General features: G+C 61.3%; 199 protein-coding genes, 2 tRNA genes, 2 rRNA genes and 2 pseudogenes (2 of these 205 cut by a window edge). 120 read left to right on the top strand and 85 right to left on the bottom strand.

All coding sequences use genetic code 11. From position 1 onward, the window contains the following. Positions 1 to 997: the 5' portion of a TRAP transporter substrate-binding protein gene (locus ACSQ26_RS28105; RefSeq protein ID WP_436014830.1), read on the bottom strand. 110 nt of this gene lie to the left of the window's left edge; the window shows 997 of its 1,107 coding nt (coding positions 1-997); its start codon is at positions 995 to 997; the stop codon falls past the left edge of the window. A gap of 212 nt (positions 998 to 1,209) precedes the next feature. On the opposite strand from ACSQ26_RS28105, the gene ACSQ26_RS28100 reads away from it, so the two are divergent. Next, positions 1,210 to 1,965: a gamma-glutamyl-gamma-aminobutyrate hydrolase family protein gene (locus tag ACSQ26_RS28100; RefSeq protein ID WP_436014828.1), complete on the top strand. Its 756-nt coding sequence runs from the start codon at positions 1,210 to 1,212 to the stop codon at positions 1,963 to 1,965. On the opposite strand, the gene msrQ is transcribed toward ACSQ26_RS28100, so the two are convergent. The 6 genes from msrQ to ACSQ26_RS28070 all read right to left on the bottom strand — a co-directional run bounded on the left by msrQ (position 1,941) and on the right by ACSQ26_RS28070 (position 6,068). Further along, on the bottom strand, positions 1,941 to 2,600 hold the full coding sequence (gene msrQ, locus ACSQ26_RS28095; RefSeq protein WP_436014826.1) for a protein-methionine-sulfoxide reductase heme-binding subunit MsrQ: 660 nt from the start codon (positions 2,598 to 2,600) through the stop codon (positions 1,941 to 1,943). The genes ACSQ26_RS28100 and msrQ overlap by 25 nt on opposite strands. Before the next feature lie 8 nt (positions 2,601 to 2,608). Beyond that, on the bottom strand, positions 2,609 to 3,553 hold the full coding sequence (gene msrP, locus ACSQ26_RS28090) for a protein-methionine-sulfoxide reductase catalytic subunit MsrP (protein ID WP_436014824.1): 945 nt from the start codon (positions 3,551 to 3,553) through the stop codon (positions 2,609 to 2,611). Positions 3,554 to 3,661: 108 nt separating this feature from the next. Beyond that, positions 3,662 to 3,865, bottom strand: a complete 204-nt coding sequence (locus ACSQ26_RS28085; protein ID WP_436014822.1) for a hypothetical protein — start codon at positions 3,863 to 3,865, stop codon at positions 3,662 to 3,664. After that, entirely contained in the window at positions 3,862 to 4,542 is a 681-nt protein-coding gene (locus tag ACSQ26_RS28080; RefSeq protein WP_436014820.1) for a GNAT family N-acetyltransferase, read from the bottom strand. The genes ACSQ26_RS28085 and ACSQ26_RS28080 overlap by 4 nt, the downstream gene beginning before the upstream one ends. Positions 4,543 to 4,621: 79 nt before the next feature. Continuing rightward, complete coding sequence (locus ACSQ26_RS28075; protein ID WP_436014818.1) at positions 4,622 to 5,335, bottom strand: tellurite resistance TerB family protein; 714 nt, start codon at positions 5,333 to 5,335, stop codon at positions 4,622 to 4,624. 94 nt (positions 5,336 to 5,429) lie between these two features. Then, on the bottom strand, positions 5,430 to 6,068 hold the full coding sequence (locus ACSQ26_RS28070; protein ID WP_436014816.1) for a 2-dehydro-3-deoxy-phosphogluconate aldolase: 639 nt from the start codon (positions 6,066 to 6,068) through the stop codon (positions 5,430 to 5,432). 142 nt (positions 6,069 to 6,210) lie between these two features. On the opposite strand from ACSQ26_RS28070, the gene ACSQ26_RS28065 reads away from it, so the two are divergent. The 5 genes from ACSQ26_RS28065 (at position 6,211) to ACSQ26_RS28045 (ending at position 12,766) form a co-directional block, all read left to right on the top strand. Beyond that, on the top strand, positions 6,211 to 6,918 hold the full coding sequence (locus ACSQ26_RS28065; protein WP_436014814.1) for a helix-turn-helix transcriptional regulator: 708 nt from the start codon (positions 6,211 to 6,213) through the stop codon (positions 6,916 to 6,918). 99 nt (positions 6,919 to 7,017) lie between these two features. Beyond that, complete coding sequence (trhO, locus tag ACSQ26_RS28060; protein WP_436014812.1) at positions 7,018 to 7,962, top strand: oxygen-dependent tRNA uridine(34) hydroxylase TrhO; 945 nt, start codon at positions 7,018 to 7,020, stop codon at positions 7,960 to 7,962. A gap of 21 nt (positions 7,963 to 7,983) precedes the next feature. Continuing rightward, positions 7,984 to 9,165: an aromatic amino acid transaminase gene (locus ACSQ26_RS28055; protein ID WP_436014810.1), complete on the top strand. Its 1,182-nt coding sequence runs from the start codon at positions 7,984 to 7,986 to the stop codon at positions 9,163 to 9,165. Positions 9,166 to 9,287: 122 nt separating this feature from the next. Next, the gene (locus ACSQ26_RS28050) at positions 9,288 to 11,234 is read left to right on the top strand and encodes a BTAD domain-containing putative transcriptional regulator (protein ID WP_436014808.1); all 1,947 of its coding nucleotides are present in this window, start codon (positions 9,288 to 9,290) and stop codon (positions 11,232 to 11,234) included. Between the two features lie 572 nt (positions 11,235 to 11,806). Further along, positions 11,807 to 12,766, top strand: coding sequence for a S1C family serine protease (locus ACSQ26_RS28045; protein WP_436015510.1), 960 nt, complete (start codon positions 11,807 to 11,809; stop codon positions 12,764 to 12,766). On the opposite strand, the gene ACSQ26_RS28040 is transcribed toward ACSQ26_RS28045, so the two are convergent. Continuing rightward, positions 12,744 to 13,283, bottom strand: coding sequence for an NADPH-dependent FMN reductase (locus ACSQ26_RS28040; protein WP_436014806.1), 540 nt, complete (start codon positions 13,281 to 13,283; stop codon positions 12,744 to 12,746). The genes ACSQ26_RS28045 and ACSQ26_RS28040 overlap by 23 nt on opposite strands. 1 nt (position 13,284) lies before the next feature. Beyond that, positions 13,285 to 14,682 (bottom strand): GH1 family beta-glucosidase, encoded by a 1,398-nt coding sequence (locus ACSQ26_RS28035; RefSeq protein ID WP_436015508.1) that lies wholly within the window; start codon positions 14,680 to 14,682, stop codon positions 13,285 to 13,287. Positions 14,683 to 14,896: 214 nt separating this feature from the next. Here ACSQ26_RS28035 and ACSQ26_RS28030 point away from each other — a divergent pair, with 214 nt between their 5' ends. From ACSQ26_RS28030 to ACSQ26_RS28020, 3 genes are read left to right on the top strand one after another with little or no spacing between them, the layout of a single operon-like run. Beyond that, positions 14,897 to 15,484 (top strand): TetR/AcrR family transcriptional regulator, encoded by a 588-nt coding sequence (locus ACSQ26_RS28030; protein WP_436014804.1) that lies wholly within the window; start codon positions 14,897 to 14,899, stop codon positions 15,482 to 15,484. After that, positions 15,474 to 15,839, top strand: coding sequence for a nuclear transport factor 2 family protein (locus ACSQ26_RS28025; RefSeq protein WP_436014802.1), 366 nt, complete (start codon positions 15,474 to 15,476; stop codon positions 15,837 to 15,839). The genes ACSQ26_RS28030 and ACSQ26_RS28025 overlap by 11 nt, the downstream gene beginning before the upstream one ends. Continuing rightward, positions 15,836 to 16,210: a TfoX/Sxy family protein gene (locus ACSQ26_RS28020; RefSeq protein ID WP_436014800.1), complete on the top strand. Its 375-nt coding sequence runs from the start codon at positions 15,836 to 15,838 to the stop codon at positions 16,208 to 16,210. Before ACSQ26_RS28025 ends, ACSQ26_RS28020 begins: the two co-directional genes overlap by 4 nt. A 21-nt stretch (positions 16,211 to 16,231) precedes the next feature. Here the strand turns inward: ACSQ26_RS28020 and ACSQ26_RS28015 are convergent, their stop codons facing one another. The 5 genes from ACSQ26_RS28015 to ACSQ26_RS27995 form a co-directional block, all read right to left on the bottom strand. After that, the gene (locus ACSQ26_RS28015) at positions 16,232 to 17,401 is read right to left on the bottom strand and encodes a Gfo/Idh/MocA family protein (protein WP_436014798.1); all 1,170 of its coding nucleotides are present in this window, start codon (positions 17,399 to 17,401) and stop codon (positions 16,232 to 16,234) included. Positions 17,402 to 17,416: 15 nt separating this feature from the next. Beyond that, positions 17,417 to 18,469, bottom strand: coding sequence for a sugar phosphate isomerase/epimerase family protein (locus tag ACSQ26_RS28010; RefSeq protein WP_436014796.1), 1,053 nt, complete (start codon positions 18,467 to 18,469; stop codon positions 17,417 to 17,419). A 142-nt stretch (positions 18,470 to 18,611) separates the two neighbouring features. Then, on the bottom strand, positions 18,612 to 19,556 hold the full coding sequence (locus ACSQ26_RS28005) for a substrate-binding domain-containing protein (RefSeq protein WP_436014794.1): 945 nt from the start codon (positions 19,554 to 19,556) through the stop codon (positions 18,612 to 18,614). Positions 19,557 to 19,626: 70 nt separating this feature from the next. Continuing rightward, complete coding sequence (locus tag ACSQ26_RS28000; RefSeq protein WP_436015506.1) at positions 19,627 to 20,637, bottom strand: ABC transporter permease; 1,011 nt, start codon at positions 20,635 to 20,637, stop codon at positions 19,627 to 19,629. Positions 20,638 to 20,701: 64 nt separating this feature from the next. Then, entirely contained in the window at positions 20,702 to 22,228 is a 1,527-nt protein-coding gene (locus ACSQ26_RS27995; protein ID WP_436014792.1) for a sugar ABC transporter ATP-binding protein, read from the bottom strand. A 182-nt stretch (positions 22,229 to 22,410) separates the two neighbouring features. On the opposite strand from ACSQ26_RS27995, the gene ACSQ26_RS27990 reads away from it, so the two are divergent. Both ACSQ26_RS27990 and ACSQ26_RS27985 read left to right on the top strand, forming a co-directional pair. Continuing rightward, positions 22,411 to 23,442: a LacI family DNA-binding transcriptional regulator gene (locus ACSQ26_RS27990; RefSeq protein ID WP_436014790.1), complete on the top strand. Its 1,032-nt coding sequence runs from the start codon at positions 22,411 to 22,413 to the stop codon at positions 23,440 to 23,442. A gap of 4 nt (positions 23,443 to 23,446) precedes the next feature. After that, a complete protein-coding gene (locus ACSQ26_RS27985) occupies positions 23,447 to 23,803 on the top strand; it encodes a VOC family protein (protein WP_436014788.1) in 357 nt (118 codons plus the stop codon). Between the two features lie 36 nt (positions 23,804 to 23,839). Here the strand turns inward: ACSQ26_RS27985 and xylA are convergent, their stop codons facing one another. From xylA to ACSQ26_RS27950, 7 genes are all read right to left on the bottom strand, one after another. Next, positions 23,840 to 25,147, bottom strand: a complete 1,308-nt coding sequence (xylA, locus tag ACSQ26_RS27980) for a xylose isomerase (protein ID WP_436014786.1) — start codon at positions 25,145 to 25,147, stop codon at positions 23,840 to 23,842. A gap of 33 nt (positions 25,148 to 25,180) precedes the next feature. After that, positions 25,181 to 26,629: a xylulokinase gene (gene xylB, locus ACSQ26_RS27975; RefSeq protein WP_436014785.1), complete on the bottom strand. Its 1,449-nt coding sequence runs from the start codon at positions 26,627 to 26,629 to the stop codon at positions 25,181 to 25,183. A gap of 18 nt (positions 26,630 to 26,647) precedes the next feature. Further along, positions 26,648 to 27,676 (bottom strand): LacI family DNA-binding transcriptional regulator, encoded by a 1,029-nt coding sequence (locus tag ACSQ26_RS27970; RefSeq protein ID WP_436014783.1) that lies wholly within the window; start codon positions 27,674 to 27,676, stop codon positions 26,648 to 26,650. Between the two features lie 219 nt (positions 27,677 to 27,895). Continuing rightward, positions 27,896 to 28,405: a DUF1993 domain-containing protein gene (locus tag ACSQ26_RS27965; RefSeq protein ID WP_436014781.1), complete on the bottom strand. Its 510-nt coding sequence runs from the start codon at positions 28,403 to 28,405 to the stop codon at positions 27,896 to 27,898. A 74-nt stretch (positions 28,406 to 28,479) separates the two neighbouring features. Then, a complete protein-coding gene (locus tag ACSQ26_RS27960) occupies positions 28,480 to 29,538 on the bottom strand; it encodes a nickel/cobalt transporter (protein WP_436015504.1) in 1,059 nt (352 codons plus the stop codon). A gap of 161 nt (positions 29,539 to 29,699) precedes the next feature. Continuing rightward, on the bottom strand, positions 29,700 to 30,341 hold the full coding sequence (locus tag ACSQ26_RS27955) for a DUF1007 family protein (protein WP_436015502.1): 642 nt from the start codon (positions 30,339 to 30,341) through the stop codon (positions 29,700 to 29,702). Positions 30,342 to 30,411: 70 nt separating this feature from the next. Continuing rightward, positions 30,412 to 31,335, bottom strand: coding sequence for a LysR family transcriptional regulator (locus ACSQ26_RS27950; protein ID WP_436014779.1), 924 nt, complete (start codon positions 31,333 to 31,335; stop codon positions 30,412 to 30,414). A gap of 586 nt (positions 31,336 to 31,921) precedes the next feature. On the opposite strand from ACSQ26_RS27950, the gene odc2 reads away from it, so the two are divergent. The 3 genes from odc2 to ACSQ26_RS27935 all read left to right on the top strand — a co-directional run bounded on the left by odc2 (position 31,922) and on the right by ACSQ26_RS27935 (position 35,109). Then, positions 31,922 to 33,052 (top strand): ornithine/lysine decarboxylase, encoded by a 1,131-nt coding sequence (odc2, locus tag ACSQ26_RS27945; protein ID WP_436014777.1) that lies wholly within the window; start codon positions 31,922 to 31,924, stop codon positions 33,050 to 33,052. 93 nt (positions 33,053 to 33,145) lie between these two features. After that, positions 33,146 to 33,745 carry a GNAT family N-acetyltransferase gene (locus ACSQ26_RS27940; protein ID WP_436014775.1) on the top strand — a complete coding sequence of 200 codons (600 nt, stop codon included), beginning with the start codon at positions 33,146 to 33,148 and terminating at the stop codon, positions 33,743 to 33,745. A gap of 92 nt (positions 33,746 to 33,837) precedes the next feature. After that, positions 33,838 to 35,109, top strand: coding sequence for a hypothetical protein (locus tag ACSQ26_RS27935; RefSeq protein ID WP_436014773.1), 1,272 nt, complete (start codon positions 33,838 to 33,840; stop codon positions 35,107 to 35,109). A gap of 89 nt (positions 35,110 to 35,198) precedes the next feature. Here the strand turns inward: ACSQ26_RS27935 and ACSQ26_RS27930 are convergent, their stop codons facing one another. Then, positions 35,199 to 35,600, bottom strand: a complete 402-nt coding sequence (locus ACSQ26_RS27930) for a DUF982 domain-containing protein (RefSeq protein WP_436014771.1) — start codon at positions 35,598 to 35,600, stop codon at positions 35,199 to 35,201. 81 nt (positions 35,601 to 35,681) lie between these two features. Beyond that, positions 35,682 to 36,497, bottom strand: a complete 816-nt coding sequence (locus ACSQ26_RS27925) for a MerR family transcriptional regulator (RefSeq protein ID WP_436014769.1) — start codon at positions 36,495 to 36,497, stop codon at positions 35,682 to 35,684. 142 nt (positions 36,498 to 36,639) lie between these two features. Between ACSQ26_RS27925 and ACSQ26_RS27920 the strand changes: the two genes are divergently transcribed. The 3 genes from ACSQ26_RS27920 to ACSQ26_RS27910 are packed head-to-tail and all read left to right on the top strand — an operon-like array spanning position 36,640 to position 40,256. Continuing rightward, a complete protein-coding gene (locus ACSQ26_RS27920) occupies positions 36,640 to 37,920 on the top strand; it encodes a 4-aminobutyrate--2-oxoglutarate transaminase (RefSeq protein WP_436014767.1) in 1,281 nt (426 codons plus the stop codon). Positions 37,921 to 37,923: 3 nt separating this feature from the next. After that, a complete protein-coding gene (locus ACSQ26_RS27915) occupies positions 37,924 to 39,402 on the top strand; it encodes an NAD-dependent succinate-semialdehyde dehydrogenase (protein ID WP_436014765.1) in 1,479 nt (492 codons plus the stop codon). Between the two features lie 53 nt (positions 39,403 to 39,455). Next, a complete protein-coding gene (locus ACSQ26_RS27910) occupies positions 39,456 to 40,256 on the top strand; it encodes a hypothetical protein (protein ID WP_436014763.1) in 801 nt (266 codons plus the stop codon). A gap of 81 nt (positions 40,257 to 40,337) precedes the next feature. On the opposite strand, the gene amaB is transcribed toward ACSQ26_RS27910, so the two are convergent. Further along, positions 40,338 to 41,879 carry an L-piperidine-6-carboxylate dehydrogenase gene (gene amaB / locus ACSQ26_RS27905; RefSeq protein ID WP_436014761.1) on the bottom strand — a complete coding sequence of 514 codons (1,542 nt, stop codon included), beginning with the start codon at positions 41,877 to 41,879 and terminating at the stop codon, positions 40,338 to 40,340. Between the two features lie 162 nt (positions 41,880 to 42,041). Between amaB and ACSQ26_RS27900 the strand changes: the two genes are divergently transcribed. Both ACSQ26_RS27900 and ACSQ26_RS27895 read left to right on the top strand, forming a co-directional pair. Further along, on the top strand, positions 42,042 to 42,233 hold the full coding sequence (locus tag ACSQ26_RS27900) for a hypothetical protein (RefSeq protein WP_258158604.1): 192 nt from the start codon (positions 42,042 to 42,044) through the stop codon (positions 42,231 to 42,233). Between the two features lie 93 nt (positions 42,234 to 42,326). After that, complete coding sequence (locus ACSQ26_RS27895; RefSeq protein WP_436014759.1) at positions 42,327 to 43,256, top strand: hypothetical protein; 930 nt, start codon at positions 42,327 to 42,329, stop codon at positions 43,254 to 43,256. A gap of 37 nt (positions 43,257 to 43,293) precedes the next feature. Here the strand turns inward: ACSQ26_RS27895 and lysS are convergent, their stop codons facing one another. From lysS to ACSQ26_RS27880, 3 genes are all read right to left on the bottom strand, one after another. Next, entirely contained in the window at positions 43,294 to 44,793 is a 1,500-nt protein-coding gene (gene lysS / locus ACSQ26_RS27890; RefSeq protein ID WP_436014757.1) for a lysine--tRNA ligase, read from the bottom strand. Between the two features lie 16 nt (positions 44,794 to 44,809). Beyond that, positions 44,810 to 46,261 (bottom strand): glutamate--tRNA ligase, encoded by a 1,452-nt coding sequence (gene gltX / locus ACSQ26_RS27885; protein WP_436014755.1) that lies wholly within the window; start codon positions 46,259 to 46,261, stop codon positions 44,810 to 44,812. A gap of 106 nt (positions 46,262 to 46,367) precedes the next feature. After that, the gene (locus ACSQ26_RS27880) at positions 46,368 to 47,054 is read right to left on the bottom strand and encodes a TetR/AcrR family transcriptional regulator (protein ID WP_436014753.1); all 687 of its coding nucleotides are present in this window, start codon (positions 47,052 to 47,054) and stop codon (positions 46,368 to 46,370) included. 145 nt (positions 47,055 to 47,199) lie between these two features. Here ACSQ26_RS27880 and ACSQ26_RS27875 point away from each other — a divergent pair, with 145 nt between their 5' ends. Beyond that, a complete protein-coding gene (locus ACSQ26_RS27875; protein WP_436014751.1) occupies positions 47,200 to 48,411 on the top strand; it encodes an HlyD family secretion protein in 1,212 nt (403 codons plus the stop codon). A gap of 44 nt (positions 48,412 to 48,455) precedes the next feature. Then, complete coding sequence (locus ACSQ26_RS27870) at positions 48,456 to 50,075, top strand: DHA2 family efflux MFS transporter permease subunit (protein ID WP_436014749.1); 1,620 nt, start codon at positions 48,456 to 48,458, stop codon at positions 50,073 to 50,075. 16 nt (positions 50,076 to 50,091) lie between these two features. On the opposite strand, the gene ACSQ26_RS27865 is transcribed toward ACSQ26_RS27870, so the two are convergent. The 4 genes from ACSQ26_RS27865 to ACSQ26_RS27850 all read right to left on the bottom strand — a co-directional run bounded on the left by ACSQ26_RS27865 (position 50,092) and on the right by ACSQ26_RS27850 (position 53,214). Continuing rightward, complete coding sequence (locus ACSQ26_RS27865; protein ID WP_436014747.1) at positions 50,092 to 50,499, bottom strand: hypothetical protein; 408 nt, start codon at positions 50,497 to 50,499, stop codon at positions 50,092 to 50,094. 106 nt (positions 50,500 to 50,605) lie between these two features. Then, a complete protein-coding gene (locus ACSQ26_RS27860) occupies positions 50,606 to 51,556 on the bottom strand; it encodes a 2-hydroxyacid dehydrogenase (RefSeq protein ID WP_436014745.1) in 951 nt (316 codons plus the stop codon). Between the two features lie 12 nt (positions 51,557 to 51,568). After that, positions 51,569 to 52,591 carry a LacI family DNA-binding transcriptional regulator gene (locus tag ACSQ26_RS27855; protein WP_436014743.1) on the bottom strand — a complete coding sequence of 341 codons (1,023 nt, stop codon included), beginning with the start codon at positions 52,589 to 52,591 and terminating at the stop codon, positions 51,569 to 51,571. 116 nt (positions 52,592 to 52,707) lie between these two features. Beyond that, complete coding sequence (locus ACSQ26_RS27850; RefSeq protein WP_436014741.1) at positions 52,708 to 53,214, bottom strand: MarR family winged helix-turn-helix transcriptional regulator; 507 nt, start codon at positions 53,212 to 53,214, stop codon at positions 52,708 to 52,710. A gap of 80 nt (positions 53,215 to 53,294) precedes the next feature. Between ACSQ26_RS27850 and ACSQ26_RS27845 the strand changes: the two are divergent. From ACSQ26_RS27845 to ACSQ26_RS27835, 3 genes and pseudogenes are all read left to right on the top strand, one after another. Then, positions 53,295 to 54,041, top strand: a pseudogene (locus tag ACSQ26_RS27845) (creatininase family protein); the annotation flags it as partial. A 245-nt stretch (positions 54,042 to 54,286) separates the two neighbouring features. Continuing rightward, positions 54,287 to 55,357, top strand: a complete 1,071-nt coding sequence (locus ACSQ26_RS27840) for a CobW family GTP-binding protein (protein ID WP_436014739.1) — start codon at positions 54,287 to 54,289, stop codon at positions 55,355 to 55,357. A gap of 137 nt (positions 55,358 to 55,494) precedes the next feature. Beyond that, on the top strand, positions 55,495 to 56,484 hold the full coding sequence (locus tag ACSQ26_RS27835; RefSeq protein WP_436014737.1) for a WD40 repeat domain-containing protein: 990 nt from the start codon (positions 55,495 to 55,497) through the stop codon (positions 56,482 to 56,484). Between the two features lie 79 nt (positions 56,485 to 56,563). Here the strand turns inward: ACSQ26_RS27835 and ACSQ26_RS27830 are convergent, their stop codons facing one another. Continuing rightward, complete coding sequence (locus ACSQ26_RS27830) at positions 56,564 to 56,941, bottom strand: VOC family protein (protein WP_436014735.1); 378 nt, start codon at positions 56,939 to 56,941, stop codon at positions 56,564 to 56,566. A gap of 143 nt (positions 56,942 to 57,084) precedes the next feature. Here ACSQ26_RS27830 and ACSQ26_RS27825 point away from each other — a divergent pair, with 143 nt between their 5' ends. Both ACSQ26_RS27825 and ACSQ26_RS27820 read left to right on the top strand, forming a co-directional pair. Then, entirely contained in the window at positions 57,085 to 57,945 is an 861-nt protein-coding gene (locus ACSQ26_RS27825; RefSeq protein ID WP_436014733.1) for a hypothetical protein, read from the top strand. A gap of 168 nt (positions 57,946 to 58,113) precedes the next feature. Beyond that, positions 58,114 to 60,129 carry a DEAD/DEAH box helicase gene (locus ACSQ26_RS27820; protein ID WP_436014731.1) on the top strand — a complete coding sequence of 672 codons (2,016 nt, stop codon included), beginning with the start codon at positions 58,114 to 58,116 and terminating at the stop codon, positions 60,127 to 60,129. A 60-nt stretch (positions 60,130 to 60,189) separates the two neighbouring features. Here the strand turns inward: ACSQ26_RS27820 and ACSQ26_RS27815 are convergent, their stop codons facing one another. Both ACSQ26_RS27815 and ACSQ26_RS27810 read right to left on the bottom strand, forming a co-directional pair. Beyond that, positions 60,190 to 60,630: a glyoxalase superfamily protein gene (locus ACSQ26_RS27815; RefSeq protein ID WP_436014730.1), complete on the bottom strand. Its 441-nt coding sequence runs from the start codon at positions 60,628 to 60,630 to the stop codon at positions 60,190 to 60,192. Between the two features lie 232 nt (positions 60,631 to 60,862). Continuing rightward, a pseudogene (locus ACSQ26_RS27810) lies at positions 60,863 to 62,297 on the bottom strand (aldehyde dehydrogenase). A 152-nt stretch (positions 62,298 to 62,449) separates the two neighbouring features. Between ACSQ26_RS27810 and ACSQ26_RS27805 the strand changes: the two are divergent. Continuing rightward, the gene (locus ACSQ26_RS27805; RefSeq protein WP_436014728.1) at positions 62,450 to 63,217 is read left to right on the top strand and encodes an SDR family oxidoreductase; all 768 of its coding nucleotides are present in this window, start codon (positions 62,450 to 62,452) and stop codon (positions 63,215 to 63,217) included. A 175-nt stretch (positions 63,218 to 63,392) separates the two neighbouring features. Here ACSQ26_RS27805 and ACSQ26_RS27800 read toward each other — a convergent pair whose 3' ends face one another. Together ACSQ26_RS27800 and ACSQ26_RS27795 are read right to left on the bottom strand one after the other, a co-directional pair. After that, positions 63,393 to 63,791 carry a hypothetical protein gene (locus tag ACSQ26_RS27800; RefSeq protein ID WP_436014726.1) on the bottom strand — a complete coding sequence of 133 codons (399 nt, stop codon included), beginning with the start codon at positions 63,789 to 63,791 and terminating at the stop codon, positions 63,393 to 63,395. A gap of 141 nt (positions 63,792 to 63,932) precedes the next feature. Beyond that, the gene (locus ACSQ26_RS27795; RefSeq protein ID WP_436014724.1) at positions 63,933 to 64,955 is read right to left on the bottom strand and encodes a LacI family DNA-binding transcriptional regulator; all 1,023 of its coding nucleotides are present in this window, start codon (positions 64,953 to 64,955) and stop codon (positions 63,933 to 63,935) included. A 432-nt stretch (positions 64,956 to 65,387) separates the two neighbouring features. Here ACSQ26_RS27795 and ACSQ26_RS27790 point away from each other — a divergent pair, with 432 nt between their 5' ends. The 6 genes from ACSQ26_RS27790 to ACSQ26_RS27765 all read left to right on the top strand — a co-directional run bounded on the left by ACSQ26_RS27790 (position 65,388) and on the right by ACSQ26_RS27765 (position 73,232). Next, on the top strand, positions 65,388 to 66,749 hold the full coding sequence (locus ACSQ26_RS27790) for an ABC transporter substrate-binding protein (protein ID WP_436014722.1): 1,362 nt from the start codon (positions 65,388 to 65,390) through the stop codon (positions 66,747 to 66,749). Positions 66,750 to 67,006: 257 nt separating this feature from the next. Then, entirely contained in the window at positions 67,007 to 68,017 is a 1,011-nt protein-coding gene (locus ACSQ26_RS27785) for a carbohydrate ABC transporter permease (RefSeq protein WP_436014720.1), read from the top strand. Further along, entirely contained in the window at positions 68,017 to 69,162 is a 1,146-nt protein-coding gene (locus ACSQ26_RS27780) for a carbohydrate ABC transporter permease (protein WP_436014718.1), read from the top strand. Before ACSQ26_RS27785 ends, ACSQ26_RS27780 begins: the two co-directional genes overlap by 1 nt. A 31-nt stretch (positions 69,163 to 69,193) precedes the next feature. Next, the gene (bglA, locus tag ACSQ26_RS27775) at positions 69,194 to 70,846 is read left to right on the top strand and encodes a beta-galactosidase BglA (protein ID WP_436015500.1); all 1,653 of its coding nucleotides are present in this window, start codon (positions 69,194 to 69,196) and stop codon (positions 70,844 to 70,846) included. A gap of 24 nt (positions 70,847 to 70,870) precedes the next feature. Next, the gene (locus tag ACSQ26_RS27770) at positions 70,871 to 71,878 is read left to right on the top strand and encodes an ABC transporter ATP-binding protein (RefSeq protein WP_436014716.1); all 1,008 of its coding nucleotides are present in this window, start codon (positions 70,871 to 70,873) and stop codon (positions 71,876 to 71,878) included. A gap of 187 nt (positions 71,879 to 72,065) precedes the next feature. After that, the gene (locus tag ACSQ26_RS27765) at positions 72,066 to 73,232 is read left to right on the top strand and encodes an aminotransferase (protein WP_436014714.1); all 1,167 of its coding nucleotides are present in this window, start codon (positions 72,066 to 72,068) and stop codon (positions 73,230 to 73,232) included. 35 nt (positions 73,233 to 73,267) lie between these two features. Here the strand turns inward: ACSQ26_RS27765 and ACSQ26_RS27760 are convergent, their stop codons facing one another. From ACSQ26_RS27760 to ACSQ26_RS27745, 4 genes are all read right to left on the bottom strand, one after another. Next, the gene (locus ACSQ26_RS27760; RefSeq protein WP_436014712.1) at positions 73,268 to 74,803 is read right to left on the bottom strand and encodes a trimethylamine methyltransferase family protein; all 1,536 of its coding nucleotides are present in this window, start codon (positions 74,801 to 74,803) and stop codon (positions 73,268 to 73,270) included. Next, on the bottom strand, positions 74,796 to 75,638 hold the full coding sequence (locus ACSQ26_RS27755) for an isocitrate lyase/PEP mutase family protein (protein ID WP_436014710.1): 843 nt from the start codon (positions 75,636 to 75,638) through the stop codon (positions 74,796 to 74,798). Before ACSQ26_RS27755 ends, ACSQ26_RS27760 begins: the two co-directional genes overlap by 8 nt. Before the next feature lie 68 nt (positions 75,639 to 75,706). Then, complete coding sequence (locus ACSQ26_RS27750) at positions 75,707 to 78,157, bottom strand: GcvT family protein (protein ID WP_436014708.1); 2,451 nt, start codon at positions 78,155 to 78,157, stop codon at positions 75,707 to 75,709. Beyond that, positions 78,154 to 80,601: a GcvT family protein gene (locus tag ACSQ26_RS27745; RefSeq protein ID WP_436014706.1), complete on the bottom strand. Its 2,448-nt coding sequence runs from the start codon at positions 80,599 to 80,601 to the stop codon at positions 78,154 to 78,156. Before ACSQ26_RS27745 ends, ACSQ26_RS27750 begins: the two co-directional genes overlap by 4 nt. 246 nt (positions 80,602 to 80,847) lie before the next feature. Between ACSQ26_RS27745 and ACSQ26_RS27740 the strand changes: the two genes are divergently transcribed. From ACSQ26_RS27740 to ACSQ26_RS27710, 7 genes are all read left to right on the top strand, one after another. Next, positions 80,848 to 81,753: an NAD(P)-dependent oxidoreductase gene (locus tag ACSQ26_RS27740; protein WP_436014704.1), complete on the top strand. Its 906-nt coding sequence runs from the start codon at positions 80,848 to 80,850 to the stop codon at positions 81,751 to 81,753. Then, positions 81,753 to 83,384 carry a GMC family oxidoreductase gene (locus ACSQ26_RS27735; protein ID WP_436014702.1) on the top strand — a complete coding sequence of 544 codons (1,632 nt, stop codon included), beginning with the start codon at positions 81,753 to 81,755 and terminating at the stop codon, positions 83,382 to 83,384. The genes ACSQ26_RS27740 and ACSQ26_RS27735 overlap by 1 nt, the downstream gene beginning before the upstream one ends. Before the next feature lie 58 nt (positions 83,385 to 83,442). Then, complete coding sequence (locus tag ACSQ26_RS27730; RefSeq protein WP_436014700.1) at positions 83,443 to 84,354, top strand: LysR family transcriptional regulator; 912 nt, start codon at positions 83,443 to 83,445, stop codon at positions 84,352 to 84,354. 131 nt (positions 84,355 to 84,485) lie between these two features. Next, on the top strand, positions 84,486 to 85,241 hold the full coding sequence (locus ACSQ26_RS27725; protein WP_436014698.1) for an adenylate/guanylate cyclase domain-containing protein: 756 nt from the start codon (positions 84,486 to 84,488) through the stop codon (positions 85,239 to 85,241). A 233-nt stretch (positions 85,242 to 85,474) separates the two neighbouring features. After that, positions 85,475 to 86,671 carry an aromatic ring-hydroxylating oxygenase subunit alpha gene (locus ACSQ26_RS27720; RefSeq protein ID WP_436014696.1) on the top strand — a complete coding sequence of 399 codons (1,197 nt, stop codon included), beginning with the start codon at positions 85,475 to 85,477 and terminating at the stop codon, positions 86,669 to 86,671. A gap of 43 nt (positions 86,672 to 86,714) precedes the next feature. Beyond that, a complete protein-coding gene (locus tag ACSQ26_RS27715; protein ID WP_436014694.1) occupies positions 86,715 to 87,035 on the top strand; it encodes a YnfA family protein in 321 nt (106 codons plus the stop codon). A 4-nt stretch (positions 87,036 to 87,039) separates the two neighbouring features. After that, positions 87,040 to 87,348 (top strand): hypothetical protein, encoded by a 309-nt coding sequence (locus ACSQ26_RS27710; RefSeq protein ID WP_436014692.1) that lies wholly within the window; start codon positions 87,040 to 87,042, stop codon positions 87,346 to 87,348. A gap of 7 nt (positions 87,349 to 87,355) precedes the next feature. Here the strand turns inward: ACSQ26_RS27710 and ACSQ26_RS27705 are convergent, their stop codons facing one another. The 5 genes from ACSQ26_RS27705 to ACSQ26_RS27685 all read right to left on the bottom strand — a co-directional run bounded on the left by ACSQ26_RS27705 (position 87,356) and on the right by ACSQ26_RS27685 (position 93,569). Further along, the gene (locus ACSQ26_RS27705; RefSeq protein WP_436014690.1) at positions 87,356 to 88,768 is read right to left on the bottom strand and encodes an aminotransferase; all 1,413 of its coding nucleotides are present in this window, start codon (positions 88,766 to 88,768) and stop codon (positions 87,356 to 87,358) included. 168 nt (positions 88,769 to 88,936) lie between these two features. After that, positions 88,937 to 89,185, bottom strand: a complete 249-nt coding sequence (locus ACSQ26_RS27700; RefSeq protein WP_436014688.1) for a hypothetical protein — start codon at positions 89,183 to 89,185, stop codon at positions 88,937 to 88,939. Between the two features lie 4 nt (positions 89,186 to 89,189). Then, a complete protein-coding gene (locus tag ACSQ26_RS27695; protein ID WP_436014686.1) occupies positions 89,190 to 90,407 on the bottom strand; it encodes an aminomethyltransferase family protein in 1,218 nt (405 codons plus the stop codon). Further along, entirely contained in the window at positions 90,404 to 91,963 is a 1,560-nt protein-coding gene (locus ACSQ26_RS27690; protein WP_436014684.1) for a phytoene desaturase family protein, read from the bottom strand. Before ACSQ26_RS27690 ends, ACSQ26_RS27695 begins: the two co-directional genes overlap by 4 nt. Next, entirely contained in the window at positions 91,950 to 93,569 is a 1,620-nt protein-coding gene (locus ACSQ26_RS27685; protein ID WP_436014682.1) for a phytoene desaturase family protein, read from the bottom strand. The genes ACSQ26_RS27690 and ACSQ26_RS27685 overlap by 14 nt, the downstream gene beginning before the upstream one ends. 155 nt (positions 93,570 to 93,724) lie before the next feature. Between ACSQ26_RS27685 and ACSQ26_RS27680 the strand changes: the two genes are divergently transcribed. The 4 genes from ACSQ26_RS27680 to ACSQ26_RS27665 all read left to right on the top strand — a co-directional run bounded on the left by ACSQ26_RS27680 (position 93,725) and on the right by ACSQ26_RS27665 (position 97,825). Beyond that, positions 93,725 to 94,513 carry a class I SAM-dependent methyltransferase gene (locus ACSQ26_RS27680; protein WP_436014680.1) on the top strand — a complete coding sequence of 263 codons (789 nt, stop codon included), beginning with the start codon at positions 93,725 to 93,727 and terminating at the stop codon, positions 94,511 to 94,513. A 44-nt stretch (positions 94,514 to 94,557) separates the two neighbouring features. Continuing rightward, positions 94,558 to 95,205, top strand: coding sequence for a TetR family transcriptional regulator C-terminal domain-containing protein (locus tag ACSQ26_RS27675; protein ID WP_436014678.1), 648 nt, complete (start codon positions 94,558 to 94,560; stop codon positions 95,203 to 95,205). A 92-nt stretch (positions 95,206 to 95,297) separates the two neighbouring features. Continuing rightward, the gene (locus ACSQ26_RS27670) at positions 95,298 to 96,578 is read left to right on the top strand and encodes a hypothetical protein (RefSeq protein WP_436014677.1); all 1,281 of its coding nucleotides are present in this window, start codon (positions 95,298 to 95,300) and stop codon (positions 96,576 to 96,578) included. Between the two features lie 134 nt (positions 96,579 to 96,712). Continuing rightward, positions 96,713 to 97,825, top strand: a complete 1,113-nt coding sequence (locus ACSQ26_RS27665; RefSeq protein WP_436014676.1) for an acetate/propionate family kinase — start codon at positions 96,713 to 96,715, stop codon at positions 97,823 to 97,825. On the opposite strand, the gene ACSQ26_RS27660 is transcribed toward ACSQ26_RS27665, so the two are convergent. The 9 genes from ACSQ26_RS27660 to ACSQ26_RS27620 all read right to left on the bottom strand — a co-directional run bounded on the left by ACSQ26_RS27660 (position 97,822) and on the right by ACSQ26_RS27620 (position 109,481). Next, positions 97,822 to 98,904 carry a DUF917 domain-containing protein gene (locus ACSQ26_RS27660; RefSeq protein ID WP_436014674.1) on the bottom strand — a complete coding sequence of 361 codons (1,083 nt, stop codon included), beginning with the start codon at positions 98,902 to 98,904 and terminating at the stop codon, positions 97,822 to 97,824. The two genes, ACSQ26_RS27665 and ACSQ26_RS27660, sit on opposite strands and share 4 nt — an antisense overlap. Positions 98,905 to 98,917: 13 nt before the next feature. After that, positions 98,918 to 100,000: a DUF917 domain-containing protein gene (locus ACSQ26_RS27655; RefSeq protein WP_436014672.1), complete on the bottom strand. Its 1,083-nt coding sequence runs from the start codon at positions 99,998 to 100,000 to the stop codon at positions 98,918 to 98,920. Next, positions 99,990 to 101,555 (bottom strand): hydantoinase/oxoprolinase N-terminal domain-containing protein, encoded by a 1,566-nt coding sequence (locus ACSQ26_RS27650; RefSeq protein ID WP_436014670.1) that lies wholly within the window; start codon positions 101,553 to 101,555, stop codon positions 99,990 to 99,992. The genes ACSQ26_RS27655 and ACSQ26_RS27650 overlap by 11 nt, the downstream gene beginning before the upstream one ends. Continuing rightward, on the bottom strand, positions 101,552 to 102,454 hold the full coding sequence (locus ACSQ26_RS27645) for an ATP-binding cassette domain-containing protein (RefSeq protein WP_436014668.1): 903 nt from the start codon (positions 102,452 to 102,454) through the stop codon (positions 101,552 to 101,554). Before ACSQ26_RS27645 ends, ACSQ26_RS27650 begins: the two co-directional genes overlap by 4 nt. Beyond that, positions 102,451 to 103,296 carry an ABC transporter ATP-binding protein gene (locus ACSQ26_RS27640; RefSeq protein WP_436014666.1) on the bottom strand — a complete coding sequence of 282 codons (846 nt, stop codon included), beginning with the start codon at positions 103,294 to 103,296 and terminating at the stop codon, positions 102,451 to 102,453. Before ACSQ26_RS27640 ends, ACSQ26_RS27645 begins: the two co-directional genes overlap by 4 nt. Beyond that, positions 103,293 to 104,180, bottom strand: a complete 888-nt coding sequence (locus ACSQ26_RS27635) for an ABC transporter permease (protein ID WP_436014664.1) — start codon at positions 104,178 to 104,180, stop codon at positions 103,293 to 103,295. The genes ACSQ26_RS27640 and ACSQ26_RS27635 overlap by 4 nt, the downstream gene beginning before the upstream one ends. Continuing rightward, positions 104,180 to 105,211: an ABC transporter permease gene (locus ACSQ26_RS27630; protein WP_436014662.1), complete on the bottom strand. Its 1,032-nt coding sequence runs from the start codon at positions 105,209 to 105,211 to the stop codon at positions 104,180 to 104,182. Before ACSQ26_RS27630 ends, ACSQ26_RS27635 begins: the two co-directional genes overlap by 1 nt. Before the next feature lie 118 nt (positions 105,212 to 105,329). Beyond that, the gene (locus ACSQ26_RS27625; protein ID WP_436014660.1) at positions 105,330 to 106,895 is read right to left on the bottom strand and encodes an ABC transporter substrate-binding protein; all 1,566 of its coding nucleotides are present in this window, start codon (positions 106,893 to 106,895) and stop codon (positions 105,330 to 105,332) included. Between the two features lie 222 nt (positions 106,896 to 107,117). Then, positions 107,118 to 109,481, bottom strand: a complete 2,364-nt coding sequence (locus tag ACSQ26_RS27620) for a helix-turn-helix transcriptional regulator (RefSeq protein WP_436014658.1) — start codon at positions 109,479 to 109,481, stop codon at positions 107,118 to 107,120. Between the two features lie 133 nt (positions 109,482 to 109,614). Between ACSQ26_RS27620 and ACSQ26_RS27615 the strand changes: the two genes are divergently transcribed. The 9 genes from ACSQ26_RS27615 to ACSQ26_RS27575 all read left to right on the top strand — a co-directional run bounded on the left by ACSQ26_RS27615 (position 109,615) and on the right by ACSQ26_RS27575 (position 120,769). Further along, positions 109,615 to 110,313 carry a helix-turn-helix domain-containing protein gene (locus tag ACSQ26_RS27615; RefSeq protein ID WP_436014656.1) on the top strand — a complete coding sequence of 233 codons (699 nt, stop codon included), beginning with the start codon at positions 109,615 to 109,617 and terminating at the stop codon, positions 110,311 to 110,313. Continuing rightward, positions 110,310 to 111,893: an ABC transporter substrate-binding protein gene (locus tag ACSQ26_RS27610; RefSeq protein ID WP_436014654.1), complete on the top strand. Its 1,584-nt coding sequence runs from the start codon at positions 110,310 to 110,312 to the stop codon at positions 111,891 to 111,893. Before ACSQ26_RS27615 ends, ACSQ26_RS27610 begins: the two co-directional genes overlap by 4 nt. 241 nt (positions 111,894 to 112,134) lie before the next feature. Further along, entirely contained in the window at positions 112,135 to 113,160 is a 1,026-nt protein-coding gene (locus ACSQ26_RS27605) for an ABC transporter permease (RefSeq protein WP_436014652.1), read from the top strand. Then, a complete protein-coding gene (locus ACSQ26_RS27600; RefSeq protein ID WP_436015498.1) occupies positions 113,160 to 113,990 on the top strand; it encodes an ABC transporter permease in 831 nt (276 codons plus the stop codon). The genes ACSQ26_RS27605 and ACSQ26_RS27600 overlap by 1 nt, the downstream gene beginning before the upstream one ends. Then, a complete protein-coding gene (locus tag ACSQ26_RS27595; protein WP_436014650.1) occupies positions 113,987 to 114,877 on the top strand; it encodes an ABC transporter ATP-binding protein in 891 nt (296 codons plus the stop codon). The genes ACSQ26_RS27600 and ACSQ26_RS27595 overlap by 4 nt, the downstream gene beginning before the upstream one ends. Beyond that, positions 114,874 to 115,683 (top strand): ABC transporter ATP-binding protein, encoded by an 810-nt coding sequence (locus tag ACSQ26_RS27590; RefSeq protein WP_436014648.1) that lies wholly within the window; start codon positions 114,874 to 114,876, stop codon positions 115,681 to 115,683. The genes ACSQ26_RS27595 and ACSQ26_RS27590 overlap by 4 nt, the downstream gene beginning before the upstream one ends. A 47-nt stretch (positions 115,684 to 115,730) precedes the next feature. Continuing rightward, complete coding sequence (locus tag ACSQ26_RS27585; protein ID WP_436014646.1) at positions 115,731 to 117,806, top strand: hydantoinase/oxoprolinase family protein; 2,076 nt, start codon at positions 115,731 to 115,733, stop codon at positions 117,804 to 117,806. 1 nt (position 117,807) lies between these two features. Continuing rightward, positions 117,808 to 119,472, top strand: coding sequence for a hydantoinase B/oxoprolinase family protein (locus tag ACSQ26_RS27580; protein ID WP_436014644.1), 1,665 nt, complete (start codon positions 117,808 to 117,810; stop codon positions 119,470 to 119,472). Between the two features lie 193 nt (positions 119,473 to 119,665). Continuing rightward, a complete protein-coding gene (locus ACSQ26_RS27575; protein WP_436014642.1) occupies positions 119,666 to 120,769 on the top strand; it encodes a M24 family metallopeptidase in 1,104 nt (367 codons plus the stop codon). Here the strand turns inward: ACSQ26_RS27575 and ACSQ26_RS27570 are convergent. The 6 genes from ACSQ26_RS27570 to ACSQ26_RS27545 form a co-directional block, all read right to left on the bottom strand. Then, positions 120,766 to 121,746 (bottom strand): aldo/keto reductase, encoded by a 981-nt coding sequence (locus tag ACSQ26_RS27570; RefSeq protein WP_436014640.1) that lies wholly within the window; start codon positions 121,744 to 121,746, stop codon positions 120,766 to 120,768. The two genes, ACSQ26_RS27575 and ACSQ26_RS27570, sit on opposite strands and share 4 nt — an antisense overlap. 10 nt (positions 121,747 to 121,756) lie before the next feature. Further along, a complete protein-coding gene (locus tag ACSQ26_RS27565; protein ID WP_436014638.1) occupies positions 121,757 to 122,812 on the bottom strand; it encodes an ABC transporter ATP-binding protein in 1,056 nt (351 codons plus the stop codon). 11 nt (positions 122,813 to 122,823) lie between these two features. Further along, positions 122,824 to 123,657 (bottom strand): carbohydrate ABC transporter permease, encoded by an 834-nt coding sequence (locus tag ACSQ26_RS27560; RefSeq protein WP_436014636.1) that lies wholly within the window; start codon positions 123,655 to 123,657, stop codon positions 122,824 to 122,826. 7 nt (positions 123,658 to 123,664) lie between these two features. Next, positions 123,665 to 124,531: a carbohydrate ABC transporter permease gene (locus ACSQ26_RS27555; protein ID WP_436014634.1), complete on the bottom strand. Its 867-nt coding sequence runs from the start codon at positions 124,529 to 124,531 to the stop codon at positions 123,665 to 123,667. 69 nt (positions 124,532 to 124,600) lie between these two features. Continuing rightward, on the bottom strand, positions 124,601 to 125,860 hold the full coding sequence (locus ACSQ26_RS27550) for an ABC transporter substrate-binding protein (RefSeq protein ID WP_436014632.1): 1,260 nt from the start codon (positions 125,858 to 125,860) through the stop codon (positions 124,601 to 124,603). A gap of 54 nt (positions 125,861 to 125,914) precedes the next feature. Continuing rightward, the gene (locus tag ACSQ26_RS27545) at positions 125,915 to 127,054 is read right to left on the bottom strand and encodes a mandelate racemase/muconate lactonizing enzyme family protein (RefSeq protein ID WP_436014630.1); all 1,140 of its coding nucleotides are present in this window, start codon (positions 127,052 to 127,054) and stop codon (positions 125,915 to 125,917) included. A gap of 139 nt (positions 127,055 to 127,193) precedes the next feature. On the opposite strand from ACSQ26_RS27545, the gene ACSQ26_RS27540 reads away from it, so the two are divergent. Further along, positions 127,194 to 127,829 (top strand): GntR family transcriptional regulator, encoded by a 636-nt coding sequence (locus tag ACSQ26_RS27540; RefSeq protein WP_436015496.1) that lies wholly within the window; start codon positions 127,194 to 127,196, stop codon positions 127,827 to 127,829. Here the strand turns inward: ACSQ26_RS27540 and ACSQ26_RS27535 are convergent. The 5 genes from ACSQ26_RS27535 to ACSQ26_RS27515 all read right to left on the bottom strand — a co-directional run bounded on the left by ACSQ26_RS27535 (position 127,826) and on the right by ACSQ26_RS27515 (position 132,468). Further along, the gene (locus tag ACSQ26_RS27535) at positions 127,826 to 128,674 is read right to left on the bottom strand and encodes a metal ABC transporter permease (protein ID WP_436014628.1); all 849 of its coding nucleotides are present in this window, start codon (positions 128,672 to 128,674) and stop codon (positions 127,826 to 127,828) included. The genes ACSQ26_RS27540 and ACSQ26_RS27535 overlap by 4 nt on opposite strands. Further along, the gene (locus tag ACSQ26_RS27530; protein WP_436014626.1) at positions 128,671 to 129,528 is read right to left on the bottom strand and encodes a metal ABC transporter permease; all 858 of its coding nucleotides are present in this window, start codon (positions 129,526 to 129,528) and stop codon (positions 128,671 to 128,673) included. Before ACSQ26_RS27530 ends, ACSQ26_RS27535 begins: the two co-directional genes overlap by 4 nt. Continuing rightward, positions 129,528 to 130,436 (bottom strand): manganese/iron ABC transporter ATP-binding protein, encoded by a 909-nt coding sequence (locus tag ACSQ26_RS27525; protein ID WP_436014624.1) that lies wholly within the window; start codon positions 130,434 to 130,436, stop codon positions 129,528 to 129,530. The genes ACSQ26_RS27530 and ACSQ26_RS27525 overlap by 1 nt, the downstream gene beginning before the upstream one ends. Next, on the bottom strand, positions 130,433 to 131,353 hold the full coding sequence (locus ACSQ26_RS27520; RefSeq protein WP_436014622.1) for a metal ABC transporter substrate-binding protein: 921 nt from the start codon (positions 131,351 to 131,353) through the stop codon (positions 130,433 to 130,435). The genes ACSQ26_RS27525 and ACSQ26_RS27520 overlap by 4 nt, the downstream gene beginning before the upstream one ends. A 188-nt stretch (positions 131,354 to 131,541) precedes the next feature. After that, complete coding sequence (locus ACSQ26_RS27515; protein WP_436014620.1) at positions 131,542 to 132,468, bottom strand: ArsR/SmtB family transcription factor; 927 nt, start codon at positions 132,466 to 132,468, stop codon at positions 131,542 to 131,544. Positions 132,469 to 132,564: 96 nt separating this feature from the next. Between ACSQ26_RS27515 and otnI the strand changes: the two genes are divergently transcribed. From otnI to ACSQ26_RS27435, 16 genes are all read left to right on the top strand, one after another. Continuing rightward, positions 132,565 to 133,341 (top strand): 2-oxo-tetronate isomerase, encoded by a 777-nt coding sequence (gene otnI / locus ACSQ26_RS27510; RefSeq protein ID WP_436014618.1) that lies wholly within the window; start codon positions 132,565 to 132,567, stop codon positions 133,339 to 133,341. A gap of 102 nt (positions 133,342 to 133,443) precedes the next feature. Continuing rightward, complete coding sequence (locus ACSQ26_RS27505) at positions 133,444 to 134,445, top strand: LacI family DNA-binding transcriptional regulator (protein WP_436015495.1); 1,002 nt, start codon at positions 133,444 to 133,446, stop codon at positions 134,443 to 134,445. Between the two features lie 51 nt (positions 134,446 to 134,496). Further along, positions 134,497 to 135,732, top strand: a complete 1,236-nt coding sequence (locus ACSQ26_RS27500) for an ABC transporter substrate-binding protein (RefSeq protein WP_436014616.1) — start codon at positions 134,497 to 134,499, stop codon at positions 135,730 to 135,732. A gap of 316 nt (positions 135,733 to 136,048) precedes the next feature. Then, complete coding sequence (locus ACSQ26_RS27495) at positions 136,049 to 136,966, top strand: carbohydrate ABC transporter permease (protein ID WP_436014614.1); 918 nt, start codon at positions 136,049 to 136,051, stop codon at positions 136,964 to 136,966. Then, positions 136,963 to 137,847 (top strand): carbohydrate ABC transporter permease, encoded by an 885-nt coding sequence (locus ACSQ26_RS27490; RefSeq protein ID WP_436014612.1) that lies wholly within the window; start codon positions 136,963 to 136,965, stop codon positions 137,845 to 137,847. Before ACSQ26_RS27495 ends, ACSQ26_RS27490 begins: the two co-directional genes overlap by 4 nt. 23 nt (positions 137,848 to 137,870) lie before the next feature. Beyond that, complete coding sequence (locus ACSQ26_RS27485) at positions 137,871 to 139,787, top strand: glycoside hydrolase family 127 protein (protein WP_436014610.1); 1,917 nt, start codon at positions 137,871 to 137,873, stop codon at positions 139,785 to 139,787. Positions 139,788 to 139,798: 11 nt separating this feature from the next. Continuing rightward, positions 139,799 to 140,884 (top strand): ABC transporter ATP-binding protein, encoded by a 1,086-nt coding sequence (locus tag ACSQ26_RS27480; RefSeq protein WP_436015494.1) that lies wholly within the window; start codon positions 139,799 to 139,801, stop codon positions 140,882 to 140,884. An 86-nt stretch (positions 140,885 to 140,970) separates the two neighbouring features. Beyond that, positions 140,971 to 142,764 (top strand): sensor histidine kinase, encoded by a 1,794-nt coding sequence (locus ACSQ26_RS27475; protein WP_436014608.1) that lies wholly within the window; start codon positions 140,971 to 140,973, stop codon positions 142,762 to 142,764. Beyond that, positions 142,761 to 144,119, top strand: coding sequence for a sigma-54-dependent transcriptional regulator (locus tag ACSQ26_RS27470; RefSeq protein ID WP_436014606.1), 1,359 nt, complete (start codon positions 142,761 to 142,763; stop codon positions 144,117 to 144,119). The genes ACSQ26_RS27475 and ACSQ26_RS27470 overlap by 4 nt, the downstream gene beginning before the upstream one ends. Before the next feature lie 201 nt (positions 144,120 to 144,320). Next, entirely contained in the window at positions 144,321 to 145,295 is a 975-nt protein-coding gene (locus tag ACSQ26_RS27465; protein ID WP_436014604.1) for a tripartite tricarboxylate transporter substrate-binding protein, read from the top strand. Between the two features lie 118 nt (positions 145,296 to 145,413). Then, positions 145,414 to 145,875 (top strand): tripartite tricarboxylate transporter TctB family protein, encoded by a 462-nt coding sequence (locus ACSQ26_RS27460; protein ID WP_436014602.1) that lies wholly within the window; start codon positions 145,414 to 145,416, stop codon positions 145,873 to 145,875. Between the two features lie 9 nt (positions 145,876 to 145,884). Next, complete coding sequence (locus ACSQ26_RS27455; RefSeq protein ID WP_436014600.1) at positions 145,885 to 147,390, top strand: tripartite tricarboxylate transporter permease; 1,506 nt, start codon at positions 145,885 to 145,887, stop codon at positions 147,388 to 147,390. A gap of 149 nt (positions 147,391 to 147,539) precedes the next feature. Next, positions 147,540 to 149,297, top strand: a complete 1,758-nt coding sequence (locus ACSQ26_RS27450; protein ID WP_436014598.1) for an alkaline phosphatase — start codon at positions 147,540 to 147,542, stop codon at positions 149,295 to 149,297. 88 nt (positions 149,298 to 149,385) lie between these two features. Continuing rightward, positions 149,386 to 149,853, top strand: a complete 468-nt coding sequence (locus ACSQ26_RS27445) for a hypothetical protein (RefSeq protein WP_436015493.1) — start codon at positions 149,386 to 149,388, stop codon at positions 149,851 to 149,853. A 4-nt stretch (positions 149,854 to 149,857) separates the two neighbouring features. Further along, on the top strand, positions 149,858 to 150,547 hold the full coding sequence (locus tag ACSQ26_RS27440; RefSeq protein WP_436014596.1) for an ABC transporter ATP-binding protein: 690 nt from the start codon (positions 149,858 to 149,860) through the stop codon (positions 150,545 to 150,547). Continuing rightward, on the top strand, positions 150,544 to 151,797 hold the full coding sequence (locus tag ACSQ26_RS27435) for an ABC transporter permease (protein ID WP_436014594.1): 1,254 nt from the start codon (positions 150,544 to 150,546) through the stop codon (positions 151,795 to 151,797). Before ACSQ26_RS27440 ends, ACSQ26_RS27435 begins: the two co-directional genes overlap by 4 nt. Positions 151,798 to 151,827: 30 nt before the next feature. On the opposite strand, the gene ACSQ26_RS27430 is transcribed toward ACSQ26_RS27435, so the two are convergent. Continuing rightward, positions 151,828 to 152,283: a MarR family winged helix-turn-helix transcriptional regulator gene (locus tag ACSQ26_RS27430; RefSeq protein ID WP_436015492.1), complete on the bottom strand. Its 456-nt coding sequence runs from the start codon at positions 152,281 to 152,283 to the stop codon at positions 151,828 to 151,830. Between the two features lie 125 nt (positions 152,284 to 152,408). Then, positions 152,409 to 153,980 carry a phytoene desaturase family protein gene (locus ACSQ26_RS27425; protein WP_436014592.1) on the bottom strand — a complete coding sequence of 524 codons (1,572 nt, stop codon included), beginning with the start codon at positions 153,978 to 153,980 and terminating at the stop codon, positions 152,409 to 152,411. A 286-nt stretch (positions 153,981 to 154,266) separates the two neighbouring features. Between ACSQ26_RS27425 and ACSQ26_RS27420 the strand changes: the two genes are divergently transcribed. Genes ACSQ26_RS27420 through ACSQ26_RS27410 form a run of 3 tightly spaced genes read left to right on the top strand, consistent with a single transcriptional unit; the run spans position 154,267 to position 157,224 of the window. Beyond that, entirely contained in the window at positions 154,267 to 155,052 is a 786-nt protein-coding gene (locus tag ACSQ26_RS27420; RefSeq protein ID WP_436014590.1) for a cyclase family protein, read from the top strand. Between the two features lie 60 nt (positions 155,053 to 155,112). After that, positions 155,113 to 156,702, top strand: a complete 1,590-nt coding sequence (locus ACSQ26_RS27415; protein ID WP_436014588.1) for a phytoene desaturase family protein — start codon at positions 155,113 to 155,115, stop codon at positions 156,700 to 156,702. A gap of 15 nt (positions 156,703 to 156,717) precedes the next feature. Further along, the gene (locus ACSQ26_RS27410; RefSeq protein WP_436014586.1) at positions 156,718 to 157,224 is read left to right on the top strand and encodes a MarR family winged helix-turn-helix transcriptional regulator; all 507 of its coding nucleotides are present in this window, start codon (positions 156,718 to 156,720) and stop codon (positions 157,222 to 157,224) included. A gap of 15 nt (positions 157,225 to 157,239) precedes the next feature. On the opposite strand, the gene ACSQ26_RS27405 is transcribed toward ACSQ26_RS27410, so the two are convergent. Together ACSQ26_RS27405 and ACSQ26_RS27400 are read right to left on the bottom strand one after the other, a co-directional pair. After that, the gene (locus tag ACSQ26_RS27405) at positions 157,240 to 158,799 is read right to left on the bottom strand and encodes an indolepyruvate oxidoreductase subunit beta family protein (protein ID WP_436014584.1); all 1,560 of its coding nucleotides are present in this window, start codon (positions 158,797 to 158,799) and stop codon (positions 157,240 to 157,242) included. 10 nt (positions 158,800 to 158,809) lie between these two features. Further along, on the bottom strand, positions 158,810 to 160,963 hold the full coding sequence (locus ACSQ26_RS27400) for a thiamine pyrophosphate-dependent enzyme (protein WP_436014582.1): 2,154 nt from the start codon (positions 160,961 to 160,963) through the stop codon (positions 158,810 to 158,812). Between the two features lie 318 nt (positions 160,964 to 161,281). Between ACSQ26_RS27400 and ACSQ26_RS27395 the strand changes: the two genes are divergently transcribed. The 5 genes from ACSQ26_RS27395 to ACSQ26_RS27375 all read left to right on the top strand — a co-directional run bounded on the left by ACSQ26_RS27395 (position 161,282) and on the right by ACSQ26_RS27375 (position 166,474). Then, positions 161,282 to 162,817: an ABC transporter substrate-binding protein gene (locus tag ACSQ26_RS27395; protein ID WP_436014580.1), complete on the top strand. Its 1,536-nt coding sequence runs from the start codon at positions 161,282 to 161,284 to the stop codon at positions 162,815 to 162,817. A 112-nt stretch (positions 162,818 to 162,929) separates the two neighbouring features. Next, the gene (locus ACSQ26_RS27390) at positions 162,930 to 163,943 is read left to right on the top strand and encodes an ABC transporter permease (protein WP_436014578.1); all 1,014 of its coding nucleotides are present in this window, start codon (positions 162,930 to 162,932) and stop codon (positions 163,941 to 163,943) included. After that, positions 163,936 to 164,784, top strand: a complete 849-nt coding sequence (locus ACSQ26_RS27385) for an ABC transporter permease (RefSeq protein WP_436014576.1) — start codon at positions 163,936 to 163,938, stop codon at positions 164,782 to 164,784. The genes ACSQ26_RS27390 and ACSQ26_RS27385 overlap by 8 nt, the downstream gene beginning before the upstream one ends. Next, a complete protein-coding gene (locus ACSQ26_RS27380) occupies positions 164,781 to 165,641 on the top strand; it encodes an ABC transporter ATP-binding protein (RefSeq protein ID WP_436014574.1) in 861 nt (286 codons plus the stop codon). Before ACSQ26_RS27385 ends, ACSQ26_RS27380 begins: the two co-directional genes overlap by 4 nt. Then, positions 165,641 to 166,474 (top strand): ATP-binding cassette domain-containing protein, encoded by an 834-nt coding sequence (locus ACSQ26_RS27375; protein ID WP_436014572.1) that lies wholly within the window; start codon positions 165,641 to 165,643, stop codon positions 166,472 to 166,474. Before ACSQ26_RS27380 ends, ACSQ26_RS27375 begins: the two co-directional genes overlap by 1 nt. Positions 166,475 to 166,483: 9 nt before the next feature. Here ACSQ26_RS27375 and ACSQ26_RS27370 read toward each other — a convergent pair whose 3' ends face one another. Then, the gene (locus ACSQ26_RS27370) at positions 166,484 to 166,837 is read right to left on the bottom strand and encodes a hypothetical protein (protein ID WP_436014570.1); all 354 of its coding nucleotides are present in this window, start codon (positions 166,835 to 166,837) and stop codon (positions 166,484 to 166,486) included. Positions 166,838 to 166,939: 102 nt separating this feature from the next. Further along, positions 166,940 to 167,920, bottom strand: a complete 981-nt coding sequence (locus tag ACSQ26_RS27365; protein ID WP_436014568.1) for an AraC family transcriptional regulator — start codon at positions 167,918 to 167,920, stop codon at positions 166,940 to 166,942. 189 nt (positions 167,921 to 168,109) lie between these two features. Between ACSQ26_RS27365 and ACSQ26_RS27360 the strand changes: the two genes are divergently transcribed. From ACSQ26_RS27360 to ACSQ26_RS27350, 3 genes are read left to right on the top strand one after another with little or no spacing between them, the layout of a single operon-like run. After that, positions 168,110 to 168,604 (top strand): flavin reductase family protein, encoded by a 495-nt coding sequence (locus tag ACSQ26_RS27360; RefSeq protein WP_258158703.1) that lies wholly within the window; start codon positions 168,110 to 168,112, stop codon positions 168,602 to 168,604. A 39-nt stretch (positions 168,605 to 168,643) separates the two neighbouring features. Beyond that, on the top strand, positions 168,644 to 169,429 hold the full coding sequence (locus ACSQ26_RS27355) for an SDR family oxidoreductase (RefSeq protein WP_436014566.1): 786 nt from the start codon (positions 168,644 to 168,646) through the stop codon (positions 169,427 to 169,429). 42 nt (positions 169,430 to 169,471) lie between these two features. Continuing rightward, positions 169,472 to 170,710 carry a styrene monooxygenase/indole monooxygenase family protein gene (locus ACSQ26_RS27350; protein WP_436014564.1) on the top strand — a complete coding sequence of 413 codons (1,239 nt, stop codon included), beginning with the start codon at positions 169,472 to 169,474 and terminating at the stop codon, positions 170,708 to 170,710. Between the two features lie 65 nt (positions 170,711 to 170,775). On the opposite strand, the gene ACSQ26_RS27345 is transcribed toward ACSQ26_RS27350, so the two are convergent. Beyond that, a complete protein-coding gene (locus ACSQ26_RS27345) occupies positions 170,776 to 171,330 on the bottom strand; it encodes a winged helix DNA-binding protein (protein WP_436014562.1) in 555 nt (184 codons plus the stop codon). 140 nt (positions 171,331 to 171,470) lie between these two features. On the opposite strand from ACSQ26_RS27345, the gene ACSQ26_RS27340 reads away from it, so the two are divergent. From ACSQ26_RS27340 to ACSQ26_RS27300, 9 genes are all read left to right on the top strand, one after another. After that, positions 171,471 to 172,589 carry an LLM class flavin-dependent oxidoreductase gene (locus ACSQ26_RS27340; RefSeq protein ID WP_436014560.1) on the top strand — a complete coding sequence of 373 codons (1,119 nt, stop codon included), beginning with the start codon at positions 171,471 to 171,473 and terminating at the stop codon, positions 172,587 to 172,589. A 100-nt stretch (positions 172,590 to 172,689) separates the two neighbouring features. Further along, entirely contained in the window at positions 172,690 to 173,211 is a 522-nt protein-coding gene (locus ACSQ26_RS27335; RefSeq protein ID WP_436014558.1) for a flavin reductase family protein, read from the top strand. A gap of 152 nt (positions 173,212 to 173,363) precedes the next feature. Next, positions 173,364 to 175,691 (top strand): bifunctional salicylyl-CoA 5-hydroxylase/oxidoreductase, encoded by a 2,328-nt coding sequence (locus tag ACSQ26_RS27330; RefSeq protein ID WP_436014556.1) that lies wholly within the window; start codon positions 173,364 to 173,366, stop codon positions 175,689 to 175,691. A 3-nt stretch (positions 175,692 to 175,694) separates the two neighbouring features. Beyond that, a complete protein-coding gene (locus tag ACSQ26_RS27325; RefSeq protein WP_436014554.1) occupies positions 175,695 to 176,480 on the top strand; it encodes an SDR family NAD(P)-dependent oxidoreductase in 786 nt (261 codons plus the stop codon). Beyond that, positions 176,477 to 177,328, top strand: a complete 852-nt coding sequence (locus ACSQ26_RS27320; RefSeq protein WP_436014552.1) for an enoyl-CoA hydratase family protein — start codon at positions 176,477 to 176,479, stop codon at positions 177,326 to 177,328. Before ACSQ26_RS27325 ends, ACSQ26_RS27320 begins: the two co-directional genes overlap by 4 nt. Further along, positions 177,328 to 178,497: an acyl-CoA dehydrogenase family protein gene (locus ACSQ26_RS27315; protein ID WP_436014550.1), complete on the top strand. Its 1,170-nt coding sequence runs from the start codon at positions 177,328 to 177,330 to the stop codon at positions 178,495 to 178,497. Before ACSQ26_RS27320 ends, ACSQ26_RS27315 begins: the two co-directional genes overlap by 1 nt. Position 178,498: 1 nt before the next feature. Then, positions 178,499 to 178,927 (top strand): acyl-CoA thioesterase, encoded by a 429-nt coding sequence (locus ACSQ26_RS27310; RefSeq protein ID WP_436014548.1) that lies wholly within the window; start codon positions 178,499 to 178,501, stop codon positions 178,925 to 178,927. Further along, on the top strand, positions 178,905 to 179,303 hold the full coding sequence (locus ACSQ26_RS27305) for a RidA family protein (protein ID WP_436014546.1): 399 nt from the start codon (positions 178,905 to 178,907) through the stop codon (positions 179,301 to 179,303). Before ACSQ26_RS27310 ends, ACSQ26_RS27305 begins: the two co-directional genes overlap by 23 nt. Positions 179,304 to 179,305: 2 nt before the next feature. Further along, the gene (locus ACSQ26_RS27300) at positions 179,306 to 181,291 is read left to right on the top strand and encodes a 3-hydroxyacyl-CoA dehydrogenase NAD-binding domain-containing protein (RefSeq protein WP_436014544.1); all 1,986 of its coding nucleotides are present in this window, start codon (positions 179,306 to 179,308) and stop codon (positions 181,289 to 181,291) included. Position 181,292: 1 nt separating this feature from the next. Here ACSQ26_RS27300 and ACSQ26_RS27295 read toward each other — a convergent pair whose 3' ends face one another. Together ACSQ26_RS27295 and ACSQ26_RS27290 are read right to left on the bottom strand one after the other, a co-directional pair. Continuing rightward, positions 181,293 to 181,712, bottom strand: a complete 420-nt coding sequence (locus ACSQ26_RS27295; RefSeq protein ID WP_436014542.1) for an acyl-CoA thioesterase — start codon at positions 181,710 to 181,712, stop codon at positions 181,293 to 181,295. Positions 181,713 to 181,805: 93 nt separating this feature from the next. Then, the gene (locus tag ACSQ26_RS27290) at positions 181,806 to 182,636 is read right to left on the bottom strand and encodes an alpha/beta hydrolase (protein WP_436014540.1); all 831 of its coding nucleotides are present in this window, start codon (positions 182,634 to 182,636) and stop codon (positions 181,806 to 181,808) included. Positions 182,637 to 182,867: 231 nt separating this feature from the next. On the opposite strand from ACSQ26_RS27290, the gene ACSQ26_RS27285 reads away from it, so the two are divergent. Together ACSQ26_RS27285 and kynA are read left to right on the top strand one after the other, a co-directional pair. Then, the gene (locus ACSQ26_RS27285) at positions 182,868 to 184,493 is read left to right on the top strand and encodes an AMP-binding protein (RefSeq protein WP_436014538.1); all 1,626 of its coding nucleotides are present in this window, start codon (positions 182,868 to 182,870) and stop codon (positions 184,491 to 184,493) included. 35 nt (positions 184,494 to 184,528) lie between these two features. Beyond that, positions 184,529 to 185,326 carry a tryptophan 2,3-dioxygenase gene (gene kynA / locus ACSQ26_RS27280; protein WP_436015491.1) on the top strand — a complete coding sequence of 266 codons (798 nt, stop codon included), beginning with the start codon at positions 184,529 to 184,531 and terminating at the stop codon, positions 185,324 to 185,326. Between the two features lie 11 nt (positions 185,327 to 185,337). Here kynA and kynU read toward each other — a convergent pair whose 3' ends face one another. The 7 genes from kynU to ACSQ26_RS27245 form a co-directional block, all read right to left on the bottom strand. Further along, positions 185,338 to 186,585 carry a kynureninase gene (gene kynU / locus ACSQ26_RS27275; protein ID WP_436014536.1) on the bottom strand — a complete coding sequence of 416 codons (1,248 nt, stop codon included), beginning with the start codon at positions 186,583 to 186,585 and terminating at the stop codon, positions 185,338 to 185,340. 55 nt (positions 186,586 to 186,640) lie between these two features. Further along, a complete protein-coding gene (locus tag ACSQ26_RS27270) occupies positions 186,641 to 187,315 on the bottom strand; it encodes an amino acid ABC transporter permease (RefSeq protein WP_436014534.1) in 675 nt (224 codons plus the stop codon). A gap of 171 nt (positions 187,316 to 187,486) precedes the next feature. Beyond that, complete coding sequence (locus ACSQ26_RS27265) at positions 187,487 to 188,284, bottom strand: ABC transporter substrate-binding protein (protein WP_436014532.1); 798 nt, start codon at positions 188,282 to 188,284, stop codon at positions 187,487 to 187,489. A 76-nt stretch (positions 188,285 to 188,360) separates the two neighbouring features. After that, positions 188,361 to 189,533: a pyridoxal phosphate-dependent aminotransferase gene (locus tag ACSQ26_RS27260; protein ID WP_436014531.1), complete on the bottom strand. Its 1,173-nt coding sequence runs from the start codon at positions 189,531 to 189,533 to the stop codon at positions 188,361 to 188,363. Between the two features lie 39 nt (positions 189,534 to 189,572). Then, entirely contained in the window at positions 189,573 to 190,874 is a 1,302-nt protein-coding gene (locus tag ACSQ26_RS27255) for a cysteine desulfurase-like protein (protein WP_436014529.1), read from the bottom strand. A 107-nt stretch (positions 190,875 to 190,981) separates the two neighbouring features. Continuing rightward, positions 190,982 to 191,662, bottom strand: a complete 681-nt coding sequence (locus ACSQ26_RS27250; protein WP_436014527.1) for a GntR family transcriptional regulator — start codon at positions 191,660 to 191,662, stop codon at positions 190,982 to 190,984. Between the two features lie 47 nt (positions 191,663 to 191,709). Further along, entirely contained in the window at positions 191,710 to 192,795 is a 1,086-nt protein-coding gene (locus tag ACSQ26_RS27245; protein WP_436014525.1) for an LLM class flavin-dependent oxidoreductase, read from the bottom strand. Between the two features lie 134 nt (positions 192,796 to 192,929). Between ACSQ26_RS27245 and ACSQ26_RS27240 the strand changes: the two genes are divergently transcribed. The 28 genes from ACSQ26_RS27240 to ACSQ26_RS27105 all read left to right on the top strand — a co-directional run bounded on the left by ACSQ26_RS27240 (position 192,930) and on the right by ACSQ26_RS27105 (position 226,169). After that, positions 192,930 to 193,694, top strand: a complete 765-nt coding sequence (locus ACSQ26_RS27240; RefSeq protein ID WP_436014523.1) for an HpcH/HpaI aldolase family protein — start codon at positions 192,930 to 192,932, stop codon at positions 193,692 to 193,694. A gap of 534 nt (positions 193,695 to 194,228) precedes the next feature. Continuing rightward, positions 194,229 to 194,948, top strand: coding sequence for a FadR/GntR family transcriptional regulator (locus ACSQ26_RS27235; RefSeq protein WP_436014521.1), 720 nt, complete (start codon positions 194,229 to 194,231; stop codon positions 194,946 to 194,948). 237 nt (positions 194,949 to 195,185) lie between these two features. Continuing rightward, positions 195,186 to 196,277, top strand: coding sequence for an LLM class flavin-dependent oxidoreductase (locus ACSQ26_RS27230; protein ID WP_436014519.1), 1,092 nt, complete (start codon positions 195,186 to 195,188; stop codon positions 196,275 to 196,277). A 78-nt stretch (positions 196,278 to 196,355) separates the two neighbouring features. Further along, complete coding sequence (locus ACSQ26_RS27225; RefSeq protein WP_436014517.1) at positions 196,356 to 197,960, top strand: extracellular solute-binding protein; 1,605 nt, start codon at positions 196,356 to 196,358, stop codon at positions 197,958 to 197,960. A gap of 98 nt (positions 197,961 to 198,058) precedes the next feature. Then, positions 198,059 to 198,916 (top strand): carbohydrate ABC transporter permease, encoded by an 858-nt coding sequence (locus ACSQ26_RS27220; RefSeq protein WP_436014515.1) that lies wholly within the window; start codon positions 198,059 to 198,061, stop codon positions 198,914 to 198,916. Next, a complete protein-coding gene (locus tag ACSQ26_RS27215; RefSeq protein WP_436014513.1) occupies positions 198,913 to 199,878 on the top strand; it encodes a carbohydrate ABC transporter permease in 966 nt (321 codons plus the stop codon). Before ACSQ26_RS27220 ends, ACSQ26_RS27215 begins: the two co-directional genes overlap by 4 nt. A gap of 26 nt (positions 199,879 to 199,904) precedes the next feature. After that, complete coding sequence (locus ACSQ26_RS27210; protein ID WP_436014511.1) at positions 199,905 to 201,029, top strand: ABC transporter ATP-binding protein; 1,125 nt, start codon at positions 199,905 to 199,907, stop codon at positions 201,027 to 201,029. After that, positions 201,016 to 202,092 (top strand): ABC transporter ATP-binding protein, encoded by a 1,077-nt coding sequence (locus tag ACSQ26_RS27205; protein ID WP_436014509.1) that lies wholly within the window; start codon positions 201,016 to 201,018, stop codon positions 202,090 to 202,092. The genes ACSQ26_RS27210 and ACSQ26_RS27205 overlap by 14 nt, the downstream gene beginning before the upstream one ends. A gap of 22 nt (positions 202,093 to 202,114) precedes the next feature. Further along, entirely contained in the window at positions 202,115 to 202,651 is a 537-nt protein-coding gene (locus ACSQ26_RS27200) for a flavin reductase family protein (protein ID WP_436014507.1), read from the top strand. A gap of 15 nt (positions 202,652 to 202,666) precedes the next feature. Beyond that, positions 202,667 to 204,622 carry an acetoacetate--CoA ligase gene (locus ACSQ26_RS27195; protein ID WP_436015490.1) on the top strand — a complete coding sequence of 652 codons (1,956 nt, stop codon included), beginning with the start codon at positions 202,667 to 202,669 and terminating at the stop codon, positions 204,620 to 204,622. A gap of 18 nt (positions 204,623 to 204,640) precedes the next feature. Next, entirely contained in the window at positions 204,641 to 205,828 is a 1,188-nt protein-coding gene (gene bktB, locus ACSQ26_RS27190; protein WP_436014505.1) for a beta-ketothiolase BktB, read from the top strand. A 51-nt stretch (positions 205,829 to 205,879) separates the two neighbouring features. Then, positions 205,880 to 206,638 (top strand): SDR family NAD(P)-dependent oxidoreductase, encoded by a 759-nt coding sequence (locus tag ACSQ26_RS27185; protein WP_436015489.1) that lies wholly within the window; start codon positions 205,880 to 205,882, stop codon positions 206,636 to 206,638. Between the two features lie 7 nt (positions 206,639 to 206,645). Beyond that, positions 206,646 to 207,854: an acyl-CoA dehydrogenase family protein gene (locus ACSQ26_RS27180; RefSeq protein WP_436014503.1), complete on the top strand. Its 1,209-nt coding sequence runs from the start codon at positions 206,646 to 206,648 to the stop codon at positions 207,852 to 207,854. 60 nt (positions 207,855 to 207,914) lie between these two features. Beyond that, entirely contained in the window at positions 207,915 to 209,531 is a 1,617-nt protein-coding gene (locus ACSQ26_RS27175) for an AMP-binding protein (RefSeq protein WP_436014501.1), read from the top strand. A 37-nt stretch (positions 209,532 to 209,568) separates the two neighbouring features. After that, positions 209,569 to 210,555, top strand: a complete 987-nt coding sequence (locus ACSQ26_RS27170; protein ID WP_436014499.1) for a phosphotransferase family protein — start codon at positions 209,569 to 209,571, stop codon at positions 210,553 to 210,555. 113 nt (positions 210,556 to 210,668) lie between these two features. After that, positions 210,669 to 211,808 (top strand): LacI family DNA-binding transcriptional regulator, encoded by a 1,140-nt coding sequence (locus ACSQ26_RS27165; protein ID WP_436014497.1) that lies wholly within the window; start codon positions 210,669 to 210,671, stop codon positions 211,806 to 211,808. Positions 211,809 to 211,966: 158 nt separating this feature from the next. Continuing rightward, complete coding sequence (locus ACSQ26_RS27160) at positions 211,967 to 213,025, top strand: sugar ABC transporter substrate-binding protein (RefSeq protein WP_436014495.1); 1,059 nt, start codon at positions 211,967 to 211,969, stop codon at positions 213,023 to 213,025. Between the two features lie 84 nt (positions 213,026 to 213,109). Beyond that, positions 213,110 to 214,600: a sugar ABC transporter ATP-binding protein gene (locus ACSQ26_RS27155; protein ID WP_436014493.1), complete on the top strand. Its 1,491-nt coding sequence runs from the start codon at positions 213,110 to 213,112 to the stop codon at positions 214,598 to 214,600. Further along, the gene (locus ACSQ26_RS27150) at positions 214,590 to 215,576 is read left to right on the top strand and encodes an ABC transporter permease (RefSeq protein ID WP_436014491.1); all 987 of its coding nucleotides are present in this window, start codon (positions 214,590 to 214,592) and stop codon (positions 215,574 to 215,576) included. The genes ACSQ26_RS27155 and ACSQ26_RS27150 overlap by 11 nt, the downstream gene beginning before the upstream one ends. Further along, on the top strand, positions 215,573 to 216,553 hold the full coding sequence (locus ACSQ26_RS27145) for an ABC transporter permease (RefSeq protein ID WP_436014489.1): 981 nt from the start codon (positions 215,573 to 215,575) through the stop codon (positions 216,551 to 216,553). The genes ACSQ26_RS27150 and ACSQ26_RS27145 overlap by 4 nt, the downstream gene beginning before the upstream one ends. Positions 216,554 to 216,563: 10 nt before the next feature. Next, positions 216,564 to 217,352, top strand: coding sequence for an SDR family oxidoreductase (locus ACSQ26_RS27140; RefSeq protein ID WP_436014487.1), 789 nt, complete (start codon positions 216,564 to 216,566; stop codon positions 217,350 to 217,352). Continuing rightward, positions 217,349 to 218,122: an SDR family NAD(P)-dependent oxidoreductase gene (locus ACSQ26_RS27135; RefSeq protein WP_436014485.1), complete on the top strand. Its 774-nt coding sequence runs from the start codon at positions 217,349 to 217,351 to the stop codon at positions 218,120 to 218,122. Before ACSQ26_RS27140 ends, ACSQ26_RS27135 begins: the two co-directional genes overlap by 4 nt. Then, positions 218,119 to 220,179 carry an alpha-ketoacid dehydrogenase subunit alpha/beta gene (locus tag ACSQ26_RS27130; RefSeq protein ID WP_436014483.1) on the top strand — a complete coding sequence of 687 codons (2,061 nt, stop codon included), beginning with the start codon at positions 218,119 to 218,121 and terminating at the stop codon, positions 220,177 to 220,179. Before ACSQ26_RS27135 ends, ACSQ26_RS27130 begins: the two co-directional genes overlap by 4 nt. 32 nt (positions 220,180 to 220,211) lie before the next feature. Continuing rightward, a complete protein-coding gene (locus ACSQ26_RS27125; protein WP_436014481.1) occupies positions 220,212 to 221,129 on the top strand; it encodes an alpha/beta hydrolase in 918 nt (305 codons plus the stop codon). Between the two features lie 198 nt (positions 221,130 to 221,327). Continuing rightward, complete coding sequence (locus tag ACSQ26_RS27120) at positions 221,328 to 222,584, top strand: sugar ABC transporter substrate-binding protein (protein ID WP_436014479.1); 1,257 nt, start codon at positions 221,328 to 221,330, stop codon at positions 222,582 to 222,584. After that, positions 222,581 to 224,152 carry a sugar ABC transporter ATP-binding protein gene (locus ACSQ26_RS27115; protein WP_436014477.1) on the top strand — a complete coding sequence of 524 codons (1,572 nt, stop codon included), beginning with the start codon at positions 222,581 to 222,583 and terminating at the stop codon, positions 224,150 to 224,152. Before ACSQ26_RS27120 ends, ACSQ26_RS27115 begins: the two co-directional genes overlap by 4 nt. A gap of 8 nt (positions 224,153 to 224,160) precedes the next feature. After that, the gene (locus tag ACSQ26_RS27110; protein WP_436014475.1) at positions 224,161 to 225,135 is read left to right on the top strand and encodes an ABC transporter permease; all 975 of its coding nucleotides are present in this window, start codon (positions 224,161 to 224,163) and stop codon (positions 225,133 to 225,135) included. 14 nt (positions 225,136 to 225,149) lie between these two features. Then, entirely contained in the window at positions 225,150 to 226,169 is a 1,020-nt protein-coding gene (locus tag ACSQ26_RS27105; RefSeq protein WP_436014473.1) for an aldo/keto reductase, read from the top strand. Between the two features lie 615 nt (positions 226,170 to 226,784). On the opposite strand, the gene ACSQ26_RS27100 is transcribed toward ACSQ26_RS27105, so the two are convergent. The 4 genes from ACSQ26_RS27100 to ACSQ26_RS27085 all read right to left on the bottom strand — a co-directional run. After that, a tRNA-Met gene (locus ACSQ26_RS27100) sits at positions 226,785 to 226,861 on the bottom strand. A gap of 158 nt (positions 226,862 to 227,019) precedes the next feature. Further along, positions 227,020 to 227,134 (bottom strand): 5S ribosomal RNA (gene rrf, locus ACSQ26_RS27095). Positions 227,135 to 227,389: 255 nt separating this feature from the next. Continuing rightward, positions 227,390 to 230,188: ribosomal RNA gene (locus tag ACSQ26_RS27090) — 23S ribosomal RNA — on the bottom strand. 477 nt (positions 230,189 to 230,665) lie between these two features. After that, positions 230,666 to 230,686, bottom strand: a tRNA-Ala gene (locus tag ACSQ26_RS27085) (it continues 55 nt past the right edge of the window).

Genomic DNA, 230,686 nt, shown 5'->3' with positions numbered 1-230,686 from the left:
TCTTTTTCCACTCCGGATTGGCAGCCGAGAGTTCACCATAAGTCTGAATCGCGGCATCATAGGCAGCAGCAAGGATTTCCTGGCTGTAGGGCTTCAGCACCGCGCCGCCGGCGACCAGTTCCTTGAGTGCCTTGGCGTTGCGGGCGTCGTACTTGCCCAGCATGTTGGAGTTTGCCGAGGCGCAGGCCGCAGAGATAATCGCCTGATAGTGCTTCGGCAGGCTGTTCCATTTCTCGAGGTTGACCATCGCGTGCACGACCGGGCCGCCTTCCCAGAAGCCGGGATAGTAATAGTACTTGGCAACCTTGTTGAAGCCGAGCTTGTTGTCGTCATAGGGACCGACCCATTCGGCCGCATCGATCGTGCCCTTCTCGAGCGCCGGATAGATATCGCCGCCCGGAAGCTGCTGCGGCACGACGCCGAGCTTTTCCATAACCTTGCCGGCCAGGCCTCCGATGCGCATCTTCAGGCCCTGCAGGTCGGCGACGGTGTTGATTTCCTTGCGGAACCAGCCGCCCATCTGAACGCCGGTATTGCCGGCGGGGAAGGAGATGAGGTTCTGGGTCGCCATGAACTCGTTGACGAGCGTATTGCCGTTGCCGGCCGTGTACCAGGCGTTCTGCATACGCGCATTGAGGCCGAAAGGAATGGCCGAAGCGAGCGCATAAGCGGCGTTCTTGCCGTAATAGTAATAGGCCACGGTATGGGCCATTTCGACCGTGCCGGCACCGCAGGCGTTGGCAGCTTCGAGACCCGGAACCAGCTCGCCGGCCGCGAAGACCTGAATATCGAAAGCACCATCGGTCATTGCCCGCACCTGGTCGGCAACATCGACGCCGCCGCCATAGATCGTGTCGAGACCCTTGGGGAATGACGAGGTGAGGCGCCAGGAGATTTTGGGGTTTTCCTGCGCGATTGCGGGTGCTGCCAGCGCGGTGGCGGCAGCAGCGCCAACGGCGGCTGTACCCGCCTTTTTGAAGAATGAGCGACGATCCATGAAATTCCTCCCGTTTGAATTCATTAGCGGGGAAGTCTCCTCATTCGTGCTTCGCCTCCCCGCAGCACATGAGAGGTTAAACATTTAAAATCCGGGCTTTCAAGCGCAAGCGGCGATTTTCTTGGCCAGCCGGAATAGTCTTTTCGTCGAATGGGTTGACAGGCTGTTTCGTCTGCACAAAGAAGAGGCAGAGAAGACATTGGAGCTGAATGATGCCGACCCCGATCATAGCCATTCCCGCCGATACGCGCGAGATCGAGGGCTATTACTGGCACGCAACGCCGAACCAGTATGTCAATGCCGTGGTCAAAGGCACCGGCGCGACGGCGATCATCGTACCTGCCCTCATGGAGGGCAACGACATCGATTCGATCCTTGATCGCGTCGACGGCGTGATGCTCTCCGGCTCACGCAGCAATGTGCATCCTTCGCTTTACGGCAAGGAAGCGACCGAAGCCGACGGCCCCTACGACCCCGCGCGTGACGCGACCTCGATGGAACTGATCCGCCGCACCATTGATCGCGGCATTCCACTGCTGGCGATCTGCCGCGGCATCCAGGAACTGAATGTCGCGCTCGGCGGCACGCTGGCAACCGAGATCCAGGACCAGCCGGGCATGTGGGATCACCGCCGGCCCGATGTTCCCACCCGCGACGGCATGTATGTCATCCGCCAGCCGGTGAAGATCAAGGAAGGCACTTGCATCGCAAGCGCCCTGGGCGCCGGCGAAATCCAGGTCAATTCGCTGCACCGCCAGGCGATCGGCGAGACCGCTCCCCGGCTTGCCGTCGAGGCGGTGGCGGATGATGGCACGGTCGAAGCGGTGTCGGTGATCGACGCCAAGAACTTCGCCGTCGGCGTCCAGTGGCATCCGGAATACTGGGTGGAAAGCGACGTGATGTCCGGCAAACTCTTCAAGGCCTTCGGCGAGGCGGTAAAGGCCTATGCGGCGACCGTTCGCCGCTGATCCATGATCAGCCTGACCAGCCGGTAGCCCAGAAGCACCGTGATAATCGTCGCATAGACGAAGGGGCGCGGTGGCCAGCTCTTGACCGCCATGAAGAAGTGGACGACGCCCAGCGTGGCGATCAGATAGACGAGCCTGTGCAGCTTGCCCCAGGCGCTGCCCATCGCGCGGATCGCCCAGTTGTTCGAGGTCGCTGCCAGCGCGATCAGGCAGAGAAACGCCGTCATGCCGACAATGATATAGGGCCGCTTGAAGACGTCCACGAAGATCACCGGCAGGTTCATCGCCCGATCGAGGATGAAATAGGTCAGGAAGTGGAAGAGCACGTAGTAGAAGGTGAGCAGCCCGAATGCCCGCCGGAACCGGAACAGATTGACGCGCGTCAGGTCGCGCAGCGGCGTGACCAGCAGCGTGACGATGAGGAACCGCAACGCCCATTCTCCCAAGAGATGCTCGAAGGTCTGGATCGGATTGGCACCGAGTTCGTTGACCGCGCCGAGATAGAAATAATACGCCGCCGGAATGAGGCCGAAGCCATAGATCCACCATGACGAGACTTTCGCCAGCGTCTTGTTGATCTGTTTCGGATAATCGGTCTTTTTCGGCTTTGCCGCTACGGTGCTTGTCGTCGACATTTGCGGCCTCAATAGTTCGCGATCAGGTCCATGCCCGTATAGAGCGACGCGACCTCCTCGCCGTAACCGTTGAACTTCTCCGTGTCGCGGCGCGTGGCACCGCCGAAGAAGCCGCCGCCCTGCCCGAGCACCCGCTCGCTTGCCTGGCTCCAGCGCGGATGATCACGCTCCGGGTTGACGTTGGAATAGAAGCCATACTCATCCGGCGCCGCCGTGTTCCAGGCCGTTACCGGCTGCTGGTCGGTCAGCGTGATCCTGTCGATCGATTTGACGTTCTTGAAGCCATATTTCCACGGCACGACCAACCGGATCGGCGCGCCGTTCTGGTTGGGTAGCAGATCGCCATACATGCCGACGGCCATGATGGTCAGCGGATGCATGGCTTCGTCGAGCCTGAGGCCTTCCTTGTAGGGCCAGTCGAGCACGGCATAGGCGACGCCCGGCATTTCCTCGGGCCTCAGCGCCGTCTGGAAGGCGACGTATTTGGCGCTACCGAGCGGTTCCACCTGCTTGAGCAGATCGGACAGCATGAAGCCGGTCCAGGGAATGACCATCGACCACGCCTCGACGCAGCGGAACCGGTAGATCCGTTCCTCGAGCGGCATCCTGGCGATCAGGTCGCCGACATCGACCTCCATCGGCTTGCCGACCATGCCGTCGATCTTGATCTTCCATGGCATCGGCTTGAAATCGCCGGAATATTTCGCCGGATCCTCCTTGTTGGTGCCGAACTCGTAGTAATTGTTGTAGGTGGTCGCATCTTCCTTTGGCGTGATCTTGTCGTTGACGATGTAGGTGGATTGCTTCGCGTTGAGCGCGGCGGATGCATCGCTACCGGCCAGTCCGACGAGCCCGGACGCCACGGCGCCCGCAAGGAACTGCCGGCGCTTCAGATAAAGCGATTTGGGTGTGATCTCTAGAGATGGGATATGCGGCACTTTATAGGCGGGCATGGAATGATCCTCGCAAATTGCTTCCGCCATCCTATACGCGTCTTCGCCCGCAGTTGTTTCACAACAATTCTCACGCCCTTGTGAAAATGTGCGTGATCGCGCGAAACGCTATTTCCGATAGCGGCTGCGAAGCCAGAAAATGCCGAAAAAAGCGAGAATGATCAATGCACCCACGGCAAAGCCGAGAACCGGCGAAAACTTCCCGATACCGAGCACGATATTCGGCATGAAATACAGCAGAATGGCCGCAGCCGCGAGGATGATCGCGGCCGCTATGGCATTGCTGCGCGTCTGGTTGCCGTTTTCGGTCATGTCGACTGGCTGCTCCTGATATCCGTCAACTTGCGCTTCTGGTTGCCGTCGGCATCGAAATTGGACGGGTCGAGCCAGGCTTCGAACGCCGCCTTCAGGGCTGGCCATTCGTCATCGATCATCGAATACCATGCAGTATCACGGTTTTTGCCGCGCGAGAGCATGTGCTTGCGGAAAACGCCCTCGAAGCTGAAGCCGAGGCGGTTGGCCGTCACCTTGCTGGGCTCGTTGGCATTGTCGCATTTCCATTCGTAGCGGCGGTAGCCGAGATCGTCGAAGACATGCTTGGCCATGAGGTAATGGACCTCGGTCGATATGGGCGATTGCGCCATGGCCAGCCCATGCGCCACTCCGCCGACTTCGACGACACCATTGGCCGGATCGGCGCGCATGTAATGCGCCATGCCGACGACCGCGCCGGTCTTGTTGTCGATGAAGAGTTCCGTCAGCCAGCCGGCCTTCTTGACGTTGTCGAGCCAATTGGCGAAGTCTTCCGCATTGGCGAAATCGGGCGCCGCGAAATATTTCAGCCGCTCATTGGTGCCGATACCCCCCAGCGCGTTCCAGAGCGCTTCCGCGTGCTCCGACCTGACATAGGGAATGATGGTGACGAAACGGCCCTTGAGCGTAACGGACTCGGGGGCCGGACGGGGCTTCCAGTTCTTGAGGTCTTCCATGGATACTCGCGGATGTGAGTTGCGCGGCGATTTTCATCACCGCGCAACCTGATAGGCAAATGAAATCAACTGATGGATATCATACCACCTTGGCGCTGGCGACAGTCGCCTCGATGTGATCGATGAGGGCATCGGCAAGGCCAAGCCGGCCGGCCAGCATATCGAGATAGCCACGTTCGGCGCGGCCGTCCGGCTCGATGGCGATGCGGGACGCAGTGTAGAGTTCCACCTTCTGGCTGTCGGTCGTTGCCGCGGCGATGATTGTATCGAGATCGACCGGATTGGAAAGCTCGCCTTCCAGAAAGGCTTCGGCATCGGCCCCAAGACCGGCGAGCCGCACCTTGCCAAGGACGGCCTCGCGCTCGGCATCGTCGATATGGCCATCGGCGCGCGCCGCAGCGATCATTGCGCGGACGAGTATGACGGCAAAATCCGCATTGTTGGCTGCATCATCGACGTGAAAGCCGGTGCCCTCCGGGGCTGGAAGCAGTTGCGGCTCTGATGTGGCGGCCGTCGATGCGTCAGCCGGCTGCGGTTCGTTTCCAGCCTGCCAGTTCTTGTAGGCCTGGTAGCCGAGACCCGCGATTGCAGCAAGGCCGCCGAGCTTCAGCGCCGAACCGCCCAGTTGCCGGCCCGTGCTGGTGCCGAGCAGAACCGCGGCGATGGCGCCCGTCGCGAGCGGATTGTCCTTTGCCATCTGGCCAAGCTGGCCCGCACGATCCCGCACCGATCCACCGGCGCCCGGCACCTGCGAACCCAGGAACTGGTCCAGCAACTTCCTCGCATCGAACATGAATTCCTCCTGTTGGCCTCTTTAGGTCGGAGGAGAACATAGGATCAAGGCGGGAGTATTACAAAGGGCGAGGACGTTTTTGCGAGCGGGCGGTTCAGCCCCTAAGCGCCGCAGCCTCGGCCGCGAGCTTGGTGATGCCGGCCCAATCGCCTGCGGCAACCATGGCCTTCGGTGCCACCCACGAACCGCCGACGCAGACGACGTTAGATAGCGACAGGTAATCCATGGCGTTCTTCAGCGAGATGCCGCCGGTGGGGCAGAACTGGATACCGGCGAACGGCGAGGCGAGCGCGTTGACATAGGGCGCGCCGCCGGCCTGTTCGGCGGGGAAGAACTTCATCACGGTGTAGCCGCGATCGCGAACCTGCATGACCTCCGTTGCCGTGGCGGTGCCCGGAAGCAGCGGAATGTCGCTCTGGTCCGCGGCATCGAGCACCGACGTACCGGCGCCCGGCGAGACGATGAACTTGGAGCCGGCCTTGACCGCGAGGTCCCATTGCCTGGCATCGAGCACGGTACCGGCGCCGACGACACCGCCTTCGACCTCCTCGGCAATCGCCTTGATCGCATCGAGGCCGGCAGCGGTGCGCAGCGTGATTTCCAGTGCCTTCAAGCCGCCCGCGACCAGCGCCCGGGCAAGCGGCACCGCCGACTTGATATCTTCGATGATGATGACCGGCACGACCGGCTGCAAGCGGAGGGTCGAAAGCAGTTTCTCGGTCTTGGCGTTCATCTGATCATCCTCTTCAAACGATTGAAAACGCCGCTCTCATATCGCGGCGACCCTGACGTGTCGAGCCAAAACTGCCTGTTCAATGCTGCCATAATATGACAGCATTGCGGGCTACGTTACTGCCGGAAACAGGTTGCAACATATGTCACGCTCCGAACGGTTACTCGAACTCATCCAGACGCTCAGGCGCCATCGCCGGCCGGTCAGCGGCCAGCGGCTCGCCGAGGAGACAGGGGTGAGCTTGCGCACGCTTTATCGCGATGTCGCGACATTGCAGGCGCAGGGAGCCGATATCGAAGGCGAGCCCGGAATGGGCTACATTTTGAAGCCGGGGTTTCTCTTGCCGCCACTCATGTTCTCAGAGGATGAAATCGAAGCCCTGGTGCTGGGATCGCGCTGGGTGGCGAACCGCACCGACAGCGAATTGTCGCGCGCCGCGGCGAACGTTCTCGCCAAGATCGCCGCCGTTCTACCCGACGACCTCAAACCCAAGCTCGAAAGCTCGAATCTCCTGATCCCGCCGGCCTACAACGAGGTCAAGGACGCCGTGGACCTGTCGCTGGTCCGGAAGGCGATCCGCAACGAACATATGGTCGATATCGGCTATGTCGATGCGGTGGGCGCCGAAACCCAGCGCCGCATCTGGCCCTTCGCGCTCGGCTATTACGATCGGGTGCGGGTGATCGCCGCCTGGTGCGAGATGCGCAACGACTTCCGCAATTTCCGTACCGACCGTATCCAGCGCATGGAACCGCAGGGCAAGCGCTATCCGCGCCGCAAGGCCGAACTGCTGAAGGCCTGGCGGATTGCCGAAGGTGTCGCCGATTTGCAGAATCCTGACAATATTTGATCGCCGCTGACGCCGGCCGTGAAGTGACCCCCTGGCAATGGCGAATCTGCGACGGGCGGTCCCGTTGCGCTTTTTGGCCAAAGGCGTTATTCCCCGGCCATGAACGATGAGACGACCCTTCCAGCACCCGAAACGACCGGCCCATACCTGGTGGCGGCGCTCTATCATTTCGTCCGGGTTGCGGATCACGAGAACCTTCGCGACCCGCTGCAGGCGTTATGCGAGGCCAATGACGTGCGCGGAACCCTGTTGCTCGCCCATGAAGGCATCAACGGCACGATCGCCGGTCCGGATGCGGGCGTGCATGCCGTGCTTGCCTATCTCCGTTCCCTATCCGCATTCACCAATCTCGAACACAAGGAAAGCCGCGCCTCGAAGCGTCCCTTTCTGCGCATGAAGGTGAAGCTCAAGAAAGAGATCGTCACCATGGGCGTCGAGACGATCGACCCCTTGCGTGTGGTCGGCACCTATGTGACGCCGAAGGACTGGAACGCGCTGATCAGCGATCCCGACACTGTAGTCATCGATACCCGCAACGACTATGAGACGGCGATCGGCACCTTCAAGGGCGCACTCGATCCCAACATCAAGACATTCCGCGATTTTCCCGCGTGGGTGCAGGAGCATGGCGAACTGAAATCCAAGCCGAAGATCGCGATGTTCTGCACCGGCGGCATACGCTGCGAGAAGGCGACGGCCTTCATGAAGCAGGAAGGCTTCGATGAGGTCTATCACCTCAAGGGCGGCATCCTGAAATATCTCGAAGACGTGTCGGAAGAAGAGAGCCTGTGGGAAGGCGCCTGCTTCGTGTTCGACGAGCGCGTCTCAGTCGTCCACGATCTCCAGGAAGGCGACCACAAGCTCTGCCGCGCCTGCCGCAATCCGTTGACTTCAGAGGCAATGGCCTCGCCGCAATACGAAGCCGGCGTCTCCTGTCCAGCCTGCTACGAGGTCCGCTCCGACGACGACCGCATGCGCTTCCGCGAACGCGAAAAGCAGGCGCGTCTCGCCCGCGAGCGCGGCCAGCGGCACATGGGCACGTGAAATCACATTAAGGGGAAACCGATGTTCGAAACGCTGACTGCCGCACCACCAGACAAGATCCTGAACCTCTCGGTTCTCTACAAGGCCGATCCCAGGCCGGAGAAAATGGATCTCGGCGTCGGCGTCTACAAGGACGCATCGGGCGCGACGGTGATCATGAAGGCGGTGCGAGAGGCCGAGAAGCGGCTCTATGACAGCCAATCGACCAAGACCTATGTCGGCATGGGCGGCGATGAAGGTTTCAACAAGGGCATGCTGAAGATGGTGTTCGGCGACAATGCCGATCTCAGCCGCATGTTCGCCTGCCAGACGGCGGGCGGTTCGGGTGCGCTCCGCACCATCGCCGACCTGCTCAAGCGCGCAAAGCCGGATGCCACCGTATGGCTCTCCGATCCGACCTGGGCGAACCACGCGCCGATCCTGAAAGCCGCGAACCTGCCCACCGCGACCTATCCCTATTTCGACGCTGCCTCCGGCACCGTGAAATTCGATGCCATGCTGGAAGGTCTGAAGGCCGCCAAGCCGGGCGACGTCGTCCTGCTACATGGCTGCTGCCATAACCCGACGGGCGCTAACCTCAATATGGCGCAATGGGCCAAAGTCGCGGACTTCCTGGTCGAGCGGAACCTCTTTCCCTTCGTCGACCTCGCCTATCAGGGTTTCGGCGATGGCCTGGAAGAGGATTGCGCGCCCGCGCGGCTGCTCGCGACCAAGGTGCCTGAGATGGCGATCGCCACGTCCTGCTCGAAGAACTTCTCCGTTTATCGCGACCGCGTCGGTGCCGTCATCCTGCTCGGTAAGGATGCCGAGAGCGTAAAGATTGCCGGCAGCCAGGCGCTGACCGTGACCCGCGTGCTCTATTCCATGCCGCCGGATCACGCCGCCGCCGCCGTGCGCATCATCCTTGAGGATGACGATCTTCGCGCCAACTGGAAGGCGGAACTCGAAGAGATGCGGCTGAGGATGCTCAACCTTCGCAAGGGCTTTGCAGAGGCTTTGCGCCGGCAATCCAATTCCGACCGTTTCGATTTCATCGCCGATCATCGCGGCATGTTCTCGCGGCTGGGTCTCACCGAAGCCCAGGTCGATCGGCTGCGCGACGAATATGGAATCTACATGGTCGGCGACAGCCGCTTCAATGTGGCGGGCCTGAAAGAGGACCGGCTGGAAGAGCTGGCGAAGGCCGTGGTCTCCGTACTCTAGCAACGTCAAGGGAACTTGACACCGGCGCGCTACTGCTGGTTTACATAGGCTACTGATGCACTTGCGAAAAACATTCGGCGGGTTGGCCGGCGAGTGTTTTGTTCGATAGGTAGTATGCGGCCTTGGCACTGACCCTCGTTTCGTTTGGAAGCCCGCGTCTGCTCGATGAGAGCGGGGTCGTGATTGCCTTTCCCGAGAAGGGATTGCTCGCCGCCGGCTACATCGCGACACGCCCTGGCCGGAGCGTCACCCGAGCGGAGCTTGCGGCATTTCTCTGGGGTGAGGATGCGAGCAATCCGCTGGTTAATCTGCGGCAGTTGCTGTCCCGCGTCAAAATCCGGCAGCAGGAGATCGGCACTACGCTTCTCGAACTGCGGGAAAATGATGTTCTGGCACCGGCCGGCGGTGTCGATTGCGACTTCCTGCGGTTGAAGGACCTGCCGGCCAATCGTCCCCTGGATATCGTCGAAATGTCGCTCGCCCATGTCACGGGCGCCTTCTTCGCGGGCGTCGGCACCTCCTCCGAGAGGGCGGAACTGTGGCTCGCCGAGCAGCAGGAACACGTGCTTTCACGCTTTGCGCAGGCGCTCGAAGCCCTCGCCCGCGAGCCCGACCAACTCTCGCGTGAACATATGCAGAGGCAGGCTGCCTATCGCCTGCTCGAATTCGATCCCTATAGCGAGATCGCCTACCGGATATTGATCAATGCTTTTACCGCTGAGGGGAATTTCGCACAGGCGAGAGCGATGTTCGATCGATACAGCGCCCGGCTGCAGAAGGATTTGAACGCGCAGCCCGATGGCGGCATGCTTGCAATTCGCGATCACGCCGCCCGACAGGCCATCGAGCGCTTGCCGGCGGTACCAGTCGCAGAGCGGCCGACCACCGCGCCCTTTTCGCCAAGGACCGGACTGCCCCGCCTCATGCTGATGCCCCCACCGCTCGGCAATATCAAGGGTACGGGCCTGCTCGCCACGAGCCTGCTAGAGGATGTGACCATCGGCCTTTGCCGGGCAAGAAGCGTTCAACTGGTGGCGCCACACACCGCGCGCCGCGTCGCCGCCATGGACGAGGCCGCGCGGCAGGAAGCCTACCGGAACTGCGATGTATCCTATGTGCTGGAAACGCGCTTTACACCCGGGGCCGAGGTCGACGCCCTGTTCGCCTCGCTCGTCAGCGTTCCAGAAGACGCGACCATATGGGCGGAACGCCTGCCGGTCGATCCCGCGAGCCTCGGCGCCAGCTACAATACCTTGGTCCGCCGGCTCGCCGCAGTGGCTCTTTCCCAGATCGAGCGGCACGAATTCTCCCGCATCGGCCGGGCCACGACGCCGACCGCGTATCAGAATTTCCTCATCGGCAAGCATTACATACGAAACATGGAATTGCCGGATATCCGACGCGCCCGAAAGGCGTTTCGCGAGACGCTCAAGGAGATGCCGGACTTCTCGCCGGCGCTCGGTGGCCTCTCCCGGACCGCGCATCTCGAATGGCTCGTGACGGCGCGCGGCGACACGGAATTGCTCAAGCTGTCGGAAAAATATGCTCAAGCCGCGATCAACGCCGACGATGACGGCTCGGATGGCTTTCATCAGCTTGGCGTCTCGCGGCTCTATCGAGGTGCTTTCGACGAAAGCATCGAGCTTTTCGAAATCGCCGAACGTATTGCGCCTTCACATGCCGACCTGATCGCCGATCATGCCGACACGCTCGTCCATGCCTCGCGGCTCGAGGACGCGCTCGCCAAGATCAATCTCGCCTTCGAACTCAATCCGTTTGCGCCGGATTACTACTGGTGGACCAAAGCGGGCGCGAACTATTCGCTGCATCGCTACGAGGCCGCGATCGACGACCTTACCCATGTTGCCGACCAGACCAACGTGCTGCGCTTCAACGCCGCCTGCTGGGCCATGCTGGGGGATATGCGCAAGGCTCGCGCCTATATGCGGCGGACAATGGAGAATTTCCCCGACTTCGAGACCGACAAGTGGCTGGCGCTCATTCCGATCCGCGACCCGGCCCAGCAGGCACATTATCGCGAGGGGCTGCGGCGCGCCGGTTTCAAGTAAGCCGGGACCAATCACCAGTTCGTATGATCGTGTCACGCCTGTGTCACGCAGCCCCGGCTAGCTCTGCTTCGGGCGGATTCATGAATCCGCCAATGGAAAGCCCCGACACGGCTTGCTCGCAAGCCGCGCCGGGACACCATAACGGGAGCTATCCGCAGCCCTGCACAAAGGCTCCCGCTACCCCACCCGCTGCCGGAAACCAATTCCGGCGGCGGATATCCCATTTTCAGCCGTTTGACGTCCCAATACATAGGGGGCGCAGCCGGTGATTCATTAAGCAATAAATTCCGGGGAAGCCAACAAATGGAATCGGATACAAACAACAAATGGCCTTCCGTTATCGTGGTCGTCTGCTTGCTTGTGGCTTGTATCGGCTTTGCACTGCGCGAAGCCACGCTTCTCGGCTGGCTTTGATACCAGCATCGGCCCCCGATTTGAGCGCCGCTTGAAACAGCGGCATCGCATCCATATTTCAGTCTCATCAAGTTTCATTCAAACGCGGACGCGCCGGAATGAGGCCGGTGGAGGGTGTCCGCCGCCTTGGCTGGCCCGTTGCCGCCGAGGACATCTCGATGGGCCATATTGACCGGGAATTCCACACCGCGCCCGATCGCCAACTGCTCGACGCCTATTCACAAACCATTTCCCACGCCGTCGAACTGATCGGCCCTTCGGTGGCCCAGATCACCGTGGGCGCCAATGGTCGCGGCGGACAGGGCTCGGGCTTCGTCATCTCGCCGGATGGGTTGATCGTCACCAACAACCATGTCGTCGCCGATGCCAAGAGCGTTCGCGTGCGGATGCAGGATGGCGTCGCCAGCGAAGCGCGCGTGCTCGGCCGCGATCCGGATACCGATATCGCACTGATCCGCACCGATACCAGCCTTGGCGTCGCCGCACCGCTCGGCAACTCGAAGAACCTGAAGCGCGGCCAGATCGCCGTCGCCATCGGCAATCCGCTCGGCTTCGAATGGACGGTGACCGCCGGCGTGATCTCCGCGCTCGGCCGCTCGATGCGCGCCCAGAACGGCCGGTTGATCGATGACGTAATTCAGACAGATGCGGCGCTCAACCCCGGCAATTCCGGCGGGCCGCTGATCTCATCAGCCGGCGAGGTGATCGGCGTCAACACCGCTGTGATCCGGGGCGCGCAGGGCATCGCCTTTGCGGTCGCCTCGAATACCGCCAACTATGTGATCTCCGAGATCCTGCGGTTCGGCCATGTCCGGCGCGCCTATATCGGCGTCGCAGCCGATACCGTGGCGCTGCCGAGGCATATCGCCGTGCGGGCCGGCGTCATCGCCCAGACGTCGGTGCGGATACGGCGCCTGGAGCCCGACGGGCCTGCCGAGCGCGCGGGCCTGCAGGAAGGCGATCTGGTGCTGTCGATCGACGACCAGCCGGTGGAAGGCGTCGATGACCTGATCCGCCTGATGAATGGTGACCGCATCAACAAGCCGACGGAATTCCTCGTCCTGCCGGTCGGGAACGTCATCGCCAAGCGGGTGGTTACCCCGAGCGCTCGGCCCTGATGAAGGCATCGAAGCGCGCAAGCGCTTGCCGCATGCCGTCACGGGCCTCTGCGGCGGAAAGGATTTCCTCCATCCTTTCCGCCGCATTTCCCAGGAGATGAACCGAAAAGCCGACCTCCGGCGTCAGCCTGAGCGACATGGTACGCAGCACTTCCTGCAGCGCACCGAGAGCATGGTCGCTGCGGGTCGAGGCGCGAACCAGCATCGCCGGCTTGCCGGGGATTTCGTCGCGCGACACCATCCAGTCGAGCGCATTCTTGAGGCCGCCGGGAATGCCGTGGGCATATTCCGGACAGGCGAAGATCAATCCATCGGCCTCCCGGATCTGGCGGCCGAGGGCTTCAACGATGGACGGGGTGAGATCGCCCTCGCGATCGGGATTGAAGATCGGCAGTTCGCCGATCAACTCGCTAATCTCAATGGTGACGTCATCCGGGGCATTCTCGGCCAGCGCCCGGAGCAGCGCCGAATTGGTCGAAACCCGGCGCAGGCTGCCTGAAATCCCGAGGAGCTTCATCTCACTCGGCGGCGTCAGCGCGACCGCTGCTGACGAAATTGCCCTTGGGAAACTCCTGCGCCAGCTTGCTGTACCACTTGCCGCTCTTCTTCATCGTGCGGACCTGGGTTTCGTAATCGACATGGACGAGACCGAAGCGCATTCTGTAGCCCTCCGCCCACTCGAAATTGTCCATCAGCGACCAGGCGAAATAGCCCCGCATCGGAAAGCCCTCCTTGATGAGGTCGGCTGTCACCGAGAGATGGTCGGCATAATAGTCAAGGCGCGGCTGGTCATCGACCTCGCCATCAGCACCAACTCCCATATTATAGGCGGCGCCATTCTCGGTGATGTAGCAATCCGGCAGGTCGTACTTGCCGTACAGATCGCGGACGACATGGTTGAGGCCGGAGGAATCGATCTCCCAGCCGATATCGGTCTTCTCGGGATGGACGAAGGGCGCTTGGACGGTCGCCGGAAACACAGCTTCGGGGCTCGGATCATGCGCTACACGCATCGGCGTGTAATAGTTCAGGCCCCACCAGTCGATCTTCTGCGAAATGATCTTGAGGTCGCCGTCCTCAATTTTGGGAATGATCGGCTCGAAGGCGCTGAGCACGGCTTCGGGATATTCGCCCTTGAAGACCGGGCCGAAGAACAGGCCATTGTGGAAATCCTCGGCGCGCGCTGCGGCGGCCTTGTCCTCGGCACGGTCGCTGGCCGGGATAACGGACATGGCATTATAGACGATGCCGGCCGGCAGTTTCGGCGCCTCGGCGCGGATCGCCTCGATGCCAAGGCCGTGGGCGAGATTGGTGTAGTGGGCGGCATGCAGCATCGCCTGCATATTGCGCTCGCCCGGCGCGTGGATGCCGTAGAGATGCGAGAGAATGACCGAGCACCAGGGCTCGTTGAACGTCGCCACCGCATCGAGTCGGTCACCGAGACGGCGGATCACGGTCTGGGCGTAACGCTGGAAAGCATGTGCCGTCGAGCGCGAAGTCCAGCCGCCATCGCCCATCAGCGCCAGCGGCAGGTCCCAGTGATAGAGCGTCGCGTAGGTCTTGATGCCGCGCTGCTTGCAGCCATCGACGAGGCGATCGTAGAAGTCGAGACCCGTCTCGTTGAGCGGGCCGGTCCCATCGGGATAGATGCGCGGCCAGGCGATCGAGAAGCGATAGGCTTCGACGCCCATCTCCTTGATCAGGTCGAGGTCTTCGTCGAGCCTGTTGTAATGATCGCAGGCGACATCGCCATTGTCGCGGTTATGGACGCGGCCCGGCATGTTGGAAAATGCATCCCAGATCGACGGCTTGCGGCCATCGGCCTTCGTCGCACCCTCGATCTGGAAGGCGGCGGTGGCAACGCCGAACACGAAATCGCCCGGAAAACGGGCGGCGAGTTTCTTCGGATCCATAATGAAAACATCCATCTTCTGTTCACGGACAGCGGCAGGGCCAAGTTCAGCGGCGTATTTAGCCAAGCCGACCGACCTTGTATAGCGGAGAACGCAAGAACTGTAACGTTGCAGCCCTATTCCGTATGCGCCGGTACGCCACGTTTCCGCACATTGGTTGTTGACACGCGTTTTTTTAGCGGCTATTCTAGAATATGAATTCAAAAATGAGGTCTTCATGCCACGTACCCGATCCTATGATGAGACGTCCGTGTTGAAAGGCGCGATGCAAGCCTTCCGCCGGCGGGGATATCAGGGCGCATCGATCCGGGAACTCGAAGAAGCGACAGGGCTGAAAGCCGGCAGTATCTACAACAGTTTTGGCGACAAGGCGGGCTTGTTCAATGCGTCGTTCAATTACTACAATCAAGCGGTACTGCGTGGCCGTATCGATCGTTTCGCGCCACCCGAGGCTGGCTTGGCAGGTCTACGTGATCTTTTCGCCTCGCTGATGCAGGAGCCAAACGATGAAAGTTATGGCTGTCTGATCACCAACTCTGCGTTGGAATTTGACACGACAGGTGATGCTCATCGGCATGTCTGCGAAGGCCTGGCTATTCTCTCAGCTACGTTTGCTGACCGGCTGCATGCCGCTCGCACTGCCGGCAGGTTACGCGCCGGGATCGATCCCGATGTCGCAGCGACGAAATTGCTTGCCCTTTACCAGGGCATACTGGTGCTCGTCCGCGCGCGGCAAGATAAACACGCGCTTCTGCGGCTTGTTGCCGCCGAATTCAAAGAACTGGAGGCTCATGATGACATCTGACGTAGTGTGGAAGCGATATGCAGCGATTTGGTCGCTGAAAGAACAGGAACGTAGTATCGAACTCGCGGCATGTCTCGCTGCTGACGCAACTTACTGCGATCCGAATGGCCTTATAGAAGGACCAGCCGGGCTCTCTACCTATATGGGCCAGTTCCAGCAGAGCGTACCGGACGCACAGTTCCAGATCCGGTCGGTTCTGCACCATCATGGCCGGTCGCTTGCGAATTGGGCGCTGCACGGACCTGACGGTGCTGTGCTTCAGGCGGGCACAAGTTTCGCGACGCTCGCGGGCGATGGCCGGCTACAACATATCAGCGGATTCTTCCATGCCGCGGAACAACGCGCGGTGCCATGAGCATCGCCTCCGCGCTGGAATTGTCGCGCGAAATTGCCGAACGTCTGCATCTGCTTGGGCCGATTGCAACCGGACGGTTCTTCGGGGGAGCGGCGTTGAAATTGCACGGCGTTCAATTCGCTTTTGTCATGAAAGGCTCGCTTTATCTGCGAGTCGATGACGAAAGCCGAAACGCGTTCGAAGCCTTGGGTGCCGTGCCCTTTGCCTATTCAGGGATTTCGAAAACGGTGACCGTTGCAAGCTACTATGAAGCGCCCGCCGAAATCCTGGATGATGTCGATGTTCTATCCGACTGGGCCGTTCACGCTCATAGTGCCGCGCTCGCGTTTCGCCCAAAGCGGGCGCTACCGCGGAAGAAGAGCCCGCGATAGCATCTTGTCCCGATGATCAGGTCAGACCTTGACCCACGCACCATTGCGCTTCGATGAGGCGATGCAGGCCTCGATAAAGGCCACGCCCTTCACGCCATCCTGGACGGTCGGGTAGAGCACGTCCTTGTCAACCTTCTGGCCCTTGCGCTTCGCGATGATCGCCTTGGCGGCCTCGGTGTAGATGGTCGCAAAGCCTTCGAGATAGCCTTCCGGATGGCCCGACGGTATGCGACTGACACGGCCTGCTTCGGGGCCGGCGCCGGCGCCGTTGCGGGTGATCAGCTGGCGCTGTTTGCCGAGCGGCGTGAACCACAGATAGTTCGGATCGGCCTGCACCCATTCCAGCCCGCCCTTGGTGCCGTAGACACGGACCTTGAGGCCATTCTCGTGACCGGTCGCCACCTGGCTGCACCAGAGAAGACCCTTGGCGCCGCCGGCAAAGCGCATCATCACATGCGCATTGTCATCGACGCGACGGCCCTTGACGAAGGTATGCACGTCGGCTGCGAGTTCCTCGAGGTCGAGACCCGAGATGAAGCAACCGAGATTGTAGGCATGCGTGCCGATATCACCGGTCGAACCGCCGACGCCCGTCCTGGCCGGGTCCGTCCGCCACTCGGCCTGCTTCTGGCCGCTCTGCTCGATCGGCTCGGCGAGCCAATCCTGCGGATATTCCATCTGCACCAGACGGATTTCGCCGAGTTCGCCGGATGCCACCATCGCGCGCGCCTGGCGGACCATCGGATAGCCGGTGTAATTGTGGGTCAGCACGAAGAGCGCGTCGGATTCCTCGGCGATCTTCAAGAGCTTCTTGGCATCGGCGAGGTTGGATGTCAGCGGCTTGTCGCAGATGACGTGGATGCCGCGGCGGAGGAATTCCTTGGCCGCCGGATAGTGCATGTGGTTCGGCGTGACGATCGACACCGCCTCGATGCCGTCCTTGAGCTTGGCCTCACGGATCGCCATCGACTTGAAGTCGTCATAGATGCGCGAGGGATGCAGGCCGAGCTCAGTGCCCGACTGGCGCGATTTCTCCGGCGTCGATGACAGCGCGCCGGCGACGAGTTCGTAATGATCGTCGATGCGGGCCGCGATGCGATGCACCGCGCCGATGAACGCGCCTGAGCCGCCGCCCACCATGCCGAGCTTGATGCGGGGCTCGAACGAAGCCGTTGTACCTTCAATTGCCATTGGTTCGATCCTCTCTCAAATTCCGAGCAAGCGGCGGTTTGCCGCGTCGTCCGTGCCGCTGGCGGCGAAGTCGTCGAACGCCTTTTCGGTGACGCGGATGATGTGGTGCTTGACGAATTCAGCGCCTTCGCGCGCGCCGTCTTCCGGATGCTTGAGCGCGCATTCCCATTCGACCACGGCCCAGCCATCGAAATCGTTGGCGGTCATTTTCGAGAACACCGCGCCGAAATCGACCTGGCCATCGCCGAGCGAACGGAAGCGGCCGGCGCGATTGACCCAACTCTGGTAGCCGCCATAGACGCCCTGCCGGCCGGTCGGGTTGAACTCGGCGTCCTTGACATGGAACATCTTGATCCGGTCTTTGTAGATGTCGATGTTATCGAGGTAATCCAGGCACTGCAGGACATAGTGCGAGGGATCGTAGAGCATGTTGGCGCGGGCATGGTTGCCGGTGCGCTCGAGGAACATCTCGTAGGTGATGCCGTCATGCAGGTCTTCGCCCGGATGGATCTCGTAGCAGACATCAACGCCATTGGCATCGGCATGATCGAGGATCGGCTTCCAGCGCTTGGCGAGTTCATCGAACGCGGTTTCGACAAGGCCGGCAGGACGCTGCGGCCAGGGATAGATATAGGGCCACGCCAGCGCACCGGAGAAGGTCGCCATGGCGTTGAGGCCGAGATGCTTCGACGCGGTCAGCGCCAGCTTCACCTGATCGACGGCCCAAGCCTGGCGCGCTTTCGGATTGCCTCGCACTTCAGGCGCCGCGAAGCCATCGAAAGGCTCGTCATAGGCGGGGTGGACGGCCACAAGCTGGCCCTGAAGATGGGTGGAAAGCTCGGTGATCTCGATGCCGTTCTCGCGCGCGACACCGGCAAATTCATCGCAATAATCCTTGGAGGCCGCAGCCTTCTTGAGGTCGATCAGCCTTCCGTCCCAGGAGGGAACCTGCACGCCCTTGTAGCCGATATCGGCTGCCCATTTGGTGATCGATTTCCAGGAATTGAACGGCGCCGCGTCGCCTGCGAACTGCGCCAAAAACAGGGCTGGGCCCTTGATCGTCTTCATTAGCTTCCTCCCTAGATGCTTCTGCAACGTTGCCGAAAACGTTTTAATCAAAAATCCCCGGGCCATACAACCGGCCAAACGGGGCCAAACATAAAATCTGCCCGGCGAACCGGGCAGATCGCTTCACTTTCAGACTATTCGATCAGAACGGCGAATCGGGGAAGTAGTAGTTCTTCGCATTGTCCTTGGTGATCAGGGTCGCATCCAGCGTGTAGGTGCCGTGGACCGGAACCTGGTTGAAGATGGCTGCTGCGGTGAGTTCCATTGCGGTGCCGACCATTGCCGGCGGATAGAGAACGTCGACCGGGATCATCTTGTCGCCGTCCATGACGCGCTTGACCATGTCCTTGGAGCCTGCGCCCGCGACGACATACTGGATGTCGGTGCGGCCGGCCTGTTCGATCGCCTGCAGCACGCCGACGGCCATGTCGTCGTCCTGGCACCAAACCACATCGATCTTCGGATACTTGGTCAGGTAGTCCTGCATGACCTTGAAGGCGTCGTCGCGATTCCAGTTGCCGAACTGGCGATCGAGAACCTTGACGTTGGAGCCTTCGATACCCTTGTCGAAGCCGTCCTGCCGCTGCTGATCGATCGGAATCGGCATGCCGCGGATCACGACGACCTGTGCGTCAGGCGTCTTGGACTTGATGTATTCGCCGGCGGTCTGGCCGAGAGCCGGGTTGTTGCCGGCCACGTAGAGGTCACGCACGGAATTGTCCATGACGCTCGGCGCACGGTCGACGATGGTCACGAACGTGCCGGCCGCCTTGACTTCCTTGATCGCGTTGACGAGCGGATCCGGATCGGTCGGCAGGATGACGAGCGCATCGAGGCCCTGGACCGCGAGGTCCTGGATCGCGTTGGCCTGGCTTGCCGGATCGGGCGACGTCTTCACGATGACGTTGGCATCAGGATATTCCTTGCGGATCTGCTCGGCGACGCGCTCGGCATGATAGACGACGCCTGCCGTCCAGCCGTGGTCGGCTGCCGGGATCGATACGCCGATGGTCTTCTTTTCCTGGGCCAGCGCGGTGCCGGCCAGGGCAGCGGCGATAAACGCCACCCCTATGATCTTCTTCAACATTTCTCACTCCCTGTGCGTTTCCGGACCCTTGGCTTCGACAAGCCGGGCGGCCCGGTAACCCGGCCTTTTCTCACGATTTTCGCGTCAGCGTCCGCTGGACGAGCATCGCAATGATGATGATCGAGCCCTGAATGGTACCGATCAGATATTCGCTGATGAAGTTGGAGAGCAGCATGATATTGCCCACCAGTTCGAGGATGAAGGCGCCGCAAATCGTGCCCCAGACACGGCCGGCGCCACCCTTGAGCGCCGTGCCGCCGACAACGACGGCGGTGATCGCCTGCAATTCCCACAGGATGCCCGTCGTCGCCGAGGTCGAGCCGAGGCGCGGCACGTAGAGCAGCACGGCGATGGCAACGCAGAGGCCCTGGATGACGAAGGCGATGGTGCGGACGCGGTCGACATGGATGCCGGAATAGCGGGCGACATCACGGTTGGAGCCGACGGCGACGACATGACGGCCATAGCGGGTACGGTATAGGATGAAGGCCGCCACTGCTGTGACCGCGATAATGATGACGATCGGCACCGGCACGCCTAGGATCGAGCCGAAATAAGCCGGGCGATAGAGCGTCTGGAGTTCCGGTTCGCGCAGCGTGATGGCACCGCCCTGCGACAGCCATGTGGTCAGGCCGCGATAGATGCCCATCGTGCCGAGCGTGGCGATGAAGGGCTCGATCTTGCCCAGCGTGGTGATCAGGCCATTGGCGAGGCCGCAGGCGGCGCCGATCAGCACCGTCAGCAACCCTGATGTCAGCAGCATCAGCATCGGATCGGCGATGACGCCCGAATTCATGAACAGGATCATCAGGCTGGCGACGAAGGCCACCATCGACCCGACCGACAGATCGAGGTCACCCGACGAAATCACGAAAGTGGCGCCCACCGCGATGATGGCAATGAAGGCGCTGCGGGTCGCGACATTGGCGAGGTTGGTGATGCCGATGAAGTTCGGATTGACGATCGCGCCCAGGATGAGCAGCAATATCAGCGCGGCAAAGGGCGCCACTGCCCTCAGATCGACATCACGCCAGGAACGGCGCGGTCTCTCCAGTGCCTTGCTTTCTTCGTTTACACTCATAGCCACAACAACCTCCGTCCCGATGCCCTTTCAGGCTGCCCGGTATTTTCCTCGACTGCCGCGATCAGGCAGCCTGCTTTTTCTTCAGGCCCGCCGCGTAGCGCATGATCTCCTGTTCGGAAATCTCGTCGCCTTCCAGCACGCCGACGATCCGGCCTTCGCGCATGACGGCGATCCGCGTGCAGAGCCCGATCACCTCGGGCATCTCCGAAGAGACGACGATGATCGACCGCCCCTCGCGCGCCAAAGCCGAGATGAAATGATAGATCTGCTGCTTGGTGCCGACATCGATGCCGCGCGTCGGCTCGTCGATGATGATGATCTGCGGTTCGGTCTCCATGACCTTGGCGAGCAGCAGTTTCTGCTGGTTGCCCCCGGACATGCGGCCGGCCACCACGCCGGCATCGCGCACCCTTATGTCGAAACGTCGCTTGGCGCGCGCCATCGCGGCGATCTCGCTCGTCGGATCGAGATATCCGTAGCGCGAATGCTGCCCGAGCGACTGCAGGGTGAGATTGGCGATGAGGCCGGAATTCAACAGCAGGCCCTTGGCCTTGCGATCCTTGGTCATGTAGCCGAGACCGGCGCGATTGGCCGCGTGCAGGTCATCGGCGACAAGCACTTCGTTATGGACGCGGACTTCGCCCGAGGCGCGCGGGCGCAGGCCGACGACGGCTTCCATGAGCTCGGTGCGGCCGGATCCGATCAGACCCGAGAAGCCGATGATCTCGCCCCGGCGCACTTCGAAGCTCGCATCCTTGACGAAGCCGGTCGAGACGTGGCGCACGGACAGCACGATCTTCTCATCGACATTCGGCTCATGCTTGGCGGGGTAAAGGCTGGAGAGTTCGCGCCCGACCATCAGCTGCGCGATCGCCTCGCCATCGAGAATGGCGGTCGGCGATGTCTTCACCCACTGGCCATCGCGCAGCACGGTCACGCGGTCGGTGAGCTCCATGACCTCATCGATCTTGTGGGAGACGAAGACGAAGCTGGTGCCCTTGTCGCGCAGCCTGCGCACCTGGTCGAACAGGATGCGCGTCTCGTCGCGCGACAACACCGCCGTCGGTTCGTCCATGAACACGACACGCGCGTCGCGGCTGATCGCCTTGGCGATCTCGACCATCTGCTTGTCGGCGACGGCGAGCGAGCTGATCAGCGCGTTCTCGTCGACACGCGAGCCGAGCTGGTCGAGCACCGCTCGCGTCTCGGCCTGCATGCGCTTGCGATCGAGGACGCCGAAACGGGTGATCTCGCGGCCGAGAAAAAGGCTCTCGGTGACAGTCAGGTGTTCGGCGAGGTTGAATTCCTGATGGATGATGACGATGCCGAGCGCCTCGGCGGCGCCATTGGCGGGCAGCATGATCGGCTTGCCGTCGAGAAGGATCTCGCCGGAGCTCGGCTGCTCGAAACCTGAAAGGATTTTGACGAGGGTGGATTTGCCGGCGCCGTTCTCGCCCATCAGCGCATGGACTTCGCCCTTCCTGAGGTCGAAATTGACGCTGAAAAGAACCTGCACGCCACTGAAGGATTTGCTGATCCGTTTGGCGGACAACACAGTGTCGCTGTTGCCGGACTGCCCCGCTTCCATCGTCTTCCTCCCTGCGGTTCATTGACCGCTTGGGTAGATCATGTAAACCTTTACATCGATCATGTAAAGGTTTACATTTGGAGATATCACGGATTTTCTGGCGCCGAGCTTTGACCTCGGAACAAGTCTGTGTAGTGTCGCGGCGAAGACCAGCCCCTGGCCGAATCCCAAGGCAGAACGCATTGTCGAATTCCGCACCCGCAACGATTGAAGACGTCGCTCGCATCGCAGAGGTGTCGATCGCAACGGTCTCGCGGGCGATCCACAATCCGGAGAAAGTGGCCACTTCGACGCGGCTGAAGGTCAATCAGGCAATCGCGATCACCGGCTATACGACCAATGCCATGGCGCGCAGCCTGCGCCTCGGCCGATCGAACATGATTCTCGTCGTGGCGCCCGATATCGGCGACCCGAATTTTTCCAATATTCTCGTCGGCCTGGAAAACGAGGCGCGTTCGCACGGCTATGGCATCCTCATCGGCCACACCCAGAACGATGCACAACGCGGCCTCGAATATCTGAAATTCCTCAATTCCAACCAGGCGGCCGGGCTGATCCTGTTCACCGGCATCCTGCCCTTCGGCCATCAGGCGATGACCGCGCGCCTGCCGCCATGCGTCGGCGTCTTCGAGCCCGTCTTCAATGGCGGCATTCCCTATGTCGGCGTCGATGACATCGTCGGCGCCCGCAAGGCGGTCGACCTGCTGATCGCCGAGGGCCACACCAAGATCGCCTTCATCGGCGACTCCCGAACCCGGCTCGCCTATGGGCGGCGGCGGATGGGATATGAAGCCGGCCTCGATGCAGCGGGAATTTCGCCCGATCTGCGGATCGTGCTGGAAGGCGACGGCACGATCGAAAGCGGTCGGCTCGCAGTCGAACAGCTTTTCGTCCGCGACACGCTGCCGACCGCCTTCATGTGCGTCAACGACCAGACCGCGATCGGCGTGATGCTGGGTCTTTTCGCCCGTGGCTATGACATTCCGCGCGATTTCTCGGTCACCGGTTTCGACGACGTGCCGCAGGCCGTGTTCATGTCGCCGTCGCTGACCACGATCCGCCAGCCGCGCACCGCAATCGGCAAGCATGCCATGGCGCTGCTGCTCGACCTTCTGGGCGATGGCGTGCCCCCCGAGAGCGAGATCCTGCTGATGCCGGACCTTGTAGTGCGGAATTCGGTATCCGGTCCGTCGCGACAGTGGATGAAGCGGTAGTCGCATGCGTCTCGGCAGGCTCGTGCTCTATGTCAGGGATGTCGAAGCGACCATCGGCTTCTACGAAAAGCATTTCGGTTACAAGGCGGAACGGCTCGACGGCGACCGCATCGTCGAACTGGTCGCGCCCGATGGCGGCGTCAATCTGATGGTCCATCCGGCAGGCAAGGGCCAGAAGATGGGGCAGGTGCTGGTGAAATTGGTTTTCGATGTGGAGAATGTCGAGGCGTTCTGTGCCCAAAGTAGCGCCAAGGGCCTGGAGTTCGGATCGATCCATCAGGCAGATGGCTATCAGTTCGCCAATGCCAAGGACCCGAGCGGCAATTCCATCTCGATTTCCAGCCGCGCCTTCGGGAAGTAATTCGGGAGACGGCCAGTGGCCGTCTCCCGGTTTTCATCAAACGTAACGATTGACGATGTTTTCGAGCAACTCCTGGCGACCCGACACCGGCTTCGGATTGATGTCCTTTGCCTCGACCATCGCGGCAATGCTTTCGAGCGACGCGGACTTGTCGAGCAACGCCTTACCCTCCGGCTTATCCCAGCCGGCATAGCGTTCGGCGAGCGGGCCGGACAGCGCCTTGTCCTCGATCATCTTCGCTGCGGCCTTGAGGCCACGGGCGCAGCAATCGATACCGCCGATGTGACCGATCAGCAGGTCCTCCGGCTCGATCGACTGGCGGCGCAGCTTGGCGTCGAAATTGGTGCCGCCGGTGGTGAAGCCGCCGCCCTCGAGCACGTGATAATAGGCCAGCGCCATCTCCGGCACATTATTGGGGAACTGGTCGGTATCCCAGCCGGACTGATAGTCGTTGCGGTTCATGTCGATCGAACCCAGGATGCCATGGGCATTGGCGAGCGCCAGTTCATGCTCGAAGGTGTGGCCGGCGAGGATGGCATGACCCTGCTCGATATTGAGCTTCACTTCGTTTTCGAGGCCGTACTTCTTGAGGAAGCCATAGACCGTGGCAACGTCGTAGTCGTACTGATGCTTGGAGGGCTCCTGCGGCTTCGGCTCGATCAGGATCGTGCCCTTGAAGCCGATTTTGTGCTTGTACTCGACCACCATGTTGAGGAAGCGGCCGGCCTGGTCCATCTCCTTCTTGAGGTTGGTGTTGAGCAGCGTCTCGTAGCCTTCGCGGCCGCCCCACAGAACGTAATTCTCACCACCGAGCTTGTGGGTCGCATCGATGCAGGTCTTCACCGTGGCAGCGGCAAAGGCGAAGACTTCCGGATCGGGATTGGTCGCGGCACCCGACATATAGCGGCGATTGGAGAACATGTTGGCTGTGCCCCAGAGCAGCTTGACGCCGGTGGCGGCCTGCTTCTCGGCGAAGTAATCGACGATCTCGTTGAGATTCCCCGTGTTCTCGGCGAAGTTCTTGCCTTCAGGGCGCACGTCGGCGTCATGGAAGCAGTAATAGGGCGTGCCGAGCAGCGAGAAGAATTCGAAGGCGACATCGGCCTTGAGCTTGGCCGCCTTCATCGAGTCCTCGAACCATGGACGTTCGAATGTGTTGCCGCCGAACGGGTCGGTGCCCGGCCAGACGAATGTATGCCAATAGGCAACGGCGAAACGGAGGTGATCCTCCATCCGCTTGCCCATCACCACTTCATCCTTGTTGTAGTGACGAAACGCAAGCGGGCTGGTGGAATTGGGGTCGTATTTGATCTTCTCGATATTGCCGAAAAAGCCTGTGGACATTGGGAGTCTCCTTCCTAGAATTATGCTGCTTGATCAAAGTGCCGATATGGCGGGATAGGTCTTGCGGTAGCTGATATAGGCCTCCTCGTAGGCCGAGGTGAGCGCCGATGCCGGTTCGATGGTTTCATCAGTGGCAGGCGGCGTGCAGATCTGCACGGGGTCCGCGCCCGTCGCTGCGATCAGGCCGAGGCGTGCCGCGCCGAAGGCAGCACCGAAATCGCCGTCCTGCGGGATATCGACCGGCACGCCGAGCGATGTGGCGATCGACTTCAGCCAGTATCTCGACCGCGAACCGCCGCCGATCGCAGTGACGCGAGAAATGCTGGTGCCGGCGCTTTTCAAGGCTTCAAGATTGTCACGGATGGCGAAGGTGACGCCTTCGAGCACCGCCTGGGTCAGCACCACCCGCGAGGATTCATGGCCGAGGCCGGTGAAGACGCCGCGGATTTTCGCATCGTTATGCGGCGTGCGTTCGCCGGAGAGATAGGGCAGGAAAGTCACCGAAGTCGGCGCCTTGAGTTCGTCGCCGAGTTCCGACGTCAGTTCAGCGGCGGACTTGCCCGCGATGCCGGAATACCAGTTCAGCGCATCGGTGGCCGAGAGGATAACGCCCATCTGGTGCCATGTGTTGGGCAGCGCGTGGCAGAAGGCGTGCACGGCGCTTCCGGGCTTCGGCAGATAGCGCGCATTGGCGGCAAACAGCACGCCCGATGTACCGAGCGAGACGAAGGCATGACCCTCGCCGACGGTCCCCATGCCACAGGCCGAGGCCGCATTGTCGCCTGCCCCGCCGGCGATGACGACATCCGAGCCCATGCCCCATTTGGAGGCCAGTTCACCGCGCAATGTGCCGGCCTTGTCGGTGCCTTCGACCAGGAGGGGCATCTGGCTTTCATCCAGACCCGTAGCAGCCAGCAGTTCAGGCGACCACTTGCGCTTGCCGGTATCGAGCCAGCTGGTGCCGGCGGAGTCCGACATTTCCGAGATGTGTTCGCCCGACAGCCAGAGCCGCAGATAGTCCTTGGGCAGCAGCACCTTGCGGACCTTGGCGAAGATATCCGGCTCGTTGTTCTTCACCCAGACGAGCTTCGGCGCTGTGAAACCCGGAAACACGATATTGCCGGTCAAAGCGCGAAAGCGCGGGTCGGCGTCGAGCGCAGCGGCTTCCTTGAAGCTGCGTGTGTCGTTCCACAGGATGCAGGGGCGCAGCACGTTGTCCGAACTATCCAGCAGCGTCGCGCCATGCATTTGGCCGGACAGGCCGATGCCCTTGACGGCGGCAAGCTCTCTCGGATGCGTCTTCTTGAGTTCAGCAACCGCCTCTTCGGTCGCGCGGATCCAATCGGCCGGCGCCTGTTCGGACCAGCCGGAATGCGGCCGTGAGACATCGAGCGAGCCATGGCCCGAACCGATGATCTTCTGATCGCCATCCATCAGCATGGCCTTGACGCCTGACGTGCCGAGATCGAGCCCCAGATACATGTTAACCTCCCTCGCCGTTCACGGCAGATTGTCTTTCAGGAATATGTCGATGCGGATGCGCTCCTGCGCCTCGATGACCGTGAGGCCATCGGCCTTGGCCTTGAGCACGCGGATGGCGCTGCGAACCTCGTGGCCGGCATCCTGGTTCAGCACCGCTTCGATGAGATCGGATTGCAGCGCGGCGCGCGTATGCGGTGTCAGTTCGTGAGCGATCACCTGCGGCTTGGGTGCCGTCTGGCCGATCTCCTTCAGCGCCCGGATGAGACCACGGTTACCCGCGCCGAGACTATATATCCCGGCGAGTTGTTTCTCCCGGCCAAGCACATCCGAGACCAGCCCGTAAACGGCATCCGGATCGTCCTGGCCTTCCATGACGGGCAGGATTTCGAGGTCGGCATTGAGTTCGGAAAGCCGGTTGCGAAAACCTTCGAGGCGGTCGCGATGGTCGCCGACCAGCATCGAGCCCGCGACAACCGCCACCTTGCCCGCTTTGCCAGCCAGGAACCGGCCCATCAGGCTGCCTGCGGTGCGACCGGCGGCAATATTGTCGATGCCGGAGAAATGGTCGCGATCGGAGCCCGGCAGGTCGGACACGAGCGTGACAATCGCCACGCCGAGTTCCTTGAGACGATGAAGCGCATCATGGACGACGGGGGAATCAACCGCCACGACAGCGATACCGGCGGGCGGATCGCTTGCCATGGCATCGAGCGCACCCGCCAGTGCCGCCCCGTCGAAGCGCGGCACCTCGACGATATCGATGCGGGTGCGCTCCTGGCCGGAGCGTGCGATCGCCTGCTCGACCTGGGATTTGACGCCGGCCATGAAGGAATTGTCGCCGACGGGCAGAACGAACGCGAGAGGATAGGTGCGGCCCTTGGCGAGATTGGCGGCGGCCATGTCGCGCACGAAGCCGATGCGCCCGATCGCCTCTTCCACGCGGGCTCGCGTGCGCGCACTGACGCCCGGCCGCCGGTTCAGAACCCGGTCGACCGTGGCAAGGCTGACACCCGCCGCTTCGGCAATATCATGGACTGTTGGCCGCATCGGTTCCTCCGGGCGGCACTCTTACAGGAGAAATTGAGGTACGTAAATCAGAAATTTGACGACATGAATGATTCAGCGCGTCAGTCGAACCGATCGTCATCCTCGGGCTTGTCCCGAGGATCTGGTTACGCCCAATAAGGATGCTTCGTCAGTGGCTTACGGGACCGGCACCAGATCCTCGGGACAAGCCCGAGGATGACGTCGGAGGCAAGGGCAAGCTTAGGCGCTTGCACCCATATAAAGCGATTTGCCGAGCGGCAGGCCGTTATGGCGCAGGATGGCGTAGGCCGTTGTCACGTGGAAATAGAAGTTCGGCAGCGCGAAGCCGATCAGGTAGCCCTCACCGGTGAAGTGCCGCGCGCCGGTGCGGAACTTGATCTCGACATCGGCATTCTCGCGGCCTTCCATCTTGTCGGCGGAGACGGCGTTGATGAGTTCGATCGTCTTGTCGATGCGGGTATGAAGCTCGGCGAAGGTCTTCTCGGTATCGGCAAGCGAGGGGTTTTCGAGCCCGGCGGTGCGATAGAAGGCGCCCTTGGCATGATCCGAGGAAAGCTGGACCTGTCCGGTCAGGCTCGCCATATCCGGGAACAGGCGCGCGTTGAGGAAGACCGAAGGATCGACCTTGCGTTCGGTACAGAAGGCTTCCGCCTGGCTGAGTGCGGCCTTGAGGCCGGCAAAACGCGGCAGGATGGAAAGCGTGGCGACGGAATGAAGCGAAACGGCCATGGAAATCTCCCTGAGTTGGCCGCCTCTATGTACGAAGCCGTACGGCCGATTACAGCGCACACCCGAAATAAAATTCAGGCCTGCAGCGACGCCATCAGGAAGGTGAAACCGAACAGAGTGACACAGACGGCGCCGAGGATTTCGATCGTGTTGGCGATCCGCATCGAGCCCGAACCGCTGCCGGCAAAACGAAGGGCAAAATCCTTGGCCGTGACGGCCAGTGTCGCAAGCACCGACACCGTGATCGCCGTGCCGAACGACATGGCGACGACGGAAAGTATCCCGCCGAGATAGAGTCCGTTGAGGAAGGAGAAGGTCAGCACGAAGATCGCACCCGAGCATGGCCGCATGCCGACCGCGACGATGGCGCTCCAGGCATCGGCAAGCGAGAATTTTTCGCCGGCGACGAGATCGGGCGTCGGCGCGTGGCTGTGACCACAGACCTCGCAGACTTCGCCGGAATGCGCATGGAAATGCTGCGCGTGACCGTGGTCACGAGCGTGTAGATGCAGATGGCCGTGATGGGAATGATCATGTTCGTGGTGATCGTGATGGCCGCCGCCGGCCAACGCCAGTTCCGGTCCGGCAAAATTCAGCACCGGACGGCGCAGCATGCCGCGCGTCTTGCGATAGAGGAGATAAAGACCGAACGCCATGATCGCGGCGAAGGACAGCACTTCCAGCCACTTTGCCGCATCTGTCATTGTGAAGGTGGTGCCGCGCAGGATCAGGAAACCCGCGCCGGTGACGAGGATCGCGGTCGCGCCCTGCAAGAAGGCCGACATGAACGAGATCAGCACGCCGCGCTTCAGCTCGGTCTCGTTGGCGATCATGTAGGAAGAGATCACCGCCTTGCCGTGGCCGGGGCCTGCCGCGTGGAAAACGCCATACAGAAACGAGACGCCAACCAGCCACCAGAGCTGCCAGACATCTGTGCGCATGGCCTTCAGTGAGGCAGTTAGCGCCCGGTAGAATTCCTGCTGCCGTGCGTTGATGAAGGTCAGCACGTGCTGAAGCCATGGCATATAGGCCATGACGAAAGGCGAAGGTTGCGCGCCGGGTTCGGTGTTGCCGAGCCCCAGCGAGGATTGGGCATGGGCGAGTGTGGCGGTGGCGAAGAATGCCAGGAACATAAGCAGGAGAGTTGAAAGCACCCCCCTCTGCCCTGCCGGGCATCTCCCCCTCAAGGGGGGAGATTGGACGGGGCGACGCCGCGAGTCTTCAATCTCCCCCCTTGAGGGGGAGATGTCACGAAGTGACAGAGGGGGGTGAATCTCACGCTGCGAAGGAACAATCATTTGCACGTCACCTCCATTCGGGTGGCAAAGAGCTTCGACATGTCGGTACCGGTCGGATCGTTGAAGAAGGCATCGGTCAGTGTCGACTTGTTCTCGGCGATCACCGTGTCCGCGTCGGGCCGCACCACGGCATGGGTGCAGGCCTTGAAATCGCCCATCAGCACTAGGTCCTCGTCGGTCGGAAAATCGATCGAGGCATAGAGCGTCGGATCGTAGACGCCGAAGGTCAGCTTGCCCTTGAGCGGCATGGGGGCCGCCGGCTTGACCGCGAAGAACATCAGGATCTGGCCGTCCTTGTAGTCGACATTGATCACGTCGGGCTTGGCAACCCCGACCAGTTTCCCATCAACGGTGAGGGCAGTGTAATAGTTGAACTCCTGCAGCGATGCGAGGACGGTCTTGCCGATCTCCTCGAGCTCCGGCTGGTCGAGCACCAGATTGGTGTTCTTGTCGAAATCCATCAAGACGCTCGATGAAAACACCTCGTCGAAACGCCAGACGTTGTGAAGTTCGGCAATATGGCCGTCACTGCCGGCGACGACTTCCAGCCGCGCATCCGCGAACACATGTGGATGAGCACGCGCCGCGATCGGCAATGCCGCCAATATAGCCGCGAGCGGCAGAAACTTCTTCAGCATGTCGTGACGATCCCTGAAATCCTGCCCGCGCAGATTTACCATGAATGAGTCGAAATTCCGAACGGTGCCGTCAATCTATCCGGGCTGCGACACTGTTGCCCGCGCCATTCTTCTTGAACCAGCCATAGAGAAAGTCGACGAAGCGTCGAACCTTGGCCGGCAGATAGCGCCGATGCGGATAGATCGCATAGATGCCGCCGCCCTTGGGGATGAATTCATCGAGAATGGTGATGAGCTCGCCGCATTCCGTCTTCGGCTTGGCGACGAAATCCGGGATCATCGCGACGCCGAGGCCCGCGATCGCGGCACGGGTGGAAGCGATCGGCGAATTGACCTCGATCGGGCCGGAGACCGTCACTGCCTGGCTCAACCCTTCAGCTGTCTCGAAGCGCCAGTTGTTGTAGTAGCGGCTGTTGGTATCGACGATGCAGGGCACATTGGCGAGGTCGGCGGGCGTATTGATCGGCCCGTATTTCTCCAACACCGCCGGCGAGACGAAGCAAAATTGCCCGAAATCGCAGAGCTTGCGGGCGATCATCCCGGAATCCTCGAGCTTGGTGATGCGGATCGCCGCATCGAAACCTTCCTCGATCAGATCGACGAAGCGATCCTCGGCAATGATCTCCAGCGTTATGTCGGGGTGTTCGATGGAGAAATCGATCAGCGAGCGGCCGATATCGGCATCGACGAAGCTGCGCGGCACGGATACCTTGATCCGGCCCTTGAGGTCAGTCGCTCCCTCGCGGACCAGGTCGGCGAGATTGTCGATCTCCTTCAGGATATCCGATGCGGTGCGATAGTAAGTGTGACCGGCTTCGGTGAGCGAAAACTGCCTCGTGGTGCGATTGAGCAGCAACGCGCCGAGCTCGTCCTCCAGCTCCTTCACATATTTGGAGAGCAGCGCCTTGGAGCGCCCCATCTTGCGCGCAGCGGCCGAATATCCCTCGGCATCCACCACGTCGATGAAGGCGCGCATCCTGGTCAGCGTGTCCATGAAAACCCAATCATAAAAAATTCGTTAAAAGCTTCGCGGCGCCAGTGTTTTAGCACGGGAAATTTTTTTGGGCAGTGGGCAAAAAAATTCTTGATTATGACGGCGAATATCCCTATCTCAGCCCTTGCCCAATGTCGCACGTGCCCATGGGTGTCCGCCGACCCTCTAAGTGGTGAGGAAATCGGTATGGTACCTGGAACTAACCGCTCCAGTCGCAAGCCCGGCCTTCCGGATAATGCGAGGACATCTGAAGCAACGACGGTGCGGGCCTTTCTGGTCTCGGCCGGCTTTCCAACAGCCGGTGTAACTGAAGAGGCACACCCTCATTGCCGGAAGTGCGGTTGGGATATCCCTCCAATCCAAGGCAGAAACTGAACGTAACGCTATTCGTGGCGTTGGTTCAAAAAGCCGCGTGATGGCTTTCACGTTTTGGCGCCGGGGTCTCCACCGGCTGGCGCCGGAACGCAATGTCGTCACCCAGTTTTGCTCTCCGGTTCAGCCGGGGTTTTGCCAATTGGCTAGCGATCACGCCGTTTGAACCCGGCTGACGCAATGCCCGAGATTTGACTTTGGAAGGGTTAATGCCATGACACAGCGCATCCGCGACTTTCTCGCCACCCGACGTCCCGATGGCCCGTGCCTCGTGGTCGATCTCGATGTGGTCAAGGACAATTTCAAGGCGTTCCGTCATGCCCTGCCCGACAGCATGATCTACTATGCCGTCAAGGCAAACCCGGCGCCTGAAGTCCTCAAGCTTCTTGCCTCCATGGGTTCCAACTTCGATTGCGCCTCCGTGGCCGAAATCGAAATGGCGCTCGACGCCGGTGCGACTCCTGCCCGCATCTCCTTCGGCAACACGATCAAGAAGGAGCGCGATGTCGCCGGTGCCCATGCACTCGGCATCAATCTCTTCGCGGTCGACAGCCATGAGGAAGTCGAGAAGATCGCCCGTGCCGCCCCCGGCGCCCGGGTGTTCTGCCGCGTGCTCACCGATGGCGAAGGCGCTGAATGGCCGCTTTCCCGCAAGTTCGGCTGCGTGCCGCAGATGGCCGTCGACGTGCTCGTCTATGCCCATCAACTCGGCCTCAATTCCTACGGCGTCTCGTTCCATGTCGGTTCGCAGATGACCAAGGTCGATGCCTGGGATTCGGCGCTCTCCGATGCCAAGCGCGTGTTCGTGTCGCTTGCCAAGCAGGGCATCGAGCTCAAGATGGTCAATATGGGCGGTGGTTTCCCGACCAAGTACCTCAAGGACATCCCGTCCTCCGAGGCCTATGGCCGCGCGATCTTCGCCTCGCTCAAGAAGCACTTCGGCAACAACATTCCGGAGACCATCATCGAGCCGGGCCGCGGCATGGTCGGCAATGCCGGTATCATCAAGACGGAAGTCGTGCTGATCTCGAAGAAGTCGGACAATGACGCCCATCGCTGGGTGTTCCTCGACATCGGCAAGTTCGGCGGCCTCGCCGAGACCATGGACGAGGCGATCCGTTACCCGATCCGCACCGAGCGTGACGGCGACGAGATGGAACCCGTCGTGCTCGCCGGCCCGACCTGCGACTCGGCTGACGTGCTCTATGAGAAGAACATGTATCCGCTGCCGATCACATTGACGATCGGCGACGAGGTTCTGATCGAGGGCACCGGCGCCTATACGACGACCTATTCGGCGGTTGCCTTCAATGGTTTCGAGCCGCTGAAGTCCTACGTGATTTAAGTCACGCAATGCCAGCCCCGTAACCAGCCGGGGCGGCAAATTCACAATTCCTAGCATCACCGTGAGACTCGGTATTGGGTACGGGAGGCCAAGATGGCCGCTGTTCTTGATTCTGTTCGTGCGCTCTTCGCACCAAAAAATGAAAATGCCTTCGCGATCGACCGTGAGAACCCCGGCGACGTGGTCGCGCGCGAGCGCCTGCTCGACGCCGCCATGGGTCCGAATCGCCGCCGGAAGTCTTCCGAGGCGATCCGCCGTGGCCGCATTCCGGCCGACGGGCTGGCGCTTGTTGCTCGCGACACATCCGGTCATGTCATCGGCACCGTGCGCCTGTGGGATATCCAGGCCGGCGTGACGCCCGGTGGCCGTGCCGTGCCGGCACTTCTGCTCGGCCCGCTCGCGGTCGATGCCGCGCATGAAGGCAAGGGTGTGGGTGCTGCATTGATGCGCGCGGCGATCCTCGAAGCCACGAAGCGTGGCCATGGCGCGATCCTGCTCGTCGGCGACGCGCCCTATTACGAGCGCTTCGGCTTTTCCCAGGAAAGGACAGCAACGCTTGTCATGCCCGGCCCGTTCGAGCGGCACCGTTTTCTTGGCCTCGAACTTAGGGATCGCTGGCTCGAAGGTGCCGCCGGAATTATCGTGCCAACCGGCCGGAAGTTGGCGGACGTTTCTGCCAGAAAGGCAGCGTAGGGCGATTGCCCCTTCATGCTACGCCATGAAATCGACCGTTGACTTCCGCCCTGATCGCCCTTTAGTTGTGCGCGGAAGCCGAGGGAGAATTCATGAAATATACAATCGATGATAGCGACAATATCAAAGGCTTCGACATTTTTGATTCGAAGTCCAGATGGACATTATTGCCCGAGGCCCAGCTTACGTCGGACGATGACGTTGTGCTGCTGGAAGCGCGCCGCTTTGGAAGAAACAAAATCGATATCGATGGTGACATCCTTGCGGATGCCGGCCAGGTCGCCATCCGTTCCTCAGGATTCGATAATTGGATAATGGCAGGGACTGAATCCACGATAACGGGTTCGGTCGAGATTCTGGGCGCAAGAACGACATTCGTCAACAGCGGCGAAGCAAGCGCTGATGCGTCTTTCTTACTCCTCGCTGGCAAGGGTTCGCATTTCTACAATACCGGTACGATATCCGCAGCCCAACACGTCGTCGATCTGCATGGCCGTGACACCGAGTTCGGAAATGAAGGCGGCGACATCGTATCGCTGAACGGCACTGCCATTGTGGCCAACAATTCCGCAAGCGTCCGCAATAGCTATAACGGAACGATAACCGCGCTTGAAAACGCGGTCGAACTGAGAACCGGCAAAGACGAGCAGAGCAGATTTGAAAACTCGGCAACCGTCACGGCTGGTGAATTTGCCTTCCTTGGTGGAGCCGGAAGAGATACCTGCATAAACTATGGCACCATGACGGGAGACGTTCAGTTAGGCAGCGGCAACGACAGGTTCGAGATATGGAGCGAATCGCAATTTGACGGCACGCTTTATGGTGGCAAGGGTGACGACACTCTAAAAGTAACTTCCGAGTGGGTCAGCACCGGCGCGCCCATCAATCTTCCCACTTTCGAGGCAAGCCAATTCGTAGAACTGCCGGGCGGCGGAATCGATACGGTAGTAACCTTCTTTGACTGGACGCTTGGGGCCGGCTACGAAAACGCCACGCTGAACTGGCATTACAACTCCGATCTGACCGGCAATGAGCTGAACAATATCCTTGAAGGCAATGACGGCGATAACCGTCTCAGCGGGGGAGCGGGCAAGGATCGGCTCATCGGTGGCGATGGTGTCGATACGTTTTGTTTCGCCGACGGCTTCGGAAAAGATCGCATAATGGATTTTAGCAAGGTGGAGGACCTGATCGATCTAAGCGGCCTTACTGGAATTGACGATTTCGATGATCTTATCGCAAATCATATTCGCCGGGTCGGCTTCGACTTGGTTATTTCGTCCGGCAGTGATGAATTGTGGATAGCGACCCATCATATAGAGACGCTTAGCTCGTCCCAGTTCATATTTCATCTTCCGGAGTAGCTGGCATATCGATGGCAATCAGTGCGCCTGAATAGTGCGGGGAAAGCTATTCGATACCACTTTGTTAACGCGTTAACGCGGCGCCGACATCATCGTGCCAACCGGCCGGAAGTTGGCAGAGGTTTCTGCCAGAAAGGCAGCGTAGGACCATCCAGATCGGAGAGCGGTGCGGCAAGCGCGAACGCCGTGCTCTCTTCCTGGAATATGGCGTCACACACCGCGGCGATCTCGGTTTCGAACCGGTCCTTGACCTCGAACGGGATTGCCGCTTCCATGGCCGCGGCCATGAATGAGGATTGAGCGGTTTCCTGTGACGCGCTGCCCTTGAGCGCCGCCGAACAACTCAGCACAGCCTGACGATAGCCCGTGCCCTGTTTTCGGGGCCATTTGCCGAGGAGAATCCGGGCGGCATCCTTCACATCGCGGACCGGAAGCGTTTGCTGCTTCGGGTCCTTCAATTGCAGCACGATGATCTTGTCCCAGTCTTCCATGCCGTCACCTGTATGTGGCCTGCATGACAGCTACGATTCCTGGCTTGCCCGAAGTTGATCTGCCCCAAAGAAACGAACGGCTCAAAATGTCGGTGGCGTGTTGATCCAGATCAGCACCGTCTCGCCTTCATGTGTGTTGCGCCATGAATGCGGCCGCCGGCTTTCGAAATAGAAGGAATCGCCTTCCCGGAGTTCGAAGAACTGGTCGCCGTCGAGGATGATCTCGATCCGGCCGGCCAGCACATGCATGAATTCCTCGCCATCGTGGCTATAGGCGCCTTCGCTCGACGCGCCCGGCGCGAGCTGGAAGCGATGGCATTCCATCTGGCGCCGGCCCGTCGTCAGGTTCTGGACGGTGACACCGGATGACGTCGGCGGCCATGCGGTCCACTCGGCATTGCGCACGAGAGATTCTCTTGCGCTGCTTTCGCCCTGGCCAGTGAGCGCCGCCATCGTCGTGCCGTAGAAATCGGCGAGATCGTGCAGCGCCTTGACCGAGAGACCCTGCGACGTGCGCTCGAAGGTCGAAAGCAGGGAGACCGTGATGCCGGTCCTGTCCGCCACCTTTTCCAGCGTGCAGCCCACGTCGCGCCTGAGATGACGAAGACGGGCGCCGATTGTCTTCTCGGCCCCGTCGGACTTCACCTCCATGACGGCAGGCGTAGAGCCTTCCACTGAAAGGCTTTCGCGAATCGCCGCGGGATTGAGCCCCTTGTCCGTCCTCAGCCAACTGATGCGCTTGAGCCGTTCGACATGGGCGGGTTCATAAAGACGTTGTCCGGATGCGGTACGAACAGGCTCGACGAGCCCCTGGCTCTCCCACAATCGCAATGTCGATGGCGACACGCCCGCCATGCGGGCGGCCTCGGCGATCTTGTAGCGGACCTGGTCATCCATATCGAATTCGCGGCCTTGAATTTTCTTCCGGCCATATTGCAACTCTACAGAAAAAATGCAAAGAATATTTTCGAGGCCGCTGGAGGAGCGCTCTTCGCTCCAGCAGGCAGATCATCCGTCACACTCATTTCAGGGGACTTCCATGTTGAATTCTGACATCGCGGCCCGCCGTACCGACGCGATCTCGCGCGGCGTCGGCGTCACCACCCAGGTCTATGCCGAACGGGCCGAGAATGCCGAACTCTGGGATGTCGAGGGCCGCCGCTATATCGATTTCGCGGCCGGCATCGCGGTCGTCAACACTGGCCACCGCCATCCGAAGGTGATCGCGGCGGTAAAAGACCAGCTCGACCGCTTCACCCATACCTGCCATCAGGTCGTGCCCTACGAGAACTACGTGACGCTGGCCGAACGCCTCAACAAGGCTGTGCCGGGCAATTTCGCCAAGAAGACGATCTTCGTGACAACCGGCGCGGAAGCTGTCGAAAATGCCGTGAAGATCGCGCGCGCCGCGACCAACCGCTCCGCCATCATCGCGTTTACCGGCGCCTTCCACGGCCGCACCTTCATGGGCATGACGCTGACCGGCAAGGTCGTTCCCTACAAGACCGGCTTCGGCGCGATGATGCCCGATGTCTTCCATGTGCCCTTCCCCATCGAAATGCATGGCCAGACGATCGAGGATTCGCTTGCAGTTCTCGACAAGCTGTTCAAGGCCGATGTCGATCCGAACCGCGTCGCAGCCTTCATCGTCGAACCGGTGCAGGGCGAAGGCGGCTTCTATGAAGTGCCGCGCGCCTTCATGACCAAGCTTCGCGAGATCGCCGACAAGCACGGCATCCTGTTGATCGCCGACGAGGTACAGACCGGCTTTGCCCGCACCGGCAAGCTGTTTGCCATGGAGCATTACGGCGTCGTCGCCGACATCACCACCATGGCCAAGGGCCTCGGCGGCGGCTTCCCGATCGCAGCGGTCACCGGCCGCGCCGAGATCATGGATGCACCCGGCCCGGGCGGCCTCGGCGGAACCTATGGCGGCAACCCGATCGGCATCGCGGCGGGCAATGCCGTGCTCGACGTGATCGAGGAAGAAGGCCTCAACGAACGCGCCGAGTCGCTCGGCAATCGGCTGAAGCAGCGCCTGCATTCGCTGATTTCGGAAGTACCGCAGATCGCCGATATCCGGGGGCCCGGCTTCATGAATGCCGTGGAATTCAACGTTCCGGGAACCAAGACACCGAATGCGGATTTCGCCAATGCTGTGCGCCAGAAGGCACTCGACAAGGGGCTCATCCTGCTGACCTGCGGCGTTTATGGCAACGTCATCCGCTTCCTGTCGCCGATCACCATCCAGGACAATGTCTTCGCCGAAGCGATGGATATCCTGGAAGACACACTGCGCGAATGCGCCAAAGAGGCCTGATCCATGACGATTTCAGATGCACTGCTTTCCAAGCTGAAGGATCCATCCCTCGCCACCGACAAGGCATTGATAGCCGGTGACTGGGTTGCCACGAGCGACACCGGCAAGACCTTCAATGTGACCAATCCGGCGAACGGCGACGTGATCGCGGTTCTGCCCGACATGAACCGCGCCGAGGCGAGCCGCGCGATCGACGCCGCCTACAAAGCGCAGAAGGAATGGGCGAAGAAAACAGGCAAGGAGCGCGCCGCCATTCTTCGCAAGCTCTACGACTTGATGGTCGCCAATGCCGACGACCTCGCCACCATCCTGACCATGGAAATGGGCAAGCCGCTGGCCGAGGCCAAGGGCGAAGTGCTCTACGGTGCATCCTATGTCGAATGGTTCGGCGAGGAAGCCAAGCGCGTCTATGGCGACACCATTCCCGGCCACCAGCCGGACAAGCGGATCATCGTCATCAAGCAGCCAGTCGGGGTCGTCGCGGCGATCACGCCGTGGAACTTCCCCAACGCCATGCTTGCCCGCAAATTCGCGCCGGCCGTGGCCGCCGGCTGCGCGATGATCTCCAAGCCCGCAGCCGAGACGCCGCTTTCGGCCCTGTCGCTGGCACTGCTCGCCGAGCGTGCCGGCCTGCCCGCCGGTGTGTTCAACGTCGTACTTTCGAAGGATTCGCCGTCGATCGGCAAGGAATTCACCGAGAACGACAAGGTGCGCAAGCTCACCTTCACCGGCTCGACCAATGTCGGCAAGATCCTGATGCGCCAGGGCGCTGACCAGATCATGAAGCTTGGCCTCGAGCTCGGCGGCAATGCGCCTTTCATCGTCTTCGACGATGCCGACCTCGACGCGGCGGTCGAAGGTGCGATGGTCTCGAAATACCGCAACAACGGCCAGACCTGCGTTTGCGCCAACCGCCTCTACGTGCAGTCCGGCGTCTATGACGCCTTCGCCAAAAAGTTGGCCGAGAAGGTCGGCGCGATGAAGGTCGGCGACGGCTTCGAAGCCGGTGTCAATGCCGGCCCGCTGATCACCCAGGCCGCTGTCGACAAGGTCGAGGAACACATCGCCGACGCCGTGGGAAAAGGCGCGAAGGTCGCCGTCGGCGGCAAGCCGGATGCCAGGGGCGGCCTGTTCTTCCAGCCGACGATCCTCACCGGCGTGACGCCCGAAATGCTGGTGGCCCGCGAAGAGACCTTCGGTCCCGTTGCACCACTTTTCAAGTTCGACACCGAGGAACAGGTGATCGAAATGGCCAACAACACCGAATTCGGCCTCGCCTCCTACTTCTATTCGAAGGACCTATCCAAGGTCTTCCGCGTGGCGGAAGCGCTGGAATACGGCATGGTCGGCATCAATACCGGCCTGATCTCCACCGAAGTCGCCCCCTTCGGCGGCATCAAGCAATCCGGCCAGGGCCGCGAAGGTTCGAAATACGGGATTGAGGACTATATCGAAGTGAAGTATCTCTGCCTCTCAATCTAGGAATGCAGGCGAAACCGGGCCGGCATCACCGGCCCGATTTTGCGAGGAGAGGCATGCGAGAAACATATGATCTGCTGCCCTGGTTTCTTATTTGCCTTCTTCTCCCGTACTGTCTCATGTGGCTTGTCGTACCCCGGAAGTGGCTGCTTTCGCTGCCTTTGCTGATCTACGCGATCGCGATGGTCTTCATCGCCGATGACGTCCGGGTGCGTTACGGCGGCAGCGACCCGTTCTACTCATTTCTCCAAGTCTCGATTGGTATCGCAATCACATTCGTCATTCTGCTTCCTCTCGTTGAGGGCATGCTCAGGCTTTGCCTGATCCCATTCGTGAAAACCAGCGAGGCGCGTTCGAGGATCACGGAAGCCGTCTACTGGTTCGCAGCTGGGCTAATCATCCCTTTCACAATTCTTGAGGCGCGCTTGTTCTCGCGCTACCCCGGAACCATACTGATGCCGGCTCTCATAGCGGCGGCGGTCCTCATGGTCGCCATCTTTATCATCTTGCGCCGTCGCGGCGCGCGACGAAATCCGTCACTGCTCCTACCGGGATATTCGCTTGGAACATCAATCATGCTGGCGATCAGCATGTTCTACGGCGCGCAAGTCTCGTCGGCCGCTGGCACGCTTGCGCAAGATACACCATACTGCGTCCGCAGCAATTCAACGTTTGTCATCTCAATGCTGGACATGACGCCGCTCACTCTGATCTCGCGCGGAATCTCAGAATATCACGCCGAGTTAATCGTGGAGACGAAGCCCAAAGCCATGGCCTATAACTGGTCGTGGCGAAATCTCACCTTCACGCCGATACCGCCCGACCACATGCACTCAGACAGTTGCTCGGAATCGTGAGCAGCATGCCGATGTGGGTCATTGAAAACAAAACGCCCTCGCAGCGGTACCGCGAGGGCGTTTTGAATCAGGAAATTATCCTCACTCCACGTCGAATTTCACGCCCTGGGCCAGCGGCAATGTCCTGCCATAATTGATCGTGTTGGTTGAACGCCGCATGTAGCCCTTCCAGGCGTCCGAGCCGGATTCGCGGCCGCCGCCGGTTTCCTTTTCGCCGCCGAAGGCGCCGCCGATTTCGGCACCGGACGGGCCGATATTGACGTTGGCGATGCCGCAATCCGAACCACGCGCCGACATGAAGGTCTCCGCCTCGCGCATGTCGTTGGTGAAGATCGAGGACGACAGGCCCTGCGGCACATCGTTGTGGTCGGCGAGTGCGGCGTCGAAATCGCTGTACTTCACGACATAGAGGATCGGCGCGAAAGTCTCTTCGACCATCGGGCCGGCCTGCTTCTTCATCTCCACGATGGCCGGGCGCACATAGACGCTGTCGCCGGGAGCATCGATCTCGACCTTTTCGCCGCCATGCACCTTGCCGCCTGCAGCCTTTGCCGCTTCGAGCGCCGACTGCATGCTCTTGTAGGCGACGTTATCGATGAGCGGGCCGACCAGCGTGCCCGTTTCCAAGGGATTGCCGACCTTGACCGAGCCGTAGGCCTTGATCAGCCGTGGCACCAGCGCGTCGTAGACGCTCTCATGCACGAACAGACGGCGCAGCGATGTGCAGCGCTGGCCGGCCGTGCCCATGGCCGAGAAAGCGACGCCGCGCAGCGTCAGGTCGAGATCGGCCGACGGCGCCACGATTGCGGCATTGTTGCCGCCGAGTTCAAGGATCGAACGGCCGAAGCGGGCGGCAACGCGCGGACCGACTTCGCGACCCATGCGGGTCGAACCGGTGGCCGAGACGAGCGCCACATCGGGATGATCGACCAGCACTTCGCCGACCTTGCGGTCACCCATCAGCACCTGCGACAGGCCGTCCGGCGCAGCGCCACCATCCTTATTGTAGCGTTCGACCGCGCGCTCGAAGAGCGCCTGGGTAGCGAGTGCGGTGAGCGGCGCCTTCTCCGAAGGTTTCCAGATAATGGCATTGCCGGCGACGAGCGCCAGCGCCGCATTCCACGACCAGACGGCGACCGGGAAGTTGAAGGCCGAAATGATCAGCACGGTGCCGAGCGGGTGCCAGGTCTCCATCATGCGATGGTCGGCGCGTTCGGTGGCGATGGTGAGGCCGGTGAGCTGGCGGGAAAGACCGACGGCGAAATCGCAGATGTCGATCATTTCCTGGACTTCGCCCAATCCTTCCGAGACGATCTTGCCGACTTCGATCGAGACCAGACGTCCGAGTTCGGCCTTGTTGGCGCGAAGCTCCTCGCCAAGCAGGCGGATCAGTTCGCCGCGCTTCGGGGCCGGCACCAGGCGCCAGGCGGCAAACGCCTTCAGCGCGGTCGCCACGGCCGCCTTGGCGTCCTTTTTGTCATGTTCGGGAATTTCGCCGAGCACCTCGCCTGAAATTGCCGAACGGGCCGGCATGGTGCCGTCGGTATAGCTCTTCTTGGAGACGCCGAGCGCCTTCATGAGGTCCTTGGTTTCCTTCTTCAGGCTGTCGATCCCGCCGCTCATGGATTTCCTCACGATTTCGATTGATTTTGCGCTCTTTTGGCCGAGAGGGGACGCCAAATCAAGCACTTTCGGCTCTGTATCCATGGGAACAGCGCGAAATCCCGGAAAAACTTAAATATTTCACCCAACAACGAACCGGCCTGATTTCAGCCCGAGGGGAAAATGAAGAAGCTCGCGTCCATTCTTTTACTGATGACATTCGCCATCGTGGTGACGACCGCCGACAGTGAGGCCGGGCGGAACAAGCGTGGCTGGTACCAAAAGCGCCCGGGCGCCAATTGCGTGATGCGCAAGGTTGCCGTCAGCGGCTACAGCGGCAGCGTCGTTGTCAAGAAGGTGCGCGTCTGCAGATAGACGCGAGACATCGCGTTAAAGCTTCCGAAACGCGTGACTCGATATAGTTAACTCTTACGATCGTGCTTGTTCAGCGTCGTCAGGGGTATGAGTTTGAAAATCCGCGGTCCGAAAGTCCGGCTCTTCCGGAAACTCCTCTTCATTACCCTCGGCATCACTGTCCTTCTCGGCGGCACGGGCGGCGCGGCACTTTATATCGGCGGCCAGGATCTGCTGGGCGAACGATCGCAGAGCGTGGCCGGCGGGCTTTGCACCGACGTCCAGACAATGGTTCTGAAGACGCCGACCGAGCATCTCTGGCTTCGCAAATATATCCGCATGGAGAACGCCAGCGGCCCTGAGCGCGTGCGCACGGCGCTCCGGATCGCCGGCCTGCTGGCCAAGACGAATGCCGTCGATCTCATCCATGTCAGCGTGCTCGATGCCCACGGGCCTGACAAGCGCGCCGGGATGCGCGGCCGCGCTATCGGTGCCGAAGTGCTGATCGCGCTGAAACCAGGCAACCTGCCCGAGATGAAGACCCCAGCCATGGCGAGCTACTATGAAGGCCCGGTCAACGACGCGGGCCGCTTCTACGGCGACAAGGTGGTGGTCGATTTCGAGGAAGTTCGCGGCATGATGACCGCCATGCGTTCTGTCGAGGAAAAGGCCGACTGCACGCGGCCGGAAGGTCCCGAGGACGAGAACGCCAGGAAGAAAAATCACGGTAAGGACAAGAAATCCAAGTCTGCCGACCACGGCGAGAAGCCTGTCAACCAGCAATCGTTCCTCGACAGCATGCTCAGCATGGTCGGCCTTGGAGGTGGCGAAAAAAAGCCCACTGAGGATCATAGCGATCAGGTCAAGGCGGACGGCCACGATGTGCAACCGGCCAAGGAAGACATGAGCCACGCCGTGGCAGAGGAGCCGATCGAGCCAGCAGCCGAGGACCATAGCGAAGAGGCCACGCCCATCGACGAAAAGCATGTCGAGGCAGAGCCCGCATCCCACGATACGAAGCCTATCGAAGAGGCTGTGCATTAAAATCGGGTGAGGCAAACCTCACCCGTCCAAATCAGGCTTAGTCAGCCTTGCTGCGGCGCGCCGGGAACAGGATCACGTCGCGGATCGACGGCGAATTCGTCAGCAGCATGATCAGGCGATCGACACCGATGCCGAGGCCACCGGCGGGGGGCATGCCCTGGTCGATCGCATCGAGAAATTCGTCGTCGAGCTGCTTGTCCTTCTCGCCACGGGCATGCGCCTGTTCGAGCTGCTCGACCATGCGGGCACGCTGCTCGATCGGGTCGTTGAGTTCGGAGAATGCATTGCCCAGTTCCCAGGCGTTGCAATAGGTCTCGAAGCGCTCGACCAGCCGCGGCTCGCCCGGCACTTCCTTGGCGAAGGGCGAGATGTCCTTGGGGAAATGCGTGACATGGCTCGGCTGGATCAACGTGTGCTCGACCTTCTCCTCGAAGATGAAGGCAAGGCATTCGCCCCAGGTCCAGTCCTTCTCGACCGCAAAGCCGGCGGCCTTTGCCGCAGCACGGGCTTCCTCGTCGGTCTTGATCGCAAGGAAATCGATGCCGGTCGCGTCCTTGACGGCATCGGGCATCGGCACCCGCTTGAACGGGCCCTTGAAGGAGATGTCCTTGTCGCCGAACGGGAATTCCGTCGTGCCGTGGATCGCCATGGCAAGCTCGGCGAACAACCGCTCGACGAGGTCCATGATGTCCTCGTAATCGGCGTAGGCCCAGTAGCACTCCATCATGGTGAATTCCGGATTGTGCCGGGTCGAGACGCCTTCGTTGCGGAAGTTGCGGTTGATCTCGAACACCTTGTCGGTGAGGCCCGACACCAGCGTGCGCTTGAGATAAAGCTCAGGCGCGATGCGCAGATACATGTCGAGCTTCAGCGTGTTGTGATGCGTCTTGAACGGTTCGGCCGTCGCGCCGCCATAGACGGAGTGGAGCATCGGCGTCTCTACTTCCATGAAGCCGTCCTTTTCCATGAAGCGGCGTATGCCGGAGACGATCTTCGAGCGCTGCTGGAAACGGAGCTTGGACTCCTCATTGGTCATGATGTCGAGATGGCGCTTGCGGTAGCGGATCTCGATGTCGGAGACGCCATGCCACTTCTCGGGCATGGGCAGCAGCGACTTGGTGAGCATGGTGATCTCATGCGCGTTGATCGACAGCTCACCGCGCTTGGTGCGGCGAACGGCGCCGGTTACGCCGATGATGTCGCCGATATCGATCAGATCAAGCAGGTCGCGCGCCGCTTCCGGCGTCACGTCCTTGTGGCTGAAGATCTGGATCTTGCCCGAGGCGTCATGGATATCCATGAACATGCCTGAATTGCGCGAGGAATAGACGCGGCCGGCGACAGTGACGATGTCCTGCGTCTCGGTATCGGGCGCGAGATCCTCGTATTTCTTCGAAAGTTCGGCATTGGTGATGGTGCGGTGGAAATGCGCCGGATAGACGTCGCCGACCTTCTCGCGCAGCAGCGCGAGCTTCTGGGCGCGGACTTCCGCAGCGTCGGAGGAAAGGGCGGTTTCTTGCTTGGTATTATCAGTCATCTCAGTTCTTTCAGTCTCAGGCGGCAGCGATGGTCTTGACGACCTGTGCTGCGACCTTGAGGCGCTGGCGCACGACCGAACGGCCGAGCAGCGCCATGGAATCGAAGAGCGGCAGCGAGCGTGAACTGCCCGACATTGCCACGAAAAGCGGCGCGGTGATCACCTTGAGTTTCTTGCCGGTACGCTCCGCGATGGCGCGCAGTTCCGCCTCGATCGTCTCGACATTCCATTCGAGGATCTTTTCGAGATCGGTCTGCACGATTTCCAGCACTTCGAGCGTCTCAGCGGCCGGCGCCTTTATGCCGCCGAAGGACGCGGGCGTCAGGCCGACGTCGGATGCCAGCAGGAAACCGGTCAGTGGCGGCAGTTCACCGAGCTTGCCGATACGCGACTGCGCGAGCTTGAGGCCCTCGGTCAGGCGCGCATTCTCGCTCGCCCATTCGAACACGCGGGCGATGAACTCTTCCGGAGAGAGCTTCTCGCGCAGCCAGCGGCCGTTCAGCCAGTCGAGCTTCTGCACGTCGAAGATCGCGCCGGCCTTGGAAAGATTGTCCGGATCGAACTTCTGCGCCAACTCGTCCATCGTCATCATCTCCTCGCCTTCGGCAATCTGGATGAAGAACAGGCCGAGGAAGTTCATCAGCGCTTCCGGCAGGTAGCCCAGCGCCGAATAGTAAGAGATCGAGGTCGGGTTCTTGCGCTTCGAAAGCTTCGATTTGTCGGCGTTGCGCATCAGGGAAAGATGCATGAACACCGGCGGCTCGAGGCCGAGATACTGATAGATCAGGATGTGCTTCGGCACCGATGCCAGCCATTCCTCGCCGCGCGCGACATGGGTGATCTTCATCAGGTAATCGTCGACGACGTTCGCCATATGATAGGTCGGCATGCCGTCGGCCTTGAGCAGGACCTGCATGTCGACGGAATCCCACGGAATTTCCACATCGCCATAGACGCCGTCATGGAACTTGCAGGCGCCTTCGGTCGGGATCTTCATGCGCACGACGGAGGGCTCGCCGGCTGCCATGCGGGTCGTCACTTCCTGGGCGGAAAGGTTGAGGCAGCGGCCGTCATATTTCGGCTGCTTGCCGGCAGCACGCTGGCCGGCGCGCATCTCTTCCAGACGCTCGGGCGTGCAGAAGCAGCGGAAACCATGGCCGGCTGCCACGATCTTCTCGACATATTCGCCGTAGATATGCTTGCGGTCGGACTGGCGATACGGGCCATAGGGTCCGCCGACATCGGGGCCTTCGCTCCATTTCAGGCCGGTCCATTTCAGCGCGTCGAGCACCTTCTGCTCGAATTCTGGCGTCGAACGCGTGGCGTCGGTATCCTCGATGCGGAGGATGAATTCGCCGCCGTGTTTCAGCGCGAAGAGATAGTTGAAAAGCGCGATATAGGCAGTGCCGACATGCGGCTCGCCAGTCGGGGAAGGTGCAATGCGGACGCGGACGCCGGAAGCAGTCATATCAAGTGATCCATTCGGAAGGGCATGGGAACAGCCGAAAGGCCGCCCTTTTGTTGGGGCAGCCTTAGGCCATATTCATCTTGGCGCGTCAAGGAAAAGCTGGCTTTCAGCTCTTGTCGGTGCCGTAGGTATTGAGGAATAGCCGAACCGCCCATTCGACATTGCGCTCTACCTTCTCGCGCGGCGGCGGCTGCTGCATCTCGCCGAACAGGCGTGGACGGTAGAGACCCGCCATACAGAGGTCCCCAAGCTGGCGCGACACGTACATAGGATCGTCGATCGGCTTCAGCCGGCCCAGTTCCACTTGCCGCGCAAGATAGTTGGCGAGCAGGACAGGCCCGGTATTCGGGCCAAACTTGAAAAAGCTGTCGGCAAGTTCCGGCATCCGGTCGATGACGCCGATCACGATGCGTTGTCCCCGGATGGCATCATCAGACAGGAGATGACTACCGAACGTAACACCGAATTCGTGCAGCGTCTCGGCCACCGGCTTGTCAGCCTCGACAATCTCCCGCAGCTTTTCGAAAACGAGCGACTTCTTCCGCTGGATGATCGCAGCGAACAGGTCTTCCTTGTTCTTGAAATAGACGTAGAGCGTACCCTTCGAGACGCCCGCCTCGCGCGTGATATCATTCATGCTCGATGCATCGAAGCCCATGCGCATGAACACGCGCATCGCGCCGTCCAATATCTGTTCGCGCTTGACCGGATCTTCACCTGCTGCCGGGCGGCCGCCAAGCCCGTCCAGTCTCTTCGTCTCTTCGATTTCGGCGGCCTCGCCGATATCGCTCATGATGGATGTTTTCCCTAAATTAATATTATTCGAACCGATCGGTTCGATTACCCCTTGATATGGGCCATCAAAGCGATTATGTCAACTCGAACTGAACCGTTCGGTTCGATTACTAACACCCGCTGCCAGGCAGAGTATCCTTCATATGGCTAGATCAGCAAGCAAAACCGCCACTGTTCATGTGGTCGATGACAACATGGAAGCCGCCGCCGAAAGCGAGACGCCCATCAGGATGGAAGCGCCCGCCACCGCATCCGTGGCCGCCGAGCAAGCTACACCGAAGAAAAAGAGCAATCTTGGCCGTCGCCTCGTGCTGTCCGCCTTGGTGCTCGCCGCGATCGGCGCCGGCTCCTGGTACGGCCACGCATGGTGGGTGGACGGCCGCTTCATGATCTCGACGGACGATGCTTATATCGCGGGCAATATCACCAATATCGCGCCGAAGGTCATGGGCTATGTCGCCAAGGTCAATGTCGTTGCCAATCAGCAGGTCAAGGCCGGTGACGTTCTCGTGACGCTTGATAATGGCGACTACCGCATTGCCGCCGAACAGGCCGAGGCCCAGATCGCCACGCAGAAGCTCGCGCTGAAGCGCTTCGATGCGCAGATCGAGGCCGCGCAGGCTTCGGTCAAGCAGGCGGAAGCCTCCCAGACCGCGCTCCAGGCAACGCTGCGCGGCGCCGAAATCACGCTCAGCCGCCAGCAGGACCTGGCGACGAAGAAGGCCGGCATTCGCGCCGAGCTCGACAACGCAAAGATCGCCGTGGATCAGGCGAAGGCCAATCTGGCCGGTGCCGACTCGGCGATCCTGACCGCTCAGGCCAATATATCAGTGGTATCTGCTCAGAAGGCCGAGGCTGAAAGCCAAATCCGTTCGCTCGAGCTGACCCGCGACAAGGCTGAGCGTGATCTTTCCTTCACCGTTCTCAAGGCACCTTATGACGGCGTGATCGGCAATCTCGCCGTCCAGGATGGTGATCTTGTTTCACCTGGACAACGGCTCGCCGCGCTGGTTCCGGTCGAGCAGCTTTACATCGACGCGAACTTCAAGGAGACGCAGGTCGAAGGCATCAAGCCGGGCGCCAAGGTGGCGATCCATGTCGATGCGATCGACGACCATGTGATCGAAGGCATCGTCGAGTCGATCTCGCCGGCTTCGGGCGCGGTGTTCTCGCTGCTGCCGCCTGAAAATGCGACGGGTAACTTCACCAAAGTCATCCAGCGCCTGCCGGTTCGCATCGCCATCCCCACGGCAGCCCTCGATACCGGCAATCTCAGGGCTGGCCTCTCCGTGGTCGTCGATATCGACAGCCGCACCGGTGACGCCTCCGCAACGCATCTCGCCAAGGCTGAGTAAACACATATCTGCACCGCCTGAACGACGGTGAAAGGGAGGCCACGATGGCCACAGCAACCGTCGATCAGTTTCCTGTGCCGCCCAAGCCTGCGGCACCTTCGCCTTCAACCATGCCCGGCGAACGCCAGGTCACGACACGCGAAGTCCTGGCCTTCTTTGCCATGGTCTTCGGCATGTTCATGGCGATCCTCGATATCCAGATCGTCTCTGCCTCTCTGGCCGATATCCAGGCGGGCTTGTCCGCAAGCAATGATGAAGTCGCGTGGGTCCAGACCTCCTACCTGATCGCCGAAGTCATCATGATCCCCCTTTCGGGCACGCTCGCCCGGGTGCTGTCCACCCGGGTGCTATTTTCGCTGTCGGCAGCCGGTTTCACGGCCGCCAGCGCGCTCGCGGCAACGGCGACGAATATCGACCAGATGATCGTCTATCGTGCCATCCAGGGTTTTATAGGCGGCGGCATGATCCCATCGGTCTTCGCGGCGGCCTTCATCATCTTCCCACCCTCGAAGCGCGCCATCGTCTCGCCGATCATCGGCCTCGTCGCCACGCTGGCACCGACGATCGGCCCCACGGTCGGCGGCTATCTCACGAGCGCTTTCTCCTGGCACTGGCTGTTCCTGATCAATGTCATTCCCGGCATTATGGTCGCGACCGCCACATGGTTCCTCATCGATTTCGACAAGCCCGAACATAGCCTGATGAAGCGGTTCGACTGGATCGGCCTCGCCGCGATGGCCGTGTTTCTCGGCTCGCTCGAATATTTCCTCGAGGAGGGCAACATCAAGGGCTGGTTCGACGACGAGATCATCACGATCTGCGCTGTCACGGCAACGGTCGGCGGCATTATCTTCTTTTACCGGGCGTTGACGAAGGACTTTCCGATTGTCGATCTCCGGGCCTTCACCAACCGCAATTTCTCGTTCGGCTCGCTGTTCTCGTTCGTCATGGGCATCGGCCTATACGGTCTGACCTATCTCTATCCGCTCTATCTCGGCCGCATCCGGGGCTACGATTCCCTGATGATCGGCGAGACGATGTTCGTCTCGGGCCTCGCGATGTTCTTCACTGCACCGATCGCCGGCTTCCTGTCGGCCAAGCTCGATCCTCGCGCGATGATGGCGATCGGTTTCACAGGCTTTGCCACCGGCACCTGGATGATGAGCCACATGACCGCCGATTGGGATTTCTGGGAACTGCTGATCCCGCAGATCCTGCGCGGCTCGTCGATGATGCTCGCCATGGTGCCGATCAACAATGTCGCGCTCGGCACGCTGCCGATCGACAAGATCAGAGGCGCCTCGGGCCTGTTCAACCTCACCCGAAACCTCGGCGGCGCGGTGGGCCTGGCGCTGATCAACACGATCCTCACACACCAGACGAGTACGCATTATTCGCAACTTGCCGAGCACGTGAACCCGGCGAACCCGGCCGCAACCGATATGATCGCCAACCTGACGGCGAAGTTCAACGGGCTCGGCATGGATGGCAGTTCAATCGCCCTCAAGCAGGTCTCGGGAATGGTGCAGCAGCAGGCTTACATCCTGTCGTTCATGGATGTCTTCCTGATCCTGACAACACTGTTTGCCAGCCTGGTGCTGATGACGATGTTGCTGAGCAAGCCCAAGCCCGTTCCGAAGGCTGCTGGCGGCGGCGGTCACTGAGACCGCCCGTCTCTAGTCAGTTCACGGCTGTCAGCGCCAGGACGGCATTCGAAGGTTCAAGCGACTCGAAATCGACGCCGTCGCCGACAACAAGCGAGAGAACCTGCTCGCCATGGCTGTCCGTCAGCACCACGGTGCCGTCGCCATTGTCGGTCCAGTTTCGGGCCTCGACCAGGCTAGGCCAGACAATCGAGCAATCTTCTCCGGCGCTCACCGCGCTCGAACGTTGCGTGGTGGTCGCCCCGCGCACGATAAGGCAAGCGGTACGGTTCTCCATGTTGGAGACGGTGAATTCCCGTTGCCCACTATGAGGCACGGAAGCCGTGACGATTGCGTCGGTCGCGATGGTGTCATGGGCGGGCGAGAACCACCAGAGCGGTCCACCGATTGCCGCAACACCTGCTATGAGCACGCGAATTGCCATGATCCGCTCCCTTTTGGGGTTCGAGAGGAATTTCCCGACAGCGGAAATCATGCACTGCAAAACTTGCGGCAGGGTTAACAGGATACCAACGAGCAGATGCGACAAATCACCCTTTGAACGGCGTCTCCGGCACCGGCGTGACCGGCTTGCCGTGTTCGAACCACGAGATCAGGTTGTCCGCGACGAGATCGGCCATCGCGTTCCGGGTTGCCACCGATGCCGATGCGACATGCGGCAGAAGCGAGACATTGTCGAACTTCAGGAGACCCTCGGGCACATTCGGCTCGTCCTCGAACACATCGAGACCGGCGCCGGCGATGACCTTGCCTTCGAGCGCGTCGATCAGGTCACCCTCATGCACCGTCCAGCCGCGTCCGACATTGATCAGCACGCCATTGCTGCCAAGTGCCGCGAGAATCTCGCTGTTGATGGTCTGGCGGGTTTCAGGCGTCTTCGGCACGATGCAGACCAGTGTATCGACCGCCGTTGCCAGTTCCTTGAGCGAAGGGAAGTAATCGTATTGCACGTCGTTCCGGGGCGAACGCGTGTAGTAGCTGATCCGGACGCCGAAGGCCTCGAGCCGCTTGGCGATCTGCTGGCCGATGCGGCCCATGCCGTACATGCCGATGCGACGGCCGCGCAGCGTCAGCGGCGACAATGGAAAAGCGCCGTCCTTAACCCAGCGACCCTCGCGCAGATAATTCTCGGCGCGCGGGAATTGGCGCAGTGTGTTGAGCAGCAGGCCAATCGTCGTATCCGCGACCTCGTCGTCGAGCACATCGGGCGTGTTGGTGACGATGAGGCCTTTCGACGCCGCGTGCCTGACATCGACACCATCATAGCCGACGCCGAAATTGGCGATGATCTTCAGGTTCGGCAGCGCATCCATCAATGACGCAGGCATCGCGTTGAACGAGGCCGTGCCAGTCACCCTGGCGGCCATATCCGATGTCACATCCTCCGCCCTGGCGCTCGGAAGTTCGAGGATTTCGAAGCGCCCGGTCAGCCGTTCGCGGACGCGCGAATTGACTTTGCCGATGAGGAGCAGAGTTGTCATGTCAGGATACCGCTATTTTCTGGGTTTCATGGGGCCGGTGGATTGGCGGATACGCATTTCCGGCTTGATGAGATGGAGGCCGTCGGGCTCGTGGCTGCCCGCGAGGCGATCGAGCAGCGCGCGCGCCGCCATGCGGCCGACTTCCGACTGACCGTTCCAGACGGTGGTGAGCGCCGGCGTGGCGATCGCGGCCTCTTCGAGGTCGTCATATCCGGTCACGGAAATATCAACACCGGCAATCAGCCCGGCACGTGCGATGCCGTTCATCAGGCCGATCGCCACGAGATCGTTCCAGCAGACGGCGGCCGTCGGCTGCTGTGGCAGAGACAGGAAATGCACCGCCGCCTCGAAGCCGCCCTCGCGGGTGCGCGGCCCGGGGATGCGCAACTCGGGCAGAACGGTCATGCCGGCCTTCTGCAGCGCATTGACATAGCCCTGGTAGCGGTCGCGGCCGGTCGATGTCTGGTCGGTGCCGCCGATCATGGCGATCACCTTGTGGCCGAGCGAGATGAGATGGTTCGTTGCCAGCGAAATGCCGTAGCTGTCGTCACCGCGATAGGCCGGCAGGTTGACGCCTTCGATCGTACGGGCAACAAGGATCAGCGGCATGCCGTTTTCCTCGGCAAGCTCGATGTCTTCCGGCGGCGTGCCGATTGCCGGGGAGATGATGATGCCATCGCCGCCGAGCTGCAGCATGGTCTCGAGAAAATTGCGCTGCTTTTCGACAGAATCGTAGTGATTGGAGAGAATGAACGTGTGCTGGCTGCGGTCGAGCTCGCTCTCGATAGCCTTGAGGATTTCGCCGTAGAACGGGTTCATGATGTCGTGCACCACGACGCCGATAATGCCGGAACGAGAGGTGCGAAGGCTGGCCGCGCGGCGATTGTAGATATAGCCCAGGGCGCGGGCCTGGTCCTTGATCTTGTCGCGGGTCGCGGCGGCCACCAGCGGACTGTCCCTCAGCGCGAGCGAAACGGTCGCCGTGGAGACGCCCAGTGTTTCGGCAATCGTGGACAGTTTGATCTTCTGGGCCATCTGGCCTCCCATTCGCTTGCCGGCCAGCCCTTCTAAGCCGCCCGACAATCCTCCTAAATCGATTGAGTTAGCACATTATCGGCCTGCCGCAACAATCCTCGCGCCAGTTGCACCCATTATTCACCGAAACCATCCTCTTCGGGCTCCACCACCCCGAGATTGCGGTTGATCTTGCGCAGCACTTTCAGGAACTGCCTGACTTCCTTGTCGCTGAGGCCATCGACGGCGAAATTCTCCGTCGCCTTGACCGCGAGTTCGATCGCATGGACGTGTCTGCGGCCCGCATCGGTGAGCACGGCGCGCATTTGCCGGCCATCTGCACTGTCGGGCTCGCGCTTGAGGAACCCCTGGGCCTCCATGCGCGCCAGCGTCCGGGTCATGGTCGGCGGCTTGACGCCCAGCCGTTCGGCGATCGCGCCGGCCGTCAGCCCGTCGGTCTCCGCCAGCGCCAGGATCACGCCATCCTGCCCCGCATAGACGCCGCTGGTGGACAATGCGTTGGTGAGGAACGTGCGCATGTGGCGCGAGGCACGCGTGATATCCGACTGCAACGCGCCGGCAAGGCGGGGAGCGCTCTCCTTCTCACCCTTATCGCGTTTCCGCTCCTTGTCCTTCTTCGACATTCCCCGCCCCGGCTTTGAATTTAAATTCTTTGAATGTATGACGTAAGGCCGAAGGCAATGGCAAGAGGCAGCACGCGAAAATGACTGGCGGCAAGGCTGAGAAAGGCAATCGGACCATAGCGATACTGCCGCTCGGCGCCCACGAGTATCACGGACCCCACCTGCCGCTGGACACCGACACGATCATCGCCAAAGCCGTCGCCGACCGGCTTCGGAACGCCCTGCCCGACGACCTCGACGTGATCTTCCTCGATGCCGAGCCGGTCGGCTATTCGCCGGAACATCTCGACCGGCCCGGCACGAAATCACTGGCTTATGGCGAAGCGATCGAGAAATGGCTGGCGACGGCCGGCGATCTCGCAAGCCGCGGCATCATGAAACTCATCCTGCTCAACGCCCATGGCGGCAATTCGCCATTGATGACCATCGTCGCCACGGAGGCCCGCATCCGCTTCAACATGCTCTGCGTCGCGACAAGCTGGACGCGCTTCAGCGTGCCGGAAGGTGTGATATCGCCCGAGGCCAAGGCGATCGACATCCACGGCGGCGATATCGAGACATCCGTCATGCTGGCCATCGCGCCCGATAAGGTGGATATGGCGAAGGCACAGGATTTCGCCTCGGCGCAATCGACCTATGCGAAGGAATTTCATCACCTCCGCGCTTATGGCCAACACGCCTTCGGCTGGACGATGCGCGACCTCAACGCCGATGGCGCGGCGGGGAATGCGGCCAAGGCTACGGCTGAGAAAGGCGAGGCGCTATTGGCGCATGCGGTGAAGGGGTTGGTGGAGCTCGTCGAGGACGTGGATGGGTTTGAGGTTTCGGCGTTTAATCATTTTGACGCAGCGATCGAGAGAGACATCAAGAATGGCGAACTCGATAGGTTTTCAGAAAAGGCCCTTGACGAACTTAGATCAGGACGAACAAAACCTCTTTGATCTCAACAAGCGCCGCCGACCCAGTCGTTGGATTGAGGAAATCCTTGCCACGCGTCCATTTGCGCGGCGGGCAAACCTCTCCTATATAACACTCCAACTCCTGTTCCCCGCATCAGTCCCCCGAGGCGATCATGACCGAAGCTGCCACTGCAAAGCCCATTCCCGTCACCGTGCTCACCGGCTATCTCGGTGCCGGCAAGACGACGCTGCTCAACCGCATCCTGACCGAAAACCACGGCAAGAAATATGCCGTCATCGTCAATGAATTCGGCGAGATCGGCATCGACAACGATCTCATCGTCGAATCCGACGAAGAGATCTATGAGATGAACAACGGCTGCATCTGCTGCACCGTGCGCGGCGACCTGATCCGCGTCGTCGAGGGCCTGATGCGCCGCCCGGGCCGCTTTGATGCGATTATTGTCGAAACCACCGGCCTTGCCGATCCCGTGCCGGTGGCGCAGACTTTCTTCATGGATGACGACGTGCGCGCCAAGACCCAGCTCGACGCCGTCGTGGCGCTGGTCGATGCCAAGCACCTGCCGCTGCGCCTCAAGGATTCTCGCGAAGCCGAGGACCAGCTCGCCTTTGCCGACGTCGTGCTGCTCAACAAGACCGACCTCGTCAGCCCGGAAGAGGTGAACAGGATCGAGCAGGTCATCCGCGTCATCAACCCGTCGGCCCGCATCTATCACACCGAGCGCTCGAATGTGGACCTCAAGAAGATCCTCGATCTCGGCGCATTCGATCTGGAGCGCGCGCTGGAGAACGATCCGCAATTCCTTGAACACGGCCATGAAGACCATGTCTGCGGTCCGGATTGCGACCATGATCATGATCATGATCACCATGGCCACGATCACGACCATCATGGGCATGACCACGCAGCGCCATCCGCCATCCATGATGTAACCGTACAGTCGATCTCGCTGCGCGGCGGCGAGATGAACCCGAAGAAATTCTTCCCCTGGATCGAGAAAATCACCCAGGTGCAGGGCCCCAACATCCTGCGCCTGAAGGGTATCATCGCCTTCGACCAGGACGACGAGCGCTACGTGGTGCAAGGCGTCCACATGATCATCGAGGGCAACCACCAGCGTGCCTGGAAGGATGGCGAGAAGCGCGAGAGCAAGCTCGTCTTCATCGGCCGCGATCTCGACCGCAAGAAGATCGAGGAAAGCTTCATGGCCTGCGCGGCCTGATGCACCGGCCGGCCACCGGCACACAGGCAGCGTCGACATTCCTAGGACCGGTTTTGACGGCCGCCTTGACAAAAGGCGGCCGGCTCGCAATGGACGGAAGCCGGCCGAAGCACCTAAGTCCATTTGGAGAAGAATGAATGCCCACCGTTGCCCCCCTCGATCTCGACGGCCATGTGCTGGGCGCACATTTCCTGGGTGACGTGCCGTTTTTCGCCTCATCCACAGGCACTTTCCACCGCCTTGATATGGGCCACCAGGTCACCGAGGCGCATCAGGGCATGCTGGCCAGTGTGACGGATGCCGCGACCAATTCGATCATATCAGGCGGCGAGGATGGCAAGGTTCTGCGCCTGTCCGCCGATGGCAGCATCAAGATGATTGCCGAAGTGCCACGCAAGTGGATCACGTCCGTCGCACCCGGTCCCTCCGGTGCGGTCGGCTATGCCACGGGCAAGACAGCGACGGTCGTCACCTCCGACGGTAGGAGCCGCGACTTCACCGAACAGCGCTCGGTTGAAGGCGTTGCCTTCGCACCAAAAGGTCTGCGCATCGCTGCAGCCCGCTATAACGGCGTCACGCTGCATTGGGCCGGCACCAATGGCGCGCCCGTCGATCTGGAATGGAAGGGCGCGCATAACGATGTGACCTTCTCGCCAGACGGCCGGTTCCTGGTAACATCGATGCAGGAAAACGCGCTCCACGGCTGGAAGCTCGACAGCAAGCCGGGCGAGGAAACCCGCCACATGCGGATGACCGGCTATCCGGCCAAGATCAAATCCATGTCCTGGGCACCGAAGGGCAAGTGGCTCGCGTCATCGGGTGCGCCGGCGGCGATTGTCTGGCCGTTCGCCGCCAAGGACGGACCTATGGGCAAGGCGCCGCTCGAACTCGGCACCCGCGCCAATATTCTTGTGACGGCCGTCCAGTTTCATCATACGGAGGATGTCCTCGCCATCGGCTTCATCGACGGCATGATCCTCGGCGTCCGCATCGCCGACCAGAAGGAAGCGCTGCTGCGCCGCCCCGGCAAAGGTGCGATCACATCCATGGCCTGGTCGAAAAACGGCAAGCTGCTCGCCTTCGCCTCCGAAGCCGGCGACTGCGGCGTGGTCGATATATCGGTGTAGCCGCTGAACTAAGCCCAGCGGCCTTCCGCGACATCGGCGAATGTCCGCAAGACATCCGCCGATGAAGCGTACTCAATCATCACATGGGTGCCGGCTCGAGAAAGCCTATCATGGTGTTGGCCGAATCCTTGACGATGGCGATCCAGCCGGTGTTTTCGATGAAGAATTTTTCCCGAACCACCGTGCCGCCGGCTCCAGTCGCGGCCTCAGTCGCAGCGTCCATGTTGTCGACGTTGATATAGGCGAACCAGTCGTTGCTGCCCGGCTGGGTTTCGGGCCAGGGCATGAGGCCGGCGACGGGCACCGGATTGCCGGCGACGAAAGCCAGCGTATAGGGTCCCATGTCCCCCATCGGCATGTCCTGGTAAGTCCAGCCCGCCACGCGCTTGTAGAAATCCTTGGACGCCTCGATGTTGGAGGTCATCAGTTCATTCCAGCCGAATGTTCCGTGTGCCATTGTCTTCTCCCTTTTGCCTGGTCGATGCCAGATAGCACGCCAATAAGAACATTTCATGAACGATAATGTCAACCGGAATCTATTTTACGGTTGCGATGCCGCGCCGCTTATCTATTCTAGCCCCAGACATCTTGGAGTGGGGCATGCGGTCATCGTTCAAGCGCATACTTGTCGTTCTTGTGATTTTCCTTGCCTGGGCGGGGGCGCCAGCGCTGGCCGCCGATGTCGAATTCCCGGCACCCGACAATGCCGTGTCTGTCCACGGCGTCACGACCTATCTCGATCTCGCCCGCCATTTCGTGCCCGACATCAGGAACACTGGCAACGGCTATGCCGGCACGAAGCGGATCAAGATCAGGCACATTGCCGGGCCTAGCTATAAGAACGAGGATGCGACCTCCTTCGGCTTCTACGACATCGCCCGCGTCATGATGAAGGCCGACGGCAAGGATCGCCTGCTGGTGCTTTTCGATTTCGCGCAGGCAGCGCAGACCGCGCAAGGCGTCGCGGTGCTGGCCCTTTACGATGTCGCCCACCAGCCGGTGCTTCTCGATGCGGCCGATATCGGCTTCGACCAGAGCACCTATTTCTTCGATCAGGCCCTGATGCCGGTCGCCGATGGCTCGGATGTAATCCTGACCATGAGCTCGCATTTCAATTCGAGCCAGAGCTATGTCACGCAGTCGATGATCATGGTGCGCAACGACAAACTCGAACTCATCGACACGGCGATGCTGTTCGGCGAGCGCAATTGCGGCGTCGATCGCCAGCAGACCATCGCCTACGCAGCCAATCCCTCGCAAGGCAAGCCCTATGCGCCGATCAAGGTCACTGTGAACGACACGACCTCCGCGATCGAGGAGGTCTGCGCCGATCTCGCGCCCGCTCAACTGGGCAAGAGGGAGATCAACGTGACCTATACCTGGGATGCCGCAGCCGGGAAATATGTGCCGGATTCCGATGCGATCGAGCGCCTCGCCAAGGATAACGAATCCCGCTTCTAGCCTCAGGGTTTCGCCTCGCGCGTGCCGCGCAATCAAGCTATGTCGCCAGCGCACTGTACAATACCGCGAATGCAGCCTATGTAGGCGCCACATTGCGGGCGCAAGCGCCGCTCATTCCGCCCGCGTCTGGTATTGCCATGTCTGGGCGAGACATCCGAAAGACGAGACATGAACGATTTTGAAGGCATCGAGCCGCCGCTTGGCGTTGCTTTGGCTAAGCGCGGCTACACCGACCTCACCCCGGTCCAGAAGGCGGTGCTCGGGCCTGAACTCGCTGGCGCCGATGCGCTGGTCTCGGCCCAGACCGGCTCGGGCAAGACGGTCGCCTTCGGCCTCGCCATCGCACCGACGCTGCTCGAGGGCGCCGCACGTCTCGGCCGATCGAATGCACCGCTGGCACTGATCATCGCCCCCACCCGCGAACTGGCATTGCAGGTCGCCCGCGAGCTGACCTGGCTCTATCAGGAAGCAGGCGCCTCGATCGCAACCTGCGTTGGTGGCATGGATATGCGCGACGAACGCCGTGCGCTCGAACGCGGCGCCCATATCGTGGTCGGCACGCCTGGCCGCCTGCGCGACCACATCATGCGCAATTCGCTCAATCTCTCGGAAATCCGTGCCGTCGTGCTCGACGAGGCCGACGAGATGCTCGACCTGGGCTTCCGCGAGGACCTCGAATTCATCCTTGATGCATCGCCCAAGGAGCGCCGGACGCTGATGTTTTCGGCCACCGTGCCGAAGTCGATCGCGACGCTGGCGCAGAACTATCAGCGCAATGCCGTGCGCCTCGCCACGCAATCGGAGCAGAAGCAGCATATCGATATCGAATATCGCGCGCTGCCGGTCGCCGCATCGGATCGTGACAATGCGATCGTCAACGTTCTGCGCTTCTATGAGGCCCCGAACGCGATCATCTTCTGCAACACCCGCGCGGCGGTGAACCATCTCACGTCCCGCCTGCACAATCGCGGCTTTACGGTTGTGGCACTCTCCGGCGAGCTTTCGCAGAACGAACGGACCCATGCGCTGCAGGCAATGCGCGATGGCCGCGCCCGGGTCTGCATCGCAACCGACGTTGCGGCGCGCGGCATCGACCTGCCCAATCTCGAACTCGTCATCCATGCCGACCTGCCGACCAATCCGGACACCTTGTTGCACCGCTCGGGCCGCACCGGTCGCGCCGGCCGCAAGGGCGTGTCCGCGCTGATCGTGCCGGGCAATGCCCGCCGCAAGGCCGAGCGCCTGTTGCAGATGGCACAGTTGAAGGTCCAATGGGCAGCCCCGCCGTCGGCCGATGAAGTCAACAGCCGCGACGAAGAGCGCCTGCTCAATGACGAACTCTTCACCGAGAAGGTAAAGGAAGAAGAGCGCGATTTCGTCAACAACCTGATCGCCAAGCATGGCGCCGAACAGGTCGCCGCGGCTTTTGTGCGGCTCTATCGCTCGGGCCGCTCCGCACCGGAAGAACTGATCGATATCGGCCCGGTGCAGGATGCGCGGCCCGCGCGCGCAGGCCGCGAATTCCCGATCGATGAGTCGCCGCGCCCGCGCCGCGAGGACTTTGGTCCCTCGACCTGGCTGTCGCTGTCGGTCGGCCGCAAGCAGAATGCCGAGCCGCGCTGGCTGATCCCTCTGCTCTGCCGCGCCGGCAACATGACCAAGCGCGATATCGGCGCGATCAAGATGCACCAGGACGAGACCTATGTGCAGCTTTCGCAGGATGCGCTCGAGGGCTTCCTGCACAATGTCGGCCCCAACAAGACGCTGGAACGCGGCATCCGCATCAGCGTGATCGAAGGCCAGCCGGATGTTTCCAAGCCCTCCGGCGCACCGAAGAAAAGCTTCGCCGAGCGCAAGCATGGCGGCGATCGCAATTTCGAAGGTGACCGCAAGCCGTACGAGGACCGCAAGCCCTCGGCCGAACGTCCGGTGCGTGATAAGCCTGCCTACGCCAAGAAGTCCAACTCCGTCGCCGAAGAATTCGGCGCCACCAACACCAAGAAGAAATTCGGCCGCAAGCCGGAATTCGCCGGCGGCGAGCGCACATTCCAGGAGCGCCCCTTCGCCGACCGGCCGCCGTCGGATCGTCCGGGTAAGGATTGGGCCAAGCCTTCCAAGCCGGCTTTTGCGGGTGCGGCTGACGGCCTGAAGAAGAAGAAAAAGCCCAAGAGCAACGCGAACTGAATAGTTGCGTTCCTCATTGAGAGATGTTGCATGCCCCTCTTCACGCGAAGAGGGGCTTTTTTATTGCAGCACCATATGCGGCCGACCGTTGGAAGTTTTTTCCACTGTCCGGCCCTCCTCGTCGAGCGTGCAGGTCACCCGCTTGCGAAAAGCCGACCAGCTTTCGAAGGTGATGACATCCACCGGCTCGTCGAAATCGAAGGTCACGCGATAGCGGCCATGCGCGCTGGTCAGCGTCTGGACGGCGATGATCGTGCCGGTGAACATCTGGCCGAGATAGTGGCCGATCACCTGCTCGCCAATCGAATAACTCCGCACCGGCGGCCGGTTGCCGATCGCACCCATCAGGGTGTTCCAGTCGCGGAAACCGTACTGGCCCGCGATCAGTTCGAGCGCCTTTGAATGGTTCACCACCGTGCCCTGGCGGCTGAGGGTATCACGCAATCGCTTGGCCTGGTCCTTCAGGACGTCAAGCGAGGGGAGTTTGGGAGAAGGTCCCATGACTGTCCTCTTTATCAGGCATATGTGGCGTGTCTGGGTGCCCGCATTGCCAAGGCCAAATGCCTCAAAGAGAAATCAGACATTGAAGCGCCGCCCGTCGAAGACGGGCAAAGGACACTTCAACAACGGGGTCCAAAAACAGGAACTTCACCGTGTCTTGCGACTGCGGGCGGCAGGGGTTCCCATCCCTGCCGCCCGTATAATTCGGCAACCTCTGAAAGTCAATTGAGGCTCAGAACGGATAATGCTGGTGTGGGTCCTCGATAGTGATCCAGCGCAAATCGGTGAATTCGTTGATTGCCGCCTTGCCGCCGAATCGGCCGTAGCCCGAGCCCTTGACGCCACCAAACGGCATCTGCGCCTCGTCGCCCACGGTCGGTCCGTTGATGTGGCAGATGCCGGATTCGATACGCGCCGCGACCGCCATCGCGCGGCTGATATCGCGGCTGTAGACTGAGGCGGAGAGACCATATTCGGTGTCGTTGGCGACCCGGATCGCCTCTTCCTCGTCCTTGACCCGGATGACCGGTTTGACCGGACCAAAACTCTCCTCGTCATAGGCGCGCATGCCGGATTTCACATAGTCGAGCACGGTCGCCTCGACCACGCTTCCCGCCCGCCGTCACCGACGCACCCTTGGCCGTCGCGTCGGCGATGAAAGCGTCCATCTTCACGGCAGCATCCATCGTCACCATCGAGCCGAGCACGACATGGCCGCGCGGATCACCTGCCGGAAGCTTGGCGGCGCGGGCCGAGAGCTTTGCCACGAACTCATCGGCGATCTTTTCATGCACGATCAGCCGTTCGGTCGACATGCAGATCTGGCCCATATTGGCGAAAGCGCCGAAGATCGCGCCATTGACCGCCGCATCGACATCCGCATCGTCGAGCACGATCATCGGCGCCTTGCCGCCCAACTCGAGCAGCGCCGGCTTCCGGTGCCGGCCGCAAAGTTCGCCGATGATCCGGCCGACCTTGGTGGAGCCGGTGAAGTTAACGCGCCGGACCTCTGGCGCCGAAATCAAGGCCTCGACCACGGCGGCGGCATCCGCAGGCGCGTTGGTGATGACATTGACCACGCCTTCGGGGAAGCCGGCCTCCAAGAACGCCTTGCCGATGGTGACATGGATGCCGGGGCAGGCTTCCGAAGCCTTGAGGATGACAGTGTTGCCGCAGGCCAGCGCCATGGCGAGCGCGCGGACACCCAGAATGATCGGCGCATTCCACGGCGCGATGCCGACGCAGACGCCCGCCGCCTGGCGTATAGCCATGGAAAGCGTACCGGGCTTGTCGGACGGAATGATCTCGCCCTGAATCTGGGTCGTCATGCCGGCCGCTTCTCGCAGCATGCTTGCCGCCAGCATCGTATTGAACCCAGCCCAGGGTCCGGTGCCGCCGGTCTCGGCGATCATCAACTCCGTGAAATCGCCTACTTTCGAAGCCAGCACGTCGGCGGCCCTGTTCAACAGCGCGCGGCGTTCGCCGGGGCCGGTCTTTGACCATGCGGGGAAAGCGGCATGGGCTGCGGCGACAGCTGCCTTTACATCCTCGATACCTGATGCCGGGGAACGGCTGGCCACCGCGCCGTTGAACGGGTCGATGCGGTCGAAAGTCTTGCCAGAAATCGCATCGACGAGCTTGCCGCCGATGATCTGCTGAATATCCATTATTGTTTCCTCCCTTTTAGATTGCTTCGGGTCTGCGGTCCCCGGCACTATTGCCGCCATTTATCCAGCATACCGCACCAGAAGCAACCAGATACCACTCCACATCGCACCCTCTTCGAGCTATTACGACTGGCCGCGAACGGAGACATGACATGACCTCGAAACTGTTCGATCTGACCGGACGCATTGCACTGGTGACCGGTTCGACCCAGGGTATAGGGCTGGCGATGGCAGAGGGGCTCGCGGCACATGGCGCCACTGTTATCATCAACGGCCGCAACCCGAACCGCCTTGCCAAGGTCATAGAGACGATGCAGGGCAAGGGTATCGCAATGCGCGGTTCGCTGTTCGACGTGACGGATCGCCGCCAGATCGACAACGGCATCGAAAGCATCGAGACCCATATCGGCCCGATCGATATCCTCATCAACAATGCCGGCATGCAGCATCGCGCGCCGCTCGAGGACTTTCCGACCGATAAATGGGACGAGCTAATCCGGACCAACATTTCCAGCATCTTCCATGTCAGCCAGTCGGTCGCCCGCCGCATGATCCCGCGTGGGCGGGGCAAGATCATCAATATCGGCTCGGTGCAGAGCGAACTTGCCCGGCCTTCGATCGCGCCTTACACGATGACGAAAGGCGCGGTGAAGAACCTGACGCGCGGCATGTGCACGGATTGGGCGAAGCACGGATTGCAGGTCAACGGCATCGGACCCGGATATTTCAAGACACCGCTCAACCAGGCGCTGGTCTATAGCGAGGAATTTTCCGACTGGCTGAGGAAGCGCACGCCCGCCGCCCGCTGGGGCGAGACGGAGGAGTTAATCGGCGCCGCCGTCTTCCTCGCAAGCGATGCGTCGTCCTTCGTCAACGGCCATATGCTCTATGTCGATGGCGGCATTACCGCTTCGGTCTGATATCAAGACCTATTAATTTGGCTTGATGGTCCACACAGGACGCTATGCAACCGATTCATCCGGCCTTGATCAATGAGTTGTGATCATAGAGGCTTTTCAATGCAAACGGAGTGAGCGCTCAACACTCGCGGTCCGCCGCGTCTATTTCTGGATCGAATAGGTCGGCCTAAAAGGCTCAGACGTGACAGCGCGTCCACGTAAAAGCCTGCTGGGCTCCGGGAATTGCAGCAATCTCCTGGCCGGAAAACAACCGGACTCCCACATACTTCTTGTCATCGATGCGGAAGACGACCTCGGCGACCTTGGCCGGCTTGCTCGTGAGGACTGGGCGGTATTGAATCCAGGCCTCATCTCCCTTTCGCTCAGCCGAGAGGATTTCAAACACCGGAACGTGCTCGTTCGTGCTTGCGTTCAAAATCGACAGGCTGCCATCATGATAGGTGAGTTCGATACCGCTGCCGCATCGCCCTTTTCCGACCTTCCAATTTCCTTGGACAAGGCTCTCATCAATCTTGTTTTCACTGCATGAACATAGCAGGACGGCCAAGCTGGCCACCAACAGCTTCCCATACATGCAACACCTCTAAGTTTAACCGTGGTACAACCCGTAGGCTCAGAGGCTTTAACGTCGAGTTAAGTCCTATCTTCACATTTGAGCCAGTCGTAAAGCGGCGCGCTAAGCCGCCGTCGTCGTTTGGCTTTGATCGATGAGTCCTCAGTGTTCATGAGGCGGTGGCGCCGTCGATTGCCGCAGCACCAGCTCGACCGGCCAGATTTCGGCGTGGTTGGTCAGGTCCCGGCCCGCGAGCAGTTGCAGCAGGATATCGCCGATCCGGACGCCCGCATCGCGCATTGACGAACGCGTGGTCGAGACAGTCGGCACCATGTTGTCGGCATTGATGTAGTTGAACACGTCGTCATGCGCGATCAGCGAAATGTCCTTGCCGAGCATCAGCCCGCCGGACCGCACCGCGCGCATGACCCCGAGCGCCGTCATCATCGAGCCCGCGAGCACCGCCGTTGGCGGCGCCTTCTGGCTGAGGAAGTCCTGCATCGAGCGATAGCCGAAATCGTCGGTGAACTGGCCGAAGGTGATCAGCTCCGTCCTGAGGGGCAGCCCGTGCTCCTTGAGTGCCTTGCGATAGCCTTGGTCGCGATGCTCGGCAAACACATCGCCGTTGTTGCCGTTGATCATGGCAATCCGCTTGTGACCGAGATCGGAGAGATAGGATGTCGCGCGATAGACGGCATCGTAATTGTCGATGTCGAGCCAGGGATACCCGCCATCATCCTCACCCCGCCCATGCACTACGAAGGGCATGTTGAGCTTCTTGAGAAAATCCATCCGCTCGTCGTCGATGGTGGGCGTATGCACGATGACTGCATCCACGCGCTTGGAGGCAGCCAGGCGCTGATAGGCTGCAAGCTCACCTTCCCGGTCCTCCACCACCGCGATCATGATATCGATCTGGCGGCTTTCGAGCCGGCTGCCGAGGCCGGCGAGGAATTCCGTAGTGTTCGGGTCGAAGCTCTTGCCTTCGCGCAGCACGATGCCGACAGCGCCCGCGCGGCCCGTGGCGAGACCAGCAGCCGACCGGTTCGGGTGATAGCCGTGTTCCTGAGCAAGCTTCAGGATCCGCTGGCGTGTTTCGGACTTGACCTCGGGATAACCCGAAAGTGCACGGCTCACCGTCGTCTGGCTCATGCCGATGGCCTTGGCGAACTCTTTCAAATTCATCGGAACATACCGTCTCCCTGCGGATTCCTCGGGAAACACCGGTCTCCTCCCCGGCCATTTCGATCCGCACTCGGATTGCATGATAGTTGAAATCGGAAAAATTTGAAAGCGCCATCAAATCTTTTTTACGTCGGGCTCTATTCCAGGCGAAGTCAGGGTACGTCGATAACGGAGCTGAGCGCATGAATTTATTACATTTCTACTGCTTTTCGGCGAATTGCATTGAATCCCGCCTGTCTTCAGGCCGGCCGATAAAAAACACAACGGAAGGCTTGACATTTTCGCGCCAAAATCGTTTTATGTTTTTAAAGCGCTTTCAAATCGGGAGGACGAAACTGAAGGCTCCATTCTCGAACGACGCTTTTTAGGAAACGGTCGCGCCGGCAGGGGCGGCCCGTTTACGCATATTCAAATCCAAGGGAGGATTACAGGATGAAGAAGACCTTTATGATGGGCGTCGCGGCCCTCGCGCTCCTCGCGGGCGCAGCCAGTGCCGCAGACCTCGAGTTCAAGCCGGGCGAAGACAAGCGCTTCAACTGGGCAAGCTTTGACGAATACAAGAACAGCCATTCCGACCTCAAGGGGCAGACGCTGACGATCTTCGGCCCGTGGCGCGGCGATGACGAAACGCTCGTGCTCAAGATGCTTGCCTATTTCCAGGAAGCGACCGGCATCAACGTCAAGTATTCCTCGTCCGAAAATTACGAACAGCAGATCGTCATCGACACCCAGGCCGGCAGCCCGCCCGATATCGCTGTCCTGCCGCAGCCGGGCCTGCTCAACGACCTCGCATCCAAGGGCTTCCTCGTCGATCTCGGCCAGAAGCACGCGGATTGGATGAAGGAAAATTATGCCGCCGGCGACAGCTGGGTCAAGCTCGGCACCTACAAGGACAAGGACGGCACCGAGAAGTTCTTCGCATTCCCTTATAAGGCCGACCTGAAGTCGCTCGTCTGGTATTCGCCCGACAATTTCGAGGACGCGGGCTACACAGTGCCCAAGACCATGGAAGAGCTCAAGGCGTTGACCGAAAAGATCTCGGCCGATGGTGGCAAGCCCTGGTGCATCGGCCTTGGTTCCGGTGGCGCGACCGGCTGGCCGGCGACCGACTGGGTCGAGGACATGATGCTGCGGACGCAGGCACCTGAAGTCTATGACAAGTGGGTGACCGACGCCATTCCGTTCAACGATCCGGCCGTTGTCGGCGCGATCGAGGAATTCGGCTGGTTCGCCAAGAACGACAAGTTCGTCGATGGCGGTGTGCAGGCTGTTTCCTCCACCGACTTCCGCGACAGCCCGAAGGGCATGTTCACCTCGCCGCCGAAGTGCTTCATGCACCGCCAGGCCTCGTTCATCCCGTCGTTCTTCGGTGATGGCGTGAAGCTCGGCCAGGATGCCGACTTCTTCTACCTGCCGCCCTATGCGTCCAAGCCCGAACTTGGCAATCCGGTTCTCGGCGCCGGTACGCTCGTGGCGATCACCAAGGATACGCCTGCCGCCCGCGCTTTCGTGGAATGGCTGGAAACCCCGATCGCCCACGAAGTCTGGATGGCAAAAACCGGCTTCCTGACACCCTATAAGAAGGTCAATCCGGATGCCTATTCCGACGCGCCTTCCAAGAAGATGGGTGAGATCCTGACCAACGCGACGACCTTCCGGTTCGACGGTTCGGACCTGATGCCGGGCAAGATCGGCGCCGGCGCCTTCTGGACCGGCATGATCGACTATGTCGGCGGCAAGTCGGCCGAAGATGTCGCCACAGGCATCCAGAAGGCCTGGGACGCCATCAAGTAACAACGCATCTCGGCGGGGCCTCGCGGCCCCGCCGCCTCTAATCCGTCGACGATCTGGGCCTGGGCCAACCGGGACTTTCACCAACGTAGACGGCGGATGTCTGAAAGTGTGTCGACAACCGATGCGTTTTAGACTTTTCTTGTATTCGCACGATGATGAAGCGACGGCGCCTCGTATCCCGCATGGGAGAGGGCAGGCACCGGCGAGGGACGAATTTCGCCATTCGGCGGCGATTGGGACAGGGGAGGGAACCAGCGATGCAGCAGCTTCTGTACGCCATTTTCACGATGGTGGCCGGGGTGATTGGTTGCGCCATCTATTTCTTCGGCAGCAACTTTATTCTGGACATGATCTTTCCATCAAATGGCAGCGATGCCGCCAAAGCCGGGCGCAACATACGCCGGGCAAACATGATCCGGCCGTGGCTCTTCCTCGGCCCGGCGCTCATCGCGCTCATCTTGTACCTCGTCTACCCGGTCTTCGACTCCATCCGCCTGTCGTTCAGCGATCGAACAGGCACCCACTTCGTCGGGATATCCAACTACGTCTGGATGTTCGGCGACTCCCAGTGGCGGGAATCGATGTTCAATAATCTCATGTGGCTGCTCGTCGTACCCGCAGCCGCCACCTTCTTCGGCCTGCTCATCGCCGTGCTGACCGACCGCATCTGGTGGGGCAATATCGCGAAATCGCTGATCTTCATGCCGATGGCGATCTCCTTTGTCGGCGCTGCCGTGATCTGGAAATTCGTCTACGACTACCGTGACGCCGCCACCGCCCAGATTGGCATATTGAACGCGCTCGTTGTCTATTTCGGCGGCGATCCGCAGGCCTGGATCACGATACCTTTCTGGAACAACTTCTTCCTGATGGCGATCCTCGTCTGGATCCAGACGGGCTTTGCCATGGTCATCCTGTCGGCAGCCCTTCGCGGCATTCCCGAGGAAACGATCGAGGCGGCGGTCATCGACGGCGCCAATGGCTTCCAGATCTTCTTCAAGATCATGGTGCCGCAGATCTGGGGCACGATCGCCGTGGTCTGGACCACGATCACCATCCTCGTCCTCAAGGTCTTCGACGTCGTGCTCGCCATGACCAATGGCCAGTGGCAAAGCCAGGTGCTCGCAAACCTGATGTTCGACTGGATGTTCCGCGGTGGCGGCGACTTCGGCCGAGGTGCCGCGATCGCCATCGTCATCATGGTCCTCGTCATTCCGATCATGATCTGGAACATCCGCAACGCACGCAAAGAGATGGAGGGACACTGATGACCGGGACCAAAAGCTCTCCCCTCATGTGGGTGGTTCATCTCTCCGTACTTCTGATCGTCGTCCTTTGGACGCTGCCCACCGCCGGCCTGCTGATCTCGTCGCTGCGCGACAAGAACCAGCTCGCCAGTTCGGGCTGGTGGACGGCACTGTCGACTTCGACCCAGAACGTCGTCTTCCGCGCCCCGGGCTCCGATGCTCAGGTCGAGAAGGATGGCAAGTTCGTGATCTCGGGCAATGTGCTCGAAGCGCGCGGCGGCCAGGTCAGCGCCTGGGGCACCACACCCACCAAACCGTCGGAATTCCAGCCCGGCCAGTCGACGACGCTTCGTGAAGGCTCGACGCTGACGGTCCAGGCCGACGGCGCGTTCGAGATCGTGTCGCCGACCAAGCTCGAGGGCAACCGCGGCCAGCGCATCGCCTTCGTCGCCTCGATCCCGCCGCGTTTCACGCTCGACAATTACCGGGAAGTGCTGTCGGCCCAGGGCATCGGCACGTCCTTCATCAACTCGCTGACGGTGGCAATCCCCTCGACGGTCATCCCCATCCTGGTCGCAGCCTTTGCCGCCTATGCGCTCGCCTGGATGAAATTCCCCGGTCGTGCCCTGATCATAGCCATGGTCGTCGGTCTGCTCGTCGTGCCGCTGCAGATGTCGCTGATCCCGCTGCTCAAGATGTATAACGGCGTCGGCAATATTTTCGGCGTACCGTCCAAGACCTATCTCGGCATATGGCTGGCGCATACCGGCTTCGGCCTGCCACTCGCCATCTACCTGCTCCGCAACTATATGGCGGGCTTGCCGAGGGAAATCATGGAATCGGCCCGCGTCGATGGCGCCACCGATTTCGAAATCTTCCTCAAGATCGTGCTGCCGCTGTCCTTCCCGGCACTCGCCTCCTTCGCGATCTTCCAGTTCCTGTGGACCTGGAACGACCTGCTTGTCGCCATGGTCTTCCTCGGCGCCGGCAACGAAGAGCTGGTGCTGACCGGACGCCTCGTGAACCTGCTCGGCTCGCGTGGTGGCAATTGGGAAATCCTCACCGCCTCGGCCTTCATCACCATCGTGGTTCCGCTTCTCGTGTTCTTCACGCTGCAACGGTTCCTGGTGCGCGGCCTGCTCGCAGGCTCGGTGAAGGGCGGCTGACGTGAACCAGCATATCGTGGGGCAGACGACGATGAACCAGGCAAGCCCGATCTCTCCGATGCCGGACAAGGATTGGTGGCGCGGCGCGGTGATCTACCAGATCTATCCGCGCAGCTACCAGGACTCCAATGCCGATGGCATCGGGGATCTCAGGGGCATCACCGCGCGCCTGCCCCACATCGCAAGCCTCGGCGCGGACGCGATCTGGATCTCGCCCTTCTTCACCTCGCCGATGAAGGATTTCGGCTACGATGTCTCGGACTATTGCGACGTCGATCCGATCTTCGGCACGCTGGATGATTTCGACCTACTGATCGCCGAATCCCACCGCCTCGGCATCAGGGTGATGATCGACCTCGTGCTTTCTCATACATCGGACCTGCATCCCTGGTTCGTCGAGAGCCGCTCATCGCTGACTAATCCCAAGGCCGACTGGTATGTCTGGGCCGATCCCGCGCCCGATGGCACGCCGCCGACCAACTGGCTGTCGATCTTCGGTGGCTCAGCCTGGCAATGGGATACAAGGCGGCTGCAGTATTTCCTGCACAATTTCCTGACCTCGCAGCCGGACCTCAATTTCCACAATCCCGAGGTCCAGGACGCGCTGCTCGACGTCACCCGCTTCTGGCTGCAGAAAGGCGTCGATGGCTTCCGCCTCGACACGATCAATTTCTACTTCCACGACAAGCACCTGAGGCACAATCCGGCGCTCGCGCCAGAACTGCGCAATGCCCAGACCGCACCTGCGGTCAATCCCTACAACCATCAGGAACATCTCTACGACAAGAGCCAGCCCGAGAACCTTGAATTCCTCAAGCGCTTCCGCGCCGTGCTTGATGAGTATCCAGCCATCACCGCCGTCGGCGAAGTCGGCGATTCCCAGCGCGGCCTTGAGATTGCCGGCGAATACACGTCCGGCGGCGACAAGGTGCATATGTGCTACGCCTTCGAATTCCTGGCGCCCGACGCGCTTACGCCTGTTTTCGTCAAGGCGACGCAGGAGAAATTCCAGCGCGTGGCGCCCGAGGGCTGGGCCTGCTGGGCATTCTCCAACCACGATGTGATGCGCCACATTTCCCGCTGGGGCTCGAACGTCCACGACGTCGCGGGCTATGCGAAACTGCTCTCGGCACTGCTGATGACGCTGCGCGGCTCGGTCTGCATCTATCAGGGCGAGGAACTCGGCCTGCCCGAAGCAGATCTCGCCTTCGAGGACCTGCAGGATCCCTATGGCATCCAGTTCTGGCCCAACTACAAGGGCCGCGACGGATGCCGTACCCCGATGGTGTGGGAGAAGGCGGCGCCGAATGGCGGCTTCTCACTGGTCAAGCCCTGGCTGCCGGTGCCCGCAAACCATCTCGACCTCGCGGCGGATGCGGAGAACGGCGAGCCGTCGTCGATTCTCAATCAGTACCGGCAGTTCCTCGCGTTCCGCCGGCGGCATCCCGCCTTTGCCAAGGGCGAGATCGAATTTCTCGAAGCCGGCAACGAAGTGCTGAGCTTCACGCGGATGCACGGCAACGAAGTTTTGCTCTGCATATTCAACATATCGGAACACTCGGTGGTGGCGGCGCTGCCCGAGGGTAGCTGGGAAACACTGGACGGACACGGTTTTCAGTCCGAGCAGAATGAACGGAACATAAGTCTATCGGCCTGGGGCGCATGGTTCGCCCGCAGGACGTAAGAAATCGGTGAGGAGGGAATGAGCATGTCAGGAGTTGTTCTGAAGGACGTCAAGAAGTCCTACGGCGCGGTACACGTCATCCATGGCGTGGATCTCGAAATAGAGAAGGGCGAGTTCATCGTCTTCGTCGGCCCATCTGGCTGCGGGAAATCGACGCTTCTGCGCATGATCGCAGGCCTTGAGGATATCTCGGGCGGCGAGATGCATATCGATGGCGTGCTGGTCAACGACGTGCCGCCATCCAAGCGCGGCATCGCCATGGTATTCCAGTCATATGCGCTTTATCCGCACATGACGGTCTATGACAACATGGCCTTCGGCATGCGCATCGCCAAGGAACCGCAGGCCGAGATCGACAAGAAGGTGCGTTCGGCCGCCAATATCCTGCAGCTCACGAACTATCTCGAGCGTCTCCCGAAGGCACTGTCTGGCGGCCAGCGCCAGCGCGTCGCCATCGGCCGTTCGATCGTGCGCAACCCGAAGGTGTTCCTGTTCGACGAGCCGCTCTCGAACCTCGATGCCGCGCTCCGCGTCGCGACCCGCATCGAGATCGCCAAGCTGCATGAGAGCATGGACGATGCGATCATGATCTACGTCACCCACGATCAGGTCGAGGCGATGACGCTCGCCGACCGCATCGTGGTTCTCTCGGCCGGCAAGATCGAACAGGTCGGATCGCCGCTCGAACTCTATGAGCACCCGCAATCGCTCTTCGTCGCGGGCTTCATAGGTTCGCCGAAAATGAACCTGCTGACCGGCAAGCACGCTGATCCGTTCAACTGCACCACCGTCGGCGTCCGCCCCGAACACCTGACCGTGGTGGACGGCGGCGGCACATGGAGCGGCAAGGTCATCCACACCGAAAAGCTCGGCGCGGATTCCTTCCTCTATGTCGACATGGGCCTCGACGAGCCGATGACCGTACGCGAGAACGGCACGACGAAATACAATGCCGGCGATACGGTCTCGGTCATCCCGATGGATGGCAAGGTCCACCGCTTCGGCCCGGACGGCCGGCCGGCTACGGCCTGATCCGCGCGACTCCTCAGGTCCGGATGACTTTTACGATTCTCCTCCCGGTCATCCGGGCCGCCCTCCCCGCCGCTGGCGGGGAGGGTTTTCGTTGTGTGCTTGGGAGAAAGATTGACGGACTTCGGAACATGGTCCAAAGCCAGATGCATAGATGGACCTGTCCTAATTCCGAAAAGAGAACGCCCGCATGGCTGACTTCAATCCCCTGATCGAAAAGCTTTCGCCGCCGCCGGTGCCGTCGGTGTTGGCATGGGGCCGGCAGTATGATGGTTCGCGCGGGCCGAAGATCGATCTCAGCCAGGCCGTGCCCGGCTATCCGCCGCATCCCCAGATGCTCGAATGGCTGGCGGAGACCGCGGGGTCGAAGGCCTATACCAGCTATGGCGCGATCGAGGGCGAGGACGTGCTGCGCAAGGCCTATGCCGCGCATGTCTCGGATCTCTATGGCGCGGGCATATCGGCCACAAACATCCACATCACCTCGGGCGCCAACCAGGCTTTCATGTGCATCGCAATGGCGGTGGCGAGCTCCGGCGACACGGTGGCCGTGACCAATCCGTTCTATTTCAACCAGGAAACCACGCTCGCCATGCTCGGCATCAAGGTGACGACGGTCGCCTGCGATCCGGCGAGCCGGTTCCTGCCCGACATGGCGGCGGTGAAGGCTATGCTGAAGCCGGGCGTAAAAGCCTTCGTGCTGGTGACGCCCAACAACCCGACCGGCGCGGTCTATCCGCCGGCGCTGCTGCGCGAGATTTTCGAGCTCTGCCGCCGGAACGGCACCTGGCTGATCGTCGATGAGACCTATCGCGACTTCCTGACGGATGACCAACCATTGCATGATCTCCTGTCCGTTCCCGGCTGGGAGGATGGGCTGGCGCTGACCTACAGTTTCTCGAAATCCTACTGCATTCCCGGCCATCGCCTGGGTGCGATCACCGCCGGCCCCATTATGGTCGATCAGGTCGCCAAGGTCATGGACAATCTGCAGATCTGCGCGCCCCGCGCCGCCCAGGCCGCCGTGGCCAAGGCCATCCCGGCACTTGCCGACTGGCGCCGCGCCAACCGCGCCGAGATCTCGGGCCGTGCCGAGGCGTTGAAGGATGTCATGTCGCGGCTGCCCAACTGGAAGATGGATGCGCTCGGCGCCTATTTCGCCTATGTCCGACACCCGTTTCCCGGCGTCAAATCCGAAGTGGTGGCAGAGAAACTCGCCCGCGAGGCAGGCATCGTCTGCCTGCCCGGCATCTATTTCGGCGAAGGCCAGAACAATCACCTGCGCTTCGCCTTCGCCAATGCCGATGCACCGACGATCAGACTGCTGGAAGAGCGCTTGAGAGACTTCAAGGTTTAGGTATAGATGGCCGGCTCACACCGACCGCTCCCAACTCAGCAGTAAATCTGCCACCGCTTGCGGATCGCCGCATCGGCCTCGAAATCGATCAACGACGGCGCGGCATCCGCCAGAATCTTGTTCTTCCGCTCGATCGCCTTCTGGATGAGGTCGGGCCGGCCGAGTTCGTTCCATTCCTTGGGGCTGGAGCGATTGGCGACGGCGGGGTAGATATATTCCGTCTGCATCAGTTCCAGCGTCTGGGGATGGCCGAGATAGTGGCCGGGGCCTTCGAGGCAGACCTGCCTCATCGTCTCGATCGACACCGAATCCTCGGTGACATCGATGCCGCGCACGCAGCGCTGCACCTGGCCGAGCAGGTCATCGCCGAGCACCAGCGATTCCAGGCAGAAGCCGAGCAGCGAGGCATGCATGCCGACCGATTCATAGACCATGTTGAGGCCCGAGAGGCCCGCGAGCACGTTGAGGATACCCTGCTCCCAGCCGGCCTGCATGTCGGGCAGCTTGGAGTCGGACATGCCGCCGGCAGCACCACCCGGCAGGCCGTAGAACTGGTGCATCTGGGCGCAACCGGCCGTCAGCAGGCCCTGTTCGCCCGAGCCGCCCGACATCGCGCCGGTGCGCAGATCGGAGACAAAAGGCCATGTACCGAAGATCGCCGGATGGCCGGGCGCGATCGAATTGACATAAACGACACCGGCGAGGCATTCCGCCACGGCCTGGACGATTGCAGTCGCCAGCGGCGCAGGCGCCGTGGCACCCGCCTGGCCGGCGGAGAGCAGCAGGATCGGCATGCCCTCGCGGATGCAATGCTCCATCGTCTGGCAGCTTTCGGTGGCGAATTTCATCGGCGGCACGACGAAGCAGTTCGAATTGGAGACGAAGGGACGCGCCCGCCACTTATTCTCACCGCCGGCGATCATGTGCAACATCTCGAAGCCATCGCCAACGAAGGAAGGATCGGAGAAGCTGGTGCCGACATGCTTGGTCGTTCCCGCGCAGCACGCATAAAGCGTGTTCATGTCCATCAGCAGATTGTCTTCCACGTCGCGGCAGACCATGGCGCGCTGGAAGAAATGCACGTTGTCGAGATGGTGGACGAGTTGCGAAGCCTGGAGCAGGTCCTTCGACGTCGACTCGCGATACTCGCGCTTCTCGACATCGACGATATGCACCGCCGCACCCGCAGTGCCGAAGTGAACCTTGGTGCCGCTCAGGTCGAGGTCGTATTTCGTTTCACGACCGTAAAGCGTGATGCCGCGCGCCGCCTTGGCCAGCATGTCCTCGACCAGTGCGCGCGGGAACCGCAGGCGGCCACCCTCACCGAGGATGGCGCCGGCCTTGGTCATCGCATCGATCCCGGTCTGCGGCGCCTGCGACAGGCCGATCACCTCGAGCGCTTCCAGCGCTGCCTCGTGGATGCGCTTGATACCCGCATCGGTCAGCGCCTTGTACTGGCCGCCGGGAAGGCCCGGACGAACCGGGCGCAGGTTTTCCGCCAGAGGTGCGGAGCGGGCGGCAACGCGGGCGGCACGGCCGCCAGTGCGCCGGTTCAGGACCATTTCATTCATTCTGGTTCTCCGTATTCGACCCGGCGATAAGCATGGCATCGATCTTGCTGCCCGAGGCCGCCGCTGAAAGTTTCGTGAAATCGCCATCTTTCATGATGGCATCCATCTGTTCCGCGATCGCCGCATGGGTGACACGGGCGATCATCGAGCCGAGCGAGATGCGGCGAGCACCGATGGCCGCAATCTCCTTGACCGAAAGCTTGGTCAGCGGCCCCGCCGCCAGCGCATTGACCGGCGCCTTCACCGAAGCGATGACGCGCTTCAGTTCCTCCGGGCCGGGCGGGACGGGAATGTAGACGAGACCAGCACCGGCCCGCTCAAAAGCCTGGATGCGGCGGATGCCCTCGTCGAGATCATAGACGCCGTTCATCACGCCGTCGGCGCGAGCGCAGAGCATGAAGGGCTGCGGCAGAGAGCGCGCGGCGTCCGCCGCGGCTCTGATGCGATCGACCGCGAACTCGAAATCGTAAGCCGGATTGCCGTCGATCATCTGCGTGTCTTCGATCGAGCAGCCCGACAGACCGGCTCGCGCCGCCAGCCGGATCGTCTCGGCGACATCGTCGGGCGCATCGGCAAAGCCATTCTCGAAATCGCCCGACACCGGCAGCGGCGTGGCGCGCACAATATCTTCGGCATGCTTCAGCGCTTCCTCGCGCGTGACCCGGCCCATATCCGGCCGGCCGAGCGTGAAGGCCAGGGCCGCGGAACTGGTGGCGAGCGCCACGGCGCCCGACGCCGCCATCATCTTTGCCGAGCCCATGTCCCACGGGTTCGGGATGACGAAGCAACCCTCCTGATGAAGTGCGTGAAATTTCCTGTGGCGTTCTGCGAGCATGATATCCTCCTATGGTTTGCGAGGATATGTGTAACGCGAATGCTGCCATATCATGTCAGGGGTCGAGATCATGCCCTCACCCTTTCCGACTTGGGATCATACATCGGCGCAATCGACGCCGTCGCCGAAAGGCGCGTGCCGGCGATCTCGATCTCGTATTTGGAGCCGAGTACATCGGCTTCGCTCTGGCCTTCGCATGGCATGTAGCCAAGGCCGATGGCGCCGCCGAGATGATGACCGTAATTGCCCGATGTGACGATCGACACGATCTTGCCATCGCGCACGATCGCCTCGTTGTGGAAGAGCAGCGGCTGGGCATCGTCGAGTTTGAATTGCAGCATGCGGCGCTTAAGGCCGGCCTCCTGCTTGCGCAGCACCGCCTCGCGGCCGATGAAGTCCTGCTTGTTGAGCCGGACGGCGAAGCCAAGACCGGCTTCCAGAACGTGATCCTCGTCGGTGATGTCATGGCCGAAATGGCGGAAGGCCTTTTCGATCCGGCAGCTGTCGAGAGTATGCAGCCCGCAGAGCTTGAGCCCGACATCCGCGCCTGCTTCTTCCAGCGCCTCGAACACATGAGCCGCCTGGTCGGAGGAGACATAAAGCTCCCAGCCGAGTTCGCCGACATAGGTCACGCGATGCGCCCGGGCGAGGCCCATGCCGACTTCGATCTCACGTGCTGTCGCAAAGGGATGGCTGGCGTTGGAAAAATCGTTGGGGCTGACCTTCTGCATCAGTTCGCGCGATTTCGGACCCATCACGCAGAGCACCGCCTCGCCAGCCGTGACATCGGTGATGACAACAAACTCGTCGGAGGTCAGGTTCTTCCTGAGCCATGCCAGATCGCGCTGCAGCGTCGCGCCGGGTACGACGAGGAAGAAGGCATTCTCCGAAAGCCGTGTGACGGTCAGGTCGCTCTCGATGCCGCCTTTGTGATTCAGCATCTGGGTATAGACGATGCGGCCTGCGGCGACATCCATCTGGTTGGCGCAGAGCCGGTTGAGGAAGGCGCAGGCATCGCGCCCTTCGACGCGGAGCTTGCCGAAGGAGGACATGTCGAACAGGCCGACACCGTTGCGCACGGCCAGGTGTTCGTCCCTCTGGTTTTCGAACCAGTTCTGCCGGTTCCAGCTGTATTTGTACTCGCGCTCCTGACCCTCTTTCGCGAACCAGTTGGCGCGCTCGTTGCCGGCGACCTCGCCAAATACCGCGCCGCGTGCCTTGAGATGTTCATGCAGCGGCGAGCGCCGCACGCCGCGCGCCGTCGCCATCTGGCGATAGGGAAAGTGGTCGGCATAGAGCAGGCCGAGCGTCTCGGAGACGCGTTCCTTGAGATAGGCGCGGTTCTTCTGGAACGGCTGGGCGCGGCGGATATCGACCTCCCAGAGATCGAAGGGCGGCTCGCCATCGTTCATCCACTGCGCCAGCGCCATCCCGGCGCCGCCCGAGGAGACGATGCCGATCGAATTATAACCGGCCGCGACCCAGTAGCCTTTCAACTCGGGCGCCTCGCCGAGATAATAGCGGTCATCGGGCGTGAAGCTCTCGGGACCGTTGAAGAAAGTGTGGATGCCGGCGGTTTCGAGCATCGGCATGCGTTTAACAGCCATTTCCAGGATCGGCTGGAAATGGTCGAAGTCCTCGGGCAGTTGGTCGAAGCAGAAGTCCTCGCGAATGCCGTCCATGCCCCAAGGCTTTGCCTTGAGCTCGAAGGCGCCGATCAGCATCTTGCCGGCGTCTTCCTTGTAATAGGTGCATTCATCCGGCACCCGCAACACGGGGAGCTGCTTGAGGCCGGGGATCGGTTCGGTGACGATGTAGAAATGCTCGCAGGCATGCAGCGGCACGGTGACACCGGACATATTGGCGAGCGTGCGGCCCCACATGCCGGCGGCGTTGACGACATTCTCGGTCTCGATCGTGTAGATCTCGCCGTCCTGCTCGCAGGTGACGCTTGAGACGCGGCCATCCTTCTGGTTGACCGCCGTGACCTTGACGCCCTCGATGATGGTTGCACCATTCTGCCTCGCGCCCTTGGCCAGCGCCATGGCGATATTGGCCGGATCGCACTGGCCGTCGAGCGGCAGATGGACCGCAGCCTTGATGTCGCCGATGTTGAGATGCGGGTACATCTCCTTGGCTTCCTGAGGCGAAATCTCCCGGACATCGATATCGAAGGCGCGGGCGAGGGAGGCCTGGCGGTAGATTTCCTGCTTGCGCTCCTCGGTCAGCGCCATGGTCATCGAACCATTCTGCTTCATGCCGGTACCGATGCCGGTCTCGGCTTCGAGCTTGACATAGAGATCGGCGGAATATTTCGCGAGCCGCGTCATGTTCAGCGAACCGCGCATCTGGCCGATCAGGCCGGCCGCATGCCAGGTCGTGCCACATGTCAGTTGCTTGCGTTCGAGCAGTACCACATCGGTCCAGCCGAGCCTAGCGAGGTGATAGGCCACCGAGCAACCCGAAACGCCACCGCCGATGATGACGGCGCGCGCCTTGGTGGGAATGGGCTTCTTCATGCACGTAGCCTTTCATTCTCGGGATCGAACAGCGGCTTGTCTTCCTGGACGATCGCCTTGCGCTTGTCGCCGAAGATTTCGACCTCGACTTCCGTGCCGGGCACCGCAAGATCGGCGCGCAGCATGCCGAGCGCGATGGATTTGGCCGTCCGGTAGCCCCAATTGCCCGAAGTCGTCTCACCGACCACTTGGTCAGCATGCCAGAGCGTCGACATGTAGGGCGCATCGCAATCGCCGGCATCGACGACCAATGTCACGAAGCGCTTGGTCACGCCCTGCTGCTTCTCGCGCTCCAGCGCCGGCTTGCCCTTGAAGCTGGGCTTCGACCAATCGACGAAACGCTCCAGGCCGCCCTGCAGGATCGTGTAGTCCGTGGAGAGATCGCCCTTCCAGGCGCGATAGCCCTTCTCGATGCGGAGCGAATCGAGCGCCTCCATGCCGAAAGGTTTCAGGCCATGCTTCTGGCCGGCGGCCCAGAGAGCGTCGAAAACGGTGCCCGTGTCATCCACCTTGGTGTGCAGTTCCCAGCCGAGTTCACCGGCAAAGGAAACGCGGACGAGTTGCAGCCATCGGCCAGCGATCTGACAGGACTGATGCGTCAGCCATGGCTTGCTCAGATCGGCGTCGGTGACTTCAGAAAGGATGTCGCGCGCCTTCGGCCCCGTGAGGATCTGGCAGGAGAACTGCTCGGTGACATCATCGATCGTGAAGCCGGCATCCTCAGGCAGATGCTTCTTCAGCCATTCGAAATCGTGCCACTGCGCGGTCGCCGCGGTGATCAGGAAGAAGAAATCCTCATCCAGCATCATGACCGACATTTCGGTGACAATCCGGCCCTTGTCGTCGGAGAAATAGGCCAGCCCGATGCGGCCCGGCTTCGGTACGCGGCCGGTGATCAGGCCCTTGAGCCATTCGGTCGCGCCCGGTCCCTTGATGCGGAAACGCGAGAATCCGGGAAGATCGAGAATGCCGGCAGTGTCGCGCACGGCGAGGCATTCTTCCTCGATGCGAGGCGACCACGGGCCGTTGCGGTTCCATGTCTGCGTCGCGGCTTCCGACGTATCGTCACCCGGCTTGGCGTACCACATGGCACGTTCCCAGCCGTTATAGGGCTTGAACTGCGCACCTAGCCCTGCAATCCGGTCGTGGATCGCCGAATGTTTCTGGTCGCGGCCGGCCGGCCAGTAGTGCTTGGGGAAATGCATGGCATATTCGTGACCATAGATTTCCACGCCCTTATCGATGCAATATTGCGGGTCTGTATAATTGGTGTAGCGGCGCGGGTCGCAGGACCACATGTCCCATTCCGTCTCGCCGTTCATCACCCATTCCGCCAGCACCTTGCCGGCTCCACCGGCCTGGCAGATGCCGAAGGTGAAGACGCAGGCTTCGAAAGCGTTGGGCACACCGGGCATCGGGCCGATCAGCGGATTGCCATCGGGCGCATAGGGAATCGGGCCGTTGATCATCTTGGAGAGCCCGGCGGTGCCAAGGATCGGCACGCGCTCGATCGCGTCGTTCAGATACCATTCCAGCCGCTCGAGATCGTCGGGGAAAAGCTGGAAGGAGAAATCCTCCGGCATCGGGTCGTCCCTGGTGACCCAATGCGCCTTGCAGTTCTTCTCGTACGGCCCGAGATTCATGCCGTACTTCTCTTGGCGGAGATAGTAGGAGCTGTCCACGTCGCGCAGCAGCGGCAGCTTGTGGCCGGCCTCCTTCGACCAGGCTTCGAGCTCCGGGATCGTGTCGAACAGCATATATTGGTGGCTCATCACCATCATCGGCACATCACGGCCGAACATCTTGCCGACTTCGCGCGCGTAGTAGCCGGCGGCATTGACGACATATTCGCAGCGCACTTCGCCCTTCGGCGTGACGATGACCCATTCGTCATTCTCGCGACGAACCGAGGTGACCGGGCAGAAGCGGACGACCTTGGCGCCCATGTCGCGCGCGCCCTTGGCGAGCGCCTGAGTCAACTGCGCCGGGTCGATATCGCCGTCGTTGGGATCATAGAGCGCGCCGGTCAGGTCATGGGTCTCGGCGAAGGGATAGCGCGACTTGATCTCGTCGGGCGACAGGATGTCGAGTTCCATGCCCTGATAGCGGCCCATGCCCACCACGCGCTTGAATTCCTGCAGGCGCTCCTTGGAGTGACCGAGCCGGATCGAACCCGTCACATGATAGTTCATGGGGTAATCAACCTCGGCACCAAGCCCGCGATAGAGGCTGGCCGAATAGCGCTGCATGTTCATCAGCGACCACGAGGACGAGAAGGTCGGCACATTGCCCGCCGCATGCCAGGTGGAGCCTGCCGTCAACTCGTTCTTTTCGAGCAGGATGCAATCGGTCCAGCCGGCCTTGGCGAGATGATAGAGGCTCGATGCGCCCACTGCGCCGCCGCCGATGATCACCACCGGTGCCGTTGATGGCAATTCTGACATTCAGACCTCCGAGAAACCCATGCGCAGCCGTCCCTGTCGTCCCGGCAACGGCGATGATACTGGACCGGATTTGCCCTTTTGCCCAGCCTTGGCGCAAACAAAGGATTGCGGCGCAATGTATCTGTTATTTTTGTGCGAAGTGGGGAATTACCTGCCCAGGGAAATAGGCTAACATCGATCGCACAAAAATATCAGCCCCTCGGAATATACAATTCCGTTTGTTTGCGACGGGCTTGCGGGGGAACAATGCGCTACGGTTTTATCGGGCTCGGCCATCTCGGCCGCTATCTCGCAGGCAGTCTGCTCAAGGCTGGCTTCGACCTCACGATCAACGATCTCGACAAGGCCAATGCGAGGACGTTGATCGAGGGCGGCGCCAAATGGGCGGACGACCCGCAGGCGCTCGCGGAAAAGGTCGATTGCGTCATCACCTGCCTGCCCTCGCCCAAGGTTTCCGAGGCCGTATTGACCGGCCCTCGCGGCATTCTCTCGGGCCTGAAATCCGGCGGCACCTGGATCGAGATGAGCACACTCGACCATAACGACGTCACGCGGCTGGCGGCCGTGGCCGCTGACAAGGGCATCCGGATGATGGAGGCACCTGTCACCGGAGGCGTCCACAAGGCCGCTACCGGCGAAATCACTGTCATCGCTGGCGGCGACAAGGATCTTTTCGAACTGCACAAGCCCGCGCTCCAGGCCATGGGCGGCGAGATCTTCCATGCCGGCGATCTCGGCAAGGCGGCGGTGATCAAGGTCATCACCAACATGCTCGCCTTCATCCACCTGATCGCGACGGGCGAGGCGCTGATGTTGGCGAAGAAGGGCGGCATCGACCTGACCGACGCCTTCAACATCATCAAGGCCTCCTCGGGCAATTCTTTCGTCCACGAGACCGAGGGCCAGGTGATCCTCAACGGCAGCTACAACATCAATTTCACCATGGACCTCGCAGTCAAGGACCTCGGCTTCGCGCTCGGCTTCGGCAAGGAATTCGGCGTGCCGCTCGATCTCGCAGAACAGGCGATGCAGACCTTCATCCGCGCCAAGGCGGCCTATGGCGGCGGCGCGTGGTCGAGCCAGGTGGTGAAGCTGCTGGAAGACGCCACCGGCACCGATCTCCGCGCCCCCGGCTTCCCGGCGGAGCTTTGATGGAACGCGATGGCGCGACATTCGATTATGTGATCGTCGGCGCCGGCTCGGCCGGCTGCGTGCTGGCCGAGGCACTGAGCCGCAATGGCCGATACAAGGTCGCGATCGTCGAGGCAGGCGGCACGGATAGGAAGTTCTTCGTCCAGATGCCGCTCGGCTACGGCAAGACCTTCTACGACAAATCCATCAACTGGAACTACTACGCCGAACCCGATCCCGGCTTGAACGGCCAGCGCGATTTCTGGCCGCGCGGCAAGCTGCTGGGCGGCTCCGGCTCGATCAACGCCATGGTCTGGATTCGCGGCGACCGGCGCGACTATGACGATTGGGCGGCGGCGGGCAATCCGGGCTGGGGATTCAAGGACGTCCTGCCGTTCTTCAAGGCACTCGAAGACAACGAAGCCGGCGAAAGCGATCTCCGGGGGGCGGGCGGCCCCGTCCATATCACCGATGCGAGCCGCAGGCCACAGCTTCTGACAGAACGCTTTATCCGCGCGGGAAAAGAAGCCGGCTTCCCGTTCAATCCGGATTTCAATGGGCCGCAGCAGGAAGGCATCGGCATCTACCAGATCAACACGAAAGGCGGCTGGCGCATGTCTGCCGCGCGCGCCTTCCTGCGCCCCGCGCTCAAGCGCAAAAACCTGACGCTTATTACGGGCGCGCAGGCTACTAAGGTCATGTTGACCGGCAAACGCGCGACGGGGATCGAGATCGACCATCGCGGCGCGCGACGGGTGCTGACCGCCAGCCGCGCCGTCATCCTCGCCGCCGGTTCGATCAACACGCCGCAATTGCTGCAGCTCTCCGGCATCGGCCCGGTGGAGCATCTCAAGTCAATCGGCGTCGATGTGCTGCAAGATAGCCCCGCTGTCGGTCATCACATGCAGGATCACCTCGGCATCAACTACACGTTCAAAGCCAGCATTCCGACGCTGAACCAGTTGCTTAGGCCATGGTGGGGCAAGCTGCGCGCCGGCATGCAATTCCTGCTCGCTGGCTCCGGCCCGCTCGGCCTCAGCCTCAACCAGGGCGGTGGCTTCGTAAAATCGCGGCCGGATATCGAGCGTCCGGATATCCAGCTCTATTTCCAGGCGATTAGTACCGCGACTGCCCGCAGCGGCACGCGGCCATTGCTGGAGCCCGATCCCTTCCCCGGCTATGCGATCGGCATATCCAGCACCAAGCCGCAATCGCGCGGCAACATTCTCATCCGCTCCGCCCACCCGTTCGAACACCCTCTGATCCGCGCCAATGCTTATGGCACGGAAGGCGATTTGGCTGGCATGCTCGCCGGCGTCAAGCTCATCCGCCGCCTTGCCGCCCAGCCCGCGCTCGCCGAAATCACCGCCGAGGAACTGGTGCCCGGCCCCTCGGTGCAAAGCGATGACGAACTGACCCATGATTTCCGCACCCGCTCCGGCACCGTCTATCATCCCTGTGGCACGGCGCGCATGGGCAGCGATCCGCTGACCTCCGTTGTTGATCAGCGCCTGCGGGTGCACGGCATCGAGGGGCTAGTCGTCGCTGATGCCTCGGTTTTCCCGTCCATTATCTCGGGCAATACCAATGCGCCTGTTATGATGGTGGCGTCCCGCGCCGCTGCCTGGCTGCTTGAAGACGAGGAGGCCTAGCGGAATGGAAAATCTCTGGTTAGAGTCCGGCACGAAACCGCCCGCCCCCACGGACAGAATGAACGATCACAATCCCTTCGCAGGCTACCAGCTTCCGCCGCTCGCATGGCTGCGCGCCTTCGAGGCCGCCGCGCGGCATCAAAGCTTCACGCTGGCTGCCGCCGAATTGAACCTGACCCAGGCGGCCGTCAGCCACCAGGTGCGGTCGCTGGAAAAGCATCTCGGCGTCGTGCTGTTCGAACGCCTGCCGCGCAGCCTGCGCTTGACCGATATCGGCGCCGCCTACCTGCCGCCGCTGCGTAACAGCTTCGATGAACTCGCCGCCGCAACCGCCGGCCTCTTTGGCCCCGTCGGTAAACGGATGCTGACCATACGGGCGCCGATTTCGCTGCTGGCGCTATGGCTCGCGCCGCGATTGCCAAAATTCCAGAAGCAATGGCCGGACATTTCGCTCCGGATTTCGACCATCGTGTGGGCTCCGGCGTCCAGCGAGGAAGTCGCCGATATCGACATCCGCTTTGGCGACGGCAAATGGTCGGGCGTCAAGTCGACGCTGCTGCTGCGCCACAACGTGATCGTCGTCTGCGCGCCAGGCATGGCCGAAGGTGACGACGATGCGGCACGGCTGAAATCGCTGGTCACCAATCGAATGCTGATCCATGTCACGGGTTACGAAAATCTCTGGCAGCGGCTGGCGCAATCGGCCGGCTTCGTGCTTCCGCCAGCACCGGGCATGAATATCGATACGACGATCTCGGCGCTGGAAATGGCCGCGTCCGGCGTCGGCCCGGCCATCGTGCTCGATGGCCTCGCCGAGGCCTATATTCTCGACGGCCGCCTCGAAAAACCCATCGAAGCGTCCCTGCCGGTCGAAGAATCCCACTATATCGTGCAGGCCCAGGGCGGCAAGCGCATGACGGCGGAGGCCATGCTGTTCATGAAATGGCTGAATGAAGAAGCCGAAAAATGAGCGAACCCTCCCGTCGGTCACGAACGGCGGGCCTGCAGGTTGCCAGAAGCCGTCAAAAGAGACATTCTGTCTTTTTGGCGGCCGGAACCGATATCGATGGATGCGCCGCTGATAAGGCTGGAGGTCGTTGAATGGAATCGACGGCGCGTAACAATGCCCACATTTGCCGGGGATGCTGGGACCAGATGCATATGCCGATTCCCATTCGGGGACCGCTGGCCCTGCCCTTCAGGGCTTTCGGCATTACGCGCAGCAAGATGAATCCCAATATCTGCACAATCTGCGAACGTTCATTCCGATATGTAAAGAAGCAGCGCCACATCACTTCCGTTGCGACGATTCTGTTTGCCGACATCCGTGGTTTCACCCATCTGTCGGAGCGCATGGCGCCGATCCAACTGAGCGAGATCGTCAGCGTGTTCCAGGATAAATGCGCCCAGGCGATCTGGGACAATGACGGGATCGTCAACAAGCAGATGGGCGATGGCCTGATGGCAATCTTCAACTTTCCCATCAAGATAGAAAACCACGCCGAGGCTGCGATCAAGGCGGCACGCGATATACAGGTCCAGTGCGGCATCGCTCTCCGTTCGCTGGGTCTGGATCTCGACCACACCGTATCGGGTGCCATCGGCGTCGGTGTCGGCATTCATACCGGCGAGGTCGAGATCGGTGAGTTCTCCACCTTCCGTAGCGACTTCACGGCGATTGGCGGTGCGGTCAATCTTGCTTCGCGACTGGAATCCCAGGCCGCCGCCGGCGAGATCGTGATTTCGGTCGAAACGGCAGCCCTGGCACCAACGTCGATCTCGGAATCGGAATTGCGCACGCTGACCCTCAAGGGCATCGACCGCCCGACCCCGGCACACGTCCTGATCACGCATTGAACAGGTTGTTCTGCCCGCTCCGGCAAGAAATTTACGCTGCAACGCGCGACCTGATGCCGGGCCGTATATCCCTTTGAAGCAGTTTGCTTTTTCCGGAGATCGACGGCTGGCGATTGCAAGCGATCCGGCGCGCCATCAACCATCACTCAAACGAATTTCTCTCGCAACCTATTCCAATTCTTGGGAAAATATGATTATATTGAATGAACATTCAGCAAATAATGAGGCCCGCCATGAACGAGATTGTCCGCGATTTGAATGTCCCGAACGATTGGGATCGCCGCGGCCTGCCCGGCTGGACTTACCATTCAGACGCAATGCTGGAGCTCGAGAAGCAGCATATATTTCGCGAGCACTGGCAGATTGCCTGCCACATCTCGGACCTGCCCGAGCCCGGCAGCTACCTGACCATGGATATCGTCGGCGAACGGGCGCTGATCCTACGGGGCCAGGATGGCGAGATCCGTGGCTTCCACAATATCTGCAAGCACCGAGGCTCGCGCCTCGTCGCCGATGAGCAGGGCAAGTGCCGCAACGCGCTGGTCTGTCCGTTCCACGGCTGGGTCTACAATCTCGACGGCACGCTGCGCGGGCCCTCCCGCCCCCAATCCTTCCCGCCGCTCGACAAGGTCGAGTTCGGCCTGACCCCGCTCGATACCGAGATCTGGATGGGCTTCGTCTTCATCCGTTTCGCCAAGGGGCAGCAGGCTTCCGTTGCCGAGATCATGGCACCCTTCGCGGATGAGCTCCGCCCCTACCAATCAGAGACAATGGTGCCGGCAGGTGAGATTTTCACCCAGACGACGCCGGTCAACTGGAAGTCCGTGCGCGACGTCGATAACGAAGGCTATCACGTTGCCATGGCCCATCCGGCGTTGCAGGATCTCTACGGCCAGACCTATTACGACGAGCCCTATGTCAACGGCATCTGCCGCTCCTTCGCGATCTATAACCCGCATGCCGGCCGCCGCTGGAGCGTGCGCAACTATGTCAAGATCAGCCAGGACAATCCGCGCCTGCCCGAGCGGCTGAAGAAGGCGTGGATCTATTACGGCCTCTTTCCGAACTGCGTGATCGCGGTAACTCCGGAGACCGTGCAATTCTACCAGGAGTTCCCGATCTCCCGGACCGAGACCAGGCTGCGCGGCGCCGTCTATCGTTACAGGCAAGAGACCCGCGAGCAGGAAGTCGCCCGCTATCTCCAGATGCGCATCGACCGAGACACGCTGTCGGAAGATGTCCAGTTAACGATCTGGTCGAACGAGGCGATGGCATCGAAGAGCTTCGGCAATTTCTACCTCTCCGACCTCGAATATGGCGTCCGCACCCATCACGACCATCTCCGCCGTGTGCTACCGGTGATGACGCTGGAAAAGGCGCCCGAGGAAAAGGAAGTCGCTGAGGTCAACGCCCGGATGCGGATGGGCTGATCCAAGGGCTGGAATTCGGCGATAGACCATGCCAGTCTGAGCCATGGTCTATCTCATCTATGCCGCCGCCGCCCTCTCGGAAATCGCTGGATGCTTCGCCTTCTGGGCGTGGCTCAAGCTGGACAAGTCGCCGCTTTGGCTGGCACCCGGGATGGTGTCGCTGGCACTCTTCGCCTGGCTGCTGACCTTCATACCTGTAGATGCCGCCGGCCGTGCCTACGCGGCCTATGGCGGTGTCTATATCGCGGCATCCATTCTGTGGCTGTGGTTGGTGGAAGGCCAGCGCCCCGACAGGTGGGACCTGACGGGGCTTGTGGTCTGCCTAGTCGGCAGCGCGATTATTCTTTTGCCGTCGAGGACGTGACCTAATGGAAATCGATCAACGAATCCGGCTTTTGCTCAGCTCACAGCGCGCATTGCTCGACGCAGTCACGCCCAACATTCGTGCCGTCCGATGCGCCCACAAAGGCAATATCATCTTCATCGAGTTCATATTTGAAGCTGATTTTTCGGAAGAGGATTTCGACAGATGCGAAGTCGTAGCCACCGAGGTGATCTCGGACTACTCTGATGCGATGATTGACACGCGCTTTACCGTCTTGCCGCCGCCCGCATGCATTCCCCATGACGAGAGTAGCGTGACAGTTTATCGGCGCTTTGAGCAGTTTGACGCTTGAACTCTGCTCACCCCTTCCAGAGCCCTTCCCGCACCAACTCGTCCTGCGTGATCACAATGCTCTTGCGCAGGATATCGGCCATCTCGTCAATCTGGGCGACGGAGATGGTCAGCGGCGGGCTCATCACGCACATGTTGATCAGCGGCCGGACAAGCAGACCCAGTTCCTGGCAATGCTTGTCGATGCGCTTGCCCACTTCGAGATCGAGCGTCAGCGGGTTGTTGCTGACATGGTCGGCGACGCATTCGATGCCTGCCATCAGGCCGCGCCCACGCACCTCGCCCACCAGCGGCAGGTCTTCAAGCGCCTTGAGCCGGCTCTGGAAATGCCCCGAGATCGACTGCGCATAGTCGAGCAGGCCCTCCTCGAGAATGTCGAGATTCTTCAGCGCCACGGCGCAACCGATCGGATGGCTAGAATAGGTCAGGCCGTGCGCGAACATCGCGTCATTGTGGTTGGACTGGCGCAGTTCCTCGAACAGCTTGGAGGCGATCATCACGCCGCCCAGCGGGAAATAGCCTGACGTGACGCCCTTGGCGAAGGTGATCATGTCGGGCTTGACGCCGAACACGTCGTCGGCCGCGAAGACATGGCCGAGACGGCCGAAGGCGGTGACGACCTCGTCCATGATGAACAGGATGTCGAACTCGCTGCAGAGCGCCCGCATGCGCGGCCAATAGCCCTCCGGCGGCACGATGACGCCGCCCGAGGCCATGATCGGCTCGCCGATGAAGGCCCCGATCTTGTCGGCGCCGACCTTTTCGATCAGCCCCCGGAATTCGGCGACGAGGAAATCCGTGAACTCGGCTTCCGTCATGCCCTGGGGACGACGGAAAGGATTGGGGCAGGAGAGTTTCAGGATTTGCTCGCGCGCCGAATCCATCCAGTCATGGTCGCGCGGGCGGCCATTGAGCGAGGCCGAGAGATAGGTCGAGCCGTGATAGCCACCCTCGCGGGAGATAATCATCTTCTTCTCCGGCCGGCCCTTCACGTTGTTGTAGAACTGCATGAAGCGCAGCGCCGTCTCCACCGCCGACGAGCCGCCGGTCGTGTAGAAGACGTGGCCGAGACCCTCAGGCGCAAGACCGGCGAGCCGCTTGGCCAGCACCGCCGCGGGTTGGTTCGTCGTGTACCACGGCGAATTGTAGGAGAGCGCCATCGCCTGGTCGTGCATGACCTGCGCCAGTTCCTTGTTGCGGTGGCCGACATTGACGCACCACATGCCGGCAGGGCCGTCGATCAGGCGGCGGCCGGTATGATCGGTCACATAGATGCCTTCGCCGCTCTCGATGAAGCCACGGGCCTCGGCGCCGATCGACCCCGAGACAGGCCAGGGCTGCACGAGGTGCTTCTCAGCCATTGCATCCACGCCAGCAGGAGTGTTGTCGTTGAAATCGTCAAATTCCCGCTTGGCCGCCATATCAGTCTCCCGTTCAGTTCGTATTTTCATTCAAATGCAAAATATTGTTTTACAACACTATCTCGCATTCATTTTGAATGTGCGTTCAGTCAATATCGCAGAAATGGCCTCTTGTGGCAATCCCGGTGCCGCCCGAATTGTCCGGAAATCGCTAAGCCGGACGGGAGCTCAACCGAGTGCCCCGCGCATCCGCTCCACCTTCTCGATCCACGCATCACCCATCTTGTAAGCCTTCAATGCATCGACCGCGTCTTCATGGTCGATGCGCGAACAGATACGGTAGATCTCCAGCACTTCGGCGCTCATTTCGCCGGCCCGGTAGAAATACATAGCGGCGGCGTAGCGCGCGCGGCCGGACCATTCCTCGCCCGCCGGGGTGAGGATCAGTTTCCAGTTGCTGAGCGCTTCGTCATCCATGGCTTCACATCACGCCCGGAGGATTGGCGCCGCGACGGTCGAGCTTGATGAAGGGGCGCGGCACGATCTTCACACGCTTCATCAGCTTGCTGTAATTGAGTTCGCGCAGCGCATAGATCTCGACCCATAGATCCCCTGTGATCCGTTCGCCATAGGGCCGGGTGAGGCTGGCGATGGCAATGTTCTTCTTCAGCAGCGGTGACCAGGCCGAGGCCGTGACGATGCCGCATTCCTTGCGCTTGTTGTGATAGATCAGCGACAGCGGCCCGGCCACATTGCCTTCGACTTCTAGGCCGACGAGAATGTGCTTCAGTGTCTTCTTCTCGCGCGCCTTGACGATCGCATTGCGACCATTGAAGTTCGGTTTCTCCAGATCGATCATCCAGTCGAGCCCGATCTCGTCGGGCAGCCTGAGCCGATCCTCGCGCAGCGCCGTCTCTGACGTCACGAAATCCGCATTCGCCACGATGAAGCCAGCCTCGATGCGCGCATGATTGAGCGCGGCATAGCCGATCGCCCGCATGCGGTTCTTCTCGCCCACGGCGGCGAGCCGATCCCAGAGGCTAAGCGCCTGGTCGCGATGACAAAACAGTTCGTAGCCAAGATCGCCGGTAAACCCTGTCCGCGAGATGACCACCGTGCCGCCCCCATGCGGAAACTCGGCCAGTTGGAAAACCTTGAGTTTCTCCGCGCCCTCGAAGCCTGCATTCCTGAGCACCGCCCAGGAGGTCGGCCCCTGTAGGGCCAGCCCGGCAATCTCCGTACTCTCGTCGGTGATGCGGACATCGAAACCCTCGGCGCTGTCGAGCAGCCAGGGCAGATGCCGCTCCTGCGAGCACAGGCGAAAACGCTCCGGCGCGAGCCGGAACAGCGTGCCGTCATCCAGCACATGGCCGTGGTCGTCGCACCACGCAGTGTAATGCACGCGCCCAACGCCGAGCTTGCGCACGTCACGCAATGTCAGCCGGTTGCAGAATGCTTCCGCGCCCGGACCCTCGATCCGATACTTGGTCATCGGCGAGATATCGAACAAAGCCGCCGTCGAGCGGATCGCGAAATATTCAAGCTCTTCGTCGGCAAGCGAATGCGGCGCCTTGTAACCCGACCAGTGATACCAGTCGTTGTTGATGTTGAGCGCTTCGAGACGGGAATGAAACGGCGTTTCGAGCAGCGGTGTCAGGATGTCGCCCGGACGGCGGCCGGTTGGCGTGATCTGGTTCATGCTCCCCTCCGGGACAGGATGTGGCGTGCGGCGTTGCGCCCGGGCAGGCCGGAAATTCCGCCGCCGGGATGGCTGCCGGCGCTGGCGAGATAGAGGCCTTCGAGCGGCGTGTCATAGCCCGAGACGGCAAATGTCGGCCGGTTGATCAGCAGTTGGTCGACCTGCAACTCGCCATGATGCCAGTGGCCGCCGGGCATATTGAAGTCCCGTTCGATATCGACGGGCGTGAGCAACTCACTCGCCTTGACCGTGGCACCGATACCGGGCGCATGACGCTCCAGCACGGCCATGATGGCGGCGAGGAATTTCGGCTTGCCGGCCTCCCAGCCCTCTTTCAAATCGTAAGGCGCATACTGCACATTTGCCGACAGCACCGCTCCGCCTGCTGGCGCCAGCGACGGATCGGTCAGGCTCGGCAGTGTGATCTCCATGACCGGATCGGGCGAAAACTCGCCATATTTCGACGGATTGAACGCATCCTCGACATGCCGCACCGAGCGGGCGATCACCAGTCGTCCCTTGAGATAGCTATGGCTGACGCCGAGAAATTCAGGAATCTTATCGAGTGCCAGATGCAGCTTGGCAGTATCACCCTTGCTCCTGACATGCTTGAGGCCCATCGAAAGATGCGTGTCAATCTCGCCGGGTGCCACCAGATTGCGCAGCGTCGTGACTGGATGGATTGCCGAGACAATTACATTGGCGCTGAATTCCTCGCCGCTCGTGAGCAAGACACCCGTTGCCCTGCCCTTCTCGGATAGGATCTTCGCGACAGGCGCATTCAGCCGTATCTCAACGCCGCGCCGCTTCGCTGCTTGTTCGAGAGCAGCAACGACCGATGTCATCCCACCCTTGGGCACGAACTGTCCGCCCGTCTGGCCTAAGGCTTCACCGGTCAGGCGATAATAGAGCCCGAGCAGCGAAGTCGGCGAACGCGGGCCGAGATGGACACCAAGCACCGCATCGAAGGCGATCAGCGCTTTCAACCGGTCATCGTTCAGGTATTCGTCGGCGATATCGGCGACGTTCATCAGCGCCATGCGGGCGAAATCGCGCGCTTCGTCGCGACCCTGGCGGATCAGGCTCAAGCCTGTCAGTCCGAGATCGAGCAATTCCTTGAGACCCGCCTCGCCCGGCCGTGGCGGACGTTTGTTGAGGAACCGGCCGAGAATGCTCGCCTGTATCATCAGCTTCTTGCGCATCGCTGCGAAGGCCTTGCCCTCTTCAGGCGTCACGCCATCAACGGTTTCACCATAGGCACCACGCAGCACCGCCGGTCCGCGTTCGGGATCAAGCACGACGGTCGGCGCAAGCTCCGTGGTGAACAGCGAAGTATCGAGCCCCAGCTCCTTCGCCACATGAGGCGACAGCCGGTTGACGATGTGCGCAAGGCCGCCAGTGCGATAGCCGGGCGCGAATTCATGGCCGCGCGCGGCACCACCGAGCGCGCCGGATGCCTCCAGCACCACGACCTTGCGGCCTGCCTTGGCGAGCAGGCCTGCGGCGACCAACCCATTGTGACCGCCGCCGATGATGATTGCGTCAAAGGATGTCATGGGCGGGGCTCATATGATCACGGGATTTCTTGAGATCGCGCAGCACTTCGGCCGCCGCGTTACGGCCGGGGGCGCCCATCACGCCACCACCGGGATGGGTGGACGAGCCGCACATATAGAGCCCGTCGATCGGGCTGCGATACTGCGCATAGCCCGGCACCGGGCGGTTGAAGAGCAACTGATCGAAGGTCAGTTCACCCTGGAAGATATTGCCTTCAGTCAGGCCGACCTCGGCTTCCAGTTCACGCGGCGTGCGCACTTCCATATGCAGGATGCGGTCGCGGAAGCCGGGCGAATGGTCGGCGATCTGGCTCACCACCGTCTCGGCGAACGCATCGCGGTCGGCGTCCGTCCACTCCTTGCCCTCCACCTTCGGCGGGCAATATTGCACGAAGCAGCTCATGAAATGCTTGCCCGGCTCGGCCATAACAGGATCGAGCGTCGTCGGGATCATCGCATCGAGGAAGGGATCGGTCGACCAGCGCCCGGCCTTCCAGTCGTCATAGGCGCGTTCGATGCGCTCGACGGAATCGGTGAAGTGCAGGTCGCCCTTGACGCAGGTCGAGCCCTTGGGCAGCGCCGGGAAGTCCGGCATGCCATCGAGCGCGATATTCACCTTGCCCGAGGAGCCACGCATCTTGAAATGCTTGACGCGGTGGACGAATTTTTCCGGCAGGTCCTTCTCGTCAACCAGCTTCAGAAAGGTGCGCTTCACATCGGCATTGGAGATGGTGAGCTTGCCCAGCACCTCTTCGCCAGTGGCCAACGTCACGCCGGCCGCGCGTCCGTTCTTGACGATGACCTTGGAGACTTCGGCATCTGTCTTGATTGTGCCACCCGCCGCCTGGAAGCTCGAAGCCAGCGCCTGCGTCACCGCACCCATGCCGCCCCGCGCATAGCCCCAGGCGCCGACCGAGCCATCGACCTCGCCCATATAGTGATGCAGCAGCACATAGGCGGTGCCGGGCGACATCGGGCCAAGCGCCGTGCCGATAATGCCGGAGATCGCGAGATACGCCTTGATGATATCGGTCTCGAAATATTCGTCGAGGAAATCCGAGATCGACATGGTCCAGAAGCGCAGCGTCTGCGCCATCTGTTCGGGGCTGAATTCACCCATCTTCTTGGCGAGAAACATCAGTTCGCCGATATCGCGCGGCTTGAACGAGAACGGGTCCGGCGCGGTGCGCATCAAGAGCGGCTGAATGAACCGGCACTGGCGCGTCACGTCGCGGGCATAGCGCTCATAGGCTTCGGCATCGCGCGCCGAGTAACGGGCGAACTCGCGGCGATGCTGGTCGTGGTCGCGGTAGCTGGCAAGATAGCCGTCATCGCGGTCGAGCACCGCGCCGCCCTCATAAGCGACGATCTGCAAGCCATGCTTTGGCAGCTCGAGATCGCGCATGATCTCGGGCCGGAACAGCGAACAGACGTAGGAACAGTTCGAATAATAGACGCCCTTGGAAAGCTCGCGGCTGGTCGCGGCACCGCCGACCCAGCCGTTCTTCTCGACCACGCAGACCTCCAGCCCCGCCCGCTGCAGGTAGCCGGCGGTGACAAGGCCGTTGTGGCCGCCGCCGATGATGACAGCATCATATGTCTTCATGCCTGTTCCCCGTTACGTCCTAGGAAACTGGCATAGGAGAGGCTAGCTTGTCCAGATATTTTGAATGAACATTCAGTCAGAATGTTGCAATTTATTGAAATCGCGTTATGATTTCTGTATCAATGATATCGCGAACCCTGGGGATGGAGCAGTGCATGATGACCGAAGCCGAGCCGGAATATGACGATGTCCACATGCGGTTCCTGGAGCTTCTCTGGGGCGATGGCTACCTGTCGCCAGGCGGTCCCGCCGAGGTCGACCGCGTCCTCGATCGCTTCGAGATCCAGGGCAAGGACATGCTCGATATCGGCTGCGGCTCCGGCGGCATCACGCTCCATATCGCCCGGCGATTCGAGCCCCGCACCATCACTGGCTTTGACGTCGAAAAACCTGTGATCACGGAGGCCACGCGCCGCGCACGGGAAGCCGGATTGAGCGACCGCGTCTTCTTCGTCCAGGCATCACCCGGCCGCTTGCCCTTCGAGAATGGAAGCTTCGACGTGGTCTTCTCCAAGGATGCGATGATCCATATATCAGACAAGGATGCGATCTTCGCCGACATTTTCCGCGTGCTCCGGCCCGGCGGCATTTTCGCCGCCTCGGACTGGCTGATCGGCCACGACAACGAGCCGTCGCAGGACATGAAGGACTATGTCGAAGCCGAGGGGCTGTCCTTCGGCATGGCCTCGCCGAAGCGCTACAGGGACGCGATGACCAAGGCCGGCTTCACCGATATCCGCACCGAAAGCCGCAACGCGTGGTATCGCGAAGAGGCGCGCCGCGAGTTGAACCGGCTGCAGGACGAACTATATGAGCAGGCAGTCGCGCTGACGAGCGAGGCCTTCGTGGAGAAGAACCTGCGCACATGGCGAGCCATGCAAAAGGTTCTTGACAGCGGCGAGCATTGCCCTACGCATCTGAGTGCAACCAAACCACGCGCCTGATTCACCCTCAAGGCCCTGGAAAATACGGGAAACATACCAAGCCGATGAACATCGTGCCGGTCATGGAAGGCGAGAGGAAGAGCCGCAAGGCCTCCAAGGAAACCCGCCAGCAGCAGCTTATCGAAGCGACGATCGACTCGCTCGCCAAGCGCGGATATTCCGACACGACGCTGGCCAATGTCGCCGACGGTGCGGGCCTGTCGCGCGGCATCGTCAATTTCCATTTCGAGAGCAAGGAAAAGCTGCTCGTCGCCACGCTGCAATACATGGCCGACGAATATGCCAGCCACTGGAGCTCGGCGCTCGAAAAGGCCAATGACAGCGCCGCCGGCAAGATCTGGGCCTTGGTCAACGCCGATTTCGACCGCCGCATCTGCACCAGGCGCAAGCTCGCGGCCTGGTGCGCTTTCTGGGGCGAAGCGAAATCGCGCCCGACCTATCAGGCACTTTGCGGCGCCAGCGACCTCAACTACCAGAAGACGTTCACCGATCTCTGCGTCGAACTGAAGGTGGATGGCGGTTATGCCTATGATCCCGAGCCGATGGCACTGGGCATCTGCGCGATGATGGAAGGCCTGTGGTTCCGGCTGATGATGAACGACGGACTGACGCGCGAAAAGGCGCTTGCCGCGGCGATCGAATATGTCGCCGCCGTCTTCCCCAGGCATATTTCCACGTCAGGCGTGAAATAAGAACGGCCGGTCAGCCGTCTTGCAGGCGGGTCTTCGCCCCAATCGGGAGCAAGCCATCAATCTCGCCAATCGGAACCTTGACGGAGCGCCTCATGCGGCTGCAACTTTTCTGTGCCCTTGTCTTTCTGGCAGGTTCTGGCCAATCCTTCGCTGCTGAAGCCACAACTTACAAGGGCACGATCGGCAAGACCCCCATCATCCTGGAACTGGCGGAAGCCAACGAAAGCGGCGAGTTCGTCGGGCGCTATGCCTATCTCTCCAGGGGCGGCGACATTCCTCTTCATGGCAAAACCAATGTCGATGGCGGCCTCGCAATCCAGGAAGAGGCACCCTGCACGAAAGAACTATGCCGGGATGCCAAGAACGAAATCGTCGAGAAGGCCCCGATCGGCGCCGAATGGACATTGCGCCAAAGCGACGACGAGCAACAGCTCACAGGCTCATGGAAGGACGTCAAGACAGGCAAGACGCTTGACTTGAAATTCGCCATCGTCGATAGCCGCGAACTCCCCGAAGGCGATGGCGGCGTCACGCTCTACAGCCTTGATCCTTCATCCGTGGCAAGGATTGACGATCACTCCCTGATCACCAAGGCTGACCTGCCGTATGATTTCCTCAAGATGGATGTGCCGCTGAAAAAAGGGGCCGAGGTCAAGTACGGAAACGGCTTCTATCGGCTCGATATGGACCCGCGCGTCGAGGTGGAATTCCCGACGATCGTCAGGATCGGCAAAACTGACATCGCACCGATCAATGCCTATCTCCATCAGCAGCGCCTGCAGTTTTCGTTCAACTCGTCCTACTGCCTGTCCAAGGCCTATCTCGGCATGGATTGGTCGGGATCTGGTGGTGAGGGCGGCATGGGCTACGACGGCCCGCCGTCGGTCGTGGTTAATCTTCTCACGCCGCGATTGCTCGGGATTTCGGAAGGCGGCAGCTTCTTTTGCGGCGGCGCCTATCCCGATAATTTCCTCCGCTACCAGCTCGCGGACGTGAAGACCGGCAAGCCATTGGAGCCGGAATCCCTGCTCAAGGGCTGGGTGGCGAAGGACGCCGACGGCAAGATCGTCGATCCGTCCACCGTCGAGGACAAGAGCAATCTCAAGTTCGGCCCGAGCGACGAGCTGATCAAATATGTCAACGATAACAGGGACCGTTCCGACGCTTCGCGCGATGAGGAGTGCGGGCTTTCCGATCTGGTCGCCAGCAATCTCGGCGTCTATTTCACGCAGGACGAAATGATCTTCACGCTCAAGAATCTTCCCCATGTCATCTTCGCCTGCGGGGACGATCTTGTGACAGTTCCGCTCAAGGATGCAAGGCCATTGTTAACCGATGCCGGCGCGAGATACTTCGCCGTGCTTGACCGTTAGCCGCGTTTAGGCTGCTATCGGTCTCCAGGAACTGGAACCGACGGCATGAGTCTCGATATCGATGCCATACTCGCTCTTTGCCGGTCGCGGTTTTCCTCCGCGCTTGCCGAGACGCGTCGACAGGGCCGCATCCAATGATCGAAACGCTGCTCGTCCTCGACACCGGATCATCGGCCCTGAAGTTCCAGGTCTTCGCCAGCGACAATCTCGCCGTGCTGATGCGTGGCAGGGTGAGCGGAGTAGGCACCAGAGCGGCGCTGGCTGCGAGCATCGAAAACTCTGGCGAGACGATCAAGGCGATCCTCGATTCAAGCGGTCACGATGCAGCGTTGCTGGCCGTTCTCAACCTCATCGACAGGCATGACGACGGCTGGAAGATCATGGCGGTCGTCCATCGCGTGGTGCATGGCGGGCAGCAATTCGTCGAACCCATGATTGTCACGCCAGCCATCCTGTCAAAACTCGAAGCCTTGATTCCATTGGCCCCCCTGCACCAGCCCTACAATCTCGCCGGCATCGAAGCCTCGCACGAGCTTGCCGTCCATGCGGCTGACATCGCCTGTTTCGATACCGCGTTCCATGCCCGGCAGGACCCGCTCTTCACGACATTCGCCATCGAGGCCGAGCTTCGCGACAAGGGCGTCCGGAAATATGGCTTCCACGGGATATCCTATGAATGGATATCCAGCGTGCTCGCCAAGGATTACCCGCATCTCGCCTCTGGCCGTGTGGTCGCCGCCCATCTCGGCGATGGCGCGAGCCTCTGCGCGATCAGGGACGGCAAGAGCATTGACACGACCATGGGCATGACGGCGCTCGATGGCCTGCCGATGGGCACCCGCAGCGGCGCCATCGATCCCGGCGCGGTGACCTTCATGCTCCGCGAACTTGGTATGAACGCGATCGACGTCGAGGATATGCTCTACGAACGCTCCGGCCTCAAGGGCCTCTCCGGCATTTCAGGCGATGTCGAGACTCTGCTCGCCAGCAGCGATCCCCGCGCCGCTTTCGCGCTCGATTATTTTGCGCTGAAGGTGGCGCAGTATGCAGCGATGATGGCCACCTCCATGGGCGGTATCGACGCCCTGGTCTTCACCGGCGGCATCGGTGAACATGCCGAGCCGGTGCGCGAGGCGGTCGTCAAGCGCCTCGCCTTCCTCGGCGGATTTGAAACCATCGTCATCCCTGCAAACGAGGAACTGATGATGGCACTGCATGCGCGTGAATTGCTGCGCAGCCGCAACTAGGCGAAATCGAACGGCCTGTAATCCACATCGTAGCCGAAATAGCGCGGCCCGACGAGCGCAATGCCCTCGGGCGTACGCCATTGCGGATTGCAGGGGAACGCCAGTGCCACGAGCCGGAGGCCGTATTTCAGCGAATCCGCTGTCACCGGGTTGCCGCTGTCCGCCTCCAAGAGCGTGATCAGTTCAGGCGTGGTAACCAACACCTCGCCATCGCGCTCCGCCATCAGGAATTCGTTCTGGAAGTCGAGCTTGAACGTGTGGCCACGCCAGTCCTCGACGCCGTCGAACCAGGCACTGCCGCGCGCAAAACCACCGATCGTGCGCCGGTCGATATCCTTGACCCGGCCGTGAAAGATCACCTTGGCGCCCAGCATCTCAACAATCGCATCGACCGGTTCGAGATGCACGGCGCGCGCTTCGCGTAATGCGAGGCCGAGATTGGCACAGAGCGTCAGCGTGCCGCGCACCACCGCCCTCTTCGCGGTCTTGCCGTCCATGGGATAGAAGGCAAGCAGCGCCGAGCCACCCATTTCAACCGTCGCCGCGCGTGCAAGCCGCTCGGTCCAGGCATTGCTGACGGTCTCGAGCACGATCGAGTTGCCCTTGTCGTCGCAAAGCACCATCGGAGTCGCCGACACGCCGTGCATGGTGAAGGTCACCATCTGAAGCTCGGGATAGGCGCGACCCATGCCGTCGCCATCGACCAGCGGCAGGCCGCTTGCGGCAGCCACGACGAAGGGCGTCGTTGAATTGACCCCACCCGCCTCGCCGCAGAGCACCGCATCAATCTTGCGACCGAGCAACTGCTCGAGCTGCCGGAACGCGTTCATCAGCTCGTCGCCCTGCGGCAGCTTCTCGGTCATGACGGTCGGCGCGCCCATCATGCAGACGGGCACGACGAGCGCGTCGTCGGACAATTCCTCGATATCGACGATCTTGACCGGCCCGTGCTTGCGGATCGCCTGCTGGGCCATCAGCTTGCCGACATAGGGATCGCCGCCGCCGCCGGTTCCCATGATCGCGCCGCCGATGGCGATGTCTTCCATATCCTCGGCATACACCGTGCGCAGGATTTTCATGGTCTGGTCCTTCTCAGAGCGGTTTGAAGGTGAGATCGGGATAGCCGAAGGCTGCCGGGCCGACGATTTCGAGCGCGCGCGGCGTCTTCATCAGGTCATGCACGGGAAGACCAATGACCGCGACCCGCTGGCCGTAGCGCAGCATCTCGGTGGTGATCGGCTCGCCGGTCTCGAGTTCGAGATTCATGATCAGGTCAGGCACCATGATCACCGCCTCGCCATCGACCCAGAGCACGAGATTCTCGTTCTGGATCGCGATCTCGCCTTCGGAACCGGCCCAGTTGCCAAGGCCCGATATCTTCGCCGTGCCTCGCGAGAACCCGCCGACCAGGTTGCGCTCGATATCGGTGATCTTGCCGGTGAAGAACAGCTTGGCACCCGTCTCCTCGACGATCCGCTCGACGACGTTCTGGTGTTTCCGGCGCGCATTCAGCACCGTGTTGCCGATGCTGATCGCCTGCGTCACCGTGCCCGGCACCGCCGTCTTGCGGATGAAATCGCCCCGCATCGGAGCGACAGCGAAGCCTGCGCCGGCGCCCATGTCGACCGAGACATTGCGGGCGAATTTTTCCAGCCAGAACATATCGACCACATGCCGGAAGACGACGACATTGCCCTTCTCATCGGCGATCGCCGCCGGTGACGGCTTGGCGCCATAGATGAAGAAGGTCGTCATCTGCACTTCGGGAAAGGCGCGCCCCATGCCGTCGCCATCGACCACCGGAAGGCCGGCAAGCCCCGCCACGATGATCGGCTCCATGGAGTTGGCGCCGCCGATTTCGGCCGATATGACGGCCGACATCTTCACGCCGGCGGCCTCCTCGACCGCCATCATGGCGCGATGGCATTCGCCACCTTCCTCGACCTTCTCGACCCCGACGACAGGTGCGCCGATGCCGCCGCATTCGCCGACCCAGGCATCATCCGGCAGCGCTTCGAGCGGCATGATTTCGATCTTCGCGCCCTTGCGCAGAAGCTCGCGCGTGCGCAGCATGCCAATATAGGGGTTGCCACCGCCGCCGGTTCCGAGCAACGCCGCGCCGAGTGCCAGCGGCTGGAGATCGGCCTCTTCGAGTATCTTGAAATCACGCGGCATTTTTAGCTCCCGCGACATGGAGTTCACCCACGGCCTTGACGCGAACGCGCGTCGCATTGCCCGGCAGATAGGCTAGTGGCACATCCTCGACATCGACGATCTCGATGCTTTCGCGCAGCGCGCCGGCAGCCACTGCGGCATCGATCGCGCGCGCCTTGGCATCATTGAGCGCCTGTTCGCGGCCGATCTCGGCCAACGCATAGACGCGGTCGATTTCGCCCGAGACCTGGGCGATTGCCGCACCCACCGCATTGGCAACGCCGAAATGATGGGGCTTGATCACCTGCAGCCCGCCGATCGGACCGTTGACGAGGATCGAACCACCGCCGACGACAATCACCGGCAGCGGATCTGGCGACAGCCGCGAGCGCTCGACGCAATCCTCCAGCATGGCGAGGATCTTCGCCTGCGTGCGATCGAGCAGGTCCTTATCGAGATGACCGACCTTGCCCTTGTCGCCAAGATCGGCATTGCCAGCAGCGACTGTGATATCCGTGGTCGTCAGCGTCGAGCCACCGAAGATCAGCGCCTCGCTCTTGATCCGGTAGCCGACCGATGTCGGGCCGACCTTGATGCCATCGGGGCCATCGATGACCAGCGACCCACCACCAAGACCGATGGAGAACACGTCCGGCATGCGGAAATTGGTGCGCACGCCGCCGACTTCCACCGCGACAGTCGCCTGACGCGGAAAGCCCTTCTGCAGCGACCCGACATCCGAGGTCGTGCCGCCTATATCGACGACGATCGCGTCATGGACACCAGACAGGAACGCCGCTCCGCGCATGGAATTGGTCGGGCCTGAGGCGAAGGTCAGCACCGGGAATTTCTCGGCGAAGGACGCATCCATCAGCGTGCCGTCGTTCTGGGTCAGGAAGAACCGCCCCTTGATGCCGGTTTCGGCAATAGCGTTGCGGAAAGCCTCGATCACATGCGCCGAGAGATCGCGCAGGCAGGCATTCATGATCGCGGCATTCTCGCGTTCGAGCAGGCCGATGCGGCCGATCTCGCTCGACAGCGTGATATGCGCGCCGGGTATCGCCTTGGCGAAAATCTCGCCCGCCCGTTTTTCGAATTCGTTCGAGACCGGCGAGAAAACAGAGGTAATCGCAATCGTATTGATGCCCCTGGACTGGATTTCCCCGGCGATACCGAGCAATTCCTCTTCGTTGAGCGGCGAGATCACGCGGCCGTCGAATTCATTGCCGCCATGGGCGAGCCATGTGTGGTTGCCGATCGCCTTCTTGAGATCCTCCGGCCAGTCGACCATCGGCGGCAGCGAGGCCGTCGCCGGCAGGCCGAGCCGCACGGCGGCCGTCTGCGCAAGGTCGCGCCGCTGCACCACCGCATTGGTGAAATGCGTCGTGCCGATCATCACAACGTCGATCGCGCTCGCATCCATCTTCGATTCTGCGAGCACGTCCTTGAGCGCGTTGACGACGCCGGTCATCACATCCGACGTGGTGGCGGATTTCACGCCGGCAATCACGTCGTTGCCGTTCATCACGACGGCGTCGGTATTGGTGCCGCCGACGTCGATCCCAATTCTAATCATCCTGGTTGTTCCTCATTGAAACTGTTCTTGGTATTCAACGCCCTGATTTCGATGAGCTTCTCGGCCGTTGGAATCTCACCATCGATCAGCGGAATCTTGGGGCGCATCGCCTCCTCCTCGGCCGAAATCACCGGCACCGAGGCGAGGAGCAAACGCGTGTAATCATGTTGCGGGTCGACAAAGACATCTGATGTCGGGCCGGTCTCGACGATCTTGCCGCGATAGAGAATGCCGACCCGGCCCGCGAAATTCCGCATCAGGCTAAGGTCGTGCGAAATGAAGAGGAAGGTCAGGTCCAGCCGGCGGCCGAGATCGACCAGCAGATCGATCACGCGGGCCTGAACCGATACGTCGAGGGCTGAAGTCGGCTCATCGAGCACCAACAGCTTCGGGGCTACGGCCAGCGCGCGGGCGATTGCTACGCGCTGTTTCTGCCCGCCTGAAAGCTCATGCGGGAACCGCTCGGCGAAATTCGCCGGCAGTTGCACCATTTCCAGCAGTTCGGAAATCCGCCTTGCGCGATCTCTCCCGGGGTGGCCATGCGCATCGAGCGGCACTGCCACGGACTGGCCCACGGTACGCCGCGGATTGAGCGACGAGCCGGGATTCTGGAACACCATCTGCACCTTTTTGCCATGGGCACGGGTGCCGAAACTGCTGGCGATGCTCTCTCCGTCGATCCGGATTTCGCCAGACGTCGGCGTCTCCAGCCCCATGATCATCCGGGCGATCGTCGATTTGCCCGAACCGCTCTCACCGGCCAGGCCATAAACCGCGCCACGCTCGATCGAAAAGCTGACATCATCGACCGCGCGGACATCGCCCGTATGGCGGCCGAACGCGTTGCGGATGGGGAAGAACTTGCTGAGGTTGCGGATTTCCAGCATCGGCACGGTCATGAGCCCACCTCCGCCCGGCCGAACTGCATGCCACCCGTAAGGCGTGGCACAGCCGCTATGAGGTCGCGTGTATATTGGTCCTTCGGCGCCTCGAAGATCTGGCTCGTCGGACCTTGTTCGACCACCACACCCTTGTTCATCACATAAACATGGTGCGAGGTCTCGCGTACGACGCCGAGATTGTGGGTGATCATCAGTAGCGCCAGTCCGCGCGCCTCGACGAGATCCTTGAGCAGCTTCAGGATCTGCGCCTGCGTCGTAACATCGAGCGCCGTTCCGGGCTCGTCGGCGATCAAAAGCTTCGGCTCACTCAGCAACGCCATGGCGATCAGGATGCGCTGGCGCATGCCACCCGAAAGCTGGATCGGATAGGATTGAGTGACCCTCTCGGGATCGCGCATGCGGACCTGTTCGAGCACCTCATGGACACGCGCCATGCGTTCACGACGGCCGCGCCCACGGCCAAGCCGCTTATCGGCATATTTCAGGATCGTGCCCATCTGGTCGCCGATAGTGAAGACTGGATTGAGCGAACTCATCGGGTCCTGGAACACCATCGACATCGCCGTGCCACGCAGCTTCAGCCGTTCGGTCGTCGGCATGGTCAAGAGGTCCGCGCCATCGTAGAGGATGCGCCCCGAAGTGATCCGCGCCGGCGGCTCGCGCAGCAGGCCCATGATCGCCTTCATGGTGACCGTCTTGCCCGAACCGCTCTCGCCGACCAGCGCCACCTGCGAATGGGCCGGCACGTCGAGCGATACGTTGTGCAGCACCTTGTTGGTGCGGCCGTAGGTCGAGAATTCGACCGAGAGATCGCGAACGGAAAGCAATGGCTCGCTCATCGGACCTCCTGTACGTCGAAGAGGTCGCGCAAGCCGTCGCCAAGCAGGTTGAAGCCGAGCGCGATGAACAGGATGGCAAAGCCCGGCAGGATCGATTCCCACCAGAAATCCGGCAGGAAGGCTGAGCCCTGCGACACCATGGTGCCGAGATCCGGCGTCGGCGGCTGGATGCCGAGGCCGAGGAAGGAGAGCGAGGCGCCGACCAGGATGACGAAGCCGCAATCGAGCGACGTCTTGACCGCGATGGCCGAGACGCAGTTGGGCAGGATCTCGCGAAACAGGATGTGAAACTTCGACGCGCCAAGCGTCTCCGCCGCCTCGACGAATTCCTGCCCGCGCAACTGCCGCGTGATCGAATAGATCAGCCGCGTATGCCAGGTCCACCAGAGCGCGGCGATCGCCAGCATGGAGTTGATGAGATCGGGCGACAGCACGGCAGCAACGGCCAGCGCCATGACCAGCGGCGGAATGGCGAGCGCGATGTCGGTGAGCCGCATGATGATCGTCTCGGTCCAGCCGCCGAAATAGCCGGCGAGCAGGCCGAGCACCGTGCCAACGGGTATAGCGGTACCCAGCACGACCAGCGCCAACAGCAGCGAGATGCGCGCGCCATAGATAACCCGGGTGAAGATATCGCGGCCGACATTGTCGGTGCCGAACCAGTATTCGCCCGAGGGTGGCAGATGGCGCGCCCGGAAATTGACCACCGCGCCGACGTGCTCCGGATAGGGCGTGATATAGGGTGCCAGTATCGCGGCGAGGATCGAAATGATGACGATAGCCGCACCGATCACGGCAGTCGGATTGCGCGAGAAGCGGTACCAGTTCTGGTAGCTGTTCGACAGACGCATCGGCTCAACGGAAACGGTTTCGAACTCGACCATCAGCGCCGCCCTCGGATACGGACACGCGGATCGACGAAGCCGACAAGCAGGTCGATGAGCAGGTTGACCACCACGAAAAAGACGCCCGAGACGATGACCACGCCCATCACGGCATTGAGGTCCTTCTGCAGGATCGTCCGCACACCATAAGCGGCCATGCCGGGCCAGGCGAAGACCAGTTCGACAACGAAGGCATTGCCGATGAGGGATGCGAATTCGAGGCCCGAGATCGTCAGCGGCGGCACGAAGGCGGGGCGCAGCATATATTTGAACACCCGGAGCCGCTCGGGTACGCCAAATGCGCGCGCCGCCTCGATGTAATCTTGGCTCGACACATCGATCATCGAGGCGCGGGTGATACGGGCGATCTGGCCCATCGTCGCGGCAGCCAGCGCGATCGATGGCAGCAGCAGATATCGCAGCGACTCTCCGAATACATCCCAGCGCCAATGGAGGATCGAATCTACCGTCATCAGCCCGGTGATATCGGGCGAAAAGGCCATGTTAGGCGGCAACCGCCCGGTCGTCGGCAGGATATGCAGCACATAGCCCGCAAGAATCTGCAGCAGCAGCGCCAGGAAGAAGCTCGGCGTCACAGCGGATATGATGGCGACCAGCCGCACCGCGTTGTCGGGCCATTTGTCCTTCCAGCGCGCGGCGGCGACGCCGAGCGGCACGCCGAGAACGAAGGCAATGGTGATCGTCGCCAACACCAGTTCGAAGGTCGCGGCGAACGTGTCCCTGATATCGTCGTTGACGGGTCGTTCGGTGAGCAGCGATCGGCCAAGATCGCCCTGGGCCAGACCCACGACGAACAGGCCGTACTGTTCATAGAGCGGCCGGTCGAGGCCGAGCTTGCTGTTGAGATCAGCGACCTGCTCCTGCGTTGCGCGCGGACCCAGCGCCAATCGTGCCGGATCGCCAGGCATGCCGCGGGCAATCGCGAAGATCACGATCGACAGGCCGACAAGGACCAGTATCGACCACAACACGCGCCGGCCAAGGAAAAGGAGAAATTCCAACTGCGCCACTCCATGTTGCGCGGAAAAGGTGGAAATGGTGAGAAAAGGGCAGAGCGAGCCGGAGGTTGGCCCGGACCCGCGCTGCCAAGGCCAGCCCCTGGGAATTGGGGCTGGGCCGGGGAAACCCCTATTCGCAGGTCCAGCTGTAGCGGGTGAAGTCATAGTCGAAGGACTGCATCGGCACGGCCTTGAAGCCGGTCAGGCATTTGTCCATCGCATGCTGCACGTTCTGGGTCAGCAGGAAGACGTCGGATTGCATCTCGACGAGCTTCTTCTGAAGCTCCTTGTAGTATTCCGCCTGCTTGGCGACATCGCCGGTGGCGCGCGCATCATCGACCAGCTTGTCGATGGCGGGATCATTGACCCACTCCATCGACATCCATGTACCGGCCGATTTCGAATGGTACTGGCTGTAGAACATCGAATCCGGCGACGGATAGGTCGGGCCGAAGAAGATCTGGTTGACGGCAGGCGTCGTCTCGACCTTGCCCGATATCTCGGTGACCCGATTCCAGGGATCAGCCTGCTGGGTGACCTTGAAGCCGATCTGCTCAAGATTGGCCTGCATCAGCAGGCTTATCTCTTCCTCGAACTTGGTGCCCGCGACATAGCCGAGTGTGATATCGATCGGCTGGCCGGCATATTTGGATTTCGCGACTTCGGCCTTTGCCGCTTCAAGGTCGTAGACAGGCGCTGTCAGGCTCGAATCGTAGAATTCGGCAAAACCCGACGGCAACGGCCCGTTCATGTCGCCACCGGGGAAAATGACTTCCTTGATGGTCTTGTAGTCCGTGGCGAGTGCGATGGCGCGGCGGATATGCACGTCGTCGGTCGGCGCGATCTTCGAATTGAGCTTGAGATAAAAGGCTGTCGTTGTCGGTTCGGTCACGACGTTAAAACGGCCCATCGCTTCCAATGCCTTGTAGGTCTCGGGCGACTGATACTGGCTGGTCATGCTCAATTCACCGGAGGCTGCGAGTGATCGCACCGTCGCCTCGTCGTTGGTGATGATCCATCGCACTTCGTCGATCGGGCCTTTGCCGAAACCCTTGTAGTAGTCCTTATCGCGGACAACAGTCATCTTGGCGCCGCGATCCCATTCCTTGAGCGTATAAGCGCCGGCACCGGCGACATTGGTCGCGAAATAAGTCTGCCCGTCATCCGTGCCTTCATTGGCCTTGGCGACCTTGGAATTGACGATGAAGATTGCCGGAACCGCGGTCAGGAACGGCGAGAAGGTCTTGGAGAGCGTGAACTTGACCGTCTTGTCGTCGACCGCCGTCACCGAACCCGGCTTGAGGATATCGAGGAACAGTGTCGCCGGTCCCTGATTGATCTTCAGCAGGCGATCGACGGAATAGACGACATCGGCCGACGTTACCGGCGTGCCGTCGGAGAACTTCGCGTCGGCGCGGAGCTTGAAGGTCACTTCCCTGGCATCGGCCGATACCGTCCAGCTCTCGGCCAGTTCGGGTATCAAGCTGCCCTTGGAATCGACGCTGATCAGGCCGTCATAGAGGTTCACGGCGGCCATGTAGTCGGTATAGTCGGAAATCTTGGCCGGATCGATCGTGCCGAAAATCTGCACGGTGTTCATCGTCACGACCGTTTCGGCCCGGGCCGAGGTAAGGCCGGCACTGCCGGCGATAAGAGCCGCGACCGCGGTGGATGCGAAAATCCTGAGCTTGCTCATGCTGTCTCCCAGTTGAAAAAACGAGTTCCCGGTGCGTCCCTTTTGGCAGGGCCGTCATTGTGGATTGCCTGGATGGCGGCGTTGCCTCTCCAAGTGCCAATAAGAATGCACAGCGTTTTGGCATGTGACAACGCGATGAAAGTCTAGGTTTTTGTCTAAATGGTCTAGGTTTTGTGATTTTCGCCGGATAGGTCGAGCTTGACTAAGCTAGCTTTGACGGCATCAGCCGACAATTCCCGCCGCACGTGCGGTGCTGATCGCCTCCTGCCGCGAGCGGCAGCCGAGCTTGCGATAGACATTTCCGAGATGGAATTTCACCGTCGCCTCGCTGACCCCCAGCATGCCTGCGATCGATTTGTTCGCCGCGCCCTCGGAGATCATCACCAGGATCTTGTTCTCGCGCCGCGACAGCTCGCTGCGGATGCCCGATGCGGTGCCGAGATGGCCACTGTCCCTGAGCTTGCGAATCACCTGCCGGGCCGACGAGGAGGCGGACAGGAATTCGCTGATCCGCTTGTTGTCCATCAGTTCGGCGAGAAAGACCTTCTCCTCGGCGAGTGGTGCGATCGATCCAAGCCGCGCCGCATCCTCGAATATCCTGAGCAGCAGTGCCCGCGCGCGGGTCAGGTCCTGGTTGCGCTTGTGGACATAGGCCAGCCAGATGCCGACGCCCATGCGTTGCCGGTCGGTGATGTTGAGATTGGCAAGCGCATGCGTCAGCATCGGTTCCAGGCTAGGCAGGTCGGGCTGCTCATGCAGGATCTGGCGCAGCCAGACCAGCGACAGGCCAATATCGTCACGGTCGGACAAATGCTCGAGCCGCGCGGGATCGGCGAGGATCGACGCGCGATCGATCGGCAGGGCCATATCCTTCAAGCGCGTCGCGGCCTCCGTCCAGCGGTTGGCGTTCTGCAGGATCACCGCCTCCCTTATGCTGACCATGGTCTGGAACTGGCGATTGGAAGTCTGGTAGACGCGCCAGCGGTCCAAAAAGCCGCGTGCCGCCAGCAGCGAAAAATGTGTCGCCATGGCCTGGCTGCCATAGAGCAGGGTGAACTCCATCAGGCTCGGCCAGATTTCGCCATGCGAGAAATCGTCGATCTCGGTGTTGAGAAAGCGCGCCAAGGGTTCGGCCCTGCCGCCTTCATATTCGATGCAGGCTTCGAGCAGCATCTGCAGCCGCACATCGTTCGGCGTCTCGAACGGCACCTCGTCGAGATATTTCGCCGCCCGGCCCGCATGTTTTCTGGCGGCCAGCGTGTCGCCCTTGATCAGCCCGATCATCGCCTGGTGCAGGCTGATGTAAAAGCAGAGCATCGGCGCTTTTGCGGCCTCGTAGTGATTCATCGCCCGCTGCGCGGCCTCCTCCGCCTCCGCGAACCTGCGCTGCCTGATGTAGAATTCCAGCACGGAATTGTACAAGCTGCCGCGAAACAGATGCGCATCGGAGGGGAACTCGGCGGCGAGGCTGAAAAGGCTCGTAAGGGTCTCCTCGGTGAAGCGATAGTCCTCGTAAATCAGCATGAGGAAACGGAATTCGCGGAACTCCCTGGAAAAGACCGAACGAGGGCCGAAAACGGCATCGAGATCGTCGGCGAGATCGCCGAAGCGATCGATCAAAAGCCGTCGTGCCCTGGAAATATCGCCTCGCTTGCACGACTGCAGCGCGAGCGACAGAACCAACAGCTCGCTTTGATGCGCGTAGCTCGAAGGGAAACCGGCGAGCACCCGGTCGAACGCCGCCGGGCCGTGGTAATAGATGAAGAACAGACCGCCCGCCCTGTTGAACTGCTGGTAGGCATTGTCCATGAACCCGGCATCCTGGAAGGTCGTGATCGCATCGACCACCCGCCCATGCGCGGCATAGGCTTCCGCGATCGCCTTGGCGCCAGCGGGCGTGGTGATACGCTTGCCGATCGAGGTGTGGATCGCCTGTTCGAGATCCGCCGCCCATGTCCGGACATTCAGTTCGAGCCGCTGGCCCGCATCCGGCAGAGCGAACGGCAGGAGGAGGCTTTCCTGCCGGGCCGGCACCTTGCCGCCTGCCATCAGGTGACGGAGGTCGACAAGTTCCTCTGGCGAGACGTGATCGAGCAACTCGTGCTCGATGAACTCCGCCATATCGGTAATGCGCCCGGAATTGAATGCAGCGAGCGGCCACCCGCCGGAACGGTTGAGGATCTCGGGTGCGCCGACCGCTCCGAAGGCAGCGGTGGCTTCGTCCTCGTCCAGCAGCAATTCCTGGGCCTCGATCCGCGCACCGAAGCCATAGGCGAAAGCGCGGGTCATGCCGGCAAGGTCGACGCCGGGACGTTTTGCGACAACGATACGCCCTTCACCGGAGAACAGACTTTCCGGCAACGGCGCCGGATTGCCGTAGGGTGGGATATCCCAGAGCGCGATGCCCTCGCCGAGCGTGGGCGGCGAATGCGAGATGTGTACGACGCTCCCCGTGGCCTCCGCGATCTGTCGCAGGAGCACGGACTTGCCCATGCCGGCCGGTGCCTCGAGCATGACCAGCGGCTCCGGCCGCGCCAGGATGCGCGCGATCAATCTCTCGCGAAAAAACCAGGTCGCTTGCGTCACGATACGGGCGGCTCCTCGGCGTGGTCGTTCCAGCGCCACTCTGCCAAAATTTTAGCCATACTAAAATTCTGTTTGACAAAGCGGCAAACTGCGTCTTTCTTTGAAGTAATACTAAAAAATCGAGGGACGCAACTTGAATGCCGAAGAGCTGAGTGAGCCTCGCGCCGATGCGCCGGCCATCGAACTGGGAGCGCACTTGCGCAAGCGGCGCAAGGAACTGAAGCTGACGCTTCAGGATGTCGCCGACCGGGCGGGCTTCTCCGTCGGTTTCATCTCCCAGATCGAACGCGGCATCACCGTGCCCTCGCTCGTCTCGCTCATTTCAGTCTGCCGCGTATTGAAGACCGATATCGGCTCCTTTTTCAAGCAACCCAAATCTGAAACGCCTGTGACGCGCCACCAGCACCGCCAGGTCTATGGCCTCGGCGGGACATCGGGAAACGTCGTGACCTACGAACGTCTCTCGGCCTCCTTTCCGGGCAACGTGCTGAGAAGCACGCTGATGCACGAGCCGCCGGGCTTCCGCAGCGAGCCGATGTCGCATGAAGGCGAGGAGATATTCTTCATCGTCGAAGGAGAGCTGACCCTTGAACTCGACGGCGAGACGATGATCCTCGAGACCGGCGACACCGCGCATTTCCCGTCCACCCGCACGCATGTGACGTGGAACCACACGGCCAGCCCGACCACCGTGCTCCATACCTGCACGATGGATGTTTTCGGCGACGGCGAACCGTCGGGCGATCCCAATACCAGCCTGGTCGTCACCAGGGCGGTCAACCGGCGCTCGGCGCCAAAAGAACTCAAAATAAGCAAGGGGAAGTCAAAATGAGGACCAGCATAAGAATGCTCGCAGCGGCCCTGCTCACGGCCGCCTCCATCCACAGTTATGCCGCGGCGGAGACCGTGCTCCGCCTCGACGAAGTCGCCGTCGGCGAACTCGATCCGGCCAAGGCCTCCGACAATGCCGACTCGATCCTGATGTTCAACGTCTATGACGCGCTCGTCATCCCCAAGCAGGGCCAGCCGGGCTACGACCCGCATCTGGCTGAAAGCTGGGTCGCCGAGGGCAAGACCTATACGTTCAAGCTCAAGCCCGACGTGAAATTCCAGAGCAGCAATCCGATGACGGCCGACGACGTCGTCTTTTCGCTCGATCGCATGAAGGCGCTGGGCCAGGGCATGTCGTACCTCTTCACCAATGTGGAGAAGGCCGAGGCCGTTGATGCCACGACCGTGAAATTCACCCTCAAGGATCCCTATTCGCCCTTCGTTTCGGCGCTGACCCGCCTGCCGATCATCGACAAGAAGCTGGTGATGGAAAATCTCGCTGCCGGCGATGGCGAGATGAAGGACTGGGGCCAGGCCTATCTCTCCACCCATGGCGCGGGCACCGGCGCCTACAAGGTCGTCTCGCACAATCCGCAGGAAGAGACCGTGATGGCCAAGAACGCGGCCTATTTCGTGCCGATCAACGCCAAGGCGCCCGATACGGTTCGATTCCGCTACGGCCTCGAAGCCGCCACCGTCCGAACCCTGATCGCCCAGGGCGAGCACGACATCTCCTCGCAATGGATGCCGCCGGAAGTGCTGAAATCGCTCGCTGCCGACGGCGCGCAACTGTTCACCGAAAAGGGTGTCGCGGAATTCTACATCAAGATCAATACGGCGAAGCCCCCCTTCGATGATATCGAATGCCGCCAGGCGATCTCCTACGCCTTCGACTACAATGCCGGCATCCAGATGGTGGCAGTTTCCGACACGGTCTCCCAAGGCAGCCCCGCGACGGGCGCCCTGCCGGTCGGCCTTCTCGGTTCGTTGCCTGCCGACCAGGCCTTTATGCGCGATCTCGACAAGGCCAAGGAACATCTCGCCAAGTGCAAATACAAGGCCGAGGACCTGAACATCGAGATTTCCTGGATCGGCGAAGTGCCGCTCGAAGAGCGTTTCGCGCTGCTGATGCAGGCCAACTTCTCCGAAATCGGCATCAAATCCGAGGTCCGCAAGGTGCCATGGGCACTGTTCACCGAACAGGTCACCAAGCCTGAAAACACGCCGAACATCAGCCAGGTGTTCGTCAACACCGTGACAGGCGATCCCGATACGCTGCTTTACGGCATGTATCACTCGAAGTCGGCCGGTACATGGATGTCGCCGGAATACCTGAAGGACGCTGAGGTGGATGCACTGCTCGACAAGGGCCGTACCGCTCCGGAGGCCGAACGCGCCAAGATTTACGAGGAGGTCAACCAGCGCCTCAAGGACCTCGCGCCATCGATCTTCGCGCAGGACCAGACCGCCGTCTACGCCGCCAGCAAGCGAGTGTCGGCGCCAGCGCTGACCGATCCGACGAAGGCGTTTGCATTGGGTGCCTTCGGCTTCAATTTCCGGCTGATGGAGATGAACGAGTAGTCTGAGGTCAAGAAAGTCCCCGCCCCAACCCCTCCCCACAAGGGGAGGGGCTTAGCCCTCGGCACCGACTCGCCCTGCCCAACGCCGAACAATAGGCAATGCCTTTGTCGCAACATATGTGAGCGGCAGCGTGGTTAGGACGGAAGCAACGAATTGGCCCCTCCCCCTTGTGGGGAGGGGTTTCGGGGCGGGGCCTTGAACCTCATCCCCAAACACCAAACACGTAACGAAAGACCCACAAATGCCGCCTCTTGTCCGCCTTCTCGCGAAGCGGCTCGGAACTTCGCTGATCGTGCTGATCGGCGTATCCCTGCTGATCTTCGCCATCGCCCGGGTCATTCCCGGCGATCCGGCGCGCATCGCGCTTGGGCCGAACGCCACGGCCGACGCGGTGGCGGCGCTCCGCGACCGGCTGCATCTCAACGACAATTTCTTCACCCAGTATGCCTATTTCCTCGGTGATCTGTTCCGCGGCGATCTCGGCATCTCGCTCTATACCAACCGACCCGTGACGACAGATATCGTCCAGTTCCTGCCGGCGACGATGGAACTGGTGATTGTCTCGGGCATCATGATGGTGGCGCTTGGCCTGCCGCTCGGCGTGCTCTCCGCGCGCTATCGCGGCACCTGGATCGATCACATCATCCGGCTCGTCACCCTGCTCGGTGTCTCCGCCCCGGGCTTCGTCTGGGCCGTCATCCTGATGCTGGTCTTCGCCTATTTCATCCGCATCTTCCCCATCGCCGGCCGCATCTCGGATAGCTACACGATCCAGACCGTCACCGGCTTCCTGATGATCGACACGCTGATCGCGGGCAATATCAAGGCCTTCGGCAATGCCGCCTGGCATATCGTGCTGCCGGCCTTCGCGCTGGCGCTATCCGGCATCGGCCAGGCCGCGCGACTGGTGCGCTCCAACATGGTCGAGACCTACGACAAGCCGTATATCGAGATGGCCGAAGCCTATGGCTTCCCGGCAAAACGCATCGCCAACCGCTATGCCTTCCGGCCGTCGCTGATCCCGTCGCTCACCATCATCGGGCTCGATTTCGCCGCCATGCTCGGCAATGCCTTCCTGGTCGAGGCGGTCTATGCTTGGCCCGGCCTCTCGCGCTACGGCGTCGCCGTCATACTGCGCAAGGATCTCAACGCCATTGTCGGCACGGTGCTGATCATCTCGGCGATGTTCCTGATCGTCAACATCATCGTCGATCTCATGGTCTCGATCATCAATCCCCGCATCCGCCTGTCGCAGAGGGCCTCGTGATGAAGACCCTCGCCATCCTCACCCGCAACCCACTGTCGCTGATCGGTCTTATCCTTGTGGCAGCCGTGGTGCTCTCCGCGCTGCTGGCGGATTTCATCACGCCCTTCCCGGCGCATGTCGGCTCGGTGGTCGACTTCACCAATTTCAACAAGCCGCCGCAATGGCCGAACATCTTCGGCACCGATCTCGTTGGCCGCGACCTCTTCACCAGGGTGATCTACGCCTACCGCATCTCGCTGATACTGGGCGTGGTGGTGCTCGCGCTCGCGGTTCCGGTCGGCGTCGCAATCGGCCTGCTGGCCGGCTATCTCGGCGGCTGGACCGAATATCTGCTGATGCGGCTGACCGACGTCTTCCTGTCGATCCCGCCGCTGGTGCTCGCCATGTCGATGATGGGCCTGCTCGCCCCGACGCTGACCAATGGCATGATCGCCGTCACCGTCATGTGGTGGCCCTGGTACACGCGGCTGGTCTACAACATCGCCCGCTCCGAGAAGGAAGAGGGCTATGTGCTGGCCGCCGAGGTGATCGGCGCGTCGAAAACCCACATCATGTTCCGCGAAATCCTGCCGAACTGCATTCCCTCCATCGTCACCAAGATGACGCTGGATTTCGGCTTCGTCATCCTGATCGCATCCTCCCTCTCCTTCCTCGGCCTCGGCGTGCAACCGCCGACGCCCGATCTCGGCTCCATGGTCGCGGAAGGCGCCAAATATCTCCCCGACAGCTGGTGGCTGACAGTCTTCCCCGGCGTAGCCATCCTCGTTGCCGTTTTCGGCTTCAACCTGATCGGCGATGCATTGCGGGAAATCCTGGGGGTCGACCAATGACCGCACCCACGCTCAAGATCGACAACCTCAAACTCGGCTTCAAGACCTTTGACGGCGTGTCCGAAGTGCTGCATGGCATCTCGCTCCACGTCCGCAAGGGCGAGCGCGTGGCGCTGGTCGGCGAATCCGGTTCCGGTAAATCGGTCACCGCCCGCATCGTGCTCGGCATGCTGCAGGCACTGAAGACCACGCGGATATCGGGTACAGTCGAATTCGAAGGCAGCGACCTCGAACGCATGGACCCCAAGGCCCGGCACGCGCTGCGCGGCACGCGGATGTCGATGATCTTCCAGGACCCGACCTCCTCGCTCAATCCCGTCTATCCGATCTTCACCCAATTCAAGGAGGTATTGACCCGCGCCAAGCCCGGCATCATCAATGTCGACGCCCGCTCCATTGCGGTTGCCGCACTCCGCGACGTCTCGATCACCGAGCCGGAACGGGTGCTCGATTCCTACGCCTTCCAGCTCTCCGGCGGCATGAACCAGCGCGTCATGATCGCCATGGCACTGGTCAACAATCCGGCACTGCTGCTCGCCGATGAACCCGGTACAGCCCTTGATGTAACCGTGCAGGCCCAGACACTGAAGCTGATGTCGGCGCTTGTCGAAAAACACCACACGTCGGTCCTGTTCATCTCGCACAATCTCGGCGTCGTGCGCGAATTCGCCGACCGCGTCTATGTCATCTACAAGGGCAATATCGTCGAACAGGGATCGACCGAGGCCCTGTTCTCCGATCCCCGGCATCCCTATACTCGCGCACTGCTCGCGGCCGTACCGCGCATCACCGGCGGAGGCATCCCCGATATCGACGACGATTCCGAACGGTTCACCGAGCCGCTGGTCGCGCATCCTGGCTTCAGCGAAAAGGAGCTGCTGGCATGAGCAAGCTTCTCTCCGTCTCAAACATCTCCAAGGAATTCTCCGTCAACGGCAGCAAGGTGCAGGCGCTCGACAATGTCTCGTTCGATGTCGAGGAAGGCGAATGCCTGGCGATCGTCGGCGAATCCGGTTCCGGCAAATCCACCATCGCCAACATCGTCCTCGGAATCTATCCCGCGACATCGGGCAGCCTGATCTTCAAGGGCAGCGAACTCCCCGCGACCCGCGCCAGGGAGCACCGCCGCGCGATTCAGCTCGTGCAGCAGAACCCGCTCTCGTCGCTCAATCCCCGCCGTTCGATCGGCGCCTCGCTGCGTCTCGCGCTCGATGTCCACGATATCGGCGACAAAGCCACGCGCGCCGAACGCACCGGAGAACTGCTGGCCGAGGTCGGCCTGCCGCCAGAATTCCGCACCCGTTCGCCATCTTCCCTTTCCGGCGGACAGCGCCAGCGCGTGGCGATTGCCCGCGCGCTGGCATGCCAATCCGAGCTTGTGGTGCTCGACGAGCCGACCTCGGCGCTCGATGTGCTGGTCCAGGCCCGGGTGCTCAAACTGCTCAATGATCTCAAGGACCGGCGCGGCCTGACCTATATCTTCATCACGCATGACCTGTCGGTCGTGCGCAATATCGCCAACCGCGTCGCCGTCTTCGAGCGCGGCAAGCTCGTCGAACTCGGTGGAACCGAGGCGATCTTCGCCAACCCCCAACACGCCTATACGCGCCGGCTGATCGGCGCAGTCCCTGTCGTCAGCCGCGAAGAAGCGGCGTTGCGCGACAGCATCATCATGGAGAATGGAAATGCCTGATTACCAGCACATGATGCTGCATGAAAAAATGAAGGAGCATGCGTGACATGAGCGGCAAAACCATCCGCGTCGCCACCGATGTCGGCGGCACATTCACCGATCTGGTCTGCTTCGAAACCGACCACGCGACCGGCAAACAGCGCATCACCACCGCGAAATCCGATACGACGCCGCCGAACTTCGAAGAAGGCGTACTCAACGTGCTGGAGAAGGGCGGCGTCGATCCCACCACGATCGATTTCCTCGCCCATGGCACAACGGTCGTTATCAACGCACTGACCGAACGCAAGGGCGTCAAGGTAGGCCTGATCACCACCGAGGGCTTTCGCGACACGCTGGAAATCGCCCGTGGCAACCGCCCGGATTTCTTCAACCTGCACTACGAAAAGCCCGCCCCCTTCGTGCCGCGCTACCTGCGCCACGAACTGCCCGGCCGGATGAACTATCACGGTCAGGAAATGCGGCCGCTCGATCTCTCCGGCCTGCCTGCCATTCTCGACATTTTCCGCGCCGATGGCGTAAAGGCCGTCGCCATTTCATTCCTGCATTCCTATGCCAATCCCTCGCACGAACAGGCAACGCTCGCGGATGTCCAGCGGCTATGGCCCGAGGTCGCGGTGGTCTCCTCCCACCAGATCACCCGCGAATGGCGCGAATATGAGCGCACCAACACCGCCGTCATGTCGGCCTATGTGCAGCCGGCTGCGCAGCGCTATCTCACGCGCCTCAACGACGGCCTGACGGCCAAGGGCTTCGACGGCAATCTCTTCATCATGCAATCGAACTGCGGCGTCGATTCGCTCGGTTCGGTGTCGCGCATCCCGATCACCATGGTCGAATCTGGCCCCGCCTCCGGCTTCTGGGGTGCCGCCGAACTCGGCAAGCTGATCGGCGAGCCCAATGTGCTGGCGCTCGACATCGGCGGCACGACGGCGAAATGCTCGCTGATCGAGAATGGCGCGGTCAAGATCATGACCGACTACTGGATCGAGCGTGACCGCAATTCGGCCGGCTATCCGATCATGGTGCCGGTCGTCGACCTGGTCGAGATCGGCAATGGCGGCGGCTCGATCGCCTGGGTCGATGATTTCGGCAAACTGCATGTCGGCCCGCAATCGGCCGGTGCCGTGCCCGGCCCGGCCGCCTACGGCCGTGGAGGCACCAAGGCCACCACCACCGACGCCAACCTCTGGCTCGGCCGCATCAACCGCGATTATTTCTGCGGCGGCGCGATCGACGCCGATATGGTGTCCGCCGAGGCTGCGCTCACCGAGGTCGCCGAGAAACTCGGCACCGATGCGGACGATATCGCGCGCGGCATCATCCGCATCGCCAACAACAACATGGTCAATGCGCTGAAGCTGGTGTCGCTCAATCGCGGCTTCGACCCGCGCGACTTCACGCTGGTTGCATTCGGCGGTGGCGGCGGCATGCATGCGGCGGCGTTGGGCGTCGAACTCGGCGTCAAGAAGGTCGTCATTCCCGCAGGCGCGTCGGTGTTCTCGGCCTGGGGCATGATGATGTCGGACCTCCGCCGCGATTATTTCGTTACCAAGCTCGCCGATCTCAAGACCGGCGCTGGCGCGGTGATCGAAGGTGTCTTCGCCGAAGTCGAAGCCCTGGCCGCCAGCCAGTTCGGCGAGGAGGACATCGAGCGCTCGAAGATCAAGTTCCTGCGCTACGGCAAGTTCCGCTACCAGAACCAGGAGCACACGACCGAGGTTCTGGTCGAGGGCACGATCAGCGATGCACGGCTGAACCAGATCGAGGCCGATTTCCACGAAACCTATGAGCGCGAATACACCTATCGCCTCAAGGCGCCGGTGGAACTGGTCGGCATTCATCTCGTCGCCTCAGCAGAAGTCGGCAAACTGACGATGAAGGAAAAGCCGCTCGGCAGCGCCGACCCCTCGCCCGCCGTCAAGGGTGAACGCAAGGTGGACTACGCGCTCGAAGGCATCCACACGGCGACTATCTATGACGGCGACAAGCTTCAGCCCGGCATGCGCCTGACCGGTCCCGCCGTGATCGAGGATTCCGGCACCACAGTGGTCATCCATCCCGGCAACCGCGTCGAGGTCGATGGCTTCGGCAATATCCACATCAACCTGCAGGGAGCGTGACATGACGACCGAGACCCACGACCCTATCACGCTGGAAATCATCCAGAATTCGCTTCAGGCCACGGCCGACGAAATGTTCGCCGCGATGCGCAAGACTGCGATGAGCTCGATCATCTACGAAGTGCTCGACATGGGCACCGGCATCACCGATGCCGGCGGGCGCCTCGCCTCGTCGGGCGCTGGCATTCCCGGCTTCATCGGCGTGCTCGACAAATCCGTGTCCTTCCTGCTGTCGAAATTCAAGCCGGAGGACATCGAGCCTGGCGACGTCTTCATCACCAACGACCCATATTACGGCGGCGTCACCCATCTCAACGACCTCGTCGTCTGCATGCCGGTTTTCGCCGAAGGTCGCCTCATCGCCTGGACCGCCAATATCGCCCACAATTCCGATGTCGGCGGCAAGTCGCCCGGCTCGCTCTCGGCCGATGCGACAGAGATTTTCCAGGAAGGCCTGCGCCTGCCGGCGATCAAGATGATCTCCAAGGGCGAGCCCATCCCGGGCATTTTCGACATCATCACCGTCAATTCGCGCATGCCGGATTTTCTCGAGGGCGACCTCTGGGCTGCCATTGCGGCGGTGCGCATTGGCGCCCGGCGCCTGACCGAACTCGCCACCAAATATGGCATCTCGACCTTCGAGCACGCGATGGCGAATTTCATGGATCATGGCGAGAAGATCGCGCTGGCCGAACTCGCCAAGCTGCCGCACGGCACGTTCGAACTGACCGAAGAACAGGACGACGGCCGCTTCTTCAACGTCAAGGTGACGATCTCGGATACCGAGTTCGTCATCGACCTGCGCGACAATCCCGTGCAGGATTCCGGCCCCTCCAATGCCGGCTACGACGACACGCTGGTCAGCATGCAAGTCATCTTCAAGGCGCTGACGGACTCGACCTCGCCCGCCAATGCCGGTTCATTCCGGCCGCTCAAGGTGCTGACGACACCAGGCACCACCTTCCATGCCAGCGAACCCGCCGCTGTCGGCTTCTATTACGAGATCGGCATCCGGGGCTACGATCTGGTCTGGCGCTGCCTGGCGCCGCATATGCCGGACAAGCTGCCGGCCGGGCATTTCTCCTCGATCGCCGGAACCTTCATCGGCGGCATCCATCCCGATACCGGCCGCCAATACACGATCATCGAGCCGCAGATCGGCGGCTGGGGCGCGTCCGCCGGTCGCGATGGCAACAATGCAATCTTCTCGGCCGTGCACGGTGAGACCTACAATTGCCCGGCCGAAATCTCCGAGGCACGCAACGGCCTGTTCGTCGATCGCATGGAGCTTTCCACCGAACCCGGCGGCGAAGGCGAATTCTCCGGCGGCCACGGCATCAGACTCGACTATCGCATCCGCCGCGACAACTCGTTCCTGACGCTCGGCTACACCCGCTCGCGCATCCTGCCCTGGTCGCTCGATGGCGGCAATGAAGGCTCGGCGAACTATATTCTCGTCATGCGCACCGACGGCACAAGCGAGCGCTACGCCTTCGGCTCCGGCATCCGCGTCGACACCGACGACGTCATCCGCATCATCACCGGCGCCGGCGGCGGCATCGGCGATCCGAAGACACGCGACCGGGCAAAGGTGGCGGACGACATTAGGAACGGCTTCATCACACCCGAGCGCGCTGCCGAAGTTCACGGCTACCGGGCTGAATAAATACAAACAAGACCCCGCCCCAACCCCTCCCCACAAGGGGGAGGGGCTAACCCAGCCGCACCGCTTTCGCCCAACTATCCCGAAACGATTCGTGGGCCAGGGAGAGAGCCGAGCGTTAAGCCCCTCCCCCTTGTGGGGAGGGGTTGGGGCGGGGTCTTTCCTTAAAATCAAATACACACTGAAGGGAGAAACCATGTCCGAACAATCCACCAAACGCCTCGCCGCTCTGCGCGAGAAAATGGCGGCCACCAACACCGGCCTGATCGCTATCGGCCCCGGCTCGCATATGGATTGGGTGCTGGGCTTCCATCCGCATCCAGATGAACGGCCCTGCCTGCTATTGATCGCGCCCGAGAAGGAAGCCTTTCTGATGCCGGTGCTGAATGCCGAGGGCAGCCGCGAATTCACCGATATCGAGTTCTTCAACTGGGCCGATGCCGATGGTCCGATCGAGGCGCTGAACCAGACGCTCGCCGCCATCGGTGCCACCGCGCCTGGCAAGGTGGCGCTCGATGAAACGATGCGGGCTGATTTCGCGCTTCTGCTGATCGATGCCCTGCCGGCCGACACCGAACGCACCTTCACGCCCGAGACACTTGGGGCGCTCCGCATGCGCAAGGACAGTGCCGAGTACAAGAAGCTCAAGATGAACGCCGGCATCGCCGATCGCGCCATCCAGACCGCCTTCTCCAAGGTCAAGCCGGGCATGACCGAGACAGATCTTGCCGCCGAAATCCGGGCACACTTCTCGTCCGAAGGCGCCTCGCCGCAGTTCTGGATCGTCGGTGCCGGCGGCAATGGCGCATTCCCGCATCATTCCGCGAGCGAGCGTGTGATCCAGGAAGGTGACGCCATCGTCATCGATATCGGTGGCCGCAAGCAGGGCTTCCCATCGGACATCACCCGCATGGCCGTGATCGGCCAGCCGCCCGAAGGCTATGGCCAGATCCATTCGATCGTCGAAAAGGCCGTGCAGGCGGCATTGAAAGCCGCCAAGCCCGGCGTGCCGGCAAAGGAGGTCGATGCGGCCGCGCGTGGTGTCATCACCGATGCCGGCTACGGCGAATATTTCGTCCACCGCACCGGCCACGGCATGGGCATCGACGGCCACGAGCCGCCCTACATCACCGCGACGTCGGACACGGTTCTGGAAGAAGGCATGGTCTTCTCGATCGAGCCCGGCATCTACCTTCCCGGCCGGTTCGGCATCCGGCTGGAGGACATCGTCATCCTGCGCGAGGACGGCCCGGAAATCCTGTCATCCCTGCCCCGCGACGTCCATGTCGTGAGGCTCTAACGGATCACATGCGGTTCGAAGCGGGGATATATGCTCGCATCGAACGGCTTCTCCAGCGCGACGAGGTTGCGCTGGAGGCTTGAAGCCTTGGCGGTGCCGAGCAGCACCGACGCCACGACCGGCTCCTGGAACGGAAAATGCAGCGCGGCCGATGCCAAATCCGTGCCGGCGTCCTTGGCGATTTTCTCCATCGCAGCGACCTTCGCCCGCACATCGGGCTTGGCCTCCATATAGTCGAAGGTGGCCCCCTCGACAGGTCCGGTGGCGAGAATGCCTGAGTTGAACACCCCGCCGATGACGAAGGACGTGCCACGCTTGCGGCAGAGCGGAAGCAGTTCCGCCTCGGCGCTACGGTCGAGCAGCGTATAGCGTCCGGCCATCAGGATCACATCGAGATGGGTGTCGGACATGATATCCATGATCACCGGCACTTCATTGACGCCGAGGCCCCAGCCCTTGATGACGCCATTCGATTTCAGGTCGTTGAGCTTGCGGATACCGGATTCGCGGAAGGCCCTGAGATGACGCTCGTTGTCGCCGGGCGCATGGGTATAAGGCCCGATGTCATGCACGAAGACAATGTCGAACCGGTCCATGCCGAGCCGCTTCGAGCTCACCTCCAGGCTTTTCTCAATACCTGCGCCCGAATAGTCGCAATGCTGGATGACGGGATACGCTCCGACGAAGCCATAATCGCCACCCTTGCCCTCGGGCACACCGATATGAAGCCGGCCCACCTTGGTGGAAATCACGTAGCCGGATTTGTCCTTCAGGAACCGCCCTACTCGTTCTTCCGCCAAACCCGCGCCATAATGCGGCGCGGTGTCGAAGTATCGGACACCGGAATCCCATGCCGCCTGCAACACGGCCTGCGCGCTTTCCTCATCGACGGCGCGGTAGAGGCCTGCGACCGGCGCCGTGCCGAAGCCGATCTCGGTGACGTGAACACCGGTCTTGCCAATTTCCCTCGTCTTCATGCTTGTTTCCCTATCGAATGCGTTGCCCGTCAGCGGAAAAATACCGGGCATTGGCGGGATCGAAAGTCAAGCGCAATGTCTCGCCGGGCTTCATCTGCGTGCGTCGTTTTTCCGCCACCACCGTCTCCTCGGTCGCGAGCCGGGCATGCACATAGGCCGTCGATCCAAGCTGCTCGATCACATCCGCCGTCGCCGGCAGTTCGATGCCTTGCCCTTCGTCGAGATGCTCCGGCCTTATGCCGATGCGGATATGCGAACCGGCCGCCGGCAGGCCCCTGAGGTCAGGCAGCGGAAGCTCGATACCGCCGAATGAAATCGCACTCGCTCCCACCTTGCCCTCGAAGAAATTCATCCGCGGCGAGCCGATGAAGCCCGCGACGAACTCGTTGTCCGGATCCTCGTAGAGATCGACCGGCGTACCGATCTGCTCGACCAACCCGGCGCGCAGCACGACAATCCGGTCGGCAAGCGTCATCGCTTCCGTCTGGTCATGCGTGACGTAGACGATCGTATTGCCCAGCGTCTGGTGCAGCTTGGCGATCTCGACCCGGGTCTGCACGCGAAGCTCGGCATCGAGATTGGAGAGCGGTTCGTCGAACAGGAAGACATCCGGATTGCGCACGATCGCCCGGCCGATGGCGACGCGCTGGCGCTGGCCGCCGGAGAGTGCCGCCGGCTTGCGGTCGAGCAGCGTCGTGAGTTGAAGAATGCCGGCGGCGCGATTGATCTTCTCCGCGATCTCGGCCTTCGGCGCCTTGGCCATCCGCAGGCTGAAGCTCATGTTCTCGGCAACCGTCATGTGCGGATAGAGCGCGTAGGACTGGAACACCATCGCCACGCCGCGTTCCGATGGTTCGCGGTCGTTCATTCTCGCGTCACCAATCAGCAGGTCGCCGCCGGTGATTTCCTCGAGCCCCGCGATCATCCTGAGAAGCGTCGATTTTCCGCAACCGGACGGGCCGACGAACACCGTGAACTCGCCTTTCTCGATCGCCATCGAGACGCCATGGATCACCTTGACGGCGCCATAGGTCTTGGAAACGTTGCGCATTTCGATCTGTGGCATGTGAACAGTCCTCAGCCTTTGACGGCGCCGGTGGCGATACCGTTGACGATCCGCCGCTGGAAAATGATGTAGATGATGACGATGGGCGCTGCGGCGATGACGATGCCCGCCATCAGCAGTGGAATATTGGTCGTGTATTCACCCTTCAGCGCCGCGATGCCGACCATCAGCGTCCGCTCCTTCTGCAGCACGAGCAGCGAGATCAGCACGTCGTTCCAGCAATAGAGCGTGTTGAGAATGCCGAGCGTGATCAGCGCCGGCTTGCCGAGCGGCAGCATCACATGCCACCAGATCTGGATGAGCTTGGCACCGTCCATGCGCGCAGCCTCGACCAGTTCCCGCGGCAGGCCGGAATAGAACGCAGTCATCAGGTAGACGCAGAACGGCAGGAAGAACGCCGTATAGGAAATGATCAGCCCGATGCGCGTATTGACGAGGCCGAGCGTCACGATGGTGCGATAAAACGGCACCAGCACAACCTGCACCGGGATCATCAACGACGCCAGGATGACGATGAACAGCAGCTTGCGATAAGGGAATCTCAGCATCGCGAAGGCAAAGCCCGCGAGCGAAGAAATGATCAAAAGCAGCGCTACGGCACCAACCGTCACCACCACGGAATTGAGGAAATATTCGCTCAGCCGGGACCGCGTCCAGGCATTGACGAAATTCTGGAAGGTCGGGTCGGTGACAATGTTGAAGCGGTTGAGGATATAGCCCTTGTCGGTCTTCAGCGCGTTGTTGATGGCGAAATAGACCGGGTAGAGGCAGGTCAGCGCCAGCAGCATCATCGGGACCGACAGTCCCCGCATCAGCCATTTTTCGCGTGTGCCAGATATCGCCATGACGCCCTCAGAGGTTCGCGTTCTTGGACATGATGCGGATCTGGACATAGGCCAGCCCGGCCATCAGCGAGAACAGCAGCATGGAGATCGCCGCAGCATAGCCCGGCCGGTTCATCTTGCCCTGTTCGAGCCAGATCAGGAATTCCGGCAGCGTCGTCGAAGTGCCCGGCCCGCCGGCGGTCAACACATAGATCAGGCCGAACATCGAGGTCAGCGCACCGATCGTGGTCACCACACCGACGAATTCGATGATCGGCCTGAGCACCGGAATGATCACATGCCACCAGATCTGCATCGGCCTGGCGCCATCGAGCCGCGCCGCCTCGACCAGTTCCGTCGGCACGGTCGACAGGCCCGCGAGGAAGATCAGCAGGCTCATGCCGAACGTCGACCAGAGCTGCACCGAAAATAGCACGAAGAGTGCTGTCGATCCGGACCCCAGCCAGTCGACCGGCACCAGCCCGACAGCCTTCAGCATGGCATTCAGGCTGCCATCGAAACGCAGCACCATGTTGAAGATCGAGCCGATGATGACGGAGGAAAGCACGGCCGGGAAGAAATAGACCGCGCGGAAAAAGCCGCCGCCGGGCACGCCCTGGTGTATCAGGATCGCGAGCAGCATAGGCAGCGCCACCCAGATCGGCAGCGTGGCGATCAGGATCAGCGTATTCTCGACGGAATCGCGGAAGGCATTGTCGCTGGCGAGCGCCACGTAGTTGCCGAAGCCGACGAATTCGAGCTTCGTCATGCCGTCGGAATCGAAGAACGACAGCACGAAGCCCCAGAAGAGCGGGAAAATACGGAACATCGCCACCAGCATCAAAGCAGGTGCGATGAACAAAAGTGCGATCCGTCTTTCCGCCGGGCTACCCACGAAAATGTCCTTTGAAAAAAGCGGCCGGGGCGGTTGGATTTGCCCCGGCCAAATCGATTGTGAATGCGGTTACTTGCGTGCCTCGGCCTGAACCTCGTCCATGCGCTTGACGGCTTCGTCGACCGTGGTTTCGCCGTTGAGCAGAAGCTGGCTCAGGCGATGGATCTCCTCGAGTTCCTTAGCCGTGGCATTGGTATGCGCTGTCGGCGCGCCCGAGGTTGCCATCAGCTTGAGGATCTCGATCGCGGCGGGGCTCTTCACGCCTGCTGTATCGACCTTGGAATTGGCCGCCACGGCGCCGGCATCGTTGAAGAAGATCTGCTCGAGTTCAGGTGAAGCGAGAACCTTGGCGAATTCGACGGCAAGATCGGCATTGGCTGAAGCTTTGTTGATGCCGTAGCCGATACCGCCGGACAGCGGGAACTTCGGTTCGCCTTCCTTATTGTCGGCAGCGACGATCGGCGCGGGCATGACAAAGACGCCATCGTTTTCCGCACCCAGGAATTCATCGAACTGCTTCCAGTGCGCAACATCAGAGATCAGGCCAATGGTATTTGCCGCTTCACCGCGCATGAAGCCTTCGTACTCATCCATGAACTTGGCGGTGGAATTCGCACCCTGTGGGAACCAGCCATTCTTGTTGGCGTCGACCCAGCTCTGCAGGATCGCCTTGACCGGTTCGCTCGACCATTTCAACTTGCCAGAAGCAAATTCCGCATGCTGCTCGACGGTCCACGACGTTGCCGCGATGGCCGAGAACCAGAACTCGATCCCAAAACCTTCCTTGTTGCCCATGGCAAAGCAAGGCACCGCACCCTTGGCCTTGATCGCATCGCAGACCTTGGTGAGTTCGGCCCAGGTCTTCGGCGGGTTGGCGGGATCGAGCCCGGCATCGGTGTAGAGCTTCTTGTTGTAATAGATTACAAAACCCTGGATCGAGAGCGGGATGGCATAGACGCCATTGGCATCGGCGAACTCTTCCCAGCCGACCAGATCGTCCTTGATATCAGCGACTTTGTCATCGAGCTTCAGAAGCGCGCCGAAGCGGGCCTTGGCCTGCGCACCGCCATTCATCAGGAACATGTCGGGACCGGCATTGGACGACAACGCGGTGCCGAGCAGCGTGTAATACTGGTCATGCGGCTGCATGACATAGTTGACCGTGGCGCCCGGATGGGCGGCCTCGAACACTTCCTTCGCCTTCTGGTAATAGGGAACGCTGAGCGGATCGCTCGATTTCCAATCCCAGACGGTAATTTCCTGTGCCCAGGCCGAGGTGCCGGAGAGCAATGTGCCAAGCATCAGGGCGGCTTTCAGTGTCATGCGCATATCGGTTTCCTCCCATGGAAATGTGCCGGCGGCGAACCGCCGGAATATCAGCTTTCAGAATAGGGGCAGTCTTGGATTATGTGGCGCCGCGCCAAGCGCGTCGCGGGCAAGAATAGAGGGTCGCGACCATTCTTCGCGCGCCGCCTCGCTCAATACTAAGCCATGGCCGGGCCGATCCGGAGCATAGGCCCAGCCGTCGCGGATTTCGACCGGCTGTTCCACGAGATGGTCGAAGTTCTGGAACGAATATTCGAGCCATTCGACCTCGGGCAGCGCGCAGGCCGCGTGAACGCCAATCTCAAGGAACGTGTTGCCGAGGCAGACGGGTATAGCCTTCTCCGCCGCCAGCCAGCCGATCCGCATGACGTCCGAAACCTGGCCGTGGACATTGATAATGTCGGCACCCTCGGCCTCGAGCAGCAGACGCTTGCCCGAGAGATCGAGATATTCGCCGGAATTGATCTGGGTGTGGCTTGTCGCCTCGCGAAGCATCTTCAGGCCGGCGAAATCATTGCGCAGGATTGGGTCCTCGACCCAGAGCAGCTCGAACCCCGCCTTCTGGATTGCCTCGATCTTGACCAGCGCTTCCTTCGAAGACCATGCCTCATTGGCATCGATCATGATCTTCGAATCCGCCGGCACGACCTGTCGCAGCAGCGCGAGGCGATTGAGATCACGCTCGAAATCGGCATGGCCGACCTTGATCTTGAAGGCGCGGTAGCCAAGGCCAGAGGCATGGGAGAAGAGTTTCTGGAAGTCGTCGTCGCTAAGATGAAAATCCAGCCCGCTGGCATAGGCACGAACCTTGTTGCGCGTGGCCCCGAGCAATTCATAGAGCGGCAGGCCAGCCTCCTTGGCCGCGAGATCCCAGAGCGCCACCTGCAGCGCCTCATGAAACGGCAGCGAAAACGGCCGCATATTGCCGCCGCGCGGACGCGCAACCCTGTGCACCAGCCCGATCGCCTTGCGGCCCTCGAGACCCGGAAACACTTCCGAGGCAAAGACGCGCTCGATCTCGGCCTGATCAGGCAGGCTGGTAAAAAGCGTCTGGATAAAGCCGAGGCCCGATTGGCCGCTGTCGGAGATCAGTTCGAGTGCTGCTACGTTCACATCATCGGCACGCACCTGGCTGTCGCCGATGACGCGGTCGCGGGCGAATTGGAAGCGGGTGATCCGGAAGGATTTGATCGTCATTTAAGCTGCACTTGATCTATTAATTTGTTGATCTGATCGATCAGATGCGCTATCTAATATTCCAGAAACGAGAGCAGTGCAAGTGGTCCGCAAGAAAAAACTCGCCTCGGTCGATGATGACCCGATCCCGTCGCAGCGCATGAGCGACCTCGCTTACGAGCGCGTGCTCGAAGCCCTGTTCGAGCGAAAGGTCCAGGCAGGCTCTTTCGTCTCGCAAGGCGAACTGTCTGAAATCGTTGATGTTCCAGTGGCGCCGCTGAGGGACGCACTGCGCGTTCTGGAGGCTGAAGGCATCCTCACTATCCATCCGCGATCAGGCATCCAATTCGTCCGGCCCGGCTTCGAACTGACGCGGGCAACCTACCAGTTTCGCTTGATTTTGGAGCGTGCGGCGGTGCGCATATTTGCTGAAGAAGGCGATGAGGATTTGATCGTCGCGATGGGCCGCCGCCACAAGGATTTGATCGAAACGATCGCCTCGAACGGCCTGACCACAGCTGACCTCCTCGAGATGGAAGAGCTCGAACGGCTGCTGCACAATGCCGTGATCGGCATCCTGCGCAACCCACTGATTGAAAGCAGCTACCGCCGCATGCACAATTATCTCCGGCTGCTCCGTCTCGACCGCAAGCTCACCGCCCCCATCGTGCTCCGGACATTGAAGGAACATGTCGAGATCGTCGAAGCCTGCCGCAAGCGCGATGCCGATCGCGCGGAATCAGCGCTCGACGCCCATTTCCAGGCGGCCATGCAGCGCAGTCTCGGCCTGATCTAGCTCTTGGCTTCGCCGGCCTCGGCCCCGGCCGCCCGGCGCGTTACGACCACGAAGGCGCCAATAAAGATCCCTGCCAGGATCAGCACGATCGTCGGTGCCGGCGCGCTGTCGATGAAGAACGAAAGATAAATGCCGGCCACCGAAGCGGTAACGGCGATGACGACCGACAGGATGAGCATCGTGCTGAACTGCCGCGTCAACAGGAAGGCGATCGCGCCGGGCGCGATCAGCATGGCGATGACGAGAATGATGCCCACCGCCTGCAATGCCCCCACCACGGTCAATGAAATCAGGCAGAGCAGGCCGTAATGCAGCAGGCCGACCCGCAGGCCCACGGCGCGCGCCTGTGCGGGATCGAAGGCATGCAGCAGGAAATCCCGCCATTTGATGCCGATCACACCCGCCGTGACGAGAGCAATCGCGGCGGCCTGCGCGATATCGGCCCATTGCACGCCCAGCATGTCGCCGAACAGGATATGGTCGAGATGGACGTCGGACTGGATCTTGACATAGAGCACCAGCCCCAGGCCGAACATGCCGGAAAACACCACGCCCATCACCGTATCCTGCTTGATACGGCTATTATCCTTGAGAAAGCCAGTGGCGACCGCGCAGATCATGCCCGCCACAAACGCGCCGATCGCATAGGGAAACCCGACGATATAGGCGATGACCACGCCGGGAAATACGGCGTGGCTGATCGCGTCACCCAACAGCGACCAGCCCTTGAGCACGAGGAAGCACGACAGTAGCGCCGTGGGCACCGCGATCAGAACCGATATGACCAGAGCATTGATCATGAACGGGAACTGGAAGGGCGCGAGCAGCGTATCGATAATGGTCATTGGCCGGGCTCCAGCGCTTCGGCCGCACGACGGCGTGCCGCCAGCATGCCGTGCTTGGGGGCAAAGAAGAAGGCGATGAGAAAAATCAGCGTCTGCAGCACGACGATAATGCCACCCGTGGCGCCATCGAGAAAATAACTGGCATAGGCGCCGATAGAGCTCGTCAGGGTCCCGATCACCACGGCGATCACCAGCAGGCGCGGGAACCGATCGGTCAACAGGTAGGCTGTGGCGCCCGGCGTCACCACCATGCAGATCACCAGGAATGCGCCCACCGTCTGCAACGCCGCCACCGTCGAAGCCGCCAGCAATGCGAAGAACATCACGCGCAGCGCCGTCGGATTGAGGCCGATCGAACGTGCGTGGTTCTCATCGAAGAACGCCACCATCAGGTCCTTCCACTTGACCAGCAGTATCGCCAGCGAGACGAATCCGATGATCGCGAGTTGCAACGTATCCTCGGGTGTGATCGCCAGGATGTTGCCGAGCACGATAGTCTGGATATTGACCGAGGTCGGCGACAGCGACACCATGAAAAGCCCCAGCCCGAAGAAGGAGGAGAAGATCAGGCCGATGATCGCGTCTTCCTTCAGCTTGGTGCGCTGGTTGAGGAACACCATCGCTGCTGCCGCCAGACCGCCGGCAAAGAACGCGCCGATGGAGAACGGCAGGCCGAGCATATAGGCGCCGGCAACGCCCGGAACGATCGAATGCGAAAGCGCGTCCCCGATCAAGGACCAGCCTTTGAGCATCAGATAGCAGGAGAGAAACGCACACACGCCGCCGACCAGCGCAGAGACCCACATGGCGTTGATCATGTAATTGTAGCCGAAGGGTTCGAGCAGGACCTCCATCAGCCTTGATCCTCGGCCGTCTCCGCCTTTTCGCGTGGCACGGCCTTGCCGCCCTGGAGCACCAGCGGCCGTTCGTCATCGGTAAACAGGCCGAATGGATAGGGCGCCTCGCTATCGGCATGGCCGAGCACGAAATGACGCAGCACGCCGCCAAAGGCGCTCTCGAGATTGGCCTGGGTGAAGACCTCGGAGGTCGGGCCATAGGCAAGCACAGTTCCCTTGACCAGCACCGTCCGGTCGCAGAATTCCGGCACACTGCCGAGATTGTGGGTTGAGACCAGCATCACGCGGCCCTCGTCGCGTAGCGCGCGCAGAAGCGCGATGATGGCATCCTCGGTCTTGACGTCGACGCCGGTGAAGGGCTCGTCGAGCAGGATCACCCGCCCGTCCTGCGCCAGTGCACGGGCGAGGAAAACGCGCTTCCGCTGGCCGCCCGAGAGTTCGCCGATCTGGCGCTTGCGATAGTCGGTCATGCCGACGCGAGCGAGCGCCTTGTCGACCGCCTCGCGATCTGCGGCCTTGGCAATGCGCATCATCCCCATATGGCCGTAGCGGCCCATCATCACCACGTCCTCGACGAGAACCGGGAAGTTCCAGTCAACCTCCTCGGCCTGCGGCACATAGGCGACGAGGTTCTTCTTCAGCGCCTGCGCGACCGGCATGCCGAGCACGGAAATATCGCCCCTGGCGAGGCGAACGAACCCCATGATCGATTTGAATATCGTCGATTTGCCCGAACCGTTGACGCCGACCAGCGCCGTGATCGTTCCGGTCGGGATCTCGAACGAGGCATCCTTGATCGCGGTCAGGCCGTTGCGATAGGTAACGGTCGCATGCCGGACGGCGAGGCCTGACCCAGTGTCGGAAGATGCGGCTGCGGACGTGATATCGGAGGCCATTTCATTCATTGCGACAGGCCCTCGGCCAGACCCTTCTGTATCGTATCGGAGGTCACGCGCAGCAGATCGACATAGGTCGGCACCGGCCCGGCTTCATCGCTGAGGGAGTCGACATAAAGCACGCCGCCATAATGGATGCCGGTCTCGCGCGCGACTTGCTGCGCCGGCTTGTCGGACACGGTGCTCTCGCTGAAGACGGTGACGATGCCGTGCTCCCTGATCGCATCGATGACCTTGCGCACCTGCTGCGGCGTGCCCTGCTGGTCGGCATTGATCGGCCAGAGATAGAGTTCCTTCATCCCGAAATCACGGGCAAGATAGGTAAACGCGCCTTCGCTGGAAACCAGCCAGCGCTTGTCCTCGGGAATCGTCGCGAGCTTCTCGCGGATCGGCGCGACCGTCGCCTGGATCTTCTTCTTATAGGCCTCGGCATTGGCTTTGTACGTCTCGGCATTGGCCGGATCGTATTTCACGAAGGCATCTCTGATATTGTCGACATAGATCAGCGCATTCTTGGGCGACATCCAGGCATGCGGGTTGGGTTTGCCCTCATAGGGGCCTTCGCTGATGCCCATCGGCTCGACGCCGTCGGAAACGACAGCACCTGGCACATCACTGAGGTTCTGGAAGAACTTCTCGAACCAGCGCTCCAGGCCCAACCCATTCCAGAGAATAAGCTGAGCGCCCTGCGCCCGCTGGATATCGCCCGGCGTCGGCGAGTAATTATGAATTTCGGCGCCTGCCTTGGTGATCGATTCCACCACCGCCGCATCGCCGGCAACGTTGCGCGCCATATCGGCGATGACCGTAAATGTCGTCACCGCTTTGAATTTTTCCGCCGCCGCCGCCGGCGTAAAGCTTATCAACAACGCAAACGCAGCGCCTGTCATCCCGGCAAGAACATGCCGCCTTGTCCTATCGAGCACCAGCTTCCCCTTATTGCGAGTAAGTTGCAATAGCAGGATTAATAGAAAGGTTGCAGCTGTGCAAGTGATAATCATTCTCATTGAAGGAAGACGCAAAGCGAACGATAAGGTTCCGCCGCGGACATGTATCCAAAGTATCGTCAGCGATGATTTACATCACAATGTCGGATATCAACCCGGTTCCGCAATCACCCGGTCTTGATGCGCAGGACAATATCCTGGTCGTAGTTCCCGAATCCCTTGCCGAAGATATTGACCCCGCCGGGATGCTTGGCGTTTTCCTTCACGCCGATCCTCACCCGGATCGAATGGTGACTCTTGAGATCGAGCGCATCGAGGCTGACCTCGGAAATCCTGACACCATCGACATAGGTTCCGTCGCTGGAGATCCGCCAGTTCTTGAGCTTGCCGTATTGCGAACCCTTGAGCTTCCACCACGAAGGCGTGAAGACGCCGCGCTTATCGCCGAAATCGCCGGGTGAGGTCCAGGTGCCGACATCGACGCCATTGATCGTCAGCGTAATGTCGGATGGCCAGTCTGCGCTGGTGCCCGGCACTTCCGAGCTCAGTTCCATCGCCACTTCGATCTCGGCGATATCGGCATTGGCGAGCTTGGCATTGTTGGGAAACTGGTACTCGACATAGCCGCGGGTAAACCAGGCCAGCCCGGCCTTCATGCGGTCCGGATCGAGGAACGAATTCGGCACATCGAGAAGGCCGATAATGCTATCCGGCGAACAGAGGCCGCATGGCGCCGTGACTTCGAAACTCGTGTAAAGCCCGAGTGGCATCGACACTTCGATCGCATCGTTCTTGACGCGGCGATACTCGCTTTTGAAAACGACCAGCACTTCCTCGGCGGTCGGATAGCAGATTTTCTGGCTGCCCTTGCGCGCCTTGCGGTTCTCGGTGCGGATCAGCCCGGCATCCTCGAGAACCTGCACATTGGTGGAGACGGTCGATTGCGGCAGCGACAGTTCGGCGGCGATGTCGTTGACATTCATCGGCCCCTTTTCATGCAGGAGCTTCAGCATCAGGACCCGCCCATGCGACGCGAGGCCCTTGAGAACGGCGATGTCTTCTTCGGGGTCGATGACCAGGAAATTGCGGCTCATTCTGATATGAAATTCGAGTGGCGACCACCTTCTATATCAGCTAATCTGATTTGATCAATGTCCCAGCCAAACTGGCCGCATGCGGGGAAATATGAGATGCCGCGCTTTGCCGCCAATCTGAGCATGATGTTCAACGAGCTGCCGTTCCTCGATCGCTTCGCCGAAGCCGCGGAGTGCGGCTTCGAGGCCGTCGAATTCCTGTTTCCCTACGATTTCGATCCGGAGGAAATCGCCCGCAAGCTCGAAAATGCCGGGCTCAGGCAAGTTCTGTTCAATATGCCGCCCGGCAACTGGGATGCCGGCGATCGAGGACTTGCAGCCCTGCCCGGGCGGCGCGACGAGTTCCGCCGATCGGTCGCCACGGCGCTGCGCTATGGCCGTATCCTCAAGGTACCCAATCTTCACATGATGGCCGGCATCGCATCGCCGGATGACCCGGTAGCAATCGCCTCGTACCGGGACGCTCTGCGCTTTGCCGCCGATATGACGGGCGAGGCCGGCATCGGCCTCCTTATCGAGCCGCTGAACGCCCGCGACATGCCGGGCTATTTTCTCAATCACTTCGATCGTGCCATCGCGTTCATCGAGGAACTCGCCCATCCCGCGCTCAAGCTGCAATTCGACATCTATCATCGCGAGATCCTGCATGGCGGCGTCATCGCTTCCCTCGAAAGGATGATGCCGCTGATCGGCCATGTCCAGGTCGCCTCCGTGCCCAACCGCAACGAACCCGGCAGCGGCACGGTCGATGATTTCGCGGTCTTCGAAGCATTGGATGCGCTCAGCTATGCGGGCTGGGTGGGCTGCGAATACCGTCCCGCCGGAAGCACGCGCGACGGGCTCGAATGGCTGGAGCGCGCAAACAAGACATAAACGTGAAATTTTTGAGAAAACGTTTTCTCATATTGACTTGCGAAGTGATAAAAGGTTTTCTCACCCTGGATTTGGGAGGAAACCACACTGAACGCGCAGCGCATCAAGGGCAGTCGAGTAACCATTCATGACCTGGCAAGGGCTGCCGGCGTCAGCGTTTCGACCGTGTCCAAGGCGCTCAACGGCAATGGCCGCATGGCCATCGAAACCCGCGAACGGGTCAAGCGCATATCAGGCGAGATCGGCTTCCGGCCCAATGCGCTCGCTCGCGGATTGCTGAGCAATCGCAGCTTCACCGTGGGCCTCCTGACCAACGACACCTATGGGCGCTTCACGCTGCCTGTGATGGCCGGGATTTCAGAGGCGCTGGTCGATCACGGCGTCTCGGTTTTCCTCTGCGCGATCGAGGACGACCCCGCGCTCGCCAAGATCCATGTCGATGCCATGCTGGACAAACAGGTGGACGGCATCATCGCGACGGGTAAGCGGATCGACAAGTCTCTCCCTGTCGATCTCGCTCACCTGCCGGTGCCTGTCGTTTATGCCTTCACAAAGGGTGCCCCCGACAGCGCAACATTGACCTCCGACGATGGCCACGGCGCGGTGCTCGCGACGGAATGGCTGTTGAAGCTGGGGCGGAGACGCCTCGTCCATATTACGGGCCCGACGAGCTTCATGTCCGTTGGCGAACGTGCCGATGCATTCCGCCAGGTCGCGGGCAAGGACGCCACCGTCATGCATGGCACATGGTCCGAGACCTGGGGTCACGAAGCCATTGCCAGCATCTGGAACGGCGCCGGCGAAAAGCCGGATGGCATTTTCTGCGGCAACGACCAGATCGCGCGCGGCGTGGTCGATGCGTTGCGCGAACGTGGCGCCAACGTTCCCACCGACGTCTCGGTCATCGGCTTCGACAATTGGGAGATCGTCGCCGATCAGACCCGCCCGCCGCTCACCACGGTGGACATGAACCTCAAGGAACTCGGCAGGCAGGCAGGGCTGATGGTGTTGGCCCTCGCCGAAGGCAGGACCGTGGAACACGGCCTGCGCCGCCTGCCCTGCAAACTCGTCGTCCGCGATTCCTGCGGAGGCAAACGAATCTAGCTGGAAGAAGGGGTGCGGGAGGACGCAACCCCAAACATGGGAGGAATGACAATGTTGAAGAGATTACTGGCGGCAACGGCCCTGCTTTCGGCCGTCATGATCAGCTCGGCCTCGGCCGAGACGATCAATATGTGGGTGCGATCCGGCATCGGCGATTCCTTCAAGGAAGTCGTCAAGGCCTATAATACCAAGGGCGGCGATACGGTCGAGATGACCGAAGTGCCCTTCGCCGAACTGGTGCAGAAATACGCGACCGCCATCGCCGGCGGTCAGGCGCCGGATGCGCTGTCGCTCGACCTGATCTACACGCCCGCCTTCGCGGCGGCCGGTCAACTCGAGGATCTCAGCGACTGGGCCAAGGCGCTACCCTATTTCAATTCGCTCTCGCCCTCGCATGTCAAACTCGGCACGTACGAGGACAAGATCTACGGCTTGCCGCTCTCGGTCGAGACCTCGATCTTCGCCTGGAACAAGGACCTCTACAAGAAGGCCGGCCTCGACCCTGAAAAGGCGCCGACGACCTGGGAGGAAATCACCGCCAATGCCGAGAAGATCCGCGCACTCGGCGGCGACACCTATGGCTTCTATTTCTCCGGCGGCGGCTGCGGCGGCTGCATGATCTTCACCTTCACCCCGCTGACCTGGGGCGCCGGCGCGGATATCCTGTCCGCCGACAGTAAGACCGCGACGCTCGATACGCCGCAAATGCGCAAGGCCGTCGAGATCTACCGCAACCTTGTGGCCAAGGACACGGTGCCAGCGGGTTCGCAGAGCGACAACGGTGTGAACTTCCTGACCTTCACCAATGGCAAGATCGGCCAGCAGAGCCTCGGCGCCTTTGCCATCGGCACGCTGGTGACCCAGCATCCGGAGATCAATTTCGGGGTAACGCTGATCCCGGGCGTCGATGGCAAGCCTTCGTCCTTCGCCGGCGGCGATAACTTCGTCGTCACCAAGGGCACGCCAAAGCTCGAAACGGTCAAGAAATTCCTCGAATATACCTATTCGCTCGAGGGGCAGAAGATCCTGGCCAAGTATGGCAGCCTTCCCACCCGCGGCGACATCGCCGACCAGGTGCTGGAAGGCCTTGATCCGCGCCTGAAGGTCGGCATCGAGGCGATCGCGGTCGCCAAGACGCCCTATACTCTGCAGTTCAACGACCTGATCAATTCGTCGAACGGCCCCTGGGCCACCTTCATCAACGCAGCGATCTATGGCGACGATGTCGATGGCGCATTCGCCAACGCGCAAGCGGAAATGCAGTCGATCATCGACGCTGCACAGTAAGCGTCAAGAAGTTGTTCCGGGAGTGCCATGGGCATTCCCGGATCTCCCCTTGGCTCATTGCGGACTTGGACATGCTGAACCGTTGCAGACCCTCTCATTGTGCGTGGGACACCGGCGCCAACGCCTGGCTCCCTCTTCTCCCCTTGGGGAGAAGTGCCGAGCGTATGCGAGGCGATGAGGGGTTCTCAGCGTCATATGCGACGTTTGTGAGAACCCCTCATCCGGCCTTCGGCCACCTTCTCCCCAAGGGGAGAAGCGGGAGCGTGTTGCGCTGTCACGCCTTTCCCTTTGACCGCATCGCAGGGCCAGTCGGATCATGACGTTCACAGCCATCGCATCAACAACGTCCAAGCGCCGCCCCCGGCGCAATTCAGGTTGGCGCGGGCTCGCCTATATCGCCCCAGCCATGGCGCTCGTGCTGATGTTCTTCGTGGCGCCGGTGCTGTTCACCGTGTGGATGAGCTTTCATAAATGGCCGCTGCTCGGCGTGCCGGTCTTCAATTGGGGCTCGAACTACACAAGGATGCTGAGCGACACGCGCTTCTTCTCCGCCTTGGGTTTCACCGCCTATTACACGATCATCGTCACCGTCGCGATTTTCGTCATCGCCTTTCCCTTGGCGATCTTCGTCGAGAAACAGAGGCCATTGGTCTCGACATATCGCACGATCATCTTCCTGCCCGTCGTCGTCGGGCTGGCATCGGCCTCGCTGCTGTGGGTGTGGCTCGCCAATGTCGATAGCGGCCTGTTCGCGCCGCTATTCCAGATGCTGGGATTGACGACGGGACGGCTCAATCTTCTCGCGAAGTTCGACACGGCTTTCCTCACCATCATCGTCATGGTGGTGTGGAAGATCGCCGGCTTCACCATGATCATCCTGCTGACCGGATTGCAGGCGATACCCACCGAACTCTCGGAAGCGGCCCGCATCGATGGCGCCAGGCGCTGGCAGCGCTTCCGCTATCTCACTTTGCCGCTGATGCGCCGCACGCTGGCGCTGGCGCTGATCCTGTCGGTCACCGGCTCGATCCTTGCCTTCGACCAGTTCTACATCATGACCTCGGGCGGCCCCCAGAACAAGATGATCTCGGTCGTCTACTACATTTTCAACCAGTCCTTCGTGTCCTTCAATCTCGGTTATGGCGCGGCCTTGTCGATCATGCTGCTGGCGATCCTGATGGCGATCAGCGTGGTTCAGCTCTGGCTGCTGCGTGTCGGAGACGAACGCCCATGAGCACGCCAGCGACGACACTCGATACCCGCCGCGAGACCCGCGCCCGCAAGGCGCTGTGGGACAGGATCGCCTATCACGGCATCGGCATCGGCACGTGCTTCTTCTTTCTCGCGCCCTTCGTCATCACGCTGCTCGCATCCTTCCGGACCAACCAGGAATCGAGCTTGCCACCGCTGCCACCCTGGCCGACATCGGGCATCAGTATCGATGCCTATCGGGCGCTTGATGGCTTTGGCTCCGGCATCTGGCAGCATACGATCAATTCGCTCGTCGTTTCCATCGGCACGGTGCTGCTGACGGTCGCCGTCAGCGTGCTCGCCGGCTACGGCTTCTCGCGCTATCGGTTCCGCTTCAAGAACGTGTTCTTCGTGCTCATCATCGCCACGCTGATGATCCCGTTCCAGTCGATCCTGACGCCGCTGTTCATCATCCTCGCCAAGCTCGGGCTCAACAATTCCCTGTTCGGGCTGATGCTGGTCTATGTGACGCTGCAGCTTCCCTTCTCGGTCTTCATGATGCGCAACGCCTTCGATGCGGTGCCGAAGGAGATTGAGGAAGCGGCCCGCATCGACGGCGCGCGAGATTTGCGCCTGCTGGTCCGTGTCCTGCTGCCGCTGGTCATGCCAGGTATTGCCACGGTCTCGATCTTCGCCTTCCTCAATGCCTGGAACGAATTCTTCGCAGCCCTGATCCTGCTGTCCAGCAACGAGAATTACACGCTGCCGGTGCTGATGACCGCCGTGCGCGCCGGGCGCCTCGGGGCGATCAACTGGGGCGCGGTACAGGCCGGCGTGGCCGTCATGGTCGTGCCCTGCCTCTTCGTCTTCCTCCTCCTCCAACGCTATTACATGCGCGGGCTGATGGCCGGCGCGGTGAAATGAACCTTCAGAATGGATGCACTGATATGAGCAAGAGAGACCGCCAGTTCCGCCCCGTTGCCGTTCCAGATGTCGATCTCGGCGGGTTCTGGGGCAAATGGCAGGATGCCGTGAGCGACTCCACAGCCGAGATCCTGCTCGACCGTTGCGAGGCGGCCGGCATGATCAAGGCGATCGACGTCAACCAGCCGAGCCCCGGCGTCGTCATCCCGATCCAGCCCTGGGGCGGCACGACGCAGATGTTTTGGGATTCCGATCTCGGCAAGTCGATCGAGACCATCGCCTATTCGCTCTACCGCAAGCCCAATCCCAGGCTCGAAGCGCGCGCCGATGCGATCATCGACATGTACGAGCGGCTGCAGGACAAGGACGGCTACCTCAACGCCTGGTTCCAGCGCGTCCAGCCGGATCGCCGCTGGACAAACCTGCGCGACCATCACGAACTCTACTGCGCCGGCCACCTCATGGAGGCCGCCGTCGCCTATTACCAGGCCACGGGCAAGCGCAAGCTGCTCGACATCATGTGCCGTTATGCCGATTACATGATCACCATCTTCGGCCACGGCGAAGGTCAGATCCCCGGCTATTGCGGCCATGAAGAGATCGAGCTGGCGCTGGTCAAGCTCGCCCGTGTGACCGGCGAGAAGAAGTATCTCGAACTCTCGAAATACTTCATCGACGAGCGCGGCACCGAGCCGAAATTCTTCACCGCCGAGGCGATCAGGGACGGCCGCGACCCGGCGAACTTCATCCAGAAGACCTATGAATACGGCCAGGCGCATCAGCCCGTCCGCGACCAGCGCAAGGTCGTGGGCCACGCCGTCCGCGCCATGTATCTCTATTCGGGAATGGCCGACATCGCCACCGAATACAAGGACGATAGCCTGACCGAGGCGCTCGAGGCGCTGTGGGACGACGTCGTCACCAAGCAGATGTACATCACCGGCGGTATCGGCCCCTCGGCCAGCAACGAAGGCTTCACCGATTATTTCGACCTGCCCAACGAGACCGCCTATGCCGAGACCTGCGCCTCGGTCGGCCTCGTCTTCTGGGCCAACCGCATGCTCGGTCGCGGCCCGGACCGCCGCTATGCCGACATCATGGAACAGGCGCTCTACAACGGCGCGCTGCCCGGCCTTGCGATCGACGGCAAGACCTTCTTCTACGACAACCCGTTGGAGAGTGCCGGCAAGCACCATCGCTGGACCTGGCATCACTGCCCCTGCTGCCCGCCGAATATCGCGCGCCTCGTCACCTCGATCGGCTCCTATATGTATGCGGCCTCAGACGATGAAATCGCTGTGCATCTTTATGGCGAGAGCACGCTGCGCTGCGAACTCGCAAATGGCGCCAAGGTGACGCTTAAGCAGACGACAAACTATCCCTGGGAAGGCACCATTGCCTTCACGACGGAGCTTGCGGAAACGGCGCGCTTTGCGCTGTCCCTCCGCATTCCAGAATGGGCGGACGGCGCCACGCTCAGCGTCAACGGCACCATGGTCGATCTGGCTGCCAATGTTACCGATGGCTATGCGCGCATCGAGCGTGAATGGGCCGATGGCGACCGGGTCGCGCTCTACCTGCCACTGGCGCTCCGGCCGCAATATGCCAACCCCAAGGTCCGACAGGATGCCGGCCGCGTGGCACTTATGCGCGGCCCGCTCGTCTATTGCGTCGAGACCACGGACAATGGCCAGGATCTCAGCGCCATCGTCCTGCCCGCCGATCTTCCTGCGGCGGAAACCCTCGTTCTGGACGACCTCCACAATGCCGTGGCAGTCGATCTTCCGGTCGAGCGCGAGGACGGTTCGGATTGGGGCAAATCGCTCTACCGCAATGCGCCGGCAAAACGGGTGAAAGACATGGCGCGTTTCGTGCCCTATCATCTCTGGGACAACCGCGCGCCCGGCGAAATGCTGGTCTGGGTGCAGTCGGAGAAATAGGTTCCATGCTGATGGCGAACGGGATGAACAGCACCAGCGTTGCGCTCCACGATGTGCGCAAGAATTACGGCAGCCTGGAAGTCATCCACGGCATCGACCTGACCGTCGGCGAAGGCGAATTCGTCGTCTTCGTCGGCCCGTCCGGCTGTGGCAAGTCCACACTGCTGCGCATGATCGCGGGGCTCGAAGAGGTGACGGACGGCGAGATCGCCATCAAGGGCCGCGATGTTACCGATCTCGATCCATCCGATCGCGGCATCGCCATGGTGTTCCAGTCCTATGCGCTATACCCGCATATGAGCGTGCGCGAAAACCTCGCCTTCGGGCTCAAGATGGCGAACACGCCGCAGGCCGAGATCGAGCGGCGGGTCGCTCATGCCTCCGGTATCCTCAAGATCGATCCGCTGCTCGATCGCCGTCCGGGCCAGCTTTCCGGCGGCCAGCGCCAACGTGTCGCCATCGGCCGGGCAATCGTGCGCGAGCCGGATGTCTTTCTGTTTGACGAGCCTCTTTCCAATCTCGATGCCGAACTGCGGGTCTCGATGCGCATCGAGATCGCCCGCCTGCACCGGCAGCTTGGCAACACCATGATCTACGTCACCCACGACCAGACCGAGGCAATGACGCTGGCCGATAAGATCGTCGTGCTGCGCGACGGCAAGGTCGAACAGGTCGGCACGCCACGTCAGGTCTATGAGGATCCGGCCAATGTCTTCGTCGCCGGCTTCATCGGCTCGCCCCGGATGAACCTGCTCGAAGCCGAATGGGCGGGCGACGGCAAGGTCAGCATCTCGGGCACCACGGTGGACGCGCCAATTGATGCCTTGGGCCTGATGCCGGGCGGCAAGCTCCTGCTCGGCATGCGGCCCGAGCACATGACGGTCACGGCAGCCGGGCCGGATACTATCAAGGCCAAGGTGGATTTCTCCGAATATCTCGGCGGTAACCGCTTCCTCTATTGCCAGCTCGACGACGGCCAGAACCTCACCGTCGAACAGCGCGACGGCCCGGATATCGCACCCGGCGAGATCCTTCATCTGACGGCACCACTCGATCGCCGCCGCTTCTTCGCCACCACCGGTGAACGGCTGCGATAGGTCCTTCGCGCCCACACTTGGAAAGACGCCCGCAATCTGCAATCCTTAGGGCGGATTGAGAACGGCCGTCGCCGCTCCGTGGGAGAGTGAACCTGAGGAACGCACATCGAAGCATTCTCGCGCTTATCGGCGTGCTGCTTGCCGCGGCGATCTTCGTCGTCGGCTGGGGCATTCCGTTCGCGACCGTGCATTTCATGAACGAAGCCTCGCTTCAGGCCAACAGCGCGCTCAGGCTGGCGGTCTCGGCTCTGTCGGGCCAGCTCAAGCGCTACGAGCCACTTCCTGCACTGATCGCCGACCACGACAACATCAAGGAACTCATTTCAAAACCCCACGATCCGGCGCTTCGCGACGCCGCCAATCTCTATCTCAAGGAAATCAACGCGCTGCTGCGCTCGTCGGACATCTACGTCATGACGCTGGATGGCGAGACCATCGCCGCCAGCAATTATAATGAGCCGACGAGTTTCGTCGGCGAGAATTTCAGCTACCGGCCGTATTTCCAGCGTGCGGCGGAGGGGCATCAGGCACGCTTCTATGCGCTCGGCACCACCTCGGCCAAGCGCGGCTATTATTTCGCCTCGCCGGTCAAGCTCGCGGGCAAGGTCGCGGGCGTCATCGTCTTCAAGGTCGATATCGATGCGATCGAAACCTCATGGCGTGGCGGCGAATACAAGATCATCGTCCACGATCCGGAAGGCATCGTCTTCATGTCGGGCAGTCCCGCCTGGCTCTATTCCGGCATCATGCCGCTGACGAAGGAGCGTCTTGAGCGCACGGCGGCCTCCCGCCGCTATTCCGATGCGGTGCTGAAGGAATTGGCTGTCCGTCGCTCGCAAATGGCCGATCACGCCCTGATGACGATCGACAGCGCCGAGAACGGCGCGGAATATCTGGTGCTTTCGCAATATATGCGCGAGGCAGACTGGACCGTCAGCGTGCTGCTGGACACGCGATCCGTCCATTCCCAGGCGCGCACCACCATCGTGGCGCTGCTGCTGTTTCTCACCCTCGCCGGTGTCGTACTTACCGTGATGTTGCAGCGGCGCGCGCGGCTGAAGGAACAGATGCAATCCGATATAAGCGCCAAGGCGGAGCTCGAACGGCGCGTCGGGGAGCGCACTGCAGACCTCGCCCGCGTCAACCGCCAACTGCACAAGACCCAGGCCGATCTCGTCCAGGCTGGCAAGCTCGCCGGTCTTGGCCAGATGTCGGCGGCGCTCTCCCACGAGCTCAACCAGCCGCTGGCGGCGGCCAAGACCTACGCCGACAGCGCCGCATTGCTCATCGACCGCAAGCGGACGGATGAGGCGCAGGACAATCTCCGCCGCATCTCCAACCTCATCGATCGCATGGCCTCGATCAGCCGGCACCTGCGCAACTTCGCCCGCAAGCCGAACGAGAAGCTCGGCGCGGTCGCGGTCGAGGACGTGCTGCACGACACGCTCGAAATTGTCTCGACGCGCCTTGCCTCCGCGAAGGCCGAGCTCGTCAGCCAGCTTGCCCCCTCATTGATGGTCAAGGCGGGATCGGTCCGGCTGCAGCAGGTACTGGTCAACATCATCTCCAACGCCGCCGATGCTGTCGAAGGCCTCGGCGATCGCCGCATCCATGTCTCGGCGGAGCGCGCAGGCGAACGGGTGGTGATCGAGATCAGGGATCACGGCCCCGGTGTGCCGCCGGCGATCGTCGAGCGCATCTTCGATCCCTTCTTCACCACCAAGAAGGTCGGCGCCGGACTGGGGCTCGGCCTCTCGATCTCCTACAACATCATCAAGGATTTCGGCGGCCATCTCGTCGTTTCGAACCACCCGGAAGGCGGCGCGGTGTTCAGGATCGAGCTCGATCCGGCAACCGAAGCCCGCGAGGCTGCGGAATGAGTGATCCGACCGTCCTGCTCGTCGATGACGAAGAGGAACTGCGTCTGGCGACCGCCCAGGCGCTGGAATTGCAGGACCTGAAAGTCGAACCCTTCGCCACCGCCGAGGATGTGCTGACCCGTATCAGCTACGGCTTCTCAGGCGTCGTCGTCAGCGATATCCGCATGGAGGGCATGGATGGGATGACGCTGCTCCAGCGCATCCGCGAGATCGATCATGACATCCCCGTCATCCTCGTCACCGGCCATGGAGACGTCCAGCTTGCAGTCAAGGCAATGCGCGAGGGCGCCTATGATTTCCTCGAAAAGCCGTTTGCCGCGCCGGTACTCGCCGGCATCATCGGCCGCGCGATGGACCGGCGCGCGCTGGTGCTGGAAAACCGCCGTCTGCGCGCGGCCGCCGGCAAACGCGACGATATCGAGGTGCGGCTACCCGGCCGTACGCCCATCATGGTGGACCTGCGCTACCGCCTCCGCGCGATCGGCGCCACGGATGCCGATACACTGATCATCGGCGATACCGGTACAGGCAAGGAAGTCGTGGCGCTCGCTCTGCACGATATCAGCGCCCGCGCCGGCCGGCCGTTCATCGTCATCAATTGCGCAGCACTGCCCGAAACGCTGATCGAAAGCGAGCTCTTCGGCCACGAGGCCGGCGCCTTTCCCGGCGCCATGCGGCCGCGCTACGGCAAGTTCGAGCACGGCCGGGGCGGCACAATCCTGCTCGACGAGATCGGCTCGCTGCCTATCGACCTGCAGGCGAAATTCCTGCGTGTCCTGCAGGAGCGCACCATCACCCGCCTCGGCTCGAACGAGAGCGTGGCGCTTGACGTGCGCTTCATTGCCACGAGCAAGGTCGATCTGGAGGCGGAGGTCGCCGCCGGGCGTTTCCGGCCGGACCTGCTCTACCGCCTCAACGTCGCAACCCTACGCGTGCCATCCCTGGCTCAGCGACAGGCGGACGTCCCCCTGCTCTTCCTTCAGCTCGTCCGAGAGGCATCCGCCCGATATGGGCGAGAGCCGATGGATGTGCCGCCGGAGGTGATATCCGACATTGCCGAGCGGGATTGGCCCGGCAATGTCCGGGAACTGCGCAATGCCGCCGATCGGCTGGCGCTGGGGCTCGATATGCGAATGGGCTCCGCCGCGTCGGACGACGAGAGGGAAAACATCCGCCTCGCCGACAAGGTCGGCGCGTTCGAACGCCAGATCATCGCCAGCACCATCGCCGCCCATGGCGGCAGCCTGAAACCCGTCTACGAACAGCTCGGCATATCGCGCAAGACGCTCTACGAGAAGATGCAGAAATATGGCCTAGACAAGCGGCTTGGCATCGGCGAGCCGGAAGACGGCTAAGCTGGATGGGTGGATTTCCACACACCCTCTTTGCCTATTGAGGCCATTTCCACCCATGGCGACGCCTAAACATCAGCCGGCTGCGCTTTTTGTGGCCTCCGCAGTTGCGCAACCCTCTGCTTACGAAACAATGAGCCATCCACGATCGGCATGGGAGGAGCCTTGCCGGCTGGCAGACATCTTGACGGGAGGAACCCATAGATGCTTTTCAAATCTCTCTTCGCCGCCACCGCACTCGCTGCAACCCTTATCGCGGGCGCAGCCAATGCCGAATACCCTGAACGCACCATCACCATGGTCGTGCCCTTCGCGGCCGGCGGGCCGACCGATACGGTCGCGCGCCTTGTCGCCGAATCCATGTCGAAGGATCTCGGCCAGCAGGTCATCGTCGAAAATGTCGGCGGTGCCGGCGGAACGCTCGGTGCCGGCCGTGTCGCGAGTTCCGATCCGGATGGCTACACGGTTCTGCTCCACCATATCGGCATGGCGACATCAGCCACGCTCTACCGCAACCTGGCTTACAAGCCGCTCGAAGCCTTCGATTATGTCGGCCTCGTCACCGACGTGCCGATGACCATCGTCGCGCGCAAGGATTTCGAGCCGACCGACCTCAAGGGCCTGGTCGACTATGTGAAAGCCAACGCCGACAAGATCACCGTCGCCAATGCCGGCCTCGGCGCCGCCTCGCATCTCTGCGGCATGATGTTCATGAGCGCCATCCAGACGCCGCTCGTCACCGTTCCCTACAAGGGCACCGGCCCGGCGATGACCGACCTTCTCGGCGGCCAGGTCGATATCATGTGCGACCAGACCACCAATACAGCCAAGCAGATCCAGGGCGGCACGATCAAGGCCTACGCCGTGACTTCGGCCAAGCGTCTCGACATCTTCCCCGATCTGCCCACCGCGGTCGAAGGCGGCCTGAAGGACTTCCAGGTCGGCATCTGGCACGGCGTCTACATGCCGAAGGGCACGCCCAAGGAAGCGATCGACAAGCTCAACGCCTCGCTCAAGAAGGCATTGAAGGACCCGAATGTCGCGGCACGCTTCGCCGAACTTGGCACCGCGCCATCCCCCGATGCCGATGTGACACCTGAAGCCCTCAAGGCCAAGCTCGAAAGCGAAATCACCCGCTGGAAGCCGATCATCGAAGCGGCCGGCCAATATGCCGACTAAGCGCCGATAGCAGCTTCGTCTCCGTCGCCTTTCCCGCCCCATAGGCGGGGAAGGCCGCCGGTGAAGTGCAATGCGTCCCACCGGATACTCCCGGCCGGGACCAATCGCTGGGGACATCATGAACAATCTTTCATTCGACCGGACGAATGCGCTTTGCGGTATCGTCTTCATCGGCGCCGGCCTGTTCTTCGTGGTACAGTCGCTCGGCTTGGAACTGGGCACCGCCGTCCGCATGGGCCCCGGCTATTTTCCGCTGCTGCTCGGCGGATTGCTGGTTCTTCTCGGCGTGGTCATCCTCGTCCAGTCGTTCCGTGGGGAAGGCGAGCCCATCGGCCATCTCGCGTGGCGCGGCATGCTGTTCATCCTGCCGGCGCCAGTGTTCTTCGGCCTGACGGTGCGCGGCCTGGGCTTCGTACCGTCCCTGTTCATCACGGCCTTCATCGCCTGCTTCGCATCCGAACGCATGACCCCGCTCGGCGCGCTGATCCTCTCGACCGCGGTCACCATCTTCTCCGTCGCCGTCTTCAGCTATGCGCTCGGCCTGCCCTTCGAGCGTTTCGGCCCCTGGGTCAGGTTTTAGGAGGCGATCATGGAACTCTTTGACAATCTCTGGCTCGGCTTTGCGACCGCAATGTCGCCCGAAAACCTGATGTTCTGTCTGATCGGCGTCCTGCTCGGCACGCTGATCGGCGTGCTCCCCGGCATCGGCGCCACCGCAACCATCGCCATGCTGCTGCCGATCACCTTCCAGCTCTCTCCGGTCTCTTCGCTCATCATGCTCGCCGGCATCTATTACGGCGCCCAGTATGGCGGCTCGACCACGGCCATCCTGATCAACATGCCGGGGGAATCATCATCCGCGGTGACAGCGATCGATGGCTACCAGATGGCGCGCAAGGGCCGTGCCGGCGTCGCGCTCGCCACGGCGGCGCTCGGCTCGTTCTTCGCTGGCACGGTCTCGACCTTCCTCGTCGCGATCTTCGCGCCGCCACTGACGGCGGTGGCCTTGGAATTCGGCGCCGCCGAATATTTCTCGCTGATGGTCGTCGGCCTCGTCATGTCGGTCGCGCTCGCCCATGGTTCGATCGTCAAGGCGCTCGCCATGCTCATCCTCGGCCTGCTGCTCGGCCTTGCCGGCAGCGACATCTATACCGGCGCACCCCGTTTCACGCTCGGCATCAACGAGTTCGCTGATGGGCTGAACTTCGTCGCCGTTGCCGTGGGTGTCTTCGGCGTCGCCGAGATCCTGCGCAATCTCGAAAACGAGAGGGGCCGATCCGTGCTCCTCAACAAGGTCGAGGGCCTGATGCCGACGCGAGAGGATTTCCGGCGCATGGCCTGGCCCATCCTGCGTGGCACCGGCATCGGCTCGATCCTCGGCATCTTGCCTGGCGGCGGCGCGATCCTCGCGGCTTTCGCCTCCTACACCGTCGAGAAGAAGCTGTCGAAAAACCCGCAGGAATTCGGCCATGGCGCCATCGAAGGCGTCGCCGGACCTGAATCGGCCAACAATGCCGGCGCGCAGACCTCGTTCATCCCGCTCCTCACGCTCGGCATCCCGGCCAATCCCGTCATGGCGCTGATGATCGGCGCGATGATCATCAAAGGGATCGTGCCGGGCCCCAACGTGGCGATCGAACAGCCGTCGCTGTTCTGGGGCATCATCGCCTCGATGTGGATCGGCAACCTGATGCTCGTCATCCTCAACCTGCCGCTGATCGGGCTCTGGGTGAGGCTGCTCAAAGTGCCTTACTTCGTGCTCTTCCCCATCATCATGGCCTTCTGCTCGATCGGGGTCTACAGTGTCAAATCCAACGTCTTCGATCTCTACTCGGTCGCCTTCTTCGGCTTCATCGGATACGTCTTGGTGAAACTCCGCTGCGAGCCGGCGCCGCTGCTGCTCGGCTTCGTGCTTGGGCCGCTGCTCGAGGAAAATCTCCGCCGGGCGATGATCCTGTCGCATGGAAACGCCGCGACCTTCGTGACGCGCCCAATCAGCGCCGGCCTGCTCCTGCTCGCAGCGTTGATCCTGATCATCGTGTTCCTGCCGAGCATCAGGTCCAAACGCGAAGAGGTGTTCCAGGAGGAGGAATGATCGCGGGCGCGGCGCATAAGTCATGATAAGTTGAGCCCGGCATCACTGCCGGGCTCATTCATTTCTTGTCATCCGCGTGTCATCCATGTGTCATGGCGGATCGCTAATCACGGCCCGTAAAGTGAACTTCCGAACCCGCGAGGATTCCCATGCGCACATTTCTAGCCGCCCTTGCCGCCGCCACCATGCTGGCTGGCGCTGCTCACGCCACCACCGTCTATCCGCTGGATCGCGCGACGATCCTCGTCGGCTCGCCGTTCGACTTCAAGGTCGAGCTCGAAGGCACCGTAAAGCCGGAAGATGTGAAGATCACCATCAATGGCCAGGATGCGAAGACCGCTTTCGGTGCCGATTATGAGTTCATCGCCGACGAAAAGGGCAAGGAAGACAAGAGCCTCGGTTCCGCCGTCATCCTGCGCGGCGCCAAGATCGCCACGGCTGGCGCCTACAAGGTCGAAGTGACTGCTGGTGCTCAGACCAAGACCGTGACATGGGATGTATACGCCACCTCCGCCACGCCGAAGGCCAAGAACGTGATCTTCCTGCTCGCCGACGGTCTCTCGGTCGCGCATCGCACCGGCGCCCGCATCATGTCCAAGGGCATGACCGAGGGCAAGGCCAATGGCCGCCTCAATATGGACGACCTTGATCACATGGCCTTCATCGGCACGTCTGCCACCGACTCGATCGCGACGGACTCTGCCAACACCATGTCGGCCTACATGACCGGCCACAAGACCGCGATCAACGCGCTCGGCGTCTATGCCGACCGGACCCCGGCCACTCTCGACGATCCGCGCGTCGAAACAATTGCCGAAGCGATCCGCCGCACGACCAAGAAGTCGATCGGCGTCGTCGCCACCTCCGAAATTGAAGACGCGACGCCGGCCGCGGTCGTGGCCCATACCCGCAAGCGCGGCGACAAGGCCGACATCGTCGGCATGATCTACGACGTCAAGCCGGATGTGATCCTGGGCGGTGGTTCCGCCTACTTCCTCGGCAAGGACGTTCCCGGTTCCAAGCGCAAGGACGACAAGGACTATATCGCCCTGTTCAAGGATGCCGGCTACGCACTGGCGACCGATAAGACCGAACTCGAGGCGGCTGCCAAGACCAATACCGGCAAGATCCTCGGCCTGTTCCACACCGGCAACATGGACGTGACGCTCGACCGCGACTTCCTCAAGAAAGGCAGCGTCGAGAAATTCCCGAACCAGCCGGGCCTCAAGGACATGACCAAGGTCGCGCTCGACGAACTCTCCAAGAATCCGGAAGGCTTCTTCCTGATGATCGAGGGCTCTTCGATCGACAAGATGTCCCACCCGATGGACTGGGACCGTGCCTTCTATGATACCATCGAGTTCGACCAGGTCGTCGGCATGGCCCGCGAATTCGCCAGGACCCATCCGGACACGCTGATCGTCGTCACCGGCGACCACACCCACGGCGTCTCGATCATCGGCACCGTCGATGACGAAAAGCCGGGCACCGAAATGCGTGAAAAGGTCGGCACCTATGCCGAAGCCGGCTTCCCGAACTATGAAGACAAGAACGGCGACGGCTTCCCCGACAAGGTCGATGTGACCCGCCGCCTTGCCACCTTCTCAAGCAACTTCCCGGATTATTACGAGACCTTCCGCCCGAAGATGGATGGCCCGTTCGAGCCCGCGATCAAGAACGAGAAGGACGAATACGTCGCCAATCCGGCCTACAAGGACATCCCCGGCGCTGTGCTTCGCGTTGGCAACATGCCGCGTACCGCCGACAGCGCCGTCCATGCCGTGGACGACGTTGTGCTGCAGGCGACCGGCCCAGGCGCCGAGCTGTTCAAGGGCTACATGGAAGAGAGCGACGTCTACAGGGTTCTCGCCGATGCCTTTGCACTCGGCTCTGAAAAGAATATGTAATCCATTCCTGGGCTATTTTCCGGGCGGTGCAAGCCGCCCGGAAATCGTATTTCAGACGAAGGAGATGACCATGTCGATTGGCGCGGGGATAAACGCAATTCTCGATTCACGGCTCGACCGTCGTGGCTTCCTCACCACTCTTGTCGCCGCCCCGCTCGTGGTATCCGCAAGCACCACCCGCGCTGCACCGACACCGCTCACCTTCGATGAACTCTACGGCAAAATCAGCGTGCTGGGCCTCGAATATTCCGCCAAGGTCAAGGCCCTCGCCGGCAGTCAGGTCCAGATGAGCGGCTTCATGGCGCCGCCGCTCAAGGCCGAAGCGAAATTCTTCGTGCTGACCGAAATACCCATGTCGATCTGCCCGTTCTGCTCGACCGATTCCGACTGGCCCGACAATATCGTTGTGATCTATCTCGACGAGAAACAGACATTCGTGCAGCCCGGCACCCGCATCGATGTATCAGGCACGCTGGAAGTCGGCTCCTGGACCGATCCCGAAACCGGCTTTCTCAGCCGCCTGCGCCTGCGCGGCGCCAATTATTGGGCTGTCTGAGCCGATGCTGTCGCTCAGCCTCACCGAGATATCCGTATCTTATCCAGGTCTCCCCGCCCCGGTGCTCGCCATCGATGAGCTGGCAATTCCTGCCGGCGGCCGCGTGGCCATCACCGGCGCGTCCGGCTCCGGCAAGAGCACCTTCGTCAACATCATCACCGGCCTCGAACGCACCCGCCAGGGAACGATCGACTGGCGCGGCACCGACATCGCCACCCTATCCGAGAGCCGGCGCGACCGCTGGCGCGCGACGAATGTCGGCCTGATCATGCAGGATTTCCATCTTTTCCCCGGCCTCTCCGCACTCGACAATATTTTGCTGCCGGCCCGGCTCGCCGGTGCCGCATCGTCCGATATCGTCAAACGCGCGCACGAACTCCTAAGACGCACCGGGCTCTCCCGTCCCGATCAGCCGATCGAGACCATGTCGCGCGGCGAGATGCAGCGCGTCGCCGTCGCCCGCGCATTGCTGCGCAAACCCGGCGTCATCGTCGCCGATGAACCCACGGCCAGCCTTGACGTCGAGAGCGGCGAGGCCGTCGGCTCACTCCTGATCGAGCTCGCGGACCAGGAAAACACCACGTTGATCGTCGTCTCCCACGATACCCGGCTGACCGGTCGCCTGTCGCGCCGGATCACCTTCAATGCCGGCCGGATCATCAGCGATAGCACTGCCCTGGAGGCCGCGGCATGATCCGTTTCATCATCGCCGATCTCCGCAAATACTGGATCGGCTCGGCCGTCATCGTGCTGATCGTGGCGCTGGCCGTTGCGCTCGGCGTCGCCGTGACCTTGCAGGAGCGCGCGCTCCGCCTCGGCAGTGCGCATGCCGCCGACAAGTTCGATCTGGTGATCGGCGCAGCCGGCAGCGAGAACCAGCTGGTTCTTTCCTCGGTCTTCCTGCAGGCTTCGCCCCTGCCGCTGATGGATGGCGCGGTGCTCACCAAACTTGCCGCCGACCCGCGTGTTGCCTGGGCGGCACCCATCGGCTTCGGAGATTCCTTCGAGGGCTACCCGATCGTCGGCACGACCACGGTGCTGGTCGCCAAGCTCGCCGACGGACTGGCCGAGGGCACGGTCTTCGCGAAGGAAGGCGAGGCGATCATCGGCACCAATGTCGATCTCGCGCTCGGCGACGAGATCAAACCCATGCACGGCACCGCCGAAGAGGGCGGCCAAACCCACACGGAACTCGCCTACCGTATTTCGGGTCGATTGAAGCCGACCGGCACCGCCTGGGATCGCGCCATTCTGGTACCGATCCAAGCCGTCTGGCACATCCACGGCATGGGGCATGAAGAGCACGAAGATCACGACGCCGAGACGCCGGAAGCTACGCACGTAGACCATGAGCACCATGATGAGGCGCAGGCGGACGCACCGATCGATGAGCATTGGGGCGCCGAAGTGCCCGGCCTGCCGGCGATCCTCGTGAAGCCGAAGACGATCGCCGACGCCTACAAGCTGCGGCAGGAATACCGCGCCAACGCGACTGTCGCTGTCTTCCCCGGCGAAGTCCTGACTCGACTCTATGCGACGCTCGGAGATGCCAAGCGCGTGTTGTTCGCCGTCGCGGCCGGTTCACAGGTTTTGGTCGCCGCCTCGTTACTGCTCGTCACCGTCATGCATGTCGGCCAGCGCCGGCGGCAGATCGGTGCGCTCCGGGCATTCGGTGCCCCCCGGCACGCATTGTTTGCCATTGTCTGGCTCGAACTCTTCGCCCTGGTGCTTGTCGGCATCGCACTCGGCTTCGCTCTCGGCTATGCGGCCGCGCGTGCCATCTCCGATCTCGTTTCCGAGGGTAGCGGCGTCAGCATGCCGGTCGGTTTCGCCACCGAGGATATGACGTTCCTCATCGTCCTCACGCTGTTTGCTGCATTGATTTCGGCGATGCCCGCTATTTTCGCCTATCGCCAGTCGCCCGCCGCCGCACTCCGCGCATGAGGCCTGCGTTTCCGCGTGATTGCGGTCATGTCACTCGTCGTCTGAAAGATGGTTCCGGACCGACTTCTGTAGTTGATCCATAGTGCGGATAAGCGTGGAAACTGCACTCTGGTCGATGTCCGCCATCAGCTCGTGGATCCACAACCCATGAGCGCGGGCCATTTCGGCGAATGCCAGGCGTCCCGCCTCCGTCAGGCGGGCCACGGTGACACGCCGGTCATCGCCCGGTGTTTCCCGGAATATCAGGCCATCCTCTTCAAGCCGCGCGACAAGGCCGGTGATGTTGCCGTTCGTCACCATCGTCCGCTTGGAGATTTCCCCCAGCCGCAAGCCCTCGGGCTCTCGATAAAGCTGCGCGAGCAGATCGAATTGCGGCAGCGTCGCGCCGAACTCCACACGCAGCCGACGGCGAATCTCCTGCGAGATCAGCTTTGTCGTCGAAAGCATGCGGAGCCAGACCCTCAGCTCCTGCTTCTTGCTATCCATCGGATCATGAACAGCTATTTCCAGATCAACCGCCACGCTGCTGCACCCTGGTCCTATCACGAGATTCGTTTGAGCTTAAAGTAATGCCGTGAAACGGCACGTGTTTCAATCTCTGCATAGCACCCTCACTTTCCCACCAGTATATTTGCCAGCATGAAACCGGAGCCGGCACCGGTCCCGGCACCCGGCCAGGTCGATGCTCCGCACATGTAGAGCGACGGCACCGGTGTCTTGTAGCGGGAGTAACCGGCGACCGGGCGGAAGAGGAAATTCTGATCGAGATGGTGCGAGCCGGACAGGTTGTCGCCGCCGACGAGATTCGGATTCTCGCGCTCAAGATCGACCGGCGAGAACACCGAACGGCCGAGGATCTTCGCACTGATGCCAGGCGCATAGGAGTCGAGAATGCCGATGACACGATCCGCATAGGCCTCCTTCACCTCATCCCAGTTCGTGCCTGAGATCTCGCCCTTGGCGTCGCCGCGAATCGTTGCCGGCAGGACGCGAACCTGAACCCAGAGAACGTGCTTGCCTTCAGGGGCGCGGCTCGGGTCGAGCGCGGTCGGCTGGCCGACGACCAGCGCAGGCTCCACGGGCAGCAGGCCTCCGACCGCCTCGGCATAGACGCGGCTCATCATCTCGAGATCGGGCGCCACATGGACATAGGCAAAGCGCTTGAGTTCCTCACCCGCCTTCCAGTCCGGCAGCCCATCGAGCGCGAGATGGATCATCATCGTTCCCGGACCGGCCCGGAATTTGGCGATCCGTGCATCGAATTCGGCGCGCGCCGGATCTGGTGGCAGCAACGTGCCGAACACGAGTTGTGGGTGGGCGTTGGCGATCACCGCCTTGCGCGCCGTCAGCACGCGACCATCGGCGAGCCGCACGCCCGTCGCCTTGCCGCCACTGGTTTCGATACACTCGACGGCATTGCCGAGAATGAGTTCGCCACCCCTCGATTTCAGCAGCGACGTCATCGCCCGGATGATCGTATCGGCGCCGCCCTGCCCGATCACCATGCCGAACGCCTGGTTGGCCATGGATTCGAGATAGGGAAACAGCGCGCCACCGGCGACGTCGGGTGCGAAATCGAGATGCAGCCCCCAGGCCGCCATCATCGTCTTGACTTTGGAATGCTCGAAGCGCGCATCGAGGAAGTCGCGCGGCGAGGATAGGAGAAGCTTCAGTGTGTCATAGAGCCAGCGCGTGCCGCGGCCCCGCCATGCCTTCCATGCGACCTTTGCGGCTGCGAGGGAAGGCATCGGCGAGCCAAGCAGCCCGAAAATATGCGGCGCATCGGCACCAAACTCCGCAAGCATCGCCCGCCATGCCGCGGCGTCCTTTTCGGAGAAAGCGGCGATGCGACCGGCCGTCTTTTCGAGATCAGTGCTGACGCCGAGCCAGGTCTGATCGCGGAACACGCTGGCGAAGCAATCCGCCGCCGGCACAAAGCCGAGGCCATGAGCGAACAGATCATCCTTGTTCTTGTTGAAGAATGCCGATCCCGCAAACATCGAGAGGTTCATGGGACAGAGATCGTGCCGGAAGCCGGGCTGCGTCACCTCACGCGTCTTGACGGCGCCACCGGGCTCGGCATTTGCTTCGACCACAGCGACCGACCAGCCCTTTGAAGCGAGTTCGATAGCTGCGGCAAGGCCGTTATGGCCGGCACCGATGACGATGGCATCGTAATTCATGGCCCCATTCCCCTTATTGTCGCTGGTTTCATATGCAAACATTTTGCAAAAGCCGCCGCAAGCGAAAATATTTGAAACCTAAAGGTTTATTTTGTTCCCTTCGGAGGACGATTTTATTGATATAATTCAGCCCGATAGTGGACATCCTCGCCGTCGCACGGGCCTCGCCTCAGCTCAGCTACGATACTTGCATTTTCATATTTGCTGTCTTAGCGTTGCCGGCAGGGAGCAGCTACGGCGCGGAGGATCGGCCGTGCGTAGACCCGGGAAAACAAGGGAACACACCATGTCAGCCAACATTCTCAACGATGTCGCGAAAGCGCTTCTTTCCGGTTCCATCAAAGTGGTGGACCTCTCTGCACCGCTCGGACCGGATACGCCGGTGCTGTACCTGCCGCCACAGTTCGGCAAGAACACGCCCAGCGTCAAAGTGCACGAGATTTCGCAATATGATGCCAACGGTCCGTTCTGGGCGTGGAACTGGCTGGAACTCGGTGAGCATACCGGCACCCATTTCGATGCGCCCTGTCATTGGGTCACGGGCAAGGACCTGCCCGACAATACCACGGATACCATCCCGCCACAGGCCTTCGTCGGTCCGGTGAATGTCATCGACCGTTCCAAGGAGTCCGCTGCCAATCCCGACTACCTGCTCACCGTCGAGAGCATCAAGGAATGGGAAGCCGAGCACGGCGCGATCGAGGAGAACAGCTGGGTGGTGATGCGCACCGACTGGTACAAGCGCAACGGCTCGACCGAAACCTTCCTCAATGCCGACGAAAATGGCCCGCATTCGCCTGGGCCGACCGCCGAAGCGATCGAATACCTCGTGTCGAAGAAGATCATGGGCTGGGGCCAGGAAACGATCGGCACCGATGCCGGTTCGGCCGGCGGCATGAACCCGCCTTTCCCCGCGCATAACCTGATGCACAAGGCCGGCCGCTATGGTCTGGCCAGCCTGTGCCATCTCGACCAACTGCCGGCCAAGGGCGCGATCCTGATCGCCGCCCCACTCAAATTCGTCAAGGGCACCGGCTCGCCGATCCGCGCGCTGGCGCTGGTCTCCAAGTAAGACATATGGCCGGCGCGGCACGCCCCGCCGGCCTTTTCATATCCCTAGGGATGGGGCGCCATGAGCAGCTTTGACTATATCGTCGTCGGCAGCGGCATCAACGCATTGGTGGCCGCTGCCCTGCTTGGAAAGAGGGGCAAGAAGGTTCTCGTCCTCGAACGCAACGACCGCATCGGCGGCTGCCTGCGCACCGAGGAAATCACCGAGCCCGGCTTCAAGCACGATGTCATGGCGACGACCATGGTGCTGTTTCTCACCTCGCCGGCCTATGGCGCGCTCGGCAAGGACCTTGAAGCCCGTGGCCTCGAATTCGCCCATGCGGACCTGCCAACCGGCGTGCTGATGCCGGACGGCCGCCACGCCATCCTGTCGAAGAACAGGCAGCGGAACGTTGCCGCCTTCGAAGCGTTGGCAGTGGGCGACGGGCAAGCCTTCTCCCGCGAAATGGACAAGCTGGGCGGCGATGCACCGTTCCTGTTCTCGCTGCTCGGCGGCGCGCTCTGGTCCGGCAGTATTTTCAAGACGGTTCTCAAGGAAGCATGGAAGCGCGGGCCCCGCGGTCTCGCGGCCTGGTTCGGCGATGCGCTGGTCAGCGGCCGCGCCCATCTCGAAACCACCTACAAGTCCGATGTCATGCAGGCGCTGTTCGCGCCCTGGGTGCTGCATTGCGGCCTTGGCCCCGAAAGCGCCTATTCTGGCGAGATGCTGAAGGTCATCGGCTTCGCTATCGAAATGGCAGGCTGCCCAGTGGTGAAGGGTGGTGCGGAGAACCTGCTCAAGGCTTTCGATCGGCTGATCACGGACAATGGTGGCACGATCCGCACCGGCGCGGATGTCGAGGCCATTCTCGAAGGCGCGGGCGGCAAGGCCACCGGCGTCAGCCTCGCCGGCGGTGAAGTGCTGCAAGCGAGCCAGGGAGTCATCGCTTCCGTCACACCAAACCAACTCTATGACCGGCTGCTTAAGACGTCTCCAAAGGCTGCGCCTGACGACGTGAAGGAAGGTCTGCGCACCTATCGCTACGGCAAGGGCAACATGCAAATCCATTACGCCCTGAAGTCGCCGCCGCGCTGGAAGGCCGGGGAAGAACTTTCAAAGGTCGCGCTGCTCCATCTCACGCCCGGTCTCGACGGCGTCTCCCGCGCCGCCAACGAATGCGAACGGGGACTGCTGCCCGATGTCCCCACCATCTGCGTCGGCCAGCCGACCGCCTTCGACCCGAGCCGCGCGCCGGATGGCAAGGCGATCCTCTGGCTACAACTTCCCGAAGCGCCACGCTACATCAAGGGTGATGCGGCCGCCCATCTGCCGATCCCGCAGGACGGCCAATGGACCGAGGAACTCCGCGAGCAGTTCGCCGATCGCGTCGAGCGCATTCTCGAGCGCCATATCGACGGCTGGTCGGAGAATGTCATCGCCCGCAAAGCCTATTCCCCGGCCGATCTCGAACGGATGAACATGAACCTCGTCGGCGGCGATCCCTATGGCGGTTTCTGCGGCGTCGACCAGTTCTTCGTCTGGCGGCCGTTCAAGTCGTCGGTGAACCACCGCACGCATGTGCCCGGCCTCTACCATATCGGTGCCTCGACGCATCCAGGTCCCGGCCTTGGCGGCGGTTCGGGTTTCCTGCTCGCCTCATCCCTGAAATAGAGCAAGAGCATTGGCATGATCGAACGGTTCTCCGGCACAGTGCTCCGGCCCCTCGATGGCCCCGAAGCCAAGCGTCCGACCATGGGCGAGATCGGCCTGAACAACTTCGCGCCCTACCTGATGAACCGGGTGATCTCGCGCTGGAACGCCAATCTCGCCGACGATCTCAAGGCGCTCGACATGACCACGGCCAAGATGCGCGCGCTGGCTATCCTCTCGATCACACCGTCGGTGACGATCAACGAACTCTCCGTCTTCGCCGTGACCGAGCAATCGACGATGAGCCGCACGCTCGATTCCCTCGAGGACCAGGGCTTCATCCGCCGCCAGCCACGACCCGACGACATGCGGGTGCGCGACGTGACCATCACCGAGGACGGTCGCGCCGCTTTCGAAAAGATCTGGCCGACCATGTATGACGATTTCCTCAAGATGTTCCAGGGCATCGAGGAGGAGGAGTACAAGACCTTCGTTGCCGTGCTGCACCGGGTGCTGCAGAATATACGGAAGCATGAGATTTGAGGGGCCGCGCGAGGCCTAAAGCGTCGCCACCGTCTTGAGCGCACCATCCAGCGCGATGCCACCTTCATCGAGTAACGCCGCCTGTTTCAGCCGCCGCAGCCAGTCGGCGCCATCCTCGCGATCCCGCAGCATAGGCAGCGCCGAGAGCACCCGGTCGAATTTCGACAGGCCACGCGAATGCGTGTCCGAATAGCCTTTGACCAGACGACGGGCTGCCAGCACCTCGGTCGCGAGATCGTAATTCTCTGGCAGCAGTTCGGTCGCCGTCGTCAGCCAGGCTTCCATATGTTCCATCTCGCGGGAATGCCGCAGCGTGCCGCGCCGGCGGCTGCGCATCGCCGAGACCAGATAGAGTCCCATGAACCAGAAGAGCGTCGCCGTCCTGACCCGCCTGCCCTTGTTCACCCGTCGGTCGAGGAAGGCGAAAAACTTCGGACTGTTTTCGATCCAGAGACCAAGCCTCTTGGGAAGCGTGCCGCACACCTCCTCCATGCGTGGATGCATGTACTCGGTCATGTAAACGACCTGGTCGTCTTTGGCGCCGACTTCCTTGCGGACGCGCTCGAAGCGCGACTCGCGCACCTTGAGATCGGCGACGCGGATCACGTCGTCATAGGCCATGGCCACGGCGACATATTTCGCCGCCTGCAGCGTGAAGGCAAAGCCCTTGGCCTCGCCGCCATTGGCCCGGTCAAGCACAAGAAGTGCGGAAACACGATCGAGATACTCACCAGCATAGGCGGGATCCTGGAAATCCGTCAGCTTCTTGGCACCGGCATAAAGCATCGCATGGGTTTCCGCCGGAAAGTCCGTGCGGATACGGCCCAGTAGCTGGTCGAGCGCCGGATGACCGGCCGACGATGGCAGCGGATCGAGCCGCTTCACCGGCTTCGCCGAAACCGGATCGCGCGGATTGTTCCTGGCGCGTTCGAAAGCCGCGCCAAATGCCTTGATCGAGGGCTCGATACCCTTGCCGCCGGCACGGATCGTCGCCTCGAAGGCCTCGCGCGCGAAAGGAAGCGCGCCCGAACCCGCCAGCGCGCCGAACATCGAGGCCGAGATCACGCTGCCATTCTTCACCGCAAGTGCTTCCATGTCGAAGGCAATGGTGCGTTTCGCAGCGAAATCCGTGGCATCGACCACCACCTCGGGATTGCCGATACCGTCTCCCGGCGTTTGCTTCTCCGCGACCGCGAACGAGCGGTGGGTGGAGGCGATCAGGGTCGTCTTGTCAGGAGTCACGAGGCCGCGCAGAACCGAGCGGCCGGCTTCCATCAACTCAGCAGCCATGACGACATCGACATCACCAGGCGTCGGCATCAGCGAGAAGATCGGCGCGTGGCCATCCTTCTCCGGCAGCATCTCGATGTAATAGATGGTCGCTCCCGTGCGCTGGGCGACGCCCGGCACCGAGGTCGTCTGGGCCATCCAGCCCTGGGCTTCGGCGAGAGTGACAATCCAGTCGGCCAGCACGCCGCCGCCCTGACCGCCCATGGCGAGCACCGCGATGGCCAGCGGCTTGTCGGTGGACTGACGGACGGGTGCCGCCGTATCGATGGAAACATGTTCGTTCATGGCGCGATCCTCACTCGGCAAACAGCACGCGGCGCGACTGGCGGCGGGCCTGCAGCCAGCCGATCACAGCGCCACGGACCCGGGCCACGAAGCGATCCCAGCCGGTCGGATTGTGGATAATGTCGGCGCGATAGAAGGACGGACAGAGTACGGCGGCTTCCGAGACCTCGCCGCAATTGCCGCAGCCAACACAATTGTTGTCGATTGCCGCGACCGGGTCGTCCTTCAACGGATCGTCGGTATGCTTGACCGAGAGCGACGGGCAGCCGGAAAGGCGGATGCAGGCATGGTCGCCGGTGCAGACGTCCTCGTCGACGCCGAAACGCTCCTTGACCATGCGCTTGCCGTCCTTCACCGCCTTGGCGAACAGCGGCTTCACCCGGCGCTGCTTGTTGAGCATGCATTCGGACGAGGCGACGATGATCTTCGGGCCTTCTTCCTTGGTGGTCAGAGCTTCGCGCAACGTGTCGCGCATCTTGGTGACGTCATAGGTGTGGTCGATCTGGCGCACCCAGGTGGCGCCGACGCCCTTGACCGCATTGACGATCGAATTGTTGGTCTTGCGGCGTGGATTATCGGCGCGCGACGAGAGGATGTCCTGCCCGCCGGTCGCCGCCGAATAGAAATTGTCGACAACGAGGATGACGCCATCCTGCTTGTTGAACACCGCATTGCCGATCGAGGTTGCCAACCCGTTATGCCAGAAGCCGCCGTCGCCCATCACAGAGATCACCCGCTTGTCGGCCTTGACGTTGAACGCCGAGGCCGCCGCCGGCGACAGGCCGTAGCCCATCGTGGTCGAGCCGATGTTGAAGGGTGGCAGGATCGAGAACAGGTGACAGCCGATATCGCCTGACACGTGATGCTGGCCGAGCTCGTTCTCTACCAGCTTCATCGCCGCGAAGATCGGCCGCTCGGGACAGCCGATGCAGAAGCCGGGCGGACGCAGCGGCACGACTTCCGCCAGCGCCTTCACCTTCGGGTCGCTTAGCACATGCGAGGGGTCCGGGATCGGCGGCTGGTTGCCGAGCAGAATGCGCTGATAGGTTTCCAGGAAGCTCTGGATCCCCTTGACGAGCACCGGCGCGGTATATTCGCCGCCCATCGGCAGGACATCCTTGCCCGACAGCTTCGTCTGGATATCGCGACGGCGCAGGAGAGTGTTGAGCGACTGCTCGATATATTCCGGCGCGCCTTCCTCGACCATCAGCACGGCTTGCTTGCCGATGCAGAAATCCGCGATCTCCTCGTCGATCAAGGGATAGGACACGTTCATCACATAGAGAGGCACCGAGGATTCGCCATAGACATCGGCGAGGCCGAGCTGCTGGAGCGCACGCATCACGCCGTTATAGAGCCCGCCCTGGAGGATGATGCCGACAGCCCCCTCGGACGGCCCGAAATATTCGTTGAGCTTGCGCTCGCGGATGAAATTGACGGCGGCGGGCCAGCGCTTCTCCAGCTTCTCCTTTTCGTGCATGAAGGACGCCGGCGGCAACACGATCCGGTTGACGTCGCGCACGGGGTTCTCGAGCGCCTGCCGGAGCGTGAAATCCGGCCGCTTGTTGTCCTTGGCGACGAACTGGCCGTGGACGTGGCAACTGCGGATGCCCACCTGCAGCATGACGGGCGTGTTCGACGCTTCCGATAGCTGGAAGCCCTGCTCGACAATATCGACGATGGACGGCAGGTTCGGGCGCGGCGTCAGAAGCCAGAGCTGCGATTTCATCGCAAAGGCATGGCTCCGTTCCTGCATGATCGAGGAACCTTCGCCATAGTCCTCGCCGATGATGATCATCGCGCCGCCGGTCACCCCGCCCGAGGAAAGGTTCGAGAGCGCGTCCGAGGCGACGTTGGTGCCGGCCGTCGATTTCCAGGTCACGGCACCGCGCACCGGATACATGACCGAAGCGGACAGCATGGCGGCCGCCGCCGCTTCCGAAGCCGATGTCTCGAAGTGGACGCCGAGGTCTTCCATCACGTCCTTTGCGTCCGCCAGCACATCCATCAGGTGCGAAATCGGCGAGCCCTGATAACCGCCGACATAGGAGACGCCCGATTGCAGAAGCGCCTTGGTGATGGCAAGAATGCCCTCGCCACGGAAGATTTCACCGTCACCGAGCTTGAGGTCCTCGACCTCTCTCGCAAATGATCTCTCAGCCACTGCCTGACCTCCCTGACCTCGTTTAGAGGCGTCGTCTCTGAAACATGCAAAATCATATTTCTTCATAAGCGCAATTGTCAAACAACAAATGGCCCCATGTGCTTTACCAATTGAGAGCGGACGCGTTTGGCCCTTCGGGGCGACATTAATATGCGTCAGCATATAATGCGTGCCAAAATCATCGAAACAGGCGAAAGAATCCGCTTGCAAAATTCCAGACGCTTATTTTAAGATTAAAACATTCCGATCAACAAAAATTGACGGCACGAGCAAACGCATTGCGGATGCCGCCGTACAGGGGAACGACGGAGTTCAGACATGATTGATATTACACGCCGCCAGACGCTGGGTCTGGGTGCTGCCGCCTTCCTGACCAGCGTTCTTGCCGGCCGCATGCCGGTGCAGGCCGCGGAGCCCGGCACGCTGACAATCGCCTTCAACGTCAACCTGCCTTCATTCGACCCGACGGTCGGTCCTTCCGCCGTCAACCCGACGATCCAGGCCATCTACCGCTCGATCTTCGACCAGTATGTCGGCCAGGCACCCGATCTCAAGTTCCAGCCGGGACTTCTGACCGCCTGGGGTTGGAACGACGATAAGACCAAAGTGTGGATGGATGTGCGCGAGGGCGTGACCTGGCATGACGGCTCGCCCTTCACCCCGGAAGATGTCGTCTGGTCTCTGGAGCGCGCAGCCAACGAAAAGACCGGCAACCCGATCCAGTTCATCTGGTCCACCGCCGCAAACTACAAGATCGAAGGCAACAAGATCACCGGCGATGTGGTTCGCTTCGAGCCCACATTCTTCATGTGGATGGCGTTCCTGACCGGCTACGTCCTGCCCAAGGCCTATTACGAAAAGGTCGGCGCGGAAGGCTTCGAGAAGAAGCCTGTCGGCACCGGCCCCTATATGGTCGATGCCTACGAAGGCAACGCCTTCCTGCGCCTCAAGGCCAATCCGAACTATTGGGGCGACAAGCCGGCCTTCGAGACCGTGATCTTCAAGTTCGTACCCGATGGCACCAGTCGCGTTGCCGAAATCGAATCCGGCTCCTCGGACATCACGTTGGAAATCTCCTATGAGGACTTCGACCGTCTCAAGGAGAAGGAAGGGCTCGCCGGCGTCGCCACCCCGATTTCCGATATCGGCATGATCTTCCTCAACAATATCGATGTGATGAACGACAAGAATGTCCGTCTTGCTGCAAATCACGCCATCGACAAGAAGGCTATCGTCGAGCGTCTGCTGCGCGGCTACGGCGTGCCGCTCGACACGCTCGAAGCCCCGGAATATTCGGCCTACGATGCGTCGATCAAGGTGCCGTATGATCCGGAACTCGCCAAGAAGCTCCTCGCCGACTCCGGCTTCTCGACCGACAAGCCGGTCAAGTTCAAGATCCAGTCGACGCGCGGCCTGAAGCCGAAGGACTACGAAATGGTCCAGGCGATCGTCGGCATGTGGCGCAAGGTGGGCATCGAGGCCGAGATCGAGGTCTACGAAATCGCCAAGCATTACGAGCTTCGCGCCGCCGACAAGCTCGCCCCGGCCGCCTTCTACAACTGGGGCAATGCGATCGGCGACCCGACGACCTCGACCGGTTTCGCCATGTTCGGACCCTCGCCGCACTCGGTGTGGAACACGGATGATCTCGACGGCATGATTGGCCCGCTCTGGGGCGAGAAGGACGAGGCCAAGCGCATCGCCGGCTGGAAGGCCGTCAGCAAATATATTGCCGAGCAGGGCTATGTGATCCCGCTGCTGCAATATGCCCAGCCGGTCGTCTACAAGTCCGCGCTCAAGGTGACGCCGAATGTGTCGGGCGCGCTACAGCCGACGCTCGTCTCCAAGACATGACAGCCTCCGGACCGGGTCGCCAAGACCCGGTCCTCCCTTTATCTCTCGCTGGCTTGCCCGGTTGGATGCGCTCGGATAGCTTTCAAGCCCCGGCTGCGTAAGGCACCTTTTTATGCCCGCTCTTGCACTCTCCATTCTCAGTCGTCTTGGCCTTGCGGCAATCACTCTGCTCGGGGTCGGCGTCGTGGTCTTCGTGCTCCTGCGCGTCGTGCCGGGTGATCCGATCGCGATGATGATTTCGCCCGGCTCGACGCCCGAGCAGATTGCGCAGATGCGCGCGAACTACGGCCTCGACGGCTCGATCCTGTCGCAGTTCTGGATCTGGCTGAAGGCGATCCTCGCCGGCGACTTCGGCACATCCATTTCGCTCCGGCGCAGCGTACTGGAACTGCTCGGCGAACGCCTGCCGGCCACGCTCGAACTCGCTGCCGCGGCCCTCGTCTTCGCGATTGTCGTGGGCGGCGCCGTCGCGATAGCGGGCACGCTGGTCCGCCGTACTTTCCTCGAACCTATCGTGGATACCGTCAATGGCACGGTGCTCGCCGTACCCGACTTCGTGTGGGCGCTGGCGCTCGTCCTCGTGTTCGGCGTGTTCTTTCCGATCTTGCCCTTGTCGGGCCGCATCGATCCGAGCGTGCAGAATGATTTCGCCACGCCATTCTACCTGCTCGAAAGCCTCGCCACGTTACGCTTCACCGAATTCGCCGACATTGCCTCGCACATGATCATGCCGGTTCTGGCGCTCGGCCTCCCACTCGCGGCGATCATCGCCCGCGTGCTCAAGGAAGCGCTGCTCGAAGCGATGGTGCAGGACTATATCCTGCTCGCCAAGCTCAAGGGTAAATCGACGCTGCGCCTGATCCTGCAGGAGGCGCTGCGCAACGCCGTCGGCCCAACCATCGCGCTGACCGGCGTGCAGTTCACCTTCCTGATCGGCGGCACCGTCATTGTCGAGCGCATCTTCGCCTATCCCGGCATCGGCAACATGGCCATCGATGCCGTGATCAATCGCGACCTGCCGCTCATCCAGGGTTTGGTTCTGGTGTTCGGCGCGCTGTTCATACTCATCAACTTGGGCGTCGACCTGCTTGTGGCTGCCTTCAATCCCAGGCTCCGCCATGCGTAAGTCGCTCCTCGCCATGCTGGCTGAACCGAAGGTCGTCATCGCAGGCGGGTTCATCCTGCTGCTGATCCTGATGGCGCTTTTCGCGCCCTGGATCGCCCCGAAGGACCCGCTCGAACAGGACCTGATGCTGGGCACGCTGCCGCCCGCTAACTACAGCGGCGCCGAGCCGGGCTACTGGTTCGGCACCGACGATCTCGGCCGCGACGTGCTCTCACGCCTGATCCACGGCACTCGGATCGCATTGATCGTCGCCTTCGTGGCCGCCGGGCTTGCCGCGCTGGTCGGTACCACATTGGGCCTGCTCGCCGGATGGTATCGCGGCTGGGTCGATGTGGTGATCTCGCGGCTGGTCGATATCTGGATGGCCTTTCCGCCGGTGCTGCTGTCGATCCTGCTGGTGGCCGTGCTCGGCTCGGGCGTGCATTCGGTGATCGCGGCGATCGTCATCATCGACTGGACGCGCTTCTGTCGCGTCGTACGCTCGGAAACCATGGCGCAGGCGCAGAACGACTATGTCACCGCGGCCCGCACCATCGGCTTTTCGCGCTTCCGCATCCTGATCAGCGAAATCCTGCCGAATGTCGCGCCAGTGCTCGTGGCACTCGTCAGTCTCGAAATGGGCATCGCAGTCATCGTCGAGGCGATCCTGTCCTTTGTCGGCCTATCGGTCTCGTCGGATACGCCGACCTGGGGCGGCATGATCGCCCAGGGCCGCGCGATCATTTACCAGGGCTGGTGGGTGCTGATGGCGCCGCTCGCCATGCTCTTCCTCACCGTTCTCGCCTTCAACCAGCTCGGCGACGGATTGCGCCGGGCGCTCGACCCGATGATGCGCCGATGATCGAGCCTCTTCTTTCCATCACCGGCCTGTGTGCGGTTTCCGACCGCGAGAAGGGTGCGCCCATCCTGCGCGATGTCGGGCTGACGCTGGAGCGCGGCGAAGTGCGCGGCCTCGTCGGCGAGAGCGGGGCAGGCAAGTCGACCATCGCCAAGGCGCTGCTCGGCATCCTGCCGCGAACCGTACGCGTGACATCGGGCGCGATCCGCTTCGAGGGCAAGAACCTGCTCACGCTGCCGCAACGCGAATTGCGCAACATCATGGGCAGCGAGATCTCGCTGATACCGCAGGATCCCCAGACCGCGCTCAATCCCGGCCGCAGGATCGAGGCACAACTGACGGATGGCCTGAGGATGCGCCGTGGCCTCTCCGCCCGAGAAGCGCATGTAAAGGCATTGAAGCTGCTCGAGGAGGTCCATATCCGTGACCCCGAACGCGTCCTGCGCGCATATCCGCATGAGCTCTCCGGCGGTATGCGCCAGCGCGTGCTGATTGCCGCCGCCTTCGCACTGGAGCCGAAGCTGGTGGTGGCGGACGAGCCGACGACGGCGCTCGATGTGACGGTGCAGAAACAAATCCTGCGCTTGATCCGCGGCATGCAGCAGGCGTATGGCACCGGTGTGATCTTCGTAACCCACGATCTCGGTGTCGTCGCCCAGATCTGCGACAGCGTCACATTGCTCTATGCCGGCAAGGTGATCGAGGAGGGCCGCACGGCGGATGTGCTGAGCGCACCGCGCCACAATTACACCAAGGCGCTGATCGCGGCCGGGCCGCGCTATGATCGGCCAGACGCCGGGCTGGAGCCGGTGCCGCAGGCGGTGTTCGAACAACTTCGCGCCGAGATCGGGATCACGTGATGGCTGGGCATCTGCTTGTCGCAAAAGGTCTGGAAGTTAGCTATGGCGGTGGCGGCCTGTTCGGCGGCACGGGTCACAAGGTGCTGCACGGCGTCGATGTTTCGATCAAGCGCGGGGAGACCGTCGGCATTGTCGGCGAATCCGGTTCGGGCAAGACGACGCTCGGCCGCGCGCTCCTGAGGTTGGTCGATGTCTCGGCCGGAGAAATCCTCTTCGATGACACGGAAATTACGCATCTCCCCGACAATCGCATGCGACCGCTGAGGCGGCGCATGCAGATGATCTTCCAGGACCCGATGGCCTCGCTTAACCCGCGCCATTCGGTGCGGCGTATCCTCGTCGAGCCGTTGCTGCTCCATGGTCTTACTCGGAATGCCGCCGATGCGGAGGCGCGCGTCAGGCGCATGCTCGACCGCTTCGCCCTACCTGATGTAGTGCTCGACCGCAATCCGCATGAACTCTCGGGCGGCCAGCGCCAGCGGATCGGCATCGCCCGCGCCGCACTCTTGGAGCCGGACTTCGTGCTGGCCGATGAAATCGTTTCGGGACTGGATGTCTCGACCCAGGCGCAGGTGCTCAACCTGCTCAAGGACCTCAGTCGCGATCTCGGCCTTGCCATGGCCTTCATCAGCCACGATCTCTCGGTCATCCGTGCGATCTGCGATCGCGTCTATGTGATGCGCTTCGGCAAGGTGGTCGAGGAAGGCCCATGCGATCAGGTCTTCGCCGCGCCGAAATCGAGCTATACTCGCGCTCTGCTCGACGCGATCCCGCTCCCTGAGATCGATCCGGACTGGCTGGGCCGCGAGACGTTGGTCGAAGAGATCCAGTAAGCCACTTGCCTATTGAACGCCGACCGCATCCAATTGCTTCTGCATCAAGGCAACCACAGCGTCGATATCGCCGTAACCTGGACGACCTGTGCGCAGCATCAGCACGAGCGAAACGTGCCGGCTGTCTTCGCAATTGATGAAGAGCGTCTCCTCAACGGTCTCACCCGTGACGCCGAAACGCGTCGTCTGCACATGTGGATACTGCCGCTCCGACATGATGCCTTTCGCCACGTCGATGCATTGATCGAACGACTTGTCGGTCGTGAGCCATGAATAGGCGAATGCGGGGCCAGCCATCGCCTGCGATGCAAACAGGCAGGTTCCGCCGACTGCGCCCAGGAGCATGCCGATTGAAATTCTCATTTCGCTTTCTCCAAATAGCGGCGGTTGGTTCACGCCCGTTTGGATAGCGAAACGGCTGCACGGCTTTGTCTATTCGATGCAATCGGGAAAACGACGCGGACGTCACATTCGTCGCCTGAGCGTTTCAAACGGTGTTTCGCCATAACGCTCGCGATAGGCCGCGGCGGCGCGGCCGAGATGACCGAACCCGGCGACGAAGGCAGCGGCGGAAACTGAAGGCATACCATCCCGTGCGACCAGTGCCGCCCGGAACCGCTCGAGCCGCAGCGAAAGCAGCCCTTCGCCCAGCGTCACCCCTCGCGACTTGCGATAAGCATCCTGAAGCGAACGCAGCGAAACGCCGGATGCGGCGGCGATCTCAGCCATCGAGATCGCCCACTCGGCATTGGCGGCCATGAAATCCTGCGCCCGCCGTACCGCGACCGGACCCGCCGATGGGGCGGGCCGCTGGAATGCCGATGCGACACTGCTGGCAAGACTGGAAAGCAGGAGCGTGGTCAACCCGTCCCTGAGCAGCATGCGGTAGGCGTCGGGCATGCCGCCGGCCGCCTCCGCGGCGCCGAGCATCAATTGCGCGTGCTGCCAGATGGCGCTGCCGGCCGGGCCGGTGAGATCGACGCCCGTGTCGAACTCGATCGTCCGCATTCTTTCATGTGTGAGGACCTCGAACTGGGTCTCGACGGCCTCGCGCCGGAGAAGGACAATGAGCTTCTCGCAGCCTTCGTTCCATGTCATGCGCGTGCCGAGCGTCGGCGACAGGATCGAGCCCCGCACGCACGCCTCGACATCGGTAGCAACGGTGCCGCATCGCACTTTCGCGCTACCCCTGATCGGCAATTGCAACAGGAAGAAACGGGAGAGCTCGCCGGGATCGATCTCGACCGTCGAGCCATAAGCGACGAAGTTTACCGAATAGTCGATCTGCTGTACCGTATGGTGGCGGGCATGAAATGACCCGGCCGAAGGGCCGACAGGATTGAGGAAGTGCGGGCAAAAGATCCGGCCGATCGCCTCCCGCGCATCGTCGGGCGCGCGCGTATCGACGGCGGCAAAACGGGAGAGCGGCGTGTCTTCTCGCACCATCGGCTTTCTCCAGCCCGGATAGCAGGGCGGCCACTGACGATTCCTAAACGGCTTGCCGGATCTGGATATTCGTCTGCGCGATCCGGATTGTCCTCCATGCCGGACCGGCGGATCATGACGATACTTTAGATTTAAAGTGAATGAAAGTCCCGGACTATCCGCTCGCCCTGACATGAGGAGTAAGGCGCCATGGACAAGGACACGTTCCGCGCAGCGATGCGCCAGGTCGCCGGCGCCGTCACCGTCGTGACCACGCGCGGCCTGAACGGAGAACCGCGCGGCGTCACTGCGACCGCGGTCTGCTCGCTGACAGTCGAGCCGCCCTCGGTGGTCGCCTGCATCAACCGCGACACCTGGGTCGGACAGATCGCCCCGGAGAGCGGCAATTTCTGCGTCAACGTTCTGACCCGGGCGCAACAGCCCGTCGCCGAGACCTTCGCTGGCCGCACCACGCTTGCAGGCGCGGAAAGATTTACGGTGGGCGACTGGCAGGATGCCGATACCGGCGCGCCCGTTCTCGATGGCGCGATCGCCAGTTTCGACTGCGACCTCGAACAGGCGGTCGATTTCGCCACCCATGTGATCCTGATCGGCCGCGTCCGCAAGACGGTCAGCGACACCAGCGGCGCCGAGCCGCTCGTCTATGTCGGCGGCGGCTTCACCACGACGCAGCCGGCGAGTTGATCCAAAAAACAATATCCAAGAACTGGAATGGGGAACTTCATGCGTGGATTGAACGGAAAGACAGCCATCATCTCGGGTGGCGCCACCCTGATCGGCCAGGCGGTTGCGGCAACGCTCATCGGCTATGGCGCCAAGACCGTCATCGCCGACATCAACGAGGCGGACGGCGCGGCAGCGGCTGAAAAGCTTGGGGACAATGCCAGCTTCATCCGCACCGACATTACCAGCGACGACGAGATCGCCGCGCTGGTCGCCAAGACCGTCGAAACGACCGGCCGGCTCGATTTCCTCGTCAACGTCGCCTGCACCTATCTCGACAACGGCGTCGAAACCAACCGCTCCGACTGGCTGAAGGCGCTTGACGTCAACATCGTCGGCTCGGTGATGCTGATGCAGGCCGCCCATCCTCATCTCAAGGCCAACAAGGGGGCGATCGTCAATTTCGGCTCGATCTCATCGCGCGTCGCCCAGACGGGCCGCTGGGTCTATCCGGTGTCGAAAGCGGCGATCCTGCAACTAACCCGCAACCAGGCCATGGACCTTGCGCCCGATGGCATTCGCGTCAACGCCGTCTCCCCGGGCTGGACCTGGAGCAACATCATGGTCCAGCTCACCAACGACAACCGCGAGAAGACCGACAAGGTCGCGGCTCCTTTCCATCTCCTAGGCCGCACCGGCGATCCCGAGGAAGTCGGCGAGGCCGTCGCCTTCCTCCTCTCCGACAATGCGAGCTTCATCACCGGCACCGATATCCGGGTCGACGGCGGCTACACCGCCATGGGTCCCGAACAGAACGTGCCGGCGATCCCGAAGCTCATGGAATGAATGAGTGGCATTGAACAACAATCCAGAGTGGGAACCAAAACAATGAGCACATCACGCAAGATCACCATCGTCGGCGGCGGACAGTCCGGCCTCCAGCTCGGCTGCGGCCTGCTTTCCAACGGCTACGAGGTCGATATCGTCCAGAATCGCACAGCCGAACAGGTTCGCAGCGGCAAGGTGCTGTCCAGCCAGTGCATGTTCGACGCGGCGCTGCAGAACGAACGCGATCTCGGGCTGAACTTCTGGGACAAGGAATGCCCGACCGTCGACTCGATCAACTTCGTTGTGCCGGCGCCCGATGGGTCGGGCAACAAGGCGATTGACTGGAACGGCAAGCTCGACAAGCCAGGACAGAGCGTCGACCAGCGGGTCAAGATCCCGCGCTGGATGGAGGAATTCGAACGCCGCGGCGGCACCATCACCATCCTCGACGCCGGTATCGACGATCTCGAACGCTACGCGAAACAGTCGGAACTGGTGATCGTCGCGGCGGGCAAGGGCGAGATCGCGAAGCTCTTCGAACGCGATGCGAAAAAATCCCCCTTCGACAAGCCGCAGCGTGCGCTGGCGCTGACCTATGTCAACGGCATGCTGCCGCGCGCGGATCACTCAGCCGTCAACTTCAATCTGATCCCAACCGTCGGCGAGTATTTCGTCTTTCCGGCACTGACGGTGAACGGCCCCTGCGAGATCATGGTGTTCGAGGGCATTCCCGGCGGCCCGATGGATTGCTGGAAGGATGTGAAGACGCCGGACGAGCATCTTGCCAAGTCGAAATGGATCCTCGACACGTTCCTTCCGTGGGAAGCCGATCGCAACCGCAACGTCTCGCTGACGGATGACAACGGCATCCTCGCCGGCGCTTTTGCGCCCACCGTGCGCAAACCGGTCGGCAGGCTGCCGTCGGGCGCAGTGGTTCTCGGCATGGCGGACGCCGTCTGCCTCAACGATCCGATCACCGGCCAGGGCTCGAACAATGCGTCGAAGTCCGCCAAGACCTATATGGACGCGATCGTCGAACACGGCGATCGTCCCTATGACGCCGCCTTCATGCAGGCGACCTTCGATTCCTACTGGAACTACGCCCAGTTCGTCACCGGCTGGACCAATGCGCTTCTCCAGCCGCCGCCGCCGCATGTGCTCAACATCATGGGTTCGGCGCAGGCGTTCCCTGTTCTCGCCAAGCGCATCGCCAACGGCTTCAACGACCCGCGCGATTTCTTCCCCTGGTTCGCGGTGCCGGAAGAGGCGGATGCCTATCTGGGTCGGCTCGCGGCCTGATCGGGCGGCAGCTCAAATCGACCATGTGCGGCGACGCGCATGGTCGCCACATTTGCCTGAGGTCGCTATCCGTGGAACCGGCGATGGGTCGCAGCAGTGCGCGCGACCTGCTCGTAGATGCCGGTCAGCAGATCGAGCGTGGCGGCCGCATCCTGCAGCCGGCTCTGGAAATCAGGCACGGATTGCACGGCCTTGATCAACAGCGAGGCGCGCACATCGGCATAGCGATCGGTGACCTCCCGGCCCTTTTCAGTGACCGAATAGGTCACGCCCGAACGGCCGCTGCCTGATCTCGCCACAAGCCCCGCTCCGATCAGCTTGCGCAGGCTGTATTGCATGTTGGGAATGTCCTCGCGATTGGCGAGCCGGGCGAGATCCTTGATCGTCTTCGGCCGGTCATGCATGCGGATGATGTGCAGCATGGCGTTTTCCGGGCCGCTCGCCACCAGATCGATCACCGAGGCCAGGCATTCGCCCTGCCAGCGCCCAAAGGCCTCGAAGGCCCGCATCAGCGCATATTCGAGTTCGGCAACGTCGACTTCCAGCGGATTGCGCGCGAGGTGCCAACTCCGGTCGACTGCCGCCGGCCCCGCCCCGGGCGGATTGCCTTTTGTTTTCATTTCTGTTTTCCCCAAACCGGCATCGCCGGCGCTGCGATCATCGATGAAACTAGACATCCGTCATCGTTTTCCTGTTGACAAGTTCTAAATTTAAAATAGATTTTCTATTGTAATTTCTGTTAAAAAATCGGGGAACTACGATGACTGAGAACAGCATGTTCGCAGACGGGCAGTTTTTGCTCGGAACCTTCTCTACAAATTGCTCCGGCGGCATGTCGGTGACCACGGTGCCGGAGCGCTGGGTCAATTCCTGGGACAACAATCTGCGCCTCGGGAAGATGCTCGACGACGCCGGCATCGACTTCATGCTGCCGATCGCCCGCTGGATCGGCTATGGCGGCGAGACCAATTTCCACGGCAACGTCCTTGAGACGGTGACCTGGGCGACGGGCTTGCTGGCCCATACAAGGAACATCAACGTCTTCGCGACGATCCACGTCGCAGCCAATCATCCGGTGGTGGTCGCAAAGCAGATGGCGACGATCGACCAGATCAGCCGAGGCCGCATCGGCCTCAACATCGTCGCAGGCTGGAATCAACCGGAATACGAAGCGCTCGGCCTCGAATTGCCGTCGGGTCACGAAGATCGGTACGGCTATGCACAAGAGTGGTTCGACGTCGTCAAGGCGCTCTGGACGAAAATCGAGGCCTTCGACTGGGATAGCAAGCACTTCAAGCTCAAGAACGTTCTCGGCGATCCGCGCCCGTCGCGCAAGGCACCCATCCTGAACGCGGCGGGTTCCGGTCAGGGCCGGGCCTTTGCGGTAAAGAATGCCGACTTCCTGTTCACCCCGGCGATCGATCTCGAACGCTCCAAGGAAGAAGTCGCTGCGCTCAAGCAGCAGGCCGCGGATGAAGGGCGCAAGGTCGGCGTGCTGACCTTCAGCCATGTCGTCTGCCGCCCGACCGAGAAGGAGGCAAAGGACTACCTTCATCATTTCGGCCAGACCAATGCCGATTGGGAGGCCGTGGACAATCTCGTCCGGCTGCAGTTTGCCCATGCGCAATCATTCCCGCATGATCTGCTGGCGCTGATCCGCGACCGGATGGCCGCCGGCCATGGCGGTTTCCCGCTGGTTGGCACGCCTGAACAGGTGGCGGAGGGCATCCTCTCGCTGCATGCCGCCGGTTTCGGCGGCACCACCTTGTCCTTTGTCGATTATGCCGAGGAATTCCCCTATTTCCGCGATCACGTCCTGCCGATCCTGGAAGCACGCGGCATTCGCCGGGCAGTGTCCGCGGAGGCGGCCGCGGCCTGACCGGCGTTCCCGCCGCGACGCCGCTGGGTGGCGTCGCGGCGGAGCTCCGCCTATCTCACGTCGTGGATCTCGGCGATGCGCTCAACCGAGGGAGAGCAGAATGGAAGTGCAATTGATGACGGCACCGGCGCCCGACGCCGCCGACTATCGCTCGGCGATGCGCCATTTTGCCGGCAATGTCAGCGTCATAACGGTCGGCGCCGGAGACCGCCGTTCCGGCCTCGTCGCCACGTCGACCGTATCGCTGTCCGTCGACCCGCCGCTGATGCTGGTCTGCGTCAACCGCAACTCGTCGTCGTGGCCCCTCTTCGACGCTTTCGGCCATTTCGGCGTCAATTCGCTGGCGCCTCATCACCAACCGATCGCCGAGCGTTTCACTGGACAAGGCGGCGTCAAGGGCGCCGACCGCTTTGCGCTGGGCAAGTGGCGGAGCGGTCTCACCGGTGCACCGCTTCTGGACGGCGCCGCAGTGGCGCTCGACTGCGAGATCGAGGAAATGATCGAGAAATCCACCCACGCGATCCTCATCGGCCGGGTTCGCTCCATCGAGATCGGCGAGGCGAAAGGTGCACTGATCTACTGGAAGGGCGGATATCGCCCGATCGATACCGTCTCGCCCTGACCCCTGGCGGCATCAGGTGTGTCCCGCAGAGATATTTTAACCTTAAAATATCTCCACGGCGGTATAAAGCCATTGACAGGAGCCGTTCGCGAATTTACTTTAACCTTAAAATAAATAACCATAAGCCATCGATCGGAACAGAGGAAACTGACATGCGAATCGTATGCATCGGCGGCGGACCGGCCGGCCTCTATTTCGGGCTCCTGATGAAGAAGCTCCATCCCGAACACTCCATCACCGTCGTCGAGCGCAACCGGCCCTACGACACGTTCGGCTGGGGCGTCGTCTTTTCCGATGCGACCATGGAAGCGATGAAGGTATGGGATCCGGAAAGCGCCGCCGAAATCCAGGATGCCTTCAACCACTGGGATGACATCGAGGTGTTGTTCAAGGGCACCCGCCAGCGCACCTCCGGCCACGGCTTCGTCGGCATCGGCCGCAAGAAGCTGCTCAACATCCTGCAGCGCCGTTGCGAGGCGCTCGGCGTTGAACTGACGTTTGAGACCGATGTGAACAGCGATCTCGATTACCCCGACGCCGACCTGATCATCGCATCGGACGGTTTCAACTCGAAGATCCGCAATCGCTATCCGGAAGTCTTCCAGCCCGATCTCATCACACGGCCGAACCGCTACATCTGGCTCGGCACCAACAAGCTCTACGATGCCTTCACCTTCGATTTCCGCAAGACGGATCATGGCTGGTTCCAGGCGCATATCTACAAGTTCGACGACCAGACCTCGACCTTCATCGTCGAAACCACCGAGGAGGCTTACGAGAAGCACGGCCTGGGGGAACTCGACCAACAAGACTCGATCGATTTCTGCCAGGACATGTTCTCCGAAGTGCTCGACGGCGCCGAGTTGATGACCAATGCGCGCCACATGCGCGGCTCGGCCTGGCTCAATTTCAACCGCCTGATCTGCGGCAAGTGGAGCCATTTCAATGGCCAGTCACATGTCGTCCTCATGGGCGACGCGGCGCATACTGCGCATTTCGCCATTGGCTCGGGCACCAAGCTCGCGATCGACGATGCGATCGAACTCACCAACCAGTTCAACAGGCTCGGCCACGACAAGGACAAGATTCCCGCCGTCCTCGAGGCTTATGAAGAAATCCGCCGTGTCGATGTCGCACGCATCCAGAATGCCGCGCGCAACGCCATGGAATGGTTCGAGGTCGTCGGCCGCCGCTATGCCGATACGCTGGAGCCCGAGCAATTCATGTATTCGATGCTGACGCGCTCCCAGCGCATCAGCCACGAGAACCTGCGTCTCAGGGATTCAAACTGGCTTGAGGGCTATGAGCGCTGGTTCGCCGGAAAGGCTGGCATGGTTTCGACGAGTAATGACCGCTGCCTGCCTCCGATGTTCACGCCCTATACGGTGCGTGGCGTCACGCTACCGAACCGGATCGTCATGTCGCCGATGGCGATGTATTCGGCCAAGGACGGCCTGATCGACGACTTCCATCTCGTCCATATCGGGTCGCGGGCCATGGGCGGCGCCGGCCTCGTCTTTGGCGAGATGACCTGCGTTTCACCGGATGCCCGCATCACGCCGGGCTGCCTCGGGCTGTGGAACGAGGAGCAGGCCGATGCCTGGAGACGGCTGGTCGAATTCGTCCATTTCAACACGCCGGCGAAGGTCGGCATCCAGTTGGGCCATGCCGGCCGCAAGGGCTCGACGAAGCTCGCCTGGGAAGGCACGGACCAGCCACTCGATGAGGGCAACTGGCCCCTGATCTCTGCCTCCGCGCTGCCCTATCTCAAGCACAGCCAGGTGCCGAAGGTGATGGATCGCGCCGACCTAGACCGTGTCCTGGCCGATCATGTCCGGGCTGCGGAACTTGCAGCGAGTACCGGCGCGGATTGGCTCGAACTGCACTGCGCCCACGGCTATCTTCTGTCGAGCTTCTTGTCGCCGCTCACCAACACGCGCACAGACGAATATGGCGGCGACCATGCGGCGCGCGCGCGCTATCCGCTCGAAGTGTTCCGGGCGATCCGCGCCGTCTGGCCTGAGGACAAGCCGATCTCGGTTCGCCTCTCGTGCCATGATTGGTTCGACGGCGGCAACACGCCGGAGGACGCTGCGATCTTCGCGGCAATGTTCAAGGAAGCTGGTGCCGACGTGATCGACTGCTCCTCGGGTCAGGTGTGGAAGGAGGAGACGCCGGTCTATGGCCGCCTGTTCCAGACGCCGTTCTCCGACAAGATCCGCAACGAGGTGGGCATTCCGACCATCGCCGTCGGAGCGATATCCGAAGCGGATCATGCCAATTCCATCATCGCCGCCGGCCGCGCCGATCTCTGCGCCGTCGCGCGCCCGCATCTCGCCGATCCGGCCTGGACGCTGCACGAGGCGGCAAAGATCGGCATCAACACGATATCCTGGCCGAAGCAGTATTATGCCGGCAAGACCCAATACGAGACCAACCTCGCCCGCGAGAAGCAGGCAGCTGCGGCTGGAGCGAAATAGGCGATGGCAGGCATTCTGGGAGGTCATCATGCACTGGTTACCGGCGCCGGCAGCGGCATCGGGGCCGCGATCGCGCGCGCTCTGGCGGGTGCAGGCGCGCAGGTAACACTCGCCGGGCGCCGCCGCGAACCGCTCGAAGCCCTGAGCCGGGAATTGCCGGAGGGATCGTCCTTCATCACCGATGGCTTCGATGTAACCAATGCCGACGCAATCGCATCCGGACTGGACAAGGCTAGGGCCGCTTTCGGCCCCTTGAGCATTCTCGTCAACAATGCCGGCGAGGCCTCGAGCGCGCTCTTCGAGAAAACTTCGCTGGAGATGTGGTCGCATATCATCTCGGTCGATCTCACCGGCGTCTTCAACGTGACGCAGGCCGTGCTGCCCGACCTCAAGGCGCGGGGCAACGGCGCACGGATCATCAACATCGCCTCGACGGCGGGTCTGACAGGTTACGCCTATGTCTCGGCCTATGTCGCCGCCAAACATGGCGTCGTGGGGCTGACGCGGTCTCTGGCACTGGAACTTGCGAAAAAGGGCGTGACCGTGAACGCGGTTTGCCCCGGCTTCACCGACACGCCGATGGTCGCCCGTTCGATCGCCGAGATCGTCGCCAAGACCGGACGCAGCGAGGAGCAGGCGATGGCGGAATTCACCAAGGCCAACCCTCAGGGCCGGCTGGTGAAACCCGAGGAAGTGGCGAACACGGTTCTATGGCTGGCGTCGCCCGATGCCGGCGCGATCAATGGACAGGCAATCGCGATTGCCGGTGGGGAGGTCATGACGGGATGAGCGACAATCAGGCTTCGATGAGCGGGCATCTCAAGCCCTTCCGCGATTACCAGGCCAGGAACTTCCTCTGGTCGGTGAGCAAGGACGGCCGGGTGGCGACCCTGACACTCAACCGTCCAGACCGCAAGAACCCGCTGACCTTCGAGAGCTATGCCGAGCTGCGCGACCTGTTTCGCGACCTGCAATATGCCTCCGATGTGCGCACGGTGGTACTGACCGGCGCCGGCGGCAATTTTTCCTCCGGCGGCGACGTGTTCGAGATCATCGAGCCGCTCACCCGCATGAAGATGCCGGATCTGCTGGCCTTCACCCGCATGACCGGAGACGCGGTCAAGGCCATGCGCAAATGCCCGCAACAGATCGTCGCCGCGATCGATGGTATCTGCGTCGGTGCCGGTGCGATCCTCGCCATGGCGTCGGACCTGCGCCTCGCGACGCCCGAGGCCAAGACTGCTTTCCTATTTACACGCGTCGGCCTTGCCGGCGCCGATATGGGCGCATGCGGCATCCTGCCCCGCATCATCGGCCAGGGCCGGGCTTCGGAATTGCTCTATACCGGCCGCAGCATGTCGGCCGAGGAGGGCGAACGCTGGGGCTTCTTCAACGCGCTACATCCGGCAGCCGAACTCGACGCGGCCGCCCAGAAGCTGGCACGCTCGCTGGCTGACGGTCCGTGGTTTGCGCACGGCATCACCAAGACGATGATGAACCAGGAATGGGCGATGGGCATCGACGAGATGATCGAGTCCGAAGCCCAGGCGCAGGCGATCTGCATGGCGACCGGCGATTTCCGCCGCGCCTTCGAGGCATTCGCCGCGAAGCAGAAGCCGGTGTTCGAGGGCAATTGATGACAGCGCTCAAAGGCCCGACCCGCGAACATCTCGACTGGCCGTTCTTCGGCCCGGAACACCGCGTCGTGGCCGAGCGGCTCGATGCCTTCGCGCGCTCCGGTGCGCTTTCCGAGGTGGATCATCATGACGTCGATAAGGCGTGCCGCCATCTGGTGAAGATGCTCGGCGATGCCGGCCTTCTCGGCTTGGCGACCGGCCAGGCAGGACGCGAGGCGATCGATTCCCGTTCCGTGTGCCTGGCACGCGAGACGCTCGCCTGGCACGACGGGCTCGCGGATTTCGCTTTTGCGATGCAGGGATTGGGGACCGGCGCAATCGGTTTGTCGGGCTCCGAGGAACTGAAGGCAGCTGTGCTGCCGAAGGTGACATCAGGCGACTGGGTCTCTGCCTTCGCGCTGTCCGAGAAGGAAGCCGGGTCCGATGTCGCGGCCATGGCCTGCGCGGCGCGGGCGGATGGCGACGCCTATGTGCTCGACGGCGACAAGACCTGGATATCCAATGGCGGCATCGCCGATGTCTACACGGTCTTCGCCCGCACCGGCGAAGCACCGGGCACCCGCGGCATCTCCGCCTTCGTCGTCTTTGCCGATGATCCCGGCTTTTCCGTTGTCGAGCGCATCGAGGTGATCGCCCCGCATCCGCTGGCGACGATCCGTTTCGACAACTGCCGCATTCCAGCCTCTCGGCGTCTCGGCGCACCCGGGGAAGGCTTCAAGATCGCCATGCGCACGCTCGACATCTTCCGCGCGTCAGTGGCATCAGCCGCACTCGGCTTTGCGCGGCGCGCGCTGGACGAGGCACTGCTCCATGCCAGGACCCGCAAGATGTTCGGCGCGGCGCTTGGCGACCTGCAACTGACGCAGGCCGCGCTCGGCGACATGGCGACTGGCATCGATGCGGCGGCGCTGCTCACCTATCGCGCTGCCTGGCGCCGCGACGTTCAAAAACTGCCGACCACCAAGGAAGCCGCGATGGCCAAGATGACCGCGACCGAAACGGCGCAGGACGTCATCGATCGCGCGGTCCAGCTCTTCGGCGGCCGTGGTGTGAGATCGGGCGAGATCACCGAAAAGCTCTACCGCGAAATCCGCGCGCTCCGTATCTATGAGGGTGCGACGGAGGTGCAGAAGCTGATCGTCGCCCGCGAACTGATGAAGGGGGCGTGACGTGTTCACGAAGAGCTATCCCCTTCGCTTCGGTGACTGCGATCCGTCCGGCATTGCCTACTATCCATCCTATCTTCGCATCCTGGATGGCGCGATCGAGGATTTCTTTGCGTCGCTGGGCGCCACGCGCGACCGGATGATATCCACGATGCTCATGGGCACGCCGACCGTGACGCTCAACCTCGTCTTCGAGCGGCCCGGCCTTCAGGGCGACGAACTGATGATCGACATCCGCGTCGCCGGCCTGGGCCGATCCTCCGTGGATCTGGCGCACAGCGTATCGGCGCGTGGGAACACGCTCTTCAAAGCGACTCATCGGTTGGTGGCGACCTCGCTTGAAACCCACACATCCCTGGCCTGGCCGGACGAGCTCCGGGCCGCGCTCACCCATCATCTGGAGAAGACCAATGCATACGATCCTGCAACCTGAAGGCTGGGCGCGGCCGGTCGGTTACGCCAACGGCGTCGAGGCGCAGGGCCGGCTGATCTTCGTCGGCGGCCAGATCGGCTGGAACGGCCAGTGCCAGTTCGAAACCGACGATTTCGTCGGCCAGGTCAGGCAGACGCTGGAGAACGTTGTCGCCGTGGTGCGCGCGGCCGGCGGCGAGCCGCACCACATCACCACTATGACCTGGTATTTCACCGACAAAAAGGAATATGTCGAAAACCTGAAGGGCATCGGCCAGGCCTATCGCGACGTCATCGGCAAGCACTTTCCGGCCATGGCTGCCGTGCAGGTCGTGGCACTGGTCGAGGATCGGGCCAAGATCGAAATTCAGGCCCACGCCGTCATTCCGGAATCGTGACGATGACTGCGACCAAAGCTGCCGACGAACTGGATTTCTCGGCCTGCGTTTCAGGGCGCGTCCTGGATGGCGTGCTTGTCGTGACCATCGACAACCCGCCAGTAAATGCGGCATCGGCCGCAATGCGTGCAGGTCTGGCGAGTGCCATAGCGCAGGCGAATGACAGCGCAGAAATCAATACCGTCGTCATCACGGGCGCGGGCAAGATCTTCGTCGGGGGTGCCGACATCATTGAGTTCGGCAAGCCGCTGGTCGATCCCATCCTCCCTGAGGTCTGCCAGTTGATTGAGGACTCGGGCAAGCCCGTCATCGCCGCACTCAACGGCGCGGCGCTCGGCGGCGGGCTGGAAATCGCGCTCGCCTGCCACTACCGGATTGCCGCGGCGACGGCGAGCATGGCCTTTCCGGAGGTCAAGCTTGGCCTCGTGCCCGGCGCCGGCGGTACACAACGGCTCCCGCGCTTGACGGGCATTCCCGTTGCCATCGACCTGATCGGCAGCGGCCGCAGTGTGAAGGCAGAGGAAGCGCGATCGGCGGGCATCATGGATGAGGTTACTGATGGCGATCTTATCGCGTGGGCGCTCGCTGTTGTGGCAGAGGGCAGGAAAAAATTCCGCAAGACGGGTGATCTTGCCGTGCGGCCCGCTTCGGCCGACGAGATCGAGGCCGCGTCGCGAAAGATCACGACCAAGGCGCGCGGTCAGGTGGCGCCTGACGTGGCAGTGAGGCTCGTTGCGGCTGCAGAGACGACGACGCTCGAAGACGGGCTGTCGGACGAACGGGCTACCTTCCTGCGCCTCAAGGATTCGCCCCAGGCAGCGGCGCTTCGGCATGTCTTCTTTGCCGAGCGCGAGGCGGCGAAGGTTGCTGGCCTCGAGGGCGTCGCGCCCCGCACGGTCAAGACCATCGGCATCGTCGGCACCGGCCTCATGGGCTCGGGCATTGCCGTTGCCGCGCTGAACGCTGGATACCGCGTCATCGGCATCGAGCAGGATGACGAGGCGGCCCGAAAGGGCCGAGAGCGGATCGCCGGCATGCTGGAGCGAAATGTCAAATCCGGCCGCCTCGATGAGGCCGGGCTTGCGGATCGCCTGTCGCGACTGACCGTCGAAGGCACACTTAACGCATTGGCGGACGCCGACCTCGTGATCGAGGCGGTATTTGATGATCTCGCCGTCAAGACGGAGTTGTTTCGCAAGCTCGAAGGCATCGTGCGGCCGGATGCGATACTCGCCACCAACACGTCCTATCTCGACCCGAACCAGATCGCGGCAGCAACGACCCATCCCGAGCGCGCACTCGGCCTGCACTTCTTCTCGCCGGCCAACATCATGCGACTTGTCGAGGTGGTCCGCTGCGCCAGGACGGAACCTGAGGTCCTCGCCACAGGCTTTGCCGTCGCGAAGAAAATGCGCAAGCTGCCGATCCTCTCCGGGGTCACCGAAGGCTTCATCGGCAACCGGATCTTCTCGGCCTATCGTCGGGAAGCCGAGTTCCTCGTCGAGGACGGCGCAGAACCGCAGGACATCGATGCCGCCATGGAAGACTTCGGCTTCGCCATGGGACCGTTTTCGGTGTTCGACCTCGCCGGCCTCGAAATCGCCTGGGCACGGCGCAAACGCCAGGCGGCGACCCGCGATCCCTCGGAGCGCTATGTCGATATCGCGGACTGGCTTTGCGAGGCGGGCCGCTTCGGCCAGAAATCCGGCAAGGGCTGGTACAGCTATGCCGACGGCAAGAAATCCGTCGATCGGGATGTGACCGCCATCATTGCCGCCGCTCGCGCGGCGAAGTCGATCACGCCACGCCATTTCGACAAAGCCGAGATCGTCAGCCGCCTGCTCGCCGCCATGTCGGCGGAGGGCGAGAGGCTGCTGGACGAGAAGATCGCTGCCAGACCCGGCGATATCGATCTCGTCCTGATCAACGGCTATGGCTTCCCCGCCCACAAGGGCGGGCCGATGTTCATGAGGGACCCGGAAGCCTGAGTTACGCCGGCACGGCCAGGAAGCTTTCAAGCTTCGCCTTGACGGGATCGGGCCAGGCCATCGAGGTGTGTTCGTCAAGCCGGCTCGCCGCCAGGACCTGATGACCCGACCAGCGCTGCTGCTCGCCGCAGCGCACGATGTGCTCGATCGTCATCGACGAACGCCCGACGCGCGTGACCGTGAGTTCGAACGTCAGCTTCTCGCCAAAAAACGATGGCTTTGAAAAGTCGCATGTCAGGTGCACGGTGGGCGTACCCCAGCGTTCCTTCCAGATGATCTCGTGCCAGGGATACCCCATCCAGGTCCAGAATTCCTCGATGACGCCATTGAGGAGATTGAGATAGGAAGGATAATAAGCGGTCCCCGAAATGTCGCAGTCGCCGAAATTGAGCATGCGGTCGGTCGAAAAGCAGGCGGGCATCGTGTGCTGATCCTGACGTGTTTGAAGCGATAGCAGCAACTAACATATCTAACGGGGGCGAGTCATCGCCTTCCACGACGCTTCGAGCAGCATTCACGCGCCCAATAGCGTTTGCGTCAATGGATGAGCTGCATCGGCAAGGCCATCAATGACATTGAAATGGTGCCGGTCAGGCTCGACCACCCCGCTGGTCGTCGCGCCCAGACCGGTCCAGATGTTGGCGAGAAGCGCGTTCTGGCGCAGGAATTCAGCGCGCTCGCTCCCGCCGACCCAGCAGGTGATGCGAGCGCTATCCATCGGCCTGAGCAATGCCGGGCTTTCGGCCAGCGCTTCGGCCTCGTCGATGCGGAGCGTTTCGTTCATGCCTGTGTTCATCATCGGCCTCAGGTCATGCACGCCGGAAATCGACACGACGTTGCGGACCCGCGCACAGACCCAGGCGGGGAGCGGCGTGGTCCGAGATACCATCCGGCTGACCAGATGACCGCCGGCGGAATGGCCGGTCAACATGATGGCCCCCTCGACCAGTTCCGCCGCCTTGCCGATCGCGGTGCCGACCTCGCCGACAATATCGCGGATCCGGGCATCTGGGCAGAGCGTGTAGGAAGGCATCGCCACGGCATAGCCGTGCTCCACCGCACCGCCCGCAAGATGGGACCAGTAGCTGTTGTCGAGCGCCATCCAGTAGCCGCCATGGACGAAGACCACGAGGCCCTTAGGCGCGCCCTCGGGCATGAAGAGATCGAGCCGGTTTCGGGGTTTTACGCCATAGACGATGCCTAGCTTCGCCCGGCCGAGCCCTGAAAGCCTGTCGCGGAAATCCTTGGCCGGCGACACCCAGGCATCCGGCCAGCGGTCGCCGCCCGCAATGTTGTCACTGTTGGCATAAGCATCGTCCCAGTTGATGATTTTCCGCGACAGCACCCGACATCCTCCCCGATGGCCTGATTGATTGTCCGCAACAAAGCCCATCCGCAGTGCCGGCGTCAATGCGCGAACGACAAGAAACTTTATGCTTGAAATAATTTTGGGCTGGTGCGATGCTTGAGCCTACCAGCGATGGGAGGTCTCGCTGGTACAGGATGGCAATTGCATCTGCTCTTGCAGTCCTGAGCTTAGATCGGCCGGCCCGCAAACATCCAGGAAACGCTAGACATGCTTGGACCGTCAGCACATACAGACACGTTCACGCGCGACAATCTGCCGCCGCCGGACCAGTGGCCGGACTTCCTTCTGAACGGCTTCGACTATCCCGATCACATCAATGCCGGTGTCGAACTGACGGACCGGCTTGTCGAGAAAGGCTTCGGCGACCATACCGCGTTGATCGGCAATGGCCGCCGCCGCACATACAAGGAACTGTCGGACTGGACCAACCGGCTGGCGCATGCGCTGGTCGAGACTTATGGCGTCAAGCCGGGCAGCAGGGTACTCATCCGCTCCGCCAACAATCCGGCCATGGTCGCCTGCTGGCTTGCCGCCACCAAGGCCGGAGCGGTGGTCGTCAACACCATGCCGATGCTGCGGGCGGGCGAACTCAAGAAGATCGTCGACAAGGCGGAAATCTCGCTCGCCCTCTGCGACACGCGGCTGATGGATGAAATGGTCGCCTGCGCCAAGGACAGCACCTTCCTCGAAAAGGTCGTCGGGTTCGATGGCACCGCCAACCACGACGCCGAGCTCGATCGTATCGCGCTCGACAAGCCGGTGACGTTTGCGGCAATTCAAACCAGCCAAGATGACGTCGCGCTACTTGGTTTCACGTCAGGCACGACGGGTGTGCCCAAGGCGACAATGCATTTCCATCGCGACCTTCTGCTGATCGCCGACACCTACGCCAAAGACGTTTTGCATGTGACGCCGGACGATGTGTTCGTCGGATCGCCGCCGCTCGCCTTCACCTTCGGCCTGGGCGGTCTCGCGATCTTCCCGCTCCGCTTCGGCGCCACGGCGACGCTTCTCGAAGAGGCGACGCCGCCGAACATGATCCACATCATCGAGACCTACAAGGCGACGATTTCCTTCACATCGCCGACCGCCTACCGAGCCATGATGAAGGCCATGGACAGCGGCGCCGACCTGTCTTCACTACGCGTGGCGGTGTCGGCCGGGGAAACCCTGCCGGGTCCGGTATTCGAGGAATGGACGGCCAAGACGGGCAAGCCGATCCTCGATGGCATCGGGGCGACCGAGATGCTGCACATTTTCATCTCCAACCGCTTCGAGGATTTGCAGCCGTCTTCCACCGGCAAGCCCGTCGGCGGTTATGAAGCGCGTATCGTCGATGACGAGATGAACGAGGTGCCGCGCGGTACAGTCGGCAGGCTGGCTGTGCGCGGCCCAACAGGATGCCGCTATATGGCTGATATCAGGCAGAAGGAATATGTCCGCGACGGCTGGAATCTCACCGGCGACGCCTTCTACCAGGACGAGGCCGGCTTCTTCCACTTCGCAGCCCGCTCCGACGACATGATCGTCAGTTCCGGCTACAATATCGCAGGCCCCGAAGTCGAGGCGGCGCTGCTGTCACATCCCGATGTGGCGGAATGCGCGGTGATCGGCGCTGACGATGTCGATCGCGGCCAGATCGTCGAGGCGCATGTCGTGCTTGTGCCATCCGCAACGGCGAATGCTGCCACTGTCAAGCGCCTGCAGGACCACGTGAAGGCCACGATCGCGCCCTATAAATATCCGCGCTCGGTGAAGTTCATCGATGCGCTACCCAAGACCCAGACCGGCAAGATCCAGCGGTTCCGGCTCCGCGCGGAGAAGATCAATTGAGCAAGCCCTACGACCCCGCGACCGAGGGTGCGCAGATGTCGTTTGCGGACCGCATGTCCTATAGCGACTACCTGCATCTCGACGAGGTGCTGAATGCGCAGTCGCCACTATCGACGGCGCATGACGAACTGCTGTTCATCATCCAGCACCAGACATCGGAACTCTGGATGAAGCTTGCGATCCATGAAGTTTCGGCCGCGATCCGCTCGATCCGCGACGACAAGCTGGAGCCGAGCTTCAAGATGCTGGCCCGCGTCGCCCGCATCTTCGAACAGCTCAACAATGCCTGGGATGTACTGCGGACGATGACGCCAAGCGAATACACCCAGTTCCGGGAATCGCTCGGCCAGTCCTCGGGTTTTCAATCCTGGCAGTACCGGGCCATCGAATATATGGCGGGCAATCGCAACCTCGCAATGCTGCGCCCGCACGCCCACCGCCCGGAATTTTCAGAGAAGCTGGAAGCAATCCTAGCCATGCCCTCGCTCTACGACGAGACGATCCTGCTGCTGTCTCGCCAAGGTTTCGACGTCGGCGCCGACGCGCAGCGTACGGAGTGGCGTGAGAACAGAGTCGAAAGTGAGGAGGTTCTGACCGCCTGGCAGACGGTCTATCAGGATCCAGAGCGCCATTGGATGCTCTACGAACTGGCCGAGAAACTCGTCGATTTCGAGGACTATTTCCGCCGCTGGCGCTTCAACCACGTCACCACGGTCGAGCGCATCATCGGCCTGAAGCGCGGCACCGGCGGAACCTCGGGCGCATCCTACCTGCGAAAGATGCTGGATGTGGAACTGTTTCCGGAACTCTGGCGCGTTCGCACGGTGCTCTGAACACAGTCCGTTCAGGTCACCGCGGATCTGACCGCGAAGCGCGCTTCCTTCCATGCGCCCGTCCGCAATATGTCCTCCAGAACCTCGACCGCCTGCCAGACATCCGAAAAGCTCGTGTAGAGCGGCGTGAAGCCGAAGCGGATGGTCGCCGGCGCGCGGAAATCGCCGATCACGCCACACTCGATCAGCGCTTGCATGATTGGATAGGCGTGATCGTGCTCGAACGACACCTGGCTGCCACGGCGGCTGGCGTCGCGTGGGCTTTCCAGCGTGAGGCCAAGACCCTCGCATCGCGACTCGACCAGCTTGATGAAGAGGTCGGTCAGCGCAATACTTTTCGTGCGCAGTGCATTGAGATCGACCTCGGCCCAGATGTCGAGCGCGCCCTTGAGCGCACGTAGCGACAGGATCGGCTGCGTACCGCATTGAAACCGGCGGATGCCGACGCTGGCATCGAAACTCTGCTCGAATGCAAAGGGTCGGGCATGGGCCCACCAGCCGCTCAATGGCTGGCTCGCTTCAGCGAGATGCCTGGTGGCGACATAGATGAAGGCCGGCGCGCCCGGGCCGCCATTGAGATACTTGTACGTGCAGCCGATGGCGAAGTCAGCGTTGGACCCATCGAGATCGACCGGCAGCGCGCCGGCTGTGTGGCAGAGATCCCAGACGATCAGCGCCCCGGCCTCATGCGCCTTGCGGGTCAACGCCGCCATGTCGCGGAGCTCGCCGGATTTGTAATTGACGTGGTTGACGAGGATCACCGCGACCTTATCGTCGATCAGGTCCTCGATCGCAGGAGCATCGACCCCTTCCAGGCGGAGCGTCGTCCCCGGCCGCGTCGAGGCAACACCTTCGGCCATATAGAGATCGGTCGGGAAGCTGCCGCCTTCGGCGACGATGACGGAGCGACCCGGGCGCAGGCCAAGCGCCGCATGCAAGGCCTTGTAGATATTGATCGACGTCGTGTCCGCGACCACGGTCTGGCCGGGTGCCGCGCCGATCAGCCGGCCGATGCGATCACCCAGTTCGCGCGGCATTTCGAACCAGCCATCCTTGTTCCAGGCGCGGATGAGGTCCTGACCCCACTCTTCCCGCGCGGCCTTGTCGATCTCATCGTAAGCGGCCTTGGAAGCAGCGCCGAGCGAATTGCCATCGAGATAGATCACGCCCTCGGGCAGGACGAAACGGTCGCGCATGCCGCGCAGCGGGTCGCTTGCATCCATCGCGGCGACGGCTGCGAGATCGGGAATGACTGTCATGAAGGCGTCCTCAATTATTCCAGGATTGTTTCGTGCGCCGGAGAAAAGCCGCCGCTCAACGCGCATTTTCGGACTTGTACCGCTTCTCAAGCATGCTCACCAGCCGGACCATCGGCCAGAGGAAGATGATGTAGACCAGCGCGGCACCGATCAGCGGCGACGGATTGGCATAGAGCGCCTGCGCGTTGGTGGCTTCCTTCAAGAGTTCGGGCAGCGCCACCGTCGAGGCCAGCGACGTATCCTTGAACATAGACACGCAGTTGCTGGTGGTCGGCGGAATGACGATCCGGATGGCTTGCGGCATGATGACCTTGCGCAGCGTCAGGAGAAACGGCAGGCCGAGCGCCGCCGCCGCCTCGAACTGGCCCTTCGGCACGCCCTCGATGCCCGACCGGAAGACCTCGGCGGAATAGGCGGCCATGACGATTGAGAATGCCATGACGGCCGATGCCCATGACGAGAGCCGGATGCCGAGGAAAGGCAGCGCGTAATAGATGAGAATGAGCATCACCAGCACCGGCATGGCGCGCATGATGTCGATGTAGCCGATCATCAGCAGGCGGATGGGCTTTGGCGCATAAAGCCTGATAATGCCGATGACCATCCCTGCGGGAACGCCGATCACGATGCTCATCACGCCGAGCAACAGCGTGTTCCAGAACCCTCTCAGCAGTGCCGGTAGCGCTGACCACAGCACCTCATAATTGAAGAACGTCTCGATCAACGACATGGCCGGGCCTCGGTATGGCTGGAGAACTCACCGAGCTTAGGGGCAGATGAGCGGAAATGGAAAGTTTGGATCGCTCTGCCCCTCACCGCACTTGGGGAGAAGGGCAGAGGAGAACTGCTTACGCCGCGCGACGGTGCGAAGATACGCAATCGCGCCGCGACCCAAGCCTGATCAGGGCTTCGGGATCGGCATTTCGGTGACGGTCGAGGAACCGGCCGGCGCGTCGCTGCCGAACCACTTCTTGTGGATCGCGGCCAGCGTACCGTCCTTCTTCATCGAGCCGATGGCGTCGGAAAGCGCCTGCAGCTTCGAATGGTCCTTGGTCATCATCAGGCCGTACTGTTCGCCTGTCTTGATGCGTTCCTTGACTTTGAAGCCCTTCATCTTGGTGAAGAGGAATTCCATACCCGGAATGTCGCTGACCACGCCATCGACGCGGCCTGCGCCGAGATCGAGCATCACGTTCTGCTGGGAATCATAGCCCTTGATCTCGGCAAATCCGTATTCCTTCTGATGTTCCTGGGCCCACTTTTCACCTGTGGAACCGGAGAGAACACCGACGACCTTGCCCTTCAGGTCGGCCAGGCCGTTCAGCGGGCTGTCTTCCTTGATGGCGACACCCATGTCGGAGTCGTAGTAGGGCTGAGTGAACGACTGCGAACCGAGGCGCTCCGGCGTGATGGTGATCGAGGAGATCGCCACGTCGATGCGGCCAGATGTCGTGCCGGCGAACAGCGCCTGGAAGCCATAATCGGCGATTTCGGTTGTCATGCCGGCGCGCTTCGCGGCTTCGTTGACGATATCGACTTCGAAGCCTTCGAAAGTACCGCTCGCGTTCTTGAACTCGAACGGCGGGTTGTTGGGGTAGGATCCGACCTGCAGCACATCGGCGGCAAGCGCGCCGAAGGCGGTGCAGGACAGGCCGAGTGCGGCTGTCATTGCGAGAAGGTGGCGACGAGTCAGGCTCATTTTTTATTCTCCCTCTGGTTTTAAACTGCCGGGTCCCTTCCCGGCAGGTATCGTCGCTCCGCGGATGTGCGGAACGTTATTTCAAGGCATCGACCATGCGGTCGAGCGCCGTAGCAATCTGGGCGATGTCGCGGCACACGCACATGCGCAGAAACGCGGCTGACGATGCGCCGAACAGGTGACCGGGCGCCAGCCCCACCCGCGATTTCTCCAATATCATGGCGCAGGCATCGCGCGCATCCGGCTGGCCGTCGAGCGCAAAGAAGGCATACATGCCGCCGCGCGGCTTTTCGGGCAGGATGATACCGGGAATTTCGGCAAGCCTGTCATAGGTGAGGTCGAGACCGGCCTTGATGCGGCCAACAATCTCGGCGACCAGCGGTTCGCCGTCACGGAGTGCGACCGCGCCGGCCGCCTGGACAATGCCCGGCGTGCCGCTATTGGCATACTGCGTCATCGCGGCGAGCTGGTCCGCAACACCCGAGGGATGCGTCAGCCAACCGATCCGCCAGCCGGTCATCGCCCAGGCCTTGGAAAAGCTGTTGACCGCCAGCACACGGTCGCCGTCCTCGGCGATTTGTAGAATCGACGGCGCCGCCACGCCGTCGAAATACAGCCGGTTATAGACCTCATCCGAAATGATCCAGATGCCGGTCCGTCGGCTGAAATCGAGAAGCGCCTGCATCTCCTCCCGGCTCGCCGTCCAGCCCGTCGGGTTGGAAGGCGTGGAGAGAAAGATCGCGCGGGTGCGCGCATCGCAAGCGGCAAACAGTTTGTCGAGGTCCAGCCGCCAGTCCGTATCGAAGCCGAGCGGCACAGGCCGCGGCTCGCCGCCAACCAGATGGATGGCGTTGTGGATATTGGGCCATTGCGGCGCGACATAGACGACATTGGTGCCGACATCGACCAGCAGGCTGAGCGCCAGATAGAGGGCCTGCATGCCGCCCGGTGCGATCGTCGAGCGCTCGACCGGGATCGACCGGCCATGGATGCCGCTTTGATAGGTCGACAGCGCCTCGATCAGCGGGCCATAGCCGCGCATGTTGGGAATGTAGAAGGTCAAGCCATCGTCGATCGCCGCCTTTGCCGCATCACGGATGAAAGCCGGGGTTACGATATCGCCTTCGCCGAACCAGAGGGGTATGACATCGCCGAGTTCACACGCACGCGCCGCAAGGACGGCAATGTTCTCCGTGCGCAGATCGCGAACCTGGGCGCGAATGCCGTCGAACGCGTAGCGCTTTCTCATGGCTTCTGTCGAGATGTCTGACGGCAACAGCGACATCGGTCAGGCGCTCCTCGCCAGCTTCGGCGAGCCCTTCGCCGCTGCGATGATGTCCCCGAGCACGGTGTCGAAACGGGCGATCTCCTCGACCTTGTTGTAATGCACCAGCGACACGCGCAGCGCGCCTGACTCCATCGACAGGCCCAGCCGCTTCATCAGACGCGGCGCGAACATGTGGCCGTCGCGGACGCCGATCCGGGCCTTGCCCATTTCAGCGGCGATGTGCTGCGGCGTCACGCCTGATATGTTGAAGCAGATGGTGGGCACGCGGCCTGCGAGCTTGGCCTCGTCGGAAATGCCGTAGATCTCGGCGCCGTGCCGCTTGAGCACGCGGATCATCTCGCGCGACAGGACCAGTTCGTAATCGCGGATCGCAGCCATGGCGGCGGCAAGTGCCTCGCGGCGGCTGTGCCCGCTGCCGGCCAGGAAGCGCCGGCCGATATCCTCGAGATAGTGCACGGCCGCGTTCATGCCCGCGACGTTTTCATAGGTGAACGTGCCGACCTCGATCTTGTAGGGCGGAACGTCGGGAATGAAGTCTTCCTTGAAGGTCGGAAGCTTCACCAGCGCATCGTAGCGGCCCCACAGGAAGCCCATATGCGGCGAGAAATTCTTGTAGCCGGAGCAGACGAGATAATCGCAATCCCAAGCCTGCACGTCGATCAGCCCGTGTGGGCCGAAGTGGACGGAATCGAGAAACACTTCGGCGCCGGCCGCGTGGGCAAGGCGCCCGACGGTCTTGACGTCGACGATCGTGCCGATCGAATGCGCAGTGACCGTGACCGCCACCAGCCGCGTGCGCTCATTGAGCAGCGGCTCCAGATCGGCCGTGTGCAGCGTGCCGTCCTCGCGCATTTTCCACCAGACGATCTTGGCGCCGTCGGCCTCGAGCGCCATCCAGGTGGCGATGTTGGCGTCATGATCCATATCGGTGATGATGATTTCATTGCGCTCGGCGAGCAGCTTGGCAATGCCGAGGCTCACCAGCCGGATGAACGAGGTCGCATTGAGGCCGAAGGAGATTTCCTCCGGACGATAGGCGTTGACGAGGAGGGCTACGCTTTCGCGCGCCGCTTCGAGATTGCGGTCGACGCCCTGGCTGTGTTCGTATTTCGCCATGCGCTGGACGTTGTTGTCGATCAAATGGTTGGCGACCGCATCGACCACCGACTGCGGCACCTGCGATCCGCCGGCATTTTCGAGAAAGACGAAACCGTTGGCCTTGCGCAGCGCGGGAAACAGCGCGCGCAACTCATCGACCGGAAATCCGTTGCCGCCCGCATTCGTCCGATCAGTCCCCGACATATCCGCTTCCTCAAATCTCGCCGGTCTGTCTTCTGGTGCCGGTCATTTAGCCCTTGTCGGGCAAGTTTGATTATTTGATCACAAGATATTTTAAAGTTCAACTATTTTTAGCATAAACCCTGCAACAGCTTTTGCGTCGCCTCGATATCACTCACCATCAAGGCCCCGGCCCTCTTTCCATCGCCGGCACGAAAGGCCTCGATCATCTCGTGGTGATAGGTCGAATAGGGGTGGATGATGCCTTGATCGAGCTGCCGGGCGACCAGGTCCGAGAGCAGCCGCATATAGGGGCCGAAACGCAGCCAGAGCGTTGCGATCAGCTGTGGCAGGGTTTCAGAGCCCGAGAGCTCATAGATGGCGAAATGAAATTCATGGTTCTTGCGCAGCATGTCATGCACCTTGCCGGTATGGCCAAGCGCCTCGTGCTCGATCGCCAATTGCCTGCAGCGCTCGATGTCATCCGGGCTCATGCGCGGTGTCGCGAGTTCGGTGGCCAGCCCTTCCAGCGTCGTGCGCACGAGGCAGAGATCGTCCAGCCGTTCACGTGAGACCGCCGGAACGCGTGCCGATCCGTTATGGGCAATCTCAAGCCCGTTCTCGGCGGCCAGTCTTCTGAGCGCTTCGCGCACCGGCATGTGGCTGGTGCCGAACTCCGCTGCCAGCGACGAGATGGTCGTCACCTGTGAAGGTTCGAACAGGCCCCACATCAGCGCATGGCGCAGTTGCTCGTAGACGCCGTCCTGCAGCGTCATCCGCGAAGAGACTTTTGTCAGCCCCGTTTCGGTCAATATGATTGTTCTCCCCGATTTGTCATTGCATCTGGCTTTCTATCGCTTCACTGCCGCAGTCCGGCCTGACGCAGCAAGGGCAGCACCCGGTCGCAGAAGAACGGCAGTTCCTGCGTGTAGTTGACGAAGGACAGCGCGATGCCGGCATAGCCCTTGCCTGATATGGCGGCCATGTCCTCGACGATCTTCTCCGGCGTGCCGACCAGCGGATAGCTGCCCGCGCCGCCGGCGAAACGCTTGCGGTAACGCTCGTAGGCGGTCGCATCATGCGACTGCGAAAATTCCTTCTTGCCGGCCATATGGATGTCGACGGCCGCCTGGTCGGCCATCTCGACGGCATAGCGTTCGTAATAGTCGTCGGCCTCGGCCTGCGTCTCGCGGCAAACCGCATGGCAGACCGTGTAGACACCAACGTCACGGCCAACCTTTTCGGCGCGCGTGCGGATATCCTCGACATGGCTTCCCGCGGCGTCGATGTCGGTGAAGGTCGTGAACAGGTAGTCGCAATGGGCAGCAGCGAAATCGCGGCCCGGCCCGCCGAAGGCGGCGTTCATCGTCACCGGCCGCGGGCTCTGCATGCTTGCCGGCCGGCTGACCACGTCCTTCAGCTTGTAATAGCTACCGTCGAAATCGAAGGGATTGTCGAACGCATAGGCCTTCTCGATGATCTCGATCCATTCGGCGGCCTGGTCGTAGCCCTTCTCGACCAGAGGCGTGCCGAACATCGCAAATTCTTTCGGGTTCCAGCCGCAAACGATGTTGAGCCCGGCCCGACCGCCGCTGACATGATCGACCGTCGCCAGCGCCTTGGCCGCGTAAAGCGGGTGGACCAGCGGCACATGCACGGTCATGAAGAGACCGATCTGCCTGGTCGCGGCGGCCAATGCGGCGGCCCAGGTAAACGTCTCGAACGACCATTCCCGCACATGGTTCTTGCCGCCGAAGCCGGCCCAGCGGGCGATCGGCAGGAAGAATTCCAGCCCCGCACGGTCGGCAATCTGTGCGGCGGTGAGGTTGTCGTCCCAGCCGGCTTTCCAGCGCTCGGGAACATCGGTGATGGCCAGCCCGCCATCCGCATTGGCCGAGAATATGCCGAGCTTCAGCCGATTGGCCCCCTTGAGCGGATGTGTCATCGTGCCTCCCTTGCCATGCGTGTCACACGGTTTTTCCGTGTTTGATCATTTGAGCACGACATTGGTATTGCACCGACAGGATATTTCAAGCTTAAATTTATCTGGCCGGCGCAAGGCAGTCAGTGGAGGAAAGAATGCAGGATTTTCGAGGCAGATGTACCGGTGGCGAGGTCACGGTCGGCACGTTCGCAGCCATTCCGCATCCCGTGGCGATCGAAGTGACGGCGGCCGCCGGCGTCGATTTCATCTGCATCGACTGGGAGCATGCGCAGATCAGCCGCGAACGCATCGAGGATCTGGTCCGCGCCGCCGACGTGCACGGCGTGCCGGCGATGGTGCGGGTACCCGGGCACGCGCCGGAAGCCATTGCTGCTGCTCTCGATGCCGGGGCTGCCGGAGTGCTGGTGCCGCGCGTCTCTACCGCCGAACAGGCACGCGCTGCGGTCCAGGCCACGCGCTATCCGCCGGTGGGAGCACGCGGCGTCGGCCCTGGACGGGCGGCCGCCTACGGCTATCGCATTCCGGATTATCTGGCGGCGGCAAACGAAAAGCTGCTGCTGGCAATCCAGGTCGAAACCGCCGAGGGGCTTGCCAATATCGATGCGATCGCTGATGTCGACGGCGTCGATGTGATCTTCATCGGCCCGGGCGATCTCTCCGTGTCGATCGACGCGATGGGACCTGCTGGCGCGAAGAAGCTGAACGCGGCCATCGCGACGATCGCAAAGGCTGCTGTCCGCGCCGGCCGAACCGCAGGCATCTTCAGGCCTTCACCCGATGATATCGGCATCTGGATGCAATCCGGCATCCGCTTCTTCATCCTCGCGAGCGATACGATGTTCCTCGGCGCCAGCGTCGCCGCCGGCATGGAGGCTGCCCAAAGGAGCGCACGAGATTGATTTTGGCGTACCGCCAACAAAAAGCCCGCCGCATTTCTGTTGACGGCTTTTGGTTATGTGGAATTTGGTTGCCGGGGGCCTGATCATACCGAGGCTTGTAATTCTCGCCCAGAAACCCTTGCCAAATGCGTGAATCGTTTCCACTTCCGATCAAATACCCCACGAGGCGGGCCCTCTCCCTTAAAGGCCCAGAACGCGCGTCAGTTTTTCTCGTCCTCGTGATCTGGCCGCAGAGGTTCACTCCAGTACCGGGTCAATTCTCAGCGGAAATTAACAACGAGATCTCTGATACCGATTCACCGAGAACGTGCTAATTGACGTTGGACAACGCTATTCGAACCACGGGTTTCGGCCGGTATCGGTTGTAACTCCAACGGTTTGTGGATAAGGAAACCCTCTCTTGGCACCATAGCCGATGTTTCGGCTGTTAAAGAATATCACGGCAGGTCTTAGGAACGTCTTGGCCAGACCTGCAATTTGAAAGTTTCAGGCAGCACGATGGCGGCGAAGGCACTCTTTGATGCGATTGACTCGATGCCCAACTATAAGCGGGTGACGCTGGCGATCGAAGAGCAGATCATCAGTGGCAAGATCAAACCCGGCGATGCGCTGCCGACGGAGCATGTGCTTGCCGAACAACTCGGCGTCAACCGCTCGACGCTGCGCGAGGGTCTGCGGGCACTGGAAAATGTCGGATTCATCAAGCGTGCAGGCGCCAAGAAACTGATCGTCAGCATTCCCGAAAGCGCTGAAATGGCCCAGTATACAAGCCGCGCCATGAGCTTGCTGAGCGTGACTTTTTCCGAGCTTTGGGAAATGCTGCTTGCCCTCGAGCCATTGTCGGCCCGTTATGCCGCGCAGCGCGCGCCAAAGGACATCCTCGCCTTGCTGGCGCAAAACGTCCGGGAGACGGAAGCGCGGCTTCATGACGATGCCACCATCATACGGCTAGATGTCGAATTCCACAGCCTGGTGTCGCAGGCGACGCAAAACCGGGTTCTAGCCCTGTCCGAGGAGCCGCTGGGCCTACTTCTTTATTCATCCACCAAGCGGCTCTATCGGAGTTCGCCGAAGGCCCGCTACCGCTTGCTCGAGGCACACAGGAAAATCTATGAAGCAATCGCTGGTGGCGATGCCGACACGGCGGAAACCTGGATGCGCAAACATATCGAGGATTTCAAGCGAGGCCATGTGTTTGCCGGCTTTGACTTTTACGGCCCCGTCCGTCTTCCGAACACAGACGGCTCGAACTGAGCAGTAAATCAACTCACTGACATTGTTATCAATTCTTTCTCGGCTGGTGCGACATGCCCATGCGAGCGAGTGCGTCGCTGTCTTCCAAAGGCCAAATCGCTCCCGCTGTGTATGCCTGCGAATGAAAATCTTTGCGTAGACCCATTGTCGGACAATGGGTCTATATGATAGTTGAATCGACAGCGGGTTGAGGAGCTCGTTGAAAATTTGCAGTGGTCGCATGGGAGGAAACGCGCGATGAACCTTGGCTATTTCATGATGCCCAACCACCCGGAGCATCGGCGCTATGCGGATGCGCATGCACACAATCTCGACACTTTGGAATTCATCGATGGCATCGGCTATAGCGAAGCCTGGGTCGGCGAGCATTACACCTGCAAGCGTGAGCCGCTTTCGTGCCCTGACATCCTGATTGCCCAGGCGTTCGTCAAAACCAAGCAGATCCGGCTCGGTGCCGGCGCGTTTCTGCTGCCCTATCATCTACCCGCCGAGCTAGCGCATCGCATCATGTGGCTGGATCATATCTCTGGCGGCCGCTTCATGGTCGGCATCGGCGCCGGTGGCCTGCCGACGGATTGCGACCTGTTCGGCGTCGATGGCGCTGCCGGTGAGAACCGCGACATGATGGTCGAAGCCTTCGACTTGATGGTGAAGTTCTGGACCAGCGACGGACCGTTCAAGCATGAGGGTCACTATTACAAGGGCGGTCGCCCGGTCGGCATGCCGGAAATGGGCCTGGCCTATCACATGGAGCCGTTCACCAAGCCCTATCCGGATATCGCCATCGCCGGCCTCAGCGAATCGTCGCCGACGCTGCGTTTCGCGGGCCTGCGCGGCTTTCTGCCGATGAGCCTTGCCTGGAGCCCGGATTATCTCGTGTCACATTGGAAGGCTTTCCAGGAAGGCGCGGAAGCCTCGGGCAAGCCGGCGGATCGGTCGAGATGGCGCATCGGCGTCGAAATGTATGTCGCCGAAACCGATGCCGAAGCCCGCAAGCTCTGCATCAATGGCTCGATGGGCGAAAGCTGGAAGAACTACATGCTGCCGCTGCTCGCCAGGCTGGGGGCGATCGGCGCCTGCAAGCACGACCAGTCGGTGCCGGACTCGGACGTCACGGTCGAATATCTCGCCGACAATGTCTGGGCGGTCGGCAGCCCGCGCACGGTTGCCGAAAAACTCGCCAGGCTCCGCGACAAGGTCGGCGATTTCGGCACGCTGCTGCATGTCGGCTACGATCATCTGGAGGAAATGACGTCCTACCGGGAATCGCTCACCGCTCTGAAAACCGAAGTGCTTCCGAAACTCAACATGGAAGCGAAGGCCGCCTGACAATCATCGATCGGGAGGAGCGCCGCGGGAGAGCGGCGCCGGTCAGGTTGTCAATTATCTTAACCAAGGGAGGAAACTATGAGTGATTCCAAGAGTCTATCCAGCGTGTTGCGGCCGAGCCGCCGCACCTTCATGGCCGGCACGGGAGCTGTAGCCCTGGGCGCCTTTGCGCCACCGGGTCTGTTCGGCACCCGCAATGCCTATGCGGAGGGCCTCGCTTCCGGCATGACCGGCGGCCCGACCAACTTTTCCGGCTCGGAACTCTATCAATACAATTCCGGCATGTCCGAAGGCCGCGCGCTGGACGGCATCAAGGCTCTGAAGGCCGCCGGCAAGGCGCCCGAGAAGCTGACGCTGCTGTTCGTCGCATCCTGTGTGCCGCAGTTGATCAGCCCTCCGCCAGGAGGCGGCGAATCCGTCAAGGAAACCTGGGAACGTGAAACCGGCATCAAGCTCGACATCGTCAGCACGGAAGCCGGCGAAATCTGGAAGAAAGTGCTGCAGGACGTCACGACCGGCGACGGCACCTATGACCTCTACACCCATTCCTGGAACAATATCGGCGACCTCGTCAGTTCCAAGGGTGCACTCAACCTTGATGAATATGTTGCGAAGTACCAGCCCGATTGGGGCGATCCGGAGCGCGGCACCCCGACACCGCAGATTCGCGAGCTGCTCTACAAATATAACGGCTCGAACTATGTGGCTTCGCTCGATGGCGATTTCGTCTGCTGGCAATACCGCAAGGATCTGATGACCGACGCCACCCATATGGCCGCCTTCAAGTCGAAATTCGGCTACGACATTCCGGCCCAGCCGACGACCTGGGACGAGATCGACAATATATCCGAATACTTCCATGGCCAGGGTATGGGTCACGCCAATCTGCTTGGACCGTTCTGGGGTCTGTCGAACTTCTATGCCCGCTTTGCATCGATGAAGGCGCCCAACAATCATTGGCTTGACGACGATGCCAATCCGACGCTGACCACGCCGGAAGGCATCAAGGCTGCGGAAGCCCATATCAAGAGCGCGCAGTGGACCTCGAAAGACAATCTGACCTGGGGCTGGGCCGAGCAATATGGCGCCATGGCAAATCTCAAGGCCTGCATGGCCATGACCTATTCCAATATGGCCGCCATCAACGACAAGATGACCGATGGCAAGCCGGCATCGCCGCTGACAGGCAAGCTTTCCGCCTGGGCGCCGGTCGGCAGCAAGGTGGATGGCAAGCTTGTCCGTCGCTCGGTGATCTATTTCAATGTCACGGCCTCGATCGCGGCGAAGTCGCAGAACCCGGAAGCGGCCTATCTGTTCCTGCAATATATCAGCTCGACCCGCACTTACAGCCGTCTCTGCGGCAATCCGGTCGGGGGCTGCGATCCGTTCCAGCTCGCCAATCTCCAGGATCCCAACGTCCGCAAGAACGTCAACGAGTACATGATGGATCCGATCCGCGAGACGATTGCCCGTGCGGTGCCTTCGATCAACTTCGCCGGACAGGCCGCTCTCGACAACGCGCTCGACGAAAACCTGCAGGCGGCGCTGACCGGCAAGATGACGGCCGAGGAGGCGATGGCGGCCACGGAGAAATCCTGGACGAAGATCATCTCCAAGCGCAAGGACGAGACGGTCGCCTCGATCCGCGCCCAGGCCGCGGCTTGGCCGACATTGGTGGAATAGGACGAAAGCAAAAATGCGCTCCCGCCTGGCGGGAGGGCTGTGGCCGCGCCCACCCCGGTGCGGCCACGATGCAGTTGATCCAAGAGAGCGGTTCGTCGATGAGAATCAAGGATATCTTCCGTCACCTGGTGATCGTTCTGGCCGTTGCCATCGCGCTGTTTCCGATCGCATGGATGGCCAGCATGGCTTTCAAACCGCCGCTCGAATGGACCAGCGCCGCGGGCACCGTGACCTGGCTGCCCAAGGAGCCGACCTGGGCGAATTTCGAGTATATCTTTACCGGCAAGAGCGAAGCCTATGGCACCTCGACCATGATGGAGCGGACTGCTTTTCAGCCGGTCATGGCAAGCATTCTGGTGTCCTCCGTCGCCACGATCATTGCGACCGTGGTGGGATCGCTCGCAGCCTATGGGTTTTCCAGGCACAGATATGGCAAGAACCTGCCGTTCTCACTTATCCAGCTTCGGATGTTTCCACCGCTCGCCGTGATGATCCCGATCATGATCATGTGGGCCTATCTCGATCTCATAGACACCTGGTGGGGCCTGGCCCTGATCTACGGGATCGTCACCCTGCCATTCGGCTTCTGGCTGATGCTGACCTTCCTCGATGAGGTGCCGGTCGAGCTCGAGGAAGCGGCGATGATTGAGGGCGCCAGCCCTTGGGGTATTTTCTACAAGGTCACGCTGCCGCTGGTGAAGCCGGCAATCGCCACCACGGCACTGTTTGTGTTCATCCTCAACTGGTCGGACTATATTATGGCGCTGCTGCTGACGCGCAAGGAATGGATCACCATTCCGGTGTTCATGAATGACCTGAATACCGCCCAGACCGGCCAGCTCTATGGCGCGAAGGCCGCTCTCGGACTGATTGCGATCATCCCGCCATTGATCCTGGGCATCCTGATTCAGAGGCATCTGGTGCGCGGCCTGACTTTTGGAGCGCTGAAGCAATGAGCAGCGTAAACGCATCCGCCACCGCCAATGCCGGCAAGCTCGTCGAGGCCATGGGCGCGAAAAAGAGCGCCCAGATCGGCCTGCTCACCACGCTGCCGGCCCAATTGCTACTGGTCTTCATCATCGTTTTTCCGACTATCGTCACGGTCTATATCAGCCTGACCTGGTGGACGCCGCTTGATGGCATTCCCTGGACCGAGGCCTACCGGTCCTTCGCCTGGTTCGATAATTATGTTTCGATCGTAAGCGACCAGAAGCTCATCAATGCGCTGCTGCGCACGCTTTTCATCGTCTGTATCGCGGTGGCGTTCGAATTCGTGCTTGGCTTCGGGCTGGCGTTGCTGTTCGTAGACAGGTTCCGGATGCGGCCGGTCTACTACACGCTCGTGCTGATGCCGATGATGGTGGTGCCGGCGGTGGCCGGCTACATGTTCCTGATGCTGTTTCAGAGTACGGGACCTATCAACCAGATCATCTCGGCGTTGATCGGTCAGCCGTTCGAGGTCGTGTGGCTCGCAGACGAAAACCTCGCACTCGTCGCGGTGATTATCGGCGAAGTCTGGCAATGGACACCGATGGTGTTCCTCATCATGCTTGCCGGCCTGATGTCGGTGCCGGAAGACCAGATCAAGGCTGCGCGCCTGCTGGGTGCCAACTCCGCCCAGGTGCTGTGGCGGATCTCGATTCCGCGGATCAAGGCCGTGATGGCGATTGCCATCGGCATCCGCTTCATCGAAGGCCTGAAGCTGTTCGATATCATGTATATCATGACCAGGGGCGGCCCCGGCGTCGCTACCGAAACGCTGTCGCTCTACATCTACAAGCGGACCTATAGCGATCTCGAATGGGCCTATGTGTCGGCGCTTGGCCTCACCATCGTGCTCACGATGTCGCTGATCGCGCTCGGCCTGGTAGCCGCCATCAAGGTGGCCGCCCGCCGCCGCGCACTCGGCGCGGTTTAGTCCGAAATGCAGGAATTCTAGAGATAATGGCATCCATCGAACTCATCAATCTCAGCAAGACCTTCGGTTCCGCCAAGGCAGTGAACGATCTGACGCTCAACGTCCGCGACAACGAGTTCGTGGCGCTGCTTGGCCCGTCCGGCTGCGGCAAGTCGACGACGATGAACATGATCGCCGGCATCGAGCATCCGACATCAGGTGAAATCCGCTTCGATGGCCGCGACATATCCGGCCTGCCAGCCAACAAGCGTGGCATCGGCTTCGTCTTTCAGAATTATGCAATCTTCACGCATCTGAGTGTGCGGGAAAATCTCGCATTCGCGCTCCGGGTCCGGGGATTGCCCGGAAAGGAAATCAACCGGCGGGTCGTGGCCATCGCCGATCTCATGCGTCTCTCCGACAAGCTGGACCGGCCGTCGGCGCGCCTCAGCGTCAACGAGATGCAGAAACTGGCGATCGGCCGCTCCGCCATTGCCGAACCGGCGATCTTCCTGCTCGATGAACCCTTGTCGAATGTCGATGCCGCCTTCCGTGCCTTCATGCGCACCGAACTCAAGCATCTGCAGCACGCCCTCAAGCAGACCATGGTCTACGTGACCCATGATCAGATCGAGGCAATGAGCCTCGCCGATCGGATCGCCGTCATGAACAACGGCGTGCTGCAGCAGTTCGGCACGCCCGAAGAGGTTTACAATTCGCCGGCCAACACCTTCGTCGCCAATTTCATGGGCAGCCCGAGCATGAACCTGATCCCGGCAGTCATCGGGGGCGAAGGCGGCAACCGGGCACTGACGTTCAAGGAGGCAGGATCCTTGCCGGTCTCGGCCGATAGCCCGCTCGCCCGATCTCTGCAATGGGCCAAATCACCGGACGTGGTGTTTGGCGTGCGACCGGAGGATATCGAGCTTGCATCGGCCGGCGACAAACGCCCCGGCCTGCTGCTGCCGGCAACCTTCGTCGAACCTATCGGACCGCGGACGACGATCCATTTCGGCGCGGGCAGCGTGCGGATGAAGGCGATAACCGAAAAAAGGTTCAGGACCGGTCTGGGTGAGATGCACAAGATCTTCATGCCGGAAGGCAAATGCCACCTTTTCGATCGGGCGAGCGGTGCAGCTCTCAGGACAGGAGAATTGCATGTCCACGCTTGAGCTCGTCGGTGTCACCAAGGCCTATGGCAAGACGATTGCGGTCGATGGCATCGATCTCCGCATCGAGAACAATGAATTCTTCTGTATCTTCGGGCCGCCGAGTTCCGGCAAGAGCACGATCCTGCGGCTGTTGCTCGGGCTCGCCCATCCCGATAGCGGCAAGGTGCTGATTGGCGGCAGGGATGTCACCGACTCGCCGCCGGCAAGCCGCGACCTCGCCATGGTGTTCCAGAACCTGGCGCTGTTTCCGCATCTGACGGCGCGCGAGAACATGGCTTTTCCGCTCAGGGAGCGGCACGAGACGCAGGCCGTCATCGACGCGCAAATCAGCAATGTCGCCGAGAAGCTGCATATATTGCCACTGCTTCATAAGTTGCCGGGCCAGCTTTCCGGAGGCGAGCGCCAGCGCGTGGCGATCGGCCGGGCGTTGGTGCGCAAGCCGAGCGCCTATCTGATGGATGAGCCGATCGCGGCGCTGGATGCCCGCCTGCGCGAGGAAATGCGCGTCGAGCTCAAGCGGCTGCAGCGTGAAGTCGGCCACACGCTCGTCTACGTCACCCATGATCAGGAAGAGGCCATGTCGATCGCCGACCGGATGGCAATCATCTGGAAGGGCCGGGTTGCCCAGATCGGTTCGCCGGATGACATCTACAACCGGCCGGTCTCGAAATACGTCGCGGAACTCGTCGGTTCCCCACCGATGAATTTCATCGAGGGCACTGTGCGATCGGGTCGTTTCCAAGCCGACGGGATCGCGCTTGATTTGCCGCTCGCGGGCCTGATCGATGGCAGGATCATACTTGGAATTCGCCCGGAAGACGTTGCCGTCTCGAGCGCAATGCCGGGGCAAAAACCGTCCGGCTTCAGCATTTTCGAAACCGAACCGCTCGGGGCCTTTTCCATCGTCGATATCATCGCGGGCGACACCATTTTAAAGGCCCAGGTCCGCGGGCACGCGAAATTCCCGCTCGGCCAGGAGGTAAACCTGCATGTCGATCCAAGCCACTGCCACGCATTCGATCCGATCAACGGTGCCAACCTGCTGCTCAATGGGCAGCGCTGAAGGAGATATCCGGGAGATAGCGATGGAAACGCAAGATAAAGTGAGACCGAGCGCCGTGCTGAACAGCGACTTCAGGAAAGGCATGCGCCGGCTCTCCTCCTCCGTATCGCTGATCACGGCCGGTGGGGAACTTGGCCGCAACGGCATGACCGCCACGGCCGTCTGTTCCGTCAGCGCCGAACCGCCTATCCTTCTGGTCGGCATCAATCTCGGCGCCAGTATCCATGACCAGATCATGCAGAGCGGCAGTTTCGGCGTGAACCTCCTGCGGCCCCGGCATCGCCATCTCGCCGATCGCTTTTCGTCCGGGCTTTCCGGTGAGGCGCGGTTCGAGCACGGCGATTGGCAGCAAGGCGCGCTGGGCGTTCCGATCCTGGAGGATGCCCTGGCTAGCTTCGCCTGCGAGGTCATTAAGGTCGTCACCGTCGGGACGCACGATATCTTCTTCGGCCAGGTTGTCGGCATCGACGTCGGCGATGGCACCCCGCTTCTCTATGGCGGCGGGCAATACGAAATTTCGCTCGCCGCCAATCCGCTCGACTATCACGCGACGCTTTGAACCATCGAGATGAGCATGTTGTCCAACCAGCTATTGTGGATACCTTCCGCCGAACGCGTGCAAGCGACGGCGCTTGCGGATTTCATGGCTGCTGCCGGAACGGCGGCGGGCCGGACGTTCGCGGATTACGATGCGCTGCACGCCTGGTCGGTGGATGACCGCGAGGCCTTCTGGTCGCTCGTCTGGGATTATTGCGGCGTTCGCGGCGAGCGAGGTGAGACTGTACTGTCGGATGGCGACCGCATGCCGGGCGCCTCGTTCTTTCCGGATGCGCGGTTGAACTTTGCCGAGAACCTGCTGTGGAAAACCGGCCCGGATGACGCGATCGTCTTCCGTGGCGAGGACAGATACCGAAACCGCATGTCCTGGGATGAGTTGCGTGCGCGGGTCTCGCGGCTGCAGCAGGCCTTCGCCGAGGCGGGGTTGCAGGCCGGCGATCGGGTGGCGGCCATGCTGCCGAACCTGCCGGAAGCCATCGCCTGCATGCTGGCCGCGGCCTCGCTCGGGGCGATCTGGTCGTCCTGCTCGCCGGATTTCGGCAGGCAGGGCGTGCTCGACCGCTTCGCGCAGATCGAGCCCAGGCTTTTCATCGCCTGCGATGGCTACCGGTATAATGGCACGACCATCGAGATCGGCGACAAGGTGGCAGCGATCGCCGCCGAACTGAAACCGCGACGGACGATCATCATCAACTATACAGGCGATGCCGATGCCGTCGCCCGCAGCATTGCGGGCGCTACTAGCCTTGAAGGGCTGATCGCGCCGTTTGTCGAGGCGCCGCTGCGTTTCGAGCGGCTGCCCTTTTCCCATCCGCTCTATATCCTGTTCTCATCCGGCACGGCGGGCGTCCCCAAGTGCATCGTCCACTCCGCCGGCGGCACGCTGATCCAGCATGTCAAGGAACACCGGCTGCATGCCGATATTCAAGAGGGCGACCGCTTCTTCTATTTCACCACACTGGGCTGGATGATGTGGAATTGGCTGGTAACTGGCCTTGCATCGGGCGCGACGTTGATCCTCTACGACGGTTCGCCGGGTTATCCCGACTCCAACACGCTGTTTGACTATGCGGATGCCGAGAAATTTACGCATTTCGGCACTTCGGCGAAATTTATCGACGCGCTCAGGAAGTCCAGTGTCAGGCCGATGGATACCCATAGCCTTGCGACGATCCGGGAAATTTTTTCCACCGGCTCACCGCTGTCGTCGCTTTCCTTCGACTATGTCCATGATGCGGTGAAGCAGGACGTGCATCTCGCCTCGATTTCGGGCGGCACCGACATCGTCTCGGGCTTCGTCACCGGTATCCCGATCAAGCCGGTGTGGAGCGGCGAGATCCAGGGGCCAGGACTCGGCATGGCCGTCGATGTCTGGGGCGACGACGGCGTGCCGCTGAGAAGCGGCAAGGGTGAACTCGTCTGCACCAAGGTCTTTCCCTGCATGCCGGTAAGGTTCTGGAACGATGCCGGCGGCGCGAAGTATCACAACGCCTATTTCGATAGGTTTCCCAATGTCTGGTGCCATGGCGATTTCGCCGAATGGACCGAACATGGCGGCATGATCATCCATGGCCGTTCCGATGCGACGCTTAATCCCGGCGGCATCAGGATCGGCACGGCGGAGATCTACAGCCAAGTCGAACGGATGCCCGAGGTGATCGAAGCCGTCTGCATCGGCCAGGATTGGGACAACGATGTCCGCACCGTGTTGTTCGTGCGCCTGGCGGCCGGCGTGACGCTGGACGAAGATCTGCGCGGCAGGATCCGCCTCATGATCCGCGACAATCTTTCGCCACGGCACGTTCCGGCGCGCGTGGTCGCTGTCGCCGATATCCCGCGCACCAAATCAGGGAAAATCAGCGAGCTTGCGGTGCGCAATATCGTTCACGGGCTTTCGGTGAAGAATCAGGATGCACTCGTCAATCCCGAGGCGCTGAGGCTGTTCGAAGCACTGCCGGAACTAGGTGTCTGATCAACGAAGGAACTTGTCATGAACCGTCAGGTTGTCATCATTTCGGGCGTGCGCACTGCCATAGGCAGCTTTGGCGGATCGCTGGCCGGCAAGCCGCCCACGGAACTGGCGACGGCGGTTGCCAGAGAGGCCATCGCGCGCGCCGGCTGTGACCCGGCGGACATTCAGCAGTCCGTGTTCGGCAATGTCATCCATACCGAGCCGAAGGACATGTATCTCGCCCGGGTTGCCGCAATCAACGCCGGTGTGCCGGCGACGTCGCCGGCGTTGACGGTGAACCGCCTTTGCGGCAGCGGTCTGCAGGCAGTCGTGACGGCCGCGGAGCAGATCCTGCTCGGCAATGCCGATATCGCGCTTGCGGGCGGCGCCGAAAACATGAGCCGCACCGGACATCTGCTCAGCGCGGCGCGCTTCGGCGCCAGGATGGGCGACGTCACAGCCGTCGATATGATGCTCGGCGCGCTGCAGGATCCATTCGGAGCGGGCCATATGGGCGTTACCGGCGAAAATGTCGCCGCACGGGTCGGCATATCGAGACAGGATCAGGACGAGATCGCGCTCGCATCGCAGCAGCGTGCCGCCAAGGCTATCGCCGAAGGGCGGTTCCGACAGCAGATCCTGCCGATCAGCGTCGGCAGCGGCAGGAACGAGCGGGTGTTCGATACGGATGAATATGTCCGTGGCGATACGACCGAAGCCGATCTCGCCGGTCTGAGGCCCGCTTTCAAGAAAGACGGAACCATCACGGCCGGCAATTCGTCCGGCATCAACGATGCCGCGGCAGCGCTTGTGCTGATGGAGCAAGGCGCCGCCGAAGCAAGAGGCGCCAAGCCGATGGCACGTATCGTCGCCTATGGTCTGGGCGGGGTTGCACCCGATGTCATGGGACTCGGGCCGATCCCGGCGGTCAGGCAGGCGCTGTCCCGGGCCGCATTGTCGATCGCCGATCTCGATGTCATCGAATCCAACGAAGCCTTTGCCGCGCAAGCCTGCGCGGTCGCCCGCGAACTTGGTTTTCCCACTGAGAAGACCAATCCGAACGGCGGCGCGATCGCCCTTGGCCATCCGGTCGGTGCTTCCGGTGCCATCATTCTGATCAAGCTGGTTTATGAACTCAGGCGCATTGGCGGGCGTTGCGGTCTTGCCACCATGTGTATCGGCGGCGGACAGGGCATCGCCGTGATCATCGAAAGTATCGCGGCATGAATATGAGACGCAGTGAGGCTGTATCGCCGCGCGTTGGATCAGCGGGAGGGTATCGCCTTGTTTGAAGATCTTGCCGGCAAGACCGCCATCGTCACCGGTGCCTCCGGTGGGCTCGGGCTGCATTTCGCTGAGGCCCTGGCAAAGCGGAAGGTGCATGTCATGCTCGCTGCCCGCAGCCGGGACAAGCTCGACAGCGCTGTCCAAGAAATCCGATCGCAGGGCGGCAGCGCCGAGGCCATTGATCTGGATGTCACCCGGGCCGACAGTGTTGCCGAGGCTTTTGCCGCGATCCGTCGCAATATCGATATCGTGGTCAACAATGCCGGCATCAGCGGTGGTGCGGCGGCAATCGACCAGAGCGAGGCGGATTTCAACGCGGTGATCGCCACCAACCTGAACGGTGTGTTCCTCGTTGCCAAGGCGGCGGCGCAGCGCATGAAAGCGCAGGGCAATGGCGGGTCGATCGTCAACATCGCCTCGATCCTCGGCCTCCGGGTGGCCGGAAATCTCTCGGCCTATGCCGCATCGAAGGCAGCTGCCATCCAGTTGACGAAGTCAATGGCGCTCGAATGGGCACGCTACGGCATCCGCGTCAACGCACTTTGCCCCGGCTATATCGAGACGCCGATCAACCAGGATTTCTTCCAGACCGAGGCAGGCAAGGCGCTGGTCAACCGCATCCCCACTCGTCGGCTGGGCATGGCCGAAGAACTTGACGGACCGCTTTTGCTGCTTTGCTCAAATGCAGGCAGCTACATGACCGGCTCGGCGCTGGTGGTCGATGGCGGCCACCTCGTCTCATCCTTGTGAGGGTTTCATGAACTTCGAGATTTCCCCAATTGTCGAGGATTTCAGGGCGAGGATCGCCCGGTTCGTCGAAAGAGAGTTGTTGCCGCTCGAGAGCGAGCGCTCGTCCTATGACGAGCATGGCAATATAACGCTTGAGCTGCTCGCCGCGATGCGGGCCCGGGCACATGCGGAAGGGCTCTGGACGTTGCAGCTTCCGCGATCGGCAAGGCCGACGATCGGCCGGGTCGGCATGGCGGTCTGCTACGAAGAGATGAACCGCTCGATCTTCGGCCCCGCCTGCTTCAATTCGGCCGCGCCCGACGACGGCAACATGATGCTCCTGGATAGGGTTGCGACGCCGGAGCAGAAGGAGCGCTGGCTGACGCCGATCGAGGACGGCCGGGTCAAGTCCGCCTTTGCGATGACCGAGCCGCATCCCGGCGGCGGCTCCGACCCGTCGATGATCCAGACCCGAGCCGTGAAAAACGGCGACACATATGTCGTCCACGGCCGCAAATGGTTCATCACCGGTGCCGGCGAGGCGAGCCATTTCATTGTCGTTGCCCGAACATCGGATGATGCCCGGCATGGCCTCACGGCCTTCCTGTTCCACAAGGACCAGCCGGGCTGGAGGATCGTCCGCCGCATCGGCATCATGGGCCCCGAGGAACATGGCGGCCATTGCGAACTGGAATTCGACGGGTTGGAAATCCCGGTCGAAAACGTGCTGATGGGCGAAGGCCAAGGCATGAAGATCACCCAGATACGTCTCGGGCCGGCGCGGCTGACGCATTGCATGCGCTGGCTCGGCCTATCCAAGCGCTCTGTCGAGATCGCCATGGAATATGCCGCCGAACGGCACGGTTTCGGTGTCCGCCTTGCCGATCGCGAGAGCATTCAGATGATGCTCGGCGATCTTGCCATGGATATCGAGATCGGCCGTCTGCTGGTGATGAAAGCCGCCTGGGAACTCGATCGCGGTGGCTTTGGCCGCAAGGAAGTGTCGATGGCCAAGGTGCATGTCGCCAACCTCCTGCACAAGGCCGCAGATACCGCGATCCAGATCAACGGCGCGCGCGGTTACTCGACCGACACCGTGCTCGAATGGATCTATCGCTATGCCCGCCAGGCGCGGCTGGTCGATGGTGCCGACGAAGTCCACAAAATGGTTCTCAATCGGCAATTGGAAGCCGAGGGGAGATCGTTCTGGCGATGGGATGTTGAGAAGGCTGCGTGACGCATGGCGGCTGCGCCGGCGAACATTTGATGCCGTAGCCTGTTGGCAAGGGAGGATATAATGCGACTGGAACCCCATCTTGCTCGACGTGCGGCCAACCACCGGCCGTTGACGCCGCTCGATTTCCTGGAGCGTGCGGTCAATATCTTTCCGGAGCGAGTTGGCGTCGCATGGCGCGATCGCCATTGGACCTACGGCGCCTTCGGCAGCATCGTCGCGGCCATGGCTGCGTTCCTTAAGCAGCAGGGGGTTGGCACCGGTGATGTCGTTTCGCTGATGTGCGGCAACCGACCGGAGATGCTTGCCGCCCATTATGCAGTGCCGATGGTCGGCGCGGTCTTGAACTCGATCAATACCCGGCTGGATCAGCCGACGGTGGAATATATTCTCGATCATTCCGAAAGCCGGCTGATGATTGCAGACGCCGCGTGCCATCCAGTTGCCGCGGCAGCCGGCAAGGCGTGTGCCGTGCCAATCATCAGGCTTTCGGAAACCGGCTTTGCCGACGCGACGGGCGATCTCAATCTGCTCGATAGCGACCTGGTGCTGCCGCTCGATTTCCCGGCGGATGTCGGCGACGAATGGCAGCCAATCTGCCTCAATTACACATCGGGCACGACAGGCAGGCCGAAAGGTGTCGTCTATCACCATCGGGGGGCCTATTTGAACGCCATTGGCAACCTCTTCGCGTTGAAACTCGACCACAGATCCAGCTATCTCTGGATTCTGCCGATGTTTCACTGCAACGGCTGGTGCCACACCTGGGCGATCACCGCCGCCGGTGGCCTGCATGTCTGCCTCGATCGCGCCGATCCGGCGCTGATCTTTGCAGCCATCGGCAAGTACGGGATCAGCCACATGGCCTGTGCGCCCGTGGTGCTCTACATGCTCCTCAACCATCCGGACCGCGCCGACTGTGACCCGGCTCGACGGGTTACGGTCGCCACCGGCGGCGCATCGCCGACGAGCGCACTGATTGCCGAAATGGACGCGCTCGGCTTCGATCTCATCCATCTCTACGGGCTGACGGAATCCTATGGTCCGGTGACCATGCGACTTCTTTCGAAGGATGAGGCCGGGCTGCCGGTGCCTGCCAAGGCTGAACTGCTCGCCCGGCAGGGCAGCCGACATCTGACGGCCAACCGTGTTCGCGTCGTCGATGACGGCGGCCGCGACGTGCCGCGCGATGGCATCGCGACTGGCGAAATCAGGCTGTTCGGAAATACGCTGATGATGGGCTACTATCGCGATGCGGAGGCGACCGAGCAAGCCTTTGCCGACGGCGTCTTCCATACCGGCGATCTGGCGGTCGTCCACCCGGATGGCGAGATCGAAATCAAGGATCGCTCCAAGGATGTGATCATCTCGGGCGGCGAAAACATTTCCAGCCTCGAGATCGAGAGCGTGCTGCACCAGCATCCCGGTGTGTTGATGGCAGCCGTGGTGGCGGCGCCCGATCCAAAATGGGGCGAAATTCCGGTCGCATTCATCGAGGCGCGAACAGGCGCCAGGCTTCAGGCCGACGAACTGAGAAGCTTTTGCCGCGAGCGGATGGCTAGCTTCAAGCAGCCGCGCAAATTCCTGTTCCAGGAACTGCCGAAGACCGCGACCGGCAAGATTCAGAAATTCCTGCTGCGCGACATCGCCCGCGAAGACGAGACACCCAATGCCGGTTGAGACATTTGACTTTGATCCGGAGACGCTGGCATCGTTCATGGCGGACAGACTGGGGTTGACCGGTACGCTTGCGCTGGAGCGGATCAACGGCGGGCAGTCGAACCCCACCTATTTTCTCACGCTTGGCGACCAGCGCATGGTGCTGCGCAAGAAGCCACCGGGACCGATCTTGCGTGGCGCTCATGCGGTCGAGCGAGAGTTCCGGATCTTGAGCGCGCTCCATCCGACCGGCGTGCCGGTGCCGAGGCCGATCCTGCTGCATGAAGATCCCGCCTTGCTAGGGACACCCTTCTATCTGATGGAACGGGTCGAGGGGCGGGTGTTTTCCGACTGCGCGCTTCCGGAACTGCCGTCCGAAGCCCGCAAGGACATCTATTTCGGCATGGCCGATGCGCTGGCGAAACTGCACGCGCTCCGACCCGACCAGATCGGACTGGGTGACTACGGCCGGCCAGGCAGTTATTTCGAGCGGCAGATCGCGCGCTGGACCAAGCAGTGGCGGCAATCACCGAGCACGCGCATAAACGCGCTGGATGTCCTGGCTGACTGGCTGCCGAAAAATCTGCCGCCGGACAATGGCGCGGTGTCGATCGCACATGGCGATTTCCGTCTCGGCAACATGCTCTTTCACCCGACCGAACCACGCATCGTGGCAATTCTCGACTGGGAACTTTCAACGCTCGGCCATCCGCTTGCCGATCTTGGTTTTTGCTGTATGCCATGGCACACGGCGCCGGATGAGTACGGCGGCATCCTTGGTCTCGACGCCGATGCGCTGGGCCTGCCGACCGAAACGGAGTTCCTTGATCGCTACTACGCAACGGCGATCCCGACGGCGGTGCTGCAGCCCTTTCATATCGCCTTCGCACTCTTCCGGTTCGCGGTCATTTTCGTCGGCATCGCCGACAGGGCACGGGCCGGCAACGCCGCTGCCGCCAACGCTGCCGACGTCGCGCCGCTGGCCGAGCGTTTTGCTGCGAGGGCGCTTTCCGTTATCAGGCAGGACAAACTCCCGCTGGCCTGAACCGCTCAACCGAACTACATCGATAACATTAGAGGTGGTTAGTAAAAATGTCCTGCTGTCGAATAGGCGAAAGCCCGCCCCAAATCCGGAGAGGATGCGCTGTTCAGCGACCGATGCCACTTGACAACAATCGATTGCATAAATATTGCTCTGGTCTATGGAGAGCGAATGCTCGACATAATGGCACGATGGAGGATCGTGCCAATTGGAGGTTCCTGAACGTGAATGACAGTCCCATCCAGGGTTCGCGGCTGAACATGAAAGAGCTGGCCAAGGCACTTAACCTTGACCGCTCGACGGTTTCGCGTGCGCTGAGTGAGGACAAATCGCATCTCGTCGGACTCGAAACCCGGCTCAGAGTTCGCGAAGCCGCGATGAAACTGGGTTACCGGACGGATCTGACGGCGGCTGCGCTCAGAAAGGGCCGGACGGATACGGTCGGCATCATCGTTTCGGATCTTGGCAATGAGACCTTCATCACTGTCATGCGGCAGATCATGGCCGACCTCAAAGGCAATGGCGCACTGCACATGACGCCGCTTATCGGCGAGACACGCGACGACCTGGCGACCACCCAGGATCTGTTGCACCGGTTTCTCTCACGCAGGGTTGATGCAATTATTTCGCTGGCGGCGAGCGATGATCAGGCGGAAGCGCTGCAATTGGCGGCCCTGCAAGTGCCTGTCGTGCTCGCTGTCCGCAGCATTCGCGGCGTTGAATTGCCATCCGCCCTTTGCGACGATGAGGCAGGCGGGGCGATGGTCGCCGCGCATTTCGCCGCGCGCGGGCACAAATTCGTTTGCCAGGTCCAGGGACCGACCGCGGCGGCCACATTCCGCAATCGCGCACGCGGGTTTTCACGCGTCTGCAAGCAATCCGGGTTGTCCGAAGTTCCGTCGGGCCTGGCGGTGAAGAATGCGACAACGCCCGAAGGCCGGCAAGTTTTCGCACAGGTCATGGCGGCTGATCCACGGCCAACCGCGATATTTGCCCATAACGACTCTATTGCCATTGGCCTGATGGAGGCGCTGCGGTCGGAAGGCCATCGCTGCCCCGAAGATATGGCCATTGTTGGCTTCAACAATACGCAGATGTCGCGTGTTCTTGCGATTCCGCTGAGCACTGTTGACTATCCCACCGTCGAGGTGGGCAGGCATGCGAGCAGGCTGGTGAGCAACCTTATCGAAAACCGGGATTATGGCTGGAAAACCAGTGTATTTTCTCCGTCCCTGCTGGTTCGCGCCTCATCCTAGAGCAGCGAAGGGCCCTGCGAATGAACGCTCTGGGCCCTCCGACAAAATCGCAATTTTGACGAAGCTAAATGGAAGGAAAAATTGCCAAGCAATTTATGCAATCGATTGACAGAATTAGCCTCGTTGATAAAATAGAGTCGAGTTTTTGGGAGGAAGCCATGAACTTTCGTATGACACACGCCCTTTATATGGGGCTTGCCTTGTCCTTTGCCGCTCCTGCCGTCGCGCAGGAAGCCGATGGCAAGCTGGATGGCCAGGGCAAGGAAATCGTCGTGCTGATGCCGAGTCGCAGCAATGCCTATCTCGCGCAATGGATCCGCGGAGCCGAACAGAGCGCCAAGGAAGGCAATTATAAACTCACCGTAATTGAAAACAATTTCGATCAGACCGAGCAGGATGCGCAGGTGCAGCAACGCCTCGGCATGCCTGACCAGCCTCTGGCCTATGTCTGGTGGCCGGCTGACAACCAGGCCGGGCTCGCAACCCTCAATCGCTTGAGCCGTAGCGGCGTGCCGGTTTTCCAGGTCATCCAGGGTGTCCAGCCCGAAGCCAAGGATCTCGTCGTTGCCTATGCTGGCGTCAACGACTTCTTCAACGGCCAGGTCGCCGACGGCGGCAACATGGTCATCCTCAAGTTCATTCCGGGCTATTCAGCCGGCGATGATCGTGAGACGGGCTTCATGGATGCGACCAAGGACAAGCCGTTCAATATTGTCGGAACCGAATTCGCTGGCTTCGACAATGCCAGCGGCTACAAGGCGATGAGCCAGCTGATCCCGAGCATTCGCGACGGCGGCATCGACTTCGTCTACGGCATGTCCGATGGTCCGGTGACCGGCGCGGTCAAGGCGCTCGAAGAAGCAGGCCTTACACCGGGCAAGGATGTCTATCTCCTCAGCGCCACCTGCATTGCCGATATATCGGCGATCAGTTCCGCGAAGGAGTTTGCGACCGGCGTCCAGGCAGCAGGCCTTGAGGGCTGGTTCTCGATCAATGTTGTGGCCCGCTATTTCGAGTATGGCAAGCAGGTCAAGGACGGCGATTACATCGCGCCGGACACGCCAGACGCACGGCCGGATTTCAATTTCCCGCCGAGCAAGGTCAACATCATTCCCAACCCACAGGTCGTGGTGGGCAATGATCCTGCAAAGGCCGGCGACGTGCTGAAGAACTTCAGGCTCTGGGGCCAGACCTTCAACGACCATTGCGTCTATTGAGCGCGAAGCAGGCAGCAGAGCTGGTCCGTCCGTTATGTGTATGGGCCGGCTCTGCATCCTTCGATCATTCAAGGGAGGACGACGATGCTGGCGATGAGTGGAATCTCGAAGTCCTATGGACCGATCCACGCTCTGTCGAATGTGAGTTTTTCCGCCGGGCGCGGCAGTGTGACCGCCCTGTTGGGCGAGAACGGCGCGGGCAAGTCGACGCTCGTCAAGATTTTGTCGGGGCTTGTCGCGCCGACAAGCGGCTCGGTCAGTGTTGATGGAAAGGCAGTGGACCTGTCGACGCCGGGCCGTGCCCGGCGCGCAGGCGTCGCGGTCGTGCAACAGGAAATCAGCGTGCTGCCGAACCTCACCGTGGCCGAGAATTTCATGCTGACGGGTGGTAGACACTGGCTCTCCCGCAGGAAAGCCGCCGCCGACTGCCGGACCTATCTCGCCCGGCTCGGGCTTGATCATCTTGATCCTGCGACGCCGGTCTCGGCGCTTTCGATCGGGGAGCGCCAGTTGGTCGAAGTCGCCCGCATGCTGTCGCAAAGCGCCAGCGTGCTGGTGCTGGATGAGCCGAGCGCCGCCCTTGCCGATCATGACATCGCGCTCGTGCATCAGGCGGTTCGCAGGCTTGCGCGCGAAGGAAACATCGTTCTCTACATCACCCATAGATTGAACGAACTCGAAGAGATCTGCGACCAGGCCGTCGTGTTGCGGAATGGAAAACTGGCCGACCAGTTCCCGGTCAAGGCAGCAGGCATACCGCGGATCGTCCAGGCGATGATCGGCCGCGAACTGGACCAGCTTTTTCCGGATGTCTCTGAAACGCGGTACGGGGACCGCAGCGTGGCGCTGGAACTCGATGCCACGCAAACCGCTGCGCTTGCGGCACCGGTGACGCTGAAACTCCGCGCCGGCGAAATCGTCGCAACCTGCGGCCAACTTGGCAGTGGCTTTGTCGAGCCAATTCGGGCGGTCGCCGGCAAGGCTGAGTTGCAAGCCGGCGCCATTTATGTCCATGGCACGCCGCTGTTACGGCAAAGCCATGCCACGCGCGCCGATGCCGGCATCGCCTATTGCTCTGATGATCGACAACTGGACGGCTTCTTCCACGAACTGCCTGTTTGGGAGACACTGTCGGCCCCGCAGCTCGCCTCGCGCGGACTGATGAAACTGACCAATTCCAAGACCTTGAGCCGTAGCGTCAATGATATTGCCGAGCGAATGACCATCCTGCCGGCCTATCGGCAGCGTAAGGTCAGGGCGCTTTCCGGCGGCAATGCGCAGAAAGTGTCGATCGGCAAATGGCTGTCGCGGCAGCCGCGTGTGCTGCTGCTCGAGGAGCCGACACGTGGCGTCGATGTCGGGGCGCGGGCCGAAATTTATACGCTGCTGCGTTCGCTGGCGGATGAGGGGCTCAGCATCCTGTTTGCGAGCACCGACCTCGATGAAGTGCTGGGCTTTTCCGAGCGCATCTTCGTCTTTCACGATCGCCGCCTTGTGCGCACCGCTGCGGCCGGAGAGCTCGACCGCAACAGTCTCGTGACGTTGATTACCCATGGGGCGTCGCATGTCCACTAATTCGAAGCACAAGCCTATGGCCAAAATTCCCGCATTTGCGGGCTCGCGCTGGGATAACCTGGGACCGTTGGCGCCCCTCGTTCCCGTACTGGCCATCGGCCTGATCGCCACGGTCTCGGTGCGTGGTTTTGCGACCGCGCCCAATCTGATCGCCGTCGTACAAGCCTCGGCGATCACGGGCATCGCGGCCATCGGCACGGCGGCCATCACCATTTCCGGCCGCTTCGTCAGCCTCGCGGTCGAACAACAGGCCATGACTGCCGCCTTCGTCTTCGCCACGCTGATCCTTGCGGGCATGCCCTTTGCGATCGCGGTTGCCGCCGTCTTCGTGCTGGCCGCCGCACTGGGCTTTGTCCAGGGCTATCTCGTGTCGCGCGGACTCAATCCGATTGTCACCACGCTCGCCTTCGGATCGGTGCTGTTCGGCATGGTGGTCTGGTTTGCCGACAACCGCACGCTGACGCTCTCGGACAACCCGATGCTGGCGATCGGCGGCGGCCTGACCTTCGGCATCCCCAACCAGGCAGTGATATTCATCGTCGTACTGGCGATCGGCACCTGGTTCCTGAGCCGGACGACACTTGGCCGGCAAATTGTCCTGACAGGCGCCAATACCAAAGCGGCGGAACTGATCGGCGTTCCCACAAAGCGTATCGTCATCATCGCCTTCGTCATCGCCGGGCTGATGGCAGCCTTGGTTGGAATCCTGGTGGTGGGCCAGGTTTCGCAAGCAAAAAGCGATATGTTCGACGGCCTGACGATCGACGTTGTTGCTGCCATCCTGGTCGGCGGCATCGCCATCCAGGGCGGCGAAGGCCAGCTTTGGCGGGCCGGCCTTGGCGCCATCGTGCTGACCATGCTCGGCAACATCATGCTGTTGCTCGGCATCGATGCCGGAATGCGCGAACTTGCCAAGGGCCTTTTGGCCGGCGCGGTGCTTCTCACCATCACCCTGATGAAGGAGCGTGGAAAATGAGCGGTTTGAAACTGGATGCCGGCTTGCACGGCCGCATTGCCATCGCCCTCATTCTGGCCGTGGGCCTGAGTATCGCCGTTCCCGGTTTTGCTTCGATCGCGACTGCGGCTTCGGTGTTCGAGAATGTCGGCCTGATCGCGCTCATCGGCACCGGCATCATGCTGACCATGGTCGTCGGCCAGCTCGACCTTTCGATCGCCTCGGTCGCGGCGGTCGCGGCAATCATCGCGCTGAAGATTGCCGGCGTGTCGCTGCTGCTCGGCATCCTGGTGGCGCTGGGCGTGGCGACGGTCTACGGCGCGGCGATCGGCTACGTCATCGGCCGCACCGGCATCAATTCCATGGTTCTCACCGTCTGCACGCTGATCGGTCTGCGCGGACTGGCTCTCGTCATGGCGCCACAGCGCCCCGCTATCCTCCCAGGCGGTCTTTTCTGGCTCTCCGATGCTCTCGTAATCCGAATGGGGCCAGTCACGGTTCTCGGCCTGATCGGTATCGGCGTTGTCGCCATCATCGGCGTGCTGATGCGCTGCACGACCACCGGCCTGTCCATGTATGCCGTCGGCGGCCATGCCGAGCGTGCGCGCGGGTCGGGCGTCGATACGACGCGTGTCTATATGGTGGCCTTTGCCGGTTCGGCCGTGCTCGGTGCCTTGGCCGGCATCCTTGCAGCAGTGCGCTCGGGCTCTGCATCCGGCCTTGGCTTCGAGAGTTTCCTGTTGGCGGGCATCACGGCAGCGGTGGTCGGCGGTGTGCCGCTCGAAGGCGGCCGTGGCACTGTCATCAATGTCCTGATCGGCGCGTTCATTATCCGGCTGGTCTCGACCGCCGTTTCCCTCGGCGGCATCGCCGGTTCGTTCGAAAGCATCGTCATCGGCAGCATCCTGCTTGCCATGCTGCTTCTCGATTATTGGCTCAGAAAACGCGGCGGGTCCCGGTCCGGCTCCCGCCGCACATTCAATCAAACTGCATTTTAGGAGGAATGAAATGGCTCATCCGGAAAAAGGTGGCGCGATCGTCACCGGTGCCGCCCGTGGCATCGGCCGCGCGATCGCGGCAGCGCTGGCGGAGGACGGCTTCGGCGTGCTGATCGCCGACATGGACGCGGCGACGGGCGAGAAGACGGTTGCCGAACTCAACGAAAAGCATCCCGGCAAGTTCGTCTTCGCCAAGGTCAACGTCACCAAGCGCGCGGAAATCGCCGCGGCGATCGCCGAATGCCAGAAGGCATTCGGATCGATCAACGTCATGATCAACAATGCCGGCTTCAACAAACCCGAGCCTTTCCTCGACATCACCGAGGAGACCTGGCGTAACATCATCGAGGTCAATTCGCTCGGCGTGCTGATCGGCATCCAGGAGGCGGCCAAGGCAATGATCGCCGCCGGCACCAAGGGCAAGATCATCAACACGGCCTCGATCGCCGGCCGTACCGGTTTTGCCGACTTCGCGCCCTATTCCGCCAGCAAGGCGGCCGTCATCAGTCTTACCCAGGCAGCCGCCCGGGCGCTGGCCGCCAAGGGCATCACCGTCAACGCCTTTGGCCCCGGCGTGGTCGATACGCCGCTCTGGGAAAAGCTGGACGACGATCTCTACAAGATGGGTGCAAGCTCCAAACCCGGCGAAGCCATGTCCTCGATGGCCAGCCAGATCCTGCTTGGCCGTGTCGCGCAGCCGAGCGACGTGGTCGGCACGGTGCGTTTCCTGTGGTCGGAAGGATCCGACTACATGACCGGCCAGACGGTCATCATCGATGGCGGGATGGTGCTGCAATGAGCGGGAAAACTGCAATCCTCACGGGTGCTGCCGGCGGTATCGGCCGCGCCACCGCCGAGAAGCTTGCCGCTGACGGCTGGTCGCTGGTCCTGGTCGACGCGGTCGATGCGGTCAACGCAGTCGCGGCGTCGCTCGACAAGGTCGACGGTCAGTCCTTTGTCGGCGTCGTCGCCGACCTGACGAATAATGCATCGATCGGCGGTATCTCCGAAGCGGTGGCGAAGATCGGCCATCCGCTCAAGGGTCTGGCGCTGGTTGCCGGCGTTCTGCAGAAGGTCGGCTCGATCGAGACGCTGGAACTCGACGAATGGGACCGGGTGATGAATGTCAACCTGCGCGTCAATCTGGTGCTCATGAAGACCTTCATCCCGGCACTGCGCGAGGCCAAGGGGGCGGCGATCGTCACCGTGTCGAGCTGGTACGGCAAGAGCGGCCACGGCTTCTTCGCGGCCTATTGCGCCTCCAAGGCAGGATTGATCTCGCTGACCCACACGGCGGCGGACGAACTTGCCCGCGACAAGATCCGTGTCAACACCGTGGCGCCCGGCAATGTTGCGACATCCATGCACCTCGACGCGCTGGAGGAAGAGGCGCAGAACCGCAACATCACCTTCGAGGAGATGAAGAAGACCGAGTGGGACAAGATTCCGCTCGAGCGCGCCGCCGATCCCTCGGAAATCGCCGATGCGATCAAATTCCTGCTGTCGTCGGAAAGCTCCTACATCACCGGCGCGACCATCGACGTCAACGGCGGGTGCCTGTTCTCATGAAGAACGCCGTCCCGAAGTCCCGGCAGGCCAAACCTTCAGGCGAGATCGCGCCGGGACTGGATACCGATGTGCTGGAGCGGTTCTACAAGGAGCTCTGGCGCATCCGGCTTTTCGAAGAGCGGGCAACCGAACTCTTCAAGGCGGGCATCATCAAGGGTACGGCACATTCCTGCATCGGCCAGGAGGCGATCGCGACCGGTGCCTGTGCCGCGCTCGACGAGGGCGATTACATCGTTTCCAACCATCGCGGCCACGGGCACTGTATTGCCAAGGGTGCGGATCTAGGCGCGATGATGGCCGAGTTGTTTGGCAAGGACACCGGCTATGGTCATGGCATGGGCGGCTCGATGCACATCGCCTCGATGGAGCATGGAATCCTCGGTGCCAACGGCATCGTCGGCGCGGGCCTCGGCATCGGCACCGGTGCGGCGCTGTCGTCCGATATTCGCGGCAGCAGTCAGGTGACCGTGGCTTTCTTCGGCGATGGCGCCGCCAACGAAGGTATTTTCCACGAGGCGCTCAATCTTGCGGCACTTTGGAAACTGCCTATTGTCTTTCTCTGCGAGAACAACCGCTACGGCCTGTCGATGGGCGTCGCGGAAGCCTCGGCCGTGCCGCAGATTTCCACGCGCGCCGGCTCTTACGGCATTCCCGGCGAGACGATCGACGGCAACGATGTCGTAAGCGTGCTCGAAGCGACGCAACGGGCCGTGACGCGGGCGCGGGCGGGCGAAGGCCCGAGCCTGATCGAGGCGATGACCTATCGCTGGGGCGATCACTCGATGCGCACCAACCTGCCACGCTACCGGCCGGTCGAGGAAGAAGACCTCTGGCTAAACCAGAAGGATCCGATCAAGCGGCTCGGCGAAACATTGGCCGAGCGGCAAGTCGGCGCGGCGCGGCTGGAAGAGATGAAGGCGGAGGTACGGCTGGAGATCGGAGCCTGCGTGAAGAGCGCCGAAGCTGCGCCCGAACCCACATCGGCGATCCTTTTGCCTTCAGTAATCTCGCCACTTTTGCCTGACGACGGCGAGCCCGATCCCGGCACGCGCACCCTCGGTTATGTCGAAGCCGTCCGCGAGGCGATGGATCAGGAACTGGCCCGCGATCCCACGGTGTTTGTCATGGGCGAGGATGTCGGCAGGATCGGCGGCCTGTTTGCCGCCACGAAAGGCCTGCAGGAAACCCATGGCGCGGCGCGCGTACGGGATACGCCGATCTCCGAGAACGTGCTGGCGAACGCCGCCGTCGGCGCGGCGATGACCGGGATGCGGCCGGTGGTCGAGGTGCAGTTCTTCGATTTTATCACCCATATGATGGATGCGATCGTCAATCAGGCGGCCAAGCTGCGTTTCATGCTCGGCGGCGAGATCTCGATCCCCCTGGTGATCCGCGGGCCGCAGGGCGGCGGAATACGGCTTGGAGCCCAGCATTCCCAGTCGCTGGAAACCTGGTTCTCTCATGTGCCGGGGCTTGTCGTGATCGGCCCTTCCAATCCCTATGATGCCAAGGGGCTGCTGGCGGCAGCGATCGAGGATAACAATCCGGTCGTCTTTATCGAGCATAAGCTGCTCTACCAGATGAGCAGCGGCCCGGTACCGGAACAACGCTACAGGCTGCCGATCGGAAAGGCAAAAGTACGTCGCGCGGGCGGCGACGTGACCATAGTCGCCACGATGGCCATGGTCGATGTCGCACTCGCCGCCGCCAGGGACCTGGCGCGACAGGGCATCGAGGCCGAGGTCATCGATCCTCGCACGCTCAGGCCGCTCGATATGCCAACCATCCTCGCCTCGGTGCGCAAGACCAATCGCTGCGTGGTTGTGCACGAAGGCTGGAAAACCCACGGCTTCGGCGCCGAAATCTCCGCCCGGATTATGGAGGAGGCGTTCGATCATCTCGACGCCCCGGTCCTGCGGGTCGGGATGGACGACGTGCCGATGCCCTACAACGCCAATCTCGAAAGGGACCTGATCCCCAACGCCAAGCGGGTGGCGGAAGCCGCGCGCGCGGTTTGCTACACGGAACAACAAGGCGGCTCCATTTTCGCCGCCTGATGCAATCGATTGCCATATGCAAGGAGAAGTAGATGACGAAACGCATCGATGTGGAATTTCAATCCGAAGGGTTCACCCTCCGCGGCTGGCTGTTTCTTGCCGACGAAAGCAAGAAGTCGCCCACCGTGGTTCTGGCCGGTGGCTGGTGCTACGTCCGTGAAATCGTCATGCCGACCTATGCGCAGGCCTTCGCCGATGCCGGCATCAATGCGCTGATCTTCGATTACCGCAATCTCGGCGTCAGCGATGGCGACAATCCGCAGCATCTCGATCCATGGCAGCAGATCCGTGACTATCAGAATGCCATCAGCTTTCTGGAGCGACATGACGCGGTGGATCCGGATCGGATAGGCGTCTGGGGCATTTCCTATTCCGGTGGTCACGCGCTGATCCTCGCAGCCATCGACCCGCGGGTAAAAACGATCGTCTCGCAGATTCCAGTCATCGATGGCTTCGAGAACATGCGCCGTGCCCATGGCACTATGGAATATCGCGCGCTCTGGAATCTCATTCTTGAAGATCGCAAGCTTCGCTACGAAAAGCCCGGGGAACGGCTGCATCTCCCGCACGCGACCGAGGATTCGGCCAGGGAAGTCTCATCCTGGCCGTTTCCGGAGACTGTGCGAACCTTCATGGCGATCAAGAACAGCACGGCGCCGCTTTACCAGAACAAGAGCACGGTGGAATCGGTCGACCTGTTGCTGAACTATGATGTCGGCCCATTCGTGAAGCGCATCTACAACACGCCGACGCTGATGATCGTCGCCGAAGGCGACGACCTGACGCTTTGGGATCTCGAAATCAATGCCTTCAACCAGGTGCCCTGTGCCAACAAAAGGCTCGAGATCCTGCCACACACCTCGCACATGACACTCTACTCGGACGAGTCGAAAGTGAAAAAAGCAGCCGCCCTGGCACGTGACTGGTTCGTAGAAACGCTGAAGCCGTAGGGGATGGACCCGCCAGCGCTCGCGTTTATGGCATGCAATCGATTGACAAGGGAGGGCGCCGAACAGACATTGATATGAAATCTGATAGGTATTCGCATTTCACACCGGCAAGCCTGGAGCATCCAGGGCCTATGCTTCGATCCGCGGGATGAAGCAGCCAATCGCTTGTCGGACCACGTTCAATCGGGAGGAATGAACATGTCTCAGGAAGAAAATATCATCAAAGCCGCGGCGCAGTTGCGCGATCCGATCTCGCGCCGCATATTTATGCAGTTGACGGCGGCGGCGGGCATCAGCATACCGGCTGCTGCCACCTTTGGCGGCTTCGGCAGCAAGGCTTTCGCAGCGCCGGCTGCCAAGGCCGCGACCATCGTCGCCACGCCGGCCAACGACTATTGGGCAGCCTTCATCAAGGGCTTCCAGGCGACATCGGCGGCGTTGAAGACCGAGCAGGTCGAGCTCTATCACGACAATGACGCCGCCCGCGAGATTTCCCAGGTGCGCGGGCTGCCCACCCAGGGCGTCAACATGCTGATCAACACCGTGATCGCCGCCGGCGAAGTACCGATGATCGCCAAGCTTTGCCAGGAAAACCAGATCTATTATTCCGCCATCTGGGAAATCCCGGCCTGGTTCACGCCCCCCGATGTCGGCGATTATTTCGTCAACTACATGACCGCCAATTCGGTCGATGCTGGTTACGAATCCGCCAAGGAGCTGTTCAAGTCGATCGGCGGCGAAGGCGAAGTTGTCCACATCAAGGGCCTGGCCACGCCGACCGACGATGCCCGCACCGCGGGCGTGGTCAAGGCCGCCGCCGAATTTCCCGGCATCAAGCTGGTTGGCAATCCGCGTGGCGATTGGGTTCGCGAAAAGGCCCGCACGGTCATGCTCAGCATGGTCACCGCCTATCCGAACATGAAGGCCGTGTTCGGCCAGAATGATTCGATGGCACTCGGCGCGCTCAGCGTTCTCAAGGAGCGCAATATGACTGGCGTCAAGGTCGCCGGTATCGACGGTCTGTCGGAAGGCCTGCAGGAAGTGGCCAAGGGTGAACAATATGTCGCCACAAACACCTCGCTGGCACCCTACCAGGCCGGCTTTGCCGCCGTCATGCTGTTCGATGCGCTGAACGGTTGGAAGCCGAGCCTGGCCGAACGGCTGCTCTACACCGGATCGCTGACGGCAACGGCGGAAACCGCAGCCGAGATCGACAAGAAGGTCTATCAGAGTGCCGAGCTGCCGTTCGATTTTGCCAAAATGAGCCGCACGCTCAATCCTGACAACTGGGATCCGCAGAACAATATCTATCCGATCGATCCAGCCACCCAGTGGGCCGGCGTGGATGGCGAGGCCAATCTGAACGCCGCGTACAAGGACGGCAACTGGAAAGCCGAATTCGACACGGTGACCAAGCTCTACGCCGATCACTACAAGAGTGGCCCGTTCAAATGAACGCAGCGCTTGCGACGGTCCATCGCGAGAGCCCGAGTGACCGGCCGGATTCCGAGCCGGCACTCGAACTGCGCGCGATTTCCAAGGCCTATCCCGGCGTAAACGCTCTCTCCGGGGTCAGCTTTATCCTGCGTCGCCATCAGATGATCGGCCTCGTCGGTGAGAATGGCGCCGGGAAATCGACATTGCTGTCCATCATCAACGGTACCGTTCGCCCTGATGCAGGCTCGATATCGATCAATGGCTCCGACATGCGCTTCGGACATCCGACGGAGGCTGCGAGGAGCGGCATCGCCACCGTATTCCAGGAACAGGGTCTTATCCCCAACATCCCGGTGTTCGAAAACATCTTTCTTGGCCGGGAGGGGAAATTCACCGTCAGCGGCTGGCTCAGGCAAAAAGCGATGATCGCGGAAGCGCGGGCGGTGCTCGATGAGCTTCAGGTCGATATCAGCCCGACCGCATTGACCGGCACGCTTTCTTTCGGTCAGCGGCAGCTGGTCGAGATCGCCAAGGCTTTTGCGCTCAGCCGCATCTATCCGGTCGAGCCGATCATTCTGCTGGACGAGCCGACCAGTGCGCTTTCCGACATGGAAACGGAAAAGCTCTTCGATGGAATCAAACGGTGGCGTTTGCGGGCCTCTTTCGTACTGGTGTCGCACCGGCTCGCCGACGTCTTTGCCACCTGCGATGAAGTCGTTGCCCTCAAGGACGGCCGGGTCATCGACCAGCGGCCAGTCGACAGCATCACCGAAGTGGCGCTGCACGAATTGATCGTCGGCCGCCAGCGAAGCGAGGAATATTATCGCGAGGCGACCCAGCGCGAGCCCACCACGACGATCGCCTTGCGTGCCGAGAACATCGAGAAGCCCGGTCATCTCAAAGGCGTTTCGCTCGATCTTCGCGAAGGCGAGATTCTTGGCGTCGCCGGCGTTCTCGGCTCGGGCAAATCGACCTTGGCCAAAATCATTGCCGGCGCCGAAATGCAGAGCGCGGGCGATGTCAGCGCAGGCGGCGTGCCGCTTCGCCGGGGGTCGCGACGCGATGCCATTCGCCGCGGCATCGGTTTTGTACCGGCCGAGCGGACGGTGGCCGGGATTATCGGCACCGAAACCGTCGAATGGAATCTGACGCTTCCCAACCTCGCGCAGATCGGTCTGGGCTTCATGGGACTGATTTCCACTCGGCGTAGCCGCGCGCTGACGGCCGAGTGGATGGGGCGGCTCAAGGTCCGGGCACCCGGACCAACGACGCGATGCAAGACCCTCTCCGGCGGCAACCAGCAAAAGATCGTGTTTGCCAAATGGCTTGCGAGCGGGGTCCGCATCCTCGTGCTCGACGACCCCGGCCGTGGACTCGATGTCGGCGCCAAGGAAGATATCTACTCGCTCATGCGCGAAATCGCCAACAATGGCGGCGCGGTGCTTCTGGTCTCGGACAACCTGCCCGAACTAATCGGACTCTCAAACCGCATTCTGGTGCTTCGCGATGGCCGGGTCTCGGCCCTGATCGACGCGCCCAAGGGAGCCAAGCCGCGTGAAGTCGACGTGGTTTCGGCCATGCTATAGGAATTATCATGACGGATACGCCGACAAGTGGAACCAAGGTCAAAAGCGACCTCAATCTCCGCACGATCATCCTCCCCCTCGTGGCGATCATCGTTCTCATCGCCTATTTCTCGTATATCAACCCGCTGTTCTTCTCATCCGTCAACGCGCTCAACATCGGCCGTCAGTCGTCGGTCCTGCTGATCGTCGCACTCGCGGGAACGGTGGTGATCCTGATTGGCTCGATCGACCTCTCAGTCGGGGCGTTGGTGACCCTGACCGGGATTCTCGCGGCACTCACGGTCGATCGGTTCGGCGTTGCGGGTGCAACATTTACCGCCATCGCCGTCGGTGGTTTCGTCGGCCTCGTCAATGGCAGCCTCGTGACGATGTTGCGGGTGCCGTCCTTTCTGGTCACACTCGGCATGCTGTCGATTCTATCGGGTGTTTCCAACCAGATATCGCAGGGACAATCGATCCTGTTCATGAACAGCGTGCTGCCGGATGTCGTCAATGGCGCGGTGCTTTTCGGCATACCCAACGTTATCTGGTTCGCCCTGATCGCAACGGCGCTGCTGACCGTCATCGCCTTCCGCACCAAGCTCGGACGTTATCTTTATGCGCTCGGCGGTGGCGAGATCGTTGCCTCGAATGCCGGCGTGCCGGTAACCTTTTACAAGGTCCTCACCTTCGTGCTTGCCGGCGCGATCTGCGGTTTCGCCGGCGTAATCATGACGGGTCAGGTGGGCGCCGGAACGCCGACAGCCGGCAGCAGCCTGCTGTTGAACTCGATTGCAGCCGTTGTGATGGGCGGCACGGCGCTGTCGGGAGGCATAGGCGGCCCGCATCGCACGTTTCTAGGCGTCCTCGTCATCGCTATTCTCACGAACGGCATGGACGTGACCGAGGTCAACAGCTTTACGCAGGATATCGTCAAGGGCCTGGTCATCATTCTGGCGGTCTCGCTGACGATCGACCGCTCGAAATACTCATTCATAAAATGATAGGGAGTTGGGTTATGCAAGCATCGCTTAAAAGGACGTTCGGACGCAGTGGCCTTGAAGTGACAGCCATGGGCTTTGGCACCGCGCCACTCGGAAATCAGTTCCGGGCCGTGCCGGAAGAGGACGCGCGCGGGGTCATCCAGCATGCCTGGGATTCCGGGCTGCGCTATTTCGATACGGCGCCAATGTACGGGCATGGACTTTCAGAGCACCGGCTGGGTGAATCGCTGCGCGCGTTTCCGCGCGACGAATATGTGCTCTCGACCAAGGTCGGCCGGCTGCTGAAGCCGGTACCGCAGGGCGGCCTGACTTCATTTTTCTGGGTCGACATGCCGCCTTTCGAAGTCGTCCACGACTATAGCTATGACGGCTGCATGCGCTCGTTCGAGGATAGTCTCCAGCGCATGGGCGTGTCGCGGATCGATATCCTTTTCATTCACGACATCGACACATTCACACATGGTACCGAACTTCAAAAAGTGCATTTCCGCACCGCCATGGACGGCGGTTACAAGGCACTGGAGAAATTGCGCTCGGAAGGGGTCGTCAAGGCTATCGGTGTCGGTTGCAATGAATGGCAGGTATGTGAAGCTGCTCTCCGTGAGCGTGACTTCGACTGCTTCCTGCTTGCGGGGCGCTACACGTTGTTGGAGCAGGACGCGCTCGACACGTTCCTGCCGCTATGCGAGGAGCGGAATGTGTCGGTCGTGCTCGGCGGCGGCTTCAACAGCGGCATTCTTGCGACCGGCGCAGTCAAGGGAGCGCACTATAACTATAGCGAGGCTTCGCCCGAGATCCTCGCGCGGGTCGCAAGAATCGAGGCGGTTTGCGCGACATTCGAGGTTTCGCTTGCTGCAGCGGCGCTGCAATTCGTACTTGCCCATCCTGCCATTGCCACCAACGTTCCGGGCACCCGCTCGCAGAAGCACCTTGATCAGAATGTCGCTCTCATCGGCCGACCAATTCCAGCCGAATTCTGGGCGGCGCTGAAAAAGGAAGGACTGATCCGGGACGATGCTCCGACACCGGGATGATGGCGGGATAGGGGCGTTGCTGCAGCGATCGATTCAGGTTCCACACGAGGTTCTGCAGAATGCCCTTGGTGGTAATGCCGGCCGAATAGGTCTCGATTGTCTCGTTGCCGTGCGGGGTCTTTCGCCCGTTGCGGCGGACATCCTCAAGAACGAGCTCTATATCGGCAAGCTCGTCTGGAACTGCCTGTTCCTCGCCGGGTCGCATTGTCGAATATGCGGAGCCGGAATTGAAGTGCTGGATGCCGATGCCTTCAGCCAACCTGTCTCGCACCTCATTTCCCTCGCCCTGGGAGGGCAAAGACGCCCCGGAGCTCGACGGGTCCGGGATTTGAGAGCCTCCCGGAGAGGGCATGATGTCTTCTTGCCGAAGCTGGCGAGTGCATCAAGTCCGTGCCCATTTAGCCAACGCAAAAAGCCCGCCGCATTTCTGCTGACGGGCTTTTGATTTGGTTGCGGGGGCAGGATTTGAACCGTTCGGGTCTCAAAACAGTCCACTGGACTGTTTTGTCTCACTACGTTCGAACGACCGCTCACCCTTCAGGTTATGAGCCTGACGAGCTACCGGGCTGCCGGCAACAAAAAAGCCCGCCGCATTTCTGCTGACGGGCTTTGATTTGGTTGCGGGGGCAGGATTTGAACCTGCGGCCTTCAGGTTATGAGCCTGACGAGCTACCGGGCTGCTCCACCCCGCGTAAGTCTTCGGACATCGGGTCCGGTTATTTGTGTATTGTACAACGACAATGGGCCGCTTTGAGGGCGGCCCGTTGTGTCCGGTCGTTGCCGGATGTGATCGTTTTTCGGACGACGAAGACGTCGCCTTGTTGAGACTGATTAGATTTGCGTTTTGCAGACCTGGCAGCGACCTACTCTCCCGTGCCTTAAGACAAAGTACCATCGGCGCTGGGGCGTTTCACGGCCGTGTTCGGAATGGGAACGGGTGCGGCCACCCCGCCAGAACCACCAGGTCGGCAAAGCGCAAAGCTAATCATGAGAAGCTGGTGAGGCGATGCCTCGTTTTTATTTGAATGAATGCAGTGTTTTCACATTGAACTCTCTCAGGCCCGGATGGGATTACCCATACAGGCCGATAGGCCGTCGCCGACTTTTCGGCGGAGCCCGTCCGGAGCACTCTTTCGTGCGTCAGGACAAGAGAATCCATTGCTTGTCTCATAGCGGACGAAGGCTTTGCCTTCGCCGCGTGATGAGCACAAGCAATGAGAACGATGAAGTCTATCGAGCTATTAGTAACGGTAAGCTTCACATGTTGCCATGCTTCCACACCCGTCCTATCAACGTGGTCGTCTTCCACGGCTCTCAGGGAACACTCGTTTTCAGGTTGGTTTCCCGCTTAGATGCCTTCAGCGGTTATCCATTCCGTATATAGCTACTCTGCTATGCCCTTGGCAGGACAACAGATCCACCAGAGATACGTCCATCCCGGTCCTCTCGTACTAGGGACAGATCCTGTCAATATTCCTACACCCACGGCAGATAGGGACCGAACTGTCTCACGACGTTCTGAACCCAACTCACGTACCGCTTTAAATGGCGAACAGCCATACCCTTGGGACCTGCTCCAGCCCCAGGATGCGATGAGTCGACATCGAGGTGCCAAACAACCCCGTCGATATGGACTCTTGGGGGTCATCAGCCTGTTATCCCCGGCGTACCTTTTATCCGTTGAGCGATGGCCCTTCCACGCGGGACCACCGGATCACTATGACCGACTTTCGTCTCTGCTCGACTTGTCAGTCTCGCAGTCAGGCGGGCTTATGCCATTGCACTCGACGAACGATTTCCGACCGTTCTGAGCCCACCATCGCGCGCCTCCGTTACTCTTTCGGAGGCGACCGCCCCAGTCAAACTACCCACCATACACTGTCCCGGACCCGGATGACGGACCGCGGTTAGACATCCACGAAGATAAGGGTGGTATTTCAAGGATGGCTCCACGAGAGCTGGCGCCCTCGCTTCAAAGCCTACCACCTATCCTACACATGCCTTGGCGAATGCCAGTGTAAAGCTATAGTAAAGGTGCACGGGGTCTTTCCGTCTGACCGCAGGAACCCCGCATCTTCACGGGGAATTCAATTTCACTGAGTCTATGTTGGAGACAGCGGGGAAGTCGTTACGCCATTCGTGCAGGTCGGAACTTACCCGACAAGGAATTTCGCTACCTTAGGACCGTTATAGTTACGGCCGCCGTTTACTGGGGCTTCGATTCAAAGCTTGCACCTCTCCTCTTAACCTTCCAGCACCGGGCAGGCGTCAGACCCTATACGTCGTATTGCTACTTCGCAGAGCCCTGTGTTTTTGATAAACAGTCGCTACCCCCTGGTCTGTGCCACCCTACTGCACTTGCGTACAATAGGGTCACGCTTCTTCCGAAGTTACGCGTGCAATTTGCCGAGTTCCTTCAACATAGTTCTCTCAAGCGCCTTGGTATACTCTACCTGACCACCTGTGTCGGTTTCGGGTACGGTCTATACGGTGGAGCTATTTCCTGGAACCGCTTCCCTGCCCAATCAATCCAATAAGACTGAACAAGTTACGCAATCCGTCACTACCACCAGGCCCACGAATATTAACGTGGTTCCCATCGACTACGCATTTCTGCCTCGCCTTAGGGGCCGGCTAACCCTGCTCAGATTAACTTTAAGCAGGAACCCTTGGTCTTTCGGCGAGGGAGTCTCTCACTCCCTTTATCGTTACTCATGTCAACATTCGCACTTCCGATACCTCCAGAGGCCCTCACGGGTCCTCCTTCACAGGCTTACGGAACGCTCCGCTACCACGTACACTTGCGTGCACATCCTCAGCTTCGGTGCATGGCTTTAGCCCCGTTACATTTTCGGCGCAAAACCCCTTAATTAGACCAGTGAGCTGTTACGCTTTCTTTAAATGATGGCTGCTTCTAAGCCAACATCCTGGTTGTTTTGGGAGTCTCACATCCTTTCCCACTTAGCCATGACTTGGGGACCTTAGCTGGAGGTTAGGGTTGTTGCCCTTTTCACGACGGACGTTAGCACCCGCCGTGTGTCTGCCGATTAGTACTCCCCGGTATTCGGAGTTTGGTTAGGATCAGTAAGACGGTGAGTCCCCATAGCCCATCCAGTGCTCTACCCCCGGGGGTATTCGATCGACGCTCTACCTAAATAGATTTCGCGGAGAACCAGCTATCTCCAGGTTTGATTGGCCTTTCACCCCTAACCACAAGTCATCCCAATCTATTGCAACAGATGCGGGTTCGGTCCTCCAGTTGGTGTTACCCAACCTTCAACCTGCTCATGGCTAGATCACCTGGTTTCGGGTCTAATGCAACAAACTCAATCGCGCTATTAACACTCGCTTTCGCTGCGCCTACACCTACCGGCTTAAGCTTGCTTGTTACACTAAGTCGTTGACCCATTATACAAAAGGTACGCAGTCACCCTTGCGGGCTTCCACTGTTTGTAGGCAACCGGTTTCAGGTTCTATTTCACTCCCCTTGTCGGGGTGCTTTTCACCTTTCCCTCACGGTACTTGTTCGCTATCGGTCATGCACGAGTACTTAGGCTTGGAGAGTGGTCTCCCCATGTTCAGACAGGATTTCACGTGTCCCGCCCTACTCAAGGACAATGAGTGTTCTACATGTACGGGGCTATCACCCGCTAAGGCCGGACTTTCCATTCCGTTCCATTTTATTCCTCATTGCCACTGGCCTGGTCCGCGTTCGCTCGCCACTACTAACGGAGTCTCGGTTGATGTCCTTTCCTGCAGGTACTTAGATGTTTCAGTTCCCTGCGTTCGCTTCTTACACCCTATATATTCAGGTGCAGATACCTTATATCAATACTTGGAAAGATAAGACGTTCTTGCGAGCGTCTTAAATTTTCCAAGTATCTAAGGTGGGTTTCCCCATTCGGAGATCCATGGATCAAAGCCTATTCGCGGCTCCCCACGGCTTATCGCAGCGTATCACGTCCTTCATCGCCTGTGCATGCCAAGGCATCCACCAATTGCCCTTATTTCACTTGATCGTTCTCATTGCCAATGCTCATCAATGCGTGCGCATTTGATAAATTGTTCTGCCCTGATCGCGCTGGTTGCGCTTCCCGCAAGCCCTCGAAGATGAGGCCCTACGTACGTTCCGGAGAGAGAGTACCGTCCAGGACCGACAACGACATCGATACCTGGAAAGACAAAACACACTGGCATTCATTCTTTCGATACACACTAAAGAATGCGTATCTTAAGACCAGCTTCTCGAGACATGCGAGTTGATGCGCGGTCAGGCAACATCAACCATGCCGTCCGTCAGAGAGATCCGAAGACCTCAACAACATTGACGACATCTTGACAGGCAAAGCTCCAAAGGAGCAGTTCCCGCATGTCTTCTCTTCACGATTTGGTTAAGAACAGGCCCTTCATACCCGATGGTACAAAGTGCAAACTTGTCTTTTCTTATCAAAGGATTGCTCAACTCATACAGCTCAGGTGTTTATACAACACCGAAGTGGTGGAGCTGAGCGGGATCG

The sequence above is a fragment of the Rhizobium sp. LjRoot254 genome (assembly GCF_964254105.1).
Taxonomy (GTDB): domain Bacteria; phylum Pseudomonadota; class Alphaproteobacteria; order Rhizobiales; family Rhizobiaceae; genus Rhizobium_E.
This window is presented reverse-complemented; position numbering and strand designations above follow the sequence as displayed.

Excerpts from the sequence above, each read along its gene's own strand:
- ACSQ26_RS27605 (WP_436014652.1), top strand. The coding sequence starts at position 112,135 with ATGCCGCCTCTTGTCCGCCTTCTCGCGAAGCGGCTCGGAACTTCGCTG.
- ACSQ26_RS28065 (WP_436014814.1), top strand. The coding sequence starts at position 6,211 with ATGTCACGCTCCGAACGGTTACTCGAACTCATCCAGACGCTCAGGCGC.
- ACSQ26_RS28085 (WP_436014822.1), bottom strand. The coding sequence starts at position 3,865 with ATGACCGAAAACGGCAACCAGACGCGCAGCAATGCCATAGCGGCCGCG.
- ACSQ26_RS27385 (WP_436014576.1), top strand. The coding sequence starts at position 163,936 with ATGCGTAAGTCGCTCCTCGCCATGCTGGCTGAACCGAAGGTCGTCATC.
- ACSQ26_RS27665 (WP_436014676.1), top strand. The coding sequence starts at position 96,713 with ATGATCGAAACGCTGCTCGTCCTCGACACCGGATCATCGGCCCTGAAG.
- ACSQ26_RS27455 (WP_436014600.1), top strand. The coding sequence starts at position 145,885 with ATGGAACTCTTTGACAATCTCTGGCTCGGCTTTGCGACCGCAATGTCG.
- ACSQ26_RS27855 (WP_436014743.1), bottom strand. The coding sequence starts at position 52,591 with ATGGCCCAGAAGATCAAACTGTCCACGATTGCCGAAACACTGGGCGTC.
- ACSQ26_RS27685 (WP_436014682.1), bottom strand. The coding sequence starts at position 93,569 with ATGAAGACATATGATGCTGTCATCATCGGCGGCGGCCACAACGGCCTT.
- ACSQ26_RS28075 (WP_436014818.1), bottom strand. The coding sequence starts at position 5,335 with ATGTTCGATGCGAGGAAGTTGCTGGACCAGTTCCTGGGTTCGCAGGTG.
- ACSQ26_RS27715 (WP_436014694.1), top strand. The coding sequence starts at position 86,715 with ATGGTCTATCTCATCTATGCCGCCGCCGCCCTCTCGGAAATCGCTGGA.
- ACSQ26_RS27145 (WP_436014489.1), top strand. The coding sequence starts at position 215,573 with ATGAGCGGTTTGAAACTGGATGCCGGCTTGCACGGCCGCATTGCCATC.
- ACSQ26_RS27220 (WP_436014515.1), top strand. The coding sequence starts at position 198,059 with ATGAGAATCAAGGATATCTTCCGTCACCTGGTGATCGTTCTGGCCGTT.
- ACSQ26_RS27750 (WP_436014708.1), bottom strand. The coding sequence starts at position 78,157 with ATGAAGAAGCCCATTCCCACCAAGGCGCGCGCCGTCATCATCGGCGGT.
- ACSQ26_RS27950 (WP_436014779.1), bottom strand. The coding sequence starts at position 31,335 with ATGGACACGCTGACCAGGATGCGCGCCTTCATCGACGTGGTGGATGCC.
- ACSQ26_RS27960 (WP_436015504.1), bottom strand. The coding sequence starts at position 29,538 with ATGTTCCTGGCATTCTTCGCCACCGCCACACTCGCCCATGCCCAATCC.
- ACSQ26_RS27760 (WP_436014712.1), bottom strand. The coding sequence starts at position 74,803 with ATGAATGAAATGGTCCTGAACCGGCGCACTGGCGGCCGTGCCGCCCGC.
- ACSQ26_RS27800 (WP_436014726.1), bottom strand. The coding sequence starts at position 63,791 with ATGTATGGGAAGCTGTTGGTGGCCAGCTTGGCCGTCCTGCTATGTTCA.
- ACSQ26_RS27225 (WP_436014517.1), top strand. The coding sequence starts at position 196,356 with ATGAGTGATTCCAAGAGTCTATCCAGCGTGTTGCGGCCGAGCCGCCGC.
- ACSQ26_RS27545 (WP_436014630.1), bottom strand. The coding sequence starts at position 127,054 with ATGACGATCAAATCCTTCCGGATCACCCGCTTCCAATTCGCCCGCGAC.
- ACSQ26_RS27285 (WP_436014538.1), top strand. The coding sequence starts at position 182,868 with ATGCTTGGACCGTCAGCACATACAGACACGTTCACGCGCGACAATCTG.
- ACSQ26_RS27930 (WP_436014771.1), bottom strand. The coding sequence starts at position 35,600 with ATGGAAGACTGGGACAAGATCATCGTGCTGCAATTGAAGGACCCGAAG.
- ACSQ26_RS28030 (WP_436014804.1), top strand. The coding sequence starts at position 14,897 with ATGCCACGTACCCGATCCTATGATGAGACGTCCGTGTTGAAAGGCGCG.
- ACSQ26_RS27300 (WP_436014544.1), top strand. The coding sequence starts at position 179,306 with ATGACTGCGACCAAAGCTGCCGACGAACTGGATTTCTCGGCCTGCGTT.
- ACSQ26_RS28005 (WP_436014794.1), bottom strand. The coding sequence starts at position 19,556 with ATGTTGAAGAAGATCATAGGGGTGGCGTTTATCGCCGCTGCCCTGGCC.
- ACSQ26_RS28000 (WP_436015506.1), bottom strand. The coding sequence starts at position 20,637 with ATGAGTGTAAACGAAGAAAGCAAGGCACTGGAGAGACCGCGCCGTTCC.
- ACSQ26_RS27160 (WP_436014495.1), top strand. The coding sequence starts at position 211,967 with ATGAACTTTCGTATGACACACGCCCTTTATATGGGGCTTGCCTTGTCC.
- ACSQ26_RS27765 (WP_436014714.1), top strand. The coding sequence starts at position 72,066 with ATGGCTGACTTCAATCCCCTGATCGAAAAGCTTTCGCCGCCGCCGGTG.
- amaB (WP_436014761.1), bottom strand. The coding sequence starts at position 41,879 with ATGAGCGGCGGGATCGACAGCCTGAAGAAGGAAACCAAGGACCTCATG.
- msrQ (WP_436014826.1), bottom strand. The coding sequence starts at position 2,600 with ATGTCGACGACAAGCACCGTAGCGGCAAAGCCGAAAAAGACCGATTAT.
- ACSQ26_RS27525 (WP_436014624.1), bottom strand. The coding sequence starts at position 130,436 with ATGAATGAAATGGCCTCCGATATCACGTCCGCAGCCGCATCTTCCGAC.
- ACSQ26_RS27150 (WP_436014491.1), top strand. The coding sequence starts at position 214,590 with ATGTCCACTAATTCGAAGCACAAGCCTATGGCCAAAATTCCCGCATTT.
- ACSQ26_RS27410 (WP_436014586.1), top strand. The coding sequence starts at position 156,718 with ATGATCGAACGGTTCTCCGGCACAGTGCTCCGGCCCCTCGATGGCCCC.
- ACSQ26_RS27720 (WP_436014696.1), top strand. The coding sequence starts at position 85,475 with ATGAACGAGATTGTCCGCGATTTGAATGTCCCGAACGATTGGGATCGC.
- ACSQ26_RS27835 (WP_436014737.1), top strand. The coding sequence starts at position 55,495 with ATGCCCACCGTTGCCCCCCTCGATCTCGACGGCCATGTGCTGGGCGCA.
- ACSQ26_RS27705 (WP_436014690.1), bottom strand. The coding sequence starts at position 88,768 with ATGGCGGCCAAGCGGGAATTTGACGATTTCAACGACAACACTCCTGCT.
- ACSQ26_RS27370 (WP_436014570.1), bottom strand. The coding sequence starts at position 166,837 with ATGAGAATTTCAATCGGCATGCTCCTGGGCGCAGTCGGCGGAACCTGC.
- ACSQ26_RS27700 (WP_436014688.1), bottom strand. The coding sequence starts at position 89,185 with ATGGATGACGAAGCGCTCAGCAACTGGAAACTGATCCTCACCCCGGCG.
- ACSQ26_RS27345 (WP_436014562.1), bottom strand. The coding sequence starts at position 171,330 with ATGAAAACAAAAGGCAATCCGCCCGGGGCGGGGCCGGCGGCAGTCGAC.
- ACSQ26_RS27240 (WP_436014523.1), top strand. The coding sequence starts at position 192,930 with ATGCAGGATTTTCGAGGCAGATGTACCGGTGGCGAGGTCACGGTCGGC.
- ACSQ26_RS27915 (WP_436014765.1), top strand. The coding sequence starts at position 37,924 with ATGACGATTTCAGATGCACTGCTTTCCAAGCTGAAGGATCCATCCCTC.
- ACSQ26_RS27210 (WP_436014511.1), top strand. The coding sequence starts at position 199,905 with ATGGCATCCATCGAACTCATCAATCTCAGCAAGACCTTCGGTTCCGCC.
- ACSQ26_RS27880 (WP_436014753.1), bottom strand. The coding sequence starts at position 47,054 with ATGAGCGATATCGGCGAGGCCGCCGAAATCGAAGAGACGAAGAGACTG.
- ACSQ26_RS27815 (WP_436014730.1), bottom strand. The coding sequence starts at position 60,630 with ATGGGACCTTCTCCCAAACTCCCCTCGCTTGACGTCCTGAAGGACCAG.
- bktB (WP_436014505.1), top strand. The coding sequence starts at position 204,641 with ATGAACCGTCAGGTTGTCATCATTTCGGGCGTGCGCACTGCCATAGGC.
- ACSQ26_RS27780 (WP_436014718.1), top strand. The coding sequence starts at position 68,017 with ATGACCGGGACCAAAAGCTCTCCCCTCATGTGGGTGGTTCATCTCTCC.
- ACSQ26_RS27195 (WP_436015490.1), top strand. The coding sequence starts at position 202,667 with ATGTTGTCCAACCAGCTATTGTGGATACCTTCCGCCGAACGCGTGCAA.
- ACSQ26_RS27325 (WP_436014554.1), top strand. The coding sequence starts at position 175,695 with ATGGCAGGCATTCTGGGAGGTCATCATGCACTGGTTACCGGCGCCGGC.
- ACSQ26_RS27125 (WP_436014481.1), top strand. The coding sequence starts at position 220,212 with ATGACGAAACGCATCGATGTGGAATTTCAATCCGAAGGGTTCACCCTC.
- ACSQ26_RS27865 (WP_436014747.1), bottom strand. The coding sequence starts at position 50,499 with ATGGCAATTCGCGTGCTCATAGCAGGTGTTGCGGCAATCGGTGGACCG.
- ACSQ26_RS27500 (WP_436014616.1), top strand. The coding sequence starts at position 134,497 with ATGTTGAAGAGATTACTGGCGGCAACGGCCCTGCTTTCGGCCGTCATG.
- ACSQ26_RS27215 (WP_436014513.1), top strand. The coding sequence starts at position 198,913 with ATGAGCAGCGTAAACGCATCCGCCACCGCCAATGCCGGCAAGCTCGTC.
- otnI (WP_436014618.1), top strand. The coding sequence starts at position 132,565 with ATGCCGCGCTTTGCCGCCAATCTGAGCATGATGTTCAACGAGCTGCCG.
- ACSQ26_RS27575 (WP_436014642.1), top strand. The coding sequence starts at position 119,666 with ATGTCCGAACAATCCACCAAACGCCTCGCCGCTCTGCGCGAGAAAATG.
- ACSQ26_RS27730 (WP_436014700.1), top strand. The coding sequence starts at position 83,443 with ATGAACGATCACAATCCCTTCGCAGGCTACCAGCTTCCGCCGCTCGCA.
- ACSQ26_RS27480 (WP_436015494.1), top strand. The coding sequence starts at position 139,799 with ATGGCGAACGGGATGAACAGCACCAGCGTTGCGCTCCACGATGTGCGC.
- ACSQ26_RS28015 (WP_436014798.1), bottom strand. The coding sequence starts at position 17,401 with ATGGCAATTGAAGGTACAACGGCTTCGTTCGAGCCCCGCATCAAGCTC.
- bglA (WP_436015500.1), top strand. The coding sequence starts at position 69,194 with ATGAACCAGGCAAGCCCGATCTCTCCGATGCCGGACAAGGATTGGTGG.
- kynA (WP_436015491.1), top strand. The coding sequence starts at position 184,529 with ATGTCGTTTGCGGACCGCATGTCCTATAGCGACTACCTGCATCTCGAC.
- ACSQ26_RS27795 (WP_436014724.1), bottom strand. The coding sequence starts at position 64,955 with ATGAATTTGAAAGAGTTCGCCAAGGCCATCGGCATGAGCCAGACGACG.
- ACSQ26_RS28045 (WP_436015510.1), top strand. The coding sequence starts at position 11,807 with ATGGGCCATATTGACCGGGAATTCCACACCGCGCCCGATCGCCAACTG.
- ACSQ26_RS27870 (WP_436014749.1), top strand. The coding sequence starts at position 48,456 with ATGGCCACAGCAACCGTCGATCAGTTTCCTGTGCCGCCCAAGCCTGCG.
- ACSQ26_RS27755 (WP_436014710.1), bottom strand. The coding sequence starts at position 75,638 with ATGCTCGCAGAACGCCACAGGAAATTTCACGCACTTCATCAGGAGGGT.
- ACSQ26_RS27830 (WP_436014735.1), bottom strand. The coding sequence starts at position 56,941 with ATGGCACACGGAACATTCGGCTGGAATGAACTGATGACCTCCAACATC.
- ACSQ26_RS27395 (WP_436014580.1), top strand. The coding sequence starts at position 161,282 with ATGATTGATATTACACGCCGCCAGACGCTGGGTCTGGGTGCTGCCGCC.
- ACSQ26_RS27110 (WP_436014475.1), top strand. The coding sequence starts at position 224,161 with ATGACGGATACGCCGACAAGTGGAACCAAGGTCAAAAGCGACCTCAAT.
- ACSQ26_RS27955 (WP_436015502.1), bottom strand. The coding sequence starts at position 30,341 with ATGCTGAAGAAGTTTCTGCCGCTCGCGGCTATATTGGCGGCATTGCCG.
- ACSQ26_RS27270 (WP_436014534.1), bottom strand. The coding sequence starts at position 187,315 with ATGTCGTTGATCGAGACGTTCTTCAATTATGAGGTGCTGTGGTCAGCG.
- ACSQ26_RS27935 (WP_436014773.1), top strand. The coding sequence starts at position 33,838 with ATGAAATATACAATCGATGATAGCGACAATATCAAAGGCTTCGACATT.
- xylA (WP_436014786.1), bottom strand. The coding sequence starts at position 25,147 with ATGTCCACAGGCTTTTTCGGCAATATCGAGAAGATCAAATACGACCCC.
- ACSQ26_RS28055 (WP_436014810.1), top strand. The coding sequence starts at position 7,984 with ATGTTCGAAACGCTGACTGCCGCACCACCAGACAAGATCCTGAACCTC.
- msrP (WP_436014824.1), bottom strand. The coding sequence starts at position 3,553 with ATGCCCGCCTATAAAGTGCCGCATATCCCATCTCTAGAGATCACACCC.
- ACSQ26_RS27635 (WP_436014664.1), bottom strand. The coding sequence starts at position 104,180 with ATGGTCGAGTTCGAAACCGTTTCCGTTGAGCCGATGCGTCTGTCGAAC.
- ACSQ26_RS27260 (WP_436014531.1), bottom strand. The coding sequence starts at position 189,533 with ATGAGAAAGCGCTACGCGTTCGACGGCATTCGCGCCCAGGTTCGCGAT.
- ACSQ26_RS27585 (WP_436014646.1), top strand. The coding sequence starts at position 115,731 with ATGAGCGGCAAAACCATCCGCGTCGCCACCGATGTCGGCGGCACATTC.
- ACSQ26_RS27295 (WP_436014542.1), bottom strand. The coding sequence starts at position 181,712 with ATGCCCGCCTGCTTTTCGACCGACCGCATGCTCAATTTCGGCGACTGC.
- odc2 (WP_436014777.1), top strand. The coding sequence starts at position 31,922 with ATGACACAGCGCATCCGCGACTTTCTCGCCACCCGACGTCCCGATGGC.
- lysS (WP_436014757.1), bottom strand. The coding sequence starts at position 44,793 with ATGACTGATAATACCAAGCAAGAAACCGCCCTTTCCTCCGACGCTGCG.
- ACSQ26_RS27180 (WP_436014503.1), top strand. The coding sequence starts at position 206,646 with ATGAACTTCGAGATTTCCCCAATTGTCGAGGATTTCAGGGCGAGGATC.
- ACSQ26_RS27625 (WP_436014660.1), bottom strand. The coding sequence starts at position 106,895 with ATGAGCAAGCTCAGGATTTTCGCATCCACCGCGGTCGCGGCTCTTATC.
- ACSQ26_RS27860 (WP_436014745.1), bottom strand. The coding sequence starts at position 51,556 with ATGACAACTCTGCTCCTCATCGGCAAAGTCAATTCGCGCGTCCGCGAA.
- ACSQ26_RS27925 (WP_436014769.1), bottom strand. The coding sequence starts at position 36,497 with ATGGATGACCAGGTCCGCTACAAGATCGCCGAGGCCGCCCGCATGGCG.
- ACSQ26_RS27350 (WP_436014564.1), top strand. The coding sequence starts at position 169,472 with ATGAGCACATCACGCAAGATCACCATCGTCGGCGGCGGACAGTCCGGC.
- ACSQ26_RS27910 (WP_436014763.1), top strand. The coding sequence starts at position 39,456 with ATGCGAGAAACATATGATCTGCTGCCCTGGTTTCTTATTTGCCTTCTT.
- ACSQ26_RS27535 (WP_436014628.1), bottom strand. The coding sequence starts at position 128,674 with ATGACCATTATCGATACGCTGCTCGCGCCCTTCCAGTTCCCGTTCATG.
- ACSQ26_RS28100 (WP_436014828.1), top strand. The coding sequence starts at position 1,210 with ATGCCGACCCCGATCATAGCCATTCCCGCCGATACGCGCGAGATCGAG.
- ACSQ26_RS27230 (WP_436014519.1), top strand. The coding sequence starts at position 195,186 with ATGAACCTTGGCTATTTCATGATGCCCAACCACCCGGAGCATCGGCGC.
- ACSQ26_RS27590 (WP_436014648.1), top strand. The coding sequence starts at position 114,874 with ATGAGCAAGCTTCTCTCCGTCTCAAACATCTCCAAGGAATTCTCCGTC.
- ACSQ26_RS27840 (WP_436014739.1), top strand. The coding sequence starts at position 54,287 with ATGACCGAAGCTGCCACTGCAAAGCCCATTCCCGTCACCGTGCTCACC.
- ACSQ26_RS27540 (WP_436015496.1), top strand. The coding sequence starts at position 127,194 with ATGAGCGACCTCGCTTACGAGCGCGTGCTCGAAGCCCTGTTCGAGCGA.
- ACSQ26_RS27790 (WP_436014722.1), top strand. The coding sequence starts at position 65,388 with ATGAAGAAGACCTTTATGATGGGCGTCGCGGCCCTCGCGCTCCTCGCG.
- ACSQ26_RS27485 (WP_436014610.1), top strand. The coding sequence starts at position 137,871 with ATGAGCAAGAGAGACCGCCAGTTCCGCCCCGTTGCCGTTCCAGATGTC.
- ACSQ26_RS27825 (WP_436014733.1), top strand. The coding sequence starts at position 57,085 with ATGCGGTCATCGTTCAAGCGCATACTTGTCGTTCTTGTGATTTTCCTT.
- ACSQ26_RS27140 (WP_436014487.1), top strand. The coding sequence starts at position 216,564 with ATGGCTCATCCGGAAAAAGGTGGCGCGATCGTCACCGGTGCCGCCCGT.
- ACSQ26_RS27995 (WP_436014792.1), bottom strand. The coding sequence starts at position 22,228 with ATGGAAGCGGGGCAGTCCGGCAACAGCGACACTGTGTTGTCCGCCAAA.
- ACSQ26_RS27120 (WP_436014479.1), top strand. The coding sequence starts at position 221,328 with ATGTCTCAGGAAGAAAATATCATCAAAGCCGCGGCGCAGTTGCGCGAT.
- ACSQ26_RS27740 (WP_436014704.1), top strand. The coding sequence starts at position 80,848 with ATGCGCTACGGTTTTATCGGGCTCGGCCATCTCGGCCGCTATCTCGCA.
- ACSQ26_RS28010 (WP_436014796.1), bottom strand. The coding sequence starts at position 18,469 with ATGAAGACGATCAAGGGCCCAGCCCTGTTTTTGGCGCAGTTCGCAGGC.
- ACSQ26_RS28040 (WP_436014806.1), bottom strand. The coding sequence starts at position 13,283 with ATGAAGCTCCTCGGGATTTCAGGCAGCCTGCGCCGGGTTTCGACCAAT.
- ACSQ26_RS27245 (WP_436014525.1), bottom strand. The coding sequence starts at position 192,795 with ATGACACATCCGCTCAAGGGGGCCAATCGGCTGAAGCTCGGCATATTC.
- ACSQ26_RS27265 (WP_436014532.1), bottom strand. The coding sequence starts at position 188,284 with ATGAGCCTGACTCGTCGCCACCTTCTCGCAATGACAGCCGCACTCGGC.
- ACSQ26_RS27200 (WP_436014507.1), top strand. The coding sequence starts at position 202,115 with ATGGAAACGCAAGATAAAGTGAGACCGAGCGCCGTGCTGAACAGCGAC.
- ACSQ26_RS27640 (WP_436014666.1), bottom strand. The coding sequence starts at position 103,296 with ATGAGCGAGCCATTGCTTTCCGTTCGCGATCTCTCGGTCGAATTCTCG.
- ACSQ26_RS27320 (WP_436014552.1), top strand. The coding sequence starts at position 176,477 with ATGAGCGACAATCAGGCTTCGATGAGCGGGCATCTCAAGCCCTTCCGC.
- ACSQ26_RS27490 (WP_436014612.1), top strand. The coding sequence starts at position 136,963 with ATGAGCACGCCAGCGACGACACTCGATACCCGCCGCGAGACCCGCGCC.
- ACSQ26_RS27130 (WP_436014483.1), top strand. The coding sequence starts at position 218,119 with ATGAAGAACGCCGTCCCGAAGTCCCGGCAGGCCAAACCTTCAGGCGAG.
- ACSQ26_RS27430 (WP_436015492.1), bottom strand. The coding sequence starts at position 152,283 with ATGGATAGCAAGAAGCAGGAGCTGAGGGTCTGGCTCCGCATGCTTTCG.
- ACSQ26_RS27440 (WP_436014596.1), top strand. The coding sequence starts at position 149,858 with ATGCTGTCGCTCAGCCTCACCGAGATATCCGTATCTTATCCAGGTCTC.
- ACSQ26_RS27380 (WP_436014574.1), top strand. The coding sequence starts at position 164,781 with ATGATCGAGCCTCTTCTTTCCATCACCGGCCTGTGTGCGGTTTCCGAC.
- ACSQ26_RS27530 (WP_436014626.1), bottom strand. The coding sequence starts at position 129,528 with ATGGAGGTCCTGCTCGAACCCTTCGGCTACAATTACATGATCAACGCC.
- ACSQ26_RS27735 (WP_436014702.1), top strand. The coding sequence starts at position 81,753 with ATGGAACGCGATGGCGCGACATTCGATTATGTGATCGTCGGCGCCGGC.
- ACSQ26_RS27600 (WP_436015498.1), top strand. The coding sequence starts at position 113,160 with ATGAAGACCCTCGCCATCCTCACCCGCAACCCACTGTCGCTGATCGGT.
- ACSQ26_RS27335 (WP_436014558.1), top strand. The coding sequence starts at position 172,690 with ATGGAAGTGCAATTGATGACGGCACCGGCGCCCGACGCCGCCGACTAT.
- ACSQ26_RS27355 (WP_436014566.1), top strand. The coding sequence starts at position 168,644 with ATGCGTGGATTGAACGGAAAGACAGCCATCATCTCGGGTGGCGCCACC.
- ACSQ26_RS27850 (WP_436014741.1), bottom strand. The coding sequence starts at position 53,214 with ATGTCGAAGAAGGACAAGGAGCGGAAACGCGATAAGGGTGAGAAGGAG.
- ACSQ26_RS27900 (WP_258158604.1), top strand. The coding sequence starts at position 42,042 with ATGAAGAAGCTCGCGTCCATTCTTTTACTGATGACATTCGCCATCGTG.
- ACSQ26_RS28025 (WP_436014802.1), top strand. The coding sequence starts at position 15,474 with ATGACATCTGACGTAGTGTGGAAGCGATATGCAGCGATTTGGTCGCTG.
- gltX (WP_436014755.1), bottom strand. The coding sequence starts at position 46,261 with ATGACTGCTTCCGGCGTCCGCGTCCGCATTGCACCTTCCCCGACTGGC.
- trhO (WP_436014812.1), top strand. The coding sequence starts at position 7,018 with ATGAACGATGAGACGACCCTTCCAGCACCCGAAACGACCGGCCCATAC.
- ACSQ26_RS27450 (WP_436014598.1), top strand. The coding sequence starts at position 147,540 with ATGCGCACATTTCTAGCCGCCCTTGCCGCCGCCACCATGCTGGCTGGC.
- ACSQ26_RS27940 (WP_436014775.1), top strand. The coding sequence starts at position 33,146 with ATGGCCGCTGTTCTTGATTCTGTTCGTGCGCTCTTCGCACCAAAAAAT.
- ACSQ26_RS27645 (WP_436014668.1), bottom strand. The coding sequence starts at position 102,454 with ATGACCGTGCCGATGCTGGAAATCCGCAACCTCAGCAAGTTCTTCCCC.
- ACSQ26_RS28080 (WP_436014820.1), bottom strand. The coding sequence starts at position 4,542 with ATGGAAGACCTCAAGAACTGGAAGCCCCGTCCGGCCCCCGAGTCCGTT.
- ACSQ26_RS27675 (WP_436014678.1), top strand. The coding sequence starts at position 94,558 with ATGAACATCGTGCCGGTCATGGAAGGCGAGAGGAAGAGCCGCAAGGCC.
- ACSQ26_RS27580 (WP_436014644.1), top strand. The coding sequence starts at position 117,808 with ATGACGACCGAGACCCACGACCCTATCACGCTGGAAATCATCCAGAAT.
- ACSQ26_RS27235 (WP_436014521.1), top strand. The coding sequence starts at position 194,229 with ATGCCCAACTATAAGCGGGTGACGCTGGCGATCGAAGAGCAGATCATC.
- ACSQ26_RS27305 (WP_436014546.1), top strand. The coding sequence starts at position 178,905 with ATGCATACGATCCTGCAACCTGAAGGCTGGGCGCGGCCGGTCGGTTAC.
- ACSQ26_RS27805 (WP_436014728.1), top strand. The coding sequence starts at position 62,450 with ATGACCTCGAAACTGTTCGATCTGACCGGACGCATTGCACTGGTGACC.
- ACSQ26_RS27205 (WP_436014509.1), top strand. The coding sequence starts at position 201,016 with ATGTCCACGCTTGAGCTCGTCGGTGTCACCAAGGCCTATGGCAAGACG.
- ACSQ26_RS27470 (WP_436014606.1), top strand. The coding sequence starts at position 142,761 with ATGAGTGATCCGACCGTCCTGCTCGTCGATGACGAAGAGGAACTGCGT.
- ACSQ26_RS27660 (WP_436014674.1), bottom strand. The coding sequence starts at position 98,904 with ATGAAAATCCTGCGCACGGTGTATGCCGAGGATATGGAAGACATCGCC.
- ACSQ26_RS27435 (WP_436014594.1), top strand. The coding sequence starts at position 150,544 with ATGATCCGTTTCATCATCGCCGATCTCCGCAAATACTGGATCGGCTCG.
- ACSQ26_RS27175 (WP_436014501.1), top strand. The coding sequence starts at position 207,915 with ATGCGACTGGAACCCCATCTTGCTCGACGTGCGGCCAACCACCGGCCG.
- xylB (WP_436014785.1), bottom strand. The coding sequence starts at position 26,629 with ATGTATCTGGGGCTCGATCTCGGCACGTCAGGCGTCAAGGCCATGCTG.
- ACSQ26_RS27695 (WP_436014686.1), bottom strand. The coding sequence starts at position 90,407 with ATGAACCAGATCACGCCAACCGGCCGCCGTCCGGGCGACATCCTGACA.
- kynU (WP_436014536.1), bottom strand. The coding sequence starts at position 186,585 with ATGACAGTCATTCCCGATCTCGCAGCCGTCGCCGCGATGGATGCAAGC.
- ACSQ26_RS27415 (WP_436014588.1), top strand. The coding sequence starts at position 155,113 with ATGAGCAGCTTTGACTATATCGTCGTCGGCAGCGGCATCAACGCATTG.
- ACSQ26_RS27155 (WP_436014493.1), top strand. The coding sequence starts at position 213,110 with ATGCTGGCGATGAGTGGAATCTCGAAGTCCTATGGACCGATCCACGCT.
- ACSQ26_RS27875 (WP_436014751.1), top strand. The coding sequence starts at position 47,200 with ATGGCTAGATCAGCAAGCAAAACCGCCACTGTTCATGTGGTCGATGAC.
- ACSQ26_RS27115 (WP_436014477.1), top strand. The coding sequence starts at position 222,581 with ATGAACGCAGCGCTTGCGACGGTCCATCGCGAGAGCCCGAGTGACCGG.
- ACSQ26_RS27460 (WP_436014602.1), top strand. The coding sequence starts at position 145,414 with ATGAACAATCTTTCATTCGACCGGACGAATGCGCTTTGCGGTATCGTC.
- ACSQ26_RS27570 (WP_436014640.1), bottom strand. The coding sequence starts at position 121,746 with ATGAAGACGAGGGAAATTGGCAAGACCGGTGTTCACGTCACCGAGATC.
- ACSQ26_RS27595 (WP_436014650.1), top strand. The coding sequence starts at position 113,987 with ATGACCGCACCCACGCTCAAGATCGACAACCTCAAACTCGGCTTCAAG.
- ACSQ26_RS27330 (WP_436014556.1), top strand. The coding sequence starts at position 173,364 with ATGCGAATCGTATGCATCGGCGGCGGACCGGCCGGCCTCTATTTCGGG.
- ACSQ26_RS27820 (WP_436014731.1), top strand. The coding sequence starts at position 58,114 with ATGAACGATTTTGAAGGCATCGAGCCGCCGCTTGGCGTTGCTTTGGCT.
- ACSQ26_RS27985 (WP_436014788.1), top strand. The coding sequence starts at position 23,447 with ATGCGTCTCGGCAGGCTCGTGCTCTATGTCAGGGATGTCGAAGCGACC.
- ACSQ26_RS27785 (WP_436014720.1), top strand. The coding sequence starts at position 67,007 with ATGCAGCAGCTTCTGTACGCCATTTTCACGATGGTGGCCGGGGTGATT.
- ACSQ26_RS27680 (WP_436014680.1), top strand. The coding sequence starts at position 93,725 with ATGATGACCGAAGCCGAGCCGGAATATGACGATGTCCACATGCGGTTC.
- ACSQ26_RS27420 (WP_436014590.1), top strand. The coding sequence starts at position 154,267 with ATGTCAGCCAACATTCTCAACGATGTCGCGAAAGCGCTTCTTTCCGGT.
- ACSQ26_RS27770 (WP_436014716.1), top strand. The coding sequence starts at position 70,871 with ATGTCAGGAGTTGTTCTGAAGGACGTCAAGAAGTCCTACGGCGCGGTA.
- ACSQ26_RS27135 (WP_436014485.1), top strand. The coding sequence starts at position 217,349 with ATGAGCGGGAAAACTGCAATCCTCACGGGTGCTGCCGGCGGTATCGGC.
- ACSQ26_RS27650 (WP_436014670.1), bottom strand. The coding sequence starts at position 101,555 with ATGATTAGAATTGGGATCGACGTCGGCGGCACCAATACCGACGCCGTC.
- ACSQ26_RS27315 (WP_436014550.1), top strand. The coding sequence starts at position 177,328 with ATGACAGCGCTCAAAGGCCCGACCCGCGAACATCTCGACTGGCCGTTC.
- ACSQ26_RS27495 (WP_436014614.1), top strand. The coding sequence starts at position 136,049 with ATGACGTTCACAGCCATCGCATCAACAACGTCCAAGCGCCGCCCCCGG.
- ACSQ26_RS27255 (WP_436014529.1), bottom strand. The coding sequence starts at position 190,874 with ATGTCGGGGACTGATCGGACGAATGCGGGCGGCAACGGATTTCCGGTC.
- ACSQ26_RS27710 (WP_436014692.1), top strand. The coding sequence starts at position 87,040 with ATGGAAATCGATCAACGAATCCGGCTTTTGCTCAGCTCACAGCGCGCA.
- ACSQ26_RS27970 (WP_436014783.1), bottom strand. The coding sequence starts at position 27,676 with ATGCGGCCAACAGTCCATGATATTGCCGAAGCGGCGGGTGTCAGCCTT.
- ACSQ26_RS27515 (WP_436014620.1), bottom strand. The coding sequence starts at position 132,468 with ATGAGCCGCAATTTCCTGGTCATCGACCCCGAAGAAGACATCGCCGTT.
- ACSQ26_RS27745 (WP_436014706.1), bottom strand. The coding sequence starts at position 80,601 with ATGTCAGAATTGCCATCAACGGCACCGGTGGTGATCATCGGCGGCGGC.
- ACSQ26_RS27565 (WP_436014638.1), bottom strand. The coding sequence starts at position 122,812 with ATGCCACAGATCGAAATGCGCAACGTTTCCAAGACCTATGGCGCCGTC.
- ACSQ26_RS27965 (WP_436014781.1), bottom strand. The coding sequence starts at position 28,405 with ATGGCCGTTTCGCTTCATTCCGTCGCCACGCTTTCCATCCTGCCGCGT.
- ACSQ26_RS27425 (WP_436014592.1), bottom strand. The coding sequence starts at position 153,980 with ATGAATTACGATGCCATCGTCATCGGTGCCGGCCATAACGGCCTTGCC.
- ACSQ26_RS27610 (WP_436014654.1), top strand. The coding sequence starts at position 110,310 with ATGAGGACCAGCATAAGAATGCTCGCAGCGGCCCTGCTCACGGCCGCC.
- ACSQ26_RS27365 (WP_436014568.1), bottom strand. The coding sequence starts at position 167,920 with ATGGTGCGAGAAGACACGCCGCTCTCCCGTTTTGCCGCCGTCGATACG.
- ACSQ26_RS27105 (WP_436014473.1), top strand. The coding sequence starts at position 225,150 with ATGCAAGCATCGCTTAAAAGGACGTTCGGACGCAGTGGCCTTGAAGTG.
- ACSQ26_RS27655 (WP_436014672.1), bottom strand. The coding sequence starts at position 100,000 with ATGCCGCGTGATTTCAAGATACTCGAAGAGGCCGATCTCCAGCCGCTG.
- ACSQ26_RS27360 (WP_258158703.1), top strand. The coding sequence starts at position 168,110 with ATGGACAAGGACACGTTCCGCGCAGCGATGCGCCAGGTCGCCGGCGCC.
- ACSQ26_RS27560 (WP_436014636.1), bottom strand. The coding sequence starts at position 123,657 with ATGGCGATATCTGGCACACGCGAAAAATGGCTGATGCGGGGACTGTCG.
- ACSQ26_RS27340 (WP_436014560.1), top strand. The coding sequence starts at position 171,471 with ATGACTGAGAACAGCATGTTCGCAGACGGGCAGTTTTTGCTCGGAACC.
- ACSQ26_RS27390 (WP_436014578.1), top strand. The coding sequence starts at position 162,930 with ATGCCCGCTCTTGCACTCTCCATTCTCAGTCGTCTTGGCCTTGCGGCA.
- ACSQ26_RS28020 (WP_436014800.1), top strand. The coding sequence starts at position 15,836 with ATGAGCATCGCCTCCGCGCTGGAATTGTCGCGCGAAATTGCCGAACGT.
- ACSQ26_RS27375 (WP_436014572.1), top strand. The coding sequence starts at position 165,641 with ATGGCTGGGCATCTGCTTGTCGCAAAAGGTCTGGAAGTTAGCTATGGC.
- ACSQ26_RS27920 (WP_436014767.1), top strand. The coding sequence starts at position 36,640 with ATGTTGAATTCTGACATCGCGGCCCGCCGTACCGACGCGATCTCGCGC.
- ACSQ26_RS27170 (WP_436014499.1), top strand. The coding sequence starts at position 209,569 with ATGGCGGACAGACTGGGGTTGACCGGTACGCTTGCGCTGGAGCGGATC.
- ACSQ26_RS27405 (WP_436014584.1), bottom strand. The coding sequence starts at position 158,799 with ATGAACGAACATGTTTCCATCGATACGGCGGCACCCGTCCGTCAGTCC.
- ACSQ26_RS28070 (WP_436014816.1), bottom strand. The coding sequence starts at position 6,068 with ATGAACGCCAAGACCGAGAAACTGCTTTCGACCCTCCGCTTGCAGCCG.
- ACSQ26_RS27465 (WP_436014604.1), top strand. The coding sequence starts at position 144,321 with ATGCTTTTCAAATCTCTCTTCGCCGCCACCGCACTCGCTGCAACCCTT.
- ACSQ26_RS27690 (WP_436014684.1), bottom strand. The coding sequence starts at position 91,963 with ATGACATCCTTTGACGCAATCATCATCGGCGGCGGTCACAATGGGTTG.
- ACSQ26_RS27550 (WP_436014632.1), bottom strand. The coding sequence starts at position 125,860 with ATGCGCATGACACTGAAAGCCGCCCTGATGCTTGGCACATTGCTCTCC.
- ACSQ26_RS27165 (WP_436014497.1), top strand. The coding sequence starts at position 210,669 with ATGCCACTTGACAACAATCGATTGCATAAATATTGCTCTGGTCTATGG.
- ACSQ26_RS27670 (WP_436014677.1), top strand. The coding sequence starts at position 95,298 with ATGCGGCTGCAACTTTTCTGTGCCCTTGTCTTTCTGGCAGGTTCTGGC.
- ACSQ26_RS27725 (WP_436014698.1), top strand. The coding sequence starts at position 84,486 with ATGGAATCGACGGCGCGTAACAATGCCCACATTTGCCGGGGATGCTGG.